The organism is Ruegeria sp. I3, from assembly GCF_056532525.1.
Map to the genome: position 1 here is coordinate 394,593 of NZ_JBQFNI010000002.1, position 224,472 is coordinate 619,064.

Sequence of the window (224,472 nt, forward strand, 5' to 3'; positions counted from 1 at the left end):
AAGAAGGGTAAGAATGAGGGGATAGATATCGCCGCAGCGCCAGGCGCGTCGGTCAGTGCGGCCGAGGCAGGCACGGTCGCCGCGATCACCGCGGATGCGGATCAGGTTCCGATCATCGTTGTGAAACACAACAATGACTTGCTGACTGTTTATGCCAATGTCGACAATATCACCATCAAGAAAGGTGATCGGGTGCGACGGGGACAGAAGATCGCCTCGCTGCGCGGGGGCGACAATGCATATGTGCACTTCGAAGTGCGCAAAGGGTTCGAGTCGGTTGATCCCGAGCCTTACCTGAAGTGACCGAAATGGCCCGTTCCGGGCCATGCCTCCGGCGGAGGTATTTGGGGCCAGTTGAAGGACGGATCACGCATTGGGATCGTAGTCGCTGAGCCGTTTACCCGGTTCGTCAGTAAAGAGTTCCGGCAGAGGCGTGACGTTTTCTATCAGGTCGATGCGGAAGACCCGGAAGTCGTCGCGCAGTTCGCACCAGGCGGTCAGTGTCCAGACACGGCCCCAGTATTCCATATGTAGCGGTCGTATAGTGCGTTCGGTCAGCGCGCCGTCAATGCGACGGTAGCTGAGCTGCAATTTCTGGCGCGATTTGATCGCGGCGCGGATCGGGGCCATATGTGCCATTCCGCGTACGACATCAGCGAAGGGATAGACCGCGAATTTCCAGCTGTCGGCCTCGGCAATGACCTGCGTGGGCAAGACGGCGTCGATTTTCTCGGCCAGAGATTCCGCGGCGGATTTAAGATCGGGATCGGCGGCCTCGGCAACGATCGCCATGCCGAGGTTCAGAGCCTCAAGCTCGGCGGGTGTCAGGTTTAGCGGAGGCAGCGTGATCTGTTCACGCACCATGTAACCTACGCCGCGTTCGCCTTCTACAGGAACGCCCGAGGCCACCAACGTGTCCATATCGCGATAGATCGTACGGACCGACACCTCAAGTCGGTCCGCGATGTCCTGCGCGCGGTGCAAGTTACCATCGCGCAGGATCTGTATGATGTCGAACAGGCGGTCAGTGCGGCGCATGACACGCCGTCTGAGCCGCCCTTAGGCGGTCATGTTCCATAGCACGGTCTCGTGACGCATCTGGGCGCTGTCGGGGTTGATTGCCGCCATCAGAGCGGGTGCAAAATCCTGTTGCATGAATGCAGCAGCGGCATCCTTTGCGGATTTCATATCGGTCCAGACGACATAGTCGGTCCAGCGGCCATCTTCGCCATGGCTTAGCTGGCGGTGGGTAAAGCCGGGAGCCGCACGGACGAAGGCTTCGGAGGCTTGGCTTAGCCTGACGAACTGTTCGGGCTTTGTGCCGTCGGCAAGGGTAAAGGTGACGATTTCTGCGACATGGGTCATGTGGTTCTCCGTAGACCAGGTTTCGATATCGTCCTTCTAGGTGATATCAACTGACATAAACCTGTCAGTTGAGAAATGCGAGTCCGCAAAAAACGCATGATCCGTTCAATTTTGCGCGCGGATTTGATCTGTCGCACTTTTGCTGATGCCCGTACGGGCGTAGACACGGGGCCAGACATATTCACGGCGCGCTGCGCCGACGTAGAAGGAGACAAGTCATGCTCAACAATATTGGCCTTCCGGGTATCCTGCTGATTGCTGTTGTGGTTCTCGTCCTGTTTGGACGCGGCAAGATCAGTTCGCTGATGGGTGAAGTGGGTAAAGGCATTACCTCGTTCAAAAAAGGCATCAAGGAAGGTTCGGAAGAGCTGGAACAAGACGCGTCTGAGCTGGCCAAAGACGTCACGCCTGAGACTGACAAAGACAAGGTCTGAGCCTAGATGTTTGATCTGGGCTGGACCGAGCTTCTGGTCATCGGCATCGTCGCGTTGATCGTGGTGGGGCCAAAGGACCTGCCTGTGCTGTTCCGCAATGTCGGACGGTTCGTCGGAAAGGCGCGCGGCATGGCGCGCGAATTCAGCACTGCAATGAACGAGGCTGCGGACGAAGCAGGCGTCAATGAGATCAAGAAGGGCCTGAACGCGGCGACCAACCCGGTTAGTACAGCGATGGACGGGATCAACGAAGCCGCGCGCGACGTGGCCAAATCCATCGACCCAACCAAGTTCGACCCTGACAGCGAGACCGGCAAGCTGGCCACCGAGCGAGCAGAGCAAGCCAAGAAGATCCAAGCCACAACGGCGCGCGCTGCCGCTGAACGCAAGGCCAAGGAAGCCGCGGATGCGCTGGCCAAGGCGGAAGAGGCCGAAGCAGCGCTGAAAACCGAAAGCAAAACATGACCAAGACCGACGAGATCGAGGACAGCTCGGCACCCCTGATCGAGCACCTGGCCGAGCTACGTACGCGGCTGATCCACTGCGTTGTGGCGTTTCTGATCGGTATGATCATCTGTTTCACCGTGGCCACGCCACTGTTCAATTTCCTCACGCAACCGCTATGTGAGGTGCTGACCGAGCGTGGACAGGATTGCGGGCTGATCTTCATCTCGCCGCAGGAAGGGTTCTTTGTCGCCATCAAGGTTTCGCTGCTGGGCGGGTTCATTCTGGCCTTTCCCTATATCGGAATGCAGATGTGGAGGTTCGTGGCGCCGGGCCTGTATAAATCGGAAAAGAACGCGTTTCTGCCGTTCATGCTGGCCTCTCCCTTCATGTTCCTGCTGGGCGCAAGCTTCGCTTTTTATGTGGTCACGCCACTGGCCTATGACTTCTTCCTCGGTTTCCAGCAATTTGGAGCGGAAGGGGAAGCTGTAGCAGAAGGCGCAACCGCACCTTTGAGCGTGGTGTTTCAGGGTTCGGCGCAGGAATATCTCAACCTGACCATCAAGTTCATCGTTGCCTTTGGCTTGTGCTTTCAATTGCCCGTATTGCTGACACTGATGGGTAAGGCCGGACTTGTCAGTGCCGAAGGTCTGGGGGCAGTGCGTAAATATGCGGTGGTAGGCATTCTGGTGTTGGCTGCGATTGTCACGCCGCCGGACGTGATCACCCAGATCATCCTCTTTGTCGTGGTTTACGGGCTCTATGAAATTTCAATATTCCTGGTCGCCCGTGTCGAGAAGAAGCGCGAAGAACAGTTGCGTGCCGATGGATACTACGACGATGAAGAGGCCGAAGCCGACGCAGACGTGATGCAGGATTACGAAGAGAACAAGTAACCTGTTCCAATAGCTTTAAAGGCGCGCCCAAGGTAGGCGCGCCTTTTTCACTTGCTACTCTTGTTGTGTTGATCGGAACATGGTTGAACTCCGCCAGAACATCCCGGAGGAGCCGATGGACGACCAAGCCCTGAACCGCATTGCGGACGCGTTGGAACGCATGGCGCCCGCGCCGCTGGCGACACCTGATTTCAACGCGGCCCCGGCTTTCGTCTGGCATGTCGAGCCTGACCGGCTGGAACCCGTCACACAGGTCAATCGGGTCGACCTTGATCTATTGGTGGGGATCAACCGCTCCCGCGATACGTTGCTGGACAACACGCGCCGCTTTGCTGCGGGTTACAAGGCTAATAACGCGCTCTTGTGGGGCGCGCGCGGAATGGGGAAATCCAGCCTCGTCAAAGCGGTGCACGGTACGTTGCAGGATGAGCATCCTGACCTGAAACTGGTCGAATTGCAGCGCGAGGATATGGGCTCGGTCGCGCGTTTGCTGAACCACCTGCGTGCCGCGCCGCACAGGTTCATCCTGTTTTGCGATGATTTGTCGTTCAGCCACGATGACCAGCATTACAAATCGCTCAAGGCCGTGCTGGATGGCGGTATCGAAGGTCGCCCAGAAAACGTTGTGTTCTACGCCACATCAAACCGCCGCCACCTGATGCCGCGCGACATGATCGAAAACGAACGCTCCAGCGCCATTAATCCGTCCGAGGCGGTCGAGGAGAAGGTCTCACTCTCTGACCGTTTCGGCCTGTGGCTGGGGTTCCACCCCTGCGATCAGGACGAATATCTAGCGATGATCGATCGCTACTGCGCCGCTCATGGCGTCAAGGTTGATCCCGAAACTCTGCGCGCCGAAGCCATCGAGTGGCAAGCCACACGGGGGGCACGCTCGGGCCGCGTCGCCTGGCAATTCTTCGTCGACCTCGCCGGGCGAAACGGCGTCCATATCGGTTAGTCCGCGCGCTTCATCTGGCCAGAAATACCTCCGCCGGAGGCATGGCCCGTCAGGGCCATTCTCACAACAGTGCTATAATCCGCGCCGCCTCATCCGCAGTGCTGGTTAATACATCCCGATCCTCACCGGGATGGAAACGCGCACGTACGGCGGTCGGCATCGGTGCAGGCTCAACAATCGACACGCGCGGTCCTGTCCGCGCGGTCTCGGTCGCCCAGCTGCGAGCCAGCGCCATCTGCGCCGCTTTGGTGGCGCCGTAGATGCCATAGAACTTCTCGCCTGCCTTCGGGTCATCGAAGAACACGGCATGGCCAGTTTCGCCCAACAAAGGCGCGACATACGGGATCAGAACCGAGGTGGCGTTTGCATTGATGCTGGCTGCCTTGTTCCATTCCTTCGGATCAACGAAATGCACTGGCGTCAGGGCTGAGGTATGGATTGCAGTATGCAACCACAAATCGATCTTGCCCCAGCGATCGTGAATGCCCCGGCACAGGGTCGCCATCGCATTGGGATCGGTGATGTCCATGGGGGCCAGAGTGGCCGAGCCACCCTTCGCCTGGATGCGGTCATCCAGCTCTTCCAGCCCGCCCTGAGTGCGAGCGACAGCGACGATGTGATAGTCGGGGGCCAGCGCTTCGGCCAGCGCCGCGCCCAACCCGCGAGAAGCCCCGGTGATAAGGGCGATTTTAGTCTGATCGGTCATGAGGGGGGTTTGAACCTGCACGCGCAGGGCGTCAAGTCAGGATCAGCTGCCGGGGATGTCGATCCTTCGGTTCTGGCCGCTTTGTCGCAGCACAACACCATTTTCATCAATGGCGACGACCTTACCCGGGCCGACACGACTGCCGGGTTTCACTTTCTTAATGCGCCCCGACGACATGCGGACCAGGGCTTGCAGGTCCGCCTTGGGCCCAAAAATGCCCAATACCGAGACCGCGTTCTTCTTGAGCGCCCCCGCCTGTGTGGCGGCGCTTTTCACCGTTGCGTTTGCCATGATCTGTGGCCGAGCTGCGCGCCCGGACCCCGTTTTGTGAGTGGTTTTCGGCATTCGGGTAACACGGGCTTTGCCGGACCAAAAGGCCGGCAGCACTCGGTTCGGAGCGGTTCGAATGCCGCATACCGAACCCTTTGCAAATGCAGCCTGTTCAGCAATAGGTTGTCGGCGGATTCTGACCTATGGCCGCTAGCGCAAGTCTCTTGGCCGACGCCTCAGGACAAAGCGATTCGCCCGATCACCCCGAGGCAAGTTTCGCCGCGTTCCACGAACTGCCGACCACCTGCATATCCTCACGCTTTTTGCTGACCCGACTGCTGTTTTCCAGACTGCCCAGATATTCCTCGTCGACGCCGGTGACGTAGTTGCCGTCAAAGCAGGAACAGTCAAAAGCTTCGATCTCGGGGTTGCCTTCCTTGGCAGCCCAGATCAGATCGTCGAGATGTTGGTAGAACAGCGCATCCGCACCCAGTTCTTCGCGAATCTCCTCGATCTCTTTGCCATTCGCGACAAGCTCGTGTCGGGTTGGCATATCGATGCCATAGACATTGGGGTATTTCACCGGGGGCGAGGCGCTGGCGATATAGACCTTTTTGGCGCCGGCCTCACGGCACATCTGGACGATCTTTTTGATTGTATTGCCGCGCACGATCGAATCGTCGATCAGCAGTACGTTATGACCGTCAAACTCCAAAGGCACCGCGTTCAGTTTGCGTCGCACGGATTTCTGCCGTTCTTCCTGGCCCGGCATGATGAAGGTGCGGCCAACATAACGGTTCTTAACAAGCCCCTCGCGATAGGGAATGCCTGTGATCTTTGCGGCCTCAAGCGCGACAGGGCGGGCGCTATCTGGCACAGGGATGATCCGGTCGATCTCAAGTCCCGAGTCCTGAATTTGCTTGGCCAGCGTCTGCCCCATGCGCATCTGGGTTTTGTAAACCGACACCCCATCCAGCAACGAATCCGGTCGGGCCAGATAGACATACTCGAAGATGCAGGGTGTCAGTTTACCTTCAACGGCCTGGAACTCGTGCATATTGCCGTCGAGATCGATAAGGATCGCCTCGCCGGGGCGTAGGTCACGCAGCTTGTCAAAACCGTTGATGCCGAATGCCACATCTTCGGACGCAAAGGCATAATCATCGCCGTCACCAGTTGCGGCACGCTTGGCAACAGACAAAGGTCGGATGCCGTAAGGATCGCGGAAGGCCAGCATCCCTACGCCCGCGACGAGGCAGATCACCGAATACGCCCCCTGAACCCGCTCCATCGTCATTTTGACACCGGCGAACAGGTTGCGGATCGGATCAGCATTACCATTGACCTTGATCGCATCAGCGACCTTGTCGGCCAGCACGTTCAGAAGGACCTCTGAATCCGAAGTTGTGCGCAGGTGGCGGCTGTATTTGGCAGTTACCTTTTCGCGTTGTTCTTCGGTATTGGTGATGTTGCCGTTGTGAACCAGATAGATGCCATAAGGCGCGTTCACGAAAAATGGTTGCGCCTCGGCCGCGCTGAGCGAGCCAGCGGTTGGATAGCGGACATGGCCCATGCCGACCTTTCCCAACAGGGTTTCGGCGTCACTGGCATTGAACACGTCTTTGACGAGACCATTTGCTTTCTTCTCACGGAAGAACTCGCCGTTGTAGGTGACGATCCCCGAGGCGTCCTGACCTCGGTGCTGAAGCATCAGCAAGCCGTCATAGATTTCCGCAAAGACATCATGTGTCCGGCTTGCGATCCCCAAAATCCCACACATACACGGGCTCCAATTTCTATGACTTGCTTAGGATGGCGTTCAGGTCGGATCGGGTGCGGACGGGTATCTGAATGGTGTGTTTTGGTCCGTTTGCACGGGACTGAGGCACAAGCACGAAAGCGGCTAGCGCATAAGAAAACAGATACAGCAAGGTCGGCAGCTCCGATTCCATGTCGGTATGGCCTCCACATAATGCCAAACGATGCGTGTGTCATCAAAGGATCACATTCGCGATTTGACGCAGGTGCGAATTGTACACGCCGCGGGTTTAGGATGACAAATGTACAGACCTATGCTGTCATATCATTGCGAAGGTTTTTTGCATGCAGTCCGGCAATACCTGGTGGAGCAGACGCCATGTGGCAACACAAGCAAAACACACCGAAGGACAAACCTGTCAAGCGGCGTTGCCACCGATGTCGTGGGGCAGGGCGCGCACCCTGCGAGATCTGCAAGGGAACCGGTGAAGTAATCAAGAGCCGAGACCAGTATGGCAAGCCGATCTCAAGCCGATGTGACGGATGCTTTGGCCTGAAGACCATCCGGTGCAATATTTGTGGTGGCGAAGGGTTTATCTGATTTTTCCGAACTAAACGCAAAAAAGCCCGGCTGAAACCGGGCTTTTCTTTGGAATTTGGTTTGATTAACCCTCAGAGGCGTTGTCGGCGGTGCAGCTTGCGACCAGCTCTTCGTACTGGGCGGTGACCCAACCCAACGCCGCCTCAGGGTTTTGTTCTTCGATCTGTCCGCTGAACTGTTCGAACACTTTGGCAGAGCGGCTTTCATCAACCATGGTATAAGACTGGCCGGTCATCACCGTGTCGTAGACAAAGAACGCGATGGCAACCAACAGGATGCCGCGGGCGATGCCGAAGAAGAAGCCAAGCGCCTGATCCAGCCCACCAAGCGCGGAACGCTGCACCAGTGAAGAGAATAGCGGCGTGAAGATGCTGACTACGATCAGTGCAATGGCGAAGACGGCGGCAAAGCCGGTAATCACCGAAAGCTCACAACTGTCGCGCAGGAATTCACCGACCACTGGCACTTCTTTGACCAGCGGCACAGCCTGCGGCGCAAAGATGAATGCTAGAACTGCCGCGGCGACCCAACCTGCGATGGCCAAAACCTCGCGCATGAAACCGCGCGAATAGGCCAGCAAGCCCGACAGCACGATGATCAGGGCCACAACCCCGTCAATTATTGTAAAACCTTCCATGGCCCTCGCCTGTTCGTTTTCTGCCCCTCAAGGCGCGACTTTACCCTGCTCCGAAGGTTTCGCCAACAAACCCCACCAAATCAGAGGGTCGGGTGAGTGTCAGACCTGCCACAGTGCCAGTTTTGCCACCTGCCGGAGCAATTGCCGCTGTGAAACCAAGTTTTTGCGCTTCTTTCAACCTGTTTTCGGTCTGCGGGGCTGGTCTAAGTGCCCCGGATAGCGAGATTTCTCCGAAAACGACCGTATCGGCAGGCAGGGCGGTGTCTTCACGAGCGCTGAGCAGTGCAGCAGCAACGGCGAGGTCAGCGGCGGGTTCGCTGACTTTCAGCCCTCCGGCGACGTTCAGATAGACATCGAGCCCGGCAAAGGGGATGCCGCAGCGTGCTTCGAGCACTGCAAGGATCATGGCGAGCCGCCCGCTATCCCATCCGACAACTGTGCGGCGGGGCTGGGAATGGGGGGACGGCGCCACCAGTGCTTGCAATTCGACCAGCACGGGGCGGGTGCCTTCGATACCTGCGAATACGGCGGAACCTGGGCTGGGTTTACCGCGTTCCGATAGGAACAGGGCCGAGGGGTTGGTAACTTGCGCCAGCCCTTTGCCGGTCATTTCGAAGACGCCGATCTCATCCGCTGGGCCAAAGCGGTTCTTAACGGCGCGCAGGATGCGGAACTGGTGCCCGCGTTCGCCTTCGAAGTAAAGCACGGTGTCGACCATATGTTCGACTACACGGGGGCCAGCGATCTGGCCTTCTTTGGTGACGTGGCCAACCATGATGATCGATACGCCGTGGCGTTTTGCAAATGTCGTCAGCTCATGCGCTGCGGCGCGCACCTGCGACACCGAGCCCGGCGCGCTGTCGACATTATCGGCCCACATCGTCTGGATCGAGTCGATGATGGCGAGGCCGGGTTTTTCTGCCTCTAGCGTCGTGAGGATGTCCCGAAGGTTGGTTTCAGCGGCCAATTGCACCGGCGACTCTTCCAGACCTAACCGGCGCGCGCGCATCCTAACCTGTGCGCTGGCCTCCTCGCCCGAGACGTAGATGGTTTTGACACCTTTGCGGGCAAAACGTGCTGCAGCTTGCAGTAAGAGGGTCGATTTGCCAATGCCGGGGTCACCGCCCACCAGCAGCGCCGATGCAGGGACAAGGCCGCCGCCGAGGACACGGTCCAATTCTTCAACACCGCAGAGGGTGCGGGGCGGGGGTGTTTCCTCGGTCGAGAGGTCGGTGAGCGCGATGGATTGACCGCGCTTGCCCCCGAGCGACTTCTTGGCTGGTCCCGCCGAGAGCGGGGCTTCCTGAACGATGGTGTTCCATTCGCCGCAGCCGTCGCAGCGGCCTGACCATCGTGTATGTGAGGCACCGCAGGCGGAGCAGGTGAAGGATTGTGTCTTTGCCATGTCGCCCTTGGTGCCCGAGGAAGGGCGGTTCTTCAAGCCCTTGCGGGCTTTCCTCACCGCCGGTGGCGCGCCACGTCCTCAGGCCCTTCGGGCCATCGTCCGCTGCGGGCGCTAGACGCGCCTATTCCGCGGCACGCGGCGGGGTCATCGCGACCACGCTGCCCGGTGTTTGATCGTCCGTGGGGGATTGCAATTGCGCCGACAGTTCCGGAAGCAGATCGAACAGCTCATCCCTGAGGCGCGCGAGTTGCGATTTGGCGATGGATTCCTCGATCTCGATGTCTCGGGTCCATTGGCGCAGCTCGTGCTGGATGATTTGGGCTTCCTCGATGCGCTGCTGGAATTGTTCGACCTCTTCCTGACGTTGCCGCAGGAAGGTACGGGCGCGTTCGACCTTTGTGTCCCCATAGGTCTCGGCCAGTTCCTGACTGATCTGGCTCATCTGAGCAGCCAGTTCCAGCACCTGCGGTTCGAGCCCCTGCAAATCGGGGTGATCGCGCAGGAAGGCCATGCGCTCTTTCACCGCGTCGAATTCGGAGGCCAGCGCAAAGGCGCCGCTGCGGTCGGCGGCATGGGCGACCTGATAGGCCCCGGCCACGTCCTGCATATTCATTGTGAACTTACGATGGGTGTTTTCAAGCGCCATCATGCGGGCGTTCGATGGCAGATAGAAGACCAGCATCAGGATCAGGGCGGTTAATCCGATTTGGATATAGATGCCTGCGTCAATTGTTGCACCGTTGCTGAGACCGGCCTGCAACGAGAGCCAGGGCAGGATACCAAACGCGGATAAAATGGTGGTCGTCACCGCGAACAATGCTGCGGCGCAGATAAGGAAAAAAGTGAGCCTTAATAAGGTATTCTGAAATTGCAATGTTATTGTGTGGAGGGCGGCCATGATCGTCGTTCTCCTTCTTCAACCGGTACAAAAACCGGGCCGAAGCGGAAGGTTAGACAGACGCGAAGTGATCCGCTACGGACCCGAAAACTACAAAATTTACTGCTCGAAATATAAAGATGATACTCAGAAATCTGTTTTCAATCAATTAGGTCTGAGGTTTTCGTGATCCAAATGTCATCTCTGTAATATGGCCCAGTGCAAGTGAGGCCAGAATGCAGCCGGTGAACAGGTAGAGACCCCATGCGGTTTCGATGGTGGCGTATGAGATGCCTTTGGCCAGCGTGATGTAGAGCGCGATGAGGAAGATATCGGCCATCGCCAGCTTGCCGAGGATGTTGAGCGCGGGCTGGACGCGCGGGTCCAGCAGGTTCCATTGGATCAGCGCGGTGCCGATGGTTTTGACGTAGGGCGCGAAGAGGGCGAAGACGGTAACGATCAACGCGAGGAAGATGTCGGACTTCCACAAGGACTGGAGCCCGGTGATGACGCTGATTTCACTGAGGCCGAAGATCGGGAGGAGACCGGCGCGCATCAGCGGGGCGAACCACGCGATGGGGTAGAGGATCAGGAGGGATAGGGTGGCGAGGCGGAGGATCATATGTACTTTTTAGGTGTTCCGCCGCCTATCGGGCGACGCGTTTCAGTTATGTGTTAGCTTAATTCAAGAATTCAAACTCGTTTTTGTCAGTGGGGAGACCTCAGATGCCAGCTTTTGTGGCTTTCAAGTCAATTGTTGATCCTTCGGATTGCGATTTTCTGGGGCATATGAATGTCTCGCGGTACTTTGCGGCTTGCTCAGATTCGGTGTTTGCTATCCAATCGGAGATGGGATTGAACGCAGACGATATGCGTTCGGGACGGAAGCTATCATTTGCAGTGGTACATGCGGAGAGTAGTTTCCTCGCCGAACTTCGAGCGGGGGAGGCTATTCAGATGGAGAGTGAGGTACTCGAGATAGGCGTGAAGTCGGTCACTTTCCGACACAGATTGCTGCGCTCTGCCGACAGAAAAACTGTATTCTCAACAGTGTTCAAATGCGTCTTGTTAAATCTCGAATCTCGAAAAGCCGAATTGCTTCCAGATGAGGTTGTCGCAAGCGCGAAAAACTGGCTAGTGAGTGAGAAAGATTAGCGCACCGCCTCAATCGGCCCCTCAGCACTGCCGCTGATGAACTGCTCCACATAAGGATCATCCGAGGCGTCCATCTGACCCACAGGCCCGGTCCACTGGATCACGCCTCCGTGCAGCATGGCGACATTGTCGGCGATGGCGCGGACCGAGCTCATGTCGTGGGTGATTGTCATCGCGGTGGCGCCCATCTCGGTCACGATTTCTCGGATCAGGTCGTTGATGACGCCGGACATGATGGGGTCGAGGCCGGTGGTGGGCTCGTCGAAGAAAATGATCTCGGGTTCGGCGGCGATGGCGCGGGCGAGGCCGACGCGTTTTTGCATGCCGCCTGACAACTCCGCCGGGAACCGGTCAGCGACGTTGGATTTCAGGCCCACACGGCGCAGTTTCTCGATGGCGATCTCGCGCGCCTCATCGACTGGGCGTTTCAGCGAGCCGCGCAGCAGGCGGAAGGCGACGTTTTGCCAGACGGGCAGCGAGTCGAACAGCGCCGCGCCCTGAAACAGCATTCCAAAGCGGGCCAGAAACGCATCGCGGTCGCCTTTGGCGGCGTCTTTGCCGTCGACATAGATCATGCCGCTGTCGGGCTTGATCAGGCCGAGGATGCATTTCAGCGCCACGGATTTGCCCGTACCCGAACCACCGATGATGACCATCGAGGTGCCCTGTGGGATATCAAGGTTCATGCCTTGCAAGACGTGGTTGTCGTCAAAGGCCTTATGTACGTTCTCCATTCGGATCATAGCGAGAAGAACACCCCTGTAAGAACGAAATTGGCGGCGAGGATCAGCACAGCAGCAGCCTCGACCGAGCCCTTGGTGGCGCGGCCCACGCCCTGCGCGCCGCGGCCTGAGGACATGCCGTAATAGCAACCCATAATGGCGGCGATCACGCCGAATGCAGCACCTTTGACCAGTGACGAAACGATATCCCGCGCTTCAAGGAAATCGACGGTGTTTTTCAGATAGGCTGCCGGGTTGAAGCCCAGATTTTGCGTCGCGACAGTGTAGCCGCCTGCGATGCCGATGATATCTCCGATCCCGACCAGCGCTGGAACTGTGATCAGGGCGGCCAGCACGCGTGGGGCGGTGAGGTATTTCATCGGATGGGTGGACAATGTGACCAGAGCGTCGATCTGCTCGGTCACTTTCATCGTCGCAATCTCGGCGGCGATCGAAGACGTCACGCGGGCGGCGATCATCAGGCCGACCAGCACCGGGCCAAGCTCTCGCACCATGCCTATGGCGACGATCTGGGGCACAACGGCTTCGGCGTTGAAACGCGCGCCGCCTGCGTAGATCTGCAGCGCCAACGCGCCGCCGGTGAAGATGGCGGTCAGGCCGACCACGGGCAGGGACAACCAGCCGATATTCAGCAGGGCGATGCCGAACTCGCGCGGATAAAACGGTGGTCGAAAAATGTGCGAAACCGCGTCGAGCGCGAACAGCGCGACGCGGCCAAACGCGGCGAGCATGGTCAGGATAGAACGCCCCAGCTCACCCAGCAATGAAACGGGATTCATTCCACGTAGCCCCGCGAAAAGCGACTGCCGAGCGAGGTCAGAATTTCATAGCCGATGGTGCCAGCGGCTTCGGCCAGATCATCGACGGTTTGGTGCCCGTTCAGGATACGCAGGCGATCAGGTTTGTACGGCAAGTCAGTCACATCCACGGTGATCAGGTCCATCGAGATACGTCCTACCACCGGGCAGGGCTGATCACCAGCGAATGTATCGATGCCGCCCCCAATGGCGCGATGCAGCCCATCGGCATAACCGGCCGCAACGGTCGCAATCTTCGACGGGCGGCGCGCGCTCCAGCTGTTGCCGTAGCCGACGGTCTCGCCCACGGCGACGTCGCGCACTTGAATCACCGGCAGATCGACGGTGACGACCGGCTTGGCCCCGGCAAAGGGCATCCCGCCGTACAGGCCAATCCCTGGGCGGCAAAAGTCAAAGTGGAATTCCGGCCCCATCAGAGTACCACCCGTCGCCGCAAGCGAGCGCGGCGCGTCGACGCCATCGGTCATCTGTTTGAACGTGTTCAACTGTTGGCGGTTCATAGGGTGTTCAGGCTCATCCCCGCAGGCCAAATGCGACATCACGACCAGCGGGTCCAGGGCAAGAGCTTCGTGCCGCAGTTCGGCCCAGTCCGCAGGCTCAAGCCCAAGGCGATTCATACCGCTGTCGAGCTGGATACCAAAGCCATGATCGGGCAGGGCCTGACGATGACGCTTGAATTGTTCGGGCGAGTTGATCAACGGCGTCAGATCATGCTGGCGCAGCAGATCCGTGTCGCCCTCCATATGTCCGGAAAACACCGCAACCAGCGGGCCGGGGCCCACAGCCTCACGCACGGCCACGCCTTCCTCGGCAACGGCGACGAAGAATTTTGCAACGCCTTCCTCAGCCAGCGCAGAGGCGACCGGACCGGCACCTAACCCGTAAGCGTCAGCTTTGACCACTGCGCCGGTTTCAACCTGGGTCTTTGCGTCAAGCGCCTGCCAGTTCTGGGCGAGCGCGTGCAGATTTATCGTCAGATGTGCGGTACTCATAAACGCCGTTCATCACATAGGATTGGCCCAGGTCAAGGGGGGAGCACCTTAATTCTTGGCGGGTTTATGCGCCTCATAGGCCGCTTCCAGCTCGGAACGCAGGAAATCCGCAAATAATAAGGGGCTAAACTGAGGTTGGCCGGTCCCGGGTAGGGGTTCGATGATTGTGCTGACATGAGGATCAAAGAAGAACGGAACGCTATATCGTTCACGGCCCGAACGGTTGATGACCCGATGCGGCGTCGAAAGCAGGCGACCGTTCGACATCCGGTGCAGCATATCCCCGACATTGACGACAAAGGCGTCGGGACGGGACGGAACGTCAACCCAATGCCCTGACGGTGTTTTGACCTGCAAGCCGCCCACCTGATCTTGAGCAAGCAGCGTAAGGCATCCGAAATCAGTGTGCGGGGCCGAGCCGAACAGATCATCGGGGCTGGTCTTTGCTTGCGGAGGATAGTGAAGCAGACGCAGCCAGAATGTAGGCTCATCAAACGCGGAAAGGATCGAGAAATCCTGCGCCTCGCAAGCGATCAGCGCGATATGCATCAATCTGCGTCCAAGGGACGACATAGCCTTAACGTAGGTTTCTAGGGTGTCGCGAAAATCCGGTAGATCAGGCCATCGGTTTGGACCCGAGAGGTAGATATCGGGATCAACGCCAGCATCCTCGCGCATCATCATGAAGCTGGCGGATTGGTTGGGTTTTTTTACATGGGCCAGTGTTGAGTTCACATCTGTCGATGTGTTGATGGCGATGTATCCGCGATGCGTGTGGTCGACTGCGATTGCCAGCTTTTGATCCAGCGGCAGCGCGTGAAACTGTTTTGAGGCTTCGAACACATCGCGCATCAGCTGCGGGTCTATTCCGTGATCTTCGATATAGCCGAAACCAGTCGTGCCGTAGGCCGAACGAAACTCGGCCGCGATTTCCTCATCAGGGCGTGCACCCAGACGAATAACGGGGATCTCTGTGAATTCAGTCATGTCTCTCTCGCTTATAGGGGGAAGATTGCAGGGGCAAAAATGCCCCCGGTCTATCCCGCAAAGCGTTTGCGGCGATGCCCGAAATGACGCGCCAGAATCACGCGCCGGGGTAGGGGATTGAGACAAGCTTGCATGGCCCGATCCGTACACATCGGACCGGGCAGGTCAAGGGATCAATAGCCCTCGATTTGGCTATCCTGTTGCCAGGGTTTGACCAGATTGCCGAAGCGGGTGAACTGAGCCTCGAACGACAGCTCTACTGTGCCGATGGGGCCGTGGCGCTGCTTGCCGACGATCACCTCGGCCTTGCCATGCAGGCGCTCCATGGCCTGTTTCCATTCTTCCATCTTTTCCAGCTCGTGATCGCCGGGTTTTTCGCGTTCCTTATAGTATTCCTCGCGGAACACGAACATCACAACGTCGGCATCCTGTTCGATCGAGCCCGATTCCCGCAGGTCAGACAGCTGCGGGCGTTTGTCGTCACGGCTTTCTACCTGTCGGCTGAGCTGTGACAGTGCGATGACCGGGATATTGAGTTCCTTGGCGATGGCTTTCATGCCCATCGAAATCTCGGCGATTTCGTTGACGCGGTTGTCGGCCATTCCGCGGCAGAGCTGAAGGTAGTCGATCACCAGCAAATCCAGCCCGTGCGTCCGCTTCAGCCGCCGTGCACGGGCAGCGAGTTGCGAGATCGGCAGCGCGGGGGTGTCATCGATGAATAGCGGGCAGGCTTCCAGTTCTTTCGCGGCGTCAACGAAGCGGCGGAACTCGGCCTCGGTCATGTCGCCCTGGCGGATTTTGTGACTGGAGATCTCGGAAGCCTCGGCCAGAACCCGGCCCGCAAGCTGTTCGGCGCTCATTTCGAGTGAAAAGAACCCAACCACACCGCCGTCGATCGCACCTTCAGAGCCGTCTGGCTTGGTGCCGCGTTTGTAGGCCTTGGCCACGTTAAATGCGACGTTCGTTGCCAGCGAGGTCTTACCCATCGACGGACGCCCGGCCAAAATGATCAGGTCGGACGGGTGCAGGCCACCCAATTGCTTGTCGAGATCGGCCAGACCGGTGGAAATCCCTGCCATGCCGCCACCGCGTTGGTACGCCTCGTTGGTGACGTTGACGGCTTCTGTGACCGCCTTGAGGAAGGATTGAAAACCCTGTTCGGTCTGGCCCTGCTCGGATAACTGATAAAGCTGTTGCTCGGCCTCGACGATTTGTTCTTTGGGCTCGCTGCTGACATCGACCCTCGCAGCCTTGTCTGAAATGTCCCGGCCCAGCCGGATCAGCTCGCGCCGAATGGCGAGGTCATAGATCATTTGGGCGTAGTCATGCACCGCAAAGGCACTGATCGATGCACCGGCAAGCTTGACCAGATAGGCCGGACCACCCAGTTCCTTCAGGCCCTCATCCTCGGCCATGAAAGACTTCAGCGTGACGGGTGAAGCCAGCGCATTTTTAGCGATACGGGTCGACGCGACTTCGTAGATGCGCGCATGAACCGGATCATAGAAATGCTCGGCCCCAATAATCGATGCGACCCGATCATACAGATCGTTATTCGTCAGAATAGCACCCAGAAGCTGCTGCTCGGCCTCGATGGAGTGCGGCATTGTTTCCGGGTTCTGAATCTGTGCGGCGGCCTGCTCGATACTGCTGATCTCGTTCATTGCTGTTCTCTTTGTCCCCTGGACAGAGGCCATAGCGCGGCCCTGTGAGTCGGCGCAAATTGTATGTTTTCTGGGGATATGCTGTGCATATCTCTCTGCCCCATCATATTGAAGGATGAGGCAGGGTTGCGTCAACATCTTGTGGATGAAGCGATCGACGCAGCGGTCTGTGTTTCCATTCTGAAAACAGTTTGCGCAACGTCAGCTTTTATGTGCGTCCTGCCAACCGCGCGGGTCGTTCAGGAAGGCCTCGACGCCATCAAGCGTCTCTTCGTCAAAGGCCTTTTGCGCTTTGGCTTCCGCCAAAACATCCCACCAAGTACAAAGCGAGTGCAATTTTACGCCGTGATCGCCCAGCGTTTTCTCGGTTTCGGGGAAAATACCATAATAGAAGATCACAGCCGTATGCCCACAGGTCGCACCGGTTTCGCGGATCGCGTCGACAAAGGACAGTTTTGAGCCTCCATCGGTTGTCAGGTCTTCGACCAGCAGTACCCGCTCACCCTCGCTCATCGCGCCTTCGATGCGGGCGTTCCGGCCGTAGCCTTTGGGTTTCTTCCGCACGTAGGTCATTGGCAGTGCCATGCGCTCGGCGACCATTGCAGCGAAGGGAATACCTGCTGTCTCGCCACCGGCGATATTGTCAAACGCTTCGAACCCCGCGTCGCGCATCACGGTTACCGTCAGGAAGTCCATCAGGGTCGAGCGGATGCGTGGGTACGAGATCAGCTTGCGGCAATCGATATAGGTCGGGCTTGGTAGACCGCTGGCCAGCGTGAAAGGTTCGCGGGAATTAAAGTGTACGGCCTTGATCTCCAGCAGCATCCGCGCGGTCAGGCGGGCGATTTCGGTGCTGTCGGGGAAGGAACTGGGGATCATGGCGCAAACCTCTGGGCTGAAAGGGTGTCGCAGGCTGATAGCCTGACCCCCGGCCCAGAGTCGAGAGGGCAAGCTAAAAGAAAAGCGGACCCCCAAGAGGTCCGCTTGATGCCCTTGCGGGCAGAGCAGCCAAGGTGGGCTTGACTGCTCATTTCTCAGGCTCGCTTTCCGCAATCGGCAAGACTGTGCCTTCAATCTCGGTTTCGACGTGTATGCGAGGCGAGGTAAGAAGCGCAACCACCATTGCCGTCACAAATGCGTAGGCTGCCGCGCAGTAACTGTATTCAGCGCCCAGTATTCGAATTGATGCGATGAAGGGTGCAGGTTTTCTTAGGTCCGAGCCAGATCAGCAAGAGCGTCGCTCAAAAGGGTCAAAGCGTGGTCCCGCGCAGCGCGACGTACGTTATCCCGTCCCTGCGCTCCGAATTCCACGGTCTCGGTTCGGGTCGGTTGACCCGGTGCAGCGAGGCCAAAGCATACGCGGCCTTCGGGTTTGTGTTCGGACCCGCCGGGGCCCGCGATGCCGGTGATCGAGACCGCCAACTGCGCCCGCGAATTCCGCAGGGCGCCATTGGCCATTTCTTGGGCGACTTCTTCTGAAACTGCGCCACATGTCTCAAGCGTATCGGCGCGCACGCCCAGCATCTCTTGCTTCGCGGTGTTGGTGTAGGTGACAAAGCCGCGTTCAACCACGGCAGAGCTGCCAGGGATGTCAGTCAGTGCAGCGGCGACCATACCGCCGGTACAGCTTTCAGCAGTGGCGATCATCATGCCCTGCGCCTTGGCGCAATCCAGCAGGTCGACAACGGTCATAGACCCGTGACTCCATGTGAGATACCGGCGAGGACGACCACACCGATGGCTGCAAAGACCCCTGCGATCACATCATCCAGCATGACACCCATCGGATCTCCACGCCGGTCGGCCCAGCCAATGGGACCGGGTTTGGTAATGTCGAAGAGGCGGAACAAGAGAAAACCTGCGATCCAGCCGGGCCAGAGCGCTGTGATGTCTATCCCATGCGCCCAAGACGGGTAGGAAATCGCCCATATCGCGATGAACTGGCCCGCGACTTCATCAATGACAATTTCGGACGGGTCGTGGTCATCTTGTCCAGCTGTCAGCACTCGCGTGGCCCACAGGCCCCCGAAGAAAACCGCGAGTGTTGAGATGACCAGCAAGGGGAAGCCACCCAGCGTATGCAGAACCCATGCCAGCGGCAAAGCAGCCAGCGATCCCCAGGTGCCGGGGGCAGGGCGGAGGTAACCGACGCCGCAGACGGTTCCGATTAGACGAGCCGCTGTCATGACTTCACCAGACAGGCAGTTGCGAGCGAGGCAATGCCTTCGCTGCGACCGGTAAAGCCCAGCCGTTCGGATGTGGTGGCCTTGACCGAGACCTGATCGGTGCGCAAGCCCATGATCCGTGCCATTTCGGCACGCATGGTATCGGCATGAGGGCCGATCTTGGGAAATTCGCAGACCAGTGTGCAGTCGACATTCGAGATCTCATAGCCCAACTGCCCAGCCAATTCGACTGCGTGGCGCAGGAAAATTTCACTCGCTGCACCTTTCCACTGCGGATCGGAGGGCGGAAAATGCTGTCCGATATCACCCCGCGCCAGAGCGCCATAGATCGCGTCGGTGACCGCGTGCATCCCCACATCTGCATCGGAGTGACCCTGGAGCCCACGATTGTGCGGCACCTTCACCCCGCAGAGGATCACGTGATCTCCGTCACCAAAGCGGTGCACGTCGTAGCCGTTGCCCAGTCTTACATCCATATTCATACCCATTGTACGTTCGGCCCGGGCGAAATCCTCGGGCCGTGTGATTTTCAGGTTATCCGCATCGCCCGGAATAATCGCGACTTCGATTCCCGCAGCGCGCGCGACTTCTACATCATCCGCTGCACCTCCGGGATGGGCTGAATGGGCGGCGGTGATTGTGACATAATGAAATCCCTGCGGTGTCTGCGCAGCGTAAAGGCCGGATCGATCCTGCGTTCCTGTCACCATCGAACCGTCGCCTGTCCAGAGCGCATCCGTGACGGCCAAGCCTGGAGCAGCTGCCGCATGCGTGTCGAGTGCTTTCAGAACATCGCCGATTATCCGAGCGCTGACGCAGGGTCGGGCAACATCATGTATCAAAACCTTTTCAACGCTGTACGCTTCCAAAGCCTGCAACCCGCTGCGCACTGATCCGGCGCGGTCTGCACCGCCGGGTGCAAGGATCAGGTTTGTCGCGCTGAATTCTTCCCAAGCGGCTGTGTCCTCTTCGGCCAGCACCAAAACGACGTGATCAACCAACCCTTCGAAGCGGTCAATCGCCCAATCGGCCACGCGCCTCCCGCTCAACGCACGCCACTGTTTGGGCACTCCGCCTCCGGCGCGCTGGCCGCGCCCGGCGGCGACGATGATGGCGGCTGTGGTCATCTGAAAGGTCTCCTGATTGGGGCATTGTTTAGGGGTCGGTGAATGCAGAGGCAATCACCCGCGTCAATTTGCTTAAAAAATAAGCATATGATGATTTTGCGGGCTTGAATGCTCCCGTTTTATTGTTCATATGCCGCAATTTCGATATCAAATGCGCAACTGCTCAAGGATTAAGCACATTGGCTCTGCGTCTTGCTGAAAAGGATCTGACCCCTCCGGTGCTGTTGGCACCAATGGCCGGAATCACCGACCGGCCTTTCCGGGACCTTGTGATGCGCTTTGGCGCGGGCATGGTGGTCAGCGAAATGGTGGCCAGCCAGGAAATGGTGCAGGCCAAACCGGGCGTGCGCGAACGGGCCGAGCTGTCGGCGGATGTGGAAAACACCGCCGTGCAATTGGCCGGACGCGAGGCGCATTGGATGGCCGAAGCTGCCCGGCAGGTCGCCGACCGGGGCGCCCGAGTGATCGACATCAACATGGGTTGCCCGGCCAAAAAGGTCACCAACGGCTATTCCGGTTCGGCCCTGCTGAAAACGCCGGACCATGCGCTGACGTTGATCGAAGCCGTGGTGGCCGCGGTGGACGTGCCTGTGACGCTGAAGACGCGCCTTGGGTGGGACGACAATTTGCTGAACGCCCCCGATGTGGCGCGGCGGGCGCAGGACGCGGGTATACGGATGGTCACGATCCATGGGCGAACGCGGTGCCAGTTCTACAAGGGTCGGGCCGATTGGAATGCGATCCGGGCGGTGAAAGAGGCGGTCTCGATCCCCGTCATCGCAAACGGCGACATCATTGATACCAAGGCTGCGCAAACCGCGCTGGAACAGTCTGGGGCCGATGGCGTCATGGTGGGCCGGGGCGCGCAGGGCAAGCCCTGGCTATTGGCGCAGATTTGCCATGATCTTTATGGCGCTGCTGCGCCGACAATTCCCACGGGCGCTGACCTGATCGAGATGGTGCGTGGCCACTATCAGGCGATGTTGGAATTCTACGGCACCGATCTGGGCCTGCGCGTCGCACGCAAGCATCTGGGTTGGTACATGGATGAGGCCGGAACGCCTGCTACCTTGCGGCGGGCCGCCCTGACATCCCGCGACACCGATGAGGTGCTACGGCTGCTGGGGGATGCGTTGAATAGTTCGACAGAGGCAGCGGCATGACCTCGGATCAGAGCATCTGGACCTCACTGCCGGTTCCGGCCTTCATTATCGATGCCGAGGATCGGATATCTGACGTCAACTCCTCGGGTGAGGGGTTTCTGAACGCCTCCCGCAAGGCAGTGATTGGACACCCGGTCTGGGATCAACTCGCGGTTGATGCGCCGTTGGAAGAGGCGTTTCTGCGCGCGCGTCAACAAGGTACACCGCTGTTCGTGAACGATGTGGACGTTGGGTCGGGCAATCGCGCGCCGCTACAATGTGCGCTGCAAATCGCGCCGCTGATGGGGCATCCCGGTTCAATGATCATGATCATCTCGCCGCGCGAACTGGCCGGTCGGATGACCCGCGGCAACACTGTGAAATCGGCAGCGCAGTCTGCGATTGGTATGGCCGAGATGCTGGCGCATGAGATCAAGAACCCTTTGGCAGGGATCACCGGTGCGGCGCAATTGCTCAGCATGAATATTTCGCAGCAAGATCTTGAGCTCACTGACCTTATCGTTGAGGAAAGCCGCCGCATCGTGAAGTTGTTGGAGCAGGTAGAACAGTTCGGCAACCTGTCTCAACCCGATTTCAAACCGGTCAATATCCACGATGTACTGGATCGCGCGCGCCGGTCAGCGCTGTTGGGCTTTGGCGCGCATATGACGATTATCGAGGATTACGACCCCTCGCTGCCCTTGGCCTACGGGGACCCGGATCAGTTCCTGCAGGTGGTTCTGAACTTGCTCAAAAACGCTTCGGAAGCTGCTGATGGCAACGGTACAATCCGGCTGCGTACCTATTTTGAGCATTCATTCCGACTGCGGCGCAGTGACGGTTCGGGTCATTCGCTGCCTCTGCAGATCGAGATTATTGATGATGGGCCGGGCCTGCCGGAAAATATTCGCAGTGATATTTTCGACCCCTTCGTGTCGGGCAAGGAGAACGGCACCGGGCTTGGGCTGGCGCTGGTCAGCAAGATCGTTTCCGACCACGACGGCTGGATTTCGGCTGAATCTGTGCCCGGACGCACTAGTTTTCGACTGTCCCTGCGGCGTGCACCGAACGACGCTTATGAAAAGGAGAGCATCTGATGGATGGCACAGTTCTGGTTGCCGATGACGACCGCACGATCCGCACGGTTCTGACACAGGCCCTGACGCGGGCGGGGTGCAAGGTTCACGCGACATCTTCGCTGACCACGCTGATGCGCTGGGTGGCCGAAGGCAAGGGCGACGTTGTGATCTCGGATGTGGTAATGCCGGATGGAAACGGGTTGGAGATGCTGCCAAAGATCGCGCAGGACCGTCCCGGTTTGCCGGTCATCGTGATCTCGGCCCAGAACACCATCATGACAGCCATTCAGGCGGCTGAGGCGGAAGCTTACGATTATCTGCCAAAGCCTTTCGATTTGCCCGATCTGATGAAGCGCACCGCGAGGGCGCTGGATCAAAAGCAGCGGGTACAGGCTGAGCCGGTGATGGCCAGCGAAGACCGCCCTGATGAACTGCCGCTGGTTGGGCGCACCCCCGTGATGCAGGCGCTTTATCGTCTGGTCGCCCGGGTGATGAACACGGATCTGTCTGTGATGATTTCTGGTGAAAGTGGGACGGGTAAATCTCTGATAGCACGCGCTATTCACGATTTCTCTGACCGAAGGACACTGCCCTTTGTCACCGTGACAGCTGCCGATCTGAGCGATTTGGAAGGCCCGGCACGGGTTATGGCGCGCGTACGTGGTGGTACGCTGCTGATCGATGAAATTGCCGATATTGATGATGAGATCCAGGCCCGTATCGTGCGCATGATGGACACGCCGGGCGATCACGTACCGCGTTTCATGGCCACAAGTCAATCAGATCTGACCGACGCGATGGAAAGTGGTCGCGTACGACAAGATCTCTATTACCGTCTCTGCGGTGCGACGATCCACGTGCCTGCGTTGCGCGAGCGGGTTGATGATATCACCTTGCTGACCGATCACTTTCTGGCGCGGGAGGAGCGGGAAAGCGGCGCGCAGCGTCGCCTCAGCCCCGAAGCGGTCGAGTTGGTGCGCCGGTATTCCTGGCCCGGCAATGTCCGACAGCTTGAAAATGCGATCCGGCGTCTTGGTCTAACCAGCCGTTCTGATGAAATCTCGCGCACCGAAGTTGAGATGGTGCTGGGTAGCCAGCCCGAGGCCGAACCAGTTCTGGGTGATGGCGAGCGTGAGAAGCTGTCATCTTCGGTTGGTCGTCACCTGCGCCGGTATTTTGATCTGCACGGAAACATCCTGCCGCCTCCCGGCCTCTATCAACGTATTCTACGCGAGGTCGAGGCACCGTTAATCGAAATCGCGCTGGATGCGACTGGTGGAAATCAGGCAAAATGTGCTGATCTCCTGGGGATTAACCGGAATACGCTGCGGAAAAAGATTACTGACCTCGATATTCAGGTGACACGCCGTCGCAAACTGATGTAATATCGCCACACAAACAGTGGCATTCGGGTTCGACCCCGGGAACGACCACGATATATGGCGGTAAGCCGCGCAAGCGGCACATCAGAATGAGGGCAGACGGTGGCAACCCGGGCACAGAACGGGCCGATCCTATCGATCAACCGGTGGCGCAAGTCCCGGAGGATGCGCAATTTCAGTACCTTGGGATTGGTTATGCTGGGCCCGGTTCTGGCGCTTGCAACCTATCTCGTCATTGGCCCTTTTGATCTTGGCGCGGCGGCACCGACACTGCGGCTGATTTTATTGGCTGATCTGGTCTACGTGCTGGTCGTAGCTGCGCTGGTGTTGGGCCAATTGTTCAGTCTGATCGCCGCACGTCGCGCGAAATCTGCGGGCTCCCGTCTTCACCTGCGCCTGATCGGCGCTTTCACGCTGTTGGCTCTGGTGCCGACGGTCACGGTGGCGATTTTCGCCGGGCTGACGGTGAATATCGGCCTTGAAGGTTGGTTCTCGGACCGTGTGCGGCAGGTGGTTGGGTCGTCACTGACTGCGGCCGAAGCTTACGAACAGGAACACCGCGAGGGCCTGACGCAGGATGCGGTTGTTCTGGCGCGTTTCCTCGATAACGCGCGATCGTTGGATTATTTTGTCTCAGACGCCGAATTGCGAGAGGTTCTGGCCCAGGGGCAGGCCCAGATACAACGCGGTTTGCGCGAGGCCTATGTGATCGATGGCAGCGCCGAAATCCGATCGCGCGGTGATCGGTCCTACCTGTTCGACTACGAGGCACCAACCCCCGAAGAGATGATCGAGGCCAATGATCAGGGCGTGGCCATCATTGCCGATTGGGAGAACAGCGAATTCCGCGCGCTTGTTCCTTTGCATGCCTATCTTGACCGGTATCTTTATGTCAGTCGCGAGGTTGATGGGCAGCTTCTGACCTTGCTTGATGAAACCAAAGAGACAGCACAGTTCTACAGCCAACTGGAAAGCGAGCGGGGCAGGGTCCTGTTCGAATTCGGCCTTCTGTATCTCGGCTTTGCTGTGATCCTGATTCTGGCCGCGATGTCGCTGGGCATGTGGTTCGCTGAACGTCTTTCTCGCCCTGTTGGACGGCTGACAACGGCGGCGCAGCGCGTTGGTGCTGGTGATCTGAGTGTTCAGGTCATCGAAGAGGCCAGCGATGACGAAATCGCGATGCTGGGCCGCTACTTCAACCAGATGACTCGTCAGTTGAAGGGGCAGCGCGACACGCTGTTGGAAAACACTCGCCATATCGAACGTCGAAGGCGGCTATTTGATTCAGTGCTAAGCTCGGTGACATCCGGTGTCGTTGGCGTTGATTCAGAGGGCTGTGTGACCTTCGTGAACCGATCCGCCGAACGTCTTCTGGGCTGGTCTGGTGGAGAGCAGAACCTGGCAATCGGCATCGCTGTTCCCGAATTTTTGCCTTTGTTCGAAGCCCTTAAAGACAGCGGGCAAGAGGCGGTCCAGGGGGAGATCAAGGTAACCCGCAAAGGCCGGTTGGAGAACTTACTGGTACGCATGGCGACGCGGCGTGGCGAGGATGGAAGGCTGGAAGGCTACGTTGTGGCCTTTGATGACGTGACCGATCTGGTAAGCGCGCAGCGCATGGCGGCGTGGGGTGATGTGGCCCGTCGCATTGCGCATGAGATCAAGAATCCGCTGACACCGATCCAACTGAGCGCCGAGCGGATCAAACGCAAATTCTCGCGCAAGCTGGACGAGGACGATTGCGATAGCCTGGAATCGATGACCGACGTGATCGTGCGGCAGACCAATGATCTGCGGCGGATTGTTGACGAGTTCTCGAAATTCGCACGCATGCCCGAACCGGAACGGCGCGAAGAGAATATCGTGACGCTAGTGCGTGAGGCGGTTCTGTTGCAGCAGGCGGGTCAGCCTGATGTTCAGATCGATGCGGACTTACCTGAACAGCCCATTTTGGCGGATGTGGATTCGACCATGTTGAGCCAAGCGTTGACGAACCTGATCAAGAACGCGGGCGAGGCTATTGAAACGCTGAAAGAAAAAGGCGCACCGGACAATCTGAAACCTCAGATCAAAGTCGTTGTCTCCACTGACGATGCAGGAACGCAGATCACCATTGCGGACAATGGCATCGGTCTGCCTGAGGACAGGGCACGGCTGTTCGAACCTTATGTGACTACGCGTGACGAAGGCACAGGCCTTGGCCTGCCCATCGTAAAGAAGATCATCGAAGAACATGGCGGAGCGCTGACATTGGAAGACGCGCCCACATTCGACGGACAGGACCATTTCGGCGCAATGGCTGTCATTCGTCTACCCGGGGCCTCAGGCGGCCCGACAAATGCGCCGGAAAAACAGGCGATTAAAACAAACAAACTGAAAGCAGGCCAAAAATGAGCGACATTCTGATCGTAGATGACGAACGCGATATTCGCGAATTGGTGTCCGACATTCTGGAGGACGAAGGCTATTCCACCCGGTTGGCGGCAAACTCGGACGAGTGCATGTCGTCGATCAATGCTGAACCTCCCGGACTTTTGATCTTGGATATCTGGCTGAAAGACAGCCGAATGGACGGGATCGACATCCTGAAAGCTGTAAAACGGGACAACCCGGATGTTCCGGTGGTGATCATTTCCGGACATGGCAATATCGAGATTGCGGTGGCGGCTATCAAGCAGGGGGCTTACGACTTTATCGAAAAGCCCTTTAACATTGACCAGTTGATGGTGGTGATCCGCCGTGCGATGGAAACCTCGCGCCTGCGTCGCGAGAATGCCTCGCTGAAGCGGCAGGAAGTCAGCTGTTCAGACATGATTGGCAATTCTGCGTCGTTCCGAGCGATGCAGGGGCAGTTGGATAAGGTAACAAAGTCGAATGGCCGGGTTATGCTCAGCGGGCCGGCTGGGTCGGGCAAGGAAATTGCCGCGCGCTATATCCATGCCCATTCCAACCGGGCGAATGCCCCATTTGTGACGGTCAATTGTGCGGGGATTGAACCTGAGAGGGTTGAAGAGGTTCTGTTCGGACGAGAATCGTCTGAGCGCGGAATCGAGTCAGGCCTGTTGGAAGAGGCGCATGGCGGCGTTGTCTACTTCGACGAAGTCGCTGACATGCCGCTGGGGACGCAGTCCAAGATTCTTCGCGTGTTGGTTGATCAGCAATTCCAGCGTGTCGGTGGCTCTGACAAGGTGCGGGTTGATCTGCGGGTCATCTCCTCGACCAACCGCGATCTGGAAGAAGAGATCGCCGCCGAACGGTTCCGCGAAGAACTGTATCACCGGCTGAATGTGGTGCCGATTGCGGTTCCCTCGCTGGAGGAACGGCGAGAGGACATCCCGGTTCTGGCGCAACATTTCATCGAGGTGTGCAACGATACACAGGGTCTGCCGATGCGCGAGCTGTCGGATGAGGCTATTGCTTTGCTACAAACGATGACATGGCCGGGCAATGTGCGTCAGCTGAAGAACCTGATCGAGCGGGTGCTGATCCTAGGCGACAGCACTGGCCCGATCGAGGCCCGCGAGTTGCCCAACGAAGAAGAGAAATCCGACGAGTCCGGGCGCGTGGTACTGTCTGGCGCACTGGCGACGCTGCCGCTGCGTGAGGCGCGCGAAGCGTTCGAGCGTGAATATTTGCTGACCCAGATCAATCGGTTTGGCGGCAACATAAGCCGCACGGCCAGTTTTGTCGGCATGGAACGCAGCGCCTTGCATCGCAAGCTCAAGTCGCTGGGCGTAGTGACCTCGAACAAATCCGGTGCGCGGGTGGCTCAAATTGACGAGCCCGAACCAGCCGAGTGAGTACCGCGCCGAATAAGAAGACCGTAGCCGTTTCCATCGGTTTTCCCGCCTTTGGTAAACGGTTGAAGCGGTTGCGGCGGTCGGTTGGACTTAAGCAATCCGCCCTCGCAGATCTGATTGAAGTCGACCAAACCACGATTTCCCGGTGGGAAAACGGGGGTCAAACGCCATCGCCGCATATTCAACAGTCCGTTTTTGCAGCGTTGGGGCCGGTTCGGGTGCAGGATTCTGCGCTGAAACGTCTGGTCGTTCATTCGGCAGAGTGCTTGCACCTTGTCGAAGAGGCCAGCCATATCTGCCTTGCTTATTCGGGCAGCCGGGCGCTGGATTGGAAGACCTCACAGCGCGCCTTGCTGGGCGTGTCGCTTTGGCAATTTGCAACGGATGAGATCCGACAAGCCGAAGCAGAACTGCAGAACGATGGCTGGTGGGATTTGCATTCGCCTTCACCCAAAGCGTTTCTGACTTCCGAGGCTGTGCATGATCAAATCAGGATCAGCGCCGGGCAAATCGTGTGGGAGCGGTTGTATCTGGGTGATGGCACTCCGGTCCGTCTGGTCAGCGGGCGGCGCGAAGTCACCGCATAATTTATGCGTTCCGCTGGCAGGTTAGGCGCGATAGACCGGCTGCATGAGTGACTCTTTTCGTACATTCTTGCAGGTCATGCTGATCTGGTTTGCTGGCCTCGGTGCGGCAACCCAATTTGCAAAGATTGCCGTACCATTTTCTGATGTGGGGCTGTTGTACCCGGACAATGCTGCCGTGATCGGCTGGTTGCTGTCCATTATCAGTCTAATGGGGGCTGCTTTGGGCGCGATATCCGGAGCGATCACAGCGCGTGTTGGGCCAAATCGTCTATTGCTATCAGGGCTTGTGCTCGGTGGCGCGTTATCTTTGCTGCAAGCAAGCTTGCCGGTTTTTCAACTGATGCTGCTCAGCCGGGTGATCGAGGGGCTGTCCCATCTTGCGATTGTGGTGGCGGCACCGACGCTGATTGCTCAGATCACATCCGGTCGGGCGCGGTATAATTCCATGGTGCTGTGGAGTACATTCTTTGGCGTTGCATTCGCATTAAACGCTTGGGTTGGGCTGCCCATCGTCGATCGTTTCGGACTGCCCACATACTTTGCCATGCACGGGGCTCTGATGCTGCTGATCGCCGCGCTGATCGCGCTTAGCGATCTGAAAACCGACATGGGCCAGACGGAGGGTACCGGGTGGGGGCTCTCCGCCTTCCTTGATGTGCATATCAGGACCTACCGCTCACCCTTTATTTCGGCCCCGGCAATTGGCTGGTTCTTTTACACGCTGACATTTGTTTCTCTGTTAGCGATCCTGCCGGGGCGTTTACCCGAAGGGCAGGGCGCATCGATTGCGGCACTTATGCCCCTGGCAGGGATTGTACTGTCATGGCTGCTGGTGCCCTTGCTGTTGACCGTCCTGTCCTGCGTCAGCGTCGTCAATCTGGGCTTTGTGCTGGGGATCGCGACGATCATCGCATTGTTTCTGGGGGCGCCCCTTACGTTCGGATGTATCGCCTTGTTTGCCGTGCTCGGGCTTGTACAGGGCGGCAGCTTCGCCGCAGTGCCAGAGCTAAACGGTACCACCGAAGCCCAAGCTCTGAGTTATGGTGCGATGGCGCAGATGGGCAATGCCGGAAACCTGCTTGGAACCCCGGTATTGCTGGCGATATTGCTGGGCGTCGATGAGGCTGGCATGTTTGTAGCCGTCGCCGCGTTCTATAGCATCGCGATCATAGCGCATCTGCTGCTGGCGCGGCGTCGCAAATCAGCCGGCTTGTCCCGGAGTGATGATCTGAAATGACCCGTCGTCGAATTTCACGAAACAGGACGCGCTGCTCAGCGGCGGGAGCGTCGTGGTGCGCGTGGGCGTGACCCGCGATTTGACACCTTGTTTGCAAGGCGGAAGGCTGACCGGGCGATAGCCCTTTTGGGCCATGCACTGCGCCTCGACCTTGTTTCTCAGCCCCTGATTCACGTCGACGGTATAGACCCGCCCAGGCTCCCACCATCCGGGGTTGCGATAGCAGCGTCCTCGGCCATCGCAATAGGTGCGCCCGGGCCAATAGACTGGCGGGCTCTGCCGGACCTGATTGGCGACAGGGGCGTCCTTGAGCGCCTGCACCTGGCAGTTCGTGGTCTCGGTCTGCATCCGCGAGACGCTCTCACCTTCGCGATAATACAAAGAAAGCGGACCACAGGCGGACAGCGTCAGCAGGCAAATCAGAGCAGGCAGAATGGTTTTCATATGCTTACTTTGGCGCAGCTTAGGAGGCATGACAATTCAATTGACCGCTTTGGGGGCATCTGTCATTCAAAGATTTCAGGCAGAAAGGCCAAGAGCATGAAGGTCATCATATGCGGTGCCGGTCAAGTCGGCTGGCAGATTGCGCGTCACCTTTCGGGCGAACTGAACGATGTGACGGTGGTCGACAACAATCCCGATCTGGTACGTCGCGCGACCGAGACGCTGGACGTGCAGGGGATCGCCGGTTTCGCCAGTTATCCGGATGTGCTGGATCGGGCAGGGGCGCGGGATGCCGATATGATCATCGCCGCGACACATTCGGATGAGGTGAATATGGTCACCTGCCAGATGGCGCACTCGGTTTTTTCGATCCAGCGCAAGATCGCGCGTTTGCGGTCGAAATCCTATCTTGAAGCAATCCATTCCGATCTCTACCGCCGCGATCATCTGCCCATTGATGTCGTAATTAGCCCCGAGCGCGAGGTTGCCGCCGCAGCGATGCGCCGTCTTTCGGCACCTTCTGCTTTCGATACCGAGATATTCATGGATGGAAAGGCGCAGCTGCTGGGCATTCGGGTCGAGGAAGACTGCCCAATCGTCAACACACCGCTGCGACAATTGACCGACCTGTTTTCCACGCTCAGCTCGATTGTGGTTGGTGTGCGCCGCGAAGGGACGCTGTTTGCACCGGAATCCGAGGACCAGCTGTTTGTAGGCGACGAATGCTACGTCTTCACCAGCGTCAAGGACGTTGAACGCACGATGGAGGTGTTCGGCAAGGCTCAGCGTAAGCAAGATCGTGTGGTGATCGTCGGTGGCGGTAATGTCGGGTTGGAAGTGGCCCGCACACTGGAAGAGCGCGAAAGCCGGGTGCGTGCCAAGATTATCGAGCGTGACCGCAAATGCGCCGAAATCGCTGCCGAAGCATTGGAGCGGACGATTGTTCTGAACGGCGACGGCCTTGATTCATCTTTGCTGAGCGAAGCAGGGATTGAGCGCGCCGACGCGATGTTGGCGGTCACGGATGACGATCGCACCAACATGCTGGCCGCGGTACGCGCCAAGGGAGAGGGTTGTCCACTGGCCATCGCCCTGATCAACGACCCCAGCATGGTCGCTTTGATGGGACCGCTGGGGATTGACGCATATATCAACCCGCGCGCCACCACTGTCAGTTCGATCCTGCGTCACATTCGGCACGGGCGCGTGCGTCAGGTGTATTCCATTGGAGATGCCGAGGCCGAGGTAATCGAGGCCGAAGTGCTATCAACCTCGCCCATGGCTGGACAAAAACTGCGCGACATCGATTTCCCAGAAGGCGTTCTGGTCGGCGCAGTACGCAAAGGTGACGAGGTTCTGCGCCCGACCGGCAGCCTGCGCATCGACGAGAAAGACGTGGTGGCGATCTTTGCAATGGCCAAAGACGTGCCCGAGGTTGAGCGTCTGATGCAGGTTTCAATCGATTTCTTCTGATGTTGCAAGCACGCGGACAGCAACGGATCGGAGTATTGCGGCGATTGCCGCTGCTGCTGATGATCTGGGGTATCGTGTCGCTGGCAATGTGGATACCCGCAGTTTATGCGCTGGCGCTGGATGATCACGCCACCTCACGGTCATTCTTCTATTCCGGATTGCTGGGTGTTTTTGCGGTGTCGATCATAGCTCTGGCCATGTCGAACCGACGACCACGGCGGGGAACGCTTGGCCAATTGGCGGTTCTGCTGGCCGCCTTTACCGTACTGCCGATATTTCTTGCTATTCCGTTTCATGATGCGCTGGGGACAACCAGCTTCCTGAACGCCTATTTCGATATGGTCAGCGCGCTGACCACAACCGGCGCTGATCTGTTCCCCGATCCCGCACGCCTTTCGGCGCCGTTGCACTTATGGCGCGCGTTGGTCGGTTGGATGGGCGGATTGCTGATGTGGATCTCGGCGGCCGCGATTCTGGCACCCTTGTCGTTGGGCGGTTTCGAAGTCACAGCCCGGGGGCAACCAGGGCGTCCCGTCTCGGGCGTGGCACAGAGCGAGAAGTCCGATCCACGCGGCCATCTGATCCGCGTGTCGCGCACATTGGCACCCGTTTATGCGGGTTTGACAGCTGTGATCTGGATCCTGCTGTTGATCGCAGGTGAGCAAGGGCTTACTGCCGTGAGCCACGCGATGTCAGTGATTGCGACGTCCGGCATATCACCCGTCGGTGGATTGGAAGGATCGACCGCAGGAATCACTGGCGAGGCGATCCTGTTCCTGTTCCTGTTCTTTGCCCTGTCGCGACTGACCTTTTCGACCGATACAGCGACCTCAGGGTATTCGCGGCTGGACAAAGACCCGGAATTTCGGATTGGCATCTTCATCGTGCTGGCGGTCGCTGTGCTGCTGTTCATCCGGTTTTTGGCTGGAACGGCCGAACTGAACATTGCCGTCGAAGTGCGGCAAGCACTTGGCGTTTTTTGGGGGTTCATGTTTACGGCGATGTCGTTTCTGACCACGGCCGGATTTGAAAGCGCCAACTGGAACGACGCGCAGCAATTGTCGGGCTTGAGCACACCGGGCCTGATTCTGATGGGGCTAGCCCTGGTCGGAGGAGGCGTGGCGACGACTGCGGGTGGGGTAAAGCTGTTGCGGGTTTTTGCGCTCTATCTGAATGGCAAGCGCGAGATTGACCGACTGATCTATCCTTCTTCGGTCAGCGGAGAGGGTGGCGGCAACCGCCGCATTCAAAGCGACGGTGCCTTCATCGCCTGGATCTTCCTGATGATGTTCGCCCTGACGTTGGCCTTGTTCGATTTGTTGCTGGCCGTCATGGGCGTAGGTTTTGAACAGGCCATGCTGCTCAGCGTTGCCGCACTCAGCACCACGGGGCCGTTGATTGAATTGGCAACGGATGTGCCCATACGTCTGATTGATCTTTCCAGCGGGGCCAAGTTGACGGTCTGCGCGGCGATGGTGATCGGGCGGTTGGAAACTCTGGCGATCGTGGCACTGATTACGCCAACGCTGTGGCGCGATTGACCCTGCGTCAGGCACCTGGTGTTACTGCCTGATTTTTCATCTGGAATATCTGTGCGCGGCACTCCATACTCTGCCGGAGGGAGCGCGTTGGTCCGCAGCGCGTAGCAAGAACAATGGCGAGATAACAAAATATGGCTTCGGACAGACAGAATCTGCAGGACGCGTTCCTGAACAATGTACGGAAAGCAAAGGTCCCGGTCACAATATTCCTGATCAACGGTGTGAAATTGCAGGGTGTAATCACCTGGTTCGATAACTTCTGCGTGCTGCTGCGCCGCGACGGACAGTCGCAGTTGGTGTACAAGCATGCGATTTCGACCATCATGCCGTCACAGCCGATCAACCTGTATGAGGGCGAAGACGCCTCTTGATGGAACATGAGAGGGCGCGCACCCGGGCTTGGGTGCTGCATCCCGAAATCAAATCAGATGAACAGCGCCGTGTCCCCGAACCAGCGCTGGAAGAGGCGGTGGCACTAGCTGCCGCTTTGCCCGATCTGGATGTGGTCGGGTCCGAAATCGTGCGCCTTCCACGGGCGCAGGCTGGTTTTCTGTTCGGCAGCGGCAAGATCGAGGAACTGGCCGAACGCCTCCACGACAATGAGATCGAGCTGGTTCTGATCGACGGGCCAGTGACTCCGGTTCAGCAGCGCAATCTGGAAAAAGCGTGGAAGGTCAAAATCCTCGACCGGACCGGTTTGATTCTGGAAATATTCAGCGACCGTGCGCGTACCCGTGAAGGTGTGCTGCAAGTTGAGATGGCCGCGCTTAGCTATCAGCGTACGCGACTGGTTCGGGCCTGGACCCACCTGGAACGTCAGCGCGGTGGCCTTGGGTTTGTGGGTGGTCCCGGTGAAACTCAGATCGAGGCCGACCGGCGTGCCATTGATGAACAACTGGTCCGCCTGCGCCGCCAATTGCAAAAAGTGGTGAAGACCCGCACCTTACACCGCGCAGCGCGCGCGAAGGTTCCATACCCGATTGTTGCACTTGTTGGCTATACAAACGCCGGGAAATCCACGCTGTTCAACAGCCTAACCGGGGCCGAGGTGATGGCAAAAGACATGCTGTTCGCCACGTTGGACCCAACCATGCGACGGGTTGAGCTGCCGGATGGCCCCGAGGTGATCCTGTCCGATACCGTGGGTTTCATCTCGAACCTGCCCACGGAACTGGTTGCGGCCTTCCGCGCCACGCTGGAAGAGGTTCTGGGGGCTGATCTGGTCGTGCATGTCCGCGATATCAGCCACGAAGAAACCGAGGCACAGGCACGGGATGTTGAGGCGATCCTGAACTCTTTGGGTGTTGAGGACAGTCGCCCCCGGTTGGAGGTTTGGAACAAGATCGATCTGCTGAGCCCGGAAGACCGCGAAGCCGCGCTTGCCCGGGCCGAGCGTGATCCGGCGATCTTTGCCATATCGGCCGTAACGGGCGAAGGTGTTGATCCGCTGCTGTCTGAAATCGCCACGATCCTGCAGGGCGCGCGGCATGAGACTATCCTGAAACTGGGCTTTGCCGATGGTGACAAACGCGCGTGGCTCTATCGTCAGGATGTGGTCAGGTCTGAAGATCAGACCGAAGAGGGGTTCGAGATCACGGTGCTCTGGACTGACAAGCAGGCGTCCCGCTTCGCGGCGTTCTAGGTGCCGTCTATCTGACGCTGGTAATCCTCTGCATCGAACCACCCAAGCGACGATAGCACCTTGTTGTCCTTTGAAAGCTCCCACTCTTCCCAGCCGCGTGTAACGACACGGTTGCCGGTCTCGGCGTGATGGCCTTCGAGGGTCCAGACAAAAATGGCATGCCCTCCGGCCCAACGCATCATATCGCAACGCACCTCAAGATCGGGGAATTCTGCATAGAACCCGCGAGCCATTTCAGCGATTGCGGCATGGCCACGCAGGGGCTCACCGCGATTGATGCTGATCTGACCTTCGGGGGCGAAAAAACTGGCGACCAAGTCGGGATCGCCCGAGCTCCAGGCGATCGCATAATCGCGTGCGAGATTGTTTAAGGTGTCTCGAAAGCTGCCCATGCATTTTCCCCCTTCGTGCAATGCGACGGCCAGACGAGTTTAGGCGATAACGAAGGGGTGCGCCACGCGAGGTTCAAAAAGGGGCGGGGATTTGCCGATCAGATCAGCGCGGGTTCAGGACGGTCACACCAACTGCCGCTGCACGGGCAAGCCCGATATCCAGCGACATAGGGATGTATTCTCCGCGCCGCCATAGTTGGGCCTGATCGTCATAATAGCGGGATAGGAAATGGCCTGACTGGCCAGTTGCGGTGATGAAAACCGAACTATCGGGGTCCGCAAAATCGTAGACGCCACGATAACCTGCGCCATGCACATTCTGGAACGGGTCCGGTCCTTCGCCTGACGTGCGCCCGCGCAGCAGTGTGTTATCGCCACCGCTGGTGGATTGGCGGATGTTGACGAAAAACCGCAGCACCGGAACCTGGCCCAGCGCAGGGTGGTCCTGGGTGGCCTGATGCGCATCGCCCCAGCGTAAAGATTCGAGTGCGGGGCCATAGCGCTCGGAAATCCAAATGATCGCGTCATCCAGGGCCAGTCGTGCCATGTCGGTGCAGTTTTCAACGGGCGCGCTCTGAACCACGTCGCACCAGACCGAGGCACCGTCGATATCGCGAAACACCCGCTCGATAAACAGCGGCTCGACATGCTTGTATTCGGCAGCCAGCGGGCCAAGTTCGTCCGAGATCAGGCGGATTTGCAGCGCGCGCAACCATGCGGCGTAGATCAGGGGTTCCGGCAGATGCTCGTTCATCTCACCGTTCCAGTTGGCCAGCAGATCCAGCGCGATCTGACGCTGCCGTTCGGGCGTGCCTTCGGGTGCCGACTCACCGGTAAACCAGAGGTCGGCGCCGATCAGAGGAAGTAGTGATCGCGCTGTAAAGCTAACCGTGTCCAACTGCGCTTCGATAAAACTGTCACGCGTATGTACCTCGCGCGATTGCATCAGGCGTTCCCAGCGATTGACCCGCTGGGTGTCGCCCCACTCGTACGACACATGGCGCGGGAACGGCCGGTCGATAATCTTGTTGTTGGTGTTACCCAGAACTCCGCCGACCGGGGCCACGAATTCAGGATTGTCTGAATAGGGCAGGCGGCCCTGCCAACGGTTCCGTTCCAGCCAGCCGGGGGTGGGAATACGGCCTCGGCTTTGATTGTTCAGATCGCGCCGGGGCATAGCGCCGACCAGTTTCATGCCGATCGTGTCTTTATCGACAAGCGACAAGTTTTGCGAAGGGGCAATATAGTCCTCGGCCGCGTCGATGGCGTCTCGAACTGAATCGGCATTCATCAGCGCCAAGGAGGCGCTCATGGATGTATCGCGGGGGCTTAGCGCGCTCCACGACAGAGACGCGACATGGCCCGGTGGTGTGATGGTTTCCAGATCATAATGCGTGCCCGGCAGAACCGGGCCATTCTCGGTCCAGCGCAGGGTCAGGGTAATTGGGGCGGCGTCTTTGATCTCGATAATCGAAGGGCGGGTCTGAAAGCGTTTGTAGCCGTCTGGGGTAAGGTATTCTTCGGGATTGTCGGGGTTCAGTTGTTCGATGTGAACGTCCTGATCGTCCAGATAGGATGAGGTAAGGCCCCAGCCCAAGCGCTCACTCCGTCCGGCTGAGATTGCCGGTACGCCTGGAATGGTTGCACCGATAACGCCGCCTTTGGCCAGTTCCAGCCGCGCCAGATACCAGATACCCGGGGCGGTGAGGCCCAGATGCGGATCGTTTGCCAGCAACGTGCCACCGCTGGCCGATCGGGACGGCGCGGCGGTCCACGCATTTGACGCACCTGCCAGCCCGCGCTGCGGGAAAGGCGACAGCGGCGTGTCGGGCATCGGGGTGCCTTGGGCATAGCGCGGAAGGTCTGGAAACAGATCAGCATACTCGGGCAGCGCGGCAATACCGGGGCCGGGGACGTCGGGCAGAATGTCGGCCAGCCGTGCGGGATTATCCAGCATCAGCGATGTGCGTGCGCGCAACACTTCATCAGCAAGATGGCCGGAAAGCTGCAGGCTCATCAGCTTGATAATCGCTACGCTGTCGCCCGGCTGCCATGGGGGAACGGGGGCGTTGAACAGGAACATCTCGGGGGCGCCACGTCCAAGCGCCTGTTCGTTGATCTCGGTAAGCCGAGCATTGATCCCTGCGGAATAAGCGCGAAGCGCGGCCTTGGTATAGTCGTCCTGAAACTCGACTGAGCGATGGGCGAGCCCGTAAAGATCGAAACGACGTAGTAATTTGTCGATGGCTACCGTGCGCTGGCCGAACACTTCGGACAAGCGGCCCTGTGCAGTCCGACGCAGAATGGTCATCTGCCACAGCCTGTCTTGTGCATGGGCATAGCCCAGACCAAAGAACACGTCCGGGTCGGACTGGCCCAGTATATGCGGCACATTTGCAGTGTCGCGAACGATCTCGACAGGGGCAGTTATTCCTTTAACTTCAAGGGTTTGATTGTATTCAGGCAGGGATTGGCTGGCCAGAAAGTAGACCAACCCCACAGCAGCGATTGCCAGCAGGATCAGGCCTGTCGTAAGTCTCACCAGCCAGCGAAAAACCAGGCCCATCTGTCCCCCGAGAATTCTATGCGGTCATTTGCGCCAAGGTTACTGGAACCTCCGCCCGACCGAAAGAGGAATGCCACTGGAATTTGTGGAAAACCGCGAAAACACGGAGCCCCGCCACAAGATGTAGCGGGGCTCGTCAGAGGGGGGAGGGTGGTATCTTGGGTCTTAGGGGATGATGCGCGTATATTTGGTGCCTTCGACCGTCGCGCCGAACTTCAGACCCGCCTGTCCAAAGACTGCGGCCAGCACGGGTTTGCGCAACTGAGTGGTGTCGGTCGACAAGGATTCTCCGGTCGCGTCGACGACGTATCCGATATCTGCACCGGCCGTCCAACCGCTGGAGCGGCGGAAATCGTTCAAGGCCTCTTCGGTCATAAAGAACAGAACATGCGCATATTGCTGTGCGCCGATCTGCAGACCCGCAGTACCGGAGATGGCGGAATAATAGTCGACCGTCGCGCCCTGAATACGCAGTGCACCCTGACCATAGGCGCCACCAAAGATAAATCCGGCATCTGTAATCAGTGGCATGACCAACATTCCGTTGGCCTTGTTGGCAATCTCAACGGTGTTGGGATACTTGCTGTACATCTCGTTCAGCGTCGCGTCGACGCGCGCGTCGAGTGTGACTGCGTTGGAGTTGCCAACGCCGTTGCCGCAGGCGGCGGTCAGCGTCAGTCCGGCCATGCCAAAAGCAAAACCGCGACGGCTAAGTCGGGGGGAGTTTGAACTGCTCATGTTTCTCTGTCTCTGTGTATGTGCCTGATATGTCGGGTGTTCCCGATCTTGTCTGCAAGAATACGCCGATTGCACCGGCCTGTCACGGGAAAGCTGTGCTGCGCACGCAGCAAATCGGCGAAAAATTGCGACAATCTGAAGTGTTAGCCCTGCAGGATGCGCGCGGCTTCGGGTGCAAAATAGGTCAGAATGCCGTCACACCCTGCGCGCTTGAAGGCCAGTAGGCTTTCCAGCATCACCTTTTCGCCGTCGATCCAACCGTTTTGTGCAGCGGCTTGGATCATCGCGTATTCGCCAGACACCTGATAGGCATAGGTCGGCGCACCGAAGCTGTCTTTGACCCGTCGGCAGATATCCAAGTATGGCATCCCCGGTTTGATCATGACCATATCTGCACCCTCGGTCAGGTCACGCTCGATCAGTCGGAGGGCCTCGTCCGAGTTGGCAGGGTCCATCTGATAGGTCTTCTTGTCACCGGTCAGAGCGCCTGATGCCCCAACGGCGTCGCGGAAAGGGCCGTAGAAAGCGCTGGCATATTTGGCGGCATAACTCAGGATCATGACATTGTGGTGACCAGCCGACTCAAGTGCACTGCGCATGGCGCCGATACGGCCATCCATCATGTCGGACGGGCCGATGATGTCAGCTCCGGCTTCGGCCTGCGCCAGCGTCATTTTCACCAGCGCCTCAACAGTCTGGTCATTCACAATCTCGCCATCGACCACATAGCCGTCATGGCCGTTGATGTTGTAGGGGTCCAGGGCCACATCCGTCATCACCGCGATTTCGGGCGCAGCAGTCTTAATTGCACGAATGGCGCGGTTGGACAGGTTGTCGGGGTTCCAGGCCTCGGCACAATCTTCGGTTTTCAGGCTCGGATCGGTGTACGGGAAAATACATATTGCAGGAATACCAAGGGCTTGCGCTTCAACCGCGGCTTTGGCGATCAGGTCGACCGAGCGTCGCACGACCCCGGGCATCGACGGGACGGGTTCTTCGATATTTTCACCGTCGCGCACAAAAACAGGCCAGATAAAGTCATTCACGGTCAAGGTGTTCTCGCGCACCAGACCCCGGATCGCCTCAGATTGGCGGGCCCGGCGGAAACGGGTCCGGGGATATGGGGCGATAGTCGGTTTCATGGCGCACTCTCCTTGAACAATTGCGCATTGGGTGGCATGAATTCCCGGTGGTCTCAAGGGTAACAATGGACGCATCGCTGCGATGACGGTCCCTGCGGACATTGAACAAAGGGCAGACGCTTGGACATATACTCTTCGATTTTCGAACTCATCGACATGCGGAGTTTTTCGAATCTGTGGTACTGGATCGGTCTGGCCGTTCTTTGGTCATCTGCCAGCCACTGGACGATGGGGGTGCCCTATGATCTGGTGATGCGCGCCCGTCGTGTAGGTGGTCAATCAGAACAAGACCTTCTGGATGTCGCGCGGATCAACTCGAACAGAGTGTTGTATATCGTCGAAACCTCGGGTCTGGTATTGATGGCAATTTGCTGTTTTGTTTTGACAGGCCTTGCAACGTTGGGTTTCTTCTACGACGTGGAATTCGCACAGGCCGTATTCCTTCTTCTGCTCCCGATGTGTTTTGTCATGATGATCAGTATTGCGGCAGCGCGTCGATTGCAGACTCAAGAAGCGACCGTAGAAAACGTTTCCAAAACGCTGACGCGCAGTCGGACCTTTACTCAGATCATCGGTATGTTCTCGATCTTGATCACTGCGTTCTGGGGAATGTATCAGAACATTTCGATTGGTGTCCTGGGTTAGTAGTCCCTGAAAGGCAAGGTAATGACGGCTCCGAACCACGTAACAGTCGGCGGCGGCCCCGAGGGGTTTGATGCACAGCTTGTGCTGAATGAGATCGCGCGCTCGGGCGGTCCAGTCTGCCATATCGCCCGCGATGACAAACGGATGGAGGCGATGCGGGCAGCGTTGGCATTCTTTGCGCCGGACATGCCCGTATTTGTATTCCCCGGATGGGACTGCTTGCCCTATGATCGGGTGTCGCCCAATGCCGACATTTCTGCTGCCCGCGTGGCAACACTGGCTGCTTTGGTGCATCAGATGCCGCAGCGGTTCGTGCTGCTTACCACGCTCAATGCCGCGACCCAACGGGTACCCGCGCGTGCAGTGTTGCGAGAGGCCGCATTCACCGCTCGCGTAGATCAGCGCATAGACGAAGATGCCCTACGCAACTTTCTGGTGCGGATGGGCTTTACCCAAAGCCCCACGGTGATGGAGCCCGGAGACTACGCTATCCGAGGCGGTATCATCGACATCTTCCCACCCGGTGAGAGCGGTCCCGTGCGGCTGGACTTGTTCGGGGATGTTCTGGATGGTGCACGCCGGTTTGATCCTGTCTCGCAGCGAACGACTGAAAAACTTGATGTGGTCGAGCTTGCCCCGGTGTCCGAGGTCATACTGGACGAAGCCGCCATCACACGATTCCGTCAGAACTATCGCATCGAATTCGGCGCGGCGGGTACGGATGATCCCTTATACGAAGCTGTCAGCGCAGGTCGCAAGCATCAGGGGATCGAGCATTGGTTGCCGTTTTTCCATGAAGAACTGGAAACCCTGTTCGACTATCTTCCGGGGGCCTCAATCTCGCTTGACGATCAGGTCACGCCTGCTCGGCTGGCGCGCTGGGATACGATTGCGGATCAGTTTGAGACGCGAAAGCTCGCTTTGGAAAACCGCTCGCGCATGGATACGGTTTATAAACCGACGCCTCCCGGTCTGCTCTATATGGACGATGCTGCATGGGAAGATGCAGTGGGCGATCGTCGCGTTTTGCAGTTCAGCCCGCTGCCGCAGGCGAGTGGTCCGGGCGTGATCGATGCGGGCGGACGGATCGGGCGCAACTTTGCACCCGAACGTCAGCAGGAAAGCATCAGCCTGTTTGGCGCTCTGGCGGCGCATATCACCGAAAAGATGGACAAGGGGCCGGTCCTCATTGCCTCTTACTCCGAAGGCGCTCGTGAACGACTGACCGGCTTGATCGAAGATGAAGGCCTGGCCGAGGCGATCCCGGTGACCGACGGAACCCGGGTTGGAAAGCGCGGCCTGCATCTTGCGGTTTGGGCATTGGAACACGGGTTTGAAGCGCCCAATCTGACCGTGATCTCGGAACAGGACGTTCTGGGCGACCGTCTGATCCGCCAACCCAAAAAACGCCGCAAGGCCGAGAACTTCCTGACTGAAACGCAGTCGCTTAGCCCCGGTGATCTGGTGGTGCATGTTGACCACGGGATCGGGCGGTATCAGGGGATGGAGGTCGTTACGGCTGCGGGGGCCGCGCATGAATGCCTGCTGCTGGAATATGCTGAACAGTCCAAACTCTACCTGCCGGTCGAAAACATCGAACTGCTTTCGAAATATGGCCATGACGAAGGGCTGCTTGATCGCTTGGGTGGTGGCGCTTGGCAGGCCAAAAAAGCCAAGCTGAAAGAGCGCATCCGCGAAATGGCCGACAAGCTGATCCGCATCGCCGCCGAACGAGCCCTGCGGAAAGCTCCTGTCATGGACCCACCGCCGCATGCATGGGAAGAGTTCAGCGCGCGTTTCCCCTATCAGGAGACCGACGATCAGTTGCGCGCGATTTCCGAGGTGATGGAAGACATGCATTCCGGCGCGCCGATGGATCGTCTGATCTGTGGCGATGTAGGCTTTGGCAAGACCGAGGTCGCCATGCGCGCAGCCTTTGTCGCCGCGATGTCGGGCGTACAGGTTGCCATTGTGGCACCGACCACGTTGCTCGCGCGGCAACACGCGGCGTCCTTCAAGGAACGCTTCCGGGGTTTCCCACTTGAAGTCCGACAACTGTCGCGCTTTGTCTCGGCCAAAGAGGCGCAGCAAACCCGTGACGGGCTGGCGCGAGGCACTGTAGATATCGTGATCGGCACCCATGCGCTTTTGGCCAAAGGGATACGGTTCAATAATCTGGGTCTGCTGATCATCGACGAGGAACAGCATTTCGGCGTGGGCCACAAGGAACGGCTGAAACAGCTGCGCTCGGACGTGCACGTCCTGACCCTGACAGCGACACCGATCCCACGAACTCTGCAACTGTCCCTGACAGGCGTGCGTGATCTGTCGATCATAGGCACGCCCCCCATCGACCGGCTTGCGATCCGCACCTATGTTAGCGAATTCGACGCGGTAACGATCCGTGAGGCGCTGCTGCGCGAGCATTATCGTGGCGGGCAGAGCTTCTATGTGGTGCCGCGCATCTCTGACCTGCCTGAGATCGAGGAATTCCTGAAAGAGCAGTTGCCTGAATTATCCTACGTGGTCGCACACGGGCAGATGGCTGCGGGTGAGCTTGATGACCGGATGAACGCGTTCTACGACGGTAAATACGACGTTCTGCTGGCCACGACGATCGTAGAAAGCGGGTTGGATATCCCGACTGCCAACACGATGGTCGTGCATCGGGCGGATATGTTTGGCCTAGCGCAGCTCTATCAGATCCGGGGGCGGGTGGGGCGCTCAAAAACCCGCGCCTATGCCTATCTGACCACCAAACCGCGCCAGCGCCTGACGGCGACGGCCGAGAAACGGCTGCGGGTTCTGGGCTCGCTGGATACGCTCGGGGCCGGGTTCACACTGGCATCGCAAGATCTCGACATTCGTGGTGCGGGCAACCTGCTGGGTGAGGAACAGTCCGGCCAGATGCGTGATGTGGGCTACGAACTCTACCAATCGATGCTGGAAGAGGCGATTGCCAAGATCAAAGCCGGCGAGATGGAGGGGCTGTCGGATGCCGATGACCAATGGGCGCCGCAGATCAATCTGGGTGTCCCGGTTCTGATCCCCGAGGATTATGTGCCCGATCTGGACGTGCGTCTGGGCCTCTACCGCCGCCTGTCGTCACTGTCGACGAAAGTGGAACTGGAAGGATTCGCTGCCGAGTTGATCGATCGCTTCGGCAGCCTGCCGAAAGAGGTGAATACCCTGATGCTTGTCGTGCGCATCAAGGCGATGTGCAAACGCGCCGGGATCGCCAAGCTGGACGGCGGGCCAAAGGGCGCAACGATACAGTTCCACAATGATAAGTTCGCCTCACCCGAGGGGTTGGTCGAGTTCATTCAGAACCAACGCGGGCTGGCCAAGGTCAAGGACAACAAGATCGTTGTGCGGCGCGACTGGAAGAAGGACAGCGACAAGATCAAAGGTGCGTTTGCCATCGCCCGTGATCTGGCCGAAAAGGTCGTGGCTGTGAAGAAAAAGGCGAAAGCCTAGTCCCCTGTCACAAAAGTGCAGAGCTGCCAGTCACCCGCTTCGGATCTTACAAGCGCAGCGCGGTAACCGACCATTGATGCCAGAAAATCGCTGAGTAAGTAGCCCGATGTCCCATCGGTCAGTCTGATTTTCTGGTATTCCTCATCAGGTTGATAGTCAGGGACGATCACGATTTCATGACTGATCAGCGCAAGGATGGGCGCGCCACGAGACGGTGCCTGACGTAGTGTGATACTTTCACCCGAAACATAGAAGGCGGTGAAAGGGTCTACTGTAGCGGGAAGAATGATCCGCCAATAGTGCGGCATCCAGAATTCACCCTGATCGTCAAAATATCCCGGTTGGGAAACCGTTTGCTGCAATTGCGACCAGTAAAAATCACGTAGCTCCGCAGCCTCGTCCTTAAATTCTTCACCAAGCGTTTCCGGAGGCACAGTCAAGTTGGTGCGAAACTCTTCCGGTCCACCTGCTGTGCCGTGACTGAGATAGATGTCGGGACAAGCGGCGGCGACAACTGCATCGGTATCGCGTGCCTCGATTTTCGCCAGCAAGTCAGCTCGGAATGCGACCAGTGATGGATTTTGACCTGCCTCGTCGATAGGTGGAAAGGTCTGGCGCTGTGCCAGCGCTGGACTGGCAAGCAGCAGGCCCGCCACCAAAAGGAATAGCTTCATTCCGCAGCCCTCATGGCGGCTTGGGCACAGAAGCACGACGCGCCGACGGTACGGTCCGCGCGCGCCAAGGCAAGATCAAGGCGTTGCTTGATTTGGCGGATTTCTACTGTCTCGCCGCGTGCTTTCAGGCAATCATGCAAACCCTTCAAACTCCAGACATTGTCAGGGTGGATCGAGGCGCGGCTGAGCGTGCCACCCAAGCCTAGATCTTCACGATAGACTGCCTCGGCCTCGTTCACATGCCCTTGTTCGAACAACAACGCACCAAGCGCATGGCGTGTAGGTTGCATCCAACCCCATGGCTCGTCATAGGGCAGCGTGTCATCCAATTCGACCGAGCGGCGTAGATGTGCATAGGCAATCTCGTAGTTGCCTTTGCGATACTCGATTTCTCCGCGCAGCATTTCTGCTGCGATCTCCAGAAGATCGATGACCCGATTGTTGTGCAGGCGGCGGGTCTCGGGCACGCAGGTTTTTGCGGCAAGGAACAACTGCTCTTCGGCTTCGGCCTGCGCCACCTCATCAGTGGCTGCATGGGCGATGGCGCGAGCATAATGTGTTGTTGCCGTCAGAGTGCGATAGAGATCAGGGTCGTCTGGCAACTTCAGTGCCTTGGCCTCTTCCCAGCGGCCAAAGCGGATCAGGATATGCGGGCCCATGGACATGTAGCTTTCAAAATAATCCGCCATCGGCGGGCTTTCGATTCGAAGCATATCTTCGGGCGTGGTGTCCCACAGGCCCTGATTAGCCCGCAGGGCTGGTTCCATCTGACCGAGGAACAGCGCGCCATAGATAGTGAAGTGATAGTTGTGCTGTCGATAGCCGGTATAAATGTTGAACGCGCCTTCACGCTCATAATATTTCAGATCGGCCTCGGTAGCCTTTTCGTTCCAGTAGGCAACATTGTGGTAATGGCCGCACAGCACATCGATATGGGTTGGCATATGCACCAGATGCCCGGCATCGGGCACAAGTGTGCGCAGGATGTCTCCGGCCTGCAGCGCCTTTTCTGGCGTCGGCGACATCTCCATCAGGTGCACATATAGGTGAAGTAGACCGGGATGAGACATCGACGCCGGGTCATTGACCATTGCGCTCTCCAAAGCGTCTTGCGCTTCAAGGGTCGCGGCACCCTCGGCCGGTTGGCCCGTTTTCAGGTCCCACATCTGCCACGGGGTGAGGTTCATCAGAGCCTCAACATGGATCGTGCGCAGGTCCACATCATCAGGCTGTTCGGCAAATGCGGCGCGCATGGCGTCCGCATAGTTATAGTCCCACTGGTGCATGTTTTCGGTGGGGTCGCGCTGAGGGTATCGGGCGGGTAGGGCGCGGATCAACGCTTGCTCAACCGCCGTGCACCCGTCGAGCAGCGACAGCGCCTTCTGTGTTGCATCATAGGCGATGGCCAGTGATTTGGCCCGGCCCTGATCGTCCCGCAATTCCCACGGCAGGTTATAGTTTGGGCCTGCTGCATAGGCGACGCCCCAATGGGCCATGGCGCAATCCGGGTCAATTTCGGCAGCTTTCTGAAAGCACGTGACCGCTTCGTCGTGGTTGTAGCCATACGTCCAGACCAATCCGCGATCGAACCAAAGCTGTGCTTCGGGAGATGCTGTGGTGACGGCACAGGAATACGTGCCCAGATCATAATAGTCGCTCATGGCGCCCCCTCCCCACGATTTGCGGGAAGGTTAGCGTGTTTCAGCGGCTCTGCACAGATCAGGCGGGCAGTCTGTTTTCAATCCGGCCCATATGTAGCATCAGGCCGAAGCCAAGGATGCACATCGTCAGCACGCCGGTCGTCAGCGGTGTGATCGACCCGTCAAATAACAGCCCAATAGGGGCCGCGATGGCAGCCGCTAGAATTGTGGCGATCGAGCCAATGACCGAGGCAGCCATTCCCGCGATATGACCCATAGGTTCCATGGCAATGGCGTTCAGGTTGCCCATGGTTACACCGGCCATAAAGAAGATCGAGGTCTGCCATGCCACGAACACAGCAAAGGATGCGCCCGGTGATAGCGGTGTCATGTTCAGGATTATCACAATGCTTGTTATCAGAATTTGCCCGCCCAAGGCCCAGGTCACCATGCGGCGCATGCCAACGCGCACGACCACGGCAGCGTTCAAAAGGCTGGCCGAACCCGAGATCAGCGCCACGAAGGCGAACCAGAAGGGAAAGCTGTCTGCCCGATCATGGATGACGTCAAAAACCGGCTGAACCATCGTTAGCATGGTGAACAGCAACCCCATGCAAAGGGTCTGCACCAGGATCGAGAGGCGCACAGTGGGGTGTGCGAACATCTCATGCACTGCCGCAATCATCAGGGGCAGGCGGAAGGGGCGCCGGTTTTCGGGCGCCAGAGATTCAGGCAGGCGCATGGCCATCCAGATCACGATGATCGTGGCGAATATGATGAAGGACACAAAGATGCCGCGCCAGCCGACCAGTGCAATAACGCCTGCGCCTAGCAGCGGTGCCACGGCGGGGACCAGAGTAAAGATCATCATCGCAATCGAGATGATGCGCGCCATCTCGCGCCCTGAAAACAAGTCGCGAATGATCGCCATAGCCACAACGCGCGGCCCGGCCGCCCCGAGGCCCTGCGCGATGCGCGCAGCCAGCACCAGTTCAAGCGATGAGCTGGACCACGCAACAGCGCAGGCAAGTATATAGAGAGCGGCACCACCATAAATCACCGGCTTGCGCCCGACCGCATCGGAAATTGGCCCGGTAAAGAATGTGCCGATCCCCATGCCCAGCACAAAAGAGGTCAGGATCAACTGTGCTTTGTTCAGATCGTAGGGGCTGAGCTCTGCGCCGATCTCGGGCAGGGCTGGCAGCATTGAATCGATCGAAAAGGCTATCGTGGCGAACATCATCGCGATCAACGCAATGAATTCGCCCCGGGACATGCGGTCGGCCATGGGGAACTCCTTCCCGAATGCGCTATCACGGCGTTTCGGGTTGGACTAGATCAGAAATGCACAGGGGTATGTGCTATTCTGCAGGGGAAGCCTCAATCTGAGACATGATCTCAGAGATCACTTTTGCCCACAATTCAGGAGGTTGCGCGCCCGGAACGGCGTGCTGGTTTGCAACGATATATGTGGGAACCGAATTTACGCCCATTTCGCGTGAATGGCTGTCGCGGTTACGGATATCTTCTAGGTCGGCGTCTGACTGCAGCAGTTTCAGTACGACCGCTGCGTCCATGCCGACGCTGTCGGCGACATCAGCCAACACCTCATGATCACCAATATCACGCGCCTCGACGAAGTAAGCATTAAAGAGTGCATCGACCACGGCATCCTGCTTGCCCTCAATCCCCGCCCAGTGGATCAGGCGGTGGGCATCCAGCGTGTTGGGCGTGCGTTTCATGCCTTCGAAATCGATATTCAAACCTGCGTTTTCGGCATGTTCAACAACGGGCGCGTATGCGCGAACTGCTCCGTCCTTACCGCCGAACTTCCGTTCAAGGTATTCGCGCCGATCCATGCCCTCGTCGGGCATATCGGGGTTCAGCTGAAAGGGGTGCCACTCGATCACAAAGGGGTGGTCTGGCACTTCGGCGAGCGCTTTGTCCAGATGGGTCTTGCCGATATAGCACCAGGGGCAAATCGGATCGGACATGATGTCGAGCTTTACAGTGTGTGTCATTCGGACGTCGCCTTGAAATAGGCCGGCAGGGCGCGGCGCAGAAGTTTGCCGTTGCCTCCGGTGGGCAAGGCGGGCAGATGGACAAAGGCACGCGGCTGTTTGTAGCGCGCCAACTTGTCAGACACATAGGCGTGCAGGTCCGCCGCGTCCAGTTCTTCGGGGCCAGTGTAGAAGGCAACGATGATCGAACTGTCCTGTTTTACCTCAACTGCAGCTGCCCCGACCTGGGTGATCTCGGGATGGGTGGATAAGGCCGCCTCCACTTCGACCGGGGAAACGCGATATCCGCCCGCATTCATCATGTCGTCATCTCGACCCAGATAGGTGATTTGCCCATCAACGGCCATCGCGCCTTGATCACCGGTCAGGAACCAATCTCCCTGCATCCGAGCAGCGGCCTCGTCGGGGGCATTCAGATAGGTTAGCATCAGGCCCGGATCTTCGCGATGTACGGCTATTGTTCCTTCCTGACCTTGTGGCACAGGGCCATCCGGCCCAAGGATGGCAATCCGACGCCCGGGCTGCGGCTGCCCCAACGCTGTGCCGCGTGCCGGGTGGCTTGGGCTGGATGAGATGAAGGTCGAGCATTCGGACATGCCGTAAGCCTCATAAAGCTCGGTGCCGGTGGACTGGACCCATTGTTCATACAGGTGTCGCGAAAGCTTTTCCCCGGCGCAAAGGCCGTGGCGCAGATCGGGAAGGCCGGGCTGCGTGTCACTTTGCGTCATCTTCCGAAAGACCCCCGGTGCGGCTGCAAAGATGGTGGCACGATGTTGTTTCAACAGGGCAGGCAGATCGCGTATGTCTGTCCCGGGTTCAGGGATCAGAGCCGTTGCACCAATGGCCCAAGGGTCCATCAAGCCGGTGCCCAGCGTGTAGGTCCAATTGAATGCCCCCGCATGGCACAGCCGGTCCGAGGATTTCAGGCCATACCAGCCGTCGACCATCATCTGCCGAGCCCAGATGGCGCGGTGTGCATGCGCAACCGCACGGGGTTTGCCTGAAGTGCCCGAAGTGTAGACCACGTAGGCCAGCCGCTCGGGATCTCCCATGGCAAAACTTGCAGGCGGAAGTGATCGCATCCGGGCCAGTTCAGGCAGCATGATCTGATCCGGGCGCGGCGCGCAGGCGACCTGGGGATCTCGCAAAATGGCGGCTGGTTTCAGATCGTCGATGATCTTTGCGGTCTCTTGCTCGGTCAGTTGTGATGAGGTGGGCACGGGGACCAGCCCCACGGCGATTGCGCCCAGATAGGCGATCGGAAAATCGACGGTATTGCCCAATCGCATGAGAACAATGTCTTGGGCGCGAAGGCCGCTCTGCAGCAATCCTGAACCGGTGCCCATTATCGCCGAATGCAAATCGCCATAGGTCCAGTCTGTTGCACCATCCGATCTCAGCACCGAAAGCGCGGTCTTCTCAGCTGAACTTTTCGCATGGCGCAGCACATGCGCGGCAAGATTGAACGGGCGCGGGCAGGGCGCGGGCGGCCCCTGATCAAAGATCGACAACATGAGAACTGGCTATCGCCGTGCGAGGCGCGTTGCAAGCAGGGCATGCTCGCCCTATAGAAAGACCCATGGCCACCAATGATCATAAATCTATCGTCAGAATTGCCCGCGACAATGGTGTCAACACCGAGTTGGAGCCGGTCGATCTGGGCGCGCGCGTGCGCGAACTGCGTAAAGCCCGCAACTGGACGCTGGAACAGGCGGCGAGTCAGGCGGGTCTGGCTCGGTCGACACTCAGCAAGATCGAAAATGGTCAGATGTCTCCGACCTATGATGCTTTGAAAAAGCTGGCGACCGGATTGGAGATTTCGGTGCCTCAGCTTTTTACGCCGCCACAACGCGATCAGGTGATCGGTCGAATGGCAGTGACCAAGATGGGCGGGGGTGCGGCCCATGCGACCACCACCTACGAACATGAGTTGCTGGCAGAAACGCTGACCAAAAAGCAGATGCTGCCCTATCGCGCCCGTGTACGTGCACGCTCGATGGAAGAATTTGACGGCTGGGTGCGTCACGATGGTGAGGAATTTCTGTATGTTCTGACCGGAGTGGTGCGGTTGTTTACCGAGTTCTATGAGCCGGTCGAAATGCGCCGCGGCGACAGCGCTTATTACGACGGCAGCATGGGGCATAACGTCATTTCGGTCAGTGATGAGGATGCGACGATCCTGTGGGTGACGTCACTTGCTTAGGGCTTGGGCCGCTTCGCGGTTCAATGCTTCGGTGAACAGGAAATCCTCAAGCTCTTCGCGCGCCTCGTTTACGGTCAGGTGGTGACGCTCGGCCAGGTAAGCTTCGAACTGTTTGCGATCTTCGCCAACGCGCGCCATATCCCTATCGCGCAGGTTCGGAAACCTACGTTTTGCACGCGCATATGACGCGTCCCAGTCTTGCGTCAGATCAGCCCAGTTTAGCATCTGCGAGCCTTCCTTAGTTGGTGTTTCAGGATTGCTCTCCCCCAAGACAGCCTACGGAGCGCCGTGCGTTGCTGCAGACATGACAAAATGTCGCAGCCGGAGTCGGGAGATAAGATGCAAAAAACCCGCTGCGGAGATACCGCAACGGGCCCACGGACCTGCTGTAAAGTGAGTGGCGGCCGGTCCGTTATTCTGCTGGTTCGAATAACCAGTTCAGTATTTTGTGTCCGATAAATACAGCAATTAACTGCATAATTATGAACATCGGAATGTGCGCAGGGTATATCCCCGCAAAGGTATCCGTAAAGCCCCTTGCGATTGTAACGGCCGGATTAGCAAAACTTGTGGAAGACGTATACCAGTAGGCGCCGGTAATATAGAGGCCCACAAGGGCTGGTACCGTGTCCGGCTTGTGCCGAATTCCGCCGAAAATCACAAACAGCAAACCCAAAGTGGCGATAACTTCCGAAAACCACTGATGAGCCCCGGTACGATGCATCGTTTCCGAAGTTTGCAGAATCGGCAGGTCAAACATGTAATGGCTGGCCCAGACCCCCGCGATACCTCCGGCAATCTGAACAAGCATGTAAGGGGTGACCGCACGCCAGGGATGTTCACCGCGCAGCGCAAAGGCCAATGTCACTGCAGGGTTGAAGTGAGCGCCCGAGACAGGGCCGAGCGTAGTGATGATAGCGTAAAGGATGCAGCCGGTCGCAATTGCATTGGCCAGCAACGCCAGCGCGATGTTCCCGTCGGACAAGGTTTGCGCCATGATGCCTGATCCGACAACGCCGATCAGCAGGAAGGCGGTTCCGAGGAATTCGGCAAAGTACTGGCGGGCGCTCACAGCAGGGCTCCTATACGTTTGAGATGGGCCGAGAGTTCAACGCTGTCCATGGTTTCAATGGGCAGCTCCAGAAGTGCTTCGGCGCGGCGCCCAAGAATGTCATATGCGGTCCTAAAGGCGGTTTCCCAGTCTGACTGAGACGCGGCAGCCGGGTCCTCGACACCCCAATGCGCGCGTACAGGGGCGCCGGGCCAGACGGGGCATGTCTCTTCGGCGGCTGAGCCGCAAACCGTGATCACTATGTCCATTTCCGGAGCATTTTCTGCTGCAAACTCATCCCAGCTTTTAGAGCGGGAATCGCGGACGTCATGGCCTTCGGCACCAAGCAGCGTCAAGGATTGCGGATGCACCTTCCCGGTCGGGTTGGAGCCTGCTGAATAGGCGCGTACACGCCCTTCGCCGGTGTGATTGAAGAGCGACTCCAGCAGAATCGACCGAGCCGAGTTGCCGGTGCATAGAACCAGTATGTTCATGGGGGTATCCTTGGATTGATCGAGGACTATTCGGCCATTCGACCGATATCATCCACCTTGTGCTGTAGTGAGATGCGGTCGAGCGTTTCGAACGGGAGGCTTGCAAAGGCGGTGATACGGTTGCGCAGCAATCCGTAGGCCTGCTGGAATGCCAGCTGCTTTTGCGCGTCGGTTCCTTCAACTTTGACCGGATCGGGCAGACCCCAATGCGCGCTTATCGGTTGTCCCGGCCAAGCGGGGCAGGCCTCGTTGGCCGCGTGGTCGCAGACGGTAAAGACAAAATCCATCTTTGGGGCATCAGCAGCGGCAAATTCTTCCAGTGATTTTGAGCGGAGCGAGGTCGTGTCGTAGTCTTTTTGCTTCAAGAGTTCCAAAACGATTGAATTTGGTCCGTCCGATGGTGCCGTTCCTGCCGAATAAGCGCGAAACAAGCCGTTACCTTCATTGTTCAGGATGGCTTCCGCCATGATCGAACGGGCCGAGTTTCCGGTGCAGAGGAAAAGCGCATTCATTACGCGGTCAGGGGACGCCATAACGGGGTCATCCGAGGGTTGCATGCACAAATCAGGACGATTTTGACAGCAACCGCCCAGCAACTCATCAAACAGCCCGCGCACCGCTGGTAAGTTGGCGGCATATTGCAATGATGTCCCGCTGCGCGACTGCTGGATCAGCCCGGCGGATTTCAATGCATTCAGGTAGGTTGACGCAGTATTGGGTTTCAGCGCTAAAGCCTCGGCAATCTGACCCGCAGCAACGGAATCTGGATAGCGACGCATCAACAGCCGGAACAGATCCAGCCGCTTGGGATGTGCGAGTGCGTTCAGCCTGTCATGAATCTCTATTTCCATAATTCATGAAATATGGAAATAGAAAGGACTCGTCAATCCTGAAACCACCAGACCTGTGGCATATATTCTGGCCCATCGCCATAAATTGGCAGAGTGTCGGGTTGTTTCAGCTCTTTGACATGGGCGATACGGCCGACATCAAAGCTCCAGATAGGAATAACATAGCGACCCGCTGTCAGAACACGATCCAGCGCGCGCGTTGCCGCAACAAAATCCTCGTGGCTTTCCGAGGCCAGCATCGCGTCGATCAGCCCGTCCACGGCGGGCGAGGTCAGACCCATAACATTCCGCGTCCCGGGAGCGTTGGCGTTTTCGCTGCCCCAATACAGGCGTTGTTCGTTGCCTGGCGAGAGCGACAGCGCACGACGGAACGGGGTCATGTCAAAATCTTGCGCATCGATGCGTGAAGTATATTGCGCGTCATCTACTTTCTCGACTGTCAACTGGATACCCAGGCGTTCGAGGGCGCGGGCATAGATTTCCGCGATCACGCCGACATCCTGGACCACGTTCAGGCTGCCCTGGCTGATGACCAGATCAATCACAAACGGCTCACCGCTGGCGTTGCGAAGCTGGCCGTCCTGAATGGTCCATCCGGCCTCTTCCAGCAGTTTAAGCGCTTTGCGGATATTTCGGCGGTTGCGTTCGGTTCCATCGCTTTGAGGCAATTCATATCCATCCAGCGTGCTCGGTGCCAACTCGGCGGCGTAAGGTTGAAGCAATTCCTCGACACGACCAGTGGCCGGTCCGGGTTGCATCCCCAATTCCGAACCCGAGAAATAGGAGGTGATCCTGGGCTGCGCCCCGCCTGTAATGGTGTCGTTGATGAACTCGAAGTTGAAGGCCAGCGTCAGCGCCTCGCGTACGCGCCAGTCATCGAATGGCGCCTTGCGTGTGTTCATGACAAAGCCGGTCATGCCCGATGGTTTTTGATGGGGAATTTCCGTCTTCACAACATCACCGCGCTGAACCGCTGGGAAGTTGTACTGCGTGTTCCATTTATCCGCGTTGAATTCACGAACGGCCGAAAGCTCGCCAGCTTTGAACGCTTCAAACGCGACTGTGCCGTCGCCGTAGAACTCAATCCGCATGTCATCCAGATTCATCGTGCCCTTGCGGTAGGGGATATCGGCACCCCAATAGTCAGGATTGCGACGCAGGTTCACATAGCGGCCAGCCTCATAGTCATCGATTACGTATGGTCCGGAACCGATGGGTATATCGTGTAGTTGAGCGTCAGCGAACGACTTTCCCTCCCACTGCGCTTTTTGCAGGATCGGGCGCATTCCGGCGATCAGGGCCAGTTCGCGATCCGGTTCGTTAAAGGTGATCCGAACGCTGCGCGGTCCAGTCTGTTCAATGCTATCAATCTTGCCCCACAGCCCGCGATATCGCAGGTGGCCTTCGGTGCCCAGTGTCTCATACGACCAGATCACGTCATCGACAGTGACCGGCGATCCATCCGAGAATTCAGCATTTTCGCGCAGCGTGAATTCGACCCAAGTTCGGTCCGAATCTGTCTCAACTGATTCGGCTAACAACCCGTAAAGAGTGAAAGGTTCGTCCCAGGAGCGGCCCATCAGGCTTTCATGAGTCCAAAATCGCAACTGCCACGGAGCGGTACCTTTTTGCACAAACGGGTTCAGACTGTTATAGCCGCCGGTATTGCCAAATACGACCTTGCCGCCCTTGGGCGCATCAGGATTTGCGTAGGGTAGCGACACAAAATCCGGTGGTAGGGCCGGGTCACCATACATAGCTATGCCATGGGCCGATTCTGCTGACGCCATTGAGGCGGCGAAAATACAGGTGATTCCCACAATCGCGGGACGAAGGGGGCGGAGATAATCGGGGCTCATTTTGGAAACAATCCTGCTCTGGCCTTATTTTGTTTGGGATTCACCGTAGCCATGATTTTTCTTATTATCAAACTTTTAGCTTGGACGAGGGCGTGGAATTGCTTATAAAGGTTCTACTGCTCGATAGGTTTCTTGCCTGTATGAAACCTGCCTCAATAACTTAACGCCCGCTTCGTGCGGGCGTTTTTTTTTGGCAAAACTCGTGCGGGTGCGCGGATCAGATCATTCCCCGTTTTCTTTGCAGGTGCAGCATGGCACTGTGTTTGAGAAACAAAAACTCATAAGGAGAGTGCCATGAGTCTGTCGGGCAAAACAGCCGTCGTCACGGGGTCGAATTCGGGGATTGGGCTGGGCATCGCGCGTGAGCTGGCGAAGGCCGGGGCGGATGTGGTGCTGAATTCGTTCACCGACCGTGATGAAGATCATGCGCTGGCCACCGAGATTGGCAAAGAGACGGGAACCAACGCGCGCTACATCAAGGCAGATATGTCCAAGGGCGATGAATGCCGTGCACTGATCGAACAGGCAGGTGCTTGTGACATTCTGGTGAACAACGCCGGCATTCAGCATGTGGCCCCGATCGATCAGTTTCCGTCGGACAAATGGGATGCGATCATCGCGATCAACATGAATTCGGTCTTTCATACGATGGCGGCAGCGCTTCCGATGATGCGCGCGGCGGGTTGGGGGCGGATCGTGAATATTGCCTCGGCTCACGGTCTGACGGCCTCGCCCTACAAGGCGGCTTACATCGCGGCAAAGCATGGTGTCGTCGGCATGAGCAAGACCGTGGCGCTAGAGACTGCGCAGGAGCCGATTACCTGCAATGCTATTTGTCCGGGATACGTACTGACTCCATTGGTTGAGGCGCAAATTCCCAACACGATGAAAGAGTACAATATGAGCCGTGAGGATGTGGTGAAGAACATCCTGCTGGAGCGGCAGCCGTCGAAGGAGTTTGCCACGGTCGAGCAGCTGGGCGGAACTACGATCTTCTTGTGCTCGGATGCAGCGGCACAGATCACAGGAACGACGATATCCGTGGATGGGGGATGGACGGCATTGTGAGGGACCATGGGGGCTCTGCCCCCATACCCCCGAGGTATTTCTGGCCAGATGAAGAGGCGGAACCATGAAACGGATCAATCTGGCATTGCAGGGCGGTGGGGCGCATGGCGCGTTTACCTGGGGTGTACTGGATCGATTGCTGGATGAAGAGGATATCGAGGTTGCCGCGATCACTGGGACTTCGGCCGGCGCGCTGAACGGGGCAGCGTTCAAATCAGGGATGGTGCATGCAGGGCGCGACGGGGCGCGGGCGTGTCTGGATGGGCTTTGGAAACGCATGGGTGCCGTCGGCGATATGCGAATTGCCCATTGGATGCGGGGCATTGAGCCTGCTCATGTTGCACAAGCGTTAGAGTACTCCGTTCCGTTCTCGATGGCCGAAGCATGGTCGCGGCTGGTATCGCCTTACGCCTATGGGCCGTTTTATCGCAATCCGCTCACCCCGGTTGTGGATCGGTTCAACTTTGATGAGATTTGTGCAGACGAAGGGCCCGCGCTGTTTGTCTGCGCCACCTGTGTGCGCAGCGGCAAGATTCGCGTTTTCACAGGCGAGGAGATTTCGACCGATGCGATTCTGGCCTCGGCCTGCTTGCCGAACCTGTTTCAGGCGATTGAAATCTATGACCCGAAATCCGAGCGGACCGAAGCGTATTGGGATGGCGGCTATACCGGAAACCCGGCGCTTTATCCGTTGTTCGGTGGGGATTTGCCAGATGATGTGGTGATTGTGAACATCAACCCGCTGGAACGCGATGAGGTGCCTAAAACGCCGCAGCAGATTCAGAACCGGATCAATGAGATCAGTTTTAACTCATCGTTGTTTCGCGAGCTGCGTGCGATCAATTTCGTTCAACGGCTTCTGGCCGAAGGCAAGCTGAAGGCTGGTGAGATGAGCCGGGTGCTGGTGCATATGATCGCTGATGACGCCTTGATGAACGACCTTTCGGCGGCCACCAAGATCGTGCCAAACCCGGTTGTGCTGAACCGGCTGAAACAGTCCGGCCGCGATGCGGCGGATCAGTTTCTGAGCGCGCATAAGGACGATCTGGGTCAGCGCAGCACGGTCGATTTGCCGGCAATGTTTGGTTGATTATTCAGGCGGCTGGGTTGGGTCTTTGTCATTCGGGTAAACCAGACCTGCTGAGATCACCAGCTTGGCTGCATCCTCGATGGACATATCCAGCAGGATCACATCCTCTGCGGGGAAAAACAACAGGAACCCGGATGTGGGGTTTGGAGTTGTCGGGACAAACACGCTTAGCAACTCGCCCCCGGTTTCGGCGCGATCGCTCACTTCACCGCGCGCTGTTGTCGAGACGAAGCCGATTGCCCAGATGCCCCGGCGCGGATACTGGATCAGGCAGGCTTTTTCGAAAGACCGCTCGGTCTGGGCGAACACAGTTTCCGAGATTTGCTTGATCCCGGAATAAACCGAACGGACCACGGGCATGCGGTCGACGACACTCTCGGCGAAATGGATCAGAGAACGGCCCAGAATGCCCTTTGCGATCCAGCCGACGATAATCGTGAACAGCAGGAATATGACCACGCCAACGCCGCGCAGGTTGATGCCGACATATTCCGAGGGTTGGAACCGTTGCGGGATCAGGGGCAGGACGGCGCTGTCGATCCAGCCAACCACAGACCAGATCAACCAGATGGTCAGCCACACCGGAGCAATGACGACGATACCAGTCAGAAAGGACGCGCGTAGCCGGGAGAACAGGCCGGGGCGTCGGTGGGGTTCTTCGTCAAACGGAGTGTTCATTGCGGTCCTGAGTGGTTTGCGGAATTAGGTAAGCAGTCCGGGCGCTTGGTGCAATAGCTGGGGTCAGTGGGCTGATTCCGTTAGTGCACGCGCGATGACCGCTGCCAGTCGGGCGTTGTTGCGTACCAAAGCGATGTTGGCGGTAAGCGAACGGCCTTCGGTCTGTTCATAGATACGCTGTAGCAGATAAGGTGTGACGCCTTTACCTGTGATCCGGTGAGTTTCTGCATCGGCCTGTGCGGACGCGATGATCGGGGCCAGCTCCTCGGACGGGATCTGATCGGCTTGCGGGATCGGGTTAGCGACCAACTGACCACCCGGCAGCCCCAACGCACGCCGTGTTGCGTGGGCTTTTGCTATGTCAGCGGCATCATCCATGCGCAGCGGGGCTGCCAAGGGTGATTTTGCGGACCAGAAGGCCGGGAACTCGTCCTGTCCGTGGGCGATGACGGGGACGCCGAGCGTTTCCAGAACTTCAAGCGTTTTGGCGAGGTCGAGGATGGCTTTAGCCCCGGCCGCGACCACAGTCACCGGGGTCTGCGCGAGCTCGTGCAGGTCAGCGGAGATGTCGAAGGAGGTTTCGGCCCCCTGATGCACCCCACCGATGCCTCCGGTGGCGAAGACCTCGATGCCTGCATAATGTGCGGCGATCATTGTTGCGGCGACGGTGGTGGCCCCGGTGCCGCCTGTGGCGAGGCAGGCGGCCATGTCAGCGCGTGACAGTTTGGCGACGCCTTGCGCCTGACCCAGTGCGCTCAGCTGGTCGGCTTCGAGGCCGACGTGCAAAACTCCGTCAATAACGACAATCGTTGCTGGAACGGCGCCCGCATCGCGGATGTCTTGTTCAACCTGTGCCGCGACCTCGATGTTCTGGGGGTAGGGCATGCCATGGGTGATGATGGTGCTTTCCAATGCCACGATCGGTTGGCCCGCATCCTTGGCGACGCGGACCTCTGCAGAATAATGAATGGTGATCACAGTGGGGTTTCTCCGGAAACATAGGTTGCAGCGGCGCGCAGCGCGCGGCTGAGTGCCGCGTCGCTGTCGGCACCATTCGCCTCGGCGGCGATATGGGCGGCCATGAAAGTGTCGCCCGCGCCAGTCACGCGGGTGACCAGAACGGACGGGGGTGTTTGGGTCAAGACAGCATCAGCATCCCCGACGGTGGCCGAGTTGCCGCCATCGGTCACAAGAACCCGCAATGCGCCACGGTCCAGCAGGCCTTTGGCGGCGCTCTCGGAATCGGTGAACTCGCGTTGGCAAAGCAGTCCGGCCTCTTCGAGATTCACATAAAGCGTTGCACGGGCGTGTTTGAGGAAGGGCAGCAGCCGTTCTGCCTTGCCGGGCGACGCCGGGGCGACGCGCAGGTCGGCTTTGGCGAAGGCGGGGCTTTGGGCGATCTCTTCAAGCAAGGTAAGCGTCAGGTTACCGTCCAGCGCGATGGGCCCTTCGAATGGCGTATTTTCATAGCCCAGCGGACCATGCATCAAGGGACGCAGGATTTTGGCTCCGGCAGCTTCAAGCGAATGGGCGTCGGCAATGGCGGCGATCAGCCCGTTGGCTCCTTCAACCGCCATATATCTGTCGGTTGGCAGGTCTTGCGAGCGATAGATGTGATCGGTGACCATCCCCAAACGCGCGCAGGACCGGACCAATTCGTCGCCTTCAGCGTCGCGGCCAATTGCGGTCAGCAAAGTCGGGGTCATTCCGAACCGCACCAGCGTCATGGCGATGTTCATGGCGACGCCACCCGGCAGGCGAGTAATGCGGCCGGGTACATCCGAGCCCTGTCGCATGGCGCTGGCCGAGCGTCCGATCACGTCCCAAAGGACCGAGCCGATGCACAAAATTTCGCTGTTCTTGTTCATGCCTTGTGTCATGCCGCAGCCCCGACGCGGGTGCAAGGGTTAACGCTCGCATCCCTCAGCGCATTGCGGCAATCAGAGAGTTCAGCGCCTCCAACGGGTTATCTTGCGACCAGATTTCCTCTCCGATGCCGAAGAAATCGGTGCAGGGGGTGAGGTCTCGGATCAGATCGGACGTCAGGCCGCCCTCGGCCACGACGGGAACCTCGATCATTTCGGACCACCATTGGAACAGGTCCTTTTCGGCCTGAGTACCATCGCCCAGCGTGGCGGAACCAACCGGGCCAAAGGCCACGTAATCCGCGCCACTTTCACCAGCAGTCATCCCGTCATGGCTGGAAGACCCGCAAAAACTGCCGACAATCGCATCCGCGCCTAGCTCCTTACGGGCTGCCCTGACAGACCGCGCGCCGTCATCCAGATGCACCCCGTCCAGACCCAACCGCTGCGCCAGCAATACATGGTTGGAAATCACGATGGCTACATCGCGCGCATGCGCAACTTCGCGGCAAGCATCGGCGGCGCGCGCGATGGTATCTTCGTCGCTTCCAGCCAAGGCGAGGCGGATACATGCAATTTCAGCCCCGTCCAATACGTGACCCAATTGATCAGGGAATGTACTCAGCGCGATGGTCGGAGGCGTGATCAGGTAAATCTGCGGCTGCTCGGGGGTGTCCATGGCGCGTCCTTCGGGTTTGTCATCTTTCGCGCGGTTTAGCGGATTGCGCGGGGGAAGCAAACTTTTATGCCGGCTACGTACCCTTTTGCGAACAGAAGACGCCGGGCCGACTTGCCCTCGACCCATGCGGCCATTAGAGCAAGCGGAGTTTTTCGGAGTTAGCCATGCCCAGCGATACATCACAGCCGTCTTTTGTTCTGGTGCGCCCTCAGATGGGTGAGAACATCGGTGCTGCCGCGCGGGCGATGTGGAACTTTGGGCTGGATCGGATGCGGATCGTGGCACCGCGCGACGGCTGGCCCAACCCCAAGGCGGTGGCGATGTCCAGCGGGGCCGGGCGGCTTTTGGATGAGGCGCAGTTATTTGACGATCTGGCGGGCGCGCTGGAGGACACCACCTTTGTCTTCGCCACCACAGCGCGGCAACGTGGGTTGACCAAGCCTGTCTATAGCCCGGAGCGCGCAATGCAGCTTGCATCGCAGAAAGTGGCGGCGGGCGAAAAGGTCGCTGTTCTATTTGGCCCGGAACGGGCAGGGCTTGAGAATGAGGATATCGCCAAGGCCAATGCGATTATCTCGGTGCCAGTGAATCCGGAATATGCGTCGTTGAACCTCGGGCAGTGCGTTCTGCTGACCGCCTACGAATGGATGCGCCAGACCGGGGATGTCGTGCATGAGGCAACTGATCTGGGCAAGGGCGATTGGGCGACCGGGATCGAGGTTGAAAAGTTGGTCGAGCATTATGAGGACCGTCTGGAACAGGCCGGGTTCTTTTATCCGCCGGAAAAAGCCGAAGGAATGAAGGTGAACCTGCGCAATCTGTGGTCGCGGATGCGGATGACACGGGCCGATGTACAGATGCTTCACGGGATCATGCGGCAGATGGTCCGCTGGAAAGACAAAAGCTGAGGCTGGACCTATCTTCCGCCAAACCATAGCTTGCGACGAAATCAGGACATGAGGACAGCATGAGCGGTAAGCGCAGCATCTTCGAAGAGGTCTCGGACAGCGAAAAACAACAGGCCGTCCAACCCGGTATGATCGACCGGGGGCGTGGCGGTGCGCGGGCCGCGATCCGGGTTTGGCTGATGATCCTGTTCGCGCTGGTCGTGATCATGATTGCCGTGGGCGGGCTCACGCGGCTGACCGACAGTGGTCTATCGATCACCGAATGGCGACCTATTACGGGTGCGATCCCGCCGATGAACGCTGCCGACTGGCAAGCCGAATTCGATAAATACAAGCAGATTGACCAGTGGCGCATTCAGAACCAATGGATGGAGCTGGATGATTTCAAAACCATCTATTGGTGGGAATGGGGCCATCGCCAGTTGGGCCGCGTGATAGGATTGGTTTGGGCCGTTGGATTTATCGGTTTCCTTGTGACCCGCAAGATTCCGACAGGATGGGCTGTTAAGCTGCTGATCCCCGGCCTGCTTGGCGGTGTTCAGGGTGCTGTAGGCTGGTGGATGGTCGCCTCGGGCGTCACACAGGGTGAAGGCATGACCGCCGTTGCCAGCTATCGTCTGGCAACGCATCTTGGCTTGGCCTTCGTGATCCTCGGCTTTCTTGCCTGGTACATCTTTGAACTTGGCCGTGACGAACGTGACCTGATGCAGGCCCGCCGCGCGAAAGAGGCTAAGCTTTTCTCGATATCGACCGGACTGCTGCACTTCACCTTCCTGCAAATCCTCATCGGTGCGCTGGTGGCCGGGATCGACGCGGGGAGGTCCTACACTGACTGGCCCCTGATTGGCGGTCAGTTGCTGCCGCCCGATGCGGCCATGCTGGAACCGATGTGGCGTAACTTCTTTGAAAGTCCCGGTCTGGTGCAGTTTATCCACCGTTGCGTCGGCTATCTGCTGTTTATTTTCGCCATCATAGTCTGGCGGCGCGGTGGCAGCAGCGCGCACCCACAGACCCGCTTTGCCTTCAACGCCATGTTCGCGGCTTTGTCACTGCAAGTGGTCGTGGGCATCATCACAGTCGTCTATGCGGCACCTTGGCAGATTGCCATTTTCCACCAGTTCATGGCCGTGGTCGTCTGGACACTGATCCTGCGCGCCCGCTTCCTGACAGCTTACCCTATCGCAACATCTGTGCGCGGAGCATGATCCCATGACAGCATACAATGACCTGATGGCCTTTCAGCGCGAAACCTCGGCCCTGGGCCAGATTGCCGGTAGGCTCGGCTGGGACCAGGAAACGGTGATGCCGCGCGGTGCCGCGCCGCAACGGGCCGAGGAAATGGCAGCGATCGAGGCTGTATTGCATGCTCGCCGCTCTGACCCTCGCGTTGCCGAATGGTTGGAGCAGGCCGCACCACAAGATGAGGTCGGCAAGGCACAACTGCGTGAAATACGCCGCGCCTATGACCGCGCGGTGAAGGTGCCCGCCGATCTGGCGACGGCGATTGCACGCGTGACATCCGCCGCGCAGGGCACATGGGCCCAGGCGCGAGCGGACGAAGATGTCTCAGCCTTCCTGCCGGTGCTGGAAGAAGTTGTCTCACTGAAACGGCAAGAAGGTGAAGCGCTGGCACAGGGTGGCGACGTTTATGACGCGATGGTCGAGGATTACGAGCCCTACACAACCGGCGCTCAGATCGCCGCGATCTTTGACGAAATGCGCCCACGTCTGGTGGCTCTTCGCGCCGCCGTTCTGGATCGCCCGGAACCTGTCGCGCTGACCGGCAACTTTGACGAACTGACCCAGATGCGCCTGACGCAGAAACTGGCCACGACATTCGGCTATGACCTGAACAATGGCCGCGTCGACAAAGCGGTGCATCCGTTCAGCTCGGGCAGCGGGCTGGACGTTCGGATCACCACCCGCACCAGCGAGACCGATCCGTTCAACTGCTTTTACTCGACCATTCACGAGGTTGGCCACGCCGCCTATGAGCAGGGCATCGACCGCGATTACCTGCTGACCCCGCTGGGACGTGGTGTGTCGATGGGTGTGCATGAAAGCCAAAGCCGGATTTACGAAAACCAGCTGGGCCGCTCGCGCGCCTTTACCGGATGGCTGTTTGACCAGATGAAAGAGGCGTTCGGTGATTTTGGCATCGCCGATGCAGATGCGTTCTATGCCACAGTCAACCGCGTCCACAACGGCTATATCCGGACCGAGGCGGATGAGGTGCAGTACAATCTGCACATCATGCTGCGGTTTGATTTGGAACGCGCACTGATGGCCGGTGACTTGCAGGTCGGCGACCTTGAAGCCGCCTGGAACAACCGATTCAAAGCAGATTTTGGTTATGCGGTCGACAAGCCCTCGAATGGATGCTTGCAGGACGTACACTGGTCGGTTGGCCTGTTTGGCTATTTCCCGACCTATTCACTGGGTAATGTCTATGCGGGATGCCTGTATCAAACACTGCGCGCGGCAATTCCCGGACTTGAGGGGCAGTTGGCAGCTGGCGATACATCCGAGGCCACAGGCTGGCTTCGAGAGCATGTGCAGCAACATGGCGGCCTGTACGCGCCCCGCGAAATCATCCAGCGCGCCAGTGGGGTGGAACCAGGGCCGGAGCCGCTGTTGGCTTATCTGGAGCAGAAGTTCGGGGCGTTGTACGGGCTTTGAGGCGTGTTCGTGGCGCTCCGGCGTTATACTGGCCCTGACGGTACCATTTCGATACGCAAGGCAACAGCGGCGAAGAAAAGGCCGCTTCCTGCCAATACAAACACGTGCCAGATGGTGTTGTGGTAGGGCAGCCAGTCCAGAAGGTAAAATACCACGCCTGCGGTATAGATGAGGCCTCCGGCGATCATTAAAGTAAGGGTAAGGGGTGAAAGTTCGGCCAACATGGATTGTCCGGCCCAAACCGCTGCCCATCCCATCAGAAGATACAGCGCCAGCCCGAACCAGCGGAAGCGGTTCGGGTCGATCATCTTCAGAACAGAGCCCAGCGTCGCAGAAGACCACAGCCCCAGCAAAAGTCCCGGAGGTTGTGAAGCCGAGAGCAGCAGGAACGGCGTATAAGTTCCTGCGATCTTCACATAGATACCCGAGTGATCAAGGCGGCGCAGAAACTCTGCCCACTCATCATGCTCGATCATGTTGTAGAGCGCCGAGAACGTCAGCATCAAAACCAGAGTTATTCCATAGATCGAGGCGCCCAAAACCGCCGCCGGGTCTGACCGATAGAAGACTGTCATGATGATCAGCATAGGCGCTGCGATCACCGCCGAAGAAACACCCAGCACATGAACAACACCGTCACTTATTCGCTCAGCACGGCTGTAGGCAGGTCGGATATGGGCGAATGACCACATATCGAAATGCTAGGCGTGCCGGGTCTGCTGGGGCAAGCCCACCCTCGTGCCGTTGGCAGGAACGTGACCCTGAGTAACAAAAACGCCCGCAATACGGGCGTTTTGTTACACTTCTGTAGTGCTTTGTTATTCCTCGGCTTCTTCGTCACCCTGGTCGGCGATCCAGGCCACACTGACGACTTCTTCGCCTTTACCGGTGTTGAATACACGCACACCACCCGCGCTGCGGGAGCGGAACGAGATGCCCTCGACCGGCACCCGGATCGATTGGCCTTTCGAGGTAGCCAGCATGATCTGATCGTCGATTTCTACGGGGAAGGAGGCAACCAGTTCGCCACCGCGCATGGCTTTGTCCATCGCCGCCACACCCATGCCACCGCGACCGCGGACAGGGTAGTCGTGACTGGAGCTCAGCTTGCCCGCGCCGCCCGACGTGATGGTCAAGATCAGGTTCTCGGCTGCCGACATCTCGGCATAGCGTTCCTGCGTGATACTGCCAGGCGCGGCTTCGTCCTCGTCCGTTTCGCCGTCATCCGCAATGCCCGCGACTGCGCGGCGCATCTTGAGGTAGGCGGCGCGCTCGTCCGGGTCGGCCTCGAAATGGCGAATTACGGACATCGAGACGACACGGTCGCCATTGCTCAGCCTGATGCCGCGCACACCGGTAGATTCGCGTGAGTTGAAGACACGTACATCAGTGGTCCGGAAGCGGATCGCACGGCCCGAATTGGTGACCAGCATCACGTCTTCATCTTCTGAACAGATGCGAGCGTTTACCAGTTCCACATCCTCGGGCAGTTTCATCGCGATCTTGCCATTGCGGCGGACGTTCGTGAAATCTGACAGACGATTGCGACGCACGTCACCCGCGCTGGTGGCGAAGACGATTTGCAGGTTCTCCCACTCTTCATCCGGCACATCCACGGGCATGATCGCCGCGATCGAGACACCGGTCGGGATCGGAAGAATGTTGACGATCGCCTTACCCTTACCGGTCCGGCTGGATTGCGGCAGACGCCAGGTCTTGAGCTTGTAGACCATGCCTTCGGTGGTGAAGAACAGCAGTTGCGTATGCGTGTTCGCCACGAAGAGATTGGTGACAACATCCTCTTCCTTGGTCTGCATACCCGACAGGCCTTTGCCGCCACGCTTTTGCGCCCGGAAATCGGCCAGAGGGGTGCGTTTGATGTAGCCGCCTGAGGTGACAGTCACGACCATATCTTCGCGTTCGATCAGGTCTTCGTCTTCCATATCACCGGACCAGTCAACGATCTCGGTGCGGCGGTCGACGGCGAACTGCTCGCGCACGCTGCGTAGCTCATCGGCGATGATGCCCATGATGCGCTCACGCGAAGACAGAATATCCAAGTATTCCTTGATCTTGTCGGCCAGTTCTTCCAGTTCGTCCGTGACTTCCTTGACACCCAGTTGGGTCAGACGCTGCAGCCGCAGTTCGAGAATGGCGCGGGCCTGTACCTCGGTCAGGTTATAGGTGCCGTCGTCATTCATCTTGGACAGCGGATCGTCGATCAGGCGTAGATAGCCTTCGATCTCGGATGCAGGCCAGCGGCGGGTCATCAGTTTCTCGCGCGCTTCAGCAGCGTCTGCCGACGAGCGGATCGTGGCAACCACTTCGTCAACATTCGAAACGGCCACGGCCAGACCACACAGGATGTGACTGCGCTCACGCGCCTTGCGCAAGTCATAGGCTGTGCGGCGGGCAACAACATCTTCGCGGAAGTCGATGAACGAGGTTAGGAAGCGGCGCAGGGTCAGCTGTTCAGGCCGACCGCCGTTCAACGCCAGCATGTTGCAACCAAATGAGGTCTGCATCGGCGAGAAGCGGTAGAGCTGGTTCAGCACCACTTCGGGCGTTGCATCGCGTTTCAGTTCGACCACGACACGCACACCATTGCGGTCGGATTCGTCCTGTACGTGGCTGACGCCTTCGATGCGTTTTTCACGCACGGCTTCGGCGATCTTTTCGATCATCGAGGCTTTGTTCACCTGATAGGGGATCTCGTCGACAACGATGGCGTACCGATCCTTGCGCAGCTCTTCTACGCGGGTCTTGGCGCGGATGATAACGCTGCCACGGCCTTCAAGGTACGCTTTGCGCGCACCTGAGCGGCCCAGCATCACACCGCCAGTCGGGAAGTCGGGGCCGGGCACATACTCGATCAGTTGTTCTGATGTCAGATCCGGGTCGTCGATCAGCGCCAGCGTGGCATCGACCACTTCGCCTAAGTTATGCGGTGGGATGTTGGTTGCCATACCCACGGCGATACCACCGGCACCATTGACCAGCATGTTCGGGAAACGGGCGGGTAGGACGGTCGGCTCTTTGTCTTTGCCGTCATAGTTGTCCTGAAAATCGACAGTCTCTTTTTCGATATCGGCCAGCAGGGACGCGGCGGGTTTGTCCATCCGTACTTCGGTGTAACGCATCGCCGCCGGGTTATCGCCGTCCATTGAGCCAAAGTTGCCCTGACCATCAAGCAGCGGCAGCGACATCGAGAAATCCTGCGCCATCCGCACCAGCGCGTCATAGATCGCACTATCACCATGCGGGTGGTACTTACCCATCACGTCGCCAACCGGACGGGCCGACTTGCGATAGGACTTGTCATGAGTGTTCCCGGTCTCATGCATCGCGTAGAGAATACGCCGATGCACCGGTTTCAGCCCATCGCGCAGATCGGGGATCGCACGGCTGACAATGACCGACATCGCATAGTCCAGATAGGACGTGCGCATTTCGGATTCGATGGATACCGTCGGGCCGTCATAAACGGGGCGCTCGGGCGGGGTTTCGTCCATGTTTTCAGGGATTTCTGGCGTATCGCTCACGTAGGCTGCCCGTGTCTTGTTCTTGATCTATATCTTGTGGATACACTTTATCAGACCCGGCATATAAGGTGCAAGCAAGCAACCGTTCCCCGGCCAAATTAGGTCGGTAACACCTGAGTAACATATTGTTATCTAAGTATTAGGACAGTTCCGTGTTACTCTAAGTAGACCTTGTAACAAGATTGGAGGTCTGCATGGCGCAAAGTGAAACTGAACTCATGCTTAAGGGGTACGGGCTTACCACGGCGGAATTTTTCTACCACATGCCCGACTATATTCACGTACTGAACACGTTTATTTGGCAGGATTACGACCTTGCTCCGGACCATCCGAAGCTGTTCGAATTCGTAGAATTCTGGCAGAAAGAGATTGAAGGTCCGCTGCACTCGGTCAGGTTCACGCACCGTAAAATGATCGCGCCGGGGGAATGGCGCAACATGGTGGGTGAGTTTCGGGTAAATTAGCCCTCAGGCCGAACAGCTCGCGCCGCCCAATACACAGAATTTGGCGCAATGCGGGTGGTTCAGATGCACGTCGGCCTCGGCCTCTTCAAGGGTTTCGCCCAATTCAAACTCCGGTGAATAAGGCAGCAGCGTACAGGCCAGCACTACCGGGCGCTCGGCGCCTTTGCGTTTGACGACCATACGCGAGCTGGCGCACATCACCGCATCGGGGGATTTGTCCAGGATGCCCCAGCAAGCGGCTGTAATTTCAGGAACTTCAACTGTTTCGTCCATCTCGGGAAACAAAACTGTTTGGCCCGGATTTTGAGCATCAATGTCAAAGCCGTGCTTGGCAAAGAATGCTGCATACCCCGCGCGGCTTTCAGCGTCGCTATCCCCCCAGACTGTGCGCCCGGCAATGGCCATCCTAAAGCCGTTATCCCGCAACCACTGCATCCCCGTCAGAGTTTTAGCAAAACTGCCTTTGCCGCGTTCTTCGTCATGCAGATCGGGGCGGTAGTGGTCGACGGAGACACGCAGCGTCAGTTTTTCTGCGTAGTCGCGCTGTAATTCCAGCAAACCTTCGCGCATTTTGCGGCGCATCATCGGCCGCATTGCATTGGTCAGGATCAAAACTTCGTACTCGCGCTCTAGCGCGACGCGCGTCATCTCGATCATCTCGGGGTTCATGAAGGGCTCACCACCTGTAAAGCCTATCTCGCGGATCGGCCATTGGCGCTGTTCGATCTGATCCAGATAGTCGCGGACTTCGTCGACGGTGATGTAAACCAGAGCATCGTTGGTTGGGCTGCTGGCGATATAGCAGTTTACGCACTCGATGTTGCACAGCGTTCCGGTGTTGAACCAAAGGGTTTCGGGATGAGTCAGCGCAACGGACGCGCGCGTTTGCCCGTCTGCTGTCACTAAACTGTTCTGAAACTTCCCGATATTCGCAGCCTGTAGGGCGTTGTCTTTCATTCCGGCATCCGGTTCTGTGCTTGTGCCAAACCGACTTAACCGTTTGTGCCGGTTTAGTTAAGAGTATCTACCCCTCGCTGACAGAGTTTTGATGTGGGAAGAAAGTTGCTGATTGGTTGCGCTAACATTGGACATGCCCCAAGCGGCAAGGTAAGGAAAAGCCATGGTTTCTCGTGTCATACCTGTTGACCCATTTGATCTGGTCATATTCGGCGGAACCGGCGATCTGGCACAGCGCAAGATCGTTCCGGCCCTGTTTCGGCGTTACTGCGCCGGGCAGTGGCCCGAGGCCACCCGGATCATCGGCGCAGCGCGGGGCGCTCTGACCGTTGATGGCTTTCGCGAGATGGTGGCCGAATCGTTGCGCCAGCACGCACCGAAACGGGCAAAAGATCAGGAGGCTGTGAACGGTTTTCTGCAGCGCGTGGAGTATGTCCCGCTTGACGCATTGTCCGAAGATGGTTGGGCCCAGTTGGCTGAAATGCTGAATGCGGATCGTGTCAGGGCCTTCTATTTCTCGGTAGGCCCCCGTTTGTTTGGCCCGCTGGCCGAACAGATCAGGGCGCACAATCTGGCCACCCCGCAAACCCGTATCGTCGTCGAAAAGCCTTTTGGGCACGATCTGGAAAGTGCTCGCGCGTTGAATGCGACACTGGCGGCGCATTTTGACGAAGGGCAAATCTATCGGATCGATCATTATCTGGGTAAGGAAACCGTTCAGAATCTGATGGCCGTTCGGTTCGGCAACATGCTGTTCGAACCGCTTTGGAACAGCCAGTATGTCGATCACATTCAGATCACTGTGGCCGAGACCGTCGGCATTGACGGTCGTGAAGAGTATTACGAGCGCGCCGGCGCCATGCGCGACATGATGCAGAACCATCTGATGCAGCTTTTATGTCTGATCGCGATGGAACCACCCGCAAAATTTGATCCGGACGCGGTGCGCGATGAGAAACTCAAGGTCATACGCGCGTTGGATTCGGTTGAGCCGCACCATATCGTACGAGGTCAGTTTGCAGGCGGTGCCGATGGCCGGGGGTATCGTGAAGTTGTCGGCAATCAAAGGTCGACGACGGAAAGCTACATCGCATTGCGCGCACATATCAGCAATTGGCGTTGGGCGGGCACACCGTTCTATCTGCGCACGGGCAAGGAGCTGGTGGCGCGGTCCTCGGTCATCAATGTGATGTTCAAGGATGCTCCGCATTCGATTTTTGGCGAAGAGGCCGGGCGTCATGCGAATGCCCTGTCGATCCGGTTGCAGCCCAATGAAGGCATCACTTTGAAAGTGACAATTAAAGAGCCGGGGCAGGGAGGCATGCGTCTGGTTGACGTTCCGCTGGACATGAGCTTTGCCGAAGCGCTTGGGCCTGAAAACCAGGACCCACCCGACGCTTATGAGCGGCTGGTGATGGATGTCATTCGCGGCAACCAAACCCTGTTCATGCGCGGCGATGAAGTTGAAGCCGCATGGGCCTGGACCGATCCGATTATCGCGGGCTGGGAGGCGCGCGGTGATGTTCCCAAACCCTATGAAAACGGCAGCACCGGCCCGGGCGACGCCGAGTTGCTGATGAAACGAGACCACCGCCGCTGGCAAGGAATAAATCCATGAATATCAAAGAATACGCCGATCGCGACATGCTGGCGATTGATGTCGCGAATGCATTGGCCGGAGATCTTGAGGCCGCATTGCTACATCATGATACTGTCTCGTTGGCCGTTCCGGGCGGAACCACACCGGGGCCGATCTTTGATGGATTGTGCGCTGCGGATCTGGAATGGGATCGTGTGCACATACTGCCGACCGATGAAAGATGCGTGCCGGGTGATCACGAGCGTTCGAACGAGAGGTTGATCCGGGAACGGTTGCTGACCAGTCGCGCATCCATTGCACAATACATGCCGCTCTATGTTGCGGAACATGAGCCTGAGGCGGTTTTGCCCGAGATCGAAAGCCTGATTAACCCGCATCTGCCGCTATCGGTTCTGGTGCTGGGTATGGGTGAGGACATGCATACCGCCTCGCTCTTTCCGGGGATGCAGGGCTTGTCTGCTGCTCTGAACAACAACGCCTCGACACTGGCGGTAGCGCGGACCGATGTGCAGCCCGAAGCGCGTATCACGCTGACGGGTCCGGTTCTGGACGGCGCTTTGTCCAAGCATCTCGTCATATTCGGAGAAACTAAACGGAATGCCCTGGATCGTGCCATGTCACTACCACCCGAGGAAGCTCCGATCGCGGCCGTGCTCAGCGGCATGACCGTACATTGGGCGGAGTAATCACGATGCAGCTGGATCAATTGAACTCACTCGCAGCCACACAGACGGGCCGTCGGATACTCGATCTGTTTGACGCCGATCCAAACCGGGCGCAGGGTTTCTCGGCTTCGACCGGAGATCTGCTGTTTGACTATTCGAAGACACAAATCGACGAAGATATCCGCGCGGCACTGATCCAGCTTTGCGATCAAGTCGAATTGGCAGAGCGTCGGGCTGCGATGTTCTCCGGTGAAAAGATCAACGAAACCGAAGGCCGGGCTGTATTGCATACCGCGCTACGCAATCTCGACGGAGGCCCGGTCGAGGTCGATGGTCAGGATGTAATGCCGGACGTACTGGGCACTTTACAGCGAATGCGCGTCTTTGCCGAAGAAGTGCGTGGCGGGGCGATCAAAGGGGCAGGGGGCAGCTTTACGGATGTGGTCAATATTGGCATCGGCGGCTCGGACCTTGGGCCGGTGATGGCGACGCATGCCTTGGCACCTTATCACGACGGGCCAAGGCTGCATTATGTCTCAAACGTGGATGGTGCGCATATTGCGGATACGCTGCGCCCGCTTGATCCGACACGGACTCTGGTGATTGTCGCGTCGAAGACTTTTACGACCATCGAGACGATGACCAATGCACGCACGGCGCGGGCTTGGATGGTCGATGGTGGCGGTGATCCGGCGCGGCAATTCGCAGCGGTCTCCAGCGCTGTTGACAAGACTCAGGCCTTCGGGATTCCCGAGGCGCGGGTGTTTGGCTTCGCGGATTGGGTCGGCGGGCGGTACTCGGTCTGGGGGCCGGTCGGAATGCCGGTAATGATCGCCGTTGGCTCGAACGCGTTTGACGCGTTTCTACGCGGCGGTCAGGCGATGGATCTGCACTTTCAATCCGCCGAATGGGCAGAAAACCTGCCAGTTATGCTGGCGCTTGTGGGGGTCTGGCATCGTCAGGTGCTTGGGCATGCCAGCCGCGCAGTTCTGCCATATGATCAGCGTCTGCTGCGCCTGCCTGCCTATTTCCAACAGCTTGAGATGGAATCGAACGGCAAATCCGTCGCGATGGATGGCAGCGCGCTGACCATGCCTTCAGGACCGGTCGTCTGGGGCGAACCCGGCACCAATGGACAGCACGCCTTTTATCAGTTGATCCATCAGGGCACCGATGTGATTCCCTGCGAATTCATGGTTGCAGCAAACGGGCATGAGCCGGAACTGGCCCATCATCATCGCCTTCTATTGGCTAATTGCTTGGCCCAGTCCGAAGCGCTAATGCGGGGTCGGTCGCTGGATGTTGCACGCGCACGCATGGCCGAAAAGGGCCTGACAGGCGACGAGTTGGAGCGTCAGGCACGCCATCGTGTGTTTTCGGGCGACCGCCCGTCAACCACGCTGATCTATCCGCAGCTTACCCCGTTTGTGCTGGGTCAAATCATTGCGCTTTATGAACACCGCGTGTTTGTCGAAGGCGTGCTGCTTGGAATCAACTCGTTCGATCAGTGGGGTGTTGAGCTGGGCAAGGAATTGGCAACGTCACTTGGGCCGATCGTGGACGGTGAGGTTAGCGCCGAAGGCAAAGATGGCTCGACCTCGGCGCTGGTTGGATACGCATTGCGACATCGCGGTTGACGCGGCACCCTGCCGCACTCTCTTATTGTCAGACAATTGAATTCTTGGCAGGGTTGTTGCCAAGACATAACGGCGCGGCCAAGCGCTGACGATGGGAGGAATGTCCATGCTGGGACAGATGATGACGCAGCCTTTGCTGATTTCGTCGCTGATTGAACATGCTGAACGTTATCACGGGCAGACCGAGATCATCTCGGTCGAAACCGACGGAACCGTGACCGAGACCAATTGGTCCGGGATCGCGCAGAACGCACGACGATTGGCTTCTGCGCTGGTGAAGCTTGGGCTGCAGCCGCAGGATCGTGTGGGCACGCTGGCTTGGAACAACCGTCGGCATCTTGAGATTTACTATGCGGTATCAGGTGCAGGCTTTGTTTGTCACACGGTCAACCCGCGTCTTTTCCCCGAACAGCTAACCTATATTATCAATCACGCGCAGGATCGGGTTCTGTTCTTTGATGCGACTTTCCTGCCATTGGTCGCCGCGCTGCAAGAGCATCTGACCGAGGTGCAGTACTATGTGCTGATGGGTGCGCGGGACGAGGATGCGCTGTCTCAGGTGCCGGGGTTGGTTTTTTATGACGAGCTGATTGAAACCGGCGATACAGACTACGGGTGGCCCAGCTTTGATGAAAACACTGCCTCCAGCCTCTGTTATACTTCGGGTACCACTGGGAACCCCAAAGGCGTTCTCTATTCCCACCGCTCTACAGTTCTGCACAGCTTCGCGTCGAACACGCGCGACGTAATCGGCTATTCCGCTATGGATGTGGTGATGCCGGTGGTGCCAATGTTCCACGTCAACGCTTGGGGCTCGCCCTATGCCAGCGCTATGTCTGGTTCGCGAATGGTGATGCCGGGGCCGGGATTGCATGGCGAGGCATTGGTCAATCTGATCGACACATATGGCGTCACGCTGGCGATGGGCGTACCGACCATTTGGCAAGGTCTGCTGGCCCATGCCGCGACATGCGGGACTAAGTTGAAAAGCCTCAATCGTACTGTAATCGGTGGTGCGGCATGCCCGCCCTCAATGATTGAAACGTTCCGCGAAACTTATGGCGTCGATACCGTCCACGCCTGGGGCATGAGCGAAATGAGCCCGCTGGGCACGACGAATTATCCGATGGCCAAACATCTGGACATGCCCATGGAAGCACAGCACAAGCTGCGCGAAAACCAAGGCCGCCCGCCCTTTGGGGTTGAACTAAAAATCGTCGATGATGATGGCAGAGATCTTCCCCATGACGGTGAAACGCAGGGCGATCTGATGGTTCGCGGCCATTGGGTGCTGGACAGCTACTTCCACATGCAGGATGAGGCCTTGTTGCAGGATGGCTGGTTCACGACTGGCGACGTTGCCACACTGGACCCGGATGGGTACATGACCATCCGCGACCGATCGAAGGACATCATCAAATCGGGGGGTGAATGGATCAGCTCTGTCGAGTTGGAGAATATCGCGGTCGCACACCCTCAACTAGCGACGGCTGCCGTTGTGGGCGTGCCGCATCCGAAATGGGACGAACGCCCGCTTTTAGTAGCAGTGAAGGCCGAGGGCGAAGAACCGACCGAGCAGGATTTGTTGGCATTCTTCGACGGCAAAATCGCCAAATGGCAGGTGCCCGACAAGGTCGTGTTCGTCGACGCCTTGCCCCTTAACGCGACCGGAAAGGTCCTGAAACGCACGTTGCGCTCGGATTTCAGTGATGCGCTGATGGTATAAGTGCCAGTCTGGGAAGAATGGCTCCGGCGGTAGGGATCGAACCTACGACCAATTGATTAACAGTCAACTGCTCTACCGCTGAGCTACGCCGGAACGGTCCGCGCCGTATAGCAACCTCAAATTGCGGCGTCCAGTGGGGTAGTGGAGTTTTTTCTGCGAAAAAACTTCGCCGTGGCTCACGCAGCTAATTATGAAGAATTTGGTGTGATTTGGCTCCGGCGGTAGGGATCGAACCTACGACCAATTGATTAACAGTCAACTGCTCTACCGCTGAGCTACGCCGGAACTGAGGGGCGTATAACAACCCGTATTTTCGGCGTCCAGAGGGGAAGCGCACGGGCCGTCAATTTTTTCCGATTCACGCGATGCGCTTGAAACGAGACGCAACTGACAGATCCCCCAAGGGCGCTACACGGGATCTGCCGGTCAGATCAACCAGATGGGCGAAGACATTACGCTCGGCCGCGGGAAGCAGCGCGGCGGGGGTTTCGATATAGATTCGCTGGGCAAGCTGTTGGGCCGTTTCTGGGCCATTTTCCAGGGCGTCGAGTATCTGTGATTCCCGCTGCAATCGGTGGTCTATCAGCCAATCCAGGCGCTTGGCAGGATTCGTGATAGGGGCACCATGGCCCGGATGAAAAACCGACCACTCGCGCGCACGCAGGCGGCGACAGGCTGCCATGAAATCCGTCAGGTCTCCGTCCGGGGGCGAGACCAGAGAACTGGCCCAACCCATGACGTGATCAGCCGTAAAGCAGATATCTCCCCAGGCCAACGCGATATGGTTGCCCAGATGGCCGGGTGTGTGGATCACTTCGAGTTGCCAGCCTTCTGCCGCGACGCGTTCACCGTCTTCAAGCTCGATATCAGGGCGGAAATCGGCATCGATTCCCTCACCACCTCCGGCAAGCCCGTTCTGGGCCAGCTCGGTCATGACTTCGCTGCGTCCAGCTTGCGGACCACCAAAAGCCAGAACCGGAGCGCCGGTGCGGGATGCGAGCGGGGCGGCCAAAGGCGAGTGATCCAGATGGGTGTGCGTAACAAATATGTGGCTGATCCGCTGCCCGGGTTCCAGCGCATCAACTATGGCTTGCATATGGGCATCACTCAATGGCCCAGGGTCGATGACAGCAATGTCCTCATCGCCCAGAAGGTAGGTATTCGTACCACGATAAGTCATTGGCGAGGGATTGGGCGCAAGAATGCGCCTAAGTCCCGGGGTGAGCACGGCAACCTGTCCAGGCAGAGGGTTGAAATCGTCGGGGGCTTGCATTCTGACCTCTTCCTCTTGCCCGGGCAGCCCGCTAGGTTTAGCGCATGTCGACCCAATGGCTCAAACCCTATATGCCGCGTAGCCTATATGCGCGTGCCGCACTCATTCTGGTACTGCCGGTCATTGTCGTGCTTTTGGTGGTGGCGATTGCCTTTTTGCAAAAACATCTTGAAGAAGTGACCGCCCAGATGACCCGCACGGCGGCGCGCGAGGTGACACTGGTGCTGGACGTGATGGAGGGTGCGGAAACCCAGCAGCAGGCATTGGCAGCTGCGCGGCAGGACTTGTCGGTCTTGAACATGACCGCCCGTTTTCTGCCGCCGAATGAAGAGCCGAAAAACAGTCCGCGTCGATGGTACGATTTCATTGCCCCGCAGGTGGATGCGGAAATGCGCAGCTTGTTGCCTGAAACCCAGTATGTGGCTCTGCCAAATGGACAGGAAGTGAGTCTTTTTCTGGCAACCAATCTGGGCATGCTTGAGCTAGAGTTTGATCGCCGACGCCTGTCGCCGACAGCACCGCATCAGCTGATTGTGACGATGGTGTTCTTTGCGGCTCTGATGACAACGATCTCGTTTCTCTACATGCGCAATCAGTTGCGCCCGATCACGCGCCTTGCGGACGCGGCGCAGGCCTTTGGTCGCGGGCGGGTCGTGCCTTATTCACCCGGTGGCGCAATCGAGGTACGCGCTGCGGGCAATGCCTTCGTTGACATGCGCGCCCGAATCGAGCGGCAGATTGAGCAGCGCACGCTCATGTTGTCGGGGGTCAGCCACGATCTGCGCACACCTCTGACGCGTCTGAAACTTGGATTAGCTATGTTGCCCGAGGACGAGGCCGCACCGTTGTTGCAAGACGTGGACGAGATGCAATCGCTGCTGGATGCATTCTTGGACTTCTCGCGTGGCGCTGCAGAGAGCGCACCCGAAGAGATTGACCCCGAAAATTGGCTGAGCCAAATCGTTGACGATGCACAGCGCGCGGGCCAGCACGTTGAACTAATCTCGGTCGAGGGGCGTGGAACGGCAATGCTGCGCCCATCGGCCATGCGCAGGGCAGTAGAGAATCTGATTGGAAACGCGAATCGCTATGGTTCACGCGCCGAGGTCAGCCTTTCGATGACGCCAAAGTCACTACGCATTCGGGTTGAAGATGACGGCCCCGGTATCCCGATCGAACAACGCACCGAGGCCGTCAAACCCTTCACGCGACTTGATCCGGCGCGAAACCAGAATCAGGGCACCGGCGTGGGTTTGGGCCTTGCGATTGTTGCCGATATCGCGCGCGTACATGGTGGTATTCTGCGACTGGGCAGCAGCGAAAGGCTGGGCGGATTATGCGCGGATATCGTGATTGGACGGTGATTTGGTAGGCCCGGAGGGACTCGAACCCCCAACCAAAGCGTTATGAGCGCTCTGCTCTAACCAATTGAGCTACAGGCCCGCCTGAGGGCTTTGCCTATCACGATGGCAGCCCGCGTCAAGCCTGACCGTTGCAACATGGCCCACAATCGAATAACCCGCGCGCAAAGCACTCATGAGGGATTGGCCATGACAGCGGGCAAAAACGGAATCACCTATGCCGACGCAGGTGTGGATATCGATGCAGGCAACGCTCTGGTCGATCGGATCAAGCCTGCGGCCAAGCGCACCAACCGTTCGGGCGTGATGAGTGGGCTAGGCGGATTTGGCGCTCTGTTCGACCTGAAAGCGGCTGGCTATCAAGACCCGGTTCTGGTGGGCGCAACCGATGGTGTGGGCACCAAGCTGCGGATCGCAATTGATACCGGCGTTGTCGATGGCGTGGGAATCGATCTGGTGGCGATGTGCGTCAACGATCTGATCTGCCAAGGTGCTGAGCCGCTGTTTTTCCTGGATTATTTTGCCACCGGTAAGCTGGACACCGATACTGCCGCGCGGATTATCGAAGGAATTGCCGAGGGGTGTGTCCAATCTGGCTGCGCCCTGATTGGTGGTGAAACCGCCGAGATGCCGGGTATGTACCCTGACGGCGATTTCGATCTGGCCGGTTTCTCGGTTGGCGCCATGGAACGCGGGACCGCATTGCCCGAGGGCGTTGAACAGGGTGATGTCCTGCTGGGGCTGGCTTCGAACGGGGTGCATTCCAACGGCTATTCGCTAGTGCGCAAGCTGGTCGATATCTCGGGGTTGGGCTGGGAGGAAGAGTCGCCTTTCGGTGGCGGAACATTGGGTGAGGCTCTGCTGACCCCCACGCGGCTGTATGTGAAACCAGCGCTGCAGGCGATCCGGGCTGGCGGCGTTCGCGCGCTTGCCCATATCACCGGCGGCGGCCTCACCGAAAATCTGCCGCGCGTATTGCCCGAAGGGCTCGGGGCCGAGATTGATTTGAATGCTTGGGACTTGCCGCCTGTGTTCAAATGGATGGCCGAGACCGGTGGGATCGCCGAATCCGAGATGTTGAAGACCTTCAACTGCGGCATCGGCATGATTGTTGTCTGCGCTGCAGATCAGGCGGATGAGCTTACAACACTGCTTGCAGAGGCAGGCGAATCCGTTGCGCGCATCGGAACGGTCACCGCAGCGTCGGGTATGGCCTATTCAGGCAAACTGCTGTGAGCCACAAGCGCGTCGCGATCCTGATCTCCGGGGGCGGATCGAACATGCTGTCGCTGGTCGACAGCATGAATGGCGATCATCCAGGCCGACCATGTCTGGTATTGTCGAACGACACAAATGCCGGAGGGCTGAAGAAAGCTGCACAGCGCGGAATTCCGACCGCAGCCGTCGACCACAAGCCCTTTGGCAAAGATCGCGCTGCGTTTGAGGCAGAACTGCTTAAACCGCTTATGGCAGCCCAGCCGGATGTTGTCTGTCTGGCCGGTTTCATGCGTGTATTGACGGGTGAATTTGTATCGCGTTTCCAGGGCCGGATGCTGAACATCCACCCATCGCTTTTGCCTAAGTACAAGGGTTTGAACACCCATGCCCGCGCCATTGAAGCAGGCGATGCCGAACATGGCTGCACCGTTCACGAAGTTACTGCAGCGTTGGATGACGGGCCGATTCTGGGTCAGGCGCGCGTGGGTGTACGGGTAGGGGACACGCCTGAGGAGCTCGCCGCCCGCGTGTTGACCTGGGAGCACAAACTCTACCCTGCCGTGCTTCGCCGTTATTGTATGGGCAACAAAGACCCAGTTCTTCTGCCCTAACGCGGCGGGGTGATTTACACGCAAAGGTTATTCGTCTTATGGTCGCATATCGCTCGGGACGAGGACGGCACGGGCAGTCACAATAACCAAAAGCAAGAACAGCACCGCGCATGAAAACCCTGACGACGACGCAAGAGCTGGCCGCATTCTGCTCGGCTGCTGCACAATATCCTTATGTCACTGTAGATACCGAATTTCTGCGCGAACGGACCTATTATTCGAAACTCTGTCTGGTGCAGCTTGCGGTGCCATCGGAAGATGAAGACAGCGCCGTTCTGGTTGATCCATTGGCTGACGGCATGTCGCTGGAGCCTTTGTACCAGCTGTTCAGCGACGAAAGCGTGGTCAAGGTTTTCCACGCCGCGCGGCAGGATCTTGAAATTTTTTGGGTCGACGCGGGAGTCTTTCCGACTCCGTTGTTTGATACTCAGGTCGCTGCGATGGTCTGTGGTTTTGGTGAACAGGTTGGCTATGAGACTCTGGTCCGGAAGATTTGCAAGGAAGGGGTCGATAAAACTTCTCGCTTCACCGACTGGTCACGGCGCCCTCTGACGGAAGCGCAGAAAACATACGCATTGGCAGATGTAACCCATCTTCGGAAAATCTATGAGCATCTGGCTGCAGAACTTAAGAAGTCGCGCCGGGATCACTGGGTCGCAGAAGAGCTTCGCATACTGACCCGACCCGAGACATATGACATTCGCCCGGAAGAGGCGTGGCGGCGGGTCAAAACGCGGACCAACTCTGCCAAGTTTCTGGCCGTGGTTCGAGAGCTGGCGCAGTTCCGCGAGGCCTATGCGCAAGAGAACAATGTGCCACGAAGCCGTGTGTTCAAAGACGATGCGTTGATCGAGATGGCCTCGACCAAGCCCAAGACGCCCTCTGATCTGGGCGGATCGCGCTTGTTGCTGCGCGAAGCGCGCAAAGGGGCGATCGCAGAAGGCATTCTGGAGGCGGTAAAACGGGGCGTAGGTTGCCCGCAAGACCGATTGCCGAAAATTGACAACAGCCGCGACAAGCTGAAGGTCAACCCTGCACTTGCAGATTTGCTGCGCGTTCTTTTGAAATCAAAGACCGAAAGCGCAGGCGTTGCCGCAAAATTGATCGCCTCCAGCGCGGAATTGGATCAGATCGCTGCAGGCGAACGAGAAGTTCCCGCCATGTCCGGTTGGCGGTTTGAGGTTTTTGGCGAGGACGCGCTGAAGCTTTGCGAAGGCAAGATTGCTTTGGCCGCCAAGGGACAGGCCGTGCAAGTTGTCTCGCTTTAACGGCGACGAGATTCCAACGCGTTCTGCTGACCTTTGACCCGAACTAAACGAATACCTTCCAGTTCTTTTCGGCTTACATTGACGGCTTCTGAAACCATCCGCGACCGTTCGGTGCCCTGCGCAGTGGCGTAGTCCGGGTAATCCACGCGGAAGGTGAACTCCATAACGCCATTTTTGCTGAGTTCTTCAGATCTTACGCGCGCGAGCTGTGCGTTGAACGCACCCTGTCGAATGGCTGTGCCAGCCGCATAGATGATTGCGCCCGTCGAGGTTGGGTCGATCCGCAATTCGTTGATCACGGCGATTGGAACGCTGTTATCCTCGGCGTCCGGACGTTCGAACAGGCCTTTTTTGTCGGCATTTTCGGGAACCAAGGCATTAGCGTCATCGGCTGATACTTCGGATGGGCTGGGTGTGCTGCTGCCAAACCAGTTCGATGGATTCGCGCTTGAGTTGCTCCAGTTGCTACAAGCGGACAGAGCCATTGTGGAGATCATCAGAACAGGCAGAGTTTTGTGCATGGACCCAGTACTTTGTGCAACTTTACCTGCATCGGGTTAACGCAAATTCGATCGTTTGAAAAGCCACGCTGGGGACTGGACAGTCGGTAGCGCTGAGCATAGTTCACAATTGTGAATGCGTAACGCAAGGACGGACCCGATATGGCAACGCCAGCCTTCGAAGAGATAGTCGAGGATTTCGAGTTCCTGGAGGACTGGGAAGACCGCTATCGCCATGTGATCGAGCAGGGCAAAGCGATGGAGCCTCTGGATGATGCATTCAAAGTCCCTGCGACCAAGGTGAATGGTTGCGCCAGTCAGGTCTGGCTGCATCCAACCATTGAGGGCGGTCAATTCCGATTTGACGGTGACAGCGATGCCCTGATTGTTCGGGGCCTGATTGCGGTTCTGCGTAGCCTGTATAACGGCTTGCCGGTGGCCGAGGTGCCCAGTGTTGATGCCGGTGGAGAACTCGCGCGACTGGGGTTGCAGGATCATTTGTCTGCCCAACGTTCGAACGGGTTACGCGCTATGATAGAACGTGTTCGCGAAGTGGCATTGGCCAGCGCCTGACTTTTAGGTGGATTTGCGTGCTGCCCAGTCAGCAAGCGTGGTTTCCAAATCGCCATAGCCGGTTTGCCGACGTTCGAATTCCAGCCCCATCCGTTCGGCACACTCCTGCGCGCGGCGAGTGAGGTTGGGATCATCAGTTTGTGCTTGATAGACGAGCTTGGTGTAATTGCCGAAATACATCTCTCGCAATTCAGGATGCCGGTCTAGACCCAGCGGTTTCCAGACAAACGCATCAAACTGCCGCGCAAGGAAATCTGTCAGATAAAAAGCGGTGGTTTCATCGTCTCCATGCGCGGCAAAGGCCAAATTGCCCTCGAAGAAAGAATAGCAATGGGGCCCTTGGATCATCTCGACCCCCAGTCGCTTGCACGCTGCCTGTAACAAGCCACCGGTTCCGCAATCGGCATAGACAACGTAGATCCGGTCGTATGAGTCTCGATGCTTGGCAACCGCATCCTCGACCGCCTGTGTGATCTTTTCCGGGTGCACATGCAAAATGGCGGGCAGGCAAGTCAGGGCCATGTGATCCCAGCCGTTCCGTTCTTTCAGGTCCAGAATCTCGCGGGCCAGTGCACCACATGCGATCAGAAGAATCGACTCGGCGCTGTGCGCTGCGACATAGCCCTGACGGGTCAGGCTGTTATCGTCTGGGATCTGTGAGTCGGTCATCTGATCTCTCTGGCTGGTCTCTAGCTAAATATGTGCCCGAGGTTCGGACAAAAAAGGCCGCCCCAAAAAGGACGGCCAGTCTCACGATATGATCTCGCGCCTTAGCCGGCCAGTTGGTTGTGCTTGCGCGACATGAAGTCCTTGGCCATTTCCACCGCCACGGCTGCGTCGCGGCAATAACCGTCAGCGCCGATCGCCTTGCCGAACTCTTCGTTCAGCGGAGCGCCGCCAACCAGAACGGTGTACTCATCACGCAGGCCTTGTTCGACCAACGTGTCGATTACGACCTTCATATAAGGCATCGTCGTCGTCAGCAGAGCGGACATGCCCAGAATGTCGGGCTGTTCGTTTTCCAGCGCTTCGAGGTAGTTCTCGACTGGGTTGTTGATGCCGATATCGACAACTTCGAACCCGGCGCCTTCCATCATCATCGCAACAAGGTTCTTGCCGATGTCATGGATGTCACCCTTTACGGTGCCGATCACCATCTTGCCAACGCGCGGAGCACCAGTTTCAGCCAGCAGAGGCTTCAGGATCGCCATACCGCCTTTCATGGCGTTGGCCGCCAGCAGAACCTCAGGCACGAACAGGATGCCGTCGCGGAAGTCATGGCCGACAATTGTCATGCCGCCAACCAGCGCTTTGGTCAGGATGTCATAGGGTTGCCATCCGCGCTCGAGCAGGATGTTCACACCTTCTTCGATCTCTTCCTTCAGGCCGTCATAAAGGTCATCGAACATCTGTTCGACGAGTTCGTCGTCATTCAGTTCGGACAGGACGATGTCTTCTTCATCAGACATGGGTATTTCCCTGAGCTGTGCGGGCCTGCGGCCCGTGGTGGCATTTTCACCGTTTTGGCCATTTCGTCGCAGGTCTACTGTGACGATTGCGACCTAGGTCGTTCTGAGACCGACCTATAGGCCGAATATTCGCACTCAGCGACATCGAATTTTGCAAGATCATCCTGCATTGGTTTCATTAGCCACGGTAAATTCACCTGCAGTCTAATGCGTCGCCTGTTTCGAGCATCTGATGATTTTTGGAAATCGAAACATGAATCTTGCCAGTGAAACTGGTTTTAATTACATCTAGTGATAGGAACAAAAAGCGAACAAATGACTGCTGCCATCAAAAGCCCTGGGCGCGGAGCAACCTCAAACGAAGCAGGTCGATTCGAGAGGTTTACAACCGAGTTGACCGAAGATGGCTGGGATTTGCCAGAGGAACTGCCCCCGTTGCGGACCGAAGTTCGGGAAGAAATGGCGCGCAATCTGATCACCTATAACAAGTCGCCGGACCTACCTTTTGACCGATCCATAAACCCATATCGGGGCTGCGAGCATGGATGCGTGTATTGCTTTGCTCGGCCAACGCATGCGTATCTGGGGCTGTCTCCGGGTTTGGATTTCGAAACCCGCCTTGTTGCGCGACCCAATGCGGCTGAGCTATTGCGTCGCGAACTCTCAGCACGTTCTTACAAGGTGGCCACGATTGCACTGGGAACCAACACCGATCCCTATCAACCGATCGAAAAAAACCGCAAGATAACAAGAAGCTGTCTAAAGGTTCTGAGAGATTTTCAGCATCCGGTCGGTATTGTGACCAAGGGGACTCTGGTCGAGCGTGATCTTGATATTCTGGCACCGATGGCCCGCAATGGCCTTGTCCGGGTTGGCATCTCGCTGACCACATTGGACCGCGATCTTTCCCGACGGATGGAACCCCGGGCGCCTTCACCGCAGCGCAGGCTCGGAATGATCCGCAACCTGACCGAGGCTGGCGTGCCTGTGCGCGTTATGACGTCTCCGGTGATTCCCGGTTTAACCGATCATGAATTGGAAAACCTGTTGGAGGCCGGAAAGCAGGCTGGCGCCGATGCTGCAAGCTGGATCATGCTGCGGCTTCCCCGTGAAGTATCCGCGCTCTGGCGCGAGTGGTTGATCGAACATCAGCCGGGCAGGGCTGAGAAGGTGATGGCACGGCTGCGCGAAATGCATGGGGGTAGGGAATATGACCCCCGGTGGGGCCACCGCATGCGGGGCGGAGGAACCTATGCCGAGATGATTGCGCAACGGTTCAAGGCCGCAGTCAAACGTCTCGGGCTGTCGACAGACATGCCGCCTCTGAACTGTGCGGCGTTTGCACCTCCACCCCAGCCCGGTGATCAACTGGCTTTGTTTTGAAGCCTTGGTTCAGAAACTAATGCCAATACCGGCCGAGAATCCGTTGACGGTATCGCTGCCGTAGTAGCGGACCATAAACCGTGTCGTTGATACCCAAGGCACCCATGTGTCAGACAGATCGACCTCGATCCCACCACCTACGCGGGCCAGCCAGTCGGTGCCCAATACAAGTGACTGATCCCCGATCAGATAGGACAGGGACAGATCGCCCACCCAGCGGACCGGGCGACCGAACATGCGTTTTCCAGTTGGAAAGCGGTAGCGTGACCACAGAACTGCATTTGCGGCAGTTGATTCAACCAACAAGTCCTCGTTGTCTCCGATAGGCCAGTATTCGATATGGGTATAGCGCAGGCTCGCCTCGAATTCCCGATCGTTGGACAGAGCTTTTTCGTACGAGACCGTCATCGATCCGCCTGCGCCACCAGCCCAGATGCCGCCGCTTTCGAGAAAGTCTCGATCAAGCCCCAGGCGGTTGGCGATGGCTTGCGCACCGACAGATGCGTCGGATTGCGTACGTCCGACCGAGATATGGGCCATCGGGGTCATTTTCCAATACTCGCCGATGTCGAACTGATAGCCGACACCGCCGGTCAGGGCGAGGCTGGTCCATTTCAGCGGAATACGCGTGGTATCTCCGGTGCCGCTGAAGGTCAGAACGGGGTCATAGCGTGCGTAGCCTATATACCCCTCAAGATAGATCGGCACGCCCTCAGCAAGGCGAAACCCGCCGCCCAGCTGGGCGGATTTGAAATCGTAATCGCGATTGTCTGTATTTGACTGCAGCGAGATTGCGCTGGCAGAATCGTCCGGGATGCCTGCTAGCCCTAAGATTGCCAACGACCCGGCGGCGTTTTCCTGCTGCTGCTTCTCAAAAGCACGTTCCAGCACGCTTTGAGCGGATGCCGATTGCGCAAGTAGCAACATAATGAACAAGAGGATTAAACGCATGAGAACCAAACACTATTCGCCGGACGCGGCAACATTAGGCGGACTAACGCAGTGCGGAAAGATGCATCGAAACAGTCATTTACGTTTGGTTTCGAACGGTCTCATTTTGGTAACGCTACGGAAAAAAAGACCCCGGATAACCGGGGTCTTAACATCGATATTGTGTGTGGATCAGCGGTTTTCGATGTCCACGTAATCGCGGTTGGTCGCGCCCAGATAAAGCTGACGTGGGCGTCCGATCTTATTCTGTGGATCGGCAATCATTTCTTTCCACTGGCTAACCCAGCCAACGGTACGTGACAACGCGAAGATTGGCGTGAACATCGAGGTCGGGAAGCCCATCGCTTCCATCACGATGCCCGAATAAAAGTCGACATTCGGGAACAGTTTCTTTTCGATGAAATACGGATCTTCCAGAGCCTGCTTTTCCAGCGCCTTCGCGACCTGTAGTTTGGGATTGTTTTCTACGCCCAGCAGGTCAAGTACTTCGTCTGCCGATTGCTTCATCACTTTCGCGCGTGGATCGAAGTTCTTGTAGACGCGGTGGCCAAAGCCCATCAGACGGAACGGGTCATCTTTGTCTTTGGCGCGCTCGATAAACTCGGGGATGCGGTCCACGCTGCCGATCTCTTCCAGCATTTCAAGGCAAGCCTGGTTCGCACCACCATGGGCCGGACCCCAGAGACAGGCGATACCGGCCGCGATACAGGCGAACGGGTTTGCACCCGAAGAAGATGCCAGACGCACCGTCGAAGTCGAGGCGTTCTGTTCGTGATCCGCCTGCAGCATGAAGATACGATCCATGGCGCGTGCCAGAATCGGGTTCACCTCGTAATCTTCGGCAGGAACGGCAAAACACATGCGCAGGAAGTTTGACGCATAGTCCAGGTCGTTGCGCGGATACACGAAGGGCTGACCGATATGGTATTTGTAGGCCCAGGCCGCGATGGTCGGCATTTTTGCGATCAAACGGTGCGAAGCTACTTCACGCTGACGCGGGTCCGCGATGTCGGTCGAATCGTGATAGAACGCAGACATGGCACCGACAACACCCACCATGATGGCCATCGGATGCGCATCCCGGCGGAATCCGCGATAGAAATACTGCATCTGCTCGTGCAGCATCGTGTGGCGGGTGATTGTGGTCTCGAAGTTCTCCAGATCCTTCGCCGAAGGCAGCTCGCCATACAGCAGCAGATAGCTTAGTTCGAGGAAATGCGACTTCGAGGCGATCTGTTCGATCGGATAACCGCGATGCAGCAACTCGCCCTTGTCACCGTCGATGAATGTAATGGTGCTGTCACAGCTTGCGGTGGACGTGAAACCCGGATCATAAGTAAAGACGCCAGCCTGACCATAGAGCTTGCGGATATCGATCACATCGGGCCCAGCGGTCGGAGAAAACACCGGCAGATCATAGCTTTCGCCGTGGACAGTCAGTTTGGCTGATTTTTTGCTCTCGGTCATGTTTGTCCCTTCTTCATTCGTGCGCATGCCGGATCGCTGTCCGACAAAGCAGGCAACGACTGCGTTCCGTCGCGCAGTCCGTTCTTAACGGAGCAGCGTTACCCTTATGTGAAATCAGGCCGGGTTCGCTGCATCAGAAAGCCGCGCCAGGGTTTCATCGCGCCCAAGCACAAGCATCATGTCAAATACCGAAGGTGTAACTGCCCGGCCCGCTAGTGCCGCCCGCAGCGGACCAGCCAATTTGCCGAACTTAACCCCATTCGCCTCTGCGAACGAATTCAGGGTCTCCTCCAGTTCGTTCCGGGACCAGCTAGCATTTTGCAGCTGCGGCGTCAATTCTTTCAGTATACCGTCGGATACAGATGCCAGCGCCTTTGCGGCCTTTTCATCTGGCTGGATAGGTCGCGACGTAAGCACAAAATGAGCTTTTTCAATGAGTTCCGGGAACGTGCGTGCGCGGTCCTTGAGGCAATACATCGCACGGACCAAATCACTGGATTGTGTTTCGGAAAGCGGCGGCAAACCAGCTGACTTCAGATATCCCTGAATTTCATGCTGCAGCGCGGCATCTTCCCCGACGGCAATATGTTGTCCACAAAGGTTTTCAAGCTTCTTCACATCAAACCGCGCCGGGCTTTTGCCAATGCCATCCAGATCGAACCACTCTTTAGCTTGGGCATCGGTAAAGAACTCATCATCCCCATGGCTCCAGCCCAGCCGAGCCAGATAGTTGCGCATTCCGGATGCCGGATATCCCATGGCCTGATATTCTTGCGCCCCCAACGCACCGTGACGTTTGCTGAGCTTTTTCCCATCGGGTCCATGGATCAAAGGGATATGCGCCCAGACTGGTACATCCCAACCCATCGCCTCGTAGATCATCATCTGACGGGCGGCGTTGTTGAGGTGATCGTCGCCCCGGATCACATGAGTCACGCCCATATCATGATCGTCAACCACAACGGCCAGCATATAGACCGGAGTCCCATCCGAACGCAGCAGGATCATGTCATCCAACTGATCGTTGCGAATGGTGACATCGCCCTGCACCTGATCGCGGATCACAGTGGCACCGTCTTGCGGAGCCTTGATGCGGATCACGTAAGGTGCGTCGGGATGTGTGGCAGGGTCAGCCTCGCGCCACGGGCTGCGAAACAGGGTCGACTGCCCCTCGGCCCGCGCCTGTTCACGGAATGCAGCGATTTCTTCCTGCGTCGAAAAGCACTTGTATGCCTTGCCGTCGGACAGCAATTGATGCGCGACCTCTGCATGTCGAGGGGCACCCTCGAATTGGCTGACGACCTCACCGTCATGATCAAGCCCTAGCCAGTCCATGCCTTGCAGTATGGCCGCTGTTGCTTCCGGCGTGGAACGTTCCCGATCGGTATCCTCGATCCGCAACAGGAACTGGCCGCCGCGACCCCGCGCATAAAGCCAGTTGAACAGAGCAGTGCGGGCGCCACCGATATGCAGAAATCCGGTGGGAGAGGGGGCAAAACGGGTGACGACCTGATCGGACATGGTGTGGATTAACCTTTTGGTAACCTTAGCGGGCATAGTTTGGCGACTATCTACCCAGCCCGAAGGACGGGGGCAACCATGCGTGTTCTGACACGGGTCGAGACCGCATTGCTGACCCAGCGGGGACACTTGTTTCCGTGGTCCCCGATCTGCCTGGCGGTCGGGATTGGCTGGTATTTCAGCCTCAGGTTCGAACCCGAGGTTGAGCTCTATGTCGGCGTTCTGGCGCTTGCCTTGCTGGCGCTTGCCTCCACCCGTTTGATGGGGGCCGCGTGGTCACCGCTGGCCACTGGCTTAGCCCTGATCGCGATGGGGTTCGCTCTGGCCGGGACGCGGGCACATATGGTTGCGGAGCCGGTCCTGCAATGGCGTTACTATGGCCCAGTCGAGGGGAGGGTCGTAGCGCTGGACCGCTCTGCGTCGGATGCGCTGAGGGTGACATTGGATCAGGTGCGGATCGGGGACGTTCCTGCTGATCAAAGACCCCGGCGCATCCGGCTTTCTATTCACGGTGAGTCAGTTGCGCTGTCCCCGGGTCAGCGGATTATGACCACAGCACATCTTTCGCCGCCGCAAGGGCCAGTTGAACCCGGAGGTTTTGATTTTCGCCGCCACGCCTGGTTCCAGCAACTCGGCGCTGTTGGATACACTCGGGCTCCGGTCCTGACGTCGGCTGCGGCGCAAGATGGTTTGGACGGAGTGCGTATCACGGCCTTGCGCATGGAGATCTCGGATCGGGTGCGCACGATCTTGCCGGGCGAAGTCGGGGGCTTTGCCGCCGCCGTAACTACCGGTGATCGCAGCGGGATGGGGCAGGCCTCGTTAGAGGCGTTGCGCGCGTCCAACCTGGCTCATCTTCTGGCGATTTCGGGCCTTCACATGGGTTTGTTGACCGGTTTCGTTTTTGTGGCGTGCCGCATGGGGTTCTCAATGGTACCTGTCATCGCGCTTCGCATGCCCGTACGCAAGGTGGCCGCGCTCTGTGCGTTATTCGCGTCGACAATCTACCTGCTTCTGTCTGGTGGGAACGTCGCGACTGAGCGCGCCTTTGTGATGGTCTGCGTTATGCTGGGGGCCGTATTGTTGGACCGGCGCGCGATTTCATTGCGGGCGGTGGCCATGGCTGCGCTGATTGTTCTTACCTTGCGCCCGGAAACTCTATTGAGCCCCGGATTTCAGATGTCTTTTGCTGCTACAACCGCCTTGGTCGCAGGGTTCGGCGCATTGCGGGACTATGGCCCAATGCCAGGCCCAAAGTGGCTGCGGCCTGTGCTGGCCTTGTTGACATCCTCGGCGATCGCGGGGATCGCGACAGCTCCGATCGGGGCGGCGCATTTTAACGCTATTTCGCACTATGGGTTGTTGGCAAATCTCGTCTCCGTGCCCGTCATGGGAACGCTGGTCGTTCCAAGTGCGGTGGTCGCCGCCCTTCTTGCACCTTTTGGGCTTGAAGCGATTGCATTGCACGTAATGGGTCTTGGGCTGAGATGGATCCTTACCGTTGCCAATTGGGTCGCGGGACTGGAGGGCGCGCGCGGGTACGTAGTAAGCCCAGACTATTTCGTATTGCCTGCTCTGGCTCTGTCTCTTCTGTGGCTAATGCTGTGGCAAGGGCGCGCACGGTGGCTCGGCATCGCTCCGGCAGCACTAGCGATAGCGCTGTGGGGTCAGGGAAGCCGCCCAGACGTGCTGATCGCCGATACCGGCGGGCTGGTCGGAGTGATGACTGAACACGGGCGCGCGCTGAGCAAACCGAAAGGCAGCGGATTTGTCGCGTCGGTGTGGCTGGAAAATGACGGGGACGGGGCAGATCAACCAAAGGCCGCTTTGCGATGGCCAGAGGCATCAGCGGGATTTCAACGTTTTCTTCTGGGAGACAAAGAGCTTGTCCACTTGACTGGCAAGCGGGCTGCGAGCGCCTTTCAGGAATGCAGGAAAGATCAGATCATTGTCGCCCCGGTGTCGTTGACTTTGACCGGTGAATGCAGCGTTTACGATACGGAATTTCTGCGGAAGACAGGCAGTCTTGCGTTATCCAAGGGGCGTTTGTTCGCGAGTTCTGATATCTCAGGCCGCCGCCTATGGTCCCCCAAGCTGCCTCAGTAGCTTCGGATCAAGCCTACCAGGCGGCCCTGAACTTTCACCTTGTCCTCTGGCAGCACGCGGGTCTCATAGGCCGGATTCGCCGCTTCCAGCGCAATGGCCTGACCTCGGCGGAAAAACCGTTTCAGCGTGGCTTCCTGATCTTCCACCAATGCCACCACGATGTCACCGTTGTCAGCGGCCGTTGTTTCGCGGATCACCACGACATCGCCATCGTTGATACCGGCGTCGATCATCGAGTCGCCACGAACCTCAAGCGCATAATGTTCACCACGGCCCGAAACCATCGAGCCCGGTACCGCAACGCGGTGCGACACATGGCTGATCGCTTCGATCGGTACACCGGCAGCAATCCGGCCCATAACAGGCAATTCCATTGCATCAACTGTGATGGGTTCAAAGTTCGCGGGGCGTGGACCTTCAGGGCGATCGCCTTCAATCACACGGGGTTTGAAACCTGCTGTTGGCTCTCCCCCAAGGCTTTCGGGCAGCTTGACAATTTCGATGGCACGGGCTCGATGGGCAAGGCGGCGGATAAAGCCACGTTCTTCCAGCGCGGTGATCAGTCGATGAATCCCGGATTTTGACCGTAGATCCAACGCGGCCTTCATCTCATCAAAACTGGGCGGAACACCGTCCGCTTGCACGCGTTTGTGGATGAATTCCAGCAAATCCAATTGCTTCTTGGTCAGCATTGCTCATACCTCGTCGCTCATGCGTTTTCTTTTGTTCTACGCATGTTCACGTTTTGTGTCAACGGATTTGCTAGATCGGCAGGTAAAGGACCTCATCCCCGGCCTCGCGCGCGGGATCGTGGGGTTGGCGTACCAATAGTGCATTGGCTTGCGCCAAAACACTTAGCAGCGAGCTGTCCTGATCATCACAGGCGCGGATGCCGCCGTTGTCCAACACCGCCCGCATATAATGCTCACGCGGGCCATTTTTTCCGAGCGGGGCAGAAAGGCGGGCGCGTTGGAATGGCTGTAGGGCCTGTTCAATCCCCAACATGCGGCGCACCATTGGGATGAGGAACAGGTAACCGCACACCATGGCACTGACCGGGTTTCCGGGTAGACCGACCATTGCAGCACCCCCAAGCCGCCCGGCCATCAGAGGTTTACCCGGTCGCATGCGAATCTTGTAGAACGATTGCTTCAGCCCAAGACCTTCCGAGACATCCGCAACCAGGTCGTACTCGCCAACCGACGCCCCTCCGATGGTCACCACGAGGTCAGCGCCCTGTGCCAAGCCAAAAGCTGTTTCTAATGACGCTAAGGTATCTTGTGCGATAGGAAGTACACGAACTTGTGCGCCAGCATCTTCCAGTAACGCCTTAAGACCAAGTGTATTTGAGGCGATGATCTGATCGGGGCCGGGTGTTTCTCCGGGCATCACCAGTTCGTCACCGGTTGAGATTAGTGCAACCACGGGTTTGCAGTTCACAGGGACCGAAGCGATGTTCATCGCTGCCATTAATGCGACATCTTCGGGTCTGAGCTGGCGTGGGGCCGTGATCTGCGCACCGATACTGAAATCGATCCCCGCAGGGCGGATATTGGCCTTTTCACCGGGGGCGTCGGTTATGGTGATCAGATCACCGCGTCGGTCGACATCTTCCTGTATGACGACGAAATCTGCACCATCCGGCACAGGCGCTCCAGTGAATATCCGCACAGCTTGGCCGGGTCCGACGCTTCCAGCAAAGCGACGTCCGGCCGCTGCTTCGCCAACCACTTTGAACATTGCGTGCAGTTCGACTTCGGCCGCGTTGACGGCGTACCCATCCATTGATGACGCCGCAAAGGGCGGCTGATCACGCGTTGCTGCAACGTTTTCTGCCAGGATACGACCGGCAGCCTCGGCAAGGGCAACCGTTTCTGCGGGCAGCGGTGAGACCAGATCGAACAGCAGAGCCCGCGCTTCTTCAACCGAGATCATGATGCCTCGTAACGCCCTGATTTTCCGCCGTCTTTCAGTAGAACACGAATGCCGCCGATCTCCATCGATTTGTCCACGGCCTTCGCCATATCGTAAACCGTCAGTGCGGCTGTCGAGACTGCTGTCAGCGCTTCCATCTCTACGCCGGTCTGGCCGGAAGTCTTTACAGTCGCTTCAATCTGAACGCCGGGAAGGTCCGGGTCTAAGCTCAGTTCAATGGCGACTTTGGTCACGGGCAGCGGATGACACAGAGGTATCAGGTCAGGCGTTTTCTTGGCGCCCATTATGCCCGCAAGTCTGGCAACACCAAGAACATCGCCTTTCTTAGCGCGTCCTTCTGAAATGATATCAAAGGTTTCCTTCGCCATCTTGATGTATCCAGATGCAACCGCAACCCGGTCGGTGACAGCCTTGTCGGACACGTCCACCATATGGGCCTCACCTTTGGCATCAAAATGGGTCAGCGGCATCACATCACTCCGGGAATGAGCGGGTTGGCGAGCAGTGCTCGAGTTGCCGAAGCTACATCATCCTGGCGCATGAGGCTTTCGCCAATCAGGAAGCAGCGCGCACCGTAGCGGGCGATATCGGCGAGGTCCGCCGGAGTGCTTAGGCCGCTCTCGCAGACGATCGTGCGATCCGCTGGAACCAGCTTTGACAGATGACGAGTTGTATCAAGAGTCGTCTCGAACGTCTTGAGATTGCGGTTGTTTATCCCGATCAGCGGGCTTTTCAGCTGCGATGCCCGCTCAAGCTCGTCTGCGTCATGGACTTCGATCAGAACATCCATGCCCCAGTCAAACGCGGTTTGCTCAAGCTCGGCGGCCTGTGCATCGCTGACCGATGCCATGATGATCAGGATGCAATCCGCACCTAATGCACGCGCTTCGACCACCTGATAGGGGTCGTACATGAAGTCCTTCCGCAATGCTGGCAACGAACAGGCCGCGCGCGCTTCGGTCAGAAAGGATTTGTCGCCCTGAAAGCTAGGCATGTCCGTCAGAACCGACAGGCAAGCCGCGCCGCCCTCTTCATAAGCTTTGGCAAGCGCGGGCGGATCGAAATCAGCGCGGATCAGACCTTTGGACGGGCTGGCCTTTTTGACCTCGGCGATCAATCCGTACCCCTTGCGCATAGCCGAATGCAGGGCTTCGGCAAAACCGCGTACCTCGGGTGCGTTCCGTGCCTCAGATTCTAGTGTTTCCAGAGGCTTATGCGCCTTATCCGCAGCGATCTCTTCCAGCTTGTACGCTTTGATTTTGTCCAGAACGGTCTCGGTCATGCGGCTTCCTGTGTAATGCGCGCCAGCGCGGTGATCTTTTCACGGGCCTTGCCGCTGTCAATGCTTTCTGTGGCCATCGCAACGCCCTCGCGCAGATCGCTTGCCGCATCTGCAACGACCAGCGCCGCTGCCGAGTTTAGCAACACCGCGTCGCGGTAGGCTGAAGGTGCCCCATCCAGTAGGGCGCGGAAGGCGACGGCGTTCTCTTCGGGGGTGCCGCCGATGATATCTTCGAACGGATGCACCGGCAGGCCTGCATCTTCGGGGTGAAGCTCGACCTCTTTGACAACGCCATCCTCAACCGATGCGATCCAGCTGACCCCGGTGATCGTAAGCTCATCCGTACCGTCTGAGCCGTGAACCAACCAGGCATGTTCAGTTCCAAGCAGGCCCAAAGTTTCGGCCATCGGGCGGATCAGGTCGCGGCTGAACGCACCGGTCAGTTGGCGCTTCACTCCGGCGGGGTTGGTCAGGGGGCCCAGAATGTTGAAAATCGTGCGCGTCCCAAGTTCTTGCCGCGAAGGCATGACATGGGCGATCGCCGGGTGGTGCATCGGGGCCATCATGAAACCGATACCGACTTCTTTCAGCGCTTTTTCAACAACTTCCGGGCCAACCATAACGTTAATACCAAGCTGCCCAAGAGCATCTGCTGCGCCGGATTTCGAGCTCAGGTTCCGATTACCGTGTTTTGCAACGGTGACACCGGCGCCCGCCGTCACAAAAGCCGTGGCTGTCGAGATATTGAGTGTTCCTTTGCCGTCGCCCCCCGTGCCAACGATGTCCATCGCGCCAGCGGGAGCTTTCACTGCATTGCATTTCGCGCGCATTACGGCAGCGGCGGCGGCGTATTCCTCGACCGTCTCGCCGCGCGTGCGCATTGCCATCAGCAACCCGCCGATCTGGCTGGGCGTGGCGGCCCCATCAAAGAGGATGCCAAAGGCCTGTTCAGCCTCGGCACGGGTCAAAGGTCGATCGGCCGCAGCACCGATCAGCGGTTTCAGAGCGTCGCTCATGCGGGGACTTTCATTTCGTTCAGGAAGTTCTTGAGCAGGGCGTGACCATGCTCGGACGCGATGGATTCCGGGTGAAACTGGACGCCGTGGATCGGCAGTTCTTTGTGCTGCAGACCCATAATCGTGCCATCCTCAAGCTCGGCCGTGATCTCAAGGCAATCGGGCAGGCTTTCGCGCTCTACGACAAGCGAATGATACCGGGTGGCCTCGAAGGGCGAGGGCAGGCCAGCGAATACACCTTTGCCGGTGTGTTTCATCGTGCCCATTTTCCCGTGCACGATCTCATGACAGCGCACAACCTTGCCGCCAAATGCCTGACCGATGGTTTGATGCCCCAGACAGACCCCCATCAGCGGTGTTTGCGTCTCGGCCGCGGCTTCGGTCAAGGCCAGACAGATGCCCGCCTGATCGGGATCACAAGGGCCGGGGCTGAGCAGAATACCAGCCGGGTTCATCGCCATTGCTTCCTGCACATCCAGCGCGTCATTCCGGCGCACGACCATCTCAGCCCCGAGCTCACCCAGATAATGAACGAGGTTGTAGGTAAACGAGTCATAGTTGTCGATCAGCAGCAGCATTTGGGCACTTATCTTCCTATGGGCATTTCGGGCTGGCGATGCAGTCCCTGAGCGCGGTATAATGTCGGGACATACATGCTCAGGCTTGTGCGGCAGCGTCAAGAGGACATACCCAACTTGACACCGTACAGGTGAGCGTCGCGGAAGATGGCGTCTGGGCAGATGAGGCACGAAACAACGCGAGAGGCGAGATTTCGATGAGCGGATTTTACGGTGGAGTGATCGCCGGGGCGGTCTCGGTATTGGCACTGGGCGCGGTTCTTTCGCTGACAACTCCTTTGTCACGTAAACCAGATGTGACGGCAACCGCGCCCGAAGTGGCTGATACTCCGCAGCCCCTGGAGGCTGCGAAAGTTGAACAAAGCAATGCCGATGCCGATCTGGTTGAGTTGCCACCATCCGGCCCTGAAACCCCCGATCTATCATCAGATTCGCTGGATGGCCTGGCAGGTATCGAGCTTGAGCCCGGTGCCCGTCCTGAGGCGGGTGGAGCACCGACCGTAGCCGAGGCACCTGCAGCGATCTCATCTTCTGACGTGACCGTTCAAACCGAAGCGCCCGCGGCACCGCCAAATCCACTTGCCGAACCGACCTCGCCACAACAGGAAGCCGAACCGGCAGCGCTCGCGGATGCTCCAGCAGCGCCTGCGCCCGAGGAAGCCCCGGAACCTCAGGTGGCGGAAGAAACGCCCGGGGAGGCCCCTCAGGTCGCAGCCCTGCAGCCTGAGACCGTGGAATTGCCGGATGCCGCGCCAGAGGCTGAGGAAGCGGAACCCGTGCCTGATGAAAATCCAATCGCGGTTGAGGGTGAAGAAGATACCCGCCCTGTACGTCAGCCGCGCGTATTGACCCTGCCGCAAATTGGCGGAGAGGGGGCCACAGGTTCCGGTTCGTTGATCGGCAAGCGTGTCGTGCCCCTAACCGAGAGGGATGACCCGCCCGTCGAACAAGCCGTGATTACTCCAGAAGTGGTGGCCAAGCCCATCGAAGCACATGCTGCCACCTTCGAAAATCCAGAATCCAAGCCATTGATGTCGATCATTCTGATCGATGATGAAGGGGCTTTTGGGGCCGAGGCGTTGCAGGATTTCCCATACCCGCTAAGTTTTGCCGTCAGCCCGTCTGACCCGAATGCAGCGGAAAAAATGGCCCGTCATCGCGAGGCTGGATTTGAAGTATTGGCCTTGGTTGACATGCACGAAGCCGCCAGTGCTCAGGACGCTGAGGTGTCGTTGTCGGTGTGGTTGGATCAATTGCCTCAAACCGTTGGCATTCTGGAAGGTGTCGGAAGCGGCATTCAGGGCAACCGAAAGCTGGCTGATCAGGTTGCGGCGATTGCTGGAGATACCGGGCGCGGGCTGGTGACGCAGGACAATGGTCTAAACACTGCGCAAAAGCTTGCAGCGCGCAACGGCATTCCATCCAGCGTAGTGTTCCGCGATTTCGATGGTGCCAAACAGGACCCCAAGATCATGCGGCGTTTTCTGGATCAGGCAGCCTTCCGCGCCGGACAGGAAGGTGCCGTGGTGATGCTGGGTCGTCTGCGTCCCGAGACGATCTCGGCTCTGTTGCTGTGGGGGCTTGAGGATCGCGGCAGCCGCGTGGCGATGGCCCCAATTTCTGCCGTGATGATGAAAGAAATCCAGCAGGGCGTTGCCGGATCGCTGACGGACGGGTGACGGCAGCGACCATCCGCCACCCCACTAGCTGTTTCCGCTGCCTGTAAACCGCGCCGCATCCGCAGCCGCGCCGCGAATGGCGTTCGATTTATGGACGGTCTCCATGTATTCCGCTTCTGGGTCGCTGTCATAGACAACGCCTCCTCCAGCTTGGATATACAGTTTGTGGTCTTTCACAATGGCCGTCCGCAGTGCGATGCACATATCCATGTCGCCGCCTGCGCTGAAATACCCGACACCGCCACCGTAGATGCCGCGCTTTTCAGGCTCCAACTCGTCGATGATCTCCATCGCGCGCACTTTGGGCGCGCCTGATACCGTGCCTGCAGGCATCCCGGCAAAGAACGCGTCCAGTGCATCCTTGTCTTCGGCCAGTTCACCGACCACGTTTGATACGATGTGCATCACGTGGCTGTAGCGCTCGATGATGAACTCTTCGGTAGGACGCACGGTTCCAATCTTAGAAACACGCCCGGTGTCATTGCGGCCCAGGTCCAGCAACATGAGGTGCTCGGCCAGTTCTTTCTTGTCGGCCAGCAGGTCGATTTCGTTGGCCTTGTCTTCTTTGGGCGTCGCGCCACGCGGGCGGGTACCCGCGATAGGGCGGATCGTGACCTCATTGCCGAAGACACGCACCAGAATTTCTGGGCTTGCACCTACGACCTGAAAGCCGCCGAAGTTGAAATAGAACATGAATGGCGACGGGTTGGTGCGCCGCAGCGAGCGGTAGAGGGCAAATGGCGGTTGTGGAAAATCCTGTGTCCAGCGTTGGGCCGGGACGACCTGAAAGATATCACCCGCACGGATATATTCCTTGGCCTTTTCAACGGCTTCCATATAGCCCGATTTGGTGAAGTTAGAGACAGGAGCCCCAACTTCAATTGCGTCACCCAGATCGCGCGTCTCGGCTGGCATGGCACGCTCAAGATCACGCACGGCATCCATCACACGCTCAGCGGCCTGCGCATAGGCGGCTTTGGCGCTTTGGCCCTCGCTGGCCCATGCGGGCGACACCACGGTAACCTCGCCTTTGACGCCGTCCAACACAGCAATGACCGAGGGGCGCAGCATGATCGCATCGGGCAGGCCCAACGGGTCAGGGTTCACATCCGGCAGGTATTCCACCAACCGGACCATGTCGTAGCCCAGATAGCCAAACAGGCCAGCGGCGGCCTGCGGCAGGTCATCGGGAAGCGCGATGCGGCTTTCAGCCAACAAGGCGCGCAAGTTTTCCATCGGTTTGCCATCCTGTGGCTCGAACGCCTCGGCATCGAAGCGGGCTGCTCGGTTCAAGGCCGATGTCTCGCCCTGACAGCGCCAAATCAGATCGGGCTTCATTCCGATGATCGAATAGCGCCCACGCACTTCACCCCCGGTTACTGACTCGAGCATGAAGGCGTCTTTCTGAGCGCCTGTCAGTTTCAGCATCAGTGAAACCGGCGTATCCAGATCAGCGGCGAGGCGGGTATAGACGACCTGATTTTCGCCCGCATCATAAGCGCGCGCGAAACTTTCGAAATCCGGGGTCAGGGCCATGTTCTGTCTCTTTTAGTAACTGGCCCGTACCGCGTTCAGCGCTTGCTGATCCAGCACAGGGCGTGCGCGTGTCTGGGCATTGCGCACATAGATGTCAAAGATGTTCTGCGCCAGCGCCTGGCTCAATTGCGCAGCCAGTGCATCCTGCATCTGGCGTTGCTCATCGGTTTCCGCCGGAGGCAGCTCTTCATCCAGACGCACGATCAGGGCGTTACCGTTTCCGGGAATGACACGCAGCTCACCAGGGTCCATTTCAAACACCTGAGTCATGAAGTCCACGGGAACATCCTCGAGGAATGCGGTACGTGTCAGCGCATTTTCGACGCGGAAGGGCAGGCCTGTGGCGGTAAAGTCGCCATCTGTTGCCAGCTGGGTCAGAACCGTGTTGCCCTGATTTTGCAGCGCTTTCGCAGTTTCTACCTGCAGCCATGCCTCGGCGACACGGTCACGGGCGCTTTCCAGAGGTTCCGGGCGCGGCTCTAGCACTTCATTCAAGCGCAGCGCAAAGATCGAACCATCTTCAAGGAACGCGACCTCTGGGAAATCACCTTCTTGCACAGCCTCAGCGACTGAGCGGAAGCCGTCATACGCGGCAACGCCATCGTCGCTTTGCTGGGTCCAGTCGATCTGACCCAGTTCCATCTCGGTCTCACCGGCCAGTTCTTCCAGTGTTGCGCCGCCTGCAAGCAGGTCGTTGATGTCTTCGGCCTGTGCTTCGATCTGACGGCGCGCTCGGTCGGCGGCGAGTTCTGCACGAAGTTCGGGTTCGGCGTCTTCGAAACTGACATTGTTCTCGGCCAGCGATCCATTGATCCGGAACAGGGCAGGGCCGAACACCGTGGGAAGCGGGCCGACCACATCGTCGATCTCGGCGGCAAACACGGCGTCGGCTGCATCGCCCAGATCTTCACGGGTGACATCGCCCAGATCAACATCGCTCAGCTCAAGCTGACGTTCGCGGACTAACTGTTCGAAATCGGCCCTGCCAACTTCAAGTTGTGCCAGCGCCTCGGTTGCGGATTCTTCGCTGGGATAGGGCAGACGCTCGACCAAGCGGCGCTCGGGTTGGAAAAATTCGTCAGCGCGTTGGTCGTATAGACGGCGCAGAGAATCTTCGTCCACTTCGATCGTATCGAGCAGCATGTCGGGCGACAGAATGGCGTAGGTTAGTTGCTTGGTGCGGGGCAGGGTGAACTGATCGGTATTCTCATCGTAATATGTCTGAATCTGCGCGTCTGTGGGTTGGGCCACGGGCGTTTCGAGAAGGTCGGCAGACAGCGTCGCCACGGTAAAGCTGCGGCGGGCCAGCACATAGTTCGACAAAGCCTCGGTCAGCGTACGGGGCATTTCAACACCGCTCATGACCGCACCCTGAACGATGGTGCGTGAAGATTCTTTGCGCAGATCCGATTCGAATTCGGAATCGGTCATTCCGACCTGTTCCAGCTGAAAGCGATAGGCTTCGCGGTCGAATGTACCGTTTACACCTTGGAACGCCGGTATCTGTACAATCTCGTCCTGCAGGTTCTCGTCACCGATCGAAATGCCAAGCTGTCCGACCTCGTTATCGATTGCGGCCAGTGCGATCAGGCGCGAAAGGGCAAGTTGATCGAGGCCAAGATCATGTGCCTGCGAAATCTGCATTGCCTGTCCGGTTTGCGCTTCGACGGCCCGGATCTCGCGCTGAAGCTCACGAAAATACGCGTCGACCGAAACGCTTTCATAACCGACCTGCGCAACCGTACGAACGGTTCCGGTCAGGCTGGTGGCGCCAAAGCCCGCAAGGCCCAGCATCAAAAGACCCATGAGAATCCAGACAAAGGTTTTGGATAGGTTTTTCATGCCTGCGGCCATGGTGCCCTCTTGGTTTTGTCGGCAAATGTCTGCCCAGTCGGTTGCGGCCCTGAATACGATGCGTGCAGCCGGGGGGCAAGCTTAGAAGGACAAGCCCTGCAATCGGTCGAACAATTGCGCGATACCGGCGCGGTCGAGGTTGGCAAATGCTACACGAACCTGCCGCTTTCCCGCGGAATCGCCCTCTGGCATGAACATGGTACCCGGCAAAAGCAGTATACCTGCCTCGGGTACCAGCCGTCGGGCCAATTCGTCGGAAGCGATGCCAAAGGGATGTTCGAGGTAGGCAAAGTAAGCGCCAAGTCCCAAAAGACGCCAGCCTTTGTCTTCAAGGCGTGGCATTCCTTCCGCGATGGCCGCTCTTCGGTCGAGAATTTCATCTCGTTCACCCGCAACCCATTGGGTCAAGTTCCGCATGCCCCAAAGCGCGGCAAACTGGCCGATCTGGCCGGGGCAGATTGCGACCGTGTCCAGAAATTTTTCGATCTCCGACAACAGGGCGGGGCTGGTTGAAATCGCGCCGACACGGTGACCGGTCAGGCGATAGGCTTTTGAGAACGAGTAGAGATGGACAAACGTATCGTCCCAACCCGATTGCTGGAACAGGTCATGAGGCGCGCCTGATCGACTGTCGAAATCGCGATAGGTTTCGTCAACCAAAAGACGAAGCCCCGTTTCCCGCGCAAGATCATAGAAGCGGCGCACCAAGTCCGCAGGATATTCGACACCACCGGGATTATTCGGCGTCACCAACGAAATCGCCCGTGTCTTTTCGGTGATAAGGGCGCGGGCCCGTTCCGGATCGGGAAGCAAATCATCGTCTGTGGGCAAATCAACGGTTTTTACCCCAGCCATATCCAGCCACATCTTGTGATTGAAATACCAAGGGGTCGGAAGGATCACCTCATCCCCCTGATCGGTAATTGCCGAAATCACGGCTGAAAAGGCCTGATTGCAACCCGAGGTGATTGCGATCTGATTCGCCGATACCTCAGCCGCATAATGTGCGCTGATCTGAGCCGCGAGTTCGGACCGCAGGTCATCGTTGCCCAGAACCGGGCCGTATAGATGTGCGCTGTCCTGCTCGACCGCGAATTCGGCCATTGCCTGCCGCAGCGCTAACGGGGGCGGATCGACCGGAGCCGCCTGACTGACATTGATCAACGGACGGTCAACTGCGAACTCGACCCCGTCCAGCCAACGGCGTGCCTCCATCACCGGAGGGGCAAAGGTGGCGGCAGTGCGGGTCATTGTCATGGTGAGTCCGTGATTTCAGCGCTTAGTTGAAACGCTTGATTAATCGGTGCCCCGATAGGGTTCGACATATTGCAGCGCCATGTCCCATGGGAAGAAAATCCATGTGTCCTGACTGACCTCGGTAATGAAGGTGTCTACCATCGGACGGCCTTTAGGCTTGGCGTATACGGTCGCGAAATGCGCTTTGGGAAACATATCGCGCACCAGTTCCAGCGTTTTGCCGCTATCGACCAGATCGTCGATGATCAGAATACCGGTGCCATCACCCATCAGATCTGCATTGGGCGCTTTGAGAATTTCTGCTTCGCCCTGCGCCTGATGATGATAGGATTTCACGCTGACAGTATCGACCGTACGGATATCCAGTTCGCGGCTGACGATCATCGCGGGGGCCATGCCGCCACGTGTAATTGCCACGACCGCACGCCAAGCGCCGTCATCTGGTCCTTGCCCATCCAGACGCCACGCAAGAGCGCGCGAGTCGCGATGAATCTGATCCCAGCTGATGTGGAAGCCTTTTTCGTGTGGCAGGCGGTCCTTGGCGCTCATGGTCTGTTATCCTTTTTCAACGTCCGGCGCGTCGACGGCCTTCATTCCGACGATGTGATAGCCTGAATCCACGTGCAGATTCTCACCTGTCACTCCGCTGCTGAGATCAGACAGCAGATACAGGGCCGATTTACCAACATCATCGATGGTCACATTCCGGCGCAGGGGCGAGTTATACTCGTTCCACTTCATGATGTAACGGAAATCGCCGATGCCGCTGGCCGCGAGCGTTTTGATCGGGCCTGCCGAGATCGAATTCACGCGAATGCCGTCTTTGCCCAAATCCTCGGCCAGATACTTTACGGATGCCTCAAGGGCGGCTTTTGCAACACCCATTACATTGTAGTGTGGCATGACCTGTTCAGCGCCGTAATAAGTGAGGGTGATCGCACTGCCGCCTTCGTTCATCATTTTCTCCGCGCGCTGCATAACGGCGGTGAAAGAGTAGACCGAAACATCCATCGTCAGGTTAAAGTTCGCGCGCGATGTGTCGACGTAGCGCCCGCGCAATTCGTTCTTGTCAGAAAAGCCAATGGCGTGGACGACGAAATCCAGTTTACCCCATTTCTTTTCCAGCGCGCTGAAGAGTTCATTAATTGATTCTTCGTCGCTGACGTCACAGGGCAAAACGATCTCGCTGCCCAACTGCGCCGCCAATGGATCGACGCGTTTTTTCAGGGCGTCCCCCTGATAGGAAAAGGCCAGCTCGGCCCCGGCGTCGGACAAGGCGCGGGCGATACCCCATGCGATTGATTTGTCATTGGCCAGTCCCATGATGAGGCCGCGTTTTCCGGCCATCAACTGATTTGACATCTTCGGTTCTCCGCCTGTCGTCGCATTGTGTTCGGTTGGTTTATGCCATTGATTGTCCTGCTTCAAGGCCATGCGCTCTTGCCCGCAGCGGGTTCTCGCCTTAGGGTCATGTTAATTGTTTCCTGGGGATGGAAATGAACGAGCATAATGGCATCTTCGCCGGGGCTGATCCGTTTGAAATCGCGGATCGGTGGCTGGCCGAGGCAGAAAAGACCGAACCGAATGATCCTAATGCGATTGCTTTGGCAACCGTGGACCCGGAAGGTTTGCCGAACGCCCGTATGGTTCTGCTGAAGGAAATCGAGAAGGACGCGTTTGTTTTCTATACGAACTATCACAGCGCCAAGGCTCAGGAGTTGGACAGCGCCCACAAAGCGGCTTTTGTGATGCATTGGAAATCTTTGCGGCGACAAATCCGTGTTCGTGGTACAATCACCAAGGAAGATGGGCCGCAGGCGGACGCATACTACGCCTCGCGCTCGCTCAAAAGCCGCTTGGGTGCTTGGGCGTCACACCAGTCGCAACCGCTGGAAAGTCGTGCATCCCTGATGGCCGAAGTGGCTAAAGTGACCGCAAAGTTGGGTACCAACCCGCCTCGCCCTGAATTTTGGGGGGGATACCGTGTAACACCTGTCGAAGTCGAGTTCTGGGCCGATGGTGCCTTCAGGTTGCATGACAGGTTTCAGTGGAAGCGACAAAATGTCGATTCCGACTGGCAAGTGCTGAGGTTAAATCCATGACGTTCGCGTTGCGTGAAATGCAACTGTTTGCAGACAATAGCTTTTTTCAGCTTGAATTTGCGAGCCAAAACATAAACAAGAAACCCTTAACGACTTGCCTATCGTAATGGGAAAACAGTGCCAGAAGATTTGAACAGCATGTACCGCGTCCGTGGACACGTAAAATGGTTCGATCCCGCCAAGGGATACGGATTTGTTGTGTCTGACGAAGGCGGCCCGGACATTCTGTTGCACGTCAACGTGCTGCGAAACTTCGGGCAAAGCTCGGTCGCGGATGGCGCCGGCATCGAGATCATGACCCACAAAACTGATCGCGGTGTTCAAGCGGTCGAAGTGATCAGTGTTGACCCGCCTGTTCGCGCGGAAACCATGATGCTGGCCGATTTTGCCGAGCTTGATCCAGCCGTGATCGGCAGCGCTCCGCTTGAGGCTGCGCGCGTCAAATGGTTCGACAAGGGCAAAGGGTTTGGCTTTGCCAATGTTTTCGGCAGCAGTGAAGATGTATTCCTGCATATCGAGGTGCTACGTCGTTCTGGGTTGGCAGATCTGCAACCGGGCGAAGCGCTGGCCATGCGGGTCATTGATGGCAAGCGCGGAAGAATGGCCGCGCAGGTTCTGGCCTGGGAAGCGGCCCTGAACGACTAGGTTCTGAATGATGAGAACGGCTTTCGTACTGGCGCTCCTGAGTTTTTTGATTGGCGGGATCGCGCGGGCTGAATGCCGTCCGGATCGTGTCGAGCTTCGAAATGATCTGGCAGAGGTTCGTTTCGACGTTGAACTGGCCATCACACCGAAAGAGCGATCGCGCGGATTGATGTTTCGCGAAAGCATGCCCAACAGATCTGGAATGTTGTTTGTTTTTGATCCCCCTCAACCTGTTGCGTTCTGGATGAAGAATACCCTGATTCCGCTTGATATGATCTTTGTTGATCGCGCGGGCACTGTGACGCGTGTGCACGAAGGTGCAATTCCGGGGGATCTGAGCCCAATCGAAGGCGGCGATTCGGTTTATGCAGTCCTGGAAATCAACGCTGGCCTAGCCGAGCGTTACGCCATTCGGCCTGGATCGCAGATGCGCCACGAAGTTTTTTCGCAAGGTCCTGCAATTTGGCCCTGTTAGGGCTTTTCAAATCAGATCGGCACGTTTAGGAAGGCGCACGGTCCGGGGCGTGGCGCAGTCTGGTAGCGCACCTGTTTTGGGTACAGGGGGTCGTAGGTTCGAATCCTGCCGCCCCGACCATTTTTCCTCTACACTGGCGTTCCGCCATAGTCGGTGTAGAGTTTGGAAAAATCCCTGTCCAAATCTTTGCTTTCAATAGGTATTCTAAGAGTTGAACCATCTTTCTGCGGAACCAGAAAGTACAACTCTGCGTCCACGCGATACCCGGCCTGATTCTTGGTCGAGCTCAGCCGCGTTACGATTTGCGGCAAGTTCTGCGGATAGCCGTTGAAGCTGAGAATCAAATACGCCGTTGCCTCGGGCGGCAAGGTCTCGCGGCATTCAAAGATGCTTGCGGTGGTCTTGATATACTTGTCGCCCGGCCCCGCGCAGTCGGTCCTGAAGGAATTGAAAAGGTTCTGCGGATAACCGTCGAATTGCGCGCTGCGAGATGCAGGTGGTGCTTCCTGTGATGTGCAGGACACGATTAGCGCCACAATAGTTAACAATGAAATCAAACGCATGTAGAGTAGATTTCCCATCCAGAAATGTCGTGTGATTTCAAGTATGGCACGCGCTGCGATGTCGTGACGATGATTCTCTGAACATGTCCTTAACGCGGGATCGGTTGATCAATGACCTCTAACTGTGGCGGAAAACACGAGAAATCACTCTGAAACATCAAGGCGGAATAGGCTGCTCGTCCGGGATATGTCTGTGGAGGAATCGCGATGCGGCGAAATTCCGCCGGTTCAGCAAAACAGGTCAAGCTAAAAGATTCCAAAAATGACCGAAAAAGCCCGTTGACCAACTATGGGAATATACGTCAGATTGTATGGGCCGAAAGACGAGCCACTAAATCTGGTAGGCAATGACCAGAAAAGGCATCGGGCGAGGGACGGAAAGCATACCACTATGACGTAGACCGTATTCGCGGTTCTGCGCTGTTCTAGGCAGCGTCCGGTCCCTTGCGTCTCAAATTCGTCGGTAGTGCGGGCGGCACCCCGCAGCATCAAGATTTAGTGCCGGGACTTGAAATTTGGACAGATCGAAGCTGGGGCAGCGGACATGAAGATTGAAAGAAAATTCACCAAACCGGGACAGGATGCATATGCCGATCTGGATTTTGTGTCCGCAACATCCGAGATTCGCAATCCGGATGGCACAATCGTGTTCCGTCTGGACGAGATCGAAGTGCCTGCAAAATGGAGCCAGGTGGCCAGCGATGTCATCGCACAGAAGTACTTCCGCAAGGCCGGTGTTCCTTCCAAGCTGAAGAAGGTTAAGGAAAAGGACGTTCCCGAATTCTTGTGGCGATCGGTTCCTGCGGAAGATGCTGAATTTGATGGCGAAACCTCATCGAAACAGGTTTTTGATCGTTTGGCCGGCGCGTGGGCTTATTGGGGCTGGAAGGGCGGTTATTTCTCGACTGAAGAGGACGCGAGCGCCTATTTTGACGAGATGCGCTATATGCTGGCGACCCAGCGTGCAGCTCCGAACTCGCCGCAGTGGTTCAACACCGGTCTGCACTGGGCATATGGGATCGATGGCCCGGCGCAGGGGCACCACTATGTTGACTACAAAACCGGCAAGCTAACCAAATCGAAATCCGCTTATGAGCATCCGCAACCGCATGCGTGCTTCATCCAGTCGGTCGACGATGATCTGGTCAACGAAGGCGGCATCATGGACTTGTGGGTGCGTGAGGCGCGCCTGTTTAAGTATGGCTCGGGCACCGGAACCAACTTCAGCCATCTGCGTGCAGAGGGTGAAGCGCTTTCGGGTGGCGGCAAGTCTTCGGGCCTCATGGGATTTCTCAAGATCGGCGACCGCGCCGCTGGCGCGATCAAATCAGGCGGTACAACCCGTCGAGCAGCAAAGATGGTAATCGTCGATGCAGATCACCCGGACATCGAGCAATTCATCGAATGGAAAGTGATCGAAGAGCAGAAGGTGGCCTCGATCGTTGCCGGATCGAAGATGCACGAGAAGATGCTGAACGGCATTTTCGAGGCCATCCGGTCTTGGGACGGCTCTGCCGATGATGCCTATAATCCAAACGCAAACGACGCCCTGAAAAATGCGGTTCGCGAAGCGAAAAAGGTCGCGATCCCAGAAACTTACATCAAGCGCGTTCTGGACTACGCCAAGCAGGGCCACGACAGCATTGAATTCCCGACCTACGATACGGACTGGGATTCAGAGGCTTATAGCTCGGTCTCGGGCCAAAACTCGAACAACTCGATCCGGGTGACCAATGCGTTCCTGACCGCAGTTGAAAAAGACGCGGATTGGGAACTGATCAACCGCACCGACGGCAAGGTTGCTCGTACAGTCAAAGCTCGTGATTTGTGGGAAAAGGTCGGCCACGCCGCATGGGCCTGTGCCGATCCTGGCATCCAGTTCCATGATACTGTCAACGAATGGCACACTTGCCCCGAAGACGGTGAAATCCGCGGTTCGAACCCGTGTTCGGAATACATGTTCCTCGATGACACTGCCTGTAACCTGGCGTCGATGAACTTGCTGACCTTTTTCAAGGACGGTGAGTTCCAGGCGGCGGACTATATGCACGCCTCGCGGCTTTGGACGCTGACGCTGGAAATCTCGGTGACCATGGCGCAGTTCCCGTCTAAGGAAATTGCGAAACTCTCTTACGACTTCCGCACCTTGGGTCTGGGATACGCCAACATCGGCGGCCTGTTGATGAACATGGGTTACAGCTACGACTCGGATGAGGGGCGTTCGATCTGTGGCGCGCTGACCGCGATCATGACCGGTGTGGCTTATGCGACCTCGGCAGAGATTGCAGGCGAGCTTGGCCCGTTCAAAGGATATGAGCGCAACGCAGACCACATGCTGCGTGTCATCCGCAACCACCGTCGTGCGTCGCAAGGGGTGACCGATGGTTATGAAAAACTGGCTGTTAAGCCGGTGCCTCTGGATCACGATAATTGCCCGGATAAACGTTTGATCGATCTGGCCATGTCAGCTTGGGATGAAGCGCTGAGCCTCGGCGAAAAGAACGGTTATCGCAACGCGCAGGCCACAGTTATCGCACCAACCGGCACCATCGGTCTGGTGATGGATTGCGACACGACCGGGATCGAACCGGACTTTGCTCTGGTCAAGTTCAAGAAGCTGGCCGGCGGTGGTTACTTCAAGATCATCAACCGCTCGGTGCCTTCGGCGCTGGAAAAGCTGGGCTATTCCTCGGCTCAGATTGAAGAGATCGTGGGTTATGCGGTTGGTCATGGCACCATCGGCAACGCGCCGGGGATCAACCACACCTCGCTGACCGGTCATGGTTTTGGCCCGAACGAGTTGGCAAAAGTAGATGCCGCACTGGAAAGCGCGTTCGACATCCGGTTCGTCTTCAACCAGTGGACGCTGGGCGAGGACTTCTGCACCGGTGTTCTGGGCATCCCGGCGACCAAGCTGAATGACCCGACCTTCGATCTGCTGCGCCATCTGGGCTTTACCAAGGCGGATATCGACGCGGCCAACGACCATGTTTGCGGAACCATGACGCTGGAAGGTGCGCCGCATCTGAAGGAAGAGCATTACGCCATCTTCGACTGCGCCAACCCGTGCGGTAAAAAAGGCAAGCGTTTCCTTGGGGTTGATAGCCACATCACCATGATGGCGGCGGCGCAGAGCTTCATCTCAGGCGCGATCAGCAAGACGATCAACATGCCGAATGACGCGACCATCGAGGACTGCCAAAAGGCATACGAACTCAGTTGGTCGCTGGGTGTGAAGGCGAACGCGCTATACCGCGACGGCTCGAAACTGTCGCAGCCTCTGGCGGCGGCGCTGGTCGAAGATGACGATGAGGCAGCCGAAGTACTAGAAAGCGGTTCGACGCAAGAAAAAGCCGTCGTTCTGGCCGAGAAGGTGATCGAGAAGGTTGTGGTCAAGGAAATGATCCGCAGCCACCGCGAGAAACTGCCGCATCGCCGCAAGGGCTATACCCAAAAGGCGATCGTTGGCGGCCACAAGGTCTATCTGCGCACTGGTGAGTTCGAAGACGGCAAACTGGGCGAGATTTTCATCGACATGCATAAGGAAGGCGCTGGCTTCCGGGCGATGATGAACAACTTTGCCATCGCTGTGTCGGTTGGCCTGCAATACGGCGTGCCGCTGGAGGAGTTCGTCGACGCTTTCACCTTCACCAAGTTCGAACCGGCCGGGATGGTGCAGGGCAACGACTCGATCAAAAACGCGACGTCGATCCTTGATTACATCTTCCGCGAACTGGCTGTGTCCTATCTGGACCGCACCGATCTGGCGCATGTCAAACCCGAAGGCGCAACCTTCGACGATCTGGGTCGCGGCGAAGAGGATGGTCTGTCCAACGTATCGGAAATCAGTGAAAGCGCGGCAACCAAATCTCTGGAAGTGCTGAAACAAATCAGCTCGACTGGGTATCTGCGCAAGCGGCTACCGCAGGATCTGATGGTCTTCAACGGTGGTCAAGCCGACGTGTCCGGTATGGCCGAAACCGCAGCGACATTCGAAGCACCCGCTGAGACGGCGGTTGCGACCGGAATGGACGCCCGTACCAAAGCCAAGATGCAAGGGTACGAGGGCGATCCATGCGGCGAATGCGGAAACTACACGCTGGTGCGCAACGGCACCTGCATGAAATGCAACACCTGCGGCGCAACTAGCGGGTGTAGCTGAGTTTAGCGCCCCGGCAACCCGGGGTGCAGGGGTCGGATGCTGCCACAGTAACCGGCCCCGACGAATACGAAGCAAGGCGCTGAGACTTACCATCGATGCCTTGTTTCACTCGGCCGACATGCCCGTGTCGGCCGGGAACAGGGTGGGGCGGAATATTTGCTCCCTCCCACTCTCTCACGGGACGGGTGCGCTCGTCCCATGCGCAGTCCAGGCCGCAGGCAAAAAAACACCGGGCGGTCAACGAAATGAGCCTGGAAGGCGAAACTGACAGGGGGCTTCGGCCCCCTTTCTTTTTTCAACCCCGAGTCGCGGATCTGAGCAGGGCTTCGCCGGATCATCCTGTTTGGATCGGGCAAGAGTTGCCGAAACCTGTCCTGGCCATTTCGCCCGGCAAGCCTCCGCAAATGCGACTCAGTCAAACACGCAGAGATTGGCTTGAAAGCGGCCATATCAATCTGAGCGGGTGACACGCCTTCAGGATGGCCTTTTTTTGGCGCTTGTCCGGACGCAAACACTCAAGAAAACGCAATCAGGAGGCATAACATGAAACCGCAAATTCTGGCCCTTATCTCAACCTTCGCACTTGGCCTGCCGACATTGGCCGTCGGCCAAAGCGCCGCCGATACCAACGGCGACGGAGTACTGACGATCGATGAAGTTCAGGCCGTCGTGCCTGACGTTGATGCCGAAGGCTTTGCGCAGATGGACGCAAACGGAGACGGTGCACTGGATCAGGATGAGATCACCATTGCTGAACAAGCGGGCCTGCTGCCGCCGTCCAACGGCTGATCAAGCAGGAATACTGGCGGCCCGGAAGCTCCGGGCCGCTTATTTTTCAGTGTCTTACGCGGGTAAGTAAATGTTGAATTTGCCACGAATTTCCGCGTCCAGAAGCGGGTCGAATCTGGCCGGGGAAGGCACGGCGAGGATCTCTTCCTTCCGCTTCACTGCCTTTTCGATCAGATCTGGTTTGCCAAGCTCAACCCATTCCTTCGGAGATGATCGGTCACCAAAGGTAGGATAGACGTAATCTGCCTGCATACGGCCTAGCGTCGCATCGGTGCCAAGATAATGCCCAGGACCACCCATGCAGACTTCGGCCATCTGATCCAGTGCCAGCGTCTCGTCCGTTACCTCGATTCCGCGCACACAGCGCTGTGCCTGTCCGATCAGGTCATCGCTCAGGATCAGGCTCTCGTGGCAGAACCCCAGCAACGAGGCATGCATGCCTGCGGCTTCATACACCATGTTCAGGCCTGACAGCCCAGCCATGACGTTCGAACACATTTGTTCCCAACCGGCCTGCATGTCGGGCAATTTCGCGTCCGATGCACCAGCTGCGGCACCACCGGGCAGATCGTAGAACTGGTGCATTTGCGCGCAGCCAGCGGTTAGCAGAGCTTGTTCACCCGAGCCGATGGACATTGCACCCGTGCGCAGGTCCAGACCAAAAGGCCAAGTGCCAAAAATCGCGGGAGCACCGGGCTTTACGGCGTTTACATAAACCAAACCCGCCAGACATTCGGCGGTGGCTTGTGTGATCGCTCCGGCAACGGTCGAGGGTGCGGTAGCTCCTGCCATGCCCGCAGAAAGCAACAAAACCGGCATTCCGGCCTTGATGCATTCTTCCATCACCTCGCAGCTTTCGGTGGCGAATTTCATCGGAGGCACAACGAAGCAGTTGGAATTGGACATGAAGGGCCGCTCGCGCCACTTGTCCTCTCCGCCCGCGATCATGTGCAGCATCTCGATGGCGGGGGCCACATGGCTGGGCTCCGTGAACGACGTACCGATATGTTTGAACGTGCCTGAGGTGGTGGCGTAGACCGTGTTCAGATCCATCTCAAGGTTGTCGGCGATATCTCGGCACACCATGGGGCGTTGAACAAAGTGAATGTTTTCAAGCTGTTCACAGATGCGAGTCGCGTCATGCAGGTCCTGCAGGGTCGAGTCGCGATATTCCTGCCCATGCACGTCGACCATGCTGACCGCTGCGCCAGCGGTGCCATAATGGACACGCGTTCCCGACAGCTCCAGATCCGATTTGCCGTCCCGGCTGTGCAGAGTGATCGAGCGATTGGCCTTGGCGATTGTGTCCTCGACCAATGCGCGCGGAAAGCGGATGCGGCCATCGTCGCCCAAGGTGCATCCCGCAGCCACGAGATAGTCGATCCCACTTTGTGGCGCATCAGCAAGGCCGATGGTTTCCAGAGCGGTCAGAGCGGCCTCGTGGATGCGTTCGATCTGTGCTTGGGTCAGAACCTTCAGGGTTCCGCCCTCCATACCAGGCCGAATCGGGCGAAGATGTTCCGGAAGAGCTGACGCACGGGCGGCACGACGCGCGGCGCGGCCACCGCTGCGGGATGAGTTTCGGGTTTGTTCGTTCATGTGTGTGTCCGGTCAAAAAAGTACGTAGTGGGTGAGTGTACCTAGACCAGTGCTGGCCGTCCTCGTGCCGCACGACCGCGATCCGCACCAATGGTGCGGCTGACCAGCCGAATCTTCCAAACTTCGTTATGCATCAACTTCCTCAGTCTGATGCGCCCATTGTTTCAATGCACTTCTGGACAATCTGTTCTGTTTGCGACTTTGGACTAATTTTATTGGGCCATCAGTCAAAATGAACTGGGCGCAAATCCTCGTGACTAAATGTTTTTTTCCAATTGCGGTAAGAATCTGTTAATCTGCACGTAGTTATTTGGATTTGTACCTTAGGTTTAAGTAAATACTGGGGTTGGCTGATCAGCAGATCGCTGCCTCGGGGATGCGCCCAAACCGGCAACGGATGTTTGGAGGTCTGCATGAAGTCATTACTGGCCGCACTCGCCGCAGCACTGATAACAGGTGCAGGGCAGGTTGTGGCAGAAGACTGGACAGGCGCGTACGCTGGTTTCAGCTTTGGTTATGCAGATGTTGATGGGTCCGGAGGGGCAGGCGGAAGCGGGGGCAGTTTTGGCCCGCTGATCGGATACGACTATGATTTTGGAAATTTCGTGCTTGGAGGTGAGTTGGAATATAACCGCCTGAATCTTGATCTGGGACAATCCGAAGGAAGCCTTGATAGTATGTCGCGATTGAAGTTGCGCGGCGGCTACGATTTTGGATCAGCCCTTGGCTATGTTGTCTTGGGAACCGCGCGGGCCAGTACGTCGGGTGACAGTGATACGGCTGCCGTTTACGGGATCGGTGTTGCCTATCCGCTTGGCGATCGGTTTGTAATCAGTGGCGAAGCGCTGCGGCAGAACTTCGATGATATACCGGAGTCTGGTCGAAGCCTCGACGCAAATGTGTTCAACTTGCGCACCACATTCCGCTTCTGAAACTCGGTGGTCGATTGTCATCCATCTGCCAATTGAGCGGCAAATTCGCATAGGGTCTGTAGCGATGTGACGAATTTCTCGTCATCGATTGTCATGGCCACGCGGATGTGACCTGCGGCGGCAGAACCAAAGCTCTCACCGGGCATCACAGCGATGGCATGCGTGTCCAGCAGCGCATTTGCGAACACATCGCCGCTAAGACCCGTAGCCCGGATATCCAGCATCAGATACATCGCGCCTTGCGCCGGTATTAAGGTGACGACCTGCTGCGCAGCCAGCACTTCAATCGCCAGAGCGCGGCGGCGGCGAAACGGCGCGGCGATCTTGTCTTCGAGAGGTTGTCCCACGCTCAGCGCATAGTTGGCCGCATCCTGTATAAAGCCGGGCACACCATAGGTTGTGTGTGTTGCCAAGTTGATCAGGTGGTCGATCACGCCTTCCGGAGCAACGATCCACCCACAACGCGAGCCAGTCATGGCATGAGATTTCGACATTGAACCCACGACCAGAGTGCGCTCAGCCATGCCGGGTAGGGCGCGCGGTGACAGGTGTTCACCCTCCCAAACCTGCGTATCGTAGACTTCATCGGAAATCAGCCATAGATCGCGGCGCTGACAAACCTCGGCGATGGCAGAAAGTGTTTCGGCGGAATAGACCACACCAGTTGGATTGTTTGGGGAGTTTATCAGCAGCGACACCGCCCCGCCTGCCGCGCCATCGATATCGGAAGCGCGAGGTTGGAACAAATCTTCGGCGCGTGTTTCTAGGCGTTTGGCTACCGCTCCAACGCCACGGATCGTGCCGGGGTAGGTGGCATAATACGGATCCAGGTAGAGCGCGATATCGCCCGGATCGCAAAGCGCGGTGTGCGCCGCAAACAAAGCGGCCTGACCGCCGGGGGTTATGATGACATTGTTGCGAGTGGTCGCTACACCTGTTCGCATTTGGACACGGGCGGCCACAGTATCACGCAGCAGATCAGTGCCCGGAACCATCGCGTATCCTGTGTGCCCGCTGCGGGCCGAACTTTCCATGGCCGACAATATTGACTGATCGGTCCGAATGTCATGCTCGCCAATCGTCAACTCGGTAACGGCATGGCCTTCGGCAATCATCCGACGCGCGCGGATGAAAACCTCCCAGCCGTCTGATCCACCCTCGGTCAGATGCGTAATGCGATGCGATAGTTTCAAGGGATTCTCCCGACCGGCTATGACGCCGAATGGGGCAAAGCACAGCAATTTTGTCAATCAGCTTCGCAGCGGCAAACTCGCCTGTATCTTCTTGGTCAGCGATGCACGGACGATATCGTATGAGGTGATCAGGCGATGTTGCATCTCGTCGGCGTCGGTTTCCCACGGCAGGCGAACCCAGCTGCGGTGAAAATACGGGGCCTTGGTGCCAATCCCTGCGTCGATCAACATCTGCGCGGTCTCAATGTCGGGAGTCTTGACCGATACACCATCCCCGACCGAACCGACGCAGGCGAACATCTTGCCGCCAACTTTCCATGCGTCGTGGCCGCCACCCCAAGGGTCCGAAAGTTCGGCACCGGGCAGGTCAACGCAAATAGTGTTAACGAATTCACGGCTCATGGTGGGCAGAGTGCCGCTGCGGATTGTAAAACTCAAGACTTGGCTCAGAGCGGTAGCCGTGTTATCGAAACTGCATGAACCGGAAGACTTGCATCATTATCTGCTGCATTACCTGCTGATTTCTCAAGCGGGCCGGTTTCTTTCGTTTTCATCCCTGAGACAAGTTGCTAAGCCCGCGCCAACGCGTGACGTATATGCTGTTTCAGGAGCACGACCCGATGACGACGATCAGACTGCACAACACAAGGACTCGGACGAAAGAGGATTTCGCGCCGATCGATCCCGATAATGTGCGGATGTATGTCTGTGGTCCGACGGTCTATGATCGGGCGCATCTGGGGAACGCACGGCCTGTGGTTGTGTTCGACGTGCTCTATCGTTTGTTGCGGCATGTATACGGTGCTGATCACGTGACCTATGTGCGCAATTTCACCGACGTGGATGACAAGATCAACGCCACCGCATTGTCGCGCAAGAAGGCTGGGGCTGACGGGTCTTTGGAACAGTTGGTGCAGGAACGTTCGGACGAAACCATCGGCTGGTATCTGCACGACATGGGCGCGCTGGGGGCGTTGGAACCCAACGCGATGCCGCGCGCCACAGAGTATATCGCGCAGATGATTGCGATGATCGAAGACCTGATGGCCAAGGGGCATGCCTATGCCGCCGAGGGTCATGTGTTGTTCGCGGTGGACAGCTGGAAGGAACACTACGGTGCGCTGTCGGGGCGGTCGGTTGATGACATGATCGCCGGGGCGCGGGTCGAGGTCGCGCCTTACAAGAGAAACCCGATGGATTTTGTGCTGTGGAAACCCTCGACTGACGAGCTGCCCGGCTGGGACAGTCCGTGGGGCCGTGGGCGTCCGGGTTGGCATATTGAGTGCTCGGCCATGAGCTATGAATTGCTGGGCGAGAGCTTTGATATTCACGGTGGCGGCAACGATCTGATGTTCCCGCACCACGAGAACGAGATTGCTCAGAGCAAATGTGCCCACCCGCATGGCGAATTCGCGCGTGTCTGGATGCATAATGAGATGCTACAGGTCGAGGGCAAGAAAATGTCCAAATCGCTGGGCAATTTCTTCACTGTTCATGATCTGCTTGAGCAGGGTGTGCCGGGTGAAGTGATCCGGTTTGTGTTCTTGCAGACCCATTATCGCAAGCCGATGGACTGGACCGAGAAGAAGGCGCGCGAAGCCGAGGCAACGTTGCGCAAGTGGCGGGCGCTGACAGCGGGCATCGAGCCCGCTGCCACCGCGGCACCTGCGGTCATTGATGCGCTTGCTGATGACATGAACACGGCAGGTGCCATCGCTGAACTTCATCGTTTGGCTGCTGACGGCAACGCTGCTTTATTGCTGGCGAGTTCACAGGTGGTCGGGCTGTTGACGGATGAAATGGCAGCTTGGGCGCAAACCGCCGTGGCTGATCTGTCATCCCACGCAGAAAAACTGGCCGATGCCCGCGCTCTTGCGATGCAGAACAAGGATTTCTCTGAGGTCGATCGCCTGAAGGCGGCCTATGTCGCCGCAGGGCTGGAGGTTCGGATGAGCAAGGATGGTGTGGAATTGGTGCCCGGCGCCGGATTCGACGCCGCCAAGCTGGAGGGGGTCGAATGACCAAAGAACGCCTTTACCTCTATGACACCACCCTGCGCGACGGGCAACAAACGCAAGGCGTACAGTTCTCGACCGCAGAGAAGGTACAGATCGCGCAGGCTCTGGATTCGCTGGGGATTGATTACATCGAAGGGGGTTGGCCCGGAGCGAACCCGACCGACAGTGCGTTTTTTGATGCCGCGCCCAAGACTTTGGCCTGTATGACGGCGTTTGGAATGACCAAACGCTCGGGCAGGTCGGCTGAGAATGATGACGTTCTGGCGGCTGTAATGAACGCGGGAACACCAGGCGTTTGTCTGGTTGGGAAATCGCACGATTACCACGTGACCCACGCACTTGGTATCACGCTGGAGGAAAACACCGAGAACGTTCGCGCCTCGGTCGCGCATATCGTGGCGCAGGGGCAGGAGGCTCTGTTTGATGCCGAGCATTTTTTTGATGGCTACAAGGACAACCCGGAATACGCGGTTGAAGTCTGCCGCGCTGCGCTCGATGCAGGGGCACGGTGGGTGGTTCTGTGCGATACCAATGGAGGTGCGCTACCGGCAGAGGTCGGGCGGATCGCATCCGAGGTGATTGCGGCCGGTCTGCCGGGGGATCGGCTGGGCATTCATACGCATAACGACACCGAGAACGCAGTGGCGTGCTCGCTGGCTGCAGTCGATGCTGGGGCGCGGCAGATTCAAGGTACGTTGAATGGGTTGGGAGAGCGCTGTGGCAATGCCAACCTGACCGCTTTGATCCCAACGCTGATGCTGAAAGAACCCTATGCCTCGTGCTATGAGATCGGAGTGATGCCCGAGGCGCTGGCCGGGCTGACGCGCATCAGCCGGATGTTGGATGATATCCTGAACCGAGTGCCCAGCAAGCAGAGCGCCTATGTGGGCGCGTCGGCTTTTGCGCATAAGGCCGGGCTGCATGCCAGCGCGATCCTCAAGGACCCGACAACCTATGAGCATATCGATCCGGCAAGTGTTGGAAATGCGCGCATCATTCCGATGTCGAACCAGGCTGGGCAATCGAACCTGCGCAAACGTCTGACCGATGCGGGATTGGCCGTAGAAGCGGGCGATCCGGCGTTGGGACGTATCCTTGAGCGGATAAAACTGCGCGAGGCCGAGGGGTATTCCTACGACACCGCGCAGGCTAGTTTTGAGCTGCTGGCGCGGGATGAGCTGGGGCAATTGCCCGAATTCTTTGAGGTCAAGCGCTATAAGGTGACCGTTGAGCGCCGGAAGAACAAATACAACAAGATGGTCAGCCTGTCCGAAGCGGTTGTTGTTGTGAAAGTGGATGGCGAGAAGAAGCTGTCGGTAAGTGAGTCGCTGGATGAAAGCGGCAGTGATCGTGGTCCGGTAAACGCGCTGGCGAAGGCTCTGGCCAAGGATTTGGGGCAGTATTCGCAGATACTGTCGGATATGCGGCTGGTCGACTTCAAGGTGCGTATCACGCAAGGCGGGACTGAGGCGGTCACGCGCGTGATCATTGACAGCGAAGACGGGCAAGGGCGGCGCTGGTCTACGGTTGGGGTGAGTGCGAACATAATTGATGCCTCGTTCGAAGCGCTACTGGATGCGATTCAGTGGAAACTGGTGAGCGATTGCGCACCGCGGTCAGCGGCCGCCGAATAAGGTGGAGTTCGACGACGACATCAAGGCTTGTGCTGCGCTGGTTCATCGGGCCGATCCCGATCGCTTTATGGCTGCCATGGCCGCACCAGTTGAGGCACGGGCAGTTTTGTTCCCGATTTATGCGCTGAACGTCGAGGTGGCCCGTGCCCCGTGGTTGACGCAAGAGAGCATGATCGCCGAGATGCGGCTGCAATGGTGGCGCGATGCCTTGCAAGAGATTGCCGAAGGTCCATCTGTTCGTCGGCACGAGGTTGTCACACCTGTGTCGCGCGTGATTTCTCCGCATCTGGCAGCGCTGCTGGATGAATATGTGGCCGTAAGGCGTTGGGATATCTATCGTGATCCGTTCGAGGATGAGGCGCATTTTGACGCCTATATTGCCCATAGCGCTGGAACATTAATGGTGGTGTCGGCGCAGGCTTTGGGTTCGGCGGATGAAACTGTTCTGCGTGATTTCGGATATGCAGCGGGGATCGCGAATTGGCTGCGCGCAATTCCCGAGCTTGAGGCACGTGGGCGCATTCCTTTGCTGGACGGAACCCATGACGGGGTTCGGGCGCTGGCGCAGAAGGCTTTGGACCGATTGGCGCAGGCGCGGTCCGCCCGCAACGAGGTCTCGGCACAAGCACGGCCTGCGCTCTATGCGGGGTGGCAGACGGAATGGGTGTTGCGGACTGCATTGGCCAGACCGGACCGGGTGGCCGCAGGTGCGTTGGCTCAGGGTGAAATCCGACGTCGGTTTACCCTGATGAAAACGGCAGCGACCGGTCGTTGGTAGGGTCAGGCCGTCTGGGGATCTGAAGGTCTCAGAACCAGCCACAGCAGCGCGCCACCTGCAAGGGTCAGCAGCGGGATCATGGCGAGGTTTACGGCCGTCCAACCCTCGACCGCTGAACCGCCCGAGCAGTTCATCAATCCGCCAGAGGCAAGCGAGGCAAAAGTCACGCCGCCAAACACCAGCAAGTCATTCAGGCCCTGCATTCGCCCGCGTTCGTGCACTTCATGCGAGTCTGCCAACATGCTGGTGGCGCCAATGAAGCCAAAGTTCCATCCGATGCCCAGCAGGATCAGGGCGACGAAAAAGTTACCTAGATCAACACCTTGCAGGGCGACAATGCCTGCACCGCCAAGGATTGCCAAACCGAGAGCTACGATCTTTTCGACCCCAAACCGCGCGATCAGGTGGCCGGTGAAGAAGCTGGGAATGTACATCGCCAGTACGTGGCTGGTGACGATATCCGCGGCATCACCTTCGGTATATCCGCACCCGACGACGGCCAAAGGTGTAGACGTCATTACAAGGTTCATCAGCGCGTAGGAAACCATTGCGCAGATGATCGCTACTGCGATGCGTGGAGTTTTCAGCAACTCCATCCGTGTGCGACCTTTGGGTTCATCTTCGGTGGGTTTCGGCGGAGTAGGGATGTCGAGAAAGAAGAACAGGGCTGAGCCGATTACGTTGATCGCGATCACCGCCAGATAAGTGCCCAAAAACGGGACCACATACGCTTGCGAAGTCAGCTTGACGATCTGAGGGCCGATGATCGCCGCCGCAAGCCCTCCGGCCATGACGTATGAGATCGCCTTGGGCCGGAAAGCATCCGATGCAGTGTCAGCCGCTGCAAAGCGATAAAAGCCATGTGCGCTCATGTATATGCCGGTCAGGAAGCTGCCGATCAGGAAGATCGGGAACGAGCCGAGATAAAGGCCGTAAGCCCCGATAACGCCCCCTGCGGCACCTGCGGTTGATCCCACAAAAAACCCGGCACGGCGTCCCCAGCGTTGCATGATGGCCGAAATCGGCGTGGCCGCCAGCATTGAACCCAGAACGATCAGTGAAATCGGCAGCGTCGCAAGGCAAGCGTTGCTGGCCAGCGATTGGCCTGCCAGCCCGCCGACGATGAACATCATGGGCATCTGTGCACCCAGGATTGCCTGTGCTGCCACCAAAACGGCAACGTTGCGTTTGGCCTGACTATCGTCAGGGGTGGCAGCGATCATTGTCATGGGCGAATGGTTATCTACGATTGAGACTTGGCACAAGCGGGTTGCATATGCGGCACATCCGCCTAACGTGCGGACAAGGATCACTTATCGGAGAGCGCATGTCCGTCGGACGCATCATCGAAACACCGGACTGCGTTACCGAAGGGGCCGAGTGGTTGGCTGAGGCCTGCCCCCGGATGGCTTATGCGATGGAGCAAACCGGACCCCTGCCACTCAGGCGCAAGCCTGACGGGTTCGCCCAATTGCTCAGCGCGATTGTCAGTCAGCAGGTCAGCGTGGCCTCGGCAAACGCAATCTGGAAGAGGCTGCAGGACGCAAAACTGACCGGTCCGCGCAAGATTATGTGGGCCACTGATGATGATCTGCGCGCTGTGGGTCTCAGCCGTCAGAAAATTCGCTATGCCCGCGCCTTGGCTGAGGCGCGGATCGATTACAAAGCGTTGCGTGATGCGCCAGATGACGAAGTGGTCGCAATTCTGACCGAGGTACCGGGAATCGGTGTCTGGACTGCCGAGATTTATGCGATGTTTTCGCTGGGTCGCGCCGATGTGATTGCACCGGGCGATCTGGCCTTACAGGAAGCTGCACGCATCCTCTATGAATTGCCAGAACGACCAAAAGACAAAGAGTTACGCCAGATGGCTGAAGCATGGTCGCCGTGGCGATCGGTTGCGGCGCGGGTGCTGTGGGCCTATTACCGGGTCGCAAAAGACAGAGAAGGGATCAGATGACACGGGTTTTGAACGCGCTCAGGAAAGAGCCGGTTTCAGGCGACACACGCTCGGTCGTGGTGTTTGTGCATGGTTATGGTGCAAACGGGGCCGATCTTTTGGGGCTGGCTGATCCGTTGGGCGAGCATCTCCCGGATACGTTGTTTGTAGCTCCGGACGCGCCTGAACAGATCATCGGTATGCCCAACGGTTTCCAGTGGTTCCCGATCCCGTGGATTGATGGCTCATCCGAGGAGGAAGCCCGACGGGGTATGGAAATGGCAGTTGAGGATTTCAACGCGTTCCTTGATGCGCTGATGGTGGATGAGGATGTCCTGCCAGAGCAGGTAGTGCTGTTCGGTTTCAGCCAGGGCACGATGATGAGCTTACATGTAGCCCCGCGCCGCGAGGACCCAGTGGCGGGGATCGTAGCGTTCTCGGGACGTTTGCTGGAACCTGATTTGCTGCCGGACGAAACCGTCAGTCGCATGCCAATCCTGCTGGTGCATGGCGATGCTGATGACGTTGTACCGCCGCAATCGTTGCCAGAAGCAGCTGAGGCACTTCAGGCGGCCGGGTTCAAAGAGGTTTATGCCCATATAATGAAGGGCACCGGCCACGGGATTGCTCCGGATGGCTTGAGTGTTGCGCTGGCCTTCATGCGGGATAAGCTGAGCCTCTGACTTGCGGGGCGATCTAAGGAGAGCATGATGCTGATCGTGACAGGAGTGGTCGAAGTTTCAGATGCAGCGGTCGAGATAGCCATTGCTGCCGCGCAGGAAATGGTTGCGGAAACTCTGAAAGAACCCGGATGCCTAATCTATGAATTCAGTCAAATCCTGGGTCAGGCGACCCGCTTTCGGGTCTATGAGGAATGGCAGGATCAGGCTGCGCTTGAGGCCCATTTCGCGACCCCTCATATGGCTGCTTTTCAGGCGGCACTTGGTGAGGTCGGCGTTGTCTCTAGCGAAATCTACCGTGTGATCGGGGGCGAGAAGCAGCCGCTTCGCTGATCGATCACTCCCACAGCCTTCCTTCCGAGAATTCGACCGAATTGCCTGCAGGGTCTCGTACATAGAGCGACCGGGCTCCGTTGGGCCAGTCGAACTCGGCATCGACAGGGATGTTCCAGTCCAACAGATGCTTGCGCATCACGGTGATTTCATCGCGGCTCAGGACAAGGCAAACATGGCTGGGACCGCGCGCCCCATGCGGTGGGACTGGCAGATCGGGGTTTCCTGGCGGTTTCTCGGTTTCGCTGGCATTGAACAGCAACAGGACGGACCCGCCGATCCGATAGAACACATGGCGATCGGTGACACGCTGGATTTTATCTAGTCCCAATATCTGACCATAGAAATCCTCGGCCGCATCCAGGTCGTCGACATACAGCGCGGCTTCCAGGATGGCAGACGGGGCAGGGATATCCGGTGTGACCTTCATGCCCTAAGCCTATCACATCACGCAGTTTTTGTCACCGGCGCGGGCGGCGGTCCCGCTTGCGCGATGGTGCTGAGTCAACAGCTGGCATCGGCAGGCTTTCCCACTGACCGGGGTCAAGGCCGTCCAAAGACCAATCTCCAACACGGGCTCGGATCAGGCGCAGAGTTGGGTGCCCGACTGCGGCTGTCATCCGGCGAACCTGACGGTTGCGGCCCTCTTTAATCGTCAGTTCAACCCAACTGTCGGGCACCGTTTGGCGAACCCGGATCGGCGGGGTGCGTGGCCACAGCCATTCGGGTTCGTCAATCAGCCGCGCCTTGGCGAGGCGCGTCAAACCATCCTTAAGTTCAACACCTTCCCGCAACGCCTTTAGTGCCGCTGTATCGGGAATGCCTTCGACCTGAACCCAGTATGTCTTAGGCATCTTGTGCTTGGGGTCTGATATCTGCGCCTGCAATCGCCCATTATCAGTCAGCAGCATCAAACCCTCGCTATCCCGGTCCAAGCGTCCCGCAGGATAGACACCGGGCAGGTCGATGAATTCCGAGAGCGTACTGCGGAGTGAGTCAGAATTGGCGCGGTCGGTGAACTGCGGCAACACATCGTATGGTTTGTTGAAACGGATGAACCAGGACATGCCCCGCCATAGCTTGCAGACCACATCTGCGCAACCTGTGGATAAGTGTCACTTATCTGTTACGTATTCGGCCTAACCAATACCCGAGATGTTGTGTGAACTCGGCACTTGTCAGAGATTTAACACGATATATAGTTAACTTAAGGTCGGGGCGGGTGTTCCCCGCTCTGATGTCACAAACGGGCAGTACAGAGCGAGGAGCGATTCTGTTATGGACGGAGACTTCAGGACCGAATTTGTCAGGGAAACCGGTGCGCTCAAGCATCATCCGGCATTGGTTTTGAACGCCGATTACAGACCTCTTTCCTACTACCCGTTGTCTTTATGGCCGTGGCAGGAGGCGATCAAAGCTGCCTGGCTGGACAGGGTGGATATTGTTGCGGAATATGACGAGGTTGTCCGCAGTCCCAGTACCGAGATCCGAATACCCTCGGTCGTTGTCCTGAAAGATTATGTAAAACCCAGAAAGCGCGTGGCCTTCACGCGCTTTAATTTATTTTTGCGGGACGAATTCAAATGCCAGTACTGCGGCAGCCGTGAAAACCTGACCTTTGATCATGTTGTACCGCGCGCTGCGGGCGGGGTCACAAGTTGGCAGAATGTCGTTGCAGCGTGCAGCCCGTGCAATCTGCGCAAGGGCTCAAAATCCCTGCGACAGGCCAGAATGTCACTGAATAAACCGCCGCGTCAGCCGGATGCTGAAGCTTTGCGCAATATCGGCCGGAAGTTCCCCCCGAACCATCTGCACGAAAGCTGGATCGACTTCCTCTACTGGGATGCCGAGCTGGATCAGCTATAAACCCTAGCGCGCGCGCCAGGCTGCGATCCAGATCAGGACCAGACCCGTCGAAATCAATCCATTCCAGCCCGCCATGGAAATCCCGAACATCTCCCACGGGATGTCATCGCAACGGACGAGCGGTGCGGACATGATTTGATTCATTAACTCTTCTGCACTCAGACCGCCGATATCACCAGATGTGCAGGTCGATGGGCCCTCCCACCAGCCTTGCTCGACCCCAGCATGGTAAAACCCTATTCCCGCCGTTGTGGCCGCCGCCAGAGCGCCTAGTAGGGGCAGGGGGCGGACGCCCGGGAAGGCAAAGGCTAGAGCACCAAGAATCACTGCGACACCATGAGGATACCGCTGCCAGATGCACATTTTGCACGGCGCGAGCCCACCAATGTATTGAAAGCCCCAAGCCCCAAGTAGCAACGCGGCCGAGCCGGATGCGGCAACCAGAACCAGAAGTCTTTTGCGCGTCATAAGTATTTCACCACAAGAAAGCCGCCAAACAGTAGGATTATGAATAGGGTAAACATCAAACCCAACCGTTTTTCGATGAAGTCACGGATTGGTTCCCCAAATTTCCACAGCAGCCCTGCCACAAGAAAGAAGCGCAAGGCGCGCGCCAGGATCGAGGTGGCTATGAACGTCCCAATCGGCATCCCGGTCCAGCCCGACATGATGGTGATGACCTTATATGGGAAAGGCGTCACACCAGCCGCCAGCACGGCCCAGAAGCCGAAATCATTGAAGCGGGTATTGAACTCTTCCATTGCGTGGGCTTTGCCCATGGCTTCCAGAACAGGCTGCCCAAGGCTTTCGTAAAAGAATGCCCCAATTGCATAACCCAATATCCCACCCAGCACCGAGGCAACCAAGGCGACCGTCGCGATCAGCCAGGCCCGCGACGGACGTGCAAGGATCATGGGAATCATCAAAACATCGGGTGGGATCGGAAAAAACGAACTTTCGACAAAAGCCACAACAGCCAGCGCCCAGAGCGCATGAGGATGTTCGGCCAGACGAATGGTCCAGTCATAAAGGGATCGCAACATGAAGAATAAGTATCCTGGTAACCGCTGCGGCAAGCCAAACCATGCACCCGACTGACCGTCAACCTCCTTCGATGAAACATTCAGGGCAGTGGTTGTTTTTTGCCTCTGGACCTTCTCTCGGTAGGGCGCTAATCCAGTGTTCGTGGCCCAAGTGGCGGAATGGTAGACGCAGGGGATTCAAAATCCCCCGCCTTCACGGGCGTGAGAGTTCGAGTCTCTCCTTGGGCACCACAGCAATTCTGAATATATTGCTGAAGTTCAACTTCAATACCCCGTCATCTCAAGATATCCGCGTCCTGTGTGGCTACCTGTGATGGTGATTGGGCCTTCCCAGTATTCGAACCGGGTTCCCATCCAAGCCTTCGGGCTTATGGCATCGACTTCAACATCGATCCCGCGATCCGGCAAGGATACCTGCCATTTGATCGGAACGTCACGATGCGCCACGCGGGCGGTTTCAAGGGGCATTAGCAGAACTGAGCCATCGGGCAGGGGGGTCGTTTGCCCATCGGCCCCAATCCACGTAGCGGCCGTGAAATCCCCTCGATCCCCGCGCAGGCGGAAGGCCATCAGCTTGTCACCGTCGTCAAAGCTGAGCGAGAACCAGTCCCAGCCGCTTTGATCTTCGGCCAAGGGTTGCGAGGACCATTCGCGATCCAGCCAACCCTGGCCGGCGACTTCGACATCTTCGTTGGGCAGGTGGAGCGTGCCCTCGACCGAGTAGAAGGGTTGTGAATAGTAATAGCTGGCCTGACCATCGGCGGATTTCACCGAATACCCCTCGGCCCCGTGAAACACCAATGGGCCTTGGGCCTTCAGAGTCAGATCATATCCAAAGTTTGATCCGTTTGCTGTCAGGCTCAGGGTTTCCAAATCATCGCCGCGCATGTGCCATTCATCGATCCATGCCTCAAACGGTTGGGCCGTAACGCCAGCCTGTCCAACACCGCCGCGAGAGAGTCGTTCGGCGAAATAGTGTGTTTCTGGCGTTGTGAGCGCGGCATGGCCCATCCAGATCTGTGGGTTTTGCCAGCCGTCAGCCTCGGACGGTTTCAGGGCCGATCGGAACAGGGTCCATTGTATGCCATAGTCGCGACCCTCTGCGTCTTTGAGGTTTGCCGTCAGATACCACCATTCAATCCGATAATCCGGATGGGCGCCGTGATCTTGCGGAAACTGAAAGCTGTAGCCCGGTTCAGGACGCGTAAAGCCATCCGCATTACTGCCCAACCCGGCATAACCCTGCGCCCAACTGTCAATTGGAAGGAGGATGAACAGAATGAAGGCTTTAACGTTCATTGGCAAAAACCCTCAACAGCGCAGCAGGTGGCAGGCGGAGCAATCGTAGTGCGGGTAGGGCCGCTGCGAGCACGGCGGCAACCAGAGTCAGCAGGAACAGGCTCAGCCAGTCAGTTGGGAAAAAATACATGGGCAAGCGCCATCCGAAGGCCTGCACGTTGATCACGGCCAGCAGCACCCATGCCAGGACAAGGCCCAATGGTAGGGCGAGACAAGCGGTCATCGCCGCAAGCAGGACACTACGCAACAGCTCTAGCCGGGCCAGTTGCGCGCGCTTCAAGCCCAGAGCCCAGACCGGTGCGACCTGAGGCAGGCGCTGGGTCCACAATGTCAGCAAGCTGGTGAGGATCGCGAATCCCGCAACGCCCAGTGTCAGCACATTCAGCGCTGAGGTGACGACGAAAGTTTTCTCAAAAATAGCCATCGATTGTGCCTTCATGGCGGCCTGCTGCACAACGGCCGACCTCGGGAGGTCAAATTGGTCACGCAACGCCTGCGCCAGATCCGAGGCCCGATCCGGTGCGATGCGAATGCCAAAGCGGCGTGTATCCGTATCCGGGGCAATCTGATCCAGCATCGGCATAGCGACGATGGCCTGACCTGTCGGGTTGCCGTAGTCGGAATAGACACCTGCAATCGGCAAACTGTGCTCGGGCGTGATCGCCACGGTATCTCCGGGCCACAGATCCGCGCGTCGGGCGAGTTGTTCGTTGATCAGCACGGCGCCGCGATTCAGGACGTGGTCCCAGACGTCCGGTCCCTTGGCGATCAGGGGCCAATTGCGGCGATAGCTTTCGTGATCAACGATCCCGTACAGAAACAACGGGCCGGTCTCGTGCGGTAACTCGGTGCTGCGAATGGGTAGGATGGCTGATGCCCGTGGCGCCAGCCAGTCGGTGATGGCTGCGCCTTGTGCGTCGTCCGCTGCGGTCACGTAAAGCTCGGAGGTCAGGCGTTGATCGAGCCAGCCAGTAAAGGTGAGGCGGAAGCTTGAAACCATTGTACCCACGCCGATATTCGCGGCGAGCGCCAGCAGCAAGGCCATCAGCGCAAGTGACAGACCGGGCAATTGTGCCCGCATGTCTGCGAGCACCCATTGACCGACAGGCGTGCGGGCCCGGCGCAGGCACAAGGCCAATATCCCTGACAGCGCGAGCGGCAGCAACAAGGCCGCTCCGGTCAGCAACCCGGCAAGCAGCGCAAATCCTGCGATCAGTCCGCCGATCGTAAAATATGCGATGAGGCCTATTGCAAGCAGGGCAAGGCCAAATGCGCCTGTGATCCGGGCCGAGGCTTTGCCGCCACCCCAGGCCTGCAAGCCCGGTCCGGCAAGAATGGGCATGCGCGAAAGCCGCCAAAGGGCGTGCCCACTGGCTGCCAACGTGCCGCCTGTTGCCATCGCAAGACCTGCGGCGATCCATTGGGGGCGCAATGACATCTGCCCGTCGATTGTTGCCCCATAAAGGCCGCGCAACGTGGCGGCGACGTCTGGCAACAAGGCTCCGGCCAGAAAATACCCCAGGATTAACCCGAACAGGCCACCGATCAGCGCCAAGAGAAGCAATTCACCCAGAACGATCCAGATCAGGCCTCGCATGGGAAGGCCCAACGCCCTTAATGTACGGATAGTGCCACGCCTCTGCGCGAAGGCGAGGCCGACCGTTCCGTGAACGATGAACAGGCCGACGGCGAAAGACAGCAAGCCGAAGGCTGAGAGGTTCAGGTGAAAGCTGTCGGTAAGTTGCGCGGTATCCAATTGGGCCGAGGGGCTAATGCGTTGAAGTTCAGGCGCAAGTTCTGACAGAGATGGGACCCCACGGGGCTGATTGGGCAAGATCACCAGACGGGAAATCTGACCGGGACGGTTCAGAAGACGCTCGGCCACTCCAATATCGGTGAGCACCAGATCAGGTGGCAGCGCGGTGCTGGAAAGCACCGGTGGGAATTTGTCGTTAGATTGAAACAGCGGGGCCAGGGCGGGTGACATCAGCAGCCGCCCCGGAGCTGTCAGCATATCAGCTGGGTCGGGGGCATCCGCGCCTTGCTCGATCTGGGTGATCGCGGGCAGTACAGGGTAGGCCACCAAATCCACCCCCATCAGACGTACGGAACGGCCCTTGATGCGCAGCGTGCCTTCTAAGACGGCCGCCACTTGCCAACCTGCGCGCCTGAGCTCGGCGTAGCGGGAAAGAGGGATCGTGGAACCGGAGGCGCGCAATTCGTCGAATTGTCCGATGGCAAGCTGGGTGCTGGCGCGTTCATAGCTCGCGCGCGCTTCGGCATTGATGGCTTGCACGGCCGACCACAGACAAGTTGCCAGCGCGATACCCGTCAGAAGCGTCATCAATTGCAATGGGTGCATCCGCCAATGGGACACCAGCGCCAGGACCGCAGCGCGTGTCATGCGATATGCCCGCCCGTCAGGTGGGCACGTCGGTCGAGACGGCTGGCGATGTCATTCGAGTGAGTGACCAGCAGGAGCGCAGCGCCGGTATCGGCAACCAATGAAAGCATCAGGTCTAGCACCACCGCACTTGCTGTTTCGTCCAGATTGCCAGTCGGCTCATCCGCTAGCAGCAATCGTGGTCGGATCGCCATGGCGCGTCCGATGGCAACTCGCTGCTGCTGTCCGCCCGAAAGGTTCTCGGGGTAGCGGTCTTGCAATTCGCTCAGGCCAAGGCGCTTGGTCAGGTGGACAACCCAATCCGGGTCGTTCCGACCCGCAAGTCGCGCATGGATCGAGAGGTTCTGGGCAACGGTCAGCGACGGGATCAGGTTGAACTGCTGAAAGACCAGAGACAGGGTGCCGCGACGCAATTCGGCGCGTTCCGCATCATTCAGGGCCGACATGGCGCGCCCGTCCAGAGTAATCTCTCCGCCATCAAACCCATCCAGCGCCGCCACCAGATGCAATAATGTGCTTTTACCACTGCCACTTTCTCCGGTCAGCGCCAAGGTCTGCCCCTGTTCCAACGTCAATGAAACATCGGTCAGGACAGGTCGCCCACCGGGATAGGATTTTCGAACGTGATCAATTGATAGCAACATGCAAACTCTCATCTGGTCTCGTCACAATGTGCAACGCGGCGCGCCAGTGTCCAGAGCCGAGATCGGTTCTATTCGCCGCAGCCTTACGCATCGCATGGGGTTGTCGGCAACGCGCGAAACCCCCATGCTTGCACAGTTTTCAGCGATCAGAACAAAGGCCGTTTACATGACATTGTCGCAACAAATCATTTGGGGCAGCTTCTATCTGGGTATTTGTTTTCTGATCGAAATCATGCTGCTGACATGGTGCGTTCTGGTCATCCGAAAACTGGTTGCGAAATGGGAGACGCGCAGCACTATCCTTGCAACCGCAGGCCCGATCAGCGTGGCGCTGGTGTTTATCGTGCTGACCCATACGGTTCAGGTCTGGATCTGGGCGATTGTCTGGGTGTGGGGTGATGTGCTGCCGGATTGGAATTCGGCCCTCTATTTCTCATTGGTGACGTTCACAACGCTGGGTTACGGCGACATCGTCTTGGGCGAAGGGCTGCGCATCTTCGGAGCGTTTGCATCGGTCACGGGCCTACTGGCCTTTGGGCTGTCGACCGCGTTCCTGGTGGCCCTCATGACGCGGGTGTTTGAAGAACGGTTCCTGAACTAGAGGATCGGTGCAAACAACCGAGCAAGCGGCGCACCAAAACGGATGTGGAACGGTTGCTGCGGCAAATCGCGGGTCAGTTCGTAACTTGCTTCAAAATCAGTTTCCAGCATCGCAGCCACTGCGTTTGCTGCGCGACGATCAAAGAACAGGGCCATCGCCTCAAAGTTCAGACGGAAAGATCGGTTGTCCAGATTGGTGGTGCCAACGGCGGCCAAGGTATCGTCTACAACAAACGCTTTTTGATGCATGAAGCCGTCGGTATAGCGAAACACCCGGGCGCCACAGTCTCGGATTTCGTCGAAATAGGCAAAAGCGGCCAGCCAGGGCAGACGATGGTCGATGACATCCGGCACGAGTATTCGTACATCCACACCACGCAACGCCGCGTGCTGTAGCGCGGTCATGATGTCGATGTCGGGCACAAAATAGGGCGAGGCGATCCAAAGCCGTTCTTTCGCCTCAGAAATGGCCGCAAAGAACATCATTGCGCCGGTTTCTGTTTCGTCGCCCGGGCCCGTTGCCACCAGCAGCGCATTCATGTCCTGATCAGATTCATTTCCAGCCCAATCGAGTTGGTCGATCAGATCTTCGTTGCGCGCCCAGTGCCAATCCTCGGTAAAAATCAATTGCAGTTGCCGTACAACGTGGCCGGTCATCTTGATATGCGTGTCCCGCCAGCGACCGAACCGAGGGCTTTTCCCCAAGTATTCAACGCCGATGTTGTGACCACCGATAAAGCCGACATCGCCATCCACGATCACAGTTTTTCGGTGGTTGCGATAGTTCAGTTGAAACCGGAAATTGGGCCCGCGTTGTTCGCGGGGATCTGCAACATCCACACCGGCCTGGCGCAGCGTCTCAAAATAGCTGGACGGCAGGCCATAGCTACCCACCGCGTCGGTCATGAACCGAACATGTACGCCACGCTTGACCGCGGCGATTAGCCGGTCCCGCACCCTTCGCCCAAGATCATCATCCCGGACGATGTAGAACTGGATCAGAACGTAATTCTCGGCCTTATCTATGGCGTCGAGAATGGCATCAAACGTAGCTTCGCCGTCGATCAGCAGCTCGGCTCCATTCCCACGTGAGACGGGCAAATGGGCCAGCGCTTCAAACGCGCGAGGATTGACTCGCATCGTCTGAGGGTCGGGTTTCGAGAAATCGGCAAAGGTCTTGATCCCTTCGACGACGCGCTCACTTTCTTGCCGAGCGATCCGGTATCCTCTGAACCGATGGTGACCGAGGAATAGATACAGCGGCACGCCAAACATCGGGGCCGACAGCAGGAACACAACCCAGCCAACCGCTCCTTGTGGTGTGCGTGCAGTCTGCGCAGCGCGAACTGCAAAGACGACCGCTACGCAATAGAGTGAAAACAGAAAAAACGAGACGAGTAATGTCCACATCGGGGCGCAGCGATCCGGGTTGCTTAGTTTGCCCCAGTGTAGATGCGGGACCAGTCGTTGGCCATATCAACAATGACCCATCCCATATCCGGGCCTTTGTCCAACCCATCGACCAGCCGTCCAATCGGGCTTTCGCGATCGTAGGCCCATTCGCGATCCGCATCAGTGTGATGGATCAAAACGCCCAGCCGTGGCCCGTCGCCTGCGGTGGTCCATTCAAGCATGGCAAAATCCCCGTCCGAGTTTCCTCCGGCAAAAATGGGGCGTTTGCCGATGGTGCGCTCGATGTTGATTGGCTTGCCTTCTTTGTCATCGATGAAGGCAATGCCGGGGGCCTTGTTGATTACGGGCGTGCCGTTTTCGCTGTCATAAGTTGTTTCCCCATAGGTGCCCAGAATCTGTTCGGGCGGGATGCCATATGCCTGTTCGGCGAAGACACGCATGAAATGCAGGCCTCCGCCCGAAACGATATAAGTTTTGAAATCCTCATCCCGCAGATAGCGCAACAGCTCGACCATCGGCTGATAGGTCATCTGGTCGTAGGGCAGATCGGTCTCGGGATGTCGTGCAGTGTCCAGCCAATCGGCCACCGACGCCTGAAATACTTCAACGCTGCTGCCGGAATGCGATGCGTTGACCACTTCGATCAGAGCGTCGTGCCCGCCGTCCAGAATGGTTTTCAGATCACCTTCAGCAGCCGCTTTCAACGCTGGGGTCGATAAGATCGATGGGTCTTGTTTAGCAAGCTCTGCCAGTTGGTCCATGGCAAATATGAACTGAAAATAGACCGGTTGTTCAGCCCAGAGCGTGCCGTCATTGTCAAACACCGCAATCCGGTCGGCGGGAGTGACATAGAGTTCATTCGCCGGGTCGCTGACCGCGTCAACAAAGTCGATGATCTGCTGTTTTGATGCCGAGTCGGTCCAGCTGGGCAGGGGGTCTGCGAACGCCACAAGGGGGACGGTGGCTATAAACGCCGTGAGTTTGAGAAATCTCATGTAATAGCCTCTGATACTGGAAAAAGGGGCCGCGCTTTAAGGCGGCCCCTGTCTTGTTTTCTAGTTCGAAGTCGGTGTGGCCAATTTCTGCATCACCTGATCCAGGCTGAAGCTCGCCGCCTTCTGACGTGGTGGGAATTCTTGGAAAGTACTCAGGAAACTCGCCACATATTGCTGCGCCGGTACTAGGAAATACACCCGGTCGATCATCCAGTCGTAGTATGTGTTGGATGTACGGTATCCACGCTCATAAGGGTCGCGGCGCAAATTCACGATGATCGGCACGCGCAGTTCTGTGAATGGTTCCATCCATGCGCGCAGGGTGGCCCATGCTTTTTGCTCCAAAAAGATCAGCTTCCAGTCGTCAAAACGCAAAGCGGACAGGTCGCCGTCATCCGTGAAATAAAAGATTTCACGGCGGGGGCTTTCAGTGGTCTCACCAGTCAGCAGTGGCAATATGTTGTAGCCATCCAGATGCACTTTGTAGTCGCGACCCATGGCAGGTGAGGAATAGCCGGCTTTCAGCTTTTCCTTGATTTCGGGGTCGCCAGCGACCGCCAGATAGGTGGGCAGCCAGTCCATGTGATGCACGATTTCGTTCGAGATCGAACCCGCTTCGATCTTACCGGGCCAACGCACCATGGATGGTACGCGCCAGCCGCCTTCCCAGTTGGTATTCTTTTCGCCCCAGAACGGTGTCGAAGCGGCATCCGGCCATGTGTTATAATGCGGGCCGTTGTCGGTGGAATAATGAACGATCGTGTTGTCGGCGATGCCGAGTTCGTCCAGCAGATCAAGCAGTTGGCCGACCTGAATGTCATGTTCGATCATGCCCGCCGTGTATTCATCGGCCGGACTACCTAGGATTTCGTTGGCTGTTTCGCGCATTTCTTCCCCGACATGGGTGCGGAAATGCATGCGTGTGCCATTCCACCAGACATAGAATGGTGTGCCGTTCTGGTTGGCCTCACGAATGAACTCAACTGCAGCTTCCAGGGTTTCCTGATCCACCGTTTCCATGCGTTTGCGTGTCAGTGGACCGGTGTCTTCGATGGGGCCGCCTGCGCTGGACTTGATCACACCGCGCGGACCATAGGCCTCGCGGAACGTGCGCCCGTCGGGCAGAACCGCGTCCCCGGGATAATCTTCATGCTCGGGTTCTTCTTCGGCATTGAGGTGATAGAGATTCCCAAAAAACTCATCAAATCCGTGATTTGTCGGCAGGTGCTCATCCCTGTCGCCCAGGTGGTTCTTGCCAAACTGGCCGGTCACGTACCCATGATCCTTAAGCAACCCTGCAATCGTGGGGTCTTCGATCTGCATCCCTTCTTTAGCGCCAGGCAAGCCAACCTTGGACAGTCCAGTCCGGAACACCGATTGGCCCATGATGTAAGATGAGCGGCCAGCTGTGCAGGATTGCTCGCCATAATAATCGGTGAAGATCATGCCTTCATCGGCGACCCTGTCGATATTGGGGGTCTGGTATCCCATAAGGCCCATTGTGTAGGCCGAAATGTTGGATTGGCCGATGTCATCGCCCCAAATGACCAAAATGTTGGGTTTTTGATCCTGCGCCCATGCGGGCAGTGCGACCAGAACCGCAATCGACGCTGCTGCGGTACGGCGCAGTCCGATACGCCAGCTTTCCAAGAACCGGGTTGTAGTTAACATGTTTTACTCCTGAACTTGTGGACAATTTGTCCCTGTGAACTATCTGAGCCTTGTGTCCAGAATAGGATTAGTTGCAGTCGTTAAGCATTGGATATCCCGCGAAAATAGCCAGATTGCGGGATTCGTGTGTATGTAATGTAGGCCAGTGAGCCTGATTGAAATTTATCATATGATGAAGTTTAAATATATAGATGGCACTAATTGAAACTGATCTAGACGCGCTGCAGGAAAGTTCCTGGTTCAAAACCAGATCTCCCGCCTTTCAGGATGCACTGTTACGCAGTGCCGTGCGCCGAACTTACGGTGCTGACGAAGCTTTGTTTGTCCAGGGTGATCCCGCCAACGGGATCCACGCTGTATTGGATGGTAGTGTTAAGATCACCGTCCCCGCAGATGACGGTCAGGAATTTGTCATACACCAAGAGGGACGTGGCTTTTGGATCGGCGATCTCGCGTTGTTTGCGACTGCACATCGGCTGATCAGCGTGGTAGCGACTCGGCCAACCGAGACGCTTTTCTTTCCGGCCTCGCGGCTAGAACGCTTAGTGCAGGATTCTCCTGACTTTGTTCGGGATTTCTACGCTTTGAGTCATGAAAACATGCAAAAAGCCCTGCGTATCGTAGCCAATCTTGCGGTGACCGGCACCGAGAAACGGCTGGTTTTGAGGCTGCTGCATCTGGATGAGGTGACATCCGATGCAGAGGGTTGGATACCGGTTTCGCAGGAAGAGCTGGCGGCTATGATTGCAGTCTCTGCGCCAACGCTTCACCGAGCATTACACAGGCTTATCGAATTAGACTTGATCGAAGGCGGGTATGGTCGGCTGAGGTTGAAAGATCGACGCGCCCTCGTAGCTAGCTGTCAAAGTTGACGGACTTTCAAGCCGAATGTTCTGTTGACGAGTGATCATCCTCACCGAGCCTTCCATCCAAAGACATCAAGATCGCGACCGGGCGCAGCGCGGGGATGTGGCTGAAGATGATCAGGATGCAGACGGTCAAAGGCACACTCAGGAACGCTCCGATCAGACCCCAGACCGTAGTCCAGAAAGTTAATGCCAAAATCACTAGGAAGGTCGACATGTTCAGCGATCGGCCAAGCATAGCCGGATCCAGAAAGTTGCCGATTAGAAACTGTAGTGTGCCGCACCCCAGAACGATCACGAGAAATGGCCCGATCGTCTCAAACTGAACCAGAGCGATCATTGCGGGAAAGATGACGGCGATGATCGAACCGATTGACGGGATGAAATTCAGGGCGAAAGTCAGCACGGCCCAGGTTTCAGCATATTCCAGACCCAGCGCTTTGAATACGGCGTAGCTGATGGTGGCGGTGATCAGACTGATAAATGTTTTCACGCCGACGTATCGCTGCAGGCTGTACGAAATCGCATCCAGAACCAAGGCCAGGTCAGCCCCCAGCCGTGGGTTGCCGGCGGCAAGCTGGATTTTCTTGCGAAAGGCCAACCGCTCGGCCATCAGAAAGGCGACATAGAGGCTGATTAGGAAGAACTGGTTAAGCAGTGATGTGGCGCTGCCCAGCAATATCCGAGCGACATAGGACATATCGATGCTGACCAGATTGTCTCGGATAAAACTTGTGACATCGTTGCCGACCAACCCGGTAATTCTATGAACAGCCCCGTCAAACTGGCTTTCGTAGGTGTTGATCGAGCGTGCAAATTGCGTGGCCTGACTGCCCAGAATGTACATGATCATGAACAAACCGGCCAATACAACTGTTACTCCCGCGACATTCGCCAACCAGATTGGCACCCGCGTCACTGCAATGACCCGGTCGCTAAGGGCCAGGATCAGCACGTTGACCAGTAACGCCATGGTCAACGGCACCAGAAAGTTTGCCCCTGCATAGAGGCCGAGCACCATTAGCGTGGCCACGATCGCTACATCCCGCAATACGCTCAGCTGCGGACGCGCACGGGATGGGCTGTTTTCTGGGTCAGAGGTCATAAGATGGCCTTGGTCTGAGTGCTGCCTGGATGTGTTTTGATTGATCCTGCACAGGCTGGCGGGTTTATGCAATCCATACAGAAGGTTATACGCATGAAATCGGTGGCCTGATCCGATTGGCGGTTCTGCCAAAGGAAAAGGCAGGCTAGGCTAGCGCAATGCCAACTGTTTTGATTCCCTCGTTCGGCCAATTCCTGCGTGCGCTCTGGCTTGCTGTGCGCCGATTTAATGACAAAAACGGCTTCGTCATGAGCAGCCACGTCGCCATGTCGTTGATGATGGCCCTGTTTCCATTCGTTCTGTTCACGGTTGCGCTGGCAGGGGCCTTGTCACAGGGCTATGTGACCGATGAACTGATCGAACTGATATTTGGCGCCTGGCCCAAAGACGTGGCCGATCCCATCGTTTCAGAACTGCGTGCTGTTCTGGCCGGTGCGGGCTCGGGCGTGATCACTTTGGGTGGCTTGTTGGCGATCTACTTTGCCTCAAACGGAGTCGCCGCTGTGCGAAAGGCGATGGCGCAGGCCTATCACGACACGGACAATTGGCCGTTCTGGAAGACCCGACTGCTGTGCTTTGTGCTGGTCATAATCGGCGGTGCTGCCATTCTGGCCATCGCGGCGGTCGAAGTCGTTCTGCCGGTCTATACCCGTTTGGTTTCGGAAAAGACGGCAGTGGATGTGGACAACTGGCTGTCGGTGGATCGTCTGCGATGGACCTTTACCGTGGCTGTCCCCGCTGGCACCGTTCTTTTGGCCCATCTGATCTTGCCCACCAGACGGCACAGCCTACTACAGATCTTGCCGGGCGTAATCCTGACATTGGCTTTGTGGGCTGCAGGTGGATGGGGCTTTTCAATCTATATCGCCAAGTTTGCGACCTATAGCGCGACGTATGCCGGGCTTGCAGGGGCAATGGCAGCGCTGATTTTCCTGTACTTATGCTCGGCCATGCTGATCCTCGGGGCCGAATACAACGGTGCGCTGATCGATTTGCAAAACGAAGAGGGGCAATGATGTATCTCCGCGCTATCGTGATGACCGCGATCCTTTGGGCGACCGCGCAGCAGTCGCAGGCGCAGGACTATGTTGGATCAGACGCGTGCTCGGATTGTCATAAGGAAGAAACCGAAGCCTGGGAAAGCTCATACCATGCGCTTGCCTGGACTGAGGTGGAGGACGGCCATGTTCAGGCTGATTTCGATGGAACACGATTCTCGCATGATGGAATGAGCGTGGCCTTTGCGGATCAAGATGGAGCTCTTACGGCGCAAGTCACCGAAAAAGACGGCGTTACAACGACCTATCCGGTCCATTCAGTGGTTGGTATCGCGCCGCTACAGCAATATCTTTTCGAAACCGAACCCGGCCGATTGCAGAGTTTTGATGTGGTTTGGGACGTCGAAAAGGGCCGTTGGTTCCACCTTTACCCGGATCAGGATCTGCCTCCGAATGATGGGCTGCACTGGACCGGTCCGTACAAAAATTGGAACGCCCGCTGTGCCGAGTGTCATGCGACCGGCTATGTGAAGAACTACGACTCTGAGGAAAGGCGCTATGACTCGACACAGGTCGAAATTGGTGTCGGGTGCGAGGCTTGCCACGGGCCGGGTTCTGCGCATTTGGAGTGGACGACCGGAAAAGTGTTGCAAGACGGTTTGAGCGAGTTCGGATTCCCTACGACATGGGGCAGGGGGCAGACAGAAGCGGAAATTCAGCAATGCGCCGGCTGTCATTCCCGGCGAGAGGCGTTGGAAGATGGTAATCCGCTTCCCGGCAAGCCGTATCACGACGCCTATAACCTGGCGTTGCTGCGACCGGGTTTGTATCACCCAGATGGCCAGATTTTGGACGAGGTCTATGTTTATGGCTCATTCCTGCAGTCGCGCATGTATGCAGAAGGGGTGGGTTGTATGAATTGCCACGATCCGCACCGGGCTGAGGTGAAAGCCGAGGGTAATGGGTTGTGTACCCAATGCCACTCCCCCGCTGGCAACCCGGATTTCCCGACCCTTCGGAAAGCCGACTATGACGCGCCCGCGCATCACCAACATGCTGAAAATTCTGCGGGTGCCCAATGCAAGAACTGCCACATGATCGAGCGTGTCTATATGGGGGTAGATGGCAGGCGCGATCACAGCTTCCGCATTCCCCGCCCTGATCTGGGGCTCGGAACTGATGCCTGCACCGATTGCCATGCGGATGAAGATCAGTCTTGGGCGGCGCAGCAGATTGAACTCTGGTTCCCGGAATCATCATATAGAGTGGCGCATTATGGCACGACATTTGCAGCAGCAGGCAGTGGTCAATTGGACGACCCAGAAACGCTGGTCGCGATCGCTCTGGATGAAGGGCAGGCAGGTATCGTTCGCGCAACCGCTCTGTATTTGTTGCAACCTTTTGCAACGCCTGATCTTGCCGAGCGTCTAGCACCGTTGCTGGCCGATCCGGACCCACTGATACGGGCCAATGGACCGGTACTGCAGCGTCAGGTTCCTGCCCAGTTGCGCGCTTCGCGGTTAGAGCCGTTGTTATCCGACCCCATGCGCAATGTACGCATCTCGGCTGCAAAAGAGTTCTTATCGATCCCAGCGCAGGCCATGACGCAAGACCAACGCGCAAGCGCGCAGCAGGGCATGGCGGATTGGCAACGTAGCATTTCCAATCGTTTGGACTTTCCTGAGACCCATTTGGTGCTGGGTGGTTGGGCGCTTACGCTCAGAAACGCGCCGGCTGCAGAACGTGCGTTCCGAGAGGTTGTAACGCTCGACCCGCAGCGCGTTGAGGCTTGGCCGATGCTGGTTCAACTTGCCCACATCAATCGTGGTGTACAGGCTGCGCTGGCGACATTGGACGAGGCCTTGTTAGTGCTTCCCGATGATCCGAACTTAATGCAACTTGCGCAGGAACTCGGGAGATAACTGGCATGGAACTGGCAGAATTGCGCCATCTTCACGGCGCATTCTGCGGTTAGCCAACCGGTATAAGCACTCGGATTGCTACAGGTGATGTATGCCGGATCGCACCGCTACCTTCGCAAAGCCGCTGACGGCGGCCTGTAAAACAACGCTTGACCAGCGTATTGAAGAGCTGCGCACGCGCAAGCCTGTCGATATCAATCATGGCGAAGCACTATTGCTGCAAGGCATAGCTGCAGCGTCTCTGCGGAAACAGAGCATAGCGCCGGGAAAGATCGATCTGGATTAACGCCGCTTAACCCCGGAAGCCGGTGGCGACAACAAACTTCTCGGAACTATCAGAACGTGAGGCCGGAGGCTTCACATTGGCAACCTTGTTGAATTTCTGCTTGAGCAGTTTCTGAAGGTCCCCCTCAGCCCCGCCAGCAAGCACCTTGGCAACGAAGGTGCCGCCCTCTTCCAGCACGTCGAACGCGAAATAAGCCGCCGTTTCGCACAGGGCCATGATCCGCAGGTGGTCAGTCTGTTTGTGGCCCGAAGACGCAGCCGCCATGTCGGACATGACCACGTCCGCTTTGCCACCCAGCCAGTCCTTGACCTTCTGATCGGCGTCATCTTCCATGAAATCAAGGACATGCGCGGTGGCGCCGGCGACGGGCTCAACCTCTTGAAGGTCAACCCCCAGGACGGTGCCGATGCGCTTGCCGCTTTTCTCGCCGAGTGCATTGACGCGTTTCACAGCGACTTGCAGCCAGCCACCGGGCGCACATCCCAGATCGACCACGCGCGCGCCGGGTACGAGAAACCGGAACTTGTCGTCCAACTCAAGTATCTTGAATGCCGCGCGTCCGCGATAGCCTTCGACCTGCGCGCGTTTGACATAGGGGTCGTTCAACTGCCGTTCTAACCAGCGGGTCGAGCTGAGCTTGCGCCCGCGCGCGGTCTTGACCTTCACCTTCAGGTCGCGTTGCCCGCGACCCGAGTTGCTTTTGCCAGTTGGTGTCTTCGCCATCAGAACGGTCCGTCTTCCAATACACCGTCCGCACTCATTTGCGCATAAAGCAAACCCTCGCGCAGCCCACGGTCCGCCACAGAAAGGCGATCGGTGGGCCAGCAGCGCAACAGCGCCTGCAAGATGGCCGAGCCGGACATGATCAGGGCCTGCCGATCTTCTCCGATCCGGGGATCACGGCGGCGCCCACGAGGGCCGAGTTCTAGATAGCCTCGTATCACCTTGTCAATCTGATCGCTGGTCATCCGCAATCCGTCCACCTTCGTCCGGTCATAGCGCTTGAGGCCAAGGTGTGAGGCGGCGACAGTGGTCACCGTTCCGCTGGTGCCCACAATCTGAAACCCTTCGCGGGCCTGTTCATCCTTGTAAGGTGCGAAATCGGCCAGATTTTCTTCGAAAAACCAGCTCATTAGCGCAAAACGCGCGGCATCGTCTTCGACGTCGTTGAACTGATCACGCAATGTTGCCACGCCCAGCGGGACGCTGATCCAATCAACCACTTTGGCCGCAGGGAAAGGGCTTTCAGGTGTGTGGAACCCGTTATGCAATCTCATAATCGCGGCAGGCCGATCCCGACGAGGAACAGAGGAGATGTCGATCCAGACCAATTCGGTTGAGCCGCCGCCGATATCGACGACCAACAATTGCTCGGTCTTGGTCGACACCAGCGGTGCACAGGAAATCACAGCCAGACGTGCTTCTTCCTCGGGCTGGATGATGTCGAGCGTCAGGCCGGTTTCGCGTTTAACTTGCCGGATGAAATCGCGTGAATTCTTGGCGCGACGGCAAGCCTCGGTTGCGATCAAGCGCATGCGCTTGACCTTGTTACGCTTGAGTTTTTGCTGACAAATCCGCAGCGCCTGTACGGTACGTGCCATGGACGCCCGCGACAATCGCCCGGTTCGTTCCAGACCGGCACCCAACTGCACCGATTTGGAGAAGCTGTCCACCACATGAAATCCACTGCCCTTGGGCTGGGCGATCAACATGCGGCAGCTATTTGTCCCCAAATCCAGTGCCGCATATAACGCATCTGGATCGGGTCTTGCTGGCGCGGGGCTTTCGACCGCTTTCGGGAACGCGCCCGCACCTCTGGGACGCTTGGGCGCCATCTTAAACGCCCTCCGATTTTCGAGTTACCCCGACCATAGGTCGCGCAATTGGATCACGCAAGACGCTCATTAAAGTCATTAGGATTTTGATGTTCGGTTTTGGCCACCAAGGCATTAAAAGCTGCTGTATGCAGCCGTGGGCAAAAAGGTCGCTGCAAATACGCCGTATGTCGAAAATCGACCGACTTGGACCCACATTGAAGTTTAGAACCGGTCCATCTGGTTAGGAGGAATCACGGTAATGCCTGACGTCACCATCGTATATTGGCGCGATATTCCCGCCCAAGTCATCGTCGGCAAGGGCCGTCGTGGCGCTAAGCGGCAGTTGGAAGAGCGGTTTGAACAAGCCATTGACCGGGCCGCAATGAAGGTGAACGCCAAGGATAGTGATGCCTATCTGGCCGAGTGGCGCAAAGCCGAGCCTTTCGCAGTTGAGGGCGACCCGTCCGAAATTGCCGAAGCCGAGGCCGCGCGTTTGGAAACAGAGTACGATCAGGACCGTATCAAGACCCTGATCGCCAATGACGGTTGGGCATGAGCCCCAGATCTTTATGGGAGGCCGCTATGGCTTTGCTGAACTTCAAGAAACGTGATGCGGTCGAAAACGGCCCTGTGAACCCGACCGTCGAAGCCTTTTTGCAGGGCTACTCGATCGAGGTGATGCCGCGCACTGCGGAAAAGGTCGAAGATTTCCGCGCGCTGCTGCCAGAAGGCACCCGTGTCTACATCGCCCATATCGAGGGCACGCCAATCGAAGACATGGTCAAAACCGCCAAGCGCATCGCGGCCGAAGGTTACCCTGTCATGCCGCATTTCCCGGCACGGATCATCAAGGATGCCGCGACGCTGGAAAACTGGATTTCCATGTATCAGGGTGAAGCGGGTGTCGAGCAGGCGCTTCTGCTGGCCGGTGGGGTCGCCAAACCGCATGGTGATTTCGACAGCTCGATGCAGCTGCTGGAAACCGGACTGTTCGACAAGGCGGGGTTCAAGCGACTGCACGTAGCCGGTCACCCCGAAGGCAACAAGGATATCGATCCCGACGGCTCGACCAAGAATGTCGATGACGCGCTGCGCTGGAAGCAGAAGTTTTCGGAAACCACCGACGCCGAAATGGCGCTGGCCACTCAGTTTGCGTTCGACGCCAAGCCGATCATCGCTTGGGCAGATAGCCTGAAAGAAGCGGGTATTGATCTGCCGATCCATATCGGTATCGCGGGCCCGGCGAAGCTGCAGACGCTGATCAAATTCGCTATCGCCTGCGGCGTTGGTCCATCGCTGAAAGTCCTGCAGAAGCGCGCCATGGACGTGTCCAAGCTGCTGTTGCCTTACGAGCCAACCGATGTGGTCACCGAACTGGCCAATCACAAAGCGGCCAACCCGGATTTCAATATCACCAAGGTTCACTTCTTCCCGCTGGGGGGGATCAAGACCAACGCCAACTGGGCGATCAACAACGGCGGCGCTTCGGCAAAGCCGGTTAACTCCTAAGGAACGGACATGACCCGTACAGTCGTAGAATCAAAAACAAAAACTGCCGTTCTGGGCTTTGACGAACCGTTCTGCGTTATCGGTGAGCGGATCAACCCAACGGGCCGTAAGAAACTGGCTGCCGAATTGGAAGCAGGCGATTTCTCGACAGTCGAAAAGGATGCTCTGGCGCAGGTCGCTGCAGGCGCGACCGTTCTGGATATCAACGCAGGTGTCGTCTACAACTCGAACCCCAACCCGAACGAGACCGAGCCGCCGCTGATGACCAAGATCGTCGAGCTGGTGCAGGGGCTTGTTGATGTACCGCTTTGCATCGATTCCTCGGTTCCGGGCGCTTTGGAAGCCGGTCTTGAGGCGGCGGAAGGTCGTCCGCTGTTGAACTCGGTCACCGGTGAAGAAGAGCGTCTGGAACTGGTTTTGCCACTGGTCAAGAAATACAACGTACCCGTTGTGGCGATCTCGAACGATGACACCGGAATCTCGGAAGACCCCGATGTGCGTTTTGCCGTCGCCAAAACCATCGTTGAGCGTGCAGCCGATCACGGCATCCCGGCTCATGACATCGTGGTCGATCCGCTGGTCATGCCGATTGGTGCGATGGCAACTGCTGGCCAGCAGGTGTTTGCTCTGGTCCGTCGTCTGCGGGAGGAGCTGGGCGTGAACACCACATGCGGTGCGTCCAACATCTCGTTCGGCCTGCCGAACCGTCACGGTATCAACAACGCCTTCCTGCCGATGGCAATGGGTGCGGGAATGACTTCAGCGATCATGAACCCGGTGGCTCTGCCGGTGACTCAGAAGAAGATTGCTGAAAAGAAAGAGGCCGTTGCTGCCGCCGGTATCATTCTGCCCGAGGATATGGACGACGAAACCTTTGTACAGATGTTCGGTCTGGGTTCGACCCTTCCGCGTGCGGGCAAAGAGATGGAGGCCATCCGCGCCGCCAACCTGCTGACCAACAACGACGCACATGGCGGTGAGTGGATCAGGTTCAACAAACCACCCGCTGAGGCCGGAGCCGAAGGCGAGGGTGCACGCGGACGTCGTGGCGGCGGTCGCCGTCGCCGCGCTTAAGGTATATAAAACAATCGATTGGGCCGGATCTTTGATCCGGCCTTTTCGATTCGTCAGGGTTTGTTGACCCTTGAACCCCGGTAAAGAGCAGTGCTAATCAATGCCCAGCGGCGGGTATGATGTAATGGTAGCCTGTCAGCTTCCCAAGCTGAACGCGCGGGTTCGATTCCCGCTACCCGCTCCAATCATTCTGCGCGTCGGGCCTGATAGAGGTTGATCATCGCCGGGATGAGGATCTCCGAACCAGACTGATACTGTCGGAACTCTTCTGCGACCGCTTGTTGAATAGCGTCAGTATCAGCCTCACTCCCTTCGAAATGAGCAACAACACGGCCCGCAGGACCAACACGTGTCACCAGCCTCGCCGTGCCTTCAACGCCGCCAAAACCCGTCAGGTTCACTGTGATCGCGTCGCCGGTTATTTCAGACAGCCCCGCTTGGGTCATCAGACCTTTGACATGGTCGATGTCGTGGAACGCCAGCGGCCCGGGCGCATAGCGGTCTACGCGGGGCGGTTGACCCATTCGCCGAACGGCGGCGACATGGGGTATCTTGAACCACGGGTTGACGTCCAATGGCCCCCAGGAAGCGAACGTCATTTGCCCACCGGGTTTCAGTGCCGAGGCGATGTTTCGGAATGCTGCGATCGAGTCGCTAAAGAACATGACACCAAACCGGGAGATTGCGGCATCCATTTGTCCGGGTTCAAACGCGTAGGTTTGCGCATCCGCGTGCTGAAAAGTGATAGTCTGTATCCCGTCGCTTTCAGCACGTTTGGCTGCGCGGTCCAGAAAGGGCTGTGAAATGTCAGCGGCCAGAACGTGCCCGTTCGGCCCTACCGCGCGGGCGGCAGCGATTGCGCTGACGCCCGTGCCACATCCGATATCCAGCACTTGCATACCCGCCGACAGGGCGGCCCGGTCCAGAACGAGATCAAGAACGGGCGCGAAGGCGTGGTCAAGCTGATCCTCATAGGTCAGCCATTTGGTGCCTTGTTCCGAGTTTCCCCAGAATTCCGCCTGTTCCTCGTTCACTGATGTCATGTTCGCCTCCTGTGGATGGGGCGACTATGACCTCCGGCGGCGTCGGCGGCCAGATTTTTCCTCATCCCCGCCGCCGGTATTGAAGGACGGAGCGGGCAGGGTGACGACCTGGGCCAATTCAGGGAACGGATCGGTTTTGTGCGGGATCGCATTGGCGGCGACGAAATGGTCTTGAAACTTGGGTTCGATTGCCGTTTCGACCTTGGTGATCTCGCGCACCACGCGTTCGATCTCGGCCCGCGATCCGATGTTACACAGCGCGATCCGGGCACCGGTTCCAGCGGCATTACCCGCGCTGGAGACCTTCTCGAGCGGTGCATCAGGGATCATACCCAGCACCATCGCGTGTTTGGTCGAAATATGCGCGCCGAAGGCACCGGCAAGTACCACGCGATCCACACGGTCAACCTCCATCTCATCCATTAGGAGACGCGCTCCGGCGTAGAGCGCGGATTTAGCCAACTGGATGGCACGGATATCACCCTGAGTTACCGTGATACGCGGACCGCCCTCGGCGCTGGCGTCGTGGATCAGATAGGAGTTGGTGCGGCCTTCGGGAACGCAACGCGGTGTGCCCGTCTGCGCGGCCGAGCCGATCAGCCCGCTTTCGTCCAGAAGACCTGCAATGCGCATCTCGGCCACGGCCTCGATAATGCCTGAGCCGCAGATACCGGTGATGCCCGTGGTGGCAATGTCCTGATCAAAGCCTTCGTCATTCGACCATTTCTCGGACCCGATCACGCGGAAACGCGGTTCTTTGGTGACAGGATCGATTTCGATTCGTTCAATCGCACCGGGCGCGGCTCTCTGGCCCGAGCTAATCTGGGCACCCTCAAATGCGGGGCCGGTGGGTGACGAACAGGCCAGAACGCGGTGGGTGTTGCCCAGCAAGATTTCCGCATTGGTACCCACATCCACGATCAGTACCAGATCGTCGGACTTGCCGGGTTCCTCGGATAGGGCAACGGCAGCGCAGTCCGCACCCACATGGCCCGCAATACACGGCAGGATGTAGACCTGCGCGCGTGGATTCATCGTGGTCAGGTCCATCTCATGCGCAGGAAGGGACATGCTTTCCGAAGTTGCCAACGCAAATGGGGCCTGACCCAGTTCAACCGGGTCCAGACCCAGCAGAAGGTGGTGCATGACCGGATTGCAGACGAACACCGTTTCGACGATCAAAGCGGCATCGATCCCGGCCTCATCAGCGATTGAAGTGGTCAGATCGTTGATCGCTTCGCGCACGGCCCGGGTCATTTCCTTGTCGCCACCGGGATTCATCATGGCGTAAGACACGCGGCTCATCAGGTCTTCGCCGAAACGAATTTGCGGGTTCATCAGGCCGGAAGAAGCCTTGACTTCACCGGTTTCCAGATCGGTCAGGTGCGCAGCGATGGTGGTCGAGCCGAGGTCGATAGCCAGACCGTAAAGCCCATGTTCGTGCAGGCCGGGCCAAATTTCGACGATACGGGCCACGTTGTCCTTGTGGCCTTTGTGGACGGCGACTGTGACCTCCCATTTCCCTTTGCGAAGCACTGGCTGCAGCTTGGACATCAGCGACAGATCGGCGGTAATCGCATCGATCTTCCATTGTTCGCACAAGGCGCGTTCTAACCGTTCCAGATCGCCTGTGGGCGAGTGCATGTCGGGTTCCTCCACCACCACGAAATACAGGCGTGTTGCAGGGTCCATGGTGATGGCGCGGGCGGCGGCGGCCTTGCGGACCACCTGACGGTGAACCTGGCTTTCAGGAGGCACGTCGATCACCACGTCACCCTGAACCGAGGCCTGACAGCCCAAACGGCGCCCGGGTTTCAAGCCTCGCTTGTCGTCATAACGCTGTTCAACCGCGTTCCATTCGCTCAGCGCGTCCTCCGAGACGGTCACGCCATGCTTGGGAAACTCGCCATAGCTGGGGGTGATCTGACATTTCGAACAAATACCGCGTCCACCGCAGACTGAATCAAGATCGACACCCAACTGGCGCGCTGCCGTCAGGATTGGCGTGCCAACGGGAAAGTGTCCGCGTTTGCCGGACGGGGTAAAAACTACAAGAGGATCGGTGGTCATGAATGGCCTGCCTTTGTATTCGCGCGTATGCCGGCGAACATATGGGTTTGAACGCAAAGGGAAAGGGCATTCAGCGGCACGTTTTGCATTGCTAGCGTCGTTTTCGGGCGTGGCAGAAGCCCGCAGGGGAAAACAACTTGGGTTCGGGGCTTTCCCTCTGGTGAAATCCATGCAATAGGGTCACCGTCAAACGGGCTTTTGCATGGGGTTATCAAATGCAGATTCGTGAGGCACTCACCTTCGACGACGTTCTTCTGGTTCCGGGCGCATCTTCTGTGCTTCCGGCAACGGCAGATACGAGCACACGCGTGACGCGTGAAATCACTATGAATATCCCGCTGCTCAGTTCGGCGATGGACACGGTGACCGAAGCGCGCATGGCCATCGCGATGGCACAAGCCGGAGGGATCGGAGTTGTGCACAAGAACCTCTCAGTCGAGGAACAGGCGCGTGAAATTCGTCGGGTAAAGCGGTTCGAATCCGGTATCGTCTATAACCCTGTGACGTTGCGCGCGGATCAGACACTGGCGGATGCGCAGGCTTTGGTCGAGCGGTATAATTTCACAGGTTTCCCTGTGGTAGACGAAAGTGGCCGGGTCGTTGGTATCGTCACGAACCGAGATATGCGCTTTGCAACCTCGGATGATACGCCGATCCACGCGATGATGACTTCGGACAATCTGGCGATGCTGCAAGAGCCTGCCGATCTCGAAGAAGCCAAAAGCCTGATGCGCGCGCGCCGGATCGAAAAACTGTTGGTTGTTGACGGTGGTGGCAAGCTGACCGGTTTGCTGACCCTGAAAGACACCGAACAGGCTGTGCTGAACCCTACTGCATGCAAAGACCGCCTGGGTCGCCTGAGGGTGGCAGCCGCTACCTCGGTTGGTGATGCAGGATTTGAGCGGTCTGAGCAGCTGGTGGATTCAGGCGTCGACATCATCGTTGTGGACACGGCACACGGCCATTCGCAGGGGGTGCTGGACGCGGTAAAGCGCGCCAAGACACTGTCGAATGAGGTGCAGATCATCGCCGGGAACGTCGCTACAGCTGAGGCAACGAAGGCGTTGATCGACGCGGGCGCTGACGCAATCAAGGTGGGCATCGGGCCGGGATCTATCTGCACAACACGGATGGTTGCGGGCGTTGGGGTTCCACAGTTGACGGCGATCATGGATTGCGCTGCTGCGGCCGGGGATGTTCCGGTCATCGCGGATGGCGGGATCAAATTCTCGGGCGATTTTGCCAAGGCCATAGCGGCGGGTGCGTCTTGTGCCATGGTCGGCTCAATGATCGCTGGTACGGATGAAAGCCCGGGCGAAGTCATTCTGTATCAAGGACGTTCGTTCAAATCCTATCGCGGCATGGGCAGCCTGGGTGCGATGGCACGCGGCTCGGCGGATCGCTATTTCCAGAAGGACGCCGCGAATGACAAGCTGGTGCCCGAAGGGATCGAAGGTCAGGTGCCGTACAAAGGGTCCGCAAGCGCTGTTGTGCACCAACTGGTTGGAGGTTTGCGCGCGGCGATGGGCTATACCGGTTGTGCCACCGTCGATGAGATGCGCCAGAACTGCAACTTTGTCAAAATCACTGGCGCAGGTTTGAAGGAAAGCCATGTGCATGACGTTCAGATCACACGGGAAAGCCCCAATTATCGCGTGATGTAAGTTTGTGAGACCCTTCAGGGGGTCTCTCGAAATTGATCGTGTAGACGAACGGAAAACGCGATGACACCTGCTGCTCGGGTACAGGCCTCGATCGAGATCCTCGATGACATTCTTGCCGGTGCACCGGTCGAGAAGGCGTTGACCGGCTGGGCTCGACGCAGTCGGTTCGCGGGATCTAAGGATCGCGCTGCGATCCGGGATCATGTGTTTGATGCATTGCGGTGCAAGCGATCCTTCTCGGCGCTCGGTGGATCCGAGACGGGGCGCGGCCTGATGATCGGTGCCGCCCGATCCTTGGGCTCAGACCTAACGTCAGTATTTTCGGGCGCGCGATATGCACCTGCAGAGGTAACCGAGGCTGACCAACCCAGGTCATTTCAGAGCGACGCAGAACGTCTGGATATCCCCGAATGGTTGTGGCCCCAATTTCAGGCCGCGTTGAAGGACGAAGCTGAACTTGCCGCAGCCGCGCTACAATCGCGCGCTCCGATTCATCTGAGGGTCAACCTGCTGAAAACTGACCTGCCTACAGCCATTCAACGACTGGCTGCCGAGGAGATCACGGCGCATCCACATCCGGCCTGCGATACTGCATTGGAAGTTACCGAGGGCGCACGCAAGATATCTCAGAGCGGTCCGTATACAGATGGGCTGGTTGAGTTGCAGGATGCCGCAAGCCAGGCGGTTGTTGCCGCGCTTGATTTACAGCCAGGCATGCGTGTCCTGGACTATTGTGCGGGTGGCGGAGGCAAGTCCCTTGCTTTAGCGGCTACGGATATGGGTGTTCAGGTCTTTGCCCATGATGCCAATCCCAACCGTATGCGCGACTTGCCAGCGCGCGCGGCAAGGGCGGGCGCGGATGTCAAGATCCTGACCACAGGCCAAATCACCGGTCAGGCCCCGTTCGATGTGGTTTTGACAGATGTGCCATGTTCCGGCAGCGGATCGTGGCGCCGCGCACCGGCAGGGAAATGGGCGCTTACACCGGAGCGCTTGGACGAGCTGACGCAGATTCAGGCCGCTATTCTACGAGACGTATCACCTCTCGTTGCGCCCAAAGGCGTGCTTGCTTATGCGACCTGCTCGATGCTGGCGATTGAAAACGACGACATTATTGATGGATTCTTGGCCAGCAATCCCGAATGGCAGTGCGGATACCGCAAAACGTGGCTGGTTTCACACGGGACCGATGGATTTTTTACAGCACACTTGACGCGAATATAAACTTTAAAACACAACCTTAAGAAGTTTATGTCACTGATCATTAAGCAGCAATTAACCATTGCAGGCAGATATTGATCAGAAATTGTAATAATCCGGGCTGTTTATGTCTATTCAATCTGAATTTACCCCCTCTCGATCAAGTGGATGGGGCATTGATCGTGGGCGCTATGCCTCACTGGCATTGATCGCCATTTTATTGAGCGTACTTTCCTTCTTTGACGTCTTGCCGCCACGGTTAAGTGCCGGGGTCGCAGCCGTTGGCTTGTCCTTCCTGGTAGTAGTGGTCTTTGCATTGGCGCGTGCTTGGATATTGAATCAGATCGAAGCGCAAACATACGCTGCGATGACGGGTTTTCTAGAGCAAGAAACCGATGCCTGTGTCATTTCGGATGCGACGGGCGAGGTGCTAGTTGCAAACGCTCAGGCCAATGCGCGTCTTATTCGGAACGCGGGTACGCGACTAGATGAGTCTCTGCGTACCGTATTTGCAAACCCGTCGGCGGTGCTGTTGCGTTTGCAGTCTCATGCCCTGAAACGGGGCTTTTGGGAAGAAGATGTTGTCACGCGCGGACAAACAATACCCGTGTCTGTTTCAAAGCTGGGTGAAAATCGGTTTTGCTGGCGTTTTAGAATAGATGCACCCCAGATCTGGCGCAGCGTGCAGCGGCCGGTTCTGACGGTCGGACGAAATGACGTGGTGCTGGATGCCAATGATGCGGCAATCGAACTTTTTGGTCAGATTCCCACATGCCTCAAGCCGATGGTTCAAGCTGGCGGTGCAGTTGATGGTAGCATCATACAGATTAAAACCGGGGAAACCGAAGCACCATTCACTGTCACAACGCTAAGGCACAGCGGTATTGTGCGTGAGTTGCTTTTAACGCCGCTGCAGCACGCTGAAGGACCGCAGCACACGACATCATTTGCAGATTTGCCAGTTGCGATCATGTGCATGTCTCCCGATGGAGATGTTAGCGAAGCAAACCACCTCGCGGTTGAATTGGTCGGTGAGATCCAACCGGGGCGGACGAATATCGAAAGCATGATGCAGGGGCTCGGCTATCCGATCAGGGACTGGCTGGCGAGTGCTGCCGAACAAGGCGCAGCACCGCGGTCTGAATTCCTGCGTTTGGTGCGCAAGGACAAAGAGGTATTTGTGCAAGTTACGCTGTCACGGATTCTCAGGGATGGTCAGGTCTGTCTTATTGCGGTTCTGAACGATGCCACCGAACTGAAAACGATGGAGGCGCAGTTTGTTCAAGGCCAGAAGATGCAAGCCGTTGGGCAATTGGCTGGCGGGGTCGCACATGATTTCAATAACTTGCTGACGGCGATTTCGGGGCATTGTGATCTGTTGCTGTTGCGCCATGACCAAGATGACCCGAATTACGGCGATCTTATACAGATCAATCAGAACGCCAACCGTGCTGCAGCGTTGGTCAGCCAGCTTCTGGCCTTTTCGCGCAAACAAACGCTCCGGCCCGAGGTGCTGGATCTGCGAGATACGATTTCAGACCTTATCCATTTGCTAAACCGTCTTGTGGGCGAGAAGGTCCGCCTGACGCTCAGTCATGATCCGGTGCTCAAATCCGTCTGCGCGGACAAGCGCCAGTTAGAGCAGGTCTTGATGAACCTGGTCGTCAATGCGCGTGATGCGATGCCCGAGGGTGGGGAGATTCGGATCGAGACCGAAGTAGTGACATTGGATCAATCGATCACGCGCGATCGGGCTACGGTACAGCCGGGAGAATATGTTACGGTCAAAGTCATCGATAGCGGCATCGGGATTCCTGCAGACAAACTGCAAAAAGTGTTTGAGCCATTTTATACGACCAAACGCACAGGCGAGGGGACGGGGCTGGGGCTATCGACTGTTTACGGGATCGTAAAACAGACTGGTGGTTTCATATTTGTCGACAGTGTGCAGGACCGGGGAACGGAATTCACCGTGCTCTTGCCTGTGAGTTCCCGGGTCCAAGAATCGGAGCCTGAGGCCCCCGATACCTCAGAGGTGCAAAGTTCCCGATTGGGTGAAGGCGTGGTTTTGTTGGTCGAAGACGAAGCCCCGGTGCGCGCCTTCGCGACGCGGGCGCTTCGCTTGAAGGGCTACACTGTGCTTGAAGCTGAATCAGCCGAAGATGCGCTGCAATTGTTGGACGACCCCAATTTGCTGGTGGATGTTTTTGTTACCGATGTCGTCATGCCCGGAATGGACGGCCCGACCTGGGTGCGCGAGGCCATGAAAACACGGCCTGACGTGCGGGTGGTCTTCATGTCAGGCTATACTGAAGGGGCGTTCGGCGAATCTGGTCCTCAGATCGAAAATTCCACCTTCCTGCCCAAGCCGTTTTCGTTGACCCAGCTGACCGAAGCGGTGTTTCAGCAAATGAATTGAAAACGCTATTCGGCAGCACGATACAATGCGTATTCTGCGGCGTTCAATGATTGGAACCGGAGTTCAGTTTGTTTTGAGAAGTCCATCGGGCAAGCGGGCGAGACGTTCTCTCGTGGTAGATCGATTTTACATTCCAGCCGATTCTGAAGGAAATCCAGTATCTTTTGCTGGCTGTCATATTTGAAGATATGCGCAACACCTTTACCGTTACTGCGGGGTTGCAAAAAATCGGTTTGGCATCCCACATTTGCGTAGGCCGGGCGGGGGTTTTGCATATAGGCGTCAAGGAATGCCTCGAAGCTTAAACCTTTTGTGGAATGCGGATGACCTGCCAATTCGGCGCGCGTTCGATATCGATACCAACTTCCCAACCAATCGACAGGTTCGCGCACTATGGCCATGACGTCCATTTCTGCATCAAACATCTTGCGAAACATGGTCTGGAAGAAACGATCATAGCGGCGCATGTTCGCATGTTTCAGGTCTGTTGGTCCGGACACGACGATATCGGCCCGATCGCGTAAAGCTGATTGATACGCGGTGGAGCCGGTCTTTGGAACAGACAGAAGCGCAAGCCGCTTTTCATAGAAAACAAGCATTTATCTTTTCTCTTCAATGCCTTTCATGTCTCAGATTGTCGTAAACGACTCTTTAACACAATTGCTGAAAAGTAGTTTTCATAAGTTTTAGTTGAAATGTTCTCTTTTTGGTCTCATAAGGAACAAGAGGCGAACAAAGCAGCGATTGCCGCCCGATCAAGGGTGTGACAAAAGAGAAGGCGACAGGACAATGGCGGATCTTCTGACGATGAGCGACAAGAAAAACGCAGACAAGCAAAAGGCGCTCGACAGCGCATTGGCCCAGATCGAACGGCAGTTCGGCAAAGGCTCGATCATGAAGTTGGGCGAAGATTCCAAGCAGGATATCGATGCGAGTTCGACCGGATCGCTGGGCTTGGATATCGCTCTGGGGATCGGCGGCTTGCCGATGGGCCGGATCGTCGAGATTTATGGCCCGGAAAGCTCGGGTAAGACCACGCTGACGCTGCACTGCATCGCTGAACAGCAAAAACGCGGCGGAGTCTGCGCGTTCGTCGACGCAGAACATGCACTGGACCCTCAATATGCGCGCAAGCTGGGTGTGGATCTGGATGAATTGCTGATCTCTCAGCCCGACACCGGCGAGCAGGCACTTGAGATCACCGACACCTTGGTGCGGTCGGGGGCCGTGAACATGGTCGTGGTCGACTCGGTTGCGGCGCTGACGCCGAAATCCGAGTTGGAAGGCGACATGGGTGACAGCAGCGTGGGTGTTCAGGCCCGGCTGATGAGCCAGGCGATGCGCAAGCTGACCGGCTCGATCAATCGCTCGAACTGCATGGTGATCTTCATAAACCAGATCAGGATGAAGATCGGTGTGATGTTTGGCAGCCCGGAAACCACTACCGGTGGTAATGCGTTGAAATTCTACAGCTCGGTCCGTCTGGATATTCGCCGTATCGGTGCGATCAAGGATCGGGACGAAGTTGTGGGCAACCAGACCCGCGTCAAGGTCGTCAAGAACAAGGTGGCACCGCCGTTCAAGCAGGTGGAATTCGACATCATGTATGGCGAAGGCATCAGCAAAATGGGTGAGCTTCTGGATCTGGGCGTCAAGGCCGGTGTGGTCGAAAAGTCGGGTTCGTGGTTTAGCTATGGTGATGAGCGGATCGGGCAGGGGCGTGAGAATGCCAAGCAATATCTGCGTGACAATTCCCGTGCGGCGCTCGAGATCGAAGACAAAATACGTGCCGCGCATGGGTTAGACTTTGAAATGCCACCCGAAACGGAAGAGGATGACATCCTCGAAGCTTAAAGCGTGCCTGAGGGGGAACCGAAGAAATCCCCCGGCACCCCGGTAGTGCTAAAATATCTGGAACAGGGTGGCCCCTCGGGGCCGCCTTGTTTCGTTTCGGATGGGCCAATGCTGTGGACACTCTCGGGGGGTGGGGCTAAACCTTTGCTGACCATAACGACTGCGCGCCGAGAGAGCCTTATGCCAACGCTGAACGACATTCGATCTACCTTCCTGAACTACTTTGCCAAGCAGGGGCACGAAGTGGTTGCGTCCAGCCCGCTGGTTCCGCGCAATGATCCGACACTGATGTTCGTCAACTCGGGTATGGTTCAGTTCAAGAATCTGTTTACTGGCGTCGAAACCCGCGACTACAGCCGTGCTACCACTGCACAGAAATGCGTGCGTGCAGGCGGCAAACACAACGATCTGGACAATGTGGGCTATACCGCTCGCCACCATACGTTCTTTGAAATGCTGGGGAATTTCTCATTCGGGGATTACTTTAAGCATGAGGCGATACCGTTCGCTTGGGAACTGATCACCAAAGAGTTTGGTATCGATAAGAACCGTCTGTTGGCCACTGTCTATCACACCGATGATGAGGCATTTGAAATCTGGAAAAAGGTTGGTGTCCCTGAAGACCGGATCATCCGCATCGCTACCAATGACAATTTCTGGCAAATGGGCCCTACCGGCCCCTGCGGCCCGTGCACCGAGATTTTCTATGACCACGGTGATCACATCTGGGGTGGGCCTCCGGGTTCGGCTGAGGAAGATGGTGATCGGTTCATCGAAATCTGGAACATCGTTTTCATGCAGAACGAACAGTTCGAAGACGGCTCGATGGTCGAACTCGACATGCAGTCGATCGACACCGGCATGGGATTGGAACGCATTGGAGCGTTGCTGCAAGGCAGCCACGACAATTATGACACCGATCTGTTCAAAACGCTGATCGAAGCCTCCGCGGATGCGACCGGTGTTGATCCTTATGGGGATCAAAACGTGCATCATCGCGTGATTGCGGACCACTTGCGTTCAACTTCGTTCCTGATCGCGGATGGTGTGATGCCGTCAAATGATGGGCGAGGGTATGTTCTGCGCCGTATCATGCGCCGCGCGATGCGCCATGCGCATCTGTTGGGGGCCAAAGATCCGGTGATGCACCGCCTGGTACCCACGCTGGTGCAATTGATGGGTGCGCAATATTCAGAGCTTGGTCAGGCGCAGCCACTGATCGAAGAGACACTGCTGCTTGAGGAAACTCGGTTCAAGCAAACTTTGGATCGCGGTTTGAAGCTGTTGGATGAGGAAGTCTCGGGCCTACCTGAAGGCGATCCACTACCCGGAGACGCGGCGTTCAAACTGTATGATACCTATGGTTTCCCGCTTGATCTGACGCAGGATGCGCTGCGCGAGAAAGGTCGAACCGTCGACACCGATGGATTTGACGTGGCCATGGCCGAACAAAAAGCCAAGGCTCGCGCGGCGTGGGCCGGGTCTGGCGAATCTGCCGATCAGGTGGTTTGGTTCGATGTGCTGGATGCGGCCGGTGCGACCGATTTCCTTGGCTACGATACTGAAAAGGCCGAAGGGCAGGTCGCTGCGTTGGTGGTCGATGGTGCATTGGTCGACAAGATCGAGAAGGGTGGTACCGGCTGGGTCGTAGTCAACCAGACACCGTTCTATGGCGAGGCCGGTGGCCAGGTCGGCGACACCGGTGAAATTCGCAGGCTGGATGAGCGCGACGATATCGCCCGTGTTGAAGACACCAGAAAGTTTGCTGATGGCAAAGTCTATGCTCACAAGGTCACGATTGATCATGGGGCGATCTCAAAAGGTGACGCAGTTGAGCTGGAAGTCGATCACGCGCGCCGCACGGCCATTCGTGCCAACCACTCCGCGACGCACCTTCTGCATGAAGCCCTGCGTGAGACATTGGGTGATCACGTGGCGCAGCGCGGGTCGCTCAACGCATCAGATCGTTTGCGGTTCGATTTCAGCCATTCCAAGGCTCTGACACTGGAAGAAGTGCAGAAAGTTGAGCGAGAGGTGAACGCATTCATCCGCCAAAACTCAACCGTGGAAACCAGGATTATGACACCGGATGACGCCCGTGAACTGGGTGCTCAAGCTCTGTTCGGTGAGAAATACGGGGATGAGGTGCGCGTGGTTTCGATGGGCAAAGCACCCACCGGCAAAGGCCAGGATGGCGAAACTTGGTCGATTGAACTGTGTGGCGGTACCCATGTGCGCCAGACCGGTGATATCGGAACCTTCGTCGTGTTGGGCGACAGTGCCAGCAGCGCGGGCGTGCGGCGGATCGAAGCTTTGACCGGTGATGACGCATTTAAGTATCTGTCGAAACAAGATCATCGCCTTTCAGCGATTGCGCTTGAGTTGAAAGCCCAGCCGGACGACGTTGTGGCACGTGTGAAGACTCTGTTGGACGAGCGTAAATCGCTGCAGAACGAAGTTGCGCAGTTGCGCCGCGATCTGGCGATGGCCGGAGGTGCGGGACAGGGCAGTGGCGCTGAAGCGCGCGATGTGAACGGTGTGGCGTTCTTTGCGCAGTCGCTCACGGGTGTTTCCGGAAAGGACCTGCCTGCGTTGATTGATGAGCACAAAAGCCGTCTGGGTACGGGCGCAGTATTATTGATTGCTGATACAGGGGGCAAAGCGGCCGTCGCAGCGGGTGTCACTTCGGACCTGACAGACACGGTATCTGCGGTGGATCTGGTCCGCGCGGCGGTGACTGAACTTGGCGGCAAGGGCGGTGGTGGACGGCCTGACATGGCACAGGGTGGGGGCAAGGATGCCTCGAATGCAGAGGCTGCAATCAAGGCGGCTGAACAGGTTTTGGGAGGATAAGATGCCAGCACTTTGGATCGCACACGTTACTGTGACAGATGCCGATGCTTATGGAAAATACGCCGAGCTTGCAGGGCCGGCAATTGCGGCGCATGGGGGTGAATTCATCGCCCGCGCGGCACGTTACGTGCAGTTAGAGGGCAAAGAGCGACCACGCAATGTGGTCGCCCGCTTCCCAACCGTCGAGGCTGCGGTAGAGTGCTACAATTCTCCTGCATATCAGCAGGCATTGGATCATGCCCGTGGCGCCAGCGAGCGAGAGCTGGTGGTCGTTGAAATTACCGACTGAGAATCAGGCTAAATCTACCTTCGCATGAAATTTGCAAATTCTGCCCGGCCCAGAGCCGTGCGACCTGCCATGCATTTTAGCGTGGGCGGCTCTTCACGATCGCTCTGAATTTATACACATTATTACAATGGGTTGTGCGTGCTTCCTGTTGGTTTTGAACATATTTTTCTGTCCGATTGTGGCACTTCGCGCCATTTTCTTGCGCGGAAATGGTCACGAAAAGTGACGAATTTCCGCCGTTTTTTCCGCTCAATCTCGGATTTGATTGCGTGACAACCACGGTTTGCGGATATGGTCCGGTGTACAGATGGGTTCTGATCCACGCAGTTTGCAGGGACTAATAGGACTCGAGGGACAGGCATGAAATTCTTTGGTACGACCTTAGACGCCCACTTAAAGAGCGCTGCCAAGCTTGGCGGGCTGTTTGGTTTGGCTATCCTGATTAACGGTTCGCTGTTGTTTGGGACTGAAGCATCGGCGAAAGATGCCGCGTTTATCCCGAGTATCGCTGCCTCGCCACCACCCTCCGGTGCGCGTCAGCTTTGCGGTAAATATTCCTGGGCATGTGCGCAAAAAGGTATCGGTTCCTTATCCACCAGCCAAGAATTGAAACTTGTCAAAGAGATCAACCGCCGCGTTAATCGATCCACGCGAGAGGTCACGGATCAGTCGCAATACAAAACCAGTGAACTCTGGGCGCTTCCAACGTCGCGCGGTGGTGACTGCGAAGATTTTGCGCTTCTAAAGAAAAGAGATTTGATCCAGGCTGGTTTCGACCCTCGTAAACTACTGCTCGCGACAGTGTTGGATACGCGCAGAAACTCTCATGCTGTTTTGGTCTATCGGTCAAGCGACGGCGATCTGGTTCTGGATAATTTGACCAATCAGATCAAGCCTTGGAAGGCGACGCGCTATCTGTTCCTGAGGATGCAAGATCCTAAGCAGCCCGCCAGATGGTTGGGAGTTTATGGGAAAAGCTGAATTCGTTGATTTCAACTAGAATGGGCGGGTGCATTAGCACTCCGCCCATTTTCTATTTTCGTCTGCTGCACCTATAGCGTGCCCGAGACCGGATCGAATAAGTTAATTTCCCCGATCGTCTTCCTTCAAACGTTCAGTTCGACGTTCCCGGGATTTGGCTTTGTCTTTAGCCCGTTTGGCTTCGGCTTTCGACAGTTTTGCCAAACGCTTTTGCGACTGTTGGGCTTTTTCCCGATAATGCTCGGCCAATTCGCGCTGTTCTTGCGCAAGTGCCCTATACCTGTCAGCGCTTTCTCTGAGCCTCTTTGCAATTTTGCGGGCTTCCTCGGCCTTTTTATCATAGCCGAGCCTCTTTTTCTCTTTGGCTGCGTCTCTGTAACGTTTGGCCTTTTCTTTGAGCTCCTTCGCTTTGGCCGCTTTTACTTTGGCCTCTTCTCTATGCTTTTTTGCCTTCTTGCGATTATTTTTCGCTTTCTTCTTTTCTTTTTTATTCTTTGCCTCTTCGTCATCCTTTGGGTTTTCTTTATCCTTGGGATTCCTCTCAGGCTGCGGATTGTCCTCGTCGGTAGGCTCATCAGCAGTAGTGCTATTTGGGTCACCCGCAAAGTTTTTGTCTTCATTTGCAGGGCCGTCACCGGTGCGTTGCAGATTTGCACCGATGCTTGCCGTTGGAAGGTCAGTCAAAACAGCTGCAAATCGCGGGCAATCAAGAATAGTACGCTCCAGGATCGACTCGAAATCCGCGCGCCGTTGGATATAGCGAAGCATGCCCGAGGTAACCACATCGCACGCACAAAGCGTGTTCGACGATACAGATTGTTTGGCCGTTCTCACGGTACATGTGCCAGCTGCCTGAGCGGAATTTACGAAGATGAAGGGTAAGATTGCGGAAGCAAAAGTAATCGATAACAGTTTGGATTTGATGCGCATCGCACGCTCCTTAAGCACTCATTAACCAAATTGCCGTATACTCAAACGGCGTCACACTTTGAACACAAAGTCCTCTTTCTATCGCCTATTTTCAAGCAAACTTTCTGTTGGATTTCTGTGATCCAGCTCACTCAAACACGATTAATCCATAAAAAACAAAAAGAAGACCTGCTGTTGCACCAGGTCTTCTTTTTCTGTGTTGTTTCTAGCCTGACGCAAAAATGTCACGAATGTGGCAATGTTTCCAAAACGTGAACAAGTTCACAGCATTGATCAGGCTGATTTTGACATCCGTTTACGCTCATGCGGATCCAGATAACGTTTGCGAAGCCGGATCGCATTGGGCGTAACCTCGACCAGTTCATCGTCGTCGATATAGGCGATTGCCTCTTCAAGCGAGAACTGAATATGAGGGGTCAGCCTCACTGCGTCGTCCGAGCCGCTGGCACGCACGTTGGTTAGCTTTTTACCTTTCAGCGGATTCACTTCCAGATCATTGTCTCGCGAATGCTCTCCGATCACCATGCCCTGATAGACATCAGTTTGCGGGCCAACAAACATGCGGCCACGCTCTTCCAAATTCCACAGCGCATAGGCGACCGCCTGACCGTTTTCCATCGAGATCAGAACACCCGCACGTCGACCAGGAATCTGCCCTTTATGGGCCGCCCAGCCGTGGAAGACCCGGTTCAAGACACCAGTTCCGCGTGTATCGGTCAGGAACTCTCCGTGATAGCCGATCAGGCCACGAGACGGCACGTGGGCGATGATCCGGGTCTTGCCCGCCCCTGCAGGGCGCATTTCAGCCAGTTCACCTTTGCGCGCACCAGTGATTTTCTCGATCACCGCGCCAGAATATTCATCATCCACATCGATCGTGACTTCTTCGATAGGTTCAAGGCGCTGGCCGTCCTCCTCGCGGAACAAAACCTGTGGGCGCGAGATGCTAAGCTCGAATCCTTCGCGACGCATGTTTTCGATCAGAACACCCATCTGCAATTCGCCGCGACCAGCAACCTCGAAGGCTTCGCCGCCGGGCGTGTCGCTGATGCGGATGGCTACGTTCGATTCGGCTTCTTTCATCAGGCGATCACGAATGACCCGAGACTGAACCTTTTTGCCGTCACGACCGGCCAGCGGGGAATCGTTTATGCCGAAGGTCACTGTGATGGTTGGCGGATCGATAGGCTGGGCAGGCAGGGCCTCTTCGACTTGCGGGGCTACAAGGGAATCTGCCACGGTGGCTTTGCTCATACCCGCAATCGTGACAATGTCGCCTGCTTCAGCGACGTCAATGGGTTGTTGAGCTAATCCACGGAATGCAAGGATTTTCGACGCGCGGAAGCTTTCAATCTGGGTGCCATCTCGGCTGAGTGCCTTGAGGCTGTCACCCGCTTTCAGAGTTCCACTTTCCACACGACCGGTCAAAATACGACCGATGAATGGATCGCTGCCCAAAGTGGTGGCGAGCATCCTGAACGGTTCGTCCTTTTTCTCGATCTGCTTGGGGGCGGGGACGTGATCAACGATCAGATCGAACAGGGCGGTCAAGTCCTTGCGCGGACCGTCAAGCTCCATATCGGCCCAGCCGGACCGGCCCGAAGCATACATGGCCGGGAAGTCCAGCTGATCGTCATCGGCGCCCAAGTTGGCGAAAAGGTCGAAACATTCGTCCAGCGCGCGATCAGGCTCGGCATCGGGTTTGTCGACCTTGTTCAGCACGACAATCGGGCGCAGGCCCAAAGCCAGCGCCTTTGAGGTCACGAATTTGGTTTGCGGCATCGGGCCTTCGGCGGCATCGACCAGCAGTACAACGCCGTCGACCATGCTGAGAATACGTTCGACTTCCCCACCGAAATCAGCGTGGCCGGGGGTGTCGACGATGTTAATGCGGGTATCCTTCCACTCAACGCTGGTGGCTTTGGCCAGGATGGTAATGCCGCGTTCGCGTTCCAGGTCGTTGCTGTCCATGGCGCGTTCTGCCACGGCCTGGTTTTCCCGGAACGCGCCGGATTGTTTAAGCAGCTCATCCACCAGGGTCGTCTTGCCGTGGTCCACGTGAGCGATGATTGCGATATTGCGCAGGTCCATGAGAGGTCAGCCTTTGAACGGGAAGTTGCCGCGCGCATAACGCGGCGCGACAAAATATACCAGCCCTAACCGGCGGTCAGTGGCCCGCTGTGGCTGAAAACAGGTGGATGATCAGAATGCCACTCAAAATCATGCCCAAACCCAAGACTGCGGGCCAATCGAGTTTTTGGCCAAAAACCAGAAATCCAATCAGTGCGATCAGGGCAATACCGAGGCCCGACCAGATTGCATAGACAATGCCCACGGGCATGACCTTTAACGTGAGGGCCATAAGATAAAAGGCTGCCCCATAGCCAACCACGACAAGAGCCGACGGCCAAAATCGCGTAAACTGATGGCTAGCCTGCAACGCAGTCGTGCCGATGGTTTCCGCGATAACAGCCAACATTAGGATTAGGTAGGTCTTTGGCACGAGCGATGCCTCTCTGAATTATCGCGAAAGGTTGAGCATACTTGCGATTATTTGGGCAAGGGGATTCAGATGCAGATGATCAAAACCCTAACTTTACCAAAGGTCAGGTAAACCCGACTATTCGGGCTTTTGCATTCGTGCTAAACACTCGATTGTTTTTAGTGTGTTTTAATGAGTTTGATAAGATGACGACTTTTGCAAAATCGGTCATTATCGCTTCGGTTTTGATTGTGGCGTTGGGGTGGCTTGCAGACGGGGGGTCCGTCGACATTGATGCAGCCCAGAATGTTGAGCGGTTCACAGGTTTTCCGGTTTAGGCGCCCACCGAGCGATATCCTCGAAAAGGAGCTTTCGGGCTCCTTTTCTTTTCTTCAGACGCTAAGCAATCTTTACTGCTTTTCGATCGCTTTCAGCTTGGATCGATGTTCAGACAGTCTTTTCACCACGAATTGACGCGCCTTGCGTTCCGCCAGCCTAACCCGGATTTCGGTCAAGAACGCTTCTTCCAGGGATTGCGAGGCTGCACCGAGAACGTCTCCAACCTCCACAAAGAATCGATCCTCGCCTGTCTCGTCCATAACCTTCATCGTGTCCTCGGCCAATCTGGCGGCGAGGGTAGTGATGGTATCGGACATCAGCGCGTATTCTCTGTCAGGCGGCGTTTCACGTAATCCGTCACATCTGTCATCAGCGTGTCCATGTGGCGGTCTTGGAAGAAGTGATCGGCACCTTCCACCTCATTATGGGTGATGGTGATACCCTTTTGTTCATGCAGCTTTCCGACCAGAGACGCAGTGTCTGCAGGTGGCGCGACACGGTCCGCCAATCCGTTGATGATCAAGCCAGAAGACGGGCAGGGGGCCAGGAACGAAAAGTCGTACATGTTTGCGGGCGGCGATACACTGATGAAGCCAGTGATCTCGGGGCGGCGCATCAGAAGCTGCATTCCGATCCAAGCACCGAACGAGAACCCAGCGACCCAGCAATGCTTGGAGTTGTTGTTCATCGACTGAAGGTAATCCAGCGCTGATGCTGCATCGCTCAGCTCACCTACACCCTGGTCATACTCACCCTGGCTGCGACCAACGCCGCGAAAGTTAAAACGCAGAACCGTGAAGCCCATGTTGTAAAAGGCGTAATGCAGGTTATAGACCACCTTGTTGTTCATGGTCCCGCCAAATTGTGGATGCGGGTGAAGCACGATAGCGATCGGTGCGTCTTTTTCCTTTTGCGGGTGGTAGCGGCCTTCCAGGCGGCCTTCGGGTCCGGGAAAAATCACCTCGGGCATGTGTGCTTTGGTCCTGTTTTTTGACGCGTCGGCCCCGAGATTATCTTGACGGTAATCCTCAGGTACCTTAGAACGGTTCTAATTACATTGTGTCGCGTGAAAACGCTGTCAGTGGGAGATACGCACTGGCTCGGGCGACGTCAATGTTTTCGCGCAGTTCTTGCCTGAAGGAAACAAAATGAAGCTGTCTACCAAAGGCCGCTATGCGATGGTTGCGCTGGCGGATATCGCCCTTCAGTCCTCGGACAAACTCGTCACGTTGGGCGAGATTTCCGAACGTCAGGATATTTCACTGCCGTATTTGGAGCAGCTTTTCGTGAAACTGCGCCGAGCTGATCTGGTCAGTTCAGTACGCGGACCGGGTGGGGGCTATCGCCTGGCGCGACCAGCCTCGGAAATCCGTGTGGTCGAGATACTGGCCGCGGTTGATGAGACGGTGGATGCGATGCACAAGGGGGCAGGTGCCTCGGGCGCGTCTTCGGGCAGCCGGGCGCAGTCACTGACCAATCGGTTGTGGGAAAGCCTGAGCGCGAATGTTTACGTATTCCTGCATCAAACGCGGCTGTCGGATGTAATTCGGAATGATCTTGCACCGTGTCCCGCTGTTCCTAGCTTGTTCGCAGTCGTGGACGATTGATCTGATGACGTTTTTCTGTGTTCCGTCAAAACCCATCTTGGAAAAGATACATCTATGAAACGGGTTTATCTCGACCATAACGCAACCGCCGCTCTGAGGCCCGAGGCCCGCGATGCAATGATCGCGGCGATGGATTTGGTGGGCAATCCGTCCTCGGTCCATGCCGAAGGGCGCGCCGCAAAAGCGGTGGTCGAGAAAGCGCGCACTCAAATCGCAACAGCGTTTGGGGCCGATGGTGCCGACATCGTGTTTACATCCGGCGCGACTGAGGCAGCGGCTTTGGCCATGGCGGGGCGCGATCTTCAAGGCGCAGCGATTGAACATGACGCGGTAAGAGCTTGGATTAATGAGGTTCTGCCTGTCTCCCAAGGCGGTTACGTTGACGTGCCGGACGCTTCCCGATCCACGCTACAACTGGCCAATTCGGAAACTGGAATTGTTCAAACTTTGCCTGCCGGTCTTGCGGTCACTGACGCGACTCAGGCTTTTGGTAAGTTGCCGATAGCCTTCAACTGGCTGGGGGCTGAGATGGCGCTGATTTCAGCCCACAAACTTGGCGGGCCAAAAGGGATCGGGGCGTTGGTGATGAAACGCGGCACCGATCTTGCTGCGCAAATCAAGGGCGGCGGGCAGGAGATGGGGCGTCGCTCGGGTACAGAAAATGTCACTGGAATTGCGGGGTTCGGAGCAGCAGCTGAAGCCGCGTCCCGTGATTTAGCAAATGGCGTTTGGGAAAACGTTGCAGAACTTAGAAATATTCTAGAAAACGCTCTTGAGGCTGGTACGAAAGCTACTATTTTTGTCGGGAAAGACCAAAGGCGACTCCCCAACACTCTGTGCTTCGCCACACCGGGATGGAAGGGTGAGACCCAGGTCATGCAGATGGATTTGTCAGGCTTCGCGATCAGTGCGGGCTCGGCCTGTTCCAGCGGCAAGGTTCGCGCAAGCGCCGTACTGACGGCCATGGGATTTGATGAGATGACGGCCTCTAGCGCAATCCGCGTATCGCTGGGGCCAGAGACGGCAGAAGAAGATGTGCTGCGTTTCGCGGAAACGTGGCTTGAAAAAGAGAAAAAGCATCGCGCGCGGGCCGCGTGATCTGACGGAGGGTGAATTATGGCCGCTTTGGACCAGACCCAGGTGAAAGAGGGTGTCGATCAGGAAACCGTAGACGCGGTTCGCGAGGTCAGCACTTATAAATACGGCTGGGAAACTGATATCGAGATGGAGTATGCGCCAAAAGGCGTGAATCCCGATATCGTTCGTCTGATTTCGGACAAAAATGATGAACCTGAGTGGATGACCGAATGGCGTCTGGCCGCGTTCGAGCGCTGGACCCAGATGGAAGAGCCTAAATGGGCGATGGTGCACTACCCGCCGATCGACTTTCAGGACCAGTATTATTATGCCCGTCCGAAATCGATGGAAGATAAACCCAAATCTCTGGATGAGGTCGATCCCAAGCTTCTGGCGACTTACGAAAAGCTAGGTATCCCTCTGAAAGAACAGATGATCCTGGCAGGTGTCGAGGGCGCTGAGAATGCACCGGCAGAAGGCCGTAAGGTTGCTGTTGATGCAGTATTTGACTCGGTGTCGGTCGGGACGACTTTTCAGGAAGAGTTGAAGAAAGCCGGCGTTATCTTCTGCTCGATTTCCGAGGCGATCAAAGAGCATCCGGAACTGGTCAAGAAATACCTAGGGACGGTCGTACCGGTCTCGGACAATTTCTATGCCACGCTGAACTCAGCTGTATTCTCGGATGGTTCATTCGTCTACGTCCCGCCTGGCGTGCGCTGCCCGATGGAACTGAGCACATATTTCCGCATCAATGCAGAAAATACCGGCCAGTTTGAGCGTACGCTGATCATCGCCGACAAGGGCTCTTACGTCTCGTATCTGGAAGGCTGCACGGCGCCCCAGCGCGACACCGCTCAGTTGCACGCGGCGGTTGTCGAGATCATCGTCGAAGAAGATGCCGAGGTGAAATACTCGACCGTTCAGAACTGGTTCCCCGGAGATGAGAATGGCAAGGGCGGTATCTACAACTTTGTAACCAAGCGCGCCGATTGTCGGGGTGATCGCTCCAAGGTGATGTGGACGCAGGTCGAAACCGGCTCAGCCGTAACCTGGAAATACCCGTCTTGCATCCTGCGTGGCGACGATAGCCAGGGTGAGTTCTACTCGATCGCGATCACCAACAACATGCAGCAGGCCGATACCGGCACCAAGATGGTTCATCTGGGCAAGAACACCAAGTCGCGGATCGTATCGAAAGGGATCAGTGCCGGTAAGGCGCAGAATACCTATCGTGGTCTGGTGTCGATGCATCCAAAGGCCAAGGATAGTCGCAACTATACGCAGTGCGACAGCTTGCTGATTGGCGACAAATGCGGGGCGCATACGGTTCCGTATATCGAGGTGAAGAACAACTCATCTCGGGTCGAGCACGAGGCGACGACATCAAAAGTGGATGACGATCAGCTTTTCTATTGCCGTCAGCGTGGCATGGACGAGGAAGAAGCCGTGGCCTTGGTCGTCAACGGGTTCTGCAAGGACGTTCTGCAGGCGCTGCCGATGGAATTTGCGATGGAAGCGCAACAGCTTGTGGCAATCAGCCTTGAGGGATCAGTCGGCTGATGACACCAAAACCCCAACAGCGAATCCGAAAGGACGACGTCCTGACCGTGCTCGGCTATGCGTTGCCGGTGCTCGGCGGCCTGTTGGGGGTTGCTTACGTCAATACCAAGTACATGGATTTTATTAACCCGGTTTGGGCAGTGGGCGCAGGCGCGTTGCTTGGATGGATCATCGCCCGCGTGATCCGCAAGGTGCTGGGATAAGAACTTATCGGGGCCGCAATGCGCCCCTTGCGAGATGCTAAAGGACAGAAAATGCTGGAAATCAATAACCTGCACGTCAAACTTGAGGAAGAAGACAAGCAAATTCTGAAAGGGGTCGACCTGACGGTCGAGCCTGGCAAAGTGCACGCGATCATGGGGCCGAATGGCTCGGGCAAATCGACGCTCAGCTACGTGTTGTCAGGCCGTGATGGCTATGAGGTGACCGAGGGCGGCGCGACGCTTGATGGCGAGGATCTGCTTGAGATGGAACCGGAGGAACGTGCAGCCGCAGGTGTGTTTCTGGCGTTCCAGTACCCGGTCGAGATTCCCGGTGTGGGCAACATGACCTTCCTGCGCACCGCCGTGAATGCGCAGCGCAAAGCACGTGGCGAGGAAGAGCTGTCGGCGACGGATTTTTTGAAAGAGGTTCGTGCCAAGGCCAAGGCTCTGAAAATCGACGCTGAAATGTTGAAACGCCCGGTCAATGTGGGCTTTTCAGGCGGTGAGAAAAAGCGCAACGAAATCCTGCAAATGGCGATGCTTGAGCCGAAGATGTGCATCCTGGACGAAACGGACTCGGGCCTTGACGTAGACGCGATGAAGCTGGTGGCCGAGGGCGTGAACGCGTTGCGTGATGAGGGGCGCGGGTTCCTTGTTATCACGCACTATCAGCGGCTTCTCGATCACATCAAACCTGACGTGGTTCACATCATGGCGGATGGTCGTATCGTGAAATCCGGTGGTCCCGAACTGGCGCTGGAAGTTGAAAACAACGGCTATGCCGACATACTGGCCGAGGTGAACTGATGGCTTTGCCCCAAGCAAAACAAACGGCGACCGAGGAACGGCTGGCAGCGCTGACCATGCCGGATGCGGGATGCACACGCAAAGCGCGCGAAGCCGCAATTGCACGTGTACGCGCGATGGGTTTGCCCAGTCGTCGAGATGAATACTGGAAATATACCCGTCCAGACACTCTGGTCTCTGCGGAAGCTCCCAGTGCTGCTTTGTTCAAAACGGATGAACCGGCTCTGTTCCACGCGCTCGACCGACTGAAGATCGTTTTCATTGATGGCGTATTCAGCCCGGAAGAGTCTGATGATCTGTCTCTGGAGGGTGTAACGATCGATCGGCTGGAAGATATCTGTTGCAAAGATATCCATTGGGCCAAAGAGTTATACGGTGTTCTTGAAGCAAAAGGCCAAAATCCAGTGGCGCGTCCCTTGGCGGCGCTGAACACGGCCTATGCGTCAGATGGAGTTGCCATTCATGTATCCGGCAAGCCGAGCAAACCGATTAATTTGATCTATCGCCATGAATCTGAAACGTCGGATGCGATCCTGCATCACGTCGTTCGGGTTGAAAGCGGTGCCGAAGTCACGATCCTTGAAAACGGACCCGCAGCGTCGCGCTTCAACAAATGTATGGAGATCGATATCGCCGACAATGGCACACTGCATCACATCCGTGCGCAGGGCCGGGATCACCAACGTCGTGCGGCGACTCATATGTTCTCGCGGCTTGGTAAGGAATCCGTCTATAAATCCTTCACGCTGACCGTGAACGGAGTTTTGACGCGAAACGAGCAAGTCGTCGAGCTGACCGGTGACGATGCGGTCGCACATGTGTCGGGTGCGTGCGTGGGCGATGGAGATTTTCACCACGACGATACGGTCTTTGTCACCCATGATGCGGTGAATTGCGAAAGCCGCCAAGTGTTTAAGAAAGTGTTGCGCAACGGTGCGACCGGTGTTTTTCAGGGCAAGATCCTTGTGAAGGAAGGTGCCCAGAAAACCGATGGTTACCAGATCAGCCAGTCGCTGCTTCTGGACGATGACAGTCAGTTCCTCGCCAAACCCGAGCTTGAGATTTACGCCGATGACGTGGCGTGTTCGCACGGTTCGACCTCGGGCGCCATTGATGAAACGGCTTTGTTCTACCTGCGCTCCCGTGGCGTCCCAACGGCAGAAGCAACCGACATGTTGACACTGGCCTTCCTGGCTGAAGCCGTTGATGAAATCGAGGACGAGGATCTGGCAGCTGATATCGTGTCCCGATTGCAAGATTGGCTGGCACGCCGACGCTGATGCCTGTCACAACTGATATCGTGGCCACGTATCGCGGACCGGGGCGTGTGGTGCGTCGGCTGCTTGATATGGGGCCGCGCGAAGATCGCGCATTGGCGTTTGTGATGGCGTTCTGTGTAATAGGCTTTATCGCACAATTGCCCGGCCTTGCACGGAGAGCTCATCTGGAAGGAATAGAGCTGAACATGCTGATGGGCGGGGCCCTGTTGGGCTCGGTCTTTATTCTGCCATTGTGCTTTTATCTTCTTGCTTGGCTCACCCATTTCATCGCGCGGATGATGGGGGGCGTTGGCACCAGCTATGGTGCGCGGCTAGCCTTGTTCTGGGCGCTTCTCGCGTCAGCGCCTTTGGTGTTGCTGAATGGGCTGGTGTCCGGTTTCATCGGCCCCGGGTCAGCGCAAACACTTGTGGGGCTGTTATGGGTTGCGGTTTTTCTCTGGTTCTGGTTGTCGGGCCTCAAGCAATCGCAAAAGGCTGCTAAATGAATTCCACCGCACTGCTCAACCTGGTCGTTCTGACCCTGTCCAATCCAGCCGAAGCCGCAAGACGATTGCTCGCGTTGCGGCTGGGTACGGATGTACTATGGCTCGCCTTTTCTCTTGCGGTGATCCTGAACGCTCTGGTCCAGTCTGCGTCCAGCTTCGTCCTGCCGCTTATCAGTCCGGATGTTCAGCAACTGGCTGAGCCACTATCGAGGACGCTTTTTGTTTCCGTTGCGGCAATCATGATCAGCGTCGTGACGTTCCTGTTAGTGGGCCGCGTCCTGGGTGGAACGGGAACGTTCAATGACTTCATGACGCTGATTGTCTGGTTGCAAATCCTGCAAATTGCGGGGCAAGCAATCATTCTAGCGCTGGTTGCAGCGCTGCCGTTTCTATTCTTACCGGCCAGTCTGGCGATGCTGGGTCTTAGCCTTTATATCACCCTGCATTTTCTCAACGAGGCGCATCGATTTAATTCGTTGGGAAAATCGTTTGTTGTGATCCTGATCTCTGGTCTTGTGGCCGTCCCGTTTGTTCTTTGGCTGATCCCCGCCGGGTCTGTATAGGGAAGTCCTGTCTATGTATGACGTACAAAAAATCCGCGCAGATTTTCCGATCCTGTCACGTCAGGTCAACGGAAAGCCGCTGACTTATCTAGACAATGGGGCCTCCGCGCAGAAACCCCAGGTAGTGATCGACGCGATCACGCAGGCCTATGCGCACGAATATTCGAACGTGCATCGAGGGCTTCACTATCTGTCAAATCTCGCGACCGAGAAATATGAGGCCGTCCGTGGCACGGTTGCGCGGTTTCTGGGCGTATCAAACGAGAATGAGATTGTCCTGAATTCGGGTACGACCGAGGGGATCAATTTAGTCGCCTACGGTTGGGCAATGCCACGCCTGCAGGCGGGGGACGAGATTGTCCTCAGCGTGATGGAACATCACGCCAACATCGTACCGTGGCACTTCCTGCGCGAACGGCAGGGCGTGGTGCTGAAATGGGTCGATGTCGATGCGACCGGCCATCTTGACCCTCAGGCGGTAATCGATGCCATTGGCCCCAAGACAAAGCTGGTTGCGGTGACCCAGTGCTCGAACGTGCTGGGCACTGTGGTTGATGTCAAAGCAATCACGCAAGGCGCCCACGCCAAAGGCGTTCCGGTTCTGGTGGATGGCAGCCAGGGCGCGGTTCATATGCCCGTCAATGTCGATGACATCGGATGTGACTTCTATGCCATCACGGGTCATAAACTGTACGGCCCGTCCGGTTCTGGCGCAATTTTTATCAAATCGGACCGCATGGCTGAAATGCGCCCCTTTATAGGTGGCGGTGACATGATCAAAGAGGTTTCAAAGGATCAGGTGATCTACAACGATCCTCCAATGAAGTTCGAGGCCGGAACCCCCGGCATCGTGCAGACCATCGGGTTGGGTGTGGCGCTTGACTATATGATGGACCTTGGCATGGAGAGCATCGCATCGCATGAGGCCGGATTGCGCGACTATGCGATGCAACGGTTGAATGGATTGAACTGGCTGCAGGTTCAAGGCACCACAGCGAACAAAGCCGCGATATTCAGCTTTACTTTGGATGGGGCAGGGCATGCCCATGATGTTTCAACCATTCTGGACAAAAAGGGTGTCGCCGTGCGCGCAGGCCACCACTGCGCCGGGCCGCTGATGGATCATTTGGGGGTCACTGCTACCTGTCGTGCCAGCTTTGGGCTTTATAACACGACGGATGAGGTCGACACCCTGATCGATGCGTTGGAGCTTGCCCACGATCTGTTTGCCTGATCGTACTGCGGATTTGCAGTTGCGCCCGGATTGGAACGAGGGTAGCTAACGGCCAAGGCACCTGTAGCTCAGCTGGATAGAGCGCTGCCCTCCGAAGGCAGAGGCCAGAGGTTCGAATCCTCTCAGGTGCGCCATTTCACCCTTGCTAGTCGTCATATTACGCAGAACTGACGGTGCACGAACCTGTTCTTTCCTGGCAAAGCAAAACCCCCGTCAGAACTATCTGATGGGGGTCGTGCAACAGCGAAAGATGAAATGCTCGATTAGCCGCGCCACGAGCGGATGACACCGCAATCCATGTGAACGAAATTCGAACGATAGTACTGTCCAACGCCACCGGCACGGCAGGCCATCGCTGCTTTGCCCATTTGCGAGACCGAGCGTGATGACAGTCGCAGATCAGCAGCCTGACCCTTCATATGAAGCGAATTCTTGGCAACACCCCGCGAGCGGCGGCGCAGCATTGCGTTGGTTTGCGGCGAGCGGTAACCCGACAGCAGCATGTATGGCTCGCTGACATCCAGAAGGTTATGAGTGGCCGCCATGATGTCGACGGTCCTCAGGTCCACGGACTTGACTTGATCGCTGCGCCAGTCGCGCATGAAGTGGTTGACCTCTTTCACCGCGTCTTTGATGTATTTGCCATCAACCCAATAGACCATATCGATACGTTCACCGGTACGGCCGGAATACATGCGGATACGGCGAATATCGCCTCCGCCGCGAAGGAAACCTGCTGCGTTGGAATATGTGGGGGCTGCAACAACTGCGGTTGCGGCGAATGCGCCCAATAGGGCACGCCGGGTCAGGCCCGAGGTACTGCTCTTGGTCATTTTTTGTTTCGTCCCGTACTGTTCCTGCCTGCACACGATGTTACGCGCGCCGTATTAATTTTTTCCCATCCCAGATGCGGGATTTATGGCACAGTAGGATTCAACAGCCAAGAAATCTTTGGTCGCAGTCAAATCAAGGGGGAAATTTCGGCAGTTTTTTGCGCAACTGATGCAAGTATGCTTGCTTTTGGCGCAGTTCGCGCGTCGGCGATGCAAACGCGCACCAGGGGTCAAAGAAGCGGTCTGGTGATGAATTTGTGAATAGACATCAGGCGCTCAGCAAAACATTATTTTCAGACGCCGCTTATAGGGCGTGCCAAGTCATTGAAGAAACAGGGCCATCCTATGTCATTTGTTACCCGTGCTCGTTCAAGTGTTTTTATCGCCGCTTTCCTTGTGGCTTCGGCCTCAGTCGCGCAGGCGGGGACGGATGGCACAGCGTTTCAATTGGCCGTTGCGGAAAGTGTGTCCAACAGCCCGGCAATTGCTGAGTTTTATCGCTCAAACGGGTTTGATCCGGTTTGGGTTGGCGATACGCCCGAACATGCTGCACGACGCAAAGCCCTGATCGAAGCGCTTTCGACGACCGATCTGCATGGATTGCCTGGGGCACGTTACGACGTCCAGACTTTGAAGACAAAGATGCAGGACGCGCGCAACACCCGTGATCTGGGCATGCTCGAGGCCGAGCTGACTCGGGTTTTTGTCAAATATGCCAGAGACTTGCATTCCGGTTCTGTAACGCCTTCGCAGATTGATCCCGGCCTAGTGCGGGCGGTGGAACGACGCAGCGCCGCAGAGCAACTTGAACTGCTCGTTTCCAGCCAGGGTGATACCTATTTCAGGGATATGATGCCTCAATCGCGCCAGTATCTTGCGCTGTTGAAACAGAAGAAGGCGCTGGAAGCGCTGATGACACAAGGTGGCTGGGGCGAGACCGTTCCTGTCTCCAAGCTTGAGCTTGGGGACACAGGGAACAGTGTCATCAGGCTGCGCAATCGACTTGTCGCGATGGGTTATCTGAAGCCTACTGCCAGCCCAAACTATGATGATGCGCTGTTTGCGGCGGTGCAATCCTTTCAGGCTGCTCATGGTCTTGAGGCGGATGGCGTAGCTGGCAAAGGCACTATTTCCGAGATTAATCGCCCAGTTTCAGACCGCTTGAAAGCTGTTTACGTTGCGCTTGAACGGGAGCGCTGGTTACCCAAAGACCGTGGTGAGCGGCATATTCTGGTGAATCTGGCCGATTTTTCTGCCAAGATCGTCGATGACGGGCAGGTCACGTTTGAGACTCGTGCCGTGATCGGCAAAAACACACATGATCGCCGTAGCCCAGAGTTCTCGGATGAGATGGAGCATATGGTGATCAACCCAAGTTGGTATGTGCCACGCTCGATCATCACGAAGGAATATCTGCCGCAATTGCGGGCCAATCCAAATGCCGTCGGCCATATCCAGATCACCGATCGCCGTGGCCGTCAGGTGAATCGTGGAGCGGTTGACTTTACCCAATTCACTGCGCGTAATTTCCCGTTTTCCATGCGTCAGCCCCCCAGCAAAAGCAACGCACTGGGGCTAGTGAAGTTCATGTTCCCTAATAAGTACAACATCTATCTGCATGATACGCCTCAGAAATCTCTGTTCGCACGCGAGGTTCGGGCATTCTCGCATGGATGCATCCGTTTGGCGCAACCGTTCGAGTTTGCCTATAAGCTGCTGGCCAAGCAGGAAGAGGATCCAAAGGCGTTTTTCCACCGCGTGCTGAACTCGGGCAAAGAAACGAAGGTTGAACTGGATAAAAAAATTCCGGTGCATCTGATTTATCGCACGGCCTATATTGGCCCCAAAGGCGAGGTGCAGTATCGCCGCGACGTGTATGACCGGGATCGCAAAATCTGGGAAGCGCTGCAAAAGGCAGGGGTGGTCCTGCCGGACGTTCAAGGGTAATCACGAGGCAAATCCCGCCACGAGGACGCCCGACATGCAGTTTACCGTTCAACAAATCGCCGATTCCCTGGGGGTCGTCGCAGAAGGCCAGACTGGGCTGACCATCTTGCGGGCAGCCGAGCCGGGAGATGCCGGGCCAACCGATCTGGCCATGGCGATGTCGCCAAAATATGCTGAAGCCTTGGAGACCGGTACAGCACGGGCCGCGGTTTTGTGGGATGGCGCGGACTGGAAAGCACTGGGGCTTGAGGCCGCCATTTTTGTGCAACGCCCCCGCATGGCGATGGCAGGGATCACCGCGATGCTGGATCGCGGGCAGGGGATTGCGCCGGGAATTCATCCATCGGCTGTCATTGATGAAACCGCCGAGATCGGGGTCGACGTATCGGTCGGCCCGCTTGCTGTTATCGGTGCGCGCGCGCGCGTCGGCGCGGGTTCGGTTATCGGCCCGCATTGCGTAATCGGTATGGATGCGTCGCTTGGTGAAAACGCTCTGCTGCGCGAAATGGTCAGCATCGGTGCGCGGGCTCAAATCGGTGATCGCTTTATCGCGCAGCCGGGTGCCCGTATCGGCGGGGACGGTTTCAGCTATGTCACACCAGAAGTCTCGGGTGCCGAAAATGCGCGGAAAACTCTGGGTGATCAGGGGGATGCAAAGGCGCAAAGCTGGTTGCGCATCCATTCGCTGGGTGCGGTCGAGATTGGCGATGACGTCGAGGTCGGCTCGAACTGCACTGTCGACAACGGGACCATACGCAATACTGTAATCGGTAGTGGATCGAAACTGGATAATCTTGTCCACGTGGGACACAACACCCGAGTCGGGCAGGATTGTTTGTTATGTGGGCAAACCGGCGTTTCTGGTTCGGTCGAGATTGGTAATAACGTAGTACTGGGTGGTCAGACTGGTGTTGTCGATAATATTTTCATCGGTGATGGCGTGATTGCCGGTGGCGGCACCAAGATTCTGTCAAATGTTCCTGCTGGTCGCGTGATCATGGGCTACCCGGGCATTAAAATGGAAAGCCATACCGAGATATATAAAGCCCAACGTCGTCTGCCCCGATTGTCGCGCGACGTCGAGGCGTTGAAAAAGGCTGTTTTCAAACAGCCTTCAAGTGATTAAATCATCCCCAAGGCGAAAATCAGGGGATCGAGATGAGCATCAGCGACCGCGTCATAGCAATCATTGCCGAACAGGCCGTGCTTGAGCCTTCGGATGTGACGCCCGACAGTACGCTCGAAGAATTGGGCATCGATAGCCTGGGTCTTGTTGAGAGTATCTTTGCCATCGAGGAAGAGTTCGATATCACCGTGCCCTTCAACGCAAACGAGCCCACATCCGGCGATTTCGACATTTCGAATGTGACAGCGATCATTGCGGGTATCGAAAAACTCGTGTCTGAAAAGGTCTGACCGCTGGTATGAAACGCGTCGTCATTACGGGTGCTGGCACCATTAACGCGTTGGGCCATTCCGTCCCCGACACTCTGGAAGCCATGCGCGAGGGTCGTTGTGGTATCTCCGAGCTTGAGTTTCGTGATGTGGATCGCCTGTCGATCAAGATCGGCGGTCAAGTCCGGGGTTTTGAGGCCGAGGGCCGTTTCAACCGCCAACAGATGACGCTGTATGATCGGTTCACGCAGTTCACGTTAACCGCCGCCAAAGAAGCGATCGATCAATCCGGTATCGTATTCTCGGGTGACACAGCCGCGCGGTCGGGGGTGGTGCTGGGAACGGCCGGTGGTGGCGTCTCCACCTGGGATGACAACTACCGCTCGGTTTACGAGGATGGCAAAAATCGCGTGCATCCTTTTGTCGTGCCCAAGCTGATGAACAACGCGGCGGCCAGCCACGTTTCGATGGAGCACAACCTCAAAGGCCCTAGCTTTACAGTATCAACAGCGTGTGCGTCTTCGAACCATGCGATGGCGCAGGCATTTCAGATGGTGCGCAGCGGGGCAGCGCCTGCAATGGTGACCGGTGGGTCCGAGTCGATGCTGTGCTTTGGGGGCGTCAAGGCATGGGAAGGGCTTCGCGTCATGTCAAAAGATGCCTGTCGGCCCTTTAGCGCAAACCGAAACGGGATGGTGCAAGGCGAAGGTGCGGGTGTTTTTGTGTTCGAAGAATACGAACACGCGCGCGCGCGCGGAGCAGATATCCTGTGCGAGGTCGTGGGCTTCGCCATGTCCTCGGACGCGGCCGACATAGTTATGCCGAGCAAACAGGGTGCAGCACGGGCCATGGCCGGGGCGCTATCGGATGCACGGCTGAATGCAAGCGATGTGGGTTACATAAATGCCCATGGGACCGGCACGGCTGCAAATGACAAAACCGAATGTGCAGCCGTTGCTGGTGTGTTTGGTCCGCACGCCGACGATCTGATGATTTCGTCAACAAAGTCCATGCACGGACACCTGATCGGCGGTACCGGCGCAGTTGAGCTTTTGGCCTGTATCATGGCCCTGCGCGACGGGGTGATCGCCCCGACCATTGGCTATGAAGAGCCCGACCCCGAATGCGCGCTGGATGTGGTTCCAAACGAGGCGCGTGAGGCGAAAGTTAATGTCGCCCTTAGCAATGCTTTCGCCTTTGGTGGGCTGAACGCCGTTCTTGCGTTGAAGCGTATATGAAGAAACCGCCGTGTTATCACGGCGACTTTCTTATTCGATGTTTTTGCGGGGCTTAGTTTATGGAAACATTCAGCCCGTCAAAGCCTGCTGTGAAGCCAGACAAAGACATGTCCATATTCAGAACCTGATCTGGCAGGCGCGCAGGAACCAGCGACAGCACTGCCTTTTGGCCTGATTTCATCGCGTCGATATCACCCTGTGTCAAACCCAGTTGCGCCACGCAGCCAACTGGAATGCAGTGGTGATAATTGTAAAGCTTGCGCGGTGCCCCATCGATCGACATAGCCAATTGCGCCTGCAGCAGGGTTTCGAGCGGTACAACAACATTCGCCCAAGCAACAGCGGCACCGCCTTCGGGCAGTTTTCCGATCGAAACTTCGGCAATCGGATCACCCTGTTGGTTATTGAGGATCTGAACCATCGCGCAGGGATCGTCTTCGCCTTCGGTTTTGATGCAGGAAATATTCCATTCACCCGTTTGTTCTTTGACGTATTGCTCGCCAACACGGGGACCGGATTCACCCAGATCCAGATCGCTGCCAACTTCGGCTTCAGCACCGGCTTCAGGTTGCTGTGTGGTTTCCTGCGCAAATGCTGTTCCGCACAAAAGTGCTGCGGCCGCCACATTAAAAGGGACAAGTTTCCTGATCATGAATGCCTCATCTAACTGATCCAGTTTTTTGTTTCCTCTATCACCGCAATTCAATGGTGTCAGGGTAAATCCGAATTCCAGACCGGGAATTGATCGTTTTTTGCCGAAATGCGTGGGAAACACCGCGATCTGCAACGAAAAAGGGAGCCGGTGGAGCGGCTCCCTTCCTGAATATTTTCTCCCCGTCGGACTGGCCGACTTAGTTATGCGCAGACGTTACGAAAGGGGAACCCGTTGGTCAACTCCTAACCCTAAAAAACTATTCTTGCGTCTTTCGGTTTTCGTAGAAATTAAAAAAAAGCCGTGCCCAAAGGCACGGCCAGTCGACAGGGAGGAAGTTTGCCCCCGCAGCCAGGCCACGAGAAGCAACATTTACTCTCGCAGCGAAAGGTTAACTTTGTATGCTTGCAGCAGATCGGTAGAATTCGGGACAGATTTTCAATGGACAACAAGATCTTCGTAGGCGGTGGTGGCGACAGCTATTCAGTGGCACAGGGGCTGTCGCTGAAATATGCGAACCGCCATGGCCTGATTGCTGGTGCGACCGGTACGGGCAAAACGGTTACGCTGCAAATTCTGGCTGAAGGCTTCTCACAGGCGGGGGTTCCAGTGTTTCTGGCCGATGTGAAAGGTGACTTGTCGGGGCTGGCGCTGCCTGGAAGCGAAACCCACAAATTACACCAGGCTTTTTTGGATCGGGCCGAGAAGATCGGGTTCGGCACATTCTCTTACGCCGCGTGTCCAGTCACGTTCTGGGATCTGTTTGGCGAGCAGGGGCATCCGGTCCGAACCACAGTGACAGAGATGGGCCCACTGCTACTATCGCGACTGATGGAGCTGAGCGAGGCGCAGGAAGGCATTCTGAACATCGCCTTTCGGGTCGCAGACGAAGAAGGCATGCCGCTGCTTGACCTGAAAGACCTGCAGGCATTGCTGGTCTGGATAGGCGAGAAACGTGCCCAACTATCGCTGCGCTATGGCAATGTCTCGACATCTTCGATCGGTGCTATTCAACGCCGCTTGCTGGTTCTGGAAAATCAGGGCGGTACCAATCTGTTTGGCGAGCCTGCGTTGGACCTGGCCGACCTGATGCGGACAGATGCGAACGGGCAGGGGATGGTGAACATTCTGGCCTCTGACAAGCTGATGGGCTCTCCGCGCCTATACGCGACTTTCCTGTTGTGGCTGCTTAGCGAATTGTTTGAAGAACTGCCCGAAGTGGGGGACCCTGAAAAACCGAAACTGGTGTTCTTCTTTGATGAAGCGCACTTGCTGTTCGAGGACGCCCCCAAGGTGCTGGTGGATAAGGTCGAGCAGGTGGCGCGCCTGATCCGATCAAAGGGCGTTGGAGTTTATTTCATCTCGCAGAATCCGGCGGACATCCCGGAAGATATTCTGGGTCAGCTGGGCAACCGGGTCCAACATGCGCTGCGGGCCTTCACCGCGCGCGACCGCAAGAATCTGCGACTTGCTGCTGAGACCTATCGTGAAAACCCAGCTTTCGATACTGAGACCGCAATCCGAGAGGTGGGCGTGGGCGAGGCCGTGACGTCGATGCTGCAAAATAAGGGTGTACCCGGCGTGGTCGAGCGCACTTTGATCCGGCCACCGGGCTCCCAACTTGGTCCGATTACCAAAGCTGAGCGTCAGTCGGTGATCAAAGCTTCGCCGATGGATGCAAAATACGGCAAGCGTATCGACCGCAAATCGGCGTTTGAGATTCTGCAGGCGCGCGCGGATGCCGCTGCGAATGCGGCGGAACAGGCGGAATCCGACGAAGTTCTGGAACAGCAGACCCCGGCAGAACGCGAATACGCCTCGGCCCGAAGGTATTCGGGCAACCGCGTTGGGCGATCGTCATCTCGTTTTTCGCGCAAAAAGGATACCTTCGCCACAGCCATGAGCGAGGCCGTGATCAAAGAGCTGAAAGGAACAACTGGCCGCCGCATCGTCAGGGGCATACTGGGCGGCTTGTTCCGTAATCGCTAGAAGCCGGAGTGCGGCGCGCGCCGAACCAGTCGCGCGCCCATATTGTTATCGATTAAGCCGGCGCAGGCCTTCCTGTCTGCAATAATTATCCGCCTCGGGCACCGACATTTTGGTGGCCGGAAAATCGATTGCGCGGTCCCAGGTGACGCGGTCCTGGCGGTAAAGCTGACAGGTCACAACTCCTTTGGGCGTCTGGACCTTGACCGGGGTGGTCTCTAATTGTTCGGGTGAGGGAATACACGCTGATAGCGTTGCCATCAGCGGGATCCCGATTGCGAAAACTCTGAGTGGTTTAATCATTGCGACTACGGTGCTCTCATCTTGGTTAACTGTCAGATCGTTACAACTCCGCACCAAACAAACATGGTATGGGGCACAGCGCGATGTGGTGGATCACGATACACCGATTTAGAGCGTTCTGACTCGCCGCACAATAAAACGCACCGATTAACGGTGCGTTAGGGGAATTTCGCAGGAAATTTTGCTTATTTCTCGGGGATCAGCCCTCTTGGACTGAATCTGAGAACAATCAAAAGAATCAGCCCCATGGTGAACAGGCGCATATGTGCGGCGCTATCGATCAGATGCGTCTTAAGTGCGCTGCCGTCAGGCATACCTGAGGTTATCAGGTTCATAAGCCACAGGCCCATGGGTTCAACCTGAACCCACAGGAACCAGATCAGGAACGCTCCCAGTACGGCTCCGAAATTGTTGCCCGACCCGCCGACGATCACCATGACCCAGACAAGGAAGGTAAAGCGAAGCGGGTTGTAAGTGCCCGGCGTCAGCTGCCCGTCCAAAGTGGTCATCATCGCACCGGAGATGCCGCAGATGGCCGAGCCCAGCACGAAGATCTGCAGATGGCGGCGGGTGACATCCTTGCCCATCGCCTCGGCGGCAACCTCATTGTCGCGGATAGCGCGCATCATGCGGCCCCACGGGCTTTTCAGCGCCATCTGCGCCATCCAGAGCAGCACCAGTAGCACGATCAGGAACAGCAAAGAGTAGCCCAGCTTGACGGAAAGCGTCGAGGCAGTAACCGGATCCAGCCCGAACCACTCGGCCCGTGCAAGGAAAGTTGGGTCTTGCTGCAATTCAACTTCGTAGCCAACCACCGGTGAGGGGCGTGGAATGCCGTAGACGTTCTTGACCCCACGTGCCAGCCAGTCCTCGTTTTTCATGACGGCGATGATGATCTCGGCGATACCAAGTGTGGCAATTGCCAAATAGTCCGAGCGCAGGCCCAGCGCTGTTTTTCCGATCAGCCATGCTGCGCCCGCCGCCAAAAGTCCCCCGGCAGGCCAAGCGAATAGGACAGGAAGGTTCAAACCGCCGATATTACCAGCGACAGCAGGATCAATCGCTTCGATCGCAGCTACGTTGGGATCAAAAATTGCGCGGTAAACAAAAAAACCTACGACCAGAATACCGATGATTGCAAAGGTTTGTGGGCGTCCCTTGGGCATTTTTTGGGCCACCATCACAGCTGCAACCACGGTTGCCGCGCCCATCAAAAGCGACAGGATGACGCCATATCCTCCACCAGACCAGGCGCCAGGGGTTGGGGGTGTCGAGACCAGCACAACCGCTAGCCCGCCCAGCGCGACAAAGCCCATGACACCAACGTTGAAGAGGCCAGCAAAGCCCCATTGCAGGTTGACGCCAATCGACATGATGGCCGAGATCAAGCCCATGTTCAGGATCAGGATTGCGGCGTTCCAGCTTTGGGTGAATCCGGTCAACAGGATGAGTGCGCCGACGACCACAAAAAGCAGCGTGTTTTTGACGGGCTCGCTCATATCACTTTTCCTTTGAACAAGCCGGTTGGCTTAAACAGAAGTACGATCAGCAAAATGGCAAAGCTGACAGCGAATTTGTAATCGGTGGACAGGAACTGCACCAAACCTGACGGCTCCAGATTTTCAGGTGCCAGATAAGTCAGCACTTTCTTCCACGCGTAGGTGATCGTCACCTCAGAAAACGCGATGATGAAACCGCCCGCGATAGCTCCCAGAGGGTTTCCGAGGCCACCCACGATAGCCGAGGCAAAGATCGGCAGCAAAAGCTGGAAATAGACAAATGGCTTGAAGCTTTTGTCGAGGCCGTAAAGCACGCCCGCAGTGGTCGCCAGCGCGGCAACGATGATCCATGTGATCATCACCACGCGCTCGGGGTTGATACCGGACAGCAACGCAAGATCCTCATTGTCAGAATAGGCCCGCATTGATTTGCCGGTGCGCGTTTTGTTCAGGAACCAGAACAACAGCGCCACTGCGACAACCGCGACGATCACCGTGATGCCCTGGGAGGTCTTGATTGCCAGCCCCTCACGCAGCCCAGTCATCGCCTTGAAATCTCGCGCCGAGACGATGAAACGCGCTCCGTCCGAGAACCTTTGGTCATCCGGACCGATGATGAAACGAACCAGCCCGTTCATGATGAACATCACACCCATCGAGACGATCACCAGAATGACAGGTTTGGCCTTCTGTTCCCGATAGAAGCGATAGACCAACCGGTCGGTGATCAGCACCAGAACGATACAGCCCAGAATGGCAAAGGGCAGGGCGAGCAGAGCCGTTGGCAACGGCCCGAAACTGACGCCTGCGGCTTGCAGGCCCCAAGTGACCAGCACCGCGATCATCGCGCCAAAGGCCATCGTATCGCCATGGGCAAAGTTCGAAAACCGCAGGATGCCGTAAATCAGCGTCACCCCCAAAGCGCCCAGCGCCAACTGACTGCCATAGGCGATTGCGGGAACAAGAACGAAGTTGGAGAGCGCCACAAGGGCGTTGAGGAAGTCCATTAGTTCGTTACCTCATTTTCCAAGTTCGTACGTCTTTTTGACCTGATTTCAGAGTGATCAAACACGAGAGTAGCTGTCACTGGCTTCATCCCCCCAAGAAACTCTTGCGAACTTCTGGATCGGCCAACAGCTCCTTGCCTGTCCCGGTATAGGCATTGCGACCCTGGACCAGTACATATCCCTTGTCCGCAATCTCCAGCGCCTGACGGGCATTCTGTTCGACCATCAGGATCGGTAACCCGGTGCGCGAGACCTCGATGATCCGGTCGAACAGCTCATCCATTACGATGGGTGAGACACCCGCGGTGGGTTCGTCCAGCATCAGCACCTTGGGCTGGGTCATCAGCGCGCGGCCCACGGCAACCTGTTGGCGTTGGCCGCCTGACAGCTCTCCGGCGGCCTGATTGCGTTTGTCGCGGAGAATGGGGAAGAGGTCATAGACCTGCTCCATCGTATCCGAGAAATCGTCACGACGGATGAAGGCGCCCATCTCAAGGTTCTCTTCCACCGTCATCGACGTAAAAATGTTCGAGGTCTGCGGGACAAAGCCCATGCCGCGTACCACGCGGTCTTGCGGGCTGAGATTGGTGATATCTTCGCCATCCAGCCGCACAGACCCTTGGCGTACGTCCAGCATGCCAAACACAGCCTTCATTGCGGTGGATTTGCCCGCGCCGTTGGGGCCGACGATCACCGCGATCTCGCCCTTATCAACGGCGATGGTGCAGTCATGCAGGATGTCCGGCCCTTTGCCATAGCCACCGGTCATGGTGTCGCCAATCAGGAAAGGACCGCCCTCGACCCGTTGCGTTTCACCGCTTTTGCGATGCGCTGGTGTCATGGTGCCGACACCATGCGTATTGGTGATCGAGGCGTCCTTGTTGCCCTTGTCGTCCTGGTAGGGGTTGTCGCTCATGCGCCCGCCTCCAGCTTGTCTTTGTTCTTCAGGCCGGTGCCTAGGTAGGCTTCGATCACGTGTTCATTGGCCTTGATCTCGTCCAGAGTGCCTTCGGCCAGCACCTTTCCCTCGGCCATACAGATGACCGGGTCGCAAATCTTGCCGATGAAATCCATGTCGTGCTCGATAACGACGAAGGTATAGCCGCGTTCCTTGTTCAGGCGCAGGATCGTGTCGGCGATGGTCATCAGCAGGGTGCGGTTCACACCAGCGCCGACCTCGTCCAAAAACACGATCTTGGCATCGACCATCATGGTTCGGCCAAGTTCCAGCAGCTTCTTCTGACCGCCCGAGACCTGACCGGCCTTGTGATCGGCCAGATGTTCGATTGTCAGGAACTCCAGCACCTCATCGGCTTTCGCCCTAAGTGCGCGTTCCTCATCCGCGATACGCTTACGCCCGAACCATGTGTTCCACAGCGATTCCCCGGATTGTGCGCCGGGCACCATCATCAGGTTTTCACGGCAACTCATCGACGAAAACTCATGCGCGATCTGGAAGGTGCGCAGCAGGCCCTTATGAAACAGCTCGTGCGGGGGCAGGCCAGTGATATCCTCACCGTCCATGTGTACCTTACCGCTGGTCGGTGGAAGTACGCCCGCGATCACGTTGAATAGCGTGGTTTTTCCGGCCCCGTTCGGTCCGATCAGACCGGTGATCGAGCCCTTTTGGATTTCCAGCGATGCCCCGTCCACCGCATGAAACCCGCCGAAATGCTTGTGCACGTCATCGACGACGATCATCTTTTCCCCTAGCCGCCGTTTTCGGCGTTTTTACCATCCCCGTTAACCGGAGTGCGGCCTTTTTTCATTGAAACAGCCCGGACACAAGGGCCGGGCTGCTTGTTTTTATGACTTTTAACCTTGGATCAACGGAAGTTGACGGTCTTGTTTTCGCCGTCGGTCACCTCGATCTCGCGATAGGAACCTGCGCTTTCACCAGGGCCGATCAGCTCAACGCCCGATGCGCCGACATAATCGATGTCCTGACCGGCAGCCAACAGCTCCAGACCTTTAGCCAGTTCTCCGGGGAAGATTTGCTCACCCGGAGCGTTGGCGACATCCATGATTTTCGCGCCGTATTCAGCGGGGTTGGTCGAACCTGCGGCCTGCATCGCCAGCATGAACAGCGCGGCGGCGTCATAGCTTTCCGGCGAGTAGGGCGACGAACCGTCAAAGCCCGCAGCTTCAGCCATGGCAAAGTACTTCTCGGCACCTTCACCGCCCGAGCCAGCGATCTGACCGAACGAGCCGTTCAGGTCGGGACCAACGTTTGCCGGCAGCGAGTCACCGATCATGCCGCCGGGCAGACCGAATGTATCAAACGCGCCGCTGTCCAGCGCCGACTGGATGATGCCCAGACCACCCTGATCCAGATAGCCGGCAACGACCAGAATATCGCCACCGGCCGAGGCCAGCGCGCCCACTTCAGCCGAGTAGTCGGCTTTGCCGTCTTCGTGCGCGGCAACGATGGTCACCTCGCCACCCGATGCCTCGAACGAGGACTGGATCGCATCCGCCAGACCCTTGCCATAGTCGTTGTTGGTGTAGGTCAGCGCGATCGAGCTGATGCCACGATCGTTCAGGATGTCAGCCATCACCTGACCTTCACGCGCATCCGACGGGGCGGTGCGGAAGAACAGGCCGTTGTCTTCCATGGTCGACAGACCCGGAGACGTGGCCGACGGCGAGATCATGACCATGCCGTTCGGGATCGCGACGTTCTGCAGGATCGCGCCAGTGACGCCCGAGCAGTCGCCGCCGATGATACCGGCGACGCCATCGGCGATCATACGTTCGCCGTTCGATGTGGCCAGACCATTGTCGATACAGCCGGTATCGGCGCGGGTTCCGGTCACGCTTGCGCCGTCCAGCAGTTTGCCGGATTCGGTGACCTCGGCCATCGCCATTTCTGCGCCCGAACCCATGGCCGGGGCCAGCGATTCAATCGGGCCTGTAAAGCCGAACAGCACGCCCAGCTTCACGTCCTCGGCCATAGCGGTACCCGCCAGCAGAGCGGTTGCTGCAGTAGCGGTAAGCAGCTTTTTCATTAGGTTACTCCCTATTTATCGTTTGAACGTCGTCGTTCTGGGCATGACCCTAGGCAAGCTGTCCGAAAAAGAAAAGTCCTAACAAAAAAGTGCTTTTGAAAGCAGCAATCCTATCTGTTTTGTTAGGCTAGGTCAGTTTGTTGCGGTGCACCACTAGGGGTTGGGTCGATATGATCAGGACTTTTGCGATTCTCATTCTGTCGTGCTGGTCGATTGCAGGCTGGTCCGATGTCATCAACACAACCGGCGGGCCGGTTCAGGTTACTCAGGTGGTCAGAGGCCTTGATACACCTTGGGCGATTGGCATTCTTCCGGATGGCAGCTTTGTTGTCACTGAGCGAGATGGCGAGCTTTTGTACGTTGCCGGAGGTGAGGCGAAGCGCATCAAGGGTCTGCCAAAAGTGGTCGCGAACGGGCAGGGCGGTTTGCTAGATGTCACCATCGCGCGTGACTTTAATCAGACCCGCGAGCTTTTTCTGACTTTCTCCAAATCGCAACGAGGCGGTGCAGGCACCGCTGTCGCTGTCGCTCGTTTATCGGAAAACAGGGAACGTCTGACCAATCTGCGCGTGATATTCGAGGCCTCTCCCGGTGGCTCAGGCGGGCGCCACTTTGGTTCTCGCGTCGTTGAAGCGAATGATGGCACGTTGTTCGTCACTATCGGTGACCGAGGTGATCGCCCGGCTGCGCAGGATCGAACGAACCACATGGGTACGGTCATTCGGATCAACCGTGATGGTTCAGTTCCCAGTGATAACCCGTTTGTGGGCAATCCCGGTGTCCGCCCCGAGATCTGGTCGTTTGGTCACAGAAACCCTCAGGGTGCCAATTTGGATCTGCAGGGCCGGCTTTGGGTTTCGGAACACGGGGCAAAAGGCGGGGATGAGGTTAATCTGATCAGACCCGGTGCCAATTATGGCTGGCCAGTGATTTCATATGGCGTTCATTATTCGGGTCAGAAGATCGGTGAAGGCACGTCGAAGCAAGGAATGGAACAGCCCGAGCACTATTGGGATCCTTCCATCGCACCCTCTGGCTTGATGGTCTATTCCGGTAAACTTTGGCCGGAATGGAAGGGGAATCTGTTCGTTGGCTCTTTGAAATTCGACTACATTGCACGTTTGGCGGGCGATCCACTGCGTGAGGTTGAGCAGATCGAAGGCCCCGAGACCGAACGTGTTCGCGACATCGCCGAAGCACCAGATGGGTCGATCTGGTTCATTTCCGTTGGGCAAGGCGCGGTTTACCGAATGACGCCCCTCTGACGGTATTAAACGGGGTTAGGGCGTTTGCTTCTATGCCATTCGGTCACGGTGTATCTGTTCCGGGCTTCAGGGTGATCAGGAGATTTGAATGAGTGATTTTGTAATCGAGCTTTGTGAAACAATGCCGCCAAAGCGCGAATTGAATACGATTCTGGCACAGTATTACGCGCTTATCGTGCAACGAATGCAGGATATGGGCTTTGAGATTGATCCAGCGGCCCCCGAAAGCGCATTGGCGGAGTTTTGGGCGCATACAGAGGATTACCTACCCCCGAATGGATGTCTTGTGGTGGCGCGAAACGATGCCGGAGATATCATTGGATGTGGGATGCTGAAACGATTTGATCACCAAACCGGTGAACTTAAACGGGTTTTTGTGACCGAGGAGGCACGGGGGACCGGTGCCGGGCGTGCCTTGATCGAAGCCCGGGAACAGGCCGCGCGTGATATGGGTTTGAAACGCCTCATCGCCGATACGCTTACACCGAATGTCGAAATGCGCGACCTGTACCCCAAACTTGGTTTTGTTGAACTGGACTCACCAATCGAAACCACGACCTATCTGGATCAACCGATGTTACGGCCGCACCTGCACTACTTTGCGAAAGATTTGTAAGGTTTCCCTGCGGCCGTGAATCAAACAGACAACCGACCGCTCTGTGCACCGCGTTCTCGATAAGGCGTGGTGTTGTAATGCGCCCGGTAGCATTTGGAGAAATGCGACGGGCTGGCAAAGCCGCAAGCCAGCGCCACATTGATGACGCTCATATCGGTCTGCATCAGCAAGTTCCGCGCTTTATGCAGGCGCAGTTCCATGTAGTAGCGCTTGGGCGAGCGGCTGAGATAGCGGCGGAACAGACGTTCTAGCTGGCGCGTCGACATGCCTACGTCCTTGGCTAGAATAGAAGGCGAGATTGGCTCTTCTATGTTCTTTTCCATCATCAGGATAACCTGACTGAGCTTGGGGTGGCGCACGCCGATCCGTGTAGGTGTCGACAAACGTTGCGTGTCCTGATCCGTACGTATCGAAGAATAGATCATCTGATCAGCGACCGCGTTGGCCAGATCTTCTCCGTAATCTTCGGCAATCAGCTTGAGCATCAGGTCAATCGAGGATGTGCCGCCAGCAGTTGTCATTCGGTTGCCATCAACCAAAAACACCGACTTGGTCAGCTCTACTGTGTCGAATTCTTCGGCAAAACTGTCTGAGTTTTCCCAATGGATCGTTGCGCGCTTGCCTTCCAGCAAACCGGCTTTGGCCAGCGTATAGGCCGCGGTGCAAAGACCGCCGATTTTCAACCCTTTACGCGCTTCGCGGCGTACCCAGTTCAGGATGCGTTTGGTGGTTGCCGCTTGTACATCGACCCCCCCGCAGATCAGGACGACATCGTCACGCTGCAATTCGGTCAGATCAGAATCAAGATTGAAAGAAGTTCCGGCTGAACAAGTCACTGTTTCACCGCCTTCGCCCGTCAAGGTCCAGGTATAAAGCTCTCGGTTGGCCATTCGATTGGCGATCCGCAGACTGTCCAAAGCCGAAGCGAATGACAAAAGGGAAAACTTGTCCAAAAGCACAAATACAAAGTTATGCGGCTTGCCTGTGCTATGATCCACAGTGACAACTTGGCGTTGCTCTTGCATGGCGAACTGTCCTTGATTCGGCGCGCACCGGGATTTCCACGGTGGCGGATATGCCAGTCACCATGCTCAAAGCTTGATTATGGCGTCAAGAGGCGCAAAAGGGATATGGCCTCTCATTCATGCATTTTGTATAGAGGCCACCTGAAATACTTCAGCGGAGATAAAAGCTATGACTGAATGGCAAAAAACGAACTGGCGCAACAAGCCCCGGGTTCAGATGCCAGACTATACCGACGCGGCCGCGCTGGCCAAAGTCGAGGCGCAGCTTTCGCAGTATCCCCCGCTGGTTTTTGCGGGTGAAGCGCGACGGCTGAAGCAGCATCTGGGAGCCGCGGGCCGTGGCGAAGCGTTCCTGTTGCAAGGCGGGGATTGCGCTGAAAGCTTTGAGCAGTTCAGCGCGGATGCGATCCGTGACACGTTCAAGGTGATGCTGCAGATGGCAATGGTGCTAACTTACGGCGCCAAGGTTCCCGTGGTTAAAGTTGGCCGCATGGCGGGCCAGTTTGCAAAACCGCGCAGTGCGCCGACCGAGGTTGTGGACGGTGTGGAGCTGCCCAGCTACCGCGGTGACATCATCAATGAGCTGGCCTTTACACCCGAGGCACGCATTCCGAATCCCGACAAGATGCTTCAGGCCTATACACAGGCGGCGGCTACACTGAACCTGCTGCGGGCGTTCTCGACCGGTGGTTTTGCGGATATGAGCCACGTGCATTCGTGGACGCTGGGTTTTGCCGACGGGCAAGACGTTCAGAAATACTCTGAGATCGCCGACCGCATTCAGGATTCGATTGATTTCATGGGGGCTGCAGGCATCACCGCCGACACCACCCACGAATTCTCATCGGTGGAGTTTTACACCAGCCACGAGAGCCTGTTGCTTGAGTACGAAGAGGCGTTGACCCGTCTGGATTCGACCTCGGGCAATTGGTTGGCCGGTTCTGGGCACATGATCTGGATCGGCGATCGGACCCGTCAGCCCGACGGTGCGCATGTCGAGTTCTGCCGGGGTGTTCTGAACCCGATTGGTCTGAAATGTGGCCCGACAACCAGTGCCGAAGACCTCAAGGTTCTGATGTCCAAGTTGAATCCCGAAAACGAAGAGGGGCGTCTGACTCTGATCGCGCGCTTTGGTGCAGGTAAAGCGGGTGAGCATCTGCCGCGTCTGGTCAAAGCCGTAAAGGAAGAGGGCGCACAGGTTACTTGGGTCTGCGATCCGATGCATGGCAACACGATCAAATCCGCGACCGGCTACAAGACCCGGCCGTTTGATTCCGTGCTGCGCGAAGTACGCGATTTCTTTGGCGTACATCAGGCTGAAGGCACGATCCCCGGTGGTGTTCATTTCGAGATGACAGGGCTGGATGTCACCGAATGCACCGGAGGTGTGCGCGCGGTGACCGAAGAGGATCTTTCGGATCGCTATCACACAGCTTGCGACCCGCGCCTGAACGCCTCGCAGTCGCTGGAACTTGCATTCCTTGTCGCGGAAGAACTGACCAACCTACGTCGTGACCGCAGCAAGCGCGCTGCAAGCTGACTTCGAATACATCCTGAATTAGTAAGACGGCGGGCCTCATGCCCGCCGTTTTCATTTAGTCGTCACGTGATGATACCAACCTTAAGTGCGGTGCCCCTTTGAACGTGGTCCGGTCTTCAGCGAACCCCTCTGCTTGCTGTTGGACAGGCCTCGGAGGCTGTCGCAAATCAGAGATCGTGTTGACGCGGCGATCCGAGACGATGAAGCGACGCGGTGTCGACCCGATGGTTCCGTCGCTGACCATGACCCCAAGAATGCGGCTGACGTCGCCCAGATCGCTTTTAAGCGGCAGCAGGATCATGCGGGTCTGAAGGCTGGTTCGTCCCAGCTTGCCTTTCGAAAGCAAGCCCAGTTCGGCAACTGCGGGGCCGGTGAGGACTTGGTCCAGAATGGATTTGACATCATCGCGGGCGCTCGGTTCGAAAAAAGCCGTTAGAGGCATACCGCGAACTTCCATGCCCGCCAGATTGTTCAGGTGACTTCCCGCCAGCCGAAACCGGGCCAAACCCGGCGCGATGCGTTCCAGTATGAATGTGTATTCGAGAATATTCTCCAGGCCGCGCGGATCGATCTGCGAGCGCATCGGAACGCTTTCACCTGTCAGCAAGGCGGTCCAATAGGCTTCGGCCTGACGGATGGGAGAAAGGCTTCGCCCGCTGTCAAATCGGTCCATTGCGATGATCTTTCCAAGTTCTGAGCCGGAACCAGTCCCGAAAAAGGTTTTCATTTCATCACCCTACCGTCAATCACTCGCGATTTTCTTAAAATGCCATCTAATGGGCAAAGCTGCGATCCGCCAGCTTTTCTGACTGTCAGATTGACACGGGTTATTACAATTTTGGAGCAATTCTTTAACGAATGGTTAACCTCTTGGCATTGATTGGGGAATGAGCAAGGTCTTGCCCCTTGCTGGTCAATGGCATTAGGTGCGACCAGTGAATTTGACGGAAAGGGCAGGCATGATCAAATCCATGACCGGTTTCGCCTCGGGCAAGGGGGCGTTTGGTCCCCATAGCTGGACTTGGGAATTGCGCAGCGTCAATGGCAAGGGGCTGGATTTGCGACTGCGGCTCCCCGATTGGTTGACAGGGTTAGAGGCCGCGCTGAGAGGCGATCTGTCGAAGCAGGTCAACCGAGGGAACATCACGCTGTCCCTTCGGATGGGACGGGAAGAATCCGCCGCGGATGTCCGGTTGAACACCCCAGCGATGGAAGCTGCGCTGGATGCACTGGCCCAGACCGAAGCGCTTGCAGGCGCGCGGGGCGTATTGTTGGCTCCGTCCAAAGCAAGTGATCTTCTTGCGTTGAAAGGGATGTTGGAAGCCGGAGCTGACGCGGATGATCCAGCCCAACTTGTCGAGCACCTGAAATCTGAGTTCGGTGGCTTGCTTGCTTCATTTATTGAGATGCGCGGTTCCGAAGGTGAAGCTCTGTCAGGCATTCTTGCGGGACAACTCGACCAAGTCGCAAAGTTGACGGATCAGGCCGCTGATCTGGCCGAGCGTCGCCGCGAGGAAATGGCGCAAAACATGCGCGAAAATCTGACGCGCGTTCTCGACAATACGCAAGGTGCGGACCCTGATCGTGTTGCACAAGAACTGGCCCTGATCGCGGTCAAGGCCGATATTACCGAAGAAATTGACCGGTTGAAGGCCCATGTCACTGCGGCGCGTTCCCTTTTAACGCAAGACGGCCCGGTTGGGCGTAAGCTGGATTTCCTGATGCAGGAGTTCAACCGTGAGGCCAACACGCTCTGCTCGAAATCGCAGAATGCTGAACTGACGGCGGTTGGTTTGGAGCTAAAGGCGGTCATCGATCAGATGCGCGAGCAAGTGCAGAACGTGGAATAAGGACGGGAACATCACATGGCGGATCGCCGCGGTCTATTAATCATACTGTCCTCGCCTTCGGGCGCAGGTAAATCCACTCTGGCCCGCCGTTTGATGCAATGGGATGTCGGTTTGGAATTCTCGATCTCGGCCACCACCCGTGCTCCGCGCCCGGGTGAGGAGCATGGCCGGGAGTATTACTTCCTATCCGAGGACGAGTTCAAACAGCAGGTGGCGGATGGGCAGATGCTGGAACACGCGCATGTGTTCGGCAACTTCTACGGCTCTCCTGCTGGACCGGTCCGCGAGTCCATCACACAGGGGCGCGATGTGCTTTTTGATGTCGATTGGCAGGGAGAAGTGCAGATCCGCAATTCGGATCTGGGCAAGCATGCGTTGTCGATTTTCATCCTCCCGCCCTCGATCCGCGAGCTTCGGCGCAGGCTGGAAGGGCGTGGGCAGGACAGCGAAGACGTGATCGCCAAGCGCATGTTGAAAAGCTGGGATGAGATCAGCCATTGGGGCTACTACGACTATGTTTTGATCAACGATGATTTGGATACCACCGAGGAAAAGCTGAAGACCATCGTCAGCGCAGAACGCATGCGTCGCATCCAACAGCCCAGCCTGCAGAACCACATCCGCTCGTTGCAGACCGAGTTCGAGGGCTTGTCATGACCATCTATGCTTTGGGCGATCACTCGCCGCAAATTCACGAAGACACCTGGGTAGCCCCCGACGCCAACCTGATCGGCAAAGTAGTCCTGGAACAAGGCGCTTCGGTCTGGTTCGGGTGCACCATCCGGGCCGATCACGAAGAAGTCCGTGTGGGCGCAGGCAGCAATGTGCAGGAAAACTGCGTGATGCACATCGATGCGGGCTATCCGCTGACCATTGGGAAGAACTGCACAATTGGTCACAAGGTCATGCTGCATGGTTGCACGATCGGAGACAATACGCTGATCGGTATGGGGGCTATCGTTCTAAACGGGGCGAAGATCGGAAAGAACTGTCTGATCGGGGCAGGGGCGCTGATCACCGAAGGCAAAGAGGTTCCCGATAATTCGTTGGTCATGGGCTCGCCGGGCAAAGTTGTGCGGCAGCTTGATGAGGCGGCGGCCCAGAAACTAACGCTGAGTGCGCTGCACTATCAGGACAATATGCGTAAGTTTCGCCAAACATTGCGTCCGGTCTAAACGCGCATGACGGATACCCTGCTTGCCGAATTGGTTTCAGCCATTCCGATGCCCGCCGTGCTGGTTGGTCAGACCGAGCGTATTGTCGCCGCAAATAGCGAGGCGCGGACGCTTTTGGGGCACGCAATCGAAGGCAGGCATTTTGCCACAATCCTGCGCCAGCCTCAGGTCATCGATGCCGTCGAACAATGCCTGCGCTCGAAGCAGCCCGGCAAAGCGCGGCATCTGTCCAATGATGGTGCTCAGGATACGACGTTTGAGGTGCAGTGCAGATTCGTCGGCGGGACCGAGGCGGTATTGGCGGTATTTCAGGATATCACGCATTTGGAACAGGCCGGTCAGATGCGGCGCGATTTTGTGGCCAATGTCAGCCATGAATTGCGCACGCCGCTAACGGCCTTGATGGGGTTTATCGAAACATTGCGAGGCCCCGCCCGCGACGACACCGCCGCCCGCGACCGCTTTCTTCAGATCATGGCGGATGAGGCCAATCGGATGAACCGGCTTGTGGGGGATTTGCTGTCGCTGAATCGAGTGGAAAGTGAAGAACGGGTCAGACCCAAAGAGCCATTGGAACTGACAGGTCTGATTCAATCGACCTTAAACACTCTGCGACCGCTGGCGGATGATGCCAGTGTTGTTGTTTCGTTGGATGCCCCAAACGAGTCGATCGAGATGGTCGGAGACAGCGATCAGCTTCGTCAGGTGATAACCAATCTCGTTGAAAACGCGATCAAATACGGGGGCAGCGGTGGCAAGGTCGGTGTGGTCGTAACCCTGTCTGAGCGGGATACGGCGATGCGCGGTCCTGCGGTACGTATCAAGATCATTGATCAAGGGCCCGGTATTGATGCCAAACACCTGCCCAGGTTGACCGAACGGTTCTACCGCGCAGACAGTCACCGCTCGCGCGAGTTGGGCGGAACCGGACTGGGGCTTGCAATCGTGAAGCATATCGTCAATCGCCATCGGGGCAGGTTGCGTGTGGAAAGTGAACCGGGGCAGGGAGCGACGTTTACGGTCATTCTACCACGCTGAGGGCGTGCCAAACGCGGGCTTTACTGGGGTGACGCTTCGTCAAGTTAAGAATTTCTGAGAAATTCATGAGTTGTCATGAAACCGTTACATACCTGTCACAAAAGACTTACGCAGGCGTCATAGTGCTGCGCTCAGATCATCATGGGGATGATCAGTACCCATCCTTTTCAAGGAGACTGAAATGTCCTTTGTAAAACTGTCGGCTTCTGCGCTGGCTATCGCTGCCGTCTCGGCAACCACTGCTGCTGCGCGTGACAACGTTCAAGTTGCTGGCTCTTCCACCGTTTTGCCTTATGCGTCAATCGTTGCAGAACTATTCGGTGAAAATACCGACTTCCCCACACCGGTTGTTGAATCAGGCGGCTCGTCCGCCGGTCTGAAACGCTTCTGCGAAGGCGTCGGTGAAAACACGATCGACGTTGCAAACGCATCGCGTGCCATCCGTGAAAAAGAGATTAAAGCATGCGCCGAAAACGGTGTGACCGACATCATGGAAGTCCGCATCGGTTATGACGGCATCGTATTTGCAAGCCAGCAGTCGGGTCCTGCCTTCACGGCGTTTGAGCCTGCGGATATTTACAATGCCATCGGATCGAAAGTGATGAAAGATGGCGCGCTGGTCGACAACAGCTTCAACAGCTGGGCCGAGTTCAACGCTGACCTGCCGGATGTGGAAATCGCAATGTTCATCCCGGGCACCAAGCACGGCACCCGCGAAGTGTTCGAAGACAAAGTTCTGCTGGCAGGTTGTGAAGCGACGGGCGCGATGGAAGCCATGGTCGCGGGCGGCCTAAGCGAAGATGACGCCGAAGATGCATGCCTGGACGTGCGCACCGACGGCAAATCGGTCGATATCGACGGTGACTACACCGAAACTCTGGCCCGCATCGACACCAACACCAATGGTATCGGCGTGTTTGGTCTGGCGTTCTTCGAGAACAACACCGACAAGCTGAAAGTGGCTACGATGGGTGGTATCGCACCGTCGACCGAGAGCATCGCGTCGGGTGAATACCCCGTCTCGCGTCCGCTGTTTTTCTACGTCAAGAAAGCGCATATCGGCGTGATCCCCGGTCTGAAAGAATACGCCCAGTTCTTCACTCATGAAGAAATTGCTGGTCCCTCGGGCCCGCTGGCCAACTACGGTCTGGTTGCCGATCCTGAACTGGCAAAAACGCAGGACGCGATTGCCAACGAAGTAACCTTGGGTTCGGGCAGCTAATCCCTCACCCCGATCGAATTGACTGGGGGCGGCGTTTTCTGTCGCCCCCAATTTTTCCCTAATCCCGATCAAGACCTATGGGGGCGTCATGCCAATTCTTTGGCTCATTCTGATCGTGCTTGCGATCGCGGCAGTCGGATATGTTTTGGGGCGAATGCGCGCCTTGCAAAGTGCCGGAGGGGACAGCCGCAATCTGCATTCTCTTCCCTCGTTTTATGGCGCGAACGTCGCACTGAAAGTCATAGTTCCCGCCTTAGGTTTGTTGATCGTCTGGCTGCTGGTTCAGCCGCTCTACGTTAACTCTCAGATCTCGGAGATGGTTCCCGAAACGGCTATCAAGGAAGGATCGTCGCGCAGTCTTGTTATGGCCGAGGTGCGTCGGACCGCAAATGGTCTGGACAGTGCCGTTGCGCAGGGACATCTCACCGAAACGCTCGCACAGGATGCGCGGGCAGATATTTCCGAGATGACCCAAAAGTTGAAGGACGCGGGTCAAGTCGTGACCTCGGACATCACGCAGACGGTTTTGCATGCAGCTCAAGCCTATCGGGCGATAAATTCAACCGGTTACGCGATCATGTCCGTCGCTGTGATACTGGTCGCCTTGGCCGGTGCTGCGTTCAGTTGGTTACAGACGCATTCTGAATATCGTGCCCGCAATGTGGTTGAGCAGGGAATTCGTGTGATGCTGCTGGCGGCTGCGTCGATTGCGATCCTGACAACGGTCGGCATCGTCCTTTCGCTGGTTTTCAATACGTGGGAGTTCTTCAAGCTTTACCCGGCATCAGAGTTCTTTTTCGGTACCACCTGGGCGCCCAGTTTCTCGGGCCGTGGCGGGGCATCAGATCTAGGTATCATCCCTTTGCTGTGGGGCACGTTCTATATCTCGTTGGTGGCGTTGTTGGTGGCCGTGCCAATCGGTCTTTTCGCTGCGATTTATCTCAGTGAGTACGCTTCTTCACGCGTGCGCTCGATCGCCAAACCGATGCTTGAGGTGCTGGCCGGTATCCCGACCATCGTTTACGGCCTTTTCGCCCTGCTGACCGTTGGCCCGCTGTTGCTGAGCGTGTTCGGGGATGATGGTTTGGGCTGGATGAAAGCCGGTACGGCGGTGATGACCGCCGGTCTTGTCATGGGCATCATGCTGATCCCGTTCGTTTCGTCGCTTTCCGACGACATCATCAACGCGGTGCCTCAGGCCATGCGTGATGGCTCTTACGGGCTGGGGGCCACACAATCCGAGACCATCCGGCAGGTCGTTTTGCCCGCAGCCTTGCCCGGGATCGTGGGAGCGATCCTGCTGGCGGCATCACGCGCCATCGGTGAGACCATGATCGTGGTTCTGGGGGCAGGGGCCGCCGCGCGTCTGGACCTGAACCCGTTCGAGGCCATGACCACCGTCACCGCCAAGATCGTCAGCCAGCTGACAGGCGACGCCGATTTCGCCTCGCCCGAAGCCCTCGTCGCCTTCGCGCTTGGCATGACGCTGTTCATCCTCACGCTGGGGCTGAACGTTTTCGCCCTTTATATCGTGCGCAAGTATCGGGAGCAGTACGAATGACCGACGCCAGCATGCAAAATACCTCGACCTCGCTGACTGCATCCGATGCCCGGACCAAAAAACGCGCGGCTGCCGAAAAGCGTTTTCGCGCCTACGGGATCGTCGCTATCGCGACCGGACTGTTCTTTCTGATTGTGCTGTTTGCCTCAATCCTGTCGCAGGGCATCCCGGCCTTCCAGCGCACAGTGATCAGTTTAGAATTCACGCTGAGCGAAGCGCAGCGCGATGAAGCCGAAGGCACGATGTTCAAGACAAAGGCCTACTCCAATCTGTTCATTGCGGAACTGAATGAACAACTGGCCGAAAGTGGCATCACCGTGGATTTCGATCAGCATGCCATCGAGCGTCTGTTGGGCAAAATCGGCGGTACGATCCGAACCTTCTATGCCGATAATCCTAGCAAGCTGGGTGAGCCGATCATGTTCGATCTGGCGGCTTCAAGCCGCGTGGATGGCTACTTCAAGGGTCGGGTGTCTCGTGACACCCTGCAGGACAGCCGCTTCCTGCAACTCAGCGATCTGGATCTGGTGGACGCGCTGAAAGAAGCGGGGATCATCAAGCAGGCTTTCAACTGGCCGTTCATCACTGGTGCGGACTCGGGCGTGGATAACCCCGGTGGCGCGGGTATTGGTGCCTCGGTCGTCGGCTCGTTCTTCATGATGTTGGTGGTGCTGTGCCTGTCGTTGCCCATTGGGGTCGCCGCCTCGATCTATCTGGAAGAGTTTGCGCCGCAGAATAAATTCACCGATCTGATCGAGGTGAATATTTCGAACCTGGCCGCCGTTCCGTCTATCGTGTTCGGTATCCTGGGTCTGGCCGTGTTCATCCAATTTATGCACCTGCCGCAATCGGCGCCGCTGGTGGGTGGTCTGGTGCTGACGCTGATGACCCTGCCGACAATCATCATCTCAACCCGCGCCTCGCTAAAGGCGGTGCCGCCATCGATCCGGGACGCGGCCTTGGGGGTAGGGGCCTCGAAGATGCAGGCCGTCTTCCATCACGTGCTGCCGTTGGCCGCGCCCGGTATCCTTACTGGTACCATCATTGGTCTGGCGCAGGCGCTGGGTGAAACTGCTCCGTTGCTGTTGATCGGCATGGTGGGCTTTGTCGCCCGAGGCTATCCCGATGGCTTTTTGGCGGGCTTCACCGAGCCGAACTCGGCCATGCCGGCACAGATCTACACCTGGGCCGCACGCGCCGATGTGGGTTTTTACGAGAAAGCCTGGGGTGGCATCATCATCCTTTTGATGTTCCTGCTGACCATGAATATCATCGCTATCATCCTGCGCCGCCGCTTTGAACGCCGCTGGTAGGAGGGGTTTAAAATGAACGATATGACACGAGTGGAGAGAACCGTGGACTCCAAAGACATCAAGATCAACGCCAAGCAGGTTCAGGTCTACTACGGTGAGACCCACGCCATCAAGGACGTGAGCGTCGATATCGAAGACAAGACTGTGACGGCTTTCATCGGACCCTCTGGCTGCGGTAAATCCACTTTCTTGCGCTGTCTGAACCGGATGAACGACACAATCGATATTTGCCGGGTGCAGGGTGATATCCTGCTGGACGGTGAAGACATTTACGACAAGCGCGTAGATCCGGTACAGTTGCGTGCCAAGGTCGGCATGGTTTTTCAAAAACCGAACCCGTTCCCCAAATCGATCTATGACAACGTGGCTTACGGTCCGCGTATCCACGGCTTTGCCAAGAATAAGGCAGAACTGGATGAAATCGTAGAGAAATCCCTGCGTCGTGGTGCGATCTGGGATGAGGTCAAGGATCGTCTGGATGCCCCCGGTACCGGCCTTTCTGGTGGTCAGCAACAGCGTCTTTGCATTGCGCGCGCCGTAGCCACCGAGCCTGAGGTGCTATTGATGGACGAACCCTGTTCGGCGCTCGACCCAATCGCAACCGCGCAGGTCGAGGAACTGATTGACGAACTGCGTTCACGCTATTCAGTGGTGATCGTAACCCATTCGATGCAACAGGCCGCGCGGGTCAGTCAGAAAACAGCGTTTTTCCATCTGGGGAACTTGGTTGAGTTCGGCGAAACCGGGCAGATCTTCACCAACCCCGAAGATCCCCGAACCGAAAGTTACATCACCGGCCGGATTGGCTGAGCACAGGATAACTGCAATGAGCGAACAACATATTGCATCCGCGTTCGACCGCGACCTTGAGGCCATCCAAGCACACATCATGAAGATGGGTGGACTGGTCGAAGCCGCCATTATGGGCGCGGCCCGGTCGCTGGAGACCCGCGACGAAGAACTGGCAAATGAAGTGCGTCAAGGCGACAAGGCCATCGACGCACTGGAAGAACTGATTGACGAAGAGACCGCGCGCCTGATTGCCTTGCGTGCACCGACGGCCAGCGATTTGCGGCTGGTGCTGTCCGTGCTGAAGGTTGCGACCAACCTTGAACGGATTGGAGATTACTCCAAGAACATCGCCAAGCGAACGACCGTTCTGGTGAATGCCGGCGAAATCAACGGCAGTGCCGCCGCTCTGCGCCGAATGGCGCGCGAGGTCGAGCGGATGCTGCGCGACGCGCTGGATGCCTATATCCAGCGTGATGCTGAGCTGGCGCAGGACGTGATCGAACGGGATCTGGAAGTGGACCAGATGTATAACGGCCTGTTTCGCGAGTTCCTGACCTTCATGGCGGAGGATCCGCGCAATATCTCATCGTGCATGCACCTGCATTTCATCGCAAAAAATATCGAACGCATGGGCGATCACGTCACCGCCATTGCCGAGCAGGTCGTCTATCTCGTCACCGGCGAGAGACCCAGCGAAGCGCGCCCCAAAGCCGACAACACGTCGCAAACGATCTAGGAGATCTAAGTCATGTCCGCTGATCAACCGACGGTACTGGTTGTTGAGGATGAGTTGGCCCAAAGAGAGGTACTGGCCTATAATCTGGACGCCGAAGGGTTCCGGGTAATCCGTGCCGCTAATGGCGACGAAGCTTTGTTGCTGGTCGAAGAAGACCGCCCGGATATCATCGTTCTGGATTGGATGATGCCCAATCTCAGCGGTATCGAGGTCTGCCGCCGCCTGAAAACGCGGCCGGACACCCGATCAATTCCGATCATCATGCTGTCGGCGCGCTCGGAAGAGGTTGATAAAGTGCGCGGCCTTGAAACCGGTGCCGATGATTATGTGGTTAAGCCTTACTCGGTTGTCGAATTGATGGCACGTGTACGGACACAATTGCGCAGAGTCCGTCCAGCGACCGTGGGCATCCGGTTGGAGTTTGACGATATCATACTGGACTCTGAGACCCACAAGGTCAGCCGCGACAACAAGCTGTTAAAACTGGGCCCGACCGAGTTCCGGTTGCTGAGCACATTCATGGAAAAGCCCGGCCGGGTCTGGAGCCGAGAGCAGTTGCTTGACCGCGTCTGGGGCCGCGATATCTACGTCGACACGCGTACTGTTGATGTTCATATCGGTCGTCTGCGCAAAGCGTTGACCCAACATGGCGGCGAAGATCCGGTGCGAACGGTGCGCGGGGCAGGGTACGCGCTCGGCTAACGCGGCAATGACTCTTCGGTTTGGGCCTGAGAAGCAAGCCAGTGTCGAAACTCTCGCAATGATCCGTCATCCGATTTTTCACGCGGCCAAACCAGATAATATGCCCCCATCGTCTCCATCGCGTCAGGGAAGGCTGCAACCAGCCTACCTGTCGCAAGGTCTTGTTCCACCAGATAGTTTGGCAACAGGGCAACACCCAGGCCGTGCAACGCGGCTTGGTTGATGGTGTTGAACTGGTCGTGGACGGTGCCGGGCAGGGGATGCGGGTGCGTGACACCCATCTGTTGAAACCAGTCCTGCCAGGCGCGCGGTCGTGTCTGGATATGCAGCAGCGGCAGTTTTAGCAGATCGCGAGGTGAGGTCGGAGTGCCTTTGGGTAAAAGCTCGGGCGCGCAGACGGGCAAAACCCGCTCGACACTTAATAGCAAGCGATCAGTTCCGGGCCAATCAGGTTCCCCAAAATGTAAAGCCGCATCAAAGGGTTCCGAAGCAAAACTAAACGGTCGCAACCGCGTGGTCATGTTGATTGTGATATCCGGATGGCGGCGGGCGAAATCCGGCAGACGCGGTACCAGCCAGCGCATTCCGAATGTCGGCAGAATCGCCAGATTCAATGTCCCACCGACAGGGGTAATGTGCAGTTTCAGCGCCGCCTGCGCGATCTGAGACAAGGCTGGCCGAATTTCTTGTACATAGTCCTGTCCAGCCTTTGTCAGTGACAATCGCTTGCGATCACGGCTGACCAATTCTGCGTCCAAATGCGCTTCAAGCGTCTGCAGTTGCCGACTGACCGCGCTCTGCGTCAGTGCCATTTCATCCGCGACTGCCGAGGCTGATCCAAGGCGATCCAAAGCCTCAAGCGCGCGCAGCGCGGATATAGGCGGCAGGATAGGGCGCTTGGTGTCCATCTATGCGTTTTGATCATGAAACAATGCAAATGTCTCGCTGTTTTTTGAATATTACTCAGATTATAGTTGCGCAAACCTAGTCAAGTCGGAGAAGCAAAATGAACGCTCCAGATACAAAGCCTGTCCTGCGCGCAAAAGATGCGCCTGACCTTGGACGTTTCAACTGGGACGACCCGTTTCGCTTGTCGGACCAGTTGGAAGAGGATGAACGCCTGATTGCCGACAGCGCGCGCGCTTACGCCCAGGAGAAATTGCAGCCGCGTGTCACCAAGGCTTTTGCAAACGAAGAAACCGATCCCGAGATCTTTCGTGAAATGGGTGAAATGGGCCTGTTGGGCACGACAGTCCCCGAAGAATATGGTGGGATCGGTGCAAGCTACGTATCTTATGGACTTGTGGCGCGGGAAGTTGAACGGGTGGATTCCGGCTATCGCTCGATGATGTCGGTGCAAAGCTCGTTGGTGATGTACCCGATTTTCGCCTATGGCAGCGAAGAACAGCGTCGCAAATATCTGCCGAAACTGGCAAGTGGTGAATGGATTGGGTGTTTTGGCCTGACAGAGCCGGATGCGGGTTCGGATCCGGCGGCGATGAAGACCCGCGCCGAGAAAATTGATGGCGGGTATCGTCTGACCGGCAGCAAGATGTGGATTTCAAACGCACCGATCGCAGATGTCTATGTGGTCTGGGCCAAGTCTGATGCACATGACGGCAAGATTCGTGGGTTCGTGCTGGATAAAGGCACCAAGGGCCTGAGCGCACCGAAGATCGAGAACAAGCTGAGCCTGCGTACTTCGATCACAGGTGAAATTGTCATGGATGGCGTTGAGGTAGACGAGGGCGCTTTGCTTCCACATGTTCAGGGTCTCAAGGGGCCGTTCGGCTGCCTGAACCGCGCACGCTATGGTATCAGCTGGGGTGCGATGGGGGCCGCGGAATGCTGCTGGCACGCAGCGCGTCAATACGGCTTGGATCGTAAACAGTTCAATCGACCACTTGCGCAGACCCAGTTGTTTCAACGCAAACTGGCAGAGATGCAGACCGAAATCTCTTTGGGACTGCAAGCAAGCTTGCGCGTCGGCCGTCTGATGGATCAGGCTGAAGCTGCGCCCGAGATGATCTCGATCATCAAACGTAACAATTGCGGCAAGGCATTGGACATTGCGCGGATGTCGCGTGACATGCACGGCGGCAACGGTATCTCACTTGAGTTCCAGGTGGTGCGTCACATGATCAATCTTGAGACAGTCAACACCTATGAGGGCACGCACGACGTTCATGCATTGATCCTGGGGCGGGCGCAAACCGGACTACAGGCATTTTACTGAGGCTGCATCTGTTACTCGCATAATCGGTATTATGTAAAATACGTAGCAAGCGAGCCACGACTATAGAACACACATTGGTCGTGGCTTGCCAATATGTTACGCTGTGTTTGAGAAGTAAGACACGAGCTATGCAATGGTTCTGATTGGGAAGACCGTCGTCATCACTGGCGCTGCAAATGGCATAGGTAAAGGTCTTGCCAAGCGGTTCTCAGAAGAAGGTGCGCATGTAGTCTGCGCCGATATCGACCTTGCCGGCGCGCAGGCCGTGGCGGCGCAAATTGGCGGTGATGCACTCAGCTGTGATGTGTCCAAGGAAAGTGATATTCGAAATCTGATTGAGACTGTCGAGGATACGATCGCTCCGATTGATTTATTCTGTGCCAATGCGGGAATACTCACCTTAGGTGGATTTGAAGTGCCGGATGCTGAATGGGACCGCATCTGGCAGATCAACGTTATGTCCCATGTCTGGACCGCGCGGCACCTGATCCCAAGGATGGTTGCGCGTGGTGGTGGTTATTTGATGATCACTGCTTCAGCGGCTGGATTGCTCAATCAACCCGGCGCAGCCCCTTATGGCGTAACCAAACATGCGGCTGTGGGTTTTGCTGAATGGATCGCGATGACCTATGGCGACAAAGGTCTCAGGGTTTCGGTTCTGTGTCCGCAAGCCGTTCGGTCCGAGATGATACGTGGACATGAGGATTCGGTCGCCGCGATTGACGGAATAATTGAACCTAATGAGGTCGCCCAAGCCTGTGTCGAGGCGCTGGCGGATGAACGTTTCTTGATTCTTCCGCATCCACAAGTGCTTGACTATATGCGTTTAAAAACAGAAGACTACGACCGATGGTTAGGTGGAATGATGAAGCTTAATCAAAGGTTTGCTGGCAGTTCTTAGCGCGGTTTCCGTCTTCTGAGCAGGCCTTCTTGCGCGACGGATGCAACTAATTCGCCATTCTGCGAGAAGATCGAACCCCGATTGAAGCTGCGCCCCTGCCCTGTCCACGGCGACTCCATCGAATACAGATGCCAGTTTTGAAACTGCACGGGCGCATGAAACCAGATTGCATGGTCCAGACTGGCCCCATCAATTTCACCAGTGAACCAGCTCAGCCCATGGGGCCGCATTCCGGAACTGAGCAAGCTCATATCCGAGGCATAGGCCAATAGAAGATGTTGTGTGACGGTGTCCGCGTGGTTCGCTGCGCCCATGCGAAACCAGACGTGATTCTTGTCATCTGCCTTTGCGGGTGCAAACAGGTCCAGCGGATCGATTTCGCGCACTTCGATCGGGCGCTCGCGCAGCAATTCAGCTTTCAGCTTTTCGGGAACACGATCCAGGTATTTTTCGCGCAATTCGTCACGCGATGGATGGTGCTCGGGCGCTTGAACGTCCGGAATCGGATGCTGATGTTCCCATCCGTCATCCTGCTTGTGAAACGAGGCCGACATGTTCAAAATTTGCTTGCCATGCTGGATCGCAACCACGCGGCGGGTTGTAAAAGAACCACCATCGCGCGCGCGATCCACTTGATATATAACCGGAATTGACGGATCTCCGGGCCTTATGAAATAGGCATGCAAGGAATGGCATAGACGATCCTCGACCGTCCTGTACGCTGCCGCAAGCGCTTGCGCGATCACCTGCCCGCCGAAGATACGCGTTGGTGTCTCGCCACCAGAACCGGTTCCGCGAAACAAATCGACCTCAAGCGGTTCGATATTCAGCAGATCAAGCAATATGCGTTCGGCTTCGGTCATTCGGGGCTCTCCGGCGTCTTGGCCTTTTCCGGTATCACTCAAACACCGATCATTCAACGAGCGCCGCGTGAACAAGCGCCTTTAACTCGGCTCGGGATGGATAAGAGCTGGATGGCGAGAGCTGTGTAAAAAACACTGTTGAAAGCGCGTTGACCGGATCGATCCAGAAATAGGTGGAGGCCATCCCGCCCCAGCCATAGTCGCCAACCGAGCTTGGGGCTCGGGTGCGCGCCGGGTTCAGTACCACCGCGCCTCCGATGCCAAAGCCTGTGCCTTCCATGGGTTGCTCTGCAAAGCTTTGTGGACCCATGGATGCAATATCGTCCGGTAAATGGTTGCGAAACATGAATTCTACAGTCTTCGGCCCGAGCAATCGCGCGCCATTTGCGGTTCCTTTGTTTCGCAACATCTCGGCGAACTTGCTGTAATCGTCGATGGTACTGATCAATCCGCCACCGCCAGAAAAGGTCGTTGCCGCCTTAAACGGGGACTCTCCGGCCCGATCCACCAACCGCATTGTTTCGCCACCCGATTTTGCGGCATTCAGCGCCATGGCATCGCCTTCGAGCGGGGTGTAGAGCGAGGCAAATCGGTCCCCTGCCCCATCAGGCACTGAAAACGCGGTTTCACTCATCCCAAGTGGTCGAAAGATGTGTTCTGTCAGAAACACGTCCAGCGGTTTGCCTGATACAACTTCTATCACGCGGCCAATCACGTCGATCCCGACCGAGTACTCCCAGCGACTGCCTGGCTGAAAAGCCAGCGGTAACTCTGCCAGCACTTTGACCCGATCTGCCAGCAGACCCTGTTGCGGAGAAAAGATTAGATCAAACGCATCCATAGCCTCGGGTAACACACCGGGATTGAACGGGTAGCTCAGCCCGCTGGTGTGCGTCAGCAATTGATGCAAGCTGGGTGTTGGCGCGTCCTCGGTCTGGTTCAACTGCGTTGCACCCGGGACCAAGGCTTGCATCGTTGCAAACTCTGGCAGGAAATCGGAAACCGGGGCATCTAGATGAAACAACCCTTGTTCCACCAACATCATCAAAGCAACGGACGTCACAGGCTTAGTCATCGAATAGATCCGAACCAGGCTATCGCGCTGGAACGCGAGGTCGGTTTCAATGCAGCGGCGGCCACATGCGTGAAAGAATGCCTCTTGCCCGTTCTGGTGGATCAGAAGGGCGCTGCCTGCGTATTTCTTCTGCTCAACATATCTGTGCATCCATTGGCGGATGTGGGTCTGCGCGGTCGGATCAAATCCCATGAGGCAACTCCATCTTGATCAGGCCGATCTTGCCTTCGTAAGACCCTAGGCAACAGCGAATTCTGCCGATTTTTGCTGGATTTGTTGAAGGGCGTCGAGAATACTGCCTACGTTTTTTGCAGCGCAGATAATCCGTGTTGGGCGAAGACCGGCACATAGGCACCGAAAGCCTTAGCGCGTGCCGGGTCTGATGCGTTTCCATCCAAGGCCCGCTTGTAGACACCTTGCAGAATGCCGGCCATCCGAAAGAAGTTGAAAGCAAGGTAGAAGCCAAAATTCTCAATCCCCGTTAGGCCGCGGCGCGCGCAATACTCGGCGATGAAGTCCTGATCTGACGGTAGCCCAAGGCTTAACCGATCTACGCCAGCTAGCCCCCGACCCTCCTTGCCCGGAGGCAGCTGCCATTGCATGATGACGGCTGCCAGGTCCGCATATGGGTGACCGATGGTCGATAGCTCCCAATCCAGCACTCCGATGCAGGCGGTGCCATGCGCCTCGAACATAAGATTGTCGATGCGGTAATCCCCATGAACCAGTGTTCTTTGATTGTCATCCTCGGGGATCTGGCGCTCAAGCCCGGCGATCAGCTGATCCATCTCGGCGATTTTTTCGGTCTCAGAGGCGCGATATTGTTTGGTCCAGCGAGCAATTTGCCGCTCGAAATAGTTGCCTGGAGGTCCGAAATCCGAAAGACCGACCGCATCGATATCGACCATGTGCAGTTCGGCCAGTACGCGATTCATCTCTTTCAGCACACCCGTGCGCGTCGCATTGTTTTCGCCTTTCATGACAGGGTCGACAAATGTGCGCCCTTTCAAATGCTCCATCACGTAGAAGGCAGAGCCTATGACGCTGTCATCTTCACAAAGCAGATGTACTTGCGGGACGGGCACTTTGCTACCAGCCAGCGCTGCTTGTACGCGAAATTCCCGATCCACTGCATGTGCGGATTTCAGCAATATGCCCGGCGGCTTGCGTCTCAGAACATAGGATTTGGCCGGCGTACGCAGCAGATAGGTTGGGTTCGACTGACCCACGGTGAATTTTGTAGCCTCAAGAGGGCCATGATACCCAACAAGATGCGTGTTTAGATAAGCGTCGACGGACTTGATATCCAAAGTGTTTTCAGTGTGTGTCATATATTCAGCCTGCGTATGAACCCACGGCTAAAGGGCATCGGCAAAGATATTGCCACCGGTCTGCACATTTATCCCGCCGGAGACAGGGATGACCGCGCCAGTGACATAGCTGCCTCCGCGACCGCATAGAAACAACATGCAACCAGCGATATCCTCGGCCTGGCCAACCCGGCCCAGTGGAACACCTTTGCCGACCCGCGCGCGCTTGGTTTCGTCTTCGGTGGCAAAGGCCGTCATGCGCGATACGAATGGTCCCGGGGCCAGCGCATTCACCGTGACTCTGTATGGTGCCAATTCCTTAGCCATGATTTTGGACAGGTGAATAACCGCCGCTTTGGACGCGGAATAGCTGTAGGCCCCGTCACCCATCGGAACTTCACCCATGACCGAACCTACATTGATGACCCGCGCAGGATCCTCGTCGGTTGCGGATTTCATCAGAAGTGGCAGCAATTTTTGGGTCAGATCAAATACGCCTGCGACATTAACCGACATGACTTTGTCCCAAGCGAAATGAGGGAACTGCCCCATCGGCGCGCCCCAAGACACACCTGCATTATTCATCAATATATCAATCGCTTGAGTGCGACTTTTGACTTCATCCACCAACGCATCTACACCCGCCTCTCTGCTGATGTCGCCAGCAAACCCTTCGGCCGAGCCTGGCGCGTCCAGAGCGTTCAACTCTGTTGCAACCTCCTCGCATGCCTCGCCTTTGCGAGAAGCGATCAGTACATGCGCCCCGGCACGTACCAACGCCTCGGCCGCCATTCGACCGATACCGGTGGCACCCCCCGTTACCAGTGCCGTCTTTCCACTGAGCGAAAACAAAGTCTCGGGCGTCATGTGCACTCCATTCAGGCGATCTGGGATTCTGGCGTGAGGTCTTCTTGACAATACGTGCTGACAATCCAACGATTTCAAAACAGGTGAAGCAAGAGGCAATTGAAAAACATGCAGGCATTACTCAGCGTCACACCAGGCGGCCCCGAGAGTTTGGAACTGACCACCCTGCCCGATCCAACCCCTGAGTCAGGTGAAATTGTATTGCGTATCCGCGCCGCCGGGGTGAACTTCCCTGATACGCTGATGATCCGGGACCTCTATCAGATAAAACCACCCCGCCCCTTTGCGCCAGGTGGTGAAATCGCCGGAGAAGTTGTCTCGGTTGGAGAAGGCGTCACAGACTTCGCGCCTGGTGATCGGGTTCTGGCGCTGACAGGGCACGGAGGGTTCGCCACGCATCTGAAGCTTAAACCAGCGACTGCCGTCAAGATACCCGACGTGATGCCGTTTGAAGATGCGGCTAGCTTTGTCTTCACCTACGGCACTTCATACCACGCCCTCAAGGACCGTGCGCTACTTAAGCCCGGCGAAAAAGTACTTGTTCTGGGGGCCGCCGGTGGCGTTGGGTCTGCGGCGATCGAGCTAGCCAAAGCGATGGGGGCACATGTGATCGCGGCGGTCTCGTCTGAAGACAAAGCATTGTTTTGCAGAGATGTTGGCGCAGACCAGACGCTGATCTATCCTCGCGATTTGGACCGCGAAGCGCAAAAGGCCCTGTCCGCCGAGATAAAGGCACTGGCCCGGGGCGAAGGTGTGGATGTGGTCTACGACGCGGTCGGCGGAGACTACGCTGAGCCCGCCTTGCGAAGTATGGCATGGGGTGGGCGTTATCTGGTTGTTGGCTTTCCTGCCGGCATCCCCAGCATTCCGCTGAACCTGACTTTGCTCAAGGGCTGTCAGATCGTCGGGGTGTTCTGGGGCGCGTCCGTATTTCGCGACCCGAAGGGGCACGCACAAAACCTGGCCGAGTTGTTCCGCCTATATGGTTCGGGAAAGATTTCACCCCGTATCAGTGCACGATTTCCGCTAACCCAGGCGGCAGAGGCAATTGGCATGCTCGAAAGGCGCGAGGCTCTCGGTAAAGTTGTGGTCACGATGGAAGATAATTGAATAGAGGATGGGATTGAGCCGATCCAGCAACCTGCATGCGTCAATGAAGCTCTACCCATAAGAGCGAAGGTCGCTGGACGACCTTTAAATTCATGTTTATGAAAAAAGGAAGATGGGGACAGTTTGAATATGCACAATATCCTGGTTCTGAATGGTCCGAACCTGAATTTGCTTGGTACACGGCAACCCGAGGTCTACGGCGCAACGACGTTGCAGATGATCGAGGACCTGTGCGTTGCGCATGGTGAAACGCTGGGTCAAAACATAACCCATCTCCAATCCAATCACGAAGGCGCGCTGATTGATGCGATCCACGCGGCACGCGGCGTTCAGGATGGCATAGTACTGAATGCAGGCGCATTCACGCATACATCGATTGCGCTGATGGATGCGATATCTTCGGCCGAAGTACCCGTGGTCGAAGTTCATTTATCTAACATTCACGCGCGCGAGGCGTTTCGTCACAAATCGCATATCGCACCAGTCGCGATTGGACAGATCTGTGGTTTTGGCGCGCAAAGCTATGTTCTTGCACTGAACGCGATTGCCGCGCATCTGGCTGAGAGGGACACAGGATGACCCTCAAAGAGTATCTGAATTTTCTGAGCTACACGAAAACTCTGGAAGAGCTTTGGGATGCACATTGCCGCCAGATGGAAAAGTATGGCTTCGACCGGCTGTTGTATGGGTATACGCAATACCGAACGGCGACTTCGCTGGGCGATCCAGAAGACTTTGTAATCCTGACCAATCACTGCTCGGATTACTTGGAAGGGTTCCTTCAATCCGGCCTGTATTTTCACGCCCCCATGCTGAAATGGGCGCTGAACAACGAAGGCGCTGCAAGTTGGAGCATGATACAGGACATGATGTCCAGCGGGGTCATGTCGAACGAAGAGCTTCGGGTTTTTGAGTTCAATAAGTCGCGTGATATTACAGTAGGTTATACGGTCAGCTTCAACTCGGTATCGATGCGTTCCAAAGGGGCGATTTCGCTTGCGGCACGTAATCACAGCCAGGAGGAGATGGACGAGGTCTGGAACGAGCACGGCGACGACATCCTTCTGATGAACAATGTTGCCCATCTCAAAATCCTGACCTTGCCATATCATGCCCCGAACCGCGCGCTGACCAAACGCCAGCGCGAAGCTTTGCAATGGGTCGGCGACGGAAAGACCACGCAGGACATCGCGCTATTGATGGGTTTGACTTCGGCAACGGTGGAAAAACATCTGAGACTCGCGCGTGAGGCGCTTTCGGTTGAAACAACGGCACAGGCCGTATTGAAGGCCGCGTTGCAGAATCAGATGTTTGTGATGGAAGCATGACCCTATTTTGATGCTAATTAGCATCAAATTGACCTAGGGTAAGGAATACATGACTTTCCGAATCTCCCGATAAAATTGCAAATTGATATTGTTCCGTGAGTGGTGGCTTTAGCCAGGGAACGTTTTGATCGGATCTTTGTAATACCAAAGCTCTCTGATCGCTCTGACACCGAGGCGTCTATTCGTCCACGTCTCTTTGTCGGGATTATTGAGGGGCCCTTCCATCCCCATCATGCAGGGCCCCTCAATTCACCAATCTTCGCAAGCATCGGTTCACAGGCTTTTGACATGAAAAAAACCCGGCTGCGCTATGCAACCGGGCTCGGTATTTGTTGCAGCCTCTAACCGAAGCTGCAAAAGATTTTAGCCTTGGGCTGCCTTTGCAACTTCGGCAGCGAAGTCTTCTTTTTCGACCACGATGCCCTCGCCTACTTCCATGCGGACAAAACCGGTGATGGTAGCACCTGCTTCTTTGGCAGCCGCTTCGACGGTCAGATCAGGATTCACAACGAAGTCCTGGTTCAGCAGGGTCGCTTCGGCGACGAATTTCTTCATGCGACCGACGATCATCTTTTCGATCACCTGCTCGGGCTTGCCGGATTCGCGGGCGATGTCCATCTGGACCTGCTTCTCTTTCTCGACAACTTCCGGGTCCATGTCCGCCTCGGACAGGGCCGCTGGGTTCACAGCTGCAATGTGCATTGCAACCTGCTTGCCGAAGCCTTCATCACCGCCGGACAGAGCGACCAGAACGCCGATTTTGCCCATGCCGGTTGTCGCCGCGTTGTGAACGTAGGAAACGACAGTATCGCCCGACAGTTTCGACATGCGGCGGACCGACATGTTTTCACCAATGGTGGCGATCTTGTCGGTCAGGGTATCTGCAACAGACTTGCCGCCCAGATCGGCAGCCAGCAGCGCGTCGACGTCATCAACACCTTCGGCTGCGTAGGTGATCTTGCCGACCATCTCTTGGAATTCGCTGTTTTTCGCAACGAAGTCGGTTTCCGAGTTCACTTCGACTGCAACACCGTTGCCGCCGTTGACGTGAACAGCAACCAGACCTTCGGCTGCAGTACGGCCCGATTTCTTGGCCGCCTTGGCCAGGCCTTTGGTGCGCAGCCAGTCAACGGCTTCGTCCATGTTGCCGCCGGTTTCGGTCAGCGCTTTTTTTGCGTCCATCATGCCTGCGCCGGTCGAGTCGCGCAGTTCTTTTACCATTGCTGCTGTGATTGCCATCTTTTGGCTCTCCTCAATTCAAACGGAATTGGGGCAGGTCTACCCTGCCCCATATGTCATTTACGTGACGGGCAGCTTACGCTTCGGCTTTGACTTCCGGTGCGGCTTCTTCAGCGGGTGCTTCTTCGGCAACCACTTCTTCAACCGGCGCCTCTTCGAACGCACCCAGGTCAACGCCAGCAGCACCCATCTGAGCGGTCATGCCGTCCAGAGCGGCACGTGCGGCCAGATCGCAATACAGAGCGATTGCGCGCGCTGCGTCGTCGTTGCCGGGGATGATGTAGTCAACGCCATCGGGCGAGCAGTTGGTGTCGACAACAGCCACAACCGGGATACCCAGCTTGTTGGCTTCGGCGATAGCCAGTGCTTCTTTCTTGACGTCGATGACGAACAGCAGATCCGGAACGCCACCCATCTCGCGGATACCGCCCAGTGAAGCCTGCAGCTTGGCCTGGTCACGCTCCATGCCCAGACGCTCTTTCTTGGTCAGGCCTTCGGCACCCGATTCCATAGCTTCGTCGATCTGGTTCAGACGGTTGATCGACTGGGAAACGGTTTTCCAGTTGGTCAGCGTGCCGCCCAGCCAGCGGTGGTTCATGTAGTACTGAGCCGACTTTTCAGCGGCATCTGCGATCGGCTGAGCTGCCTGACGCTTGGTGCCTACGAACAGAACGCGGCCACCTTTTGCGACGGTGTCACGAACAGCCTGCAGAGCCTGATCCAGCATCGGAACGGTCTGAGTCAGGTCCATGATGTGGATGCCATTGCGCGAGCCGTAGATGAACGGGCCCATGCGGGGATTCCAACGCTGTGTCTGGTGACCAAAGTGAACGCCAGCTTCCAGCAGCTGACGCATGGTGAACTCGGGAAGAGCCATGCTTTACTTTCCTTTTCCGGTTTACGCCTCGGCGGGGGTGAAAGAAGCGGATGCTCCAACCGGCGGGCCAGATAAGGATGTCTCTCTCAAAAAGCCCAAACCCCGCCTGCGGGTTTGAATGGCGCGCGTATACGGCAGGTTTAGCATCAGTGCAAGGGCCAAATGCCCCTATTTTTCAAGCCGCGCCAGTGAATGCGCATGACGTACCGCGTCTTCGCAATGGGCTGCCAGAGCTTTGCGGTTTTCAAAGTCGCTAACCTTGGCTGGCGCGTGGTAGATCAATTCCACGGTGCCTTGTCGACGTGCCCCCAAAGTCTTAAGCAAATGCGGTCCGAAATCCATGTCGCCCCACCAGCCATAAAACCTATCGGGCTGACCTTGGGGAGCGTGAAAGATGACCGAAACCGGTTGAACATACATGAATTCCCGCAGCTCTTCAGTGAAGAACGCGGCAAAGAGTGTTGTTTTAAAGGGTAAAATTCGCTGTCCGTCGGTCGAAGTGCCTTCTGGAAAGAACAACAGCTTGTGCCCGGCTTTCAGACGTTCCTCGAAAATCCGGGTCTGCTCGCGGGCTTTCTTGCGATCACGTTCGATAAAGACCGTACCCGTCGCGCGTGCCAGCCAGCCGATGCCGGGCCATTTTGCAACTTCGGCTTTCGATACGAAATACACGCGCTTACGGGCATTCAGCGCAAAGATATCCAGCCACGACGTATGGTTTGCAACCACAGCGCCGCGTTCCTGCATGAGCGCGCCAGAGGTGCGAAATCTGATCCCGAGAATTCGAAATGCATTGCGACAAACGAACTGAGAAATGAACGGTGTCACCGGCCGTTGAACGCCATAAAGCGGTCGTTCGATGAGACGTATGGCCAATAAGACGAACAGCCCCCCAAAAACCAAAAGGGCCAGCGGCAGACCGCGAAGTATCACCAGGACCCAACCTAAGAAACCAAGCTCAATTGGATCAGGAGCGTCTTCACTTTGCCACGATGGGTCGCTCACAGGGTTATGCTCCACCATAAATACGCCGCTGACGCTCATTCATGCGGGCTGTGTCAAGGATCAGACACACATCGGTTGTGTTGAAGGCATGATCGATAAATGCCCCCTCGCCCACGAATCCACCGAGGCGAAGGTAGGCCTTGATGAGAGACGGCACTTGAACCATCGCCGCGCGCCGATCCAGCGCGTCGGGTGCCAAAAGGTCCATTGATTGAAATAACTCTGGCTGGGCCCGAACCCGCAAATCCAGCGGGGCAAGGTGGTTGTGATGCAGCATCGACAGCGGCTGCGCCAATTTGCTCACGTCGGTTCCGTGGAAACTCGCGACCCCGAACAAGATCTCAATATCACGCTCAGTGACGTATGCAGCCAGACCATTCCACAGATGAAACATCGCCGTGCCACCACGATAATCCGGATGCACGCACGAGCGTCCAAGCTCCAACAGCTTGCGCCCGCTTTGTTTCAGGACGGTGAGATCGTATTCATCCTCGGAGTAGAATTGCCCCAGTTCGGCAGCTCGCTCACCAGGAAGCAGTCGATAGACGCCGATCACCTCTCCAGATGAATCGTCGATGGCGAGCATATGATCGAAGTATGGATCGAACCGATCCTTCTCGAGCCCCGCCTCATGATCCACCATCTCGCCGCCACCGCCCAATTCCTGAACAAACACGTCATAGCGCAGACGTTGGGCCGCCCGCAGTTCAACCTCGGTATTGGCCAATTTGACAGTGAATGAGGGGCCTTCGTCTGGCATCAAGAAAATTCCATCGATCGCGGTTGCGCGCTGATAACGCGATTGCTCGGCCAAAGGCAACTCGCCCGCGTTTTGCCCGAGTTGTTAACCTTTCCTAAACCAGTTTCACGGATCAAAGACCGGCATCAGGGCTATGCGTGTCCCGTCGATCACCACTTTCCCCTGCTCGCGAAAGTTAACGGTGATCTTGCCTCCGATATTGGACTGCACCTGTCCAACGCCCCAATCGGGGAAATCGGGGTGGCGGACAAACATGCCCGGTGCAAGAATGGCATTCAGATCTGTCATATCGGGCCTCCGGGTCCAAGGCAGATGCAGCAGGAGGTACGCATGGGCGCGTCAGACGTCAACCTGGCCGAATTGATCGGCTCTCGGATTTGTCATGATCTGATCAGCCCCATTGGGGCAATTACCAACGGGCTTGAGCTGTTGGAGATGGTTGGCGCAGTCCAAGGCCCTGAAATGGAGCTGATTTCGGGCAGCGTTGGCAGTGCAGGCGCCCGCATCCGGTTTTTCCGCGTTGCCTTTGGATCAGCAAGCGATCAGCCACTGGGTCGCACCGAAGTGGTCGAGCTTCTTAAAGATGTGGAAAAGGCCGGGCGTCTGCGGATCAGTTGGAACCTGACCGAACCTGTCCCGCGCAATCAGGTTAAACTCGCGTTTCTGGCTGTGATGTGCTGTGAAAATGCGATGCCCTTCGGCGGCGAAGTGGAAATCGAAACTCAGGGCGACGCATGGACGGTGACTGGCGTTGCTGACAAGCTGAACCTCAATACGGGACTGTGGAAAGGGATTGGCTCGGGGCGATTTACCGAAAAACTAAGCCCGGCGCAGGTTCAATTTGCCCTGCTGCCGGACACAGCCTCGACGATGGGGCGCAGGATCACGGTAGAAACGACCGCAACCCGGGTGACACTGCGGTTTTAGTGCCGAGTGGTCCCGTTTCCGCGCACCAGATACTTAAAACTGGTCAACTGAGCGGCACCGACAGGACCGCGCGCGTGCATCTTGCCGGTGGCGATACCAATCTCAGCACCCATGCCAAACTCACCGCCATCCGCGAATTGGGTCGAGGCGTTATGCATCAGGATAGCGCTGTCGAGCCGTTCGAAGAAGTGCTCGGCGGCCGCGGAATCCTCGGTCATGATGCAATCGGTGTGGCTTGAGCCAAACTGCCGGATATGCGCAATCGCGGCGTCGATATCTGCTACGGTCCGTGCAGCGATGATACTATCTAGGTACTCTTTGCCCCAGTCATCATCCGACGCAGGAATGGTGTTTTCATTGGCCAAAACGCCTTCGGCATGCACTTCAACACCCGCAGCTTGAAGAGCAGCGATTAGATCACGGCCCAGTATTTCTGCAACGTCTTGATGGATCAGCAAGCATTCTGCCGCGCCACAGATACCGGTGCGCCGGGTTTTGGCGTTCAACACAACATCCAGCGTCTTCTGGGGATCGGCGGCTTTATCAACATAAATATGAACGATGCCTTCGAGATGCGCAAAGACGGGCACGCGCGCCTCGCGTTGCACAAGACCCACCAATCCTTTGCCACCTCGGGGAACGATGACGTCGACATAATCAGTCATGGTCAAAAGCTCTTGCACCGCAGCCCGGTCGCGAGTCGGCACCAGTTGAATGGCGTCTTCGGGCAAGCTAGCAGCTGCTAGCCCCTCAACCAGACAGGCGTGGATCGCGGTTGACGAATGAAAGCTCTCAGACCCGCCTCGCAAGATCACGGCGTTCCCGGATTTCAGGCACAATGCACCCGCATCCGCCGTCACGTTGGGACGGCTTTCGTAGATCACGCCGATCACACCCAATGGCGTGCGCACACGCTGAATGTTGAGGCCCGAGGCCATGTCCCATTCGGCCAACACCTCACCCACAGGATCGGTCTGATCGGCAACGGTGCGCAGCCCGTCAACCATGCCCTGAACGCGTGCTTCATCCAGCATCAGGCGGTCCATCATCGCGGGGCTCAAACCCTTTTCTCGCCCGAACTCCAAATCCTTCTTGTTCGCTTCGATAATGTCGGCACGTTTGTGCCAAACGGAGTCTGCGGCTGCGATCAGCGCGGCGTGCTTGCGTTCGGCGGTGGCAAAGGCAAGCTCTTGCGAGGCTGCTTTGGCGCGCGCACCAAGGTCGGCCATCATTGCGGGAATGTTGTCGAAATCCTTCATCTCAAGCGCCTTTCGGTCTCAGTTTATCAAATCACGCCCTTACAGCGCCAGATCGTCCCGGTGGATCAGGGCCGCGCGGCCTGGATAGCCTAGCGTCGCCTCGATTTCAGACGATTTACGTCCTTTGATCGCATCCGCCTCTTGCGCGGTATAGCGACTTAGCCCCTGTGCCAGCCTCCGCGCCTGCGCATCCAGAACAGCGACGGGATCGCCGCGACCAAAATCACCCGTGACCTCGACAATGCCAGCGGGTAACAGGCTTTTGCCATTGGAAAGCGCCCTTGCCGCGCCGTCATCGATCACGATCTCTCCGCGCGGTTTCATCGCCGAAATCCAGCGTTTCCGGGCTGCATGCGGATCGAGCGTGGCCGTGAACCAAGTGCAGCTCGCTCCATTTTCAAGCGTTTTCAGCGGGTTCAGGGGTGATCCTTCAGTTATCGCCATATCGCAGCCAGCTGCGGTTGCCATCTTGGCAGCCAACAGCTTGGTCTTCATGCCGCCCTTTGACAGCCCCGATCCCGCGTCACCTGCCATGGCCTCGATCTCGGGCGTGATCTGTTTGATCACGTCATACCGGGTGGCTGTCGTGTCCTCGTTGGGATTGCCCGAATAGAACCCGTCGACATCTGAAAGCAGGATCAACTGATCCGCGCCGATGGTCACGGCGATTTGCGCTGCCAGCCGGTCATTGTCGCCATACCGGATCTCATCCGTGGCGACTGTATCGTTTTCGTTGACAATCGGAACAACACCCAGGCTCAGCAGCGTTTCCAGCGTTGCACGGGAATTCAGATAACGCCGCCGATCCGCGCTGTCTTCCAACGTGACCAACACCTGAGCGGTTTTGATCTCATGCGGCGTCAACGCTTCTTCATACGCACGGGCAAGCCGGATTTGTCCAACCGCTGCAGCGGCCTGTGACTGTTCCAGCGGCAGATTCTGCATCGGCAGACCAAGTACACCTCGACCCAACGCGATTGACCCGGACGAGACCAGAACAACATCTGTCCCCTGCCCTTTCAGCCAAGCCACGTCCTGCGCCAGCGATTTCAGCCAATCCGACCTGAGCAATCCCGTATCCCGATCGACCAACAAGGCCGATCCGATCTTGACCACCAGGCGGCGGGCATGGGTCAGGGTTGCCAAGGCGTGGCCTCCTCGGCGGGTTTCTGGCGCAGGCGGTTTTCATCGATCTGAGCCCGCAAGGACCGCAGCACCTCGGTCACGCCCAAATGCGCAACGCCTGACATGGTCATGACCGGGCCGCGAACGGCATCTTCCAGTTCGGCCTTGATCAGTTCGCGTTCCTCATCGTCCAGAGCGTCGATCTTGTTCAATACGGTGATACGCGGCTTATCCGCCAGCTCTCCGCCATAGGCCTCAAGCTCGGTGATGATTGTGCGATAGTCTTCGACCACAGTTTCCGAGGTGCCGTCGACCAGATGCAACAGTACCGCGCAGCGTTCTACGTGGCCAAGAAACCGGTCACCGATTCCACGCCCCTCATGCGCGCCTTCGATCAGACCTGGAATGTCGGCAACGACGAACTCCACGTTATCGACACCGACAACGCCCAGATTGGGGTGCAGCGTAGTAAAGGGATAGTCGGCGATTTTGGGCCGTGCATTGGATGTGGCAGCCAAGAAAGTTGATTTCCCGGCGTTGGGCATGCCCAAAAGACCCACATCCGCAATCAGCTTCAGCCGCAGCCAGATGGTGCGGTCGATCCCCGCCTGCCCCGGATTGGCGCGGCGCGGGGCCTGATTGGTCGCGGATTTGAAATGCAGGTTGCCAAAGCCGCCGTTGCCGCCTTTTGCCAGCAAAAACCTTTGACCAACCTCGGTCAGGTCACAAATCACGGTCTCTTCGTCTTCGTCCAGAATCTCGGTTCCGACGGGAACGCGCAGGATGATGTCGTCACCATCCTTACCTGTACGCTGCTGACCGCGACCGGGTTGGCCGTTCTTGGCGAAAAAATGCTGTTGATAGCGAAAGTCGATCAGGGTGTTCAGCCCGTCTACTACCTCCGCCCAAACAGACCCACCCTTACCGCCGTCCCCGCCATCGGGTCCGCCGTATTCGATGTACTTTTCACGTCTAAAGCTGACGCAGCCGCCACCTCCGGCCCCGGACCGGATGTAGACCTTTGCAAGATCGAGAAATTTCATAGCTGTCCCCTACTGCAAAGGCCCCATCGGCCACAAGTCAGAGTTTCTTTGTATAGGTCCAGGTGGGCACATTCGCATCGCGCGCCACCGAATAGGTTTCCGCATCGCCAAGATACTGGAACCCGCAATGGGTCAGAACCCGGGCCGAGGCCGGGTTGTCCTGGAACACGCTGGCGAACATGGTCGCGTTTTCCAGCGGATTGGCGTTGACCAGCTTTTCAACGGCCAGCGATGCAATGCCGGTGTTCCAATACACCGGGGCGACCCAATAGCCGACCTCGGACTGGTTGCGATCCAGCCGGGTCAATGAAATCAGTCCGATCAGCTCCGGGCCACCATCCTTTGTGGCATCCATTGCCCAGACATCCTCGTCCCGGTCTTCGGCCATCGCGCGCATCACAAACGCCTCAATCGAGCCGGGCGGCAATGGATGCGGGATCGATGTCGTCATGCGCGCCACACGCTCATCGCCTGCATAGTGCTCAATGAGACCCAAATCCGACCGACGCAGAGGGCGAAGGTCGAACCGCTCGGTTTCAATGACCGGCTGATTTATTATTGCCTCAATTTTCATGAGTGCGTTCCTCCTCCGAACAACACAAAAAGTACGGACGCAACTGTCAAACTGGCTAACGTCCACATCAGATATTTTTCCGCAGGCCGACCTTCAACCGCATGGGCGATCCGATCTCCTGCAAATGTCCAGATCGGGTGCAATACGATCTGGCAGATTAACAAACAGAGAGCGATCGTGAGGGTCGCCTCAAAACTGGGTGTTCCAGTTGCCACAAACCCGGTGAAACCTGCGATAATCATTGCCCAAGCCTTAGGGTTAAGCGGATGCACTATTAACCCCGCCAGAAAACCGGGCACTTGCTTATCCGATTGACCTCGGGAAAGCCGCAGATTGGCAATTTTCCACGCAAGCCAGCAAATATATGCAGCAGAAGCATATTTGAGTGCCTCGAACACCAACGGCGCCTGATCGGCAACTTGCATCAGGCCAAAACCAACCGGCCAGATGATCAGCTGTTTGCCCAGAATGACCCCGCCCACAAAGGGTAGAGCCGACCGAAAGCCATAACGCGCACCTGTTCCCAACAGGACCATATTGGCCGGTCCCGGCGTGCCGACCTGCGAAGCGGCAAAAATCAGGAAACTGGTGGTTGCGACTGTCATTGGTTCTTGTGATCACGACTGCGTTAAAACGAAAAAGGGACCGGCACTTTGTGCCGGTCCCCCATGAATTTTTCTTAAACCTTCTGGGTTTCGGCTTACTCTGCGGCCTCCGCCACTGGCAGGACCGAAATAAAGGTGCGGTTTTTAAGTCCCTTATGGAACTTCACGGCGCCATCGACAGTTGCAAAGATGGTATGGTCTTTGCCCATGCCTACGCCTTCGCCCGGCCAGAACTTGGTGCCGCGCTGACGCACGATGATGTTGCCTGCGATGGCGGCCTGGCCACCATACAGTTTCACGCCAAGGCGACGACCAGCTGAGTCGCGACCGTTACGGGAGGAACCGCCAGCTTTCTTATGTGCCATTCTCTCTCTCCTTAGCCCTGAGCCAGCTCTTTGGCTTGCTCAACCCATTCGGGTTTCACTTTGATGGTGTCGATAGCAGCAATCTGCTCGTCCGACAAGGCGGCCAGAGCGGCAAAGCTTTCGATACCGGCTTCAACCAGCTTTTTGGCAGCGGCAGGGCCGACACCATTAAGAGCAGTCAGATCGTCAGCGGCAGCAGCTGCGGCGGGTGCCTCTGCTTTGGCTTCAGCTTTCTTGGCAGGCTTTTTTGCCACCGGAGCAGCTTCGCCAGCCGGTGCCGAACCGGTTGCAGCTTTGATGCCCGACTTGTCAGCGCCTGACGACAGGATGTCGGTGATTTTGACCAGAGTCAGTTTCTGACGGTGACCAACGGTACGCTTCGAGCTGTGCTTACGACGGCGCTTGACGAACTTGATGACCTTGTCACCTTTGATCTGTTCGATCACTTCGGCCTGTACGCCTGCGCCTTCAACGAAAGGTGCACCAACAACCGGTGCGTCGCCGCCCAGCATCAGAACATCGTTGAATTGAACTTTTTCACCTGCGTCGGCAGCCAGCTTTTCAACACGGAGCACATCGCCCGCCTGAACCTTGTACTGCTTGCCGCCAGTCTTGAGGACCGCAAACATGCGTCTTTCCTTTGTCTAACCGCGTTCTGTGGTCCCCGATTGGGTGTTTCCGGCTTTCGCCACCTCGAACAGCGCGCCCTTTTCGGGCTGTGTGAATGACCTTTGGCACATGCCATCAGGTCAAAGAATAACGATACCCGGCGCGGAAAGCCGGCCGGGATGCGCGCTTATCGAAGCATTCATGAAGAAAGTCAACCAAAAATCTGCGGCTCAGAGATCCGACGCTTTCATGGCTTGCGCGACGGTTTGACCAAGCTGGTAAGAGATGCCGTTTAGCATTTCATCAAAACCCATGAACAAAGCGGAATTCAAGGCCCGACCCGCATCGGTGCGGGAAAAGGCGATGTTCTCTCGCATCTGAGACTCGTTCAACGGCTGATAGGCCAATAAAAGGAACGAGTACATCCATTCAGTTGTCTCTGCCCTGGTGTTCTCATGCTGAGATAGCAGTTCCTGCAACACGGATGCATCGTCGAACAGGGCACTTTGCCCAGAGGCAAGTCCTTGGTAAAAACTATAATCAGCGCTGATGGTGCCTTGCACATTTTTCTCGATCAGGTCGTTGACCTGCACATATTCATCTACAAGACGAAAAAACATGCCCTCGCGATCAGCCTGTTCGTAAGCGCTGCGTGCCATCTCTTCGATCGCGTCATCTGCAATGGCCCGGCGCGCCGAATTTTCCAGAGAAACGATGCTTTGCCCCAGTTCGCTTTCAAAAAAGATCGAAGCTTGTTCTAGCTGCGCATCGGACATCATCTCGCCAACAGACAGCGAAAGTTGCTGGTGCATCGTAGTCGGATCGTACAGATCCTCAACTTGCGCCAAAAAATAGGCTCCTCCTGAGCTGCCCAGCATCGACTCGTTGATTGCATGCCCTTGCGCCACGCCTTCTTCACTAAGAATTTTCATAAAATCCAAAATATGCATCGCCTGCATCAGTCTTTCAGCACGCTCACTTGCGGCCAGAGGCAGCGCCCAGATCGTCAAACAGAGTGCCGTAGCTAATACTCGCATCAGATATCCTGCGCCGGGCGCAATTCGGCCATGCGGGCGGCTAATACTTCAAACCGCATCGCCATGATTTCATATTGGATCGCATTCAACAGCTCATAGACCTCCTGCATCAGAGGCTGTTCCAGAGCGTCAACATAGGCGTCGACATCCTCATCCGAGAAATCCTGGTAGGTGTAAGCCGCCCCTGCCAAAGCTGACAGTTGCAGAGATCGACGCAACTCACCTTCATTGCGTTGGATCATCGCGCGCAGTTCATCTCCGCTCAGTTGCATGTCGATAATGCCAGAGGCACTTGCGGCCAGTAAAAACCGCACCTGAATCTCTTGCAGCGCGCGCAGCGAGGTTCCGCTGGCGTCCACCGCACGGTTCATGCGCTTCAGGCTTTCAACGCGCGATGAGCCTTCTTTTATCAACTTCGAGACGATTTCCTGCCCGGCCAGTTGTTTGGCATCATCATCGTCATCCATATGAGCGGCGTTTTCAGCAACGACCAGTCTTTGCCCCAACTCCGAGGCATAAAACGAGACCGCGTGGACCAGCGCCTCTTCGCTAAGCGTCTGTTCAAGGATAGAGACGGCCGTTTCGTGCATCAAAGCGGTATCAAACACCTCTTCGGTCAGACGCGCCCAATCCGATCCGAAGCCGTCAGGGTCGATACCCAGCATCTGCGGGGCCGAAGCAGAGGCCTGCGCTATGCTTTCCAAGGCAACGTCAAACCCTGTCGTGGTCAGAAACGCCTCAATCTGATCCTGACTAGCGGCCTGAGATGGCGAGGCCATGACACCAAGTGAGAAAATTGGAAGGATGAGGCTGATTGCGAACTGGCGTATAAAGTAAGTCATACATATCAGCCTAGGTGTTTTCTTACCTCTGGCAATGGAAAATCCCACTATCGTCAAAATCCGGAACTTTCTGCTTGCACCCCTGCCCGTTCACCACTAAATCCCCCCCTCACAGACCCCCGCGGAGAGGTGCCGGAGTGGTCGAACGGGGCGGTCTCGAAAACCGTTGTGGGTGCAAGCCCACCCAGGGTTCGAATCCCTGTCTCTCCGCCATAAATCAATTCATCCTTCAAGGCTGTTTCTTTGCTTGCGTTGCGATTCCTGCAATGGATGGCATGATGTTGCCACTGCCTGCAGCGTCAATCAGCGCAGTGTGGCTCAAACCCGCAATATGCTGCAAAATCACGTGTTTTCCCCTTTGCTTTAACGTACCTTAACCCCATCTGAGCGACACATCATTTGAAGGAGACATCCAATGTCGCGTCTTTTACTTATCGTAGCCATCGCCGTTATCGGCGGAGGCGCTTACTATTTCGCCACAAAACCTGAACCAACCCCTGCCGAGCAGTTGCAATCGGCGGCTGAAGATGCCTCAGAGGCGGTTGGTGAAGCAGCCTCGGCAATACAAGAGGGCGCTGCTGATGCCGTTGAGGCGGCGACTGAACAAGCATCCGAGGCTGCGTCCTCGATTGCGGATCAGGCCTCGGAAGCTGCATCTTCGGTATCGGAACAGGCCAGCGACGCTGCTACATCTTTGACCGAGCAGGCCAATGATGCAGCCTCAGCAGCTGGCGATCAGGTCGCAGCGCTTGCCGGTCAGGGGCAGGAACTGTTCAACTCGTGGGTTCAGGACGGCATGCTGACCGCGCAGAATTTCGACTATGACGCAATTGTCACGTCGGTTCAGGAAAGCGCCTTGTCTCAGGACATCAAAACGCAGGTTATGAAGATCCTCGACGAGATCAAAGCGTCGCCTGAGCTGGTTGTCGCGAAGATACAGGATCTACGCAATCTGATGACGCAGCAGTGATCAATTCCAGAACCAGCCCCAAGAGGGCTGGTTCACCCGGTCGGGATGCGACTTAATTTGCGTCACATTACGGCATTACCCAATTGACATAGCTCACCGTGTTTGATTGCTTTCTTGAGATTGCTTTGAAAAAATAAAACCTTTTGTCAGTGTGTTACATTGTGACGATGAAGGCCTTGTGCCGAACTTGCATCAAAGAAGGATCGAACGATGACCACCCTGCCCGACACCATGTTTGCCGTTGTTCAGACGCAGGACGGATATTCCGGCACAGCCACGGGGCCAACGCTGGAGAATGCCTCGGACTGGTTAGCGGAGGCTGAAATGCCTGTACCTGTCCCAAAGGCGGGACAAGTGTTGATCAAAGTGCGCACTGCCTCGGTGAATCCTTCAGATATCCATTTCATCAAAGGCGAATACGGTCAGCCGCGGGTCACAGGCGCCGCAGCAGGGTTCGAGGGGTGCGGAGATGTTGTTGCCACCGGTACCGGGGCTGCCGCCCTGCTGGATCAGCGCGTGGCCTTTGTGGCAGCAGGCTCTGGTGCCTGGGCCGAGTATGTTGTGGCGCAGGCCCAGATGTGTATCCCCTTGCGCCCCGAAATCTCGGATGAAGACGGGGCGGCGCAGATCGTAAACCCGCTAACCGCAATGGCGATGGTGGATATCGCACGGGCTGAGGGCGAGGCTTTTGTAGTCTCTGCCGCCACCAGCCAGCTTGGTAAGTTGATGTGCAGCCTTGGACGGGATCTTGGGTTGAAACCGATCGCTCTGGTGCGGCGCGCCGAAACGGTCGAGATGTTAAAAGGCCTGGGTGCGGCAGAGGTGGTCGTGACCAGCGATACGGATGCGCCGACGCGGTTTGCCACGATCAGTGCAGATCTGAAACCTCGTGTTTTTCTCGACGCGGTTGCCGACCAACTGTCAGAGCAGGTGTTCTGCGCGATGCCCAATGGCGCGCGGTGGGTTTGCTATGGGAAACTCAGTACGGAAATGCCGAAGTTGACTCAGATGGGCCAGTTGATCTTCATGAGCAAACGGATCGAGGGTTTCTGGCTGACCCGCTGGATGATGGACACACCCCCGGCTGATCAAATGCGAGTTGTCAGCGAAGTGCAGGCGCGATTTGCAGATGGGCGCTGGCGCACAGATGTTTCCGCACGGCTTTCGCTACGAGAAGTGCTGCCAAATCTGGCGGATGCTCTGAAAAAGAGTGACGGGAAGGTGATAATCACTCCATAGTAGAACAAAGCGCCGGACTTAACCGGCTTAGGGAGGGTGAGATTGGATAACGCACAGCTGCTGATTAGCGGGCTGGCGAATGGTTGTGTCTACGGCCTGATCGCCCTTGGCTTTGTACTGATTTACAAAGCCACCGAGGCAGTGAATTTTGCGCAGGGCGATTTCATGATGCTGGGTGCGTTTGTCACCATTGGCCTTACGAATACGGAATATATGGGGCTGCCCTTCTGGCTGGCGCTACCGATTTCACTGGGGATTATGGGCGCACTTGGGTATCTGATCGATCGGCTGATCATCCGCCGCGTCTTTGGCGAAAGTCAGACTGCCGTGGTGATCCTAACCATCGCCTTGGGCTTTGTGATCAGGTTTGCAGCTGGTCTGATCTGGGGGCACGAGCCGCAAACGCTGCAGAACCCATTGGCTGGTAAGGAAATCCGGTTCGGTGGTCTTGTGCTGGGGATGGAGGACGTGGCCGTGATTGTTGTCACCATACTACTGACCTGGGGTCTTTTTGTGTTCTTCAGCAAGACCAAGCTGGGGCTTGCCATGCAAGGTGCGTCTCAAAACCAGTTGGCGGCATATTACATGGGGATCCCGGTCAAGCGGGTTCAGGGCTTAATCTGGGCATTGGCCGGAGTTGTCGCTGGGATTGCCGGAATTTTGTTCGCGGCCAAAGGCTCGGTCGATCCCACAACTGGGCTTCTGGGAATCAAGGCATTTGCAGCAGCTGTGATCGGCGGGTTTGGCAGCCTGCCCGGCGCTTTGGCCGGCGGGCTAATCGTCGGCGCAATCGAGCCCTTCGCTAGCCGCTATATCGCAGCCGGGTACAGTCAGATCGCGCCTTATGCGCTGTTGCTGGCAGTTCTGATCTTTCGACCGCATGGGCTGTTCAGCCAGGTGCGGGTCAAGAAGGTCTGATCGCATGCGGATTGTTTTCAAAACAAACTATATGCAGGACATTCGCCCTTGGAAGGATGGCTATCAGCTTAGCCTCTATCTGATCCTGTTGGCGGTCGTAACCGCTGCGCCGTGGTGGTTGGATGACTTTTATCTTGGCGAACTGACTAATGTTCTGATCTGGGCCATCGCGGGTTTGGGCTTGATGATCCTAACCGGCCATACCGGGCAGGCCAGCCTTGGCCATGCCGCCTTTCTGGCCGTTGGGTGCTATGCCAATGTCATCCTGATTGAGGCTGGGGTGCCCTTTCTGCTGGCGTTCCCGTTGGCGGGCCTGTTGACCGGCATCGTCGGAGCAACCGTCGCTATTCCTGCCCTGCGCCTGCATGGCATCTATCTTGCGATCTTCACCCTGGCTCTGTCTGTGCTCATGGACGACATCATCGTTCTGGCCGAACCCGTCACCGGAGGTGTCGCGGGTAAATATCTGGGTGGTGTCGAAATCTTCGGATATCTGCTCGATCGTTGGGCGACCCCGGCCCCGTTCTTCTGGCTGGTGCTGGCCGTCGCCGTTGTCGTGACACTGGGCTATATCAACTTATTGCGCGCGCCCTTGGGCCGCAGCTTCATCGCCGTACGAGACTCTGAGGTCTCAGCGCAGGCGATGGGTGTGGATATCGCGCGCACCAAGACGATCTCTTTCGCCCTCTCCTGCGCGGTCACCGGACTAGCAGGCGCATTGATGGGTATGTTCTCTGGGGCGTTCAATAACGAGACCTTCAGTGTCGTAATTTCCATCCAATTGCTAATGATGATCGTTATCGGAGGTCTGGGTTCGATCCATGGCGCGTTTTTGGGCGCAATCGTGATCGGTTTCCTGCCGCAGTTTTTGTCGATTTCAAAGGAATACGCAGCAGCCCTGTTTGGTGGCAATACGGTCGCCATTCCGGGGCTCGAATTCGGCATCTTTGGCATGATCCTGATCGCCTTCATCCTGTTCGAACCGATGGGTCTGTATGGTCGATGGCTAAAAATCCGGACGTGGTTCGAACTGTTCCCCTTCTACCGCAAGGACATGTTCAAACGACAAAAGTCCTATCTCAAGACGGAGCGTCTGAGATGAGCTTGCTGGAGTTTGAAAACGTTACCCTGAAATTCGGCGGTCTGACTGCTGTGGATGATCTGTCCTTCAACGTGCAAGAAGGTGAGGTGTTCGCCATCGTCGGTCCCAACGGCGCCGGCAAATCAACGGTCTTCAACCTGATTTCGCGCTTCCATGATCCTTATGCAGGGGCGATCCACTTTGACGGGCATGATCTGCTGCGTATCAAGCCCTCGGGTGTCGCGGCCTATGGCGTCGCGCGGACATTCCAGAACATTGAACTGTTCGAACATGCGACCGTTTTGCAGAACCTTCTGGTCGGGCGCCACCGGCACCGCAAAACCAATCTGATCTCGGAAATTCTGTTCTCGCCCTCAGCTCGCAGGCAGGAGATCGAGAACCGAGAAAAGGTTGAAGAGATCATCGATTTCCTCGACCTCCAGGCCTTTCGTGACAAGATGATCTCGGGCCTCCCCTATGGCGTGCGTAAGGTGGTCGAAGTCGCCCGAGCGTTGGCCACCGATCCAAAACTCCTGCTGTTGGATGAACCCGCCTCGGGCCTATCGGTGGAAGAGACCACAGATATGCGTTGGTGGATCGATGACATCCGGCGTCAGATGGGCATTACCGTGCTTATGGTAGAGCACGATATGGGTCTGGTCTCGGGCGTGTCCGACCGGGTTCTTGCCATGGCCGACGGAGCGAAGCTTGCCCTTGGAACCCCAACCGAAGTTCAATCTCATCCTGCTGTGGTAGAGGCCTATTTGGGCAAAGCTTCATGAACCAACCGATCCTTAGCATTCGCAATGTTGAA

At 57.1% G+C, this 224,472-nt stretch carries 220 protein-coding genes and 8 tRNA genes (2 of these 228 running past the window's edge); 111 read left to right on the top strand and 117 right to left on the bottom strand.

Features of this window, described 5'->3' with window-relative positions; translation table 11 throughout:
* Window positions 1-303, top strand: the final stretch of a protein-coding gene (locus tag ACR0L9_RS06305) for a peptidoglycan DD-metalloendopeptidase family protein (RefSeq protein ID WP_170406164.1). Its footprint begins 861 nt before the window's first position; only the last 303 of its 1,164 coding nucleotides appear in the window; its start codon lies beyond the left edge, outside the window; its stop codon occupies window positions 301-303.
* A gap of 63 nt (window positions 304-366) precedes the next feature.
* On the opposite strand, the gene ACR0L9_RS06310 is transcribed toward ACR0L9_RS06305, so the two are convergent.
* A complete protein-coding gene (locus ACR0L9_RS06310) occupies window positions 367-1,038 on the bottom strand; it encodes a helix-turn-helix transcriptional regulator (protein ID WP_170421976.1) in 672 nt (223 codons plus the stop codon).
* A gap of 21 nt (window positions 1,039-1,059) precedes the next feature.
* The gene (locus tag ACR0L9_RS06315; protein WP_170406158.1) at window positions 1,060-1,365 is read right to left on the bottom strand and encodes a hypothetical protein; all 306 of its coding nucleotides are present in this window, start codon (window positions 1,363-1,365) and stop codon (window positions 1,060-1,062) included.
* Between the two features lie 218 nt (window positions 1,366-1,583).
* On the opposite strand from ACR0L9_RS06315, the gene ACR0L9_RS06320 reads away from it, so the two are divergent.
* The 4 genes from ACR0L9_RS06320 (at window position 1,584) to ACR0L9_RS06335 (ending at window position 4,097) form a co-directional block, all read left to right on the top strand.
* Window positions 1,584-1,799 (top strand): twin-arginine translocase TatA/TatE family subunit, encoded by a 216-nt coding sequence (locus ACR0L9_RS06320; protein ID WP_010440381.1) that lies wholly within the window; start codon window positions 1,584-1,586, stop codon window positions 1,797-1,799.
* Window positions 1,800-1,805: 6 nt separating this feature from the next.
* The gene (tatB, locus tag ACR0L9_RS06325; RefSeq protein WP_170396807.1) at window positions 1,806-2,264 is read left to right on the top strand and encodes a Sec-independent protein translocase protein TatB; all 459 of its coding nucleotides are present in this window, start codon (window positions 1,806-1,808) and stop codon (window positions 2,262-2,264) included.
* Window positions 2,261-3,139 (top strand): twin-arginine translocase subunit TatC, encoded by an 879-nt coding sequence (gene tatC / locus ACR0L9_RS06330; RefSeq protein WP_170396809.1) that lies wholly within the window; start codon window positions 2,261-2,263, stop codon window positions 3,137-3,139. The genes tatB and tatC overlap by 4 nt, the downstream gene beginning before the upstream one ends.
* 115 nt (window positions 3,140-3,254) lie before the next feature.
* Complete coding sequence (locus ACR0L9_RS06335) at window positions 3,255-4,097, top strand: ATP-binding protein (protein ID WP_170396985.1); 843 nt, start codon at window positions 3,255-3,257, stop codon at window positions 4,095-4,097.
* Between the two features lie 61 nt (window positions 4,098-4,158).
* On the opposite strand, the gene ACR0L9_RS06340 is transcribed toward ACR0L9_RS06335, so the two are convergent.
* The 8 genes from ACR0L9_RS06340 to ACR0L9_RS06375 all read right to left on the bottom strand — a co-directional run bounded on the left by ACR0L9_RS06340 (window position 4,159) and on the right by ACR0L9_RS06375 (window position 10,973).
* Window positions 4,159-4,803, bottom strand: a complete 645-nt coding sequence (locus ACR0L9_RS06340) for an SDR family NAD(P)-dependent oxidoreductase (RefSeq protein ID WP_170421973.1) — start codon at window positions 4,801-4,803, stop codon at window positions 4,159-4,161.
* A gap of 42 nt (window positions 4,804-4,845) precedes the next feature.
* Window positions 4,846-5,094 (bottom strand): hypothetical protein, encoded by a 249-nt coding sequence (locus ACR0L9_RS06345; RefSeq protein WP_170396813.1) that lies wholly within the window; start codon window positions 5,092-5,094, stop codon window positions 4,846-4,848.
* Window positions 5,095-5,332: 238 nt separating this feature from the next.
* Entirely contained in the window at window positions 5,333-6,853 is a 1,521-nt protein-coding gene (gene purF, locus ACR0L9_RS06350; RefSeq protein WP_170610951.1) for an amidophosphoribosyltransferase, read from the bottom strand.
* A 16-nt stretch (window positions 6,854-6,869) separates the two neighbouring features.
* The gene (locus ACR0L9_RS06355; protein WP_170421970.1) at window positions 6,870-7,025 is read right to left on the bottom strand and encodes a hypothetical protein; all 156 of its coding nucleotides are present in this window, start codon (window positions 7,023-7,025) and stop codon (window positions 6,870-6,872) included.
* 471 nt (window positions 7,026-7,496) lie between these two features.
* Window positions 7,497-8,069, bottom strand: a complete 573-nt coding sequence (locus tag ACR0L9_RS06360; protein ID WP_170406144.1) for a CvpA family protein — start codon at window positions 8,067-8,069, stop codon at window positions 7,497-7,499.
* Between the two features lie 40 nt (window positions 8,070-8,109).
* On the bottom strand, window positions 8,110-9,474 hold the full coding sequence (radA, locus tag ACR0L9_RS06365) for a DNA repair protein RadA (protein ID WP_170406458.1): 1,365 nt from the start codon (window positions 9,472-9,474) through the stop codon (window positions 8,110-8,112).
* A 121-nt stretch (window positions 9,475-9,595) separates the two neighbouring features.
* Entirely contained in the window at window positions 9,596-10,372 is a 777-nt protein-coding gene (locus ACR0L9_RS06370) for a DNA repair protein (protein ID WP_480895254.1), read from the bottom strand.
* 148 nt (window positions 10,373-10,520) lie between these two features.
* Window positions 10,521-10,973: a paraquat-inducible protein A gene (locus tag ACR0L9_RS06375; RefSeq protein ID WP_170465294.1), complete on the bottom strand. Its 453-nt coding sequence runs from the start codon at window positions 10,971-10,973 to the stop codon at window positions 10,521-10,523.
* Window positions 10,974-11,077: 104 nt separating this feature from the next.
* Between ACR0L9_RS06375 and ACR0L9_RS06380 the strand changes: the two genes are divergently transcribed.
* Window positions 11,078-11,506, top strand: a complete 429-nt coding sequence (locus ACR0L9_RS06380) for an acyl-CoA thioesterase (RefSeq protein ID WP_480895256.1) — start codon at window positions 11,078-11,080, stop codon at window positions 11,504-11,506.
* Here ACR0L9_RS06380 and ACR0L9_RS06385 read toward each other — a convergent pair.
* From ACR0L9_RS06385 to ACR0L9_RS06425, 9 genes are all read right to left on the bottom strand, one after another.
* Window positions 11,503-12,249, bottom strand: a complete 747-nt coding sequence (locus ACR0L9_RS06385) for an ABC transporter ATP-binding protein (protein WP_480895258.1) — start codon at window positions 12,247-12,249, stop codon at window positions 11,503-11,505. The two genes, ACR0L9_RS06380 and ACR0L9_RS06385, sit on opposite strands and share 4 nt — an antisense overlap.
* Complete coding sequence (locus ACR0L9_RS06390) at window positions 12,246-13,028, bottom strand: MlaE family ABC transporter permease (protein WP_480569955.1); 783 nt, start codon at window positions 13,026-13,028, stop codon at window positions 12,246-12,248. The genes ACR0L9_RS06385 and ACR0L9_RS06390 overlap by 4 nt, the downstream gene beginning before the upstream one ends.
* Window positions 13,025-14,059 carry an alanine racemase gene (alr, locus tag ACR0L9_RS06395; RefSeq protein WP_170421950.1) on the bottom strand — a complete coding sequence of 345 codons (1,035 nt, stop codon included), beginning with the start codon at window positions 14,057-14,059 and terminating at the stop codon, window positions 13,025-13,027. The genes ACR0L9_RS06390 and alr overlap by 4 nt, the downstream gene beginning before the upstream one ends.
* A gap of 48 nt (window positions 14,060-14,107) precedes the next feature.
* Window positions 14,108-15,046: an isopenicillin N synthase family dioxygenase gene (locus ACR0L9_RS06400; RefSeq protein ID WP_480895260.1), complete on the bottom strand. Its 939-nt coding sequence runs from the start codon at window positions 15,044-15,046 to the stop codon at window positions 14,108-14,110.
* A 173-nt stretch (window positions 15,047-15,219) separates the two neighbouring features.
* Window positions 15,220-16,710: a replicative DNA helicase gene (locus tag ACR0L9_RS06405; protein ID WP_170567117.1), complete on the bottom strand. Its 1,491-nt coding sequence runs from the start codon at window positions 16,708-16,710 to the stop codon at window positions 15,220-15,222.
* Between the two features lie 201 nt (window positions 16,711-16,911).
* Window positions 16,912-17,589 carry an orotate phosphoribosyltransferase gene (locus ACR0L9_RS06410; RefSeq protein WP_170406124.1) on the bottom strand — a complete coding sequence of 226 codons (678 nt, stop codon included), beginning with the start codon at window positions 17,587-17,589 and terminating at the stop codon, window positions 16,912-16,914.
* A 330-nt stretch (window positions 17,590-17,919) separates the two neighbouring features.
* Window positions 17,920-18,402: a CinA family protein gene (locus ACR0L9_RS06415; protein ID WP_480585208.1), complete on the bottom strand. Its 483-nt coding sequence runs from the start codon at window positions 18,400-18,402 to the stop codon at window positions 17,920-17,922.
* Window positions 18,399-18,896 carry a phosphatidylglycerophosphatase A family protein gene (locus ACR0L9_RS06420; RefSeq protein WP_480895263.1) on the bottom strand — a complete coding sequence of 166 codons (498 nt, stop codon included), beginning with the start codon at window positions 18,894-18,896 and terminating at the stop codon, window positions 18,399-18,401. Before ACR0L9_RS06420 ends, ACR0L9_RS06415 begins: the two co-directional genes overlap by 4 nt.
* A complete protein-coding gene (locus ACR0L9_RS06425) occupies window positions 18,893-20,023 on the bottom strand; it encodes a bifunctional 2-C-methyl-D-erythritol 4-phosphate cytidylyltransferase/2-C-methyl-D-erythritol 2,4-cyclodiphosphate synthase (protein WP_480895265.1) in 1,131 nt (376 codons plus the stop codon). The genes ACR0L9_RS06420 and ACR0L9_RS06425 overlap by 4 nt, the downstream gene beginning before the upstream one ends.
* 179 nt (window positions 20,024-20,202) lie before the next feature.
* Here ACR0L9_RS06425 and dusB point away from each other — a divergent pair, with 179 nt between their 5' ends.
* The 7 genes from dusB to ACR0L9_RS06460 all read left to right on the top strand — a co-directional run bounded on the left by dusB (window position 20,203) and on the right by ACR0L9_RS06460 (window position 29,247).
* Entirely contained in the window at window positions 20,203-21,186 is a 984-nt protein-coding gene (dusB, locus tag ACR0L9_RS06430; RefSeq protein WP_480895267.1) for a tRNA dihydrouridine synthase DusB, read from the top strand.
* A complete protein-coding gene (locus ACR0L9_RS06435; protein ID WP_170396849.1) occupies window positions 21,183-22,262 on the top strand; it encodes a two-component system sensor histidine kinase NtrB in 1,080 nt (359 codons plus the stop codon). Before dusB ends, ACR0L9_RS06435 begins: the two co-directional genes overlap by 4 nt.
* Entirely contained in the window at window positions 22,262-23,629 is a 1,368-nt protein-coding gene (locus tag ACR0L9_RS06440; RefSeq protein WP_170396851.1) for a sigma-54-dependent transcriptional regulator, read from the top strand. The genes ACR0L9_RS06435 and ACR0L9_RS06440 overlap by 1 nt, the downstream gene beginning before the upstream one ends.
* A gap of 162 nt (window positions 23,630-23,791) precedes the next feature.
* Window positions 23,792-26,017: a sensor histidine kinase NtrY-like gene (locus ACR0L9_RS06445; protein ID WP_480895409.1), complete on the top strand. Its 2,226-nt coding sequence runs from the start codon at window positions 23,792-23,794 to the stop codon at window positions 26,015-26,017.
* The gene (ntrX, locus tag ACR0L9_RS06450; protein WP_170732348.1) at window positions 26,014-27,423 is read left to right on the top strand and encodes a nitrogen assimilation response regulator NtrX; all 1,410 of its coding nucleotides are present in this window, start codon (window positions 26,014-26,016) and stop codon (window positions 27,421-27,423) included. Before ACR0L9_RS06445 ends, ntrX begins: the two co-directional genes overlap by 4 nt.
* Window positions 27,420-28,010, top strand: a complete 591-nt coding sequence (locus ACR0L9_RS06455; protein WP_170465307.1) for a helix-turn-helix domain-containing protein — start codon at window positions 27,420-27,422, stop codon at window positions 28,008-28,010. The genes ntrX and ACR0L9_RS06455 overlap by 4 nt, the downstream gene beginning before the upstream one ends.
* A 43-nt stretch (window positions 28,011-28,053) precedes the next feature.
* A complete protein-coding gene (locus ACR0L9_RS06460; protein WP_480895270.1) occupies window positions 28,054-29,247 on the top strand; it encodes an MFS transporter in 1,194 nt (397 codons plus the stop codon).
* Here ACR0L9_RS06460 and ACR0L9_RS06465 read toward each other — a convergent pair.
* On the bottom strand, window positions 29,212-29,691 hold the full coding sequence (locus ACR0L9_RS06465) for a hypothetical protein (RefSeq protein WP_480895271.1): 480 nt from the start codon (window positions 29,689-29,691) through the stop codon (window positions 29,212-29,214). The two genes, ACR0L9_RS06460 and ACR0L9_RS06465, sit on opposite strands and share 36 nt — an antisense overlap.
* Before the next feature lie 96 nt (window positions 29,692-29,787).
* On the opposite strand from ACR0L9_RS06465, the gene trkA reads away from it, so the two are divergent.
* The 4 genes from trkA (at window position 29,788) to hflX (ending at window position 34,347) form a co-directional block, all read left to right on the top strand.
* Entirely contained in the window at window positions 29,788-31,164 is a 1,377-nt protein-coding gene (gene trkA, locus ACR0L9_RS06470; protein ID WP_170396865.1) for a Trk system potassium transporter TrkA, read from the top strand.
* Window positions 31,164-32,705 (top strand): TrkH family potassium uptake protein, encoded by a 1,542-nt coding sequence (locus ACR0L9_RS06475; protein ID WP_170396867.1) that lies wholly within the window; start codon window positions 31,164-31,166, stop codon window positions 32,703-32,705. Before trkA ends, ACR0L9_RS06475 begins: the two co-directional genes overlap by 1 nt.
* Before the next feature lie 131 nt (window positions 32,706-32,836).
* Entirely contained in the window at window positions 32,837-33,076 is a 240-nt protein-coding gene (gene hfq, locus ACR0L9_RS06480; protein ID WP_005982826.1) for an RNA chaperone Hfq, read from the top strand.
* Window positions 33,076-34,347 (top strand): GTPase HflX, encoded by a 1,272-nt coding sequence (gene hflX / locus ACR0L9_RS06485; protein ID WP_170396869.1) that lies wholly within the window; start codon window positions 33,076-33,078, stop codon window positions 34,345-34,347. The genes hfq and hflX overlap by 1 nt, the downstream gene beginning before the upstream one ends.
* Here the strand turns inward: hflX and ACR0L9_RS06490 are convergent.
* The 4 genes from ACR0L9_RS06490 to hemB form a co-directional block, all read right to left on the bottom strand.
* On the bottom strand, window positions 34,344-34,739 hold the full coding sequence (locus tag ACR0L9_RS06490) for a nuclear transport factor 2 family protein (protein WP_170567134.1): 396 nt from the start codon (window positions 34,737-34,739) through the stop codon (window positions 34,344-34,346). The two genes, hflX and ACR0L9_RS06490, sit on opposite strands and share 4 nt — an antisense overlap.
* 103 nt (window positions 34,740-34,842) lie before the next feature.
* Window positions 34,843-37,305 (bottom strand): penicillin acylase family protein, encoded by a 2,463-nt coding sequence (locus ACR0L9_RS06495; RefSeq protein ID WP_480895273.1) that lies wholly within the window; start codon window positions 37,303-37,305, stop codon window positions 34,843-34,845.
* Window positions 37,306-37,470: 165 nt separating this feature from the next.
* Window positions 37,471-38,043 carry a lipid-binding SYLF domain-containing protein gene (locus tag ACR0L9_RS06500; protein ID WP_170396874.1) on the bottom strand — a complete coding sequence of 191 codons (573 nt, stop codon included), beginning with the start codon at window positions 38,041-38,043 and terminating at the stop codon, window positions 37,471-37,473.
* A 143-nt stretch (window positions 38,044-38,186) separates the two neighbouring features.
* Window positions 38,187-39,185: a porphobilinogen synthase gene (gene hemB, locus ACR0L9_RS06505; protein WP_170396876.1), complete on the bottom strand. Its 999-nt coding sequence runs from the start codon at window positions 39,183-39,185 to the stop codon at window positions 38,187-38,189.
* A gap of 120 nt (window positions 39,186-39,305) precedes the next feature.
* On the opposite strand from hemB, the gene ACR0L9_RS06510 reads away from it, so the two are divergent.
* Together ACR0L9_RS06510 and mfd are read left to right on the top strand one after the other, a co-directional pair.
* Window positions 39,306-39,830 carry a component of SufBCD complex gene (locus tag ACR0L9_RS06510; protein ID WP_170396878.1) on the top strand — a complete coding sequence of 175 codons (525 nt, stop codon included), beginning with the start codon at window positions 39,306-39,308 and terminating at the stop codon, window positions 39,828-39,830.
* Window positions 39,831-39,851: 21 nt separating this feature from the next.
* Window positions 39,852-43,307, top strand: a complete 3,456-nt coding sequence (mfd, locus tag ACR0L9_RS06515) for a transcription-repair coupling factor (protein WP_480895275.1) — start codon at window positions 39,852-39,854, stop codon at window positions 43,305-43,307.
* Here the strand turns inward: mfd and ACR0L9_RS06520 are convergent.
* The 5 genes from ACR0L9_RS06520 to ACR0L9_RS06540 form a co-directional block, all read right to left on the bottom strand.
* On the bottom strand, window positions 43,304-43,981 hold the full coding sequence (locus ACR0L9_RS06520; RefSeq protein ID WP_170636176.1) for an SH3 domain-containing protein: 678 nt from the start codon (window positions 43,979-43,981) through the stop codon (window positions 43,304-43,306). The genes mfd and ACR0L9_RS06520 overlap by 4 nt on opposite strands.
* Window positions 43,978-45,642 (bottom strand): hypothetical protein, encoded by a 1,665-nt coding sequence (locus ACR0L9_RS06525; RefSeq protein WP_480895278.1) that lies wholly within the window; start codon window positions 45,640-45,642, stop codon window positions 43,978-43,980. Before ACR0L9_RS06525 ends, ACR0L9_RS06520 begins: the two co-directional genes overlap by 4 nt.
* Before the next feature lie 58 nt (window positions 45,643-45,700).
* Window positions 45,701-46,909 (bottom strand): multidrug effflux MFS transporter, encoded by a 1,209-nt coding sequence (locus tag ACR0L9_RS06530; protein WP_480895280.1) that lies wholly within the window; start codon window positions 46,907-46,909, stop codon window positions 45,701-45,703.
* 73 nt (window positions 46,910-46,982) lie between these two features.
* Window positions 46,983-47,642 carry a DsbA family oxidoreductase gene (locus ACR0L9_RS06535; protein WP_170421902.1) on the bottom strand — a complete coding sequence of 220 codons (660 nt, stop codon included), beginning with the start codon at window positions 47,640-47,642 and terminating at the stop codon, window positions 46,983-46,985.
* Entirely contained in the window at window positions 47,639-49,156 is a 1,518-nt protein-coding gene (locus ACR0L9_RS06540) for a class I adenylate-forming enzyme family protein (protein ID WP_480895283.1), read from the bottom strand. Before ACR0L9_RS06540 ends, ACR0L9_RS06535 begins: the two co-directional genes overlap by 4 nt.
* 65 nt (window positions 49,157-49,221) lie before the next feature.
* On the opposite strand from ACR0L9_RS06540, the gene ACR0L9_RS06545 reads away from it, so the two are divergent.
* On the top strand, window positions 49,222-49,845 hold the full coding sequence (locus tag ACR0L9_RS06545) for an XRE family transcriptional regulator (RefSeq protein ID WP_170396891.1): 624 nt from the start codon (window positions 49,222-49,224) through the stop codon (window positions 49,843-49,845).
* On the opposite strand, the gene ACR0L9_RS06550 is transcribed toward ACR0L9_RS06545, so the two are convergent.
* The 5 genes from ACR0L9_RS06550 to ACR0L9_RS06570 form a co-directional block, all read right to left on the bottom strand.
* The gene (locus ACR0L9_RS06550) at window positions 49,834-50,070 is read right to left on the bottom strand and encodes a hypothetical protein (RefSeq protein ID WP_170396893.1); all 237 of its coding nucleotides are present in this window, start codon (window positions 50,068-50,070) and stop codon (window positions 49,834-49,836) included. The genes ACR0L9_RS06545 and ACR0L9_RS06550 overlap by 12 nt on opposite strands.
* A 187-nt stretch (window positions 50,071-50,257) precedes the next feature.
* Complete coding sequence (locus ACR0L9_RS06555) at window positions 50,258-50,917, bottom strand: aquaporin (protein ID WP_480895285.1); 660 nt, start codon at window positions 50,915-50,917, stop codon at window positions 50,258-50,260.
* The gene (locus ACR0L9_RS06560) at window positions 50,914-51,390 is read right to left on the bottom strand and encodes an arsenate reductase ArsC (protein ID WP_170421889.1); all 477 of its coding nucleotides are present in this window, start codon (window positions 51,388-51,390) and stop codon (window positions 50,914-50,916) included. Before ACR0L9_RS06560 ends, ACR0L9_RS06555 begins: the two co-directional genes overlap by 4 nt.
* A gap of 26 nt (window positions 51,391-51,416) precedes the next feature.
* Window positions 51,417-52,241: an arsenate reductase/protein-tyrosine-phosphatase family protein gene (locus ACR0L9_RS06565; RefSeq protein WP_170421885.1), complete on the bottom strand. Its 825-nt coding sequence runs from the start codon at window positions 52,239-52,241 to the stop codon at window positions 51,417-51,419.
* A gap of 32 nt (window positions 52,242-52,273) precedes the next feature.
* Entirely contained in the window at window positions 52,274-54,100 is a 1,827-nt protein-coding gene (locus ACR0L9_RS06570; RefSeq protein WP_480895287.1) for an extracellular solute-binding protein, read from the bottom strand.
* A 294-nt stretch (window positions 54,101-54,394) separates the two neighbouring features.
* Between ACR0L9_RS06570 and ACR0L9_RS06575 the strand changes: the two genes are divergently transcribed.
* On the top strand, window positions 54,395-55,168 hold the full coding sequence (locus ACR0L9_RS06575; RefSeq protein ID WP_170421879.1) for a 3-hydroxybutyrate dehydrogenase: 774 nt from the start codon (window positions 54,395-54,397) through the stop codon (window positions 55,166-55,168).
* A 64-nt stretch (window positions 55,169-55,232) separates the two neighbouring features.
* Window positions 55,233-56,258, top strand: coding sequence for a patatin-like phospholipase family protein (locus ACR0L9_RS06580; protein ID WP_170396907.1), 1,026 nt, complete (start codon window positions 55,233-55,235; stop codon window positions 56,256-56,258).
* Here ACR0L9_RS06580 and ACR0L9_RS06585 read toward each other — a convergent pair whose 3' ends face one another.
* The 4 genes from ACR0L9_RS06585 to ACR0L9_RS06600 form a co-directional block, all read right to left on the bottom strand.
* The gene (locus ACR0L9_RS06585; RefSeq protein WP_170396909.1) at window positions 56,259-56,936 is read right to left on the bottom strand and encodes a DUF502 domain-containing protein; all 678 of its coding nucleotides are present in this window, start codon (window positions 56,934-56,936) and stop codon (window positions 56,259-56,261) included.
* Between the two features lie 63 nt (window positions 56,937-56,999).
* Window positions 57,000-57,914 (bottom strand): pseudouridine-5'-phosphate glycosidase, encoded by a 915-nt coding sequence (locus ACR0L9_RS06590; protein ID WP_480895288.1) that lies wholly within the window; start codon window positions 57,912-57,914, stop codon window positions 57,000-57,002.
* Window positions 57,911-58,804 carry a PfkB family carbohydrate kinase gene (locus tag ACR0L9_RS06595; protein ID WP_170509655.1) on the bottom strand — a complete coding sequence of 298 codons (894 nt, stop codon included), beginning with the start codon at window positions 58,802-58,804 and terminating at the stop codon, window positions 57,911-57,913. The genes ACR0L9_RS06590 and ACR0L9_RS06595 overlap by 4 nt, the downstream gene beginning before the upstream one ends.
* Window positions 58,805-58,859: 55 nt before the next feature.
* Entirely contained in the window at window positions 58,860-59,480 is a 621-nt protein-coding gene (locus ACR0L9_RS06600) for a thiamine phosphate synthase (protein WP_170396915.1), read from the bottom strand.
* Between the two features lie 164 nt (window positions 59,481-59,644).
* On the opposite strand from ACR0L9_RS06600, the gene ACR0L9_RS06605 reads away from it, so the two are divergent.
* From ACR0L9_RS06605 to ACR0L9_RS06615, 3 genes are read left to right on the top strand one after another with little or no spacing between them, the layout of a single operon-like run.
* The gene (locus ACR0L9_RS06605) at window positions 59,645-60,388 is read left to right on the top strand and encodes an RNA methyltransferase (protein ID WP_170396917.1); all 744 of its coding nucleotides are present in this window, start codon (window positions 59,645-59,647) and stop codon (window positions 60,386-60,388) included.
* 59 nt (window positions 60,389-60,447) lie between these two features.
* Complete coding sequence (gene ctaA, locus ACR0L9_RS06610) at window positions 60,448-61,593, top strand: heme A synthase (protein ID WP_480895289.1); 1,146 nt, start codon at window positions 60,448-60,450, stop codon at window positions 61,591-61,593.
* A 4-nt stretch (window positions 61,594-61,597) separates the two neighbouring features.
* A complete protein-coding gene (locus ACR0L9_RS06615) occupies window positions 61,598-63,067 on the top strand; it encodes a carboxypeptidase M32 (protein WP_480895290.1) in 1,470 nt (489 codons plus the stop codon).
* A gap of 23 nt (window positions 63,068-63,090) precedes the next feature.
* Here ACR0L9_RS06615 and trhA read toward each other — a convergent pair whose 3' ends face one another.
* Window positions 63,091-63,759, bottom strand: coding sequence for a PAQR family membrane homeostasis protein TrhA (gene trhA / locus ACR0L9_RS06620; RefSeq protein ID WP_170406032.1), 669 nt, complete (start codon window positions 63,757-63,759; stop codon window positions 63,091-63,093).
* Window positions 63,760-63,885: 126 nt separating this feature from the next.
* Window positions 63,886-66,609, bottom strand: coding sequence for a DNA gyrase subunit A (gene gyrA, locus ACR0L9_RS06625; RefSeq protein ID WP_170396932.1), 2,724 nt, complete (start codon window positions 66,607-66,609; stop codon window positions 63,886-63,888).
* 194 nt (window positions 66,610-66,803) lie between these two features.
* Here gyrA and ACR0L9_RS06630 point away from each other — a divergent pair, with 194 nt between their 5' ends.
* Complete coding sequence (locus ACR0L9_RS06630; protein WP_039535770.1) at window positions 66,804-67,073, top strand: usg protein; 270 nt, start codon at window positions 66,804-66,806, stop codon at window positions 67,071-67,073.
* Between the two features lie 3 nt (window positions 67,074-67,076).
* On the opposite strand, the gene ACR0L9_RS06635 is transcribed toward ACR0L9_RS06630, so the two are convergent.
* Window positions 67,077-68,030 (bottom strand): radical SAM family protein, encoded by a 954-nt coding sequence (locus tag ACR0L9_RS06635; protein WP_170636165.1) that lies wholly within the window; start codon window positions 68,028-68,030, stop codon window positions 67,077-67,079.
* 163 nt (window positions 68,031-68,193) lie between these two features.
* Between ACR0L9_RS06635 and zwf the strand changes: the two genes are divergently transcribed.
* From zwf to ACR0L9_RS06655, 4 genes are all read left to right on the top strand, one after another.
* A complete protein-coding gene (zwf, locus tag ACR0L9_RS06640) occupies window positions 68,194-69,648 on the top strand; it encodes a glucose-6-phosphate dehydrogenase (protein WP_480895291.1) in 1,455 nt (484 codons plus the stop codon).
* Window positions 69,645-70,316, top strand: coding sequence for a 6-phosphogluconolactonase (gene pgl / locus ACR0L9_RS06645; RefSeq protein WP_480895292.1), 672 nt, complete (start codon window positions 69,645-69,647; stop codon window positions 70,314-70,316). The genes zwf and pgl overlap by 4 nt, the downstream gene beginning before the upstream one ends.
* A 5-nt stretch (window positions 70,317-70,321) precedes the next feature.
* A complete protein-coding gene (gene pgi / locus ACR0L9_RS06650) occupies window positions 70,322-71,932 on the top strand; it encodes a glucose-6-phosphate isomerase (RefSeq protein ID WP_480895293.1) in 1,611 nt (536 codons plus the stop codon).
* A gap of 106 nt (window positions 71,933-72,038) precedes the next feature.
* Window positions 72,039-73,658, top strand: a complete 1,620-nt coding sequence (locus ACR0L9_RS06655) for a long-chain-fatty-acid--CoA ligase (RefSeq protein WP_480895294.1) — start codon at window positions 72,039-72,041, stop codon at window positions 73,656-73,658.
* A gap of 18 nt (window positions 73,659-73,676) precedes the next feature.
* Here the strand turns inward: ACR0L9_RS06655 and ACR0L9_RS06660 are convergent.
* The 3 genes from ACR0L9_RS06660 to ACR0L9_RS06670 all read right to left on the bottom strand — a co-directional run bounded on the left by ACR0L9_RS06660 (window position 73,677) and on the right by ACR0L9_RS06670 (window position 74,931).
* A tRNA-Asn gene (locus tag ACR0L9_RS06660) sits at window positions 73,677-73,751 on the bottom strand.
* Window positions 73,752-73,868: 117 nt separating this feature from the next.
* Window positions 73,869-73,943 (bottom strand) — tRNA-Asn (locus ACR0L9_RS06665).
* Between the two features lie 73 nt (window positions 73,944-74,016).
* Window positions 74,017-74,931 carry an MBL fold metallo-hydrolase gene (locus tag ACR0L9_RS06670; RefSeq protein ID WP_480895295.1) on the bottom strand — a complete coding sequence of 305 codons (915 nt, stop codon included), beginning with the start codon at window positions 74,929-74,931 and terminating at the stop codon, window positions 74,017-74,019.
* Between the two features lie 44 nt (window positions 74,932-74,975).
* Here ACR0L9_RS06670 and ACR0L9_RS06675 point away from each other — a divergent pair, with 44 nt between their 5' ends.
* The gene (locus ACR0L9_RS06675; protein WP_480895296.1) at window positions 74,976-76,295 is read left to right on the top strand and encodes an ATP-binding protein; all 1,320 of its coding nucleotides are present in this window, start codon (window positions 74,976-74,978) and stop codon (window positions 76,293-76,295) included.
* A gap of 2 nt (window positions 76,296-76,297) precedes the next feature.
* Here ACR0L9_RS06675 and ACR0L9_RS06680 read toward each other — a convergent pair.
* Window positions 76,298-76,374, bottom strand: a tRNA-Ile gene (locus ACR0L9_RS06680).
* 107 nt (window positions 76,375-76,481) lie between these two features.
* Between ACR0L9_RS06680 and purM the strand changes: the two genes are divergently transcribed.
* The 3 genes from purM (at window position 76,482) to rnd (ending at window position 79,389) form a co-directional block, all read left to right on the top strand.
* Complete coding sequence (purM, locus tag ACR0L9_RS06685; RefSeq protein ID WP_480895410.1) at window positions 76,482-77,528, top strand: phosphoribosylformylglycinamidine cyclo-ligase; 1,047 nt, start codon at window positions 76,482-76,484, stop codon at window positions 77,526-77,528.
* The gene (purN, locus tag ACR0L9_RS06690) at window positions 77,525-78,121 is read left to right on the top strand and encodes a phosphoribosylglycinamide formyltransferase (protein ID WP_480895297.1); all 597 of its coding nucleotides are present in this window, start codon (window positions 77,525-77,527) and stop codon (window positions 78,119-78,121) included. Before purM ends, purN begins: the two co-directional genes overlap by 4 nt.
* A gap of 110 nt (window positions 78,122-78,231) precedes the next feature.
* Complete coding sequence (gene rnd / locus ACR0L9_RS06695) at window positions 78,232-79,389, top strand: ribonuclease D (protein ID WP_170392960.1); 1,158 nt, start codon at window positions 78,232-78,234, stop codon at window positions 79,387-79,389.
* On the opposite strand, the gene ACR0L9_RS06700 is transcribed toward rnd, so the two are convergent.
* Window positions 79,386-79,910, bottom strand: coding sequence for a hypothetical protein (locus ACR0L9_RS06700; protein ID WP_170405998.1), 525 nt, complete (start codon window positions 79,908-79,910; stop codon window positions 79,386-79,388). The genes rnd and ACR0L9_RS06700 overlap by 4 nt on opposite strands.
* A 141-nt stretch (window positions 79,911-80,051) precedes the next feature.
* On the opposite strand from ACR0L9_RS06700, the gene ACR0L9_RS06705 reads away from it, so the two are divergent.
* Complete coding sequence (locus ACR0L9_RS06705) at window positions 80,052-80,462, top strand: SufE family protein (RefSeq protein ID WP_480895298.1); 411 nt, start codon at window positions 80,052-80,054, stop codon at window positions 80,460-80,462.
* A 3-nt stretch (window positions 80,463-80,465) separates the two neighbouring features.
* Here the strand turns inward: ACR0L9_RS06705 and ACR0L9_RS06710 are convergent, their stop codons facing one another.
* Entirely contained in the window at window positions 80,466-81,131 is a 666-nt protein-coding gene (locus ACR0L9_RS06710) for a DUF1638 domain-containing protein (protein WP_480895299.1), read from the bottom strand.
* A 101-nt stretch (window positions 81,132-81,232) separates the two neighbouring features.
* Window positions 81,233-81,931, bottom strand: a complete 699-nt coding sequence (locus tag ACR0L9_RS06715) for a corrinoid protein (RefSeq protein ID WP_170392964.1) — start codon at window positions 81,929-81,931, stop codon at window positions 81,233-81,235.
* A 315-nt stretch (window positions 81,932-82,246) separates the two neighbouring features.
* Here ACR0L9_RS06715 and ACR0L9_RS06720 point away from each other — a divergent pair, with 315 nt between their 5' ends.
* Window positions 82,247-83,314 carry a PA0069 family radical SAM protein gene (locus tag ACR0L9_RS06720; protein ID WP_480895300.1) on the top strand — a complete coding sequence of 356 codons (1,068 nt, stop codon included), beginning with the start codon at window positions 82,247-82,249 and terminating at the stop codon, window positions 83,312-83,314.
* A 9-nt stretch (window positions 83,315-83,323) separates the two neighbouring features.
* Here the strand turns inward: ACR0L9_RS06720 and ACR0L9_RS06725 are convergent, their stop codons facing one another.
* The 3 genes from ACR0L9_RS06725 to gltX all read right to left on the bottom strand — a co-directional run bounded on the left by ACR0L9_RS06725 (window position 83,324) and on the right by gltX (window position 87,253).
* Window positions 83,324-84,265 carry an autotransporter domain-containing protein gene (locus ACR0L9_RS06725; protein ID WP_170510120.1) on the bottom strand — a complete coding sequence of 314 codons (942 nt, stop codon included), beginning with the start codon at window positions 84,263-84,265 and terminating at the stop codon, window positions 83,324-83,326.
* 171 nt (window positions 84,266-84,436) lie between these two features.
* The gene (gene gltA / locus ACR0L9_RS06730) at window positions 84,437-85,732 is read right to left on the bottom strand and encodes a citrate synthase (protein ID WP_170392967.1); all 1,296 of its coding nucleotides are present in this window, start codon (window positions 85,730-85,732) and stop codon (window positions 84,437-84,439) included.
* 114 nt (window positions 85,733-85,846) lie between these two features.
* Window positions 85,847-87,253, bottom strand: coding sequence for a glutamate--tRNA ligase (gltX, locus tag ACR0L9_RS06735; RefSeq protein ID WP_170732307.1), 1,407 nt, complete (start codon window positions 87,251-87,253; stop codon window positions 85,847-85,849).
* Between the two features lie 78 nt (window positions 87,254-87,331).
* On the opposite strand from gltX, the gene ACR0L9_RS06740 reads away from it, so the two are divergent.
* The gene (locus ACR0L9_RS06740; protein WP_480895301.1) at window positions 87,332-89,359 is read left to right on the top strand and encodes a ComEC/Rec2 family competence protein; all 2,028 of its coding nucleotides are present in this window, start codon (window positions 87,332-87,334) and stop codon (window positions 89,357-89,359) included.
* Here the strand turns inward: ACR0L9_RS06740 and lexA are convergent.
* From lexA to ACR0L9_RS06770, 6 genes are all read right to left on the bottom strand, one after another.
* Complete coding sequence (lexA, locus tag ACR0L9_RS06745; protein ID WP_170509698.1) at window positions 89,353-90,051, bottom strand: transcriptional repressor LexA; 699 nt, start codon at window positions 90,049-90,051, stop codon at window positions 89,353-89,355. The two genes, ACR0L9_RS06740 and lexA, sit on opposite strands and share 7 nt — an antisense overlap.
* A 70-nt stretch (window positions 90,052-90,121) precedes the next feature.
* Complete coding sequence (locus ACR0L9_RS06750; protein WP_480895302.1) at window positions 90,122-91,294, bottom strand: molybdopterin molybdotransferase MoeA; 1,173 nt, start codon at window positions 91,292-91,294, stop codon at window positions 90,122-90,124.
* Window positions 91,291-91,764, bottom strand: coding sequence for a cyclic pyranopterin monophosphate synthase MoaC (gene moaC / locus ACR0L9_RS06755; protein WP_170405973.1), 474 nt, complete (start codon window positions 91,762-91,764; stop codon window positions 91,291-91,293). The genes ACR0L9_RS06750 and moaC overlap by 4 nt, the downstream gene beginning before the upstream one ends.
* Window positions 91,764-92,576, bottom strand: a complete 813-nt coding sequence (gene trpC / locus ACR0L9_RS06760) for an indole-3-glycerol phosphate synthase TrpC (protein ID WP_480895303.1) — start codon at window positions 92,574-92,576, stop codon at window positions 91,764-91,766. Before trpC ends, moaC begins: the two co-directional genes overlap by 1 nt.
* Window positions 92,573-93,592 carry an anthranilate phosphoribosyltransferase gene (trpD, locus tag ACR0L9_RS06765; RefSeq protein WP_170392974.1) on the bottom strand — a complete coding sequence of 340 codons (1,020 nt, stop codon included), beginning with the start codon at window positions 93,590-93,592 and terminating at the stop codon, window positions 92,573-92,575. Before trpD ends, trpC begins: the two co-directional genes overlap by 4 nt.
* A complete protein-coding gene (locus ACR0L9_RS06770) occupies window positions 93,589-94,170 on the bottom strand; it encodes an anthranilate synthase component II (protein ID WP_170392975.1) in 582 nt (193 codons plus the stop codon). Before ACR0L9_RS06770 ends, trpD begins: the two co-directional genes overlap by 4 nt.
* A 197-nt stretch (window positions 94,171-94,367) precedes the next feature.
* Between ACR0L9_RS06770 and ACR0L9_RS06775 the strand changes: the two genes are divergently transcribed.
* Window positions 94,368-95,849: a divergent polysaccharide deacetylase family protein gene (locus ACR0L9_RS06775; protein ID WP_480895304.1), complete on the top strand. Its 1,482-nt coding sequence runs from the start codon at window positions 94,368-94,370 to the stop codon at window positions 95,847-95,849.
* A gap of 24 nt (window positions 95,850-95,873) precedes the next feature.
* Here ACR0L9_RS06775 and trpE read toward each other — a convergent pair whose 3' ends face one another.
* From trpE to fabI, 5 genes are all read right to left on the bottom strand, one after another.
* The gene (gene trpE / locus ACR0L9_RS06780; RefSeq protein WP_480895305.1) at window positions 95,874-97,385 is read right to left on the bottom strand and encodes an anthranilate synthase component I; all 1,512 of its coding nucleotides are present in this window, start codon (window positions 97,383-97,385) and stop codon (window positions 95,874-95,876) included.
* A gap of 12 nt (window positions 97,386-97,397) precedes the next feature.
* On the bottom strand, window positions 97,398-99,239 hold the full coding sequence (locus tag ACR0L9_RS06785; RefSeq protein ID WP_480895306.1) for a peptidyl-prolyl cis-trans isomerase: 1,842 nt from the start codon (window positions 99,237-99,239) through the stop codon (window positions 97,398-97,400).
* 81 nt (window positions 99,240-99,320) lie between these two features.
* A complete protein-coding gene (locus ACR0L9_RS06790) occupies window positions 99,321-100,496 on the bottom strand; it encodes an aminotransferase (protein WP_480561448.1) in 1,176 nt (391 codons plus the stop codon).
* Window positions 100,497-100,535: 39 nt separating this feature from the next.
* Window positions 100,536-101,045: a xanthine phosphoribosyltransferase gene (gene gpt / locus ACR0L9_RS06795; protein ID WP_170421803.1), complete on the bottom strand. Its 510-nt coding sequence runs from the start codon at window positions 101,043-101,045 to the stop codon at window positions 100,536-100,538.
* A 6-nt stretch (window positions 101,046-101,051) separates the two neighbouring features.
* Window positions 101,052-101,858, bottom strand: a complete 807-nt coding sequence (gene fabI, locus ACR0L9_RS06800; protein WP_170405951.1) for an enoyl-ACP reductase FabI — start codon at window positions 101,856-101,858, stop codon at window positions 101,052-101,054.
* Between the two features lie 134 nt (window positions 101,859-101,992).
* On the opposite strand from fabI, the gene pdxH reads away from it, so the two are divergent.
* From pdxH to ACR0L9_RS06820, 4 genes are all read left to right on the top strand, one after another.
* Window positions 101,993-102,598: a pyridoxamine 5'-phosphate oxidase gene (gene pdxH, locus ACR0L9_RS06805; protein ID WP_170405948.1), complete on the top strand. Its 606-nt coding sequence runs from the start codon at window positions 101,993-101,995 to the stop codon at window positions 102,596-102,598.
* A gap of 117 nt (window positions 102,599-102,715) precedes the next feature.
* The gene (locus ACR0L9_RS06810; protein WP_170662646.1) at window positions 102,716-103,243 is read left to right on the top strand and encodes a cold shock domain-containing protein; all 528 of its coding nucleotides are present in this window, start codon (window positions 102,716-102,718) and stop codon (window positions 103,241-103,243) included.
* A 7-nt stretch (window positions 103,244-103,250) separates the two neighbouring features.
* Window positions 103,251-103,718 (top strand): DUF192 domain-containing protein, encoded by a 468-nt coding sequence (locus ACR0L9_RS06815; RefSeq protein WP_170392984.1) that lies wholly within the window; start codon window positions 103,251-103,253, stop codon window positions 103,716-103,718.
* Window positions 103,719-103,761: 43 nt separating this feature from the next.
* A tRNA-Pro gene (locus tag ACR0L9_RS06820) sits at window positions 103,762-103,838 on the top strand.
* A gap of 8 nt (window positions 103,839-103,846) precedes the next feature.
* Here ACR0L9_RS06820 and ACR0L9_RS06825 read toward each other — a convergent pair.
* On the bottom strand, window positions 103,847-104,299 hold the full coding sequence (locus ACR0L9_RS06825) for a hypothetical protein (protein ID WP_480536934.1): 453 nt from the start codon (window positions 104,297-104,299) through the stop codon (window positions 103,847-103,849).
* Between the two features lie 526 nt (window positions 104,300-104,825).
* On the opposite strand from ACR0L9_RS06825, the gene ACR0L9_RS06830 reads away from it, so the two are divergent.
* Both ACR0L9_RS06830 and ACR0L9_RS06835 read left to right on the top strand, forming a co-directional pair.
* A complete protein-coding gene (locus ACR0L9_RS06830) occupies window positions 104,826-108,443 on the top strand; it encodes a vitamin B12-dependent ribonucleotide reductase (RefSeq protein ID WP_480895307.1) in 3,618 nt (1,205 codons plus the stop codon).
* A 543-nt stretch (window positions 108,444-108,986) separates the two neighbouring features.
* Window positions 108,987-109,232, top strand: coding sequence for an EF-hand domain-containing protein (locus ACR0L9_RS06835; protein ID WP_170405941.1), 246 nt, complete (start codon window positions 108,987-108,989; stop codon window positions 109,230-109,232).
* A 54-nt stretch (window positions 109,233-109,286) separates the two neighbouring features.
* Here ACR0L9_RS06835 and ACR0L9_RS06840 read toward each other — a convergent pair whose 3' ends face one another.
* Entirely contained in the window at window positions 109,287-110,831 is a 1,545-nt protein-coding gene (locus tag ACR0L9_RS06840; RefSeq protein WP_170421793.1) for a trimethylamine methyltransferase family protein, read from the bottom strand.
* A gap of 413 nt (window positions 110,832-111,244) precedes the next feature.
* On the opposite strand from ACR0L9_RS06840, the gene ACR0L9_RS06845 reads away from it, so the two are divergent.
* The gene (locus ACR0L9_RS06845) at window positions 111,245-111,763 is read left to right on the top strand and encodes an outer membrane protein (RefSeq protein WP_170405935.1); all 519 of its coding nucleotides are present in this window, start codon (window positions 111,245-111,247) and stop codon (window positions 111,761-111,763) included.
* A 17-nt stretch (window positions 111,764-111,780) separates the two neighbouring features.
* On the opposite strand, the gene ACR0L9_RS06850 is transcribed toward ACR0L9_RS06845, so the two are convergent.
* Window positions 111,781-112,956 (bottom strand): pyridoxal phosphate-dependent aminotransferase, encoded by a 1,176-nt coding sequence (locus ACR0L9_RS06850; RefSeq protein WP_170662638.1) that lies wholly within the window; start codon window positions 112,954-112,956, stop codon window positions 111,781-111,783.
* A 57-nt stretch (window positions 112,957-113,013) separates the two neighbouring features.
* Entirely contained in the window at window positions 113,014-113,358 is a 345-nt protein-coding gene (locus ACR0L9_RS06855) for an MmcQ/YjbR family DNA-binding protein (RefSeq protein WP_170625863.1), read from the bottom strand.
* 218 nt (window positions 113,359-113,576) lie between these two features.
* Between ACR0L9_RS06855 and cysS the strand changes: the two genes are divergently transcribed.
* Genes cysS through ACR0L9_RS06870 form a run of 3 tightly spaced genes read left to right on the top strand, consistent with a single transcriptional unit; the run spans window position 113,577 to window position 117,386 of the window.
* Window positions 113,577-114,977: a cysteine--tRNA ligase gene (cysS, locus tag ACR0L9_RS06860; RefSeq protein WP_480895308.1), complete on the top strand. Its 1,401-nt coding sequence runs from the start codon at window positions 113,577-113,579 to the stop codon at window positions 114,975-114,977.
* Window positions 114,974-116,608, top strand: a complete 1,635-nt coding sequence (gene cimA / locus ACR0L9_RS06865; protein WP_480895309.1) for a citramalate synthase — start codon at window positions 114,974-114,976, stop codon at window positions 116,606-116,608. The genes cysS and cimA overlap by 4 nt, the downstream gene beginning before the upstream one ends.
* Before the next feature lies 1 nt (window position 116,609).
* Window positions 116,610-117,386 (top strand): squalene/phytoene synthase family protein, encoded by a 777-nt coding sequence (locus ACR0L9_RS06870; RefSeq protein ID WP_480585117.1) that lies wholly within the window; start codon window positions 116,610-116,612, stop codon window positions 117,384-117,386.
* 2 nt (window positions 117,387-117,388) lie between these two features.
* Here the strand turns inward: ACR0L9_RS06870 and ACR0L9_RS06875 are convergent, their stop codons facing one another.
* Complete coding sequence (locus ACR0L9_RS06875; RefSeq protein ID WP_480895310.1) at window positions 117,389-118,615, bottom strand: MFS transporter; 1,227 nt, start codon at window positions 118,613-118,615, stop codon at window positions 117,389-117,391.
* A gap of 98 nt (window positions 118,616-118,713) precedes the next feature.
* Between ACR0L9_RS06875 and ACR0L9_RS06880 the strand changes: the two genes are divergently transcribed.
* The 3 genes from ACR0L9_RS06880 to ACR0L9_RS06890 are packed head-to-tail and all read left to right on the top strand — an operon-like array spanning window position 118,714 to window position 120,338.
* Window positions 118,714-119,346, top strand: coding sequence for a DNA-3-methyladenine glycosylase family protein (locus ACR0L9_RS06880; RefSeq protein WP_170392996.1), 633 nt, complete (start codon window positions 118,714-118,716; stop codon window positions 119,344-119,346).
* Entirely contained in the window at window positions 119,343-120,008 is a 666-nt protein-coding gene (locus ACR0L9_RS06885; protein ID WP_170392997.1) for an alpha/beta fold hydrolase, read from the top strand. Before ACR0L9_RS06880 ends, ACR0L9_RS06885 begins: the two co-directional genes overlap by 4 nt.
* Before the next feature lie 27 nt (window positions 120,009-120,035).
* Window positions 120,036-120,338, top strand: coding sequence for a putative quinol monooxygenase (locus tag ACR0L9_RS06890; protein WP_170625868.1), 303 nt, complete (start codon window positions 120,036-120,038; stop codon window positions 120,336-120,338).
* Window positions 120,339-120,342: 4 nt separating this feature from the next.
* On the opposite strand, the gene ACR0L9_RS06895 is transcribed toward ACR0L9_RS06890, so the two are convergent.
* The gene (locus tag ACR0L9_RS06895; RefSeq protein ID WP_480895311.1) at window positions 120,343-120,768 is read right to left on the bottom strand and encodes a VOC family protein; all 426 of its coding nucleotides are present in this window, start codon (window positions 120,766-120,768) and stop codon (window positions 120,343-120,345) included.
* A gap of 31 nt (window positions 120,769-120,799) precedes the next feature.
* Complete coding sequence (locus ACR0L9_RS06900) at window positions 120,800-121,405, bottom strand: rRNA large subunit pseudouridine synthase E (RefSeq protein WP_480895312.1); 606 nt, start codon at window positions 121,403-121,405, stop codon at window positions 120,800-120,802.
* Between the two features lie 211 nt (window positions 121,406-121,616).
* Here ACR0L9_RS06900 and ACR0L9_RS06905 point away from each other — a divergent pair, with 211 nt between their 5' ends.
* Window positions 121,617-122,204, top strand: coding sequence for an HNH endonuclease (locus ACR0L9_RS06905; RefSeq protein WP_170405905.1), 588 nt, complete (start codon window positions 121,617-121,619; stop codon window positions 122,202-122,204).
* 3 nt (window positions 122,205-122,207) lie between these two features.
* On the opposite strand, the gene ACR0L9_RS06910 is transcribed toward ACR0L9_RS06905, so the two are convergent.
* Together ACR0L9_RS06910 and ACR0L9_RS06915 are read right to left on the bottom strand one after the other, a co-directional pair.
* On the bottom strand, window positions 122,208-122,672 hold the full coding sequence (locus tag ACR0L9_RS06910; RefSeq protein WP_480895313.1) for a disulfide bond formation protein B: 465 nt from the start codon (window positions 122,670-122,672) through the stop codon (window positions 122,208-122,210).
* Window positions 122,669-123,247: a YqaA family protein gene (locus ACR0L9_RS06915; protein ID WP_170393003.1), complete on the bottom strand. Its 579-nt coding sequence runs from the start codon at window positions 123,245-123,247 to the stop codon at window positions 122,669-122,671. The genes ACR0L9_RS06910 and ACR0L9_RS06915 overlap by 4 nt, the downstream gene beginning before the upstream one ends.
* Window positions 123,248-123,392: 145 nt before the next feature.
* On the opposite strand from ACR0L9_RS06915, the gene ACR0L9_RS06920 reads away from it, so the two are divergent.
* Window positions 123,393-123,478 (top strand) — tRNA-Leu (locus tag ACR0L9_RS06920).
* A 33-nt stretch (window positions 123,479-123,511) separates the two neighbouring features.
* Here ACR0L9_RS06920 and ACR0L9_RS06925 read toward each other — a convergent pair.
* The 3 genes from ACR0L9_RS06925 to ACR0L9_RS06935 are packed head-to-tail and all read right to left on the bottom strand — an operon-like array spanning window position 123,512 to window position 127,594.
* The gene (locus ACR0L9_RS06925; protein WP_480895314.1) at window positions 123,512-124,546 is read right to left on the bottom strand and encodes a lipocalin-like domain-containing protein; all 1,035 of its coding nucleotides are present in this window, start codon (window positions 124,544-124,546) and stop codon (window positions 123,512-123,514) included.
* Window positions 124,536-126,950 (bottom strand): FtsX-like permease family protein, encoded by a 2,415-nt coding sequence (locus ACR0L9_RS06930; protein WP_480895315.1) that lies wholly within the window; start codon window positions 126,948-126,950, stop codon window positions 124,536-124,538. The genes ACR0L9_RS06925 and ACR0L9_RS06930 overlap by 11 nt, the downstream gene beginning before the upstream one ends.
* Entirely contained in the window at window positions 126,947-127,594 is a 648-nt protein-coding gene (locus tag ACR0L9_RS06935; protein ID WP_170509767.1) for an ABC transporter ATP-binding protein, read from the bottom strand. Before ACR0L9_RS06935 ends, ACR0L9_RS06930 begins: the two co-directional genes overlap by 4 nt.
* On the opposite strand from ACR0L9_RS06935, the gene ACR0L9_RS06940 reads away from it, so the two are divergent.
* Window positions 127,593-128,195, top strand: a complete 603-nt coding sequence (locus ACR0L9_RS06940; RefSeq protein WP_370644421.1) for a potassium channel family protein — start codon at window positions 127,593-127,595, stop codon at window positions 128,193-128,195. The genes ACR0L9_RS06935 and ACR0L9_RS06940 overlap by 2 nt on opposite strands.
* Here the strand turns inward: ACR0L9_RS06940 and cls are convergent.
* Genes cls through ACR0L9_RS06955 form a run of 3 tightly spaced genes read right to left on the bottom strand, consistent with a single transcriptional unit; the run spans window position 128,192 to window position 132,273 of the window.
* Window positions 128,192-129,604 (bottom strand): cardiolipin synthase, encoded by a 1,413-nt coding sequence (cls, locus tag ACR0L9_RS06945; RefSeq protein ID WP_480895316.1) that lies wholly within the window; start codon window positions 129,602-129,604, stop codon window positions 128,192-128,194. The genes ACR0L9_RS06940 and cls overlap by 4 nt on opposite strands.
* Before the next feature lie 23 nt (window positions 129,605-129,627).
* Window positions 129,628-130,602, bottom strand: a complete 975-nt coding sequence (locus tag ACR0L9_RS06950) for an HAD family hydrolase (protein WP_480895317.1) — start codon at window positions 130,600-130,602, stop codon at window positions 129,628-129,630.
* Window positions 130,603-130,662: 60 nt separating this feature from the next.
* A complete protein-coding gene (locus tag ACR0L9_RS06955) occupies window positions 130,663-132,273 on the bottom strand; it encodes an arylsulfatase (protein WP_255612093.1) in 1,611 nt (536 codons plus the stop codon).
* Window positions 132,274-132,464: 191 nt separating this feature from the next.
* Here ACR0L9_RS06955 and ACR0L9_RS06960 point away from each other — a divergent pair, with 191 nt between their 5' ends.
* Window positions 132,465-133,145 carry a Crp/Fnr family transcriptional regulator gene (locus ACR0L9_RS06960; protein ID WP_223118021.1) on the top strand — a complete coding sequence of 227 codons (681 nt, stop codon included), beginning with the start codon at window positions 132,465-132,467 and terminating at the stop codon, window positions 133,143-133,145.
* Window positions 133,146-133,152: 7 nt separating this feature from the next.
* Here the strand turns inward: ACR0L9_RS06960 and ACR0L9_RS06965 are convergent, their stop codons facing one another.
* Window positions 133,153-134,244, bottom strand: coding sequence for an AI-2E family transporter (locus ACR0L9_RS06965; RefSeq protein WP_170421749.1), 1,092 nt, complete (start codon window positions 134,242-134,244; stop codon window positions 133,153-133,155).
* A 158-nt stretch (window positions 134,245-134,402) separates the two neighbouring features.
* On the opposite strand from ACR0L9_RS06965, the gene ACR0L9_RS06970 reads away from it, so the two are divergent.
* The 3 genes from ACR0L9_RS06970 (at window position 134,403) to ACR0L9_RS06980 (ending at window position 137,450) form a co-directional block, all read left to right on the top strand.
* The gene (locus ACR0L9_RS06970; RefSeq protein ID WP_170393012.1) at window positions 134,403-135,260 is read left to right on the top strand and encodes a YihY/virulence factor BrkB family protein; all 858 of its coding nucleotides are present in this window, start codon (window positions 134,403-134,405) and stop codon (window positions 135,258-135,260) included.
* Window positions 135,260-137,164 carry a cytochrome c3 family protein gene (locus ACR0L9_RS06975; protein WP_480895411.1) on the top strand — a complete coding sequence of 635 codons (1,905 nt, stop codon included), beginning with the start codon at window positions 135,260-135,262 and terminating at the stop codon, window positions 137,162-137,164. Before ACR0L9_RS06970 ends, ACR0L9_RS06975 begins: the two co-directional genes overlap by 1 nt.
* A gap of 91 nt (window positions 137,165-137,255) precedes the next feature.
* The gene (locus ACR0L9_RS06980; RefSeq protein WP_480895318.1) at window positions 137,256-137,450 is read left to right on the top strand and encodes a hypothetical protein; all 195 of its coding nucleotides are present in this window, start codon (window positions 137,256-137,258) and stop codon (window positions 137,448-137,450) included.
* A gap of 6 nt (window positions 137,451-137,456) precedes the next feature.
* Here ACR0L9_RS06980 and ACR0L9_RS06985 read toward each other — a convergent pair whose 3' ends face one another.
* Window positions 137,457-138,173 (bottom strand): RlmE family RNA methyltransferase, encoded by a 717-nt coding sequence (locus ACR0L9_RS06985; RefSeq protein ID WP_170393014.1) that lies wholly within the window; start codon window positions 138,171-138,173, stop codon window positions 137,457-137,459.
* Entirely contained in the window at window positions 138,173-139,285 is a 1,113-nt protein-coding gene (locus ACR0L9_RS06990) for a Ppx/GppA phosphatase family protein (protein WP_170393015.1), read from the bottom strand. The genes ACR0L9_RS06985 and ACR0L9_RS06990 overlap by 1 nt, the downstream gene beginning before the upstream one ends.
* 241 nt (window positions 139,286-139,526) lie before the next feature.
* On the opposite strand from ACR0L9_RS06990, the gene ACR0L9_RS06995 reads away from it, so the two are divergent.
* The 4 genes from ACR0L9_RS06995 (at window position 139,527) to ACR0L9_RS07010 (ending at window position 142,034) form a co-directional block, all read left to right on the top strand.
* Window positions 139,527-139,823, top strand: coding sequence for a virulence factor (locus ACR0L9_RS06995; protein ID WP_170393016.1), 297 nt, complete (start codon window positions 139,527-139,529; stop codon window positions 139,821-139,823).
* Window positions 139,824-139,849: 26 nt separating this feature from the next.
* Entirely contained in the window at window positions 139,850-140,776 is a 927-nt protein-coding gene (locus ACR0L9_RS07000; protein WP_170393017.1) for a methylenetetrahydrofolate reductase, read from the top strand.
* A gap of 9 nt (window positions 140,777-140,785) precedes the next feature.
* Window positions 140,786-141,850 (top strand): methyltetrahydrofolate cobalamin methyltransferase, encoded by a 1,065-nt coding sequence (locus ACR0L9_RS07005; protein ID WP_170393018.1) that lies wholly within the window; start codon window positions 140,786-140,788, stop codon window positions 141,848-141,850.
* A gap of 110 nt (window positions 141,851-141,960) precedes the next feature.
* Window positions 141,961-142,034: transfer RNA gene (locus ACR0L9_RS07010), tRNA-Gly, on the top strand.
* Window position 142,035: 1 nt separating this feature from the next.
* On the opposite strand, the gene ACR0L9_RS07015 is transcribed toward ACR0L9_RS07010, so the two are convergent.
* Both ACR0L9_RS07015 and ACR0L9_RS07020 read right to left on the bottom strand, forming a co-directional pair.
* Window positions 142,036-142,893 carry a class I SAM-dependent methyltransferase gene (locus ACR0L9_RS07015; RefSeq protein WP_480895319.1) on the bottom strand — a complete coding sequence of 286 codons (858 nt, stop codon included), beginning with the start codon at window positions 142,891-142,893 and terminating at the stop codon, window positions 142,036-142,038.
* Window positions 142,894-142,917: 24 nt separating this feature from the next.
* Window positions 142,918-144,963, bottom strand: a complete 2,046-nt coding sequence (locus ACR0L9_RS07020) for an ASKHA domain-containing protein (RefSeq protein ID WP_480895320.1) — start codon at window positions 144,961-144,963, stop codon at window positions 142,918-142,920.
* A gap of 215 nt (window positions 144,964-145,178) precedes the next feature.
* On the opposite strand from ACR0L9_RS07020, the gene guaB reads away from it, so the two are divergent.
* From guaB to ACR0L9_RS07035, 3 genes are all read left to right on the top strand, one after another.
* Window positions 145,179-146,627: an IMP dehydrogenase gene (guaB, locus tag ACR0L9_RS07025; protein WP_170393021.1), complete on the top strand. Its 1,449-nt coding sequence runs from the start codon at window positions 145,179-145,181 to the stop codon at window positions 146,625-146,627.
* Window positions 146,628-146,687: 60 nt separating this feature from the next.
* On the top strand, window positions 146,688-147,851 hold the full coding sequence (locus ACR0L9_RS07030) for an RsmB/NOP family class I SAM-dependent RNA methyltransferase (RefSeq protein ID WP_480895321.1): 1,164 nt from the start codon (window positions 146,688-146,690) through the stop codon (window positions 147,849-147,851).
* A gap of 103 nt (window positions 147,852-147,954) precedes the next feature.
* On the top strand, window positions 147,955-150,246 hold the full coding sequence (locus ACR0L9_RS07035) for an ATP-binding protein (RefSeq protein ID WP_480895322.1): 2,292 nt from the start codon (window positions 147,955-147,957) through the stop codon (window positions 150,244-150,246).
* A gap of 5 nt (window positions 150,247-150,251) precedes the next feature.
* Here ACR0L9_RS07035 and ACR0L9_RS07040 read toward each other — a convergent pair whose 3' ends face one another.
* Window positions 150,252-150,713 carry a gamma-glutamyl kinase gene (locus tag ACR0L9_RS07040; RefSeq protein WP_480790381.1) on the bottom strand — a complete coding sequence of 154 codons (462 nt, stop codon included), beginning with the start codon at window positions 150,711-150,713 and terminating at the stop codon, window positions 150,252-150,254.
* Between the two features lie 322 nt (window positions 150,714-151,035).
* On the opposite strand from ACR0L9_RS07040, the gene recA reads away from it, so the two are divergent.
* The 4 genes from recA (at window position 151,036) to ACR0L9_RS07060 (ending at window position 156,223) form a co-directional block, all read left to right on the top strand.
* Window positions 151,036-152,100 carry a recombinase RecA gene (gene recA / locus ACR0L9_RS07045; RefSeq protein ID WP_170595572.1) on the top strand — a complete coding sequence of 355 codons (1,065 nt, stop codon included), beginning with the start codon at window positions 151,036-151,038 and terminating at the stop codon, window positions 152,098-152,100.
* Between the two features lie 180 nt (window positions 152,101-152,280).
* Window positions 152,281-154,953: an alanine--tRNA ligase gene (alaS, locus tag ACR0L9_RS07050; protein WP_480895412.1), complete on the top strand. Its 2,673-nt coding sequence runs from the start codon at window positions 152,281-152,283 to the stop codon at window positions 154,951-154,953.
* A gap of 1 nt (window position 154,954) precedes the next feature.
* The gene (locus tag ACR0L9_RS07055) at window positions 154,955-155,242 is read left to right on the top strand and encodes a DUF1330 domain-containing protein (protein WP_170393026.1); all 288 of its coding nucleotides are present in this window, start codon (window positions 154,955-154,957) and stop codon (window positions 155,240-155,242) included.
* A gap of 360 nt (window positions 155,243-155,602) precedes the next feature.
* Window positions 155,603-156,223: a transglutaminase-like cysteine peptidase gene (locus ACR0L9_RS07060; RefSeq protein ID WP_170562671.1), complete on the top strand. Its 621-nt coding sequence runs from the start codon at window positions 155,603-155,605 to the stop codon at window positions 156,221-156,223.
* A 102-nt stretch (window positions 156,224-156,325) separates the two neighbouring features.
* Here the strand turns inward: ACR0L9_RS07060 and ACR0L9_RS07065 are convergent, their stop codons facing one another.
* The 3 genes from ACR0L9_RS07065 to ACR0L9_RS07075 form a co-directional block, all read right to left on the bottom strand.
* The gene (locus ACR0L9_RS07065) at window positions 156,326-157,153 is read right to left on the bottom strand and encodes a hypothetical protein (protein WP_480895323.1); all 828 of its coding nucleotides are present in this window, start codon (window positions 157,151-157,153) and stop codon (window positions 156,326-156,328) included.
* 273 nt (window positions 157,154-157,426) lie between these two features.
* Window positions 157,427-159,244 (bottom strand): translational GTPase TypA, encoded by a 1,818-nt coding sequence (gene typA, locus ACR0L9_RS07070; RefSeq protein ID WP_170421712.1) that lies wholly within the window; start codon window positions 159,242-159,244, stop codon window positions 157,427-157,429.
* A 76-nt stretch (window positions 159,245-159,320) separates the two neighbouring features.
* Window positions 159,321-159,656 (bottom strand): DMT family transporter, encoded by a 336-nt coding sequence (locus ACR0L9_RS07075; protein ID WP_480438560.1) that lies wholly within the window; start codon window positions 159,654-159,656, stop codon window positions 159,321-159,323.
* A 185-nt stretch (window positions 159,657-159,841) separates the two neighbouring features.
* Between ACR0L9_RS07075 and ACR0L9_RS07080 the strand changes: the two genes are divergently transcribed.
* Entirely contained in the window at window positions 159,842-159,973 is a 132-nt protein-coding gene (locus ACR0L9_RS07080; RefSeq protein WP_255612097.1) for a hypothetical protein, read from the top strand.
* 72 nt (window positions 159,974-160,045) lie between these two features.
* Here the strand turns inward: ACR0L9_RS07080 and ACR0L9_RS07085 are convergent, their stop codons facing one another.
* Entirely contained in the window at window positions 160,046-160,291 is a 246-nt protein-coding gene (locus ACR0L9_RS07085) for a hypothetical protein (protein WP_170393030.1), read from the bottom strand.
* A complete protein-coding gene (locus ACR0L9_RS07090; RefSeq protein WP_008758207.1) occupies window positions 160,291-160,944 on the bottom strand; it encodes an alpha/beta hydrolase in 654 nt (217 codons plus the stop codon). The genes ACR0L9_RS07085 and ACR0L9_RS07090 overlap by 1 nt, the downstream gene beginning before the upstream one ends.
* Window positions 160,945-161,122: 178 nt before the next feature.
* Here ACR0L9_RS07090 and iscR point away from each other — a divergent pair, with 178 nt between their 5' ends.
* The 10 genes from iscR to ACR0L9_RS07140 all read left to right on the top strand — a co-directional run bounded on the left by iscR (window position 161,123) and on the right by ACR0L9_RS07140 (window position 168,924).
* Entirely contained in the window at window positions 161,123-161,581 is a 459-nt protein-coding gene (iscR, locus tag ACR0L9_RS07095) for a Fe-S cluster assembly transcriptional regulator IscR (RefSeq protein WP_170393031.1), read from the top strand.
* Between the two features lie 54 nt (window positions 161,582-161,635).
* A complete protein-coding gene (locus ACR0L9_RS07100; RefSeq protein WP_170610731.1) occupies window positions 161,636-162,679 on the top strand; it encodes an aminotransferase class V-fold PLP-dependent enzyme in 1,044 nt (347 codons plus the stop codon).
* 18 nt (window positions 162,680-162,697) lie between these two features.
* The gene (gene sufB, locus ACR0L9_RS07105) at window positions 162,698-164,218 is read left to right on the top strand and encodes a Fe-S cluster assembly protein SufB (protein WP_170393033.1); all 1,521 of its coding nucleotides are present in this window, start codon (window positions 162,698-162,700) and stop codon (window positions 164,216-164,218) included.
* Window positions 164,218-164,421, top strand: coding sequence for a hypothetical protein (locus ACR0L9_RS07110; protein WP_170405842.1), 204 nt, complete (start codon window positions 164,218-164,220; stop codon window positions 164,419-164,421). Before sufB ends, ACR0L9_RS07110 begins: the two co-directional genes overlap by 1 nt.
* 51 nt (window positions 164,422-164,472) lie before the next feature.
* The gene (gene sufC / locus ACR0L9_RS07115) at window positions 164,473-165,228 is read left to right on the top strand and encodes a Fe-S cluster assembly ATPase SufC (RefSeq protein WP_170393035.1); all 756 of its coding nucleotides are present in this window, start codon (window positions 164,473-164,475) and stop codon (window positions 165,226-165,228) included.
* Window positions 165,228-166,508, top strand: coding sequence for a Fe-S cluster assembly protein SufD (gene sufD, locus ACR0L9_RS07120; RefSeq protein ID WP_480895324.1), 1,281 nt, complete (start codon window positions 165,228-165,230; stop codon window positions 166,506-166,508). The genes sufC and sufD overlap by 1 nt, the downstream gene beginning before the upstream one ends.
* Window positions 166,508-166,993 carry a YIP1 family protein gene (locus ACR0L9_RS07125; RefSeq protein ID WP_170393037.1) on the top strand — a complete coding sequence of 162 codons (486 nt, stop codon included), beginning with the start codon at window positions 166,508-166,510 and terminating at the stop codon, window positions 166,991-166,993. Before sufD ends, ACR0L9_RS07125 begins: the two co-directional genes overlap by 1 nt.
* Window positions 166,990-167,556: a Yip1 family protein gene (locus ACR0L9_RS07130; RefSeq protein ID WP_170421699.1), complete on the top strand. Its 567-nt coding sequence runs from the start codon at window positions 166,990-166,992 to the stop codon at window positions 167,554-167,556. The genes ACR0L9_RS07125 and ACR0L9_RS07130 overlap by 4 nt, the downstream gene beginning before the upstream one ends.
* 13 nt (window positions 167,557-167,569) lie before the next feature.
* Window positions 167,570-168,790 carry a cysteine desulfurase gene (locus ACR0L9_RS07135; protein WP_170510270.1) on the top strand — a complete coding sequence of 407 codons (1,221 nt, stop codon included), beginning with the start codon at window positions 167,570-167,572 and terminating at the stop codon, window positions 168,788-168,790.
* A 57-nt stretch (window positions 168,791-168,847) separates the two neighbouring features.
* A tRNA-Arg gene (locus ACR0L9_RS07140) sits at window positions 168,848-168,924 on the top strand.
* Between the two features lie 129 nt (window positions 168,925-169,053).
* Here the strand turns inward: ACR0L9_RS07140 and mepK are convergent.
* Window positions 169,054-169,623, bottom strand: coding sequence for a peptidoglycan L,D-endopeptidase MepK (gene mepK, locus ACR0L9_RS07145; protein WP_170509840.1), 570 nt, complete (start codon window positions 169,621-169,623; stop codon window positions 169,054-169,056).
* Between the two features lie 345 nt (window positions 169,624-169,968).
* On the opposite strand from mepK, the gene ACR0L9_RS07150 reads away from it, so the two are divergent.
* Genes ACR0L9_RS07150 through ACR0L9_RS07165 form a run of 4 tightly spaced genes read left to right on the top strand, consistent with a single transcriptional unit; the run spans window position 169,969 to window position 174,203 of the window.
* Window positions 169,969-171,570 (top strand): L,D-transpeptidase family protein, encoded by a 1,602-nt coding sequence (locus ACR0L9_RS07150; RefSeq protein WP_480895325.1) that lies wholly within the window; start codon window positions 169,969-169,971, stop codon window positions 171,568-171,570.
* 34 nt (window positions 171,571-171,604) lie between these two features.
* On the top strand, window positions 171,605-172,696 hold the full coding sequence (lpxD, locus tag ACR0L9_RS07155; protein WP_170636122.1) for a UDP-3-O-(3-hydroxymyristoyl)glucosamine N-acyltransferase: 1,092 nt from the start codon (window positions 171,605-171,607) through the stop codon (window positions 172,694-172,696).
* A 32-nt stretch (window positions 172,697-172,728) separates the two neighbouring features.
* Window positions 172,729-172,986, top strand: a complete 258-nt coding sequence (locus ACR0L9_RS07160; protein ID WP_170393043.1) for an acyl carrier protein — start codon at window positions 172,729-172,731, stop codon at window positions 172,984-172,986.
* 8 nt (window positions 172,987-172,994) lie between these two features.
* Complete coding sequence (locus tag ACR0L9_RS07165; RefSeq protein WP_170393044.1) at window positions 172,995-174,203, top strand: beta-ketoacyl-[acyl-carrier-protein] synthase family protein; 1,209 nt, start codon at window positions 172,995-172,997, stop codon at window positions 174,201-174,203.
* A 52-nt stretch (window positions 174,204-174,255) separates the two neighbouring features.
* Here ACR0L9_RS07165 and ACR0L9_RS07170 read toward each other — a convergent pair whose 3' ends face one another.
* Window positions 174,256-174,855: an invasion associated locus B family protein gene (locus ACR0L9_RS07170; RefSeq protein ID WP_170393045.1), complete on the bottom strand. Its 600-nt coding sequence runs from the start codon at window positions 174,853-174,855 to the stop codon at window positions 174,256-174,258.
* A 441-nt stretch (window positions 174,856-175,296) separates the two neighbouring features.
* Between ACR0L9_RS07170 and ACR0L9_RS07175 the strand changes: the two genes are divergently transcribed.
* Entirely contained in the window at window positions 175,297-176,844 is a 1,548-nt protein-coding gene (locus ACR0L9_RS07175; protein WP_480895326.1) for a helicase HerA-like domain-containing protein, read from the top strand.
* A 45-nt stretch (window positions 176,845-176,889) separates the two neighbouring features.
* On the opposite strand, the gene ACR0L9_RS07180 is transcribed toward ACR0L9_RS07175, so the two are convergent.
* The 6 genes from ACR0L9_RS07180 to ACR0L9_RS07205 all read right to left on the bottom strand — a co-directional run bounded on the left by ACR0L9_RS07180 (window position 176,890) and on the right by ACR0L9_RS07205 (window position 182,658).
* On the bottom strand, window positions 176,890-177,102 hold the full coding sequence (locus tag ACR0L9_RS07180; RefSeq protein ID WP_480438555.1) for a hypothetical protein: 213 nt from the start codon (window positions 177,100-177,102) through the stop codon (window positions 176,890-176,892).
* Between the two features lie 227 nt (window positions 177,103-177,329).
* Window positions 177,330-178,643, bottom strand: a complete 1,314-nt coding sequence (locus tag ACR0L9_RS07185; RefSeq protein WP_480895327.1) for a branched-chain amino acid ABC transporter permease — start codon at window positions 178,641-178,643, stop codon at window positions 177,330-177,332.
* On the bottom strand, window positions 178,640-179,650 hold the full coding sequence (locus ACR0L9_RS07190; RefSeq protein WP_170393049.1) for a branched-chain amino acid ABC transporter permease: 1,011 nt from the start codon (window positions 179,648-179,650) through the stop codon (window positions 178,640-178,642). The genes ACR0L9_RS07185 and ACR0L9_RS07190 overlap by 4 nt, the downstream gene beginning before the upstream one ends.
* Window positions 179,651-179,735: 85 nt before the next feature.
* Complete coding sequence (locus tag ACR0L9_RS07195; protein WP_170817778.1) at window positions 179,736-180,566, bottom strand: ABC transporter ATP-binding protein; 831 nt, start codon at window positions 180,564-180,566, stop codon at window positions 179,736-179,738.
* Window positions 180,563-181,351, bottom strand: coding sequence for an ABC transporter ATP-binding protein (locus tag ACR0L9_RS07200; RefSeq protein ID WP_170393051.1), 789 nt, complete (start codon window positions 181,349-181,351; stop codon window positions 180,563-180,565). The genes ACR0L9_RS07195 and ACR0L9_RS07200 overlap by 4 nt, the downstream gene beginning before the upstream one ends.
* A gap of 125 nt (window positions 181,352-181,476) precedes the next feature.
* Window positions 181,477-182,658 (bottom strand): ABC transporter substrate-binding protein, encoded by a 1,182-nt coding sequence (locus ACR0L9_RS07205; protein ID WP_170393052.1) that lies wholly within the window; start codon window positions 182,656-182,658, stop codon window positions 181,477-181,479.
* 170 nt (window positions 182,659-182,828) lie between these two features.
* On the opposite strand from ACR0L9_RS07205, the gene ACR0L9_RS07210 reads away from it, so the two are divergent.
* Window positions 182,829-183,923: a PQQ-dependent sugar dehydrogenase gene (locus tag ACR0L9_RS07210; protein WP_170405812.1), complete on the top strand. Its 1,095-nt coding sequence runs from the start codon at window positions 182,829-182,831 to the stop codon at window positions 183,921-183,923.
* Between the two features lie 88 nt (window positions 183,924-184,011).
* The gene (locus tag ACR0L9_RS07215) at window positions 184,012-184,539 is read left to right on the top strand and encodes a GNAT family N-acetyltransferase (RefSeq protein WP_170562711.1); all 528 of its coding nucleotides are present in this window, start codon (window positions 184,012-184,014) and stop codon (window positions 184,537-184,539) included.
* Window positions 184,540-184,559: 20 nt separating this feature from the next.
* Here ACR0L9_RS07215 and ACR0L9_RS07220 read toward each other — a convergent pair whose 3' ends face one another.
* Window positions 184,560-185,564 (bottom strand): GlxA family transcriptional regulator, encoded by a 1,005-nt coding sequence (locus ACR0L9_RS07220; protein WP_170393055.1) that lies wholly within the window; start codon window positions 185,562-185,564, stop codon window positions 184,560-184,562.
* 169 nt (window positions 185,565-185,733) lie between these two features.
* Between ACR0L9_RS07220 and ACR0L9_RS07225 the strand changes: the two genes are divergently transcribed.
* Window positions 185,734-187,104 (top strand): class II 3-deoxy-7-phosphoheptulonate synthase, encoded by a 1,371-nt coding sequence (locus tag ACR0L9_RS07225; protein ID WP_170393056.1) that lies wholly within the window; start codon window positions 185,734-185,736, stop codon window positions 187,102-187,104.
* A 55-nt stretch (window positions 187,105-187,159) separates the two neighbouring features.
* Here ACR0L9_RS07225 and ACR0L9_RS07230 read toward each other — a convergent pair whose 3' ends face one another.
* A complete protein-coding gene (locus tag ACR0L9_RS07230) occupies window positions 187,160-187,831 on the bottom strand; it encodes a PAS domain-containing protein (RefSeq protein ID WP_480895328.1) in 672 nt (223 codons plus the stop codon).
* Between the two features lie 232 nt (window positions 187,832-188,063).
* Between ACR0L9_RS07230 and ACR0L9_RS07235 the strand changes: the two genes are divergently transcribed.
* The 10 genes from ACR0L9_RS07235 (at window position 188,064) to phoB (ending at window position 197,493) form a co-directional block, all read left to right on the top strand.
* On the top strand, window positions 188,064-188,954 hold the full coding sequence (locus ACR0L9_RS07235; RefSeq protein ID WP_170393692.1) for a YicC/YloC family endoribonuclease: 891 nt from the start codon (window positions 188,064-188,066) through the stop codon (window positions 188,952-188,954).
* Between the two features lie 15 nt (window positions 188,955-188,969).
* Window positions 188,970-189,611 (top strand): guanylate kinase, encoded by a 642-nt coding sequence (gmk, locus tag ACR0L9_RS07240; protein WP_170393058.1) that lies wholly within the window; start codon window positions 188,970-188,972, stop codon window positions 189,609-189,611.
* Window positions 189,608-190,129, top strand: coding sequence for a gamma carbonic anhydrase family protein (locus ACR0L9_RS07245; protein ID WP_170610693.1), 522 nt, complete (start codon window positions 189,608-189,610; stop codon window positions 190,127-190,129). The genes gmk and ACR0L9_RS07245 overlap by 4 nt, the downstream gene beginning before the upstream one ends.
* A 6-nt stretch (window positions 190,130-190,135) precedes the next feature.
* Window positions 190,136-191,167, top strand: coding sequence for an ATP-binding protein (locus ACR0L9_RS07250; RefSeq protein WP_170393060.1), 1,032 nt, complete (start codon window positions 190,136-190,138; stop codon window positions 191,165-191,167).
* A gap of 181 nt (window positions 191,168-191,348) precedes the next feature.
* Complete coding sequence (locus ACR0L9_RS07255) at window positions 191,349-192,389, top strand: substrate-binding domain-containing protein (RefSeq protein ID WP_480895329.1); 1,041 nt, start codon at window positions 191,349-191,351, stop codon at window positions 192,387-192,389.
* An 88-nt stretch (window positions 192,390-192,477) separates the two neighbouring features.
* Window positions 192,478-193,950, top strand: coding sequence for a phosphate ABC transporter permease subunit PstC (gene pstC / locus ACR0L9_RS07260; protein ID WP_170732224.1), 1,473 nt, complete (start codon window positions 192,478-192,480; stop codon window positions 193,948-193,950).
* A complete protein-coding gene (pstA, locus tag ACR0L9_RS07265; protein ID WP_480895330.1) occupies window positions 193,947-195,263 on the top strand; it encodes a phosphate ABC transporter permease PstA in 1,317 nt (438 codons plus the stop codon). The genes pstC and pstA overlap by 4 nt, the downstream gene beginning before the upstream one ends.
* Window positions 195,264-195,275: 12 nt before the next feature.
* On the top strand, window positions 195,276-196,073 hold the full coding sequence (gene pstB / locus ACR0L9_RS07270) for a phosphate ABC transporter ATP-binding protein PstB (protein ID WP_480895331.1): 798 nt from the start codon (window positions 195,276-195,278) through the stop codon (window positions 196,071-196,073).
* Window positions 196,074-196,089: 16 nt separating this feature from the next.
* Window positions 196,090-196,791: a phosphate signaling complex protein PhoU gene (phoU, locus tag ACR0L9_RS07275; RefSeq protein WP_170393065.1), complete on the top strand. Its 702-nt coding sequence runs from the start codon at window positions 196,090-196,092 to the stop codon at window positions 196,789-196,791.
* A 12-nt stretch (window positions 196,792-196,803) separates the two neighbouring features.
* On the top strand, window positions 196,804-197,493 hold the full coding sequence (gene phoB, locus ACR0L9_RS07280) for a phosphate regulon transcriptional regulator PhoB (protein WP_170393066.1): 690 nt from the start codon (window positions 196,804-196,806) through the stop codon (window positions 197,491-197,493).
* Here the strand turns inward: phoB and ACR0L9_RS07285 are convergent.
* Window positions 197,490-198,401: a LysR family transcriptional regulator gene (locus ACR0L9_RS07285; RefSeq protein WP_480895332.1), complete on the bottom strand. Its 912-nt coding sequence runs from the start codon at window positions 198,399-198,401 to the stop codon at window positions 197,490-197,492. The two genes, phoB and ACR0L9_RS07285, sit on opposite strands and share 4 nt — an antisense overlap.
* A 98-nt stretch (window positions 198,402-198,499) precedes the next feature.
* On the opposite strand from ACR0L9_RS07285, the gene ACR0L9_RS07290 reads away from it, so the two are divergent.
* Both ACR0L9_RS07290 and ACR0L9_RS07295 read left to right on the top strand, forming a co-directional pair.
* The gene (locus ACR0L9_RS07290) at window positions 198,500-199,729 is read left to right on the top strand and encodes an acyl-CoA dehydrogenase (protein WP_170610671.1); all 1,230 of its coding nucleotides are present in this window, start codon (window positions 198,500-198,502) and stop codon (window positions 199,727-199,729) included.
* A 133-nt stretch (window positions 199,730-199,862) separates the two neighbouring features.
* Window positions 199,863-200,630 (top strand): SDR family oxidoreductase, encoded by a 768-nt coding sequence (locus ACR0L9_RS07295; protein WP_480895333.1) that lies wholly within the window; start codon window positions 199,863-199,865, stop codon window positions 200,628-200,630.
* On the opposite strand, the gene ACR0L9_RS07300 is transcribed toward ACR0L9_RS07295, so the two are convergent.
* The 4 genes from ACR0L9_RS07300 to ACR0L9_RS07315 all read right to left on the bottom strand — a co-directional run bounded on the left by ACR0L9_RS07300 (window position 200,627) and on the right by ACR0L9_RS07315 (window position 204,745).
* Window positions 200,627-201,493, bottom strand: coding sequence for an acyl-CoA thioesterase (locus tag ACR0L9_RS07300; RefSeq protein ID WP_170509894.1), 867 nt, complete (start codon window positions 201,491-201,493; stop codon window positions 200,627-200,629). The genes ACR0L9_RS07295 and ACR0L9_RS07300 overlap by 4 nt on opposite strands.
* 49 nt (window positions 201,494-201,542) lie before the next feature.
* The gene (locus ACR0L9_RS07305; protein ID WP_480895334.1) at window positions 201,543-202,760 is read right to left on the bottom strand and encodes a serine hydrolase domain-containing protein; all 1,218 of its coding nucleotides are present in this window, start codon (window positions 202,758-202,760) and stop codon (window positions 201,543-201,545) included.
* 107 nt (window positions 202,761-202,867) lie between these two features.
* On the bottom strand, window positions 202,868-203,899 hold the full coding sequence (locus tag ACR0L9_RS07310; RefSeq protein ID WP_480895335.1) for a phosphotransferase family protein: 1,032 nt from the start codon (window positions 203,897-203,899) through the stop codon (window positions 202,868-202,870).
* A 27-nt stretch (window positions 203,900-203,926) separates the two neighbouring features.
* Window positions 203,927-204,745, bottom strand: a complete 819-nt coding sequence (locus tag ACR0L9_RS07315; RefSeq protein ID WP_480895336.1) for an SDR family NAD(P)-dependent oxidoreductase — start codon at window positions 204,743-204,745, stop codon at window positions 203,927-203,929.
* A gap of 108 nt (window positions 204,746-204,853) precedes the next feature.
* On the opposite strand from ACR0L9_RS07315, the gene ACR0L9_RS07320 reads away from it, so the two are divergent.
* The 3 genes from ACR0L9_RS07320 (at window position 204,854) to ACR0L9_RS07330 (ending at window position 207,183) form a co-directional block, all read left to right on the top strand.
* Window positions 204,854-205,855 carry an NADPH:quinone oxidoreductase family protein gene (locus ACR0L9_RS07320; protein ID WP_480895337.1) on the top strand — a complete coding sequence of 334 codons (1,002 nt, stop codon included), beginning with the start codon at window positions 204,854-204,856 and terminating at the stop codon, window positions 205,853-205,855.
* 129 nt (window positions 205,856-205,984) lie between these two features.
* Window positions 205,985-206,434 carry a type II 3-dehydroquinate dehydratase gene (gene aroQ / locus ACR0L9_RS07325; protein WP_170509909.1) on the top strand — a complete coding sequence of 150 codons (450 nt, stop codon included), beginning with the start codon at window positions 205,985-205,987 and terminating at the stop codon, window positions 206,432-206,434.
* The gene (locus tag ACR0L9_RS07330) at window positions 206,431-207,183 is read left to right on the top strand and encodes an autoinducer binding domain-containing protein (protein WP_170393076.1); all 753 of its coding nucleotides are present in this window, start codon (window positions 206,431-206,433) and stop codon (window positions 207,181-207,183) included. The genes aroQ and ACR0L9_RS07330 overlap by 4 nt, the downstream gene beginning before the upstream one ends.
* A 363-nt stretch (window positions 207,184-207,546) precedes the next feature.
* On the opposite strand, the gene tsf is transcribed toward ACR0L9_RS07330, so the two are convergent.
* From tsf to ACR0L9_RS07355, 5 genes are all read right to left on the bottom strand, one after another.
* Entirely contained in the window at window positions 207,547-208,422 is an 876-nt protein-coding gene (gene tsf, locus ACR0L9_RS07335; protein ID WP_170509912.1) for a translation elongation factor Ts, read from the bottom strand.
* Window positions 208,423-208,498: 76 nt separating this feature from the next.
* The gene (gene rpsB, locus ACR0L9_RS07340) at window positions 208,499-209,299 is read right to left on the bottom strand and encodes a 30S ribosomal protein S2 (protein WP_170405761.1); all 801 of its coding nucleotides are present in this window, start codon (window positions 209,297-209,299) and stop codon (window positions 208,499-208,501) included.
* A gap of 168 nt (window positions 209,300-209,467) precedes the next feature.
* Window positions 209,468-210,322, bottom strand: coding sequence for a lyso-ornithine lipid O-acyltransferase (olsA, locus tag ACR0L9_RS07345; protein ID WP_170422440.1), 855 nt, complete (start codon window positions 210,320-210,322; stop codon window positions 209,468-209,470).
* Window positions 210,309-211,064, bottom strand: coding sequence for an L-ornithine N(alpha)-acyltransferase (gene olsB, locus ACR0L9_RS07350; RefSeq protein WP_170421619.1), 756 nt, complete (start codon window positions 211,062-211,064; stop codon window positions 210,309-210,311). The genes olsA and olsB overlap by 14 nt, the downstream gene beginning before the upstream one ends.
* Window positions 211,065-211,169: 105 nt before the next feature.
* Entirely contained in the window at window positions 211,170-211,352 is a 183-nt protein-coding gene (locus ACR0L9_RS07355) for a DUF3553 domain-containing protein (protein ID WP_170393080.1), read from the bottom strand.
* Between the two features lie 42 nt (window positions 211,353-211,394).
* Between ACR0L9_RS07355 and ACR0L9_RS07360 the strand changes: the two genes are divergently transcribed.
* A complete protein-coding gene (locus tag ACR0L9_RS07360) occupies window positions 211,395-211,991 on the top strand; it encodes a histidine phosphotransferase family protein (RefSeq protein ID WP_170421616.1) in 597 nt (198 codons plus the stop codon).
* Here the strand turns inward: ACR0L9_RS07360 and ACR0L9_RS07365 are convergent.
* The 9 genes from ACR0L9_RS07365 to ACR0L9_RS07405 all read right to left on the bottom strand — a co-directional run bounded on the left by ACR0L9_RS07365 (window position 211,988) and on the right by ACR0L9_RS07405 (window position 219,450).
* On the bottom strand, window positions 211,988-213,250 hold the full coding sequence (locus ACR0L9_RS07365) for a glutamate-5-semialdehyde dehydrogenase (protein WP_480895338.1): 1,263 nt from the start codon (window positions 213,248-213,250) through the stop codon (window positions 211,988-211,990). The two genes, ACR0L9_RS07360 and ACR0L9_RS07365, sit on opposite strands and share 4 nt — an antisense overlap.
* Before the next feature lie 39 nt (window positions 213,251-213,289).
* A complete protein-coding gene (gene proB, locus ACR0L9_RS07370; RefSeq protein ID WP_170393083.1) occupies window positions 213,290-214,396 on the bottom strand; it encodes a glutamate 5-kinase in 1,107 nt (368 codons plus the stop codon).
* Complete coding sequence (obgE, locus tag ACR0L9_RS07375) at window positions 214,384-215,418, bottom strand: GTPase ObgE (RefSeq protein WP_170595639.1); 1,035 nt, start codon at window positions 215,416-215,418, stop codon at window positions 214,384-214,386. The genes proB and obgE overlap by 13 nt, the downstream gene beginning before the upstream one ends.
* Before the next feature lie 37 nt (window positions 215,419-215,455).
* Window positions 215,456-215,992 (bottom strand): GNAT family N-acetyltransferase, encoded by a 537-nt coding sequence (locus ACR0L9_RS07380; RefSeq protein WP_480895339.1) that lies wholly within the window; start codon window positions 215,990-215,992, stop codon window positions 215,456-215,458.
* Entirely contained in the window at window positions 215,989-216,597 is a 609-nt protein-coding gene (locus ACR0L9_RS07385) for a LysE family translocator (protein WP_170393086.1), read from the bottom strand. The genes ACR0L9_RS07380 and ACR0L9_RS07385 overlap by 4 nt, the downstream gene beginning before the upstream one ends.
* 95 nt (window positions 216,598-216,692) lie before the next feature.
* Complete coding sequence (rpmA, locus tag ACR0L9_RS07390) at window positions 216,693-216,962, bottom strand: 50S ribosomal protein L27 (RefSeq protein ID WP_010440093.1); 270 nt, start codon at window positions 216,960-216,962, stop codon at window positions 216,693-216,695.
* 11 nt (window positions 216,963-216,973) lie between these two features.
* On the bottom strand, window positions 216,974-217,591 hold the full coding sequence (locus ACR0L9_RS07395; RefSeq protein WP_170421606.1) for a 50S ribosomal protein L21: 618 nt from the start codon (window positions 217,589-217,591) through the stop codon (window positions 216,974-216,976).
* A 210-nt stretch (window positions 217,592-217,801) separates the two neighbouring features.
* Complete coding sequence (locus tag ACR0L9_RS07400) at window positions 217,802-218,608, bottom strand: DUF2059 domain-containing protein (protein ID WP_170608870.1); 807 nt, start codon at window positions 218,606-218,608, stop codon at window positions 217,802-217,804.
* A complete protein-coding gene (locus ACR0L9_RS07405) occupies window positions 218,608-219,450 on the bottom strand; it encodes a DUF2059 domain-containing protein (protein WP_170421599.1) in 843 nt (280 codons plus the stop codon). Before ACR0L9_RS07405 ends, ACR0L9_RS07400 begins: the two co-directional genes overlap by 1 nt.
* Before the next feature lie 123 nt (window positions 219,451-219,573).
* Between ACR0L9_RS07405 and ACR0L9_RS07410 the strand changes: the two genes are divergently transcribed.
* The 7 genes from ACR0L9_RS07410 to ACR0L9_RS07440 form a co-directional block, all read left to right on the top strand.
* Window positions 219,574-219,663: transfer RNA gene (locus ACR0L9_RS07410), tRNA-Ser, on the top strand.
* Between the two features lie 202 nt (window positions 219,664-219,865).
* Window positions 219,866-220,420: a hypothetical protein gene (locus ACR0L9_RS07415; protein ID WP_170393102.1), complete on the top strand. Its 555-nt coding sequence runs from the start codon at window positions 219,866-219,868 to the stop codon at window positions 220,418-220,420.
* A gap of 210 nt (window positions 220,421-220,630) precedes the next feature.
* Complete coding sequence (locus ACR0L9_RS07420) at window positions 220,631-221,659, top strand: alcohol dehydrogenase catalytic domain-containing protein (protein WP_480895340.1); 1,029 nt, start codon at window positions 220,631-220,633, stop codon at window positions 221,657-221,659.
* Between the two features lie 42 nt (window positions 221,660-221,701).
* Window positions 221,702-222,577: a branched-chain amino acid ABC transporter permease gene (locus ACR0L9_RS07425; RefSeq protein WP_480895341.1), complete on the top strand. Its 876-nt coding sequence runs from the start codon at window positions 221,702-221,704 to the stop codon at window positions 222,575-222,577.
* A gap of 4 nt (window positions 222,578-222,581) precedes the next feature.
* Complete coding sequence (locus ACR0L9_RS07430; protein WP_480895342.1) at window positions 222,582-223,679, top strand: branched-chain amino acid ABC transporter permease; 1,098 nt, start codon at window positions 222,582-222,584, stop codon at window positions 223,677-223,679.
* Entirely contained in the window at window positions 223,676-224,440 is a 765-nt protein-coding gene (locus ACR0L9_RS07435; RefSeq protein WP_480895343.1) for an ABC transporter ATP-binding protein, read from the top strand. Before ACR0L9_RS07430 ends, ACR0L9_RS07435 begins: the two co-directional genes overlap by 4 nt.
* A protein-coding gene (locus ACR0L9_RS07440; RefSeq protein WP_170405694.1) for an ABC transporter ATP-binding protein crosses the window boundary here: on the top strand, window positions 224,437-224,472 show its 5' portion. Its footprint extends 738 nt past the window's final position; only the first 36 of its 774 coding nucleotides appear in the window; it begins with the start codon at window positions 224,437-224,439; its stop codon lies off the right edge, out of view. Before ACR0L9_RS07435 ends, ACR0L9_RS07440 begins: the two co-directional genes overlap by 4 nt.

Bases quoted from the DNA above. Each gene is read 5' to 3' on its own strand.
- ACR0L9_RS06500 (WP_170396874.1), bottom strand. From the start codon at position 38,043: ATGAGCAGTTCAAACTCCCCCCGACTTAGCCGTCGCGGTTTTGCTTTT.
- cls (WP_480895316.1), bottom strand. From the start codon at position 129,604: ATGTGGACATTACTCGTCTCGTTTTTTCTGTTTTCACTCTATTGCGTA.
- ACR0L9_RS07420 (WP_480895340.1), top strand. From the start codon at position 220,631: ATGACCACCCTGCCCGACACCATGTTTGCCGTTGTTCAGACGCAGGAC.
- mfd (WP_480895275.1), top strand. From the start codon at position 39,852: ATGACGGCTCCGAACCACGTAACAGTCGGCGGCGGCCCCGAGGGGTTT.
- ACR0L9_RS07285 (WP_480895332.1), bottom strand. From the start codon at position 198,401: ATGGACACCAAGCGCCCTATCCTGCCGCCTATATCCGCGCTGCGCGCG.
- ACR0L9_RS06720 (WP_480895300.1), top strand. From the start codon at position 82,247: ATGACTGCTGCCATCAAAAGCCCTGGGCGCGGAGCAACCTCAAACGAA.
- ACR0L9_RS06845 (WP_170405935.1), top strand. From the start codon at position 111,245: ATGAAGTCATTACTGGCCGCACTCGCCGCAGCACTGATAACAGGTGCA.
- ACR0L9_RS07190 (WP_170393049.1), bottom strand. From the start codon at position 179,650: ATGGACTTCCTCAACGCCCTTGTGGCGCTCTCCAACTTCGTTCTTGTT.
- ACR0L9_RS07310 (WP_480895335.1), bottom strand. From the start codon at position 203,899: ATGACACACACTGAAAACACTTTGGATATCAAGTCCGTCGACGCTTAT.
- ACR0L9_RS06930 (WP_480895315.1), bottom strand. From the start codon at position 126,950: ATGACACGCGCTGCGGTCCTGGCGCTGGTGTCCCATTGGCGGATGCAC.
- ACR0L9_RS07210 (WP_170405812.1), top strand. From the start codon at position 182,829: ATGATCAGGACTTTTGCGATTCTCATTCTGTCGTGCTGGTCGATTGCA.
- ACR0L9_RS07385 (WP_170393086.1), bottom strand. From the start codon at position 216,597: ATGACAGTCGCAACCACCAGTTTCCTGATTTTTGCCGCTTCGCAGGTC.
- gpt (WP_170421803.1), bottom strand. From the start codon at position 101,045: ATGAGCGCCAAGGACCGCCTGCCACACGAAAAAGGCTTCCACATCAGC.
- ACR0L9_RS07415 (WP_170393102.1), top strand. From the start codon at position 219,866: ATGTCGCGTCTTTTACTTATCGTAGCCATCGCCGTTATCGGCGGAGGC.
- ACR0L9_RS07160 (WP_170393043.1), top strand. From the start codon at position 172,729: ATGAGCATCAGCGACCGCGTCATAGCAATCATTGCCGAACAGGCCGTG.
- ACR0L9_RS06775 (WP_480895304.1), top strand. From the start codon at position 94,368: ATGAGCGGATTTTACGGTGGAGTGATCGCCGGGGCGGTCTCGGTATTG.
- hflX (WP_170396869.1), top strand. From the start codon at position 33,076: ATGGAACATGAGAGGGCGCGCACCCGGGCTTGGGTGCTGCATCCCGAA.
- ACR0L9_RS06855 (WP_170625863.1), bottom strand. From the start codon at position 113,358: ATGAGCCGTGAATTCGTTAACACTATTTGCGTTGACCTGCCCGGTGCC.
- ACR0L9_RS06835 (WP_170405941.1), top strand. From the start codon at position 108,987: ATGAAACCGCAAATTCTGGCCCTTATCTCAACCTTCGCACTTGGCCTG.
- ACR0L9_RS06375 (WP_170465294.1), bottom strand. From the start codon at position 10,973: ATGATCCTCCGCCTCGCCACCCTATCCCTCCTGATCCTCTACCCCATC.
- ACR0L9_RS06950 (WP_480895317.1), bottom strand. From the start codon at position 130,602: ATGAGATTTCTCAAACTCACGGCGTTTATAGCCACCGTCCCCCTTGTG.
- ntrX (WP_170732348.1), top strand. From the start codon at position 26,014: ATGAGCGACATTCTGATCGTAGATGACGAACGCGATATTCGCGAATTG.
- ACR0L9_RS06405 (WP_170567117.1), bottom strand. From the start codon at position 16,710: ATGAACGAGATCAGCAGTATCGAGCAGGCCGCCGCACAGATTCAGAAC.
- ACR0L9_RS06575 (WP_170421879.1), top strand. From the start codon at position 54,395: ATGAGTCTGTCGGGCAAAACAGCCGTCGTCACGGGGTCGAATTCGGGG.
- ACR0L9_RS07205 (WP_170393052.1), bottom strand. From the start codon at position 182,658: ATGAAAAAGCTGCTTACCGCTACTGCAGCAACCGCTCTGCTGGCGGGT.
- ACR0L9_RS06385 (WP_480895258.1), bottom strand. From the start codon at position 12,249: ATGATCCGAATGGAGAACGTACATAAGGCCTTTGACGACAACCACGTC.
- ACR0L9_RS06955 (WP_255612093.1), bottom strand. From the start codon at position 132,273: ATGTTAACTACAACCCGGTTCTTGGAAAGCTGGCGTATCGGACTGCGC.
- ACR0L9_RS06445 (WP_480895409.1), top strand. From the start codon at position 23,792: ATGCGCAATTTCAGTACCTTGGGATTGGTTATGCTGGGCCCGGTTCTG.
- ACR0L9_RS06880 (WP_170392996.1), top strand. From the start codon at position 118,714: ATGTCCGTCGGACGCATCATCGAAACACCGGACTGCGTTACCGAAGGG.
- ACR0L9_RS06310 (WP_170421976.1), bottom strand. From the start codon at position 1,038: ATGCGCCGCACTGACCGCCTGTTCGACATCATACAGATCCTGCGCGAT.
- ACR0L9_RS06815 (WP_170392984.1), top strand. From the start codon at position 103,251: ATGATGAGAACGGCTTTCGTACTGGCGCTCCTGAGTTTTTTGATTGGC.
- ACR0L9_RS06710 (WP_480895299.1), bottom strand. From the start codon at position 81,131: ATGACCGACTCACAGATCCCAGACGATAACAGCCTGACCCGTCAGGGC.
- ACR0L9_RS06525 (WP_480895278.1), bottom strand. From the start codon at position 45,642: ATGAGCGACTATTATGATCTGGGCACGTATTCCTGTGCCGTCACCACA.
- ACR0L9_RS06415 (WP_480585208.1), bottom strand. From the start codon at position 18,402: ATGACCGTTGTCGACCTGCTGGATTGCGCCAAGGCGCAGGGCATGATG.
- hfq (WP_005982826.1), top strand. From the start codon at position 32,837: ATGGCTTCGGACAGACAGAATCTGCAGGACGCGTTCCTGAACAATGTA.
- ACR0L9_RS06465 (WP_480895271.1), bottom strand. From the start codon at position 29,691: ATGAAAACCATTCTGCCTGCTCTGATTTGCCTGCTGACGCTGTCCGCC.
- ACR0L9_RS06400 (WP_480895260.1), bottom strand. From the start codon at position 15,046: ATGACTGAATTCACAGAGATCCCCGTTATTCGTCTGGGTGCACGCCCT.
- ACR0L9_RS06535 (WP_170421902.1), bottom strand. From the start codon at position 47,642: ATGACACACACTGTAAAGCTCGACATCATGTCCGATCCGATTTGCCCC.
- obgE (WP_170595639.1), bottom strand. From the start codon at position 215,418: ATGAAATTTCTCGATCTTGCAAAGGTCTACATCCGGTCCGGGGCCGGA.
- ACR0L9_RS06655 (WP_480895294.1), top strand. From the start codon at position 72,039: ATGCTGGGACAGATGATGACGCAGCCTTTGCTGATTTCGTCGCTGATT.
- ACR0L9_RS07175 (WP_480895326.1), top strand. From the start codon at position 175,297: ATGGACAACAAGATCTTCGTAGGCGGTGGTGGCGACAGCTATTCAGTG.
- aroQ (WP_170509909.1), top strand. From the start codon at position 205,985: ATGCACAATATCCTGGTTCTGAATGGTCCGAACCTGAATTTGCTTGGT.
- ACR0L9_RS07005 (WP_170393018.1), top strand. From the start codon at position 140,786: ATGACCCGTACAGTCGTAGAATCAAAAACAAAAACTGCCGTTCTGGGC.
- purF (WP_170610951.1), bottom strand. From the start codon at position 6,853: ATGTGTGGGATTTTGGGGATCGCAAGCCGGACACATGATGTCTTTGCG.
- ACR0L9_RS07215 (WP_170562711.1), top strand. From the start codon at position 184,012: ATGAGTGATTTTGTAATCGAGCTTTGTGAAACAATGCCGCCAAAGCGC.
- ACR0L9_RS07400 (WP_170608870.1), bottom strand. From the start codon at position 218,608: ATGCGAGTATTAGCTACGGCACTCTGTTTGACGATCTGGGCGCTGCCT.
- ACR0L9_RS06985 (WP_170393014.1), bottom strand. From the start codon at position 138,173: ATGGCGAAGACACCAACTGGCAAAAGCAACTCGGGTCGCGGGCAACGC.
- ACR0L9_RS07055 (WP_170393026.1), top strand. From the start codon at position 154,955: ATGCCAGCACTTTGGATCGCACACGTTACTGTGACAGATGCCGATGCT.
- ACR0L9_RS06530 (WP_480895280.1), bottom strand. From the start codon at position 46,909: ATGGCCGACCGCATGTCCCGGGGCGAATTCATTGCGTTGATCGCGATG.
- ACR0L9_RS06315 (WP_170406158.1), bottom strand. From the start codon at position 1,365: ATGACCCATGTCGCAGAAATCGTCACCTTTACCCTTGCCGACGGCACA.
- ACR0L9_RS07060 (WP_170562671.1), top strand. From the start codon at position 155,603: ATGAAATTCTTTGGTACGACCTTAGACGCCCACTTAAAGAGCGCTGCC.
- ACR0L9_RS06905 (WP_170405905.1), top strand. From the start codon at position 121,617: ATGGACGGAGACTTCAGGACCGAATTTGTCAGGGAAACCGGTGCGCTC.
- purM (WP_480895410.1), top strand. From the start codon at position 76,482: ATGACAGCGGGCAAAAACGGAATCACCTATGCCGACGCAGGTGTGGAT.
- ACR0L9_RS07380 (WP_480895339.1), bottom strand. From the start codon at position 215,992: ATGAAAATTGAGGCAATAATAAATCAGCCGGTCATTGAAACCGAGCGG.
- ACR0L9_RS07165 (WP_170393044.1), top strand. From the start codon at position 172,995: ATGAAACGCGTCGTCATTACGGGTGCTGGCACCATTAACGCGTTGGGC.
- moaC (WP_170405973.1), bottom strand. From the start codon at position 91,764: ATGCCGCTGACCCATTTTGATGCCAAAGGTGAGGCCCATATGGTGGAC.
- ACR0L9_RS07015 (WP_480895319.1), bottom strand. From the start codon at position 142,893: ATGACATCAGTGAACGAGGAACAGGCGGAATTCTGGGGAAACTCGGAA.
- mepK (WP_170509840.1), bottom strand. From the start codon at position 169,623: ATGACCAAGAGCAGTACCTCGGGCCTGACCCGGCGTGCCCTATTGGGC.
- ACR0L9_RS06725 (WP_170510120.1), bottom strand. From the start codon at position 84,265: ATGCGTTTAATCCTCTTGTTCATTATGTTGCTACTTGCGCAATCGGCA.
- phoU (WP_170393065.1), top strand. From the start codon at position 196,090: ATGAGCGAACAACATATTGCATCCGCGTTCGACCGCGACCTTGAGGCC.
- ACR0L9_RS07085 (WP_170393030.1), bottom strand. From the start codon at position 160,291: ATGTCCGATACCATCACTACCCTCGCCGCCAGATTGGCCGAGGACACG.
- ACR0L9_RS06550 (WP_170396893.1), bottom strand. From the start codon at position 50,070: ATGCTAAACTGGGCTGATCTGACGCAAGACTGGGACGCGTCATATGCG.
- ACR0L9_RS07330 (WP_170393076.1), top strand. From the start codon at position 206,431: ATGACCCTCAAAGAGTATCTGAATTTTCTGAGCTACACGAAAACTCTG.
- iscR (WP_170393031.1), top strand. From the start codon at position 161,123: ATGAAGCTGTCTACCAAAGGCCGCTATGCGATGGTTGCGCTGGCGGAT.
- ACR0L9_RS06700 (WP_170405998.1), bottom strand. From the start codon at position 79,910: ATGCACAAAACTCTGCCTGTTCTGATGATCTCCACAATGGCTCTGTCC.
- ACR0L9_RS06345 (WP_170396813.1), bottom strand. From the start codon at position 5,094: ATGGCAAACGCAACGGTGAAAAGCGCCGCCACACAGGCGGGGGCGCTC.
- ACR0L9_RS06900 (WP_480895312.1), bottom strand. From the start codon at position 121,405: ATGTCCTGGTTCATCCGTTTCAACAAACCATACGATGTGTTGCCGCAG.
- ACR0L9_RS06705 (WP_480895298.1), top strand. From the start codon at position 80,052: ATGGCAACGCCAGCCTTCGAAGAGATAGTCGAGGATTTCGAGTTCCTG.
- ACR0L9_RS07035 (WP_480895322.1), top strand. From the start codon at position 147,955: ATGTCTATTCAATCTGAATTTACCCCCTCTCGATCAAGTGGATGGGGC.
- pstA (WP_480895330.1), top strand. From the start codon at position 193,947: ATGACCGACGCCAGCATGCAAAATACCTCGACCTCGCTGACTGCATCC.
- ACR0L9_RS06790 (WP_480561448.1), bottom strand. From the start codon at position 100,496: ATGACAATGACCCGCACTGCCGCCACCTTTGCCCCTCCGGTGATGGAG.
- ACR0L9_RS07080 (WP_255612097.1), top strand. From the start codon at position 159,842: ATGACGACTTTTGCAAAATCGGTCATTATCGCTTCGGTTTTGATTGTG.
- fabI (WP_170405951.1), bottom strand. From the start codon at position 101,858: ATGTCAAATCAGTTGATGGCCGGAAAACGCGGCCTCATCATGGGACTG.
- olsA (WP_170422440.1), bottom strand. From the start codon at position 210,322: ATGGTGGAGCATAACCCTGTGAGCGACCCATCGTGGCAAAGTGAAGAC.
- zwf (WP_480895291.1), top strand. From the start codon at position 68,194: ATGGTTTCTCGTGTCATACCTGTTGACCCATTTGATCTGGTCATATTC.
- ACR0L9_RS06675 (WP_480895296.1), top strand. From the start codon at position 74,976: ATGTCGACCCAATGGCTCAAACCCTATATGCCGCGTAGCCTATATGCG.
- ACR0L9_RS06380 (WP_480895256.1), top strand. From the start codon at position 11,078: ATGCCAGCTTTTGTGGCTTTCAAGTCAATTGTTGATCCTTCGGATTGC.
- ACR0L9_RS07250 (WP_170393060.1), top strand. From the start codon at position 190,136: ATGACGGATACCCTGCTTGCCGAATTGGTTTCAGCCATTCCGATGCCC.
- ACR0L9_RS06580 (WP_170396907.1), top strand. From the start codon at position 55,233: ATGAAACGGATCAATCTGGCATTGCAGGGCGGTGGGGCGCATGGCGCG.
- ACR0L9_RS06460 (WP_480895270.1), top strand. From the start codon at position 28,054: ATGAGTGACTCTTTTCGTACATTCTTGCAGGTCATGCTGATCTGGTTT.
- ACR0L9_RS06995 (WP_170393016.1), top strand. From the start codon at position 139,527: ATGCCTGACGTCACCATCGTATATTGGCGCGATATTCCCGCCCAAGTC.
- ACR0L9_RS06540 (WP_480895283.1), bottom strand. From the start codon at position 49,156: ATGTTGTCGATCTTTGATCAGGGGCCGCCCGCGCCCTGCCCGCGCCCG.
- ACR0L9_RS07100 (WP_170610731.1), top strand. From the start codon at position 161,636: ATGAAACGGGTTTATCTCGACCATAACGCAACCGCCGCTCTGAGGCCC.
- lexA (WP_170509698.1), bottom strand. From the start codon at position 90,051: ATGCTGACCAAGAAGCAATTGGATTTGCTGGAATTCATCCACAAACGC.
- ACR0L9_RS07315 (WP_480895336.1), bottom strand. From the start codon at position 204,745: ATGACGCCCGAGACTTTGTTTTCGCTCAGTGGAAAGACGGCACTGGTA.
- ACR0L9_RS06890 (WP_170625868.1), top strand. From the start codon at position 120,036: ATGCTGATCGTGACAGGAGTGGTCGAAGTTTCAGATGCAGCGGTCGAG.
- ACR0L9_RS06895 (WP_480895311.1), bottom strand. From the start codon at position 120,768: ATGAAGGTCACACCGGATATCCCTGCCCCGTCTGCCATCCTGGAAGCC.
- pdxH (WP_170405948.1), top strand. From the start codon at position 101,993: ATGAACGAGCATAATGGCATCTTCGCCGGGGCTGATCCGTTTGAAATC.
- ACR0L9_RS07220 (WP_170393055.1), bottom strand. From the start codon at position 185,564: ATGCAAGAGCAACGCCAAGTTGTCACTGTGGATCATAGCACAGGCAAG.
- ACR0L9_RS06840 (WP_170421793.1), bottom strand. From the start codon at position 110,831: ATGAACGAACAAACCCGAAACTCATCCCGCAGCGGTGGCCGCGCCGCG.
- ACR0L9_RS06490 (WP_170567134.1), bottom strand. From the start codon at position 34,739: ATGGGCAGCTTTCGAGACACCTTAAACAATCTCGCACGCGATTATGCG.
- ACR0L9_RS06935 (WP_170509767.1), bottom strand. From the start codon at position 127,594: ATGTTGCTATCAATTGATCACGTTCGAAAATCCTATCCCGGTGGGCGA.
- sufC (WP_170393035.1), top strand. From the start codon at position 164,473: ATGCTGGAAATCAATAACCTGCACGTCAAACTTGAGGAAGAAGACAAG.
- ACR0L9_RS07020 (WP_480895320.1), bottom strand. From the start codon at position 144,963: ATGACCACCGATCCTCTTGTAGTTTTTACCCCGTCCGGCAAACGCGGA.
- ACR0L9_RS06320 (WP_010440381.1), top strand. From the start codon at position 1,584: ATGCTCAACAATATTGGCCTTCCGGGTATCCTGCTGATTGCTGTTGTG.
- trpD (WP_170392974.1), bottom strand. From the start codon at position 93,592: ATGAGCGACGCTCTGAAACCGCTGATCGGTGCTGCGGCCGATCGACCT.
- alr (WP_170421950.1), bottom strand. From the start codon at position 14,059: ATGAGTACCGCACATCTGACGATAAATCTGCACGCGCTCGCCCAGAAC.
- ACR0L9_RS07130 (WP_170421699.1), top strand. From the start codon at position 166,990: ATGAATTCCACCGCACTGCTCAACCTGGTCGTTCTGACCCTGTCCAAT.
- ACR0L9_RS07195 (WP_170817778.1), bottom strand. From the start codon at position 180,566: ATGAGCGACAACCCCTACCAGGACGACAAGGGCAACAAGGACGCCTCG.
- ACR0L9_RS06970 (WP_170393012.1), top strand. From the start codon at position 134,403: ATGCCAACTGTTTTGATTCCCTCGTTCGGCCAATTCCTGCGTGCGCTC.
- ACR0L9_RS06570 (WP_480895287.1), bottom strand. From the start codon at position 54,100: ATGAGCCCCGATTATCTCCGCCCCCTTCGTCCCGCGATTGTGGGAATC.
- ACR0L9_RS07110 (WP_170405842.1), top strand. From the start codon at position 164,218: ATGACACCAAAACCCCAACAGCGAATCCGAAAGGACGACGTCCTGACC.
- ACR0L9_RS07405 (WP_170421599.1), bottom strand. From the start codon at position 219,450: ATGACTTACTTTATACGCCAGTTCGCAATCAGCCTCATCCTTCCAATT.
- phoB (WP_170393066.1), top strand. From the start codon at position 196,804: ATGTCCGCTGATCAACCGACGGTACTGGTTGTTGAGGATGAGTTGGCC.
- ACR0L9_RS06335 (WP_170396985.1), top strand. From the start codon at position 3,255: ATGGACGACCAAGCCCTGAACCGCATTGCGGACGCGTTGGAACGCATG.
- cysS (WP_480895308.1), top strand. From the start codon at position 113,577: ATGACGACGATCAGACTGCACAACACAAGGACTCGGACGAAAGAGGAT.
- ACR0L9_RS06875 (WP_480895310.1), bottom strand. From the start codon at position 118,615: ATGACAATGATCGCTGCCACCCCTGACGATAGTCAGGCCAAACGCAAC.
- ACR0L9_RS06440 (WP_170396851.1), top strand. From the start codon at position 22,262: ATGGATGGCACAGTTCTGGTTGCCGATGACGACCGCACGATCCGCACG.
- ACR0L9_RS06475 (WP_170396867.1), top strand. From the start codon at position 31,164: ATGTTGCAAGCACGCGGACAGCAACGGATCGGAGTATTGCGGCGATTG.
- ACR0L9_RS06975 (WP_480895411.1), top strand. From the start codon at position 135,260: ATGTATCTCCGCGCTATCGTGATGACCGCGATCCTTTGGGCGACCGCG.
- trpE (WP_480895305.1), bottom strand. From the start codon at position 97,385: ATGGCCCTGACCCCGGATTTCGAAAGTTTCGCGCGCGCTTATGATGCG.
- ACR0L9_RS06925 (WP_480895314.1), bottom strand. From the start codon at position 124,546: ATGAACGTTAAAGCCTTCATTCTGTTCATCCTCCTTCCAATTGACAGT.
- ACR0L9_RS07135 (WP_170510270.1), top strand. From the start codon at position 167,570: ATGTATGACGTACAAAAAATCCGCGCAGATTTTCCGATCCTGTCACGT.
- ACR0L9_RS07305 (WP_480895334.1), bottom strand. From the start codon at position 202,760: ATGGGATTTGATCCGACCGCGCAGACCCACATCCGCCAATGGATGCAC.
- ACR0L9_RS07125 (WP_170393037.1), top strand. From the start codon at position 166,508: ATGCCTGTCACAACTGATATCGTGGCCACGTATCGCGGACCGGGGCGT.
- ACR0L9_RS07000 (WP_170393017.1), top strand. From the start codon at position 139,850: ATGGCTTTGCTGAACTTCAAGAAACGTGATGCGGTCGAAAACGGCCCT.
- ACR0L9_RS07245 (WP_170610693.1), top strand. From the start codon at position 189,608: ATGACCATCTATGCTTTGGGCGATCACTCGCCGCAAATTCACGAAGAC.
- ACR0L9_RS07185 (WP_480895327.1), bottom strand. From the start codon at position 178,643: ATGAGCGAGCCCGTCAAAAACACGCTGCTTTTTGTGGTCGTCGGCGCA.
- trpC (WP_480895303.1), bottom strand. From the start codon at position 92,576: ATGACCGAGACCGTTCTGGACAAAATCAAAGCGTACAAGCTGGAAGAG.
- ACR0L9_RS06565 (WP_170421885.1), bottom strand. From the start codon at position 52,241: ATGGAAATAGAGATTCATGACAGGCTGAACGCACTCGCACATCCCAAG.
- ACR0L9_RS07040 (WP_480790381.1), bottom strand. From the start codon at position 150,713: ATGCGCCGCTATGATCGTTTCTTCCAGACCATGTTTCGCAAGATGTTT.
- ACR0L9_RS06435 (WP_170396849.1), top strand. From the start codon at position 21,183: ATGACCTCGGATCAGAGCATCTGGACCTCACTGCCGGTTCCGGCCTTC.
- ACR0L9_RS06340 (WP_170421973.1), bottom strand. From the start codon at position 4,803: ATGACCGATCAGACTAAAATCGCCCTTATCACCGGGGCTTCTCGCGGG.
- pgl (WP_480895292.1), top strand. From the start codon at position 69,645: ATGAATATCAAAGAATACGCCGATCGCGACATGCTGGCGATTGATGTC.
- alaS (WP_480895412.1), top strand. From the start codon at position 152,281: ATGCCAACGCTGAACGACATTCGATCTACCTTCCTGAACTACTTTGCC.
- ACR0L9_RS07295 (WP_480895333.1), top strand. From the start codon at position 199,863: ATGGTTCTGATTGGGAAGACCGTCGTCATCACTGGCGCTGCAAATGGC.
- gmk (WP_170393058.1), top strand. From the start codon at position 188,970: ATGGCGGATCGCCGCGGTCTATTAATCATACTGTCCTCGCCTTCGGGC.
- ACR0L9_RS06425 (WP_480895265.1), bottom strand. From the start codon at position 20,023: ATGACCACAGCCGCCATCATCGTCGCCGCCGGGCGCGGCCAGCGCGCC.
- ACR0L9_RS07395 (WP_170421606.1), bottom strand. From the start codon at position 217,591: ATGTTTGCGGTCCTCAAGACTGGCGGCAAGCAGTACAAGGTTCAGGCG.
- ACR0L9_RS06670 (WP_480895295.1), bottom strand. From the start codon at position 74,931: ATGCAAGCCCCCGACGATTTCAACCCTCTGCCTGGACAGGTTGCCGTG.
- ACR0L9_RS06825 (WP_480536934.1), bottom strand. From the start codon at position 104,299: ATGGGAAATCTACTCTACATGCGTTTGATTTCATTGTTAACTATTGTG.
- rpsB (WP_170405761.1), bottom strand. From the start codon at position 209,299: ATGGCTCTTCCCGAGTTCACCATGCGTCAGCTGCTGGAAGCTGGCGTT.
- ACR0L9_RS07230 (WP_480895328.1), bottom strand. From the start codon at position 187,831: ATGAAAACCTTTTTCGGGACTGGTTCCGGCTCAGAACTTGGAAAGATC.
- tsf (WP_170509912.1), bottom strand. From the start codon at position 208,422: ATGGCAATCACAGCAGCAATGGTAAAAGAACTGCGCGACTCGACCGGC.
- ACR0L9_RS07430 (WP_480895342.1), top strand. From the start codon at position 222,582: ATGCGGATTGTTTTCAAAACAAACTATATGCAGGACATTCGCCCTTGG.
- pgi (WP_480895293.1), top strand. From the start codon at position 70,322: ATGCAGCTGGATCAATTGAACTCACTCGCAGCCACACAGACGGGCCGT.
- ACR0L9_RS06910 (WP_480895313.1), bottom strand. From the start codon at position 122,672: ATGACGCGCAAAAGACTTCTGGTTCTGGTTGCCGCATCCGGCTCGGCC.
- ACR0L9_RS07200 (WP_170393051.1), bottom strand. From the start codon at position 181,351: ATGATCGTCGTCGATGACGTGCACAAGCATTTCGGCGGGTTTCATGCG.
- ACR0L9_RS06370 (WP_480895254.1), bottom strand. From the start codon at position 10,372: ATGGCCGCCCTCCACACAATAACATTGCAATTTCAGAATACCTTATTA.
- rnd (WP_170392960.1), top strand. From the start codon at position 78,232: ATGAAAACCCTGACGACGACGCAAGAGCTGGCCGCATTCTGCTCGGCT.
- ACR0L9_RS07255 (WP_480895329.1), top strand. From the start codon at position 191,349: ATGTCCTTTGTAAAACTGTCGGCTTCTGCGCTGGCTATCGCTGCCGTC.
- ACR0L9_RS07225 (WP_170393056.1), top strand. From the start codon at position 185,734: ATGACTGAATGGCAAAAAACGAACTGGCGCAACAAGCCCCGGGTTCAG.
- tatC (WP_170396809.1), top strand. From the start codon at position 2,261: ATGACCAAGACCGACGAGATCGAGGACAGCTCGGCACCCCTGATCGAG.
- trhA (WP_170406032.1), bottom strand. From the start codon at position 63,759: ATGTGGTCATTCGCCCATATCCGACCTGCCTACAGCCGTGCTGAGCGA.
- ACR0L9_RS06630 (WP_039535770.1), top strand. From the start codon at position 66,804: ATGGCGCAAAGTGAAACTGAACTCATGCTTAAGGGGTACGGGCTTACC.
- radA (WP_170406458.1), bottom strand. From the start codon at position 9,474: ATGGCAAAGACACAATCCTTCACCTGCTCCGCCTGCGGTGCCTCACAT.
- ACR0L9_RS07090 (WP_008758207.1), bottom strand. From the start codon at position 160,944: ATGCCCGAGGTGATTTTTCCCGGACCCGAAGGCCGCCTGGAAGGCCGC.
- ACR0L9_RS06740 (WP_480895301.1), top strand. From the start codon at position 87,332: ATGCGTGTTCTGACACGGGTCGAGACCGCATTGCTGACCCAGCGGGGA.
- ACR0L9_RS06520 (WP_170636176.1), bottom strand. From the start codon at position 43,981: ATGAAGCTATTCCTTTTGGTGGCGGGCCTGCTGCTTGCCAGTCCAGCG.
- ACR0L9_RS07300 (WP_170509894.1), bottom strand. From the start codon at position 201,493: ATGACCGAAGCCGAACGCATATTGCTTGATCTGCTGAATATCGAACCG.
- ACR0L9_RS06960 (WP_223118021.1), top strand. From the start codon at position 132,465: ATGGCACTAATTGAAACTGATCTAGACGCGCTGCAGGAAAGTTCCTGG.
- tatB (WP_170396807.1), top strand. From the start codon at position 1,806: ATGTTTGATCTGGGCTGGACCGAGCTTCTGGTCATCGGCATCGTCGCG.
- ACR0L9_RS07360 (WP_170421616.1), top strand. From the start codon at position 211,395: ATGGGCGCGTCAGACGTCAACCTGGCCGAATTGATCGGCTCTCGGATT.
- ACR0L9_RS07150 (WP_480895325.1), top strand. From the start codon at position 169,969: ATGTCATTTGTTACCCGTGCTCGTTCAAGTGTTTTTATCGCCGCTTTC.
- gltX (WP_170732307.1), bottom strand. From the start codon at position 87,253: ATGTCCGATCAGGTCGTCACCCGTTTTGCCCCCTCTCCCACCGGATTT.
- ACR0L9_RS07170 (WP_170393045.1), bottom strand. From the start codon at position 174,855: ATGATCAGGAAACTTGTCCCTTTTAATGTGGCGGCCGCAGCACTTTTG.
- typA (WP_170421712.1), bottom strand. From the start codon at position 159,244: ATGGACCTGCGCAATATCGCAATCATCGCTCACGTGGACCACGGCAAG.
- ACR0L9_RS07365 (WP_480895338.1), bottom strand. From the start codon at position 213,250: ATGAAGGATTTCGACAACATTCCCGCAATGATGGCCGACCTTGGTGCG.
- ACR0L9_RS07180 (WP_480438555.1), bottom strand. From the start codon at position 177,102: ATGGCAACGCTATCAGCGTGTATTCCCTCACCCGAACAATTAGAGACC.
- sufD (WP_480895324.1), top strand. From the start codon at position 165,228: ATGGCTTTGCCCCAAGCAAAACAAACGGCGACCGAGGAACGGCTGGCA.
- ACR0L9_RS07065 (WP_480895323.1), bottom strand. From the start codon at position 157,153: ATGCGCATCAAATCCAAACTGTTATCGATTACTTTTGCTTCCGCAATC.
- ACR0L9_RS06600 (WP_170396915.1), bottom strand. From the start codon at position 59,480: ATGGACACCCCCGAGCAGCCGCAGATTTACCTGATCACGCCTCCGACC.
- ACR0L9_RS06595 (WP_170509655.1), bottom strand. From the start codon at position 58,804: ATGAACAAGAACAGCGAAATTTTGTGCATCGGCTCGGTCCTTTGGGAC.
- ACR0L9_RS06915 (WP_170393003.1), bottom strand. From the start codon at position 123,247: ATGTTGCGATCCCTTTATGACTGGACCATTCGTCTGGCCGAACATCCT.
- ACR0L9_RS06495 (WP_480895273.1), bottom strand. From the start codon at position 37,305: ATGGGCCTGGTTTTTCGCTGGCTGGTGAGACTTACGACAGGCCTGATC.
- ACR0L9_RS06560 (WP_170421889.1), bottom strand. From the start codon at position 51,390: ATGAACATACTGGTTCTATGCACCGGCAACTCGGCTCGGTCGATTCTG.
- trkA (WP_170396865.1), top strand. From the start codon at position 29,788: ATGAAGGTCATCATATGCGGTGCCGGTCAAGTCGGCTGGCAGATTGCG.
- ACR0L9_RS07320 (WP_480895337.1), top strand. From the start codon at position 204,854: ATGCAGGCATTACTCAGCGTCACACCAGGCGGCCCCGAGAGTTTGGAA.
- ACR0L9_RS06390 (WP_480569955.1), bottom strand. From the start codon at position 13,028: ATGAATCCCGTTTCATTGCTGGGTGAGCTGGGGCGTTCTATCCTGACC.
- pstB (WP_480895331.1), top strand. From the start codon at position 195,276: ATGAACGATATGACACGAGTGGAGAGAACCGTGGACTCCAAAGACATC.
- ACR0L9_RS07355 (WP_170393080.1), bottom strand. From the start codon at position 211,352: ATGACAGATCTGAATGCCATTCTTGCACCGGGCATGTTTGTCCGCCAC.
- ctaA (WP_480895289.1), top strand. From the start codon at position 60,448: ATGAGCGGTAAGCGCAGCATCTTCGAAGAGGTCTCGGACAGCGAAAAA.
- ACR0L9_RS06885 (WP_170392997.1), top strand. From the start codon at position 119,343: ATGACACGGGTTTTGAACGCGCTCAGGAAAGAGCCGGTTTCAGGCGAC.
- ACR0L9_RS06355 (WP_170421970.1), bottom strand. From the start codon at position 7,025: ATGGAATCGGAGCTGCCGACCTTGCTGTATCTGTTTTCTTATGCGCTA.
- pstC (WP_170732224.1), top strand. From the start codon at position 192,478: ATGCCAATTCTTTGGCTCATTCTGATCGTGCTTGCGATCGCGGCAGTC.
- ACR0L9_RS06360 (WP_170406144.1), bottom strand. From the start codon at position 8,069: ATGGAAGGTTTTACAATAATTGACGGGGTTGTGGCCCTGATCATCGTG.
- gltA (WP_170392967.1), bottom strand. From the start codon at position 85,732: ATGACCGAGAGCAAAAAATCAGCCAAACTGACTGTCCACGGCGAAAGC.
- ACR0L9_RS06940 (WP_370644421.1), top strand. From the start codon at position 127,593: ATGCAAACTCTCATCTGGTCTCGTCACAATGTGCAACGCGGCGCGCCA.
- ACR0L9_RS06785 (WP_480895306.1), bottom strand. From the start codon at position 99,239: ATGGCCGCAGGCATGAAAAACCTATCCAAAACCTTTGTCTGGATTCTC.
- ACR0L9_RS06545 (WP_170396891.1), top strand. From the start codon at position 49,222: ATGGCCACCAATGATCATAAATCTATCGTCAGAATTGCCCGCGACAAT.
- ACR0L9_RS06980 (WP_480895318.1), top strand. From the start codon at position 137,256: ATGCCGGATCGCACCGCTACCTTCGCAAAGCCGCTGACGGCGGCCTGT.
- ACR0L9_RS07290 (WP_170610671.1), top strand. From the start codon at position 198,500: ATGAACGCTCCAGATACAAAGCCTGTCCTGCGCGCAAAAGATGCGCCT.
- olsB (WP_170421619.1), bottom strand. From the start codon at position 211,064: ATGCCAGACGAAGGCCCCTCATTCACTGTCAAATTGGCCAATACCGAG.
- ACR0L9_RS06750 (WP_480895302.1), bottom strand. From the start codon at position 91,294: ATGATCTCGGTTGAAGAAGCGCGGGCTCTGCTGTTCGATCTGGTCTCA.
- ACR0L9_RS06830 (WP_480895307.1), top strand. From the start codon at position 104,826: ATGAAGATTGAAAGAAAATTCACCAAACCGGGACAGGATGCATATGCC.
- guaB (WP_170393021.1), top strand. From the start codon at position 145,179: ATGCAGATTCGTGAGGCACTCACCTTCGACGACGTTCTTCTGGTTCCG.
- ACR0L9_RS06585 (WP_170396909.1), bottom strand. From the start codon at position 56,936: ATGAACACTCCGTTTGACGAAGAACCCCACCGACGCCCCGGCCTGTTC.
- ACR0L9_RS06410 (WP_170406124.1), bottom strand. From the start codon at position 17,589: ATGATCCCCAGTTCCTTCCCCGACAGCACCGAAATCGCCCGCCTGACC.
- recA (WP_170595572.1), top strand. From the start codon at position 151,036: ATGGCGGATCTTCTGACGATGAGCGACAAGAAAAACGCAGACAAGCAA.
- ACR0L9_RS07435 (WP_480895343.1), top strand. From the start codon at position 223,676: ATGAGCTTGCTGGAGTTTGAAAACGTTACCCTGAAATTCGGCGGTCTG.
- ACR0L9_RS06420 (WP_480895263.1), bottom strand. From the start codon at position 18,896: ATGACAGCGGCTCGTCTAATCGGAACCGTCTGCGGCGTCGGTTACCTC.
- cimA (WP_480895309.1), top strand. From the start codon at position 114,974: ATGACCAAAGAACGCCTTTACCTCTATGACACCACCCTGCGCGACGGG.
- ACR0L9_RS07030 (WP_480895321.1), top strand. From the start codon at position 146,688: ATGACACCTGCTGCTCGGGTACAGGCCTCGATCGAGATCCTCGATGAC.
- ACR0L9_RS06965 (WP_170421749.1), bottom strand. From the start codon at position 134,244: ATGACCTCTGACCCAGAAAACAGCCCATCCCGTGCGCGTCCGCAGCTG.
- ACR0L9_RS06990 (WP_170393015.1), bottom strand. From the start codon at position 139,285: ATGGCGCCCAAGCGTCCCAGAGGTGCGGGCGCGTTCCCGAAAGCGGTC.
- ACR0L9_RS06715 (WP_170392964.1), bottom strand. From the start codon at position 81,931: ATGTCTGATGAAGAAGACATCGTCCTGTCCGAACTGAATGACGACGAA.
- rpmA (WP_010440093.1), bottom strand. From the start codon at position 216,962: ATGGCACATAAGAAAGCTGGCGGTTCCTCCCGTAACGGTCGCGACTCA.
- ACR0L9_RS06615 (WP_480895290.1), top strand. From the start codon at position 61,598: ATGACAGCATACAATGACCTGATGGCCTTTCAGCGCGAAACCTCGGCC.
- lpxD (WP_170636122.1), top strand. From the start codon at position 171,605: ATGCAGTTTACCGTTCAACAAATCGCCGATTCCCTGGGGGTCGTCGCA.
- ACR0L9_RS06770 (WP_170392975.1), bottom strand. From the start codon at position 94,170: ATGCTGCTGCTGATCGACAACTATGACTCGTTTACCTACAACCTCGTT.
- ACR0L9_RS06605 (WP_170396917.1), top strand. From the start codon at position 59,645: ATGCCCAGCGATACATCACAGCCGTCTTTTGTTCTGGTGCGCCCTCAG.
- sufB (WP_170393033.1), top strand. From the start codon at position 162,698: ATGGCCGCTTTGGACCAGACCCAGGTGAAAGAGGGTGTCGATCAGGAA.
- ACR0L9_RS06635 (WP_170636165.1), bottom strand. From the start codon at position 68,030: ATGAAAGACAACGCCCTACAGGCTGCGAATATCGGGAAGTTTCAGAAC.
- ACR0L9_RS07235 (WP_170393692.1), top strand. From the start codon at position 188,064: ATGATCAAATCCATGACCGGTTTCGCCTCGGGCAAGGGGGCGTTTGGT.
- hemB (WP_170396876.1), bottom strand. From the start codon at position 39,185: ATGAAACCGACTATCGCCCCATATCCCCGGACCCGTTTCCGCCGGGCC.